We start from the raw sequence: 170,727 nt of genomic DNA, 5'->3' as shown, positions 1-170,727 counted from the left end.
AGAACAATGCATACCCACCAGGGAAAACCGGTAAGCAGCGAGTTTGAAACTGACCAAAGAGATGACATCATTGCTGACTTCATCCGAATGCCAACCCCAAAAGGAGTTGGTCTTTGATCCAAAGGAATTTCTCAAACCAACCAAAAAAGTTGGAACGAGGAATAAATTGGCATTTGACAAGTGCACGCTGTTGAGTTCTCAAGGATCGGACGCTCCTACAGTTCAGCCTCGCGGCATCACAAGTAGGGCTTGATCTCACTCCCCCTCGCTGCGCCTTGCGGCGAACCTGAGGTGGGAGTTCCCCATCATAGTCGAAGATCTTCCACCAGGGAAGTTCTTCGTCGAGATCGGGTTTCGTTCGCCGCTTGGGGAGTCAGACCTTCCGGCCTTTCGCTCTACCGCTTGGGGCGAACAAGTAATAAGTTACGTGGATCCCGGGGTTCCGGCAAATCGTGGCCGCAGCCCGGGCGTGTCGCATGCCCCGCTTCCCCGCGGCACCCCGAGAAAATGCCTGATGAAACGCCAAACCCCCGCCAGGCGGTGGCCTGGAGGGGGTTTCAGCGGGTGTAACCGCTTCCGATATGCGGTGCTTCGGTCACATCCCCAGCGCGTGCGCAGCCGACTGCGCGCGGGCGACGAGCTCGGTGCGCTGTTCGGCGACCCGCACCGGGGCGGTGCCGCCGACGCCATCACGGCTGGCGACGGATCCGGCGATCGTGAGCACCTCGCGCACGGCCGGGGTCAGCAGCGGCGACACCTCGGCGAGGAGCGCGTCGTCCGCGTCCTCGAGGCCGATGCCGCGCTGCTCGCAGGCGCGCACCAGAGACCCGGAGATCTCGTGGGCCTCGCGGAACGGCACGCGGTTCTTCACCAGCCACTCCGCGACATCGGTCGCGAGCGAGAAGCCCTGGGGAGCGAGCTCCGCCATGCGCACCGTGTCGAACCGCAGCGTCGCCACCATCCCCGTGAAGGCCGGCAGCACGACCTCGAGGGTGCGGACCGAGTCGAACACGGGCTCCTTGTCCTCCTGCAGATCGCGGTTGTACGCGAGAGGCAGGCCCTTGAGCGTCGCCATGAGTCCTGACAGGTTGCCGATGAGCCGTCCCGACTTCCCGCGCGCGAGCTCGGCGATGTCCGGGTTCTTCTTCTGCGGCATGATGCTGGATCCGGTCGAGTAGCCGTCGTCGAGGGTGACGAAGCCGAACTCCCGCGTGTTCCAGAGGATGATCTCCTCGGAGATGCGGGAGAGGTTGACGCCGATCATCGCGGTGATGAACGCGAACTCCGCGACGACGTCGCGCGAGGCGGTGCCGTCGAGCGAGTTCTCCGCAGGGCGGTCCAGACCGAGCTCGCGGGCGACGAGGGCAGGGTCCAGTCCCAGCGTGGATCCGGCCAGTGCTCCCCCGCCGTACGGCGAGACGCCGGCGCGTGCGCGCCAGTCGACGAGCCGCTCGAGATCTCGCACCAGCGGCCAGGCATGCGCCTGCAGGTGGTGCGCGAGCAGCACGGGCTGCGCGTGCTGGAGGTGCGTGCGTCCCGGCAGGATCGCACTGTCATGCGCCTGCGCCTGGGCCACGAGGGCGTCGACCAGGCCGAGCACCTCTCGGGCGATGACTCGCGCGTGGTCGATCAGGTACATGCGCACGAGCGTCGCGATCTGGTCGTTGCGGCTGCGCCCGGCGCGCAGGCGCCCGCCCAGATCCGCGCCGACCTCGGCGATGAGCGCCGCCTCGAGTGCGCCGTGCACGTCCTCATCAGCGGGCTGCGGGAGCAGCGTGCCGTCGGCGATCCTCTCCGCGAGCACATCGAGGCCCGCGTGCATCCGCACGGCCTCGTCCGCCTCCAGATAGCCCGCTGCCTCGAGCGCGGTCGCGTGCGCATGCGAGCCGGCGATGTCGTAGGGAGCGAGGATCCAGTCGAACTGCGTCGACCGGCTCAACTCGGCGAGCTCCGGGCTGGGTCCCCCGGCGAACCGACCGCCCCAGAGGGCGCCCTGATTCGTGCCGTGCGCGGCGGTCATTTCGTCTCGCTCCGCTCGCTCAGTGCATCGCTCGGCTGGTCCTGCTTGCCGATGAGCCAGACCAGCAGCGCCTTCTGGGCGTGCAGGCGATTCTCCGCCTCGTCCCAGACGACGCTCTGCGGCCCGTCGATGACCTCGGAGTCGACCTCGTAGCCGCGGTCGGCGGGCAGGCAGTGGATGAAGATCGCCTCGGGATCGGCGAGCGCCATGGTCGCGCTCGTGACCTTGTACGCGCCGAGGTCGCGAAGGCGCTGCGCCTTCTCCTCCTCCTTGCCCATCGACACCCAGGTGTCGGTGACGATCACGTCGGCACCCGTCGCGGCCTCGTCCGGGTCCGAGACCAGGGTCAGGGATCCGCCGGTCTCCGCCGCGCGGCGGTGGGCGTCGGCCACGACATCGGCACGGGGCGCGTAAGCCTCCGGAGAGGCGACGCGCACGTGCATGCCGGCGGTGACGCCCGCGAGCACGTAGGAATGCGCCATGTTGCTGCGGCCGTCGCCGAAGAACGAGAGCGTGAGGCCTGCCAGCGCGCCCTTGTGCTCACGGATCGTGAGCAGGTCGGCGAGCAGCTGGCACGGGTGGAAGTCGTCGGAGAGCGCGTTGATCACCGGAACGCGGGTGCCCGCGGCCATCTCCTCGAGACCCGCCTGCGCGTAAGTGCGCCACACGATCGCGGCGACCTGGCGCTCGAGCACCCTGGCCGTGTCGGCCGGGGTCTCCTTGCCGCCGAGCTGGCTGTTCGCCGTCGAGATGATCAGCGGGGATCCGCCGAGATCCGCGATCCCCACCGCGAACGAGACGCGGGTGCGGGTCGAGGACTTGTCGAAGATCACCGCGACGGTCTGCGGACCGGCGAGGGTCTTGTCCGCCCAGCGATCCTTCTTCAGCTCGAGCGCGAGGTCGATGATCTCGGTCTGCTCGACCGTGGTCAGGTCGTCGTCGCGCAGCAGGTGGCGGGTCATTCGTGGATCTCCGTGAGTGCGGTGGCCGCGACCTCGGCGAGGGCGGCGGTGAACRGGTCGGTGAACTCGGCGATCTCGGCGTCGCCGATCGTGAGCGCCGGGGCGATCCGCACCGAGGACGGGTTGGCGGCGTTGATGACGAGTCCGAGGCGCTGGGCCGCGGCGACGACGTCGCCGGCGACGGGGACCGCCAGTGCCACTCCGATGAGCAGACCGCGGCCGCGCACGCCGGTGACGAGCGGGGATCCGATCCCCTCGACCGCTTCGCGCAGCTGCACGCCTCGGTCCCGCGCGTTCTGCACGAGGCCGGACTGCTCGATCTCCTCGAGCACCGCGTTGCTGACGGCGGTGGCGAGGGGGTTGCCGCCGAAGGTGGAGCCGTGCGACCCGGGCTGCAGGAGCGCCGCAGCCTCGCCGAATGCGACGAGTGCGCCGATCGGGAAACCGCCGCCGATGCCCTTCGCCAGGGTGATCGCGTCGGGCACGATTCCCTCGCGCTGGAACGCGAACCAGTCACCCGTGCGGCCGGCGCCGGTCTGGATCTCGTCCACGATGAGCAGCGCACCGTGCTTCGTCGTGAGCTCGCGCGCTGCGCGGAGGTAGCCCTCCGGCAGCTCGAGCACGCCGGCCTCGCCCTGGATCGGCTCGACGAACAGCGCGGCGACGCGGTCGTCCATCGCCGCCTCGAGTGCCTCGATCGTCGCGGGGATGTGCTCGACGCCTCCCGGCAGCGGCTGGAACGGATCGCGCATCGACGCTTTCGCAGTGAGTGCGAGCGCACCGATCGTGCGTCCGTGGAAGGCGTTGTCGAGGGACAGGATCCGCGGGCGCTCGGCGCTGCCGTGCAGGCGGGCGAGCTTGAACGCGGCCTCGTTGGCCTCCGTTCCGGAGTTGCCGAAGAACACGCGACCCTCGTCCCCGGTTCCGGCGAGGCGCTTCAGCCGCGCCGCGAGCTCGAGCTRCGGGGGCGTGGCGAAGTAGTTCGACACGTGTGCGAGCGTGGCCGCCTGGCGGGACACGGCCTCGATGAAGACGGGGTGGGCGTGCCCGAGTGCGGTTACCGCGATCCCCGCGAGGAAGTCGAGGTAGCGTCGCCCCTCGCCGTCCCACAGGTGCGATCCTTCACCGCGGACGAGCAGTTCGAACCGCGGCCCCGCATTCAAGATCAGGTCGCGATCCGCGCTCTGCTGCCATGTTCCCTCGGCCGGCGACGTCATCCCGCCACCACCTCCGTTCCGATTCCCTTGCTGGTGAACAGTTCGACGAGCACCGAGTGCGGTACCCGTCCGTCGATGATGGCCGCCGCGTGCACGCCGGATTCCACGGCCTCCAGGCAGGCGGTCATCTTCGGGATCATCCCCGATTGGAGCGACGGGAGGAGCTTCTTCAGCTCTCCCGTGGTGAGGTGCGAGACCAGGGAGTCGCGGTTCGGCCAATCCGCGTACAGGCCTGCGACATCCGTGAGGATCACCAGCTTGACCGCGCCCAGCGCGGTGGCCAGAGCTGCGGCCGCCGCGTCGGCGTTCACGTTGAGCGACTGGCCCGGATGGTCCAGATCCGGCGCGATGCTGGACACCACGGGCACGCGTCCGGCGGCGAGGTGATCCAGCACCGGGGTCGGATCCACCTGCACGACGTCGCCGACGCGGCCCAGATCCACCTCTTCGCCGTCGATCATGATCCCGCGCCGACGTCCGCCGAACAGGCCGGCGTCCTCGCCGCTGAGGCCGGTGGCGATCGGGCCGTGCGAGTTGATCTTCGCGACGAGCTGGGGATTCACCTGACCGGTGAGCACCATCCGCACGACGCTGATCGCCTCGGTGTTGGTGACGCGGTACCCGCCCTTGAACTCACTGGGAATCTCCAGCCGCTGCAGCATGTCCGAGATCTGCGGCCCCCCGCCGTGCACGACGACCGGCAGCACGCCGACGTAGCGCAGGTAGGCGATGTCGTGCGCGAATGCCTCCTGCAGCTCGTCCGACACCATGGCGTTGCCGCCGTATTTCACGACGACGATCTGGTCGCGGAACTTCTTCAGCCACGGCAGGGACTCGATGAGGGTCTGTGCCTTGAGCGCTGCTTCCTCCGGCGCGGTGTGCTGAAGGTCGCTCATGAGGAGTACGCGCTGTTCTCGTGCACGTAATCGTGAGTGAGGTCATTCGTGCGGATCGTCGCCGCAGCGTCGCCGACCTTGAGATCGATCAGCACGTGCGTCGCGCGCGGCGTCAGGTCGACCTCCTCGCGCGGACGGTCGGGGCCGCCGGCGGTGCACACCCGCACGCCGTTCATCCATACGTCCACGTCGTAGGGATCGAACGCGGCCCTGGTCGTACCGATCGCGGCGAGCACCCGTCCCCAGTTCGGGTCGTTGCCGAAGATCGCCGCCTTGAAGAGGTTGTTGCGCGCGACCGACCGGCCCACCTCCACGGCGTCCCGTTCGTCCGCGGCGTTCACGACCTCGATCGAGATCGCGTGGCTGGCGCCCTCGGCGTCGTCCTGCAATTTGCGGGCCAGCTCGTCGGAGACCTCGGTCAGCGCCGCCGCGAACGCGTCGAGATCGGGGCGGATCCCGCTCGCGCCGTTGGCGAGCAGGGTCACCTGGTCGTTGGTCGACATGCACCCGTCCGAGTCGAGCCGGTCGAAGGTCGCGCCGGTCGCGCGCCGCAGCACGGCATCGGCGTCCGCCGCGTCGAGCTCGGCGTCGGTGGTGAGCACCACGAGCATCGTGGCAAGCCCGGGGGCGAGCATGCCCGCCCCCTTCGCCATGCCGCCGATGGTCCACCCGTCGCGGCTCACCGCGACGGTCTTGGCGACCGTGTCAGTGGTCATGATCGCCTCGGCCGCGGCCTCGCCGCCCTCGGCACTCAGCTGCGCGACGCCGGCCTCCACACCCGCCAGCACTCTGCCCCGGAAGACCTCGTCGCCGGTGCCGATGAGGCCGGTGGAGCAGACCACCACGTCGCCGGCGCTCACGCCGAGCAGCTCAGCGGCACGCTCCGCGGTGAGATGGCTGGTCTGGAACCCGAAGGGACCCGTGAAGCAGTTCGCTCCGCCGGAGTTCAGCACGACCGCCTCGACGACGCCGTCCTTCACCACTTCCTGCGACCAGATGATCGGGTTGGCCTTGGCGCGGTTGCTGGTGAACACCGCGACGCCGACCTTGCGCGGACCGCGGTTCACCACCAGCGCCACGTCGGGCTTTCCGGTGGACTTGAGACCCGCGGCGACGCCGGCCGCCTCGAATCCCTGGGGTGCGGTCACGCTCATGGGGCGACTCCGTTGATGGTGAGCGCCGTGGTCTCGGTGAGGCCGAGCGCGATGTTCATGGACTGGATGGCGGCGCCCGCGGTGCCCTTGACGAGATTGTCGACGGCGGTGACGACGACGACGCGGTTCGCGGCGCGGTCGATCGCGAGCCCGATGAGTGCCGTGTTGGCACCCAGCACGTCGGCGGTGCGCGGAACCGATCCCTCCGGCAGCAGTTGCACGAAGGTCTCGTCGCTGTAGGCGGCCTGCCACGCGTCGCGGATCTGCGCGTCGGTGGCGCCGGGGGCGATGGGGGCGGTCGAGGTCGCGAGGATTCCCCGTGCCATCGGCACGATGACGGGGGTGAACGAGATCCGGATCCCCTCGGGCGCAGCGCCCGACGCGGCCGCGAGCGCCTGCCGGATCTCGGGGATGTGCCGATGCGTGCCGCCGACCGCGTACGGGTTGGCGGATCCGAGGATCTCGCTGCCCAGCAGGTGCGGCTTGAGGCTCTTGCCCGCGCCCGAGGGCCCGACGGCGAGGACCGTCACGATGTCGGAGGGGTCGATCACACCCGCCGCGACGCCGGGTGCGAGGCTCAGGCTCACCGTGGATGCGTTGCAGCCGGGGGCCGCGATCCGGGTGGCGCCACGAAGGTGCTCGCGCTGCTTCCCGTCCCCGACCAGGAGCTCGGGGACGCCGTACGTCCACGGCTCGTGGAAGGCTCCGCCGTAGAAGGCGTCCCACGCGGCATGCGAGGTGAGCCGGTGGTCGGCGCCCGCATCGATCACGAGCGGGACGTCACCGAGCGCGTCGGTGTACTGCCCCGACTGGCCGTGCGGCAGCGCGAGGAACACGATGTCGTGCCCGGCGAGGATCTCGGGCGTCGTGTCCTGCAGGGTCAGGTGCGCCAGGGAGCGCAGGTGCGGCTGGTGCTCGGAGAGCGGTTGTCCGGCGTTCGAGTGCGCCGTGACGGTGCGGATCTCGACGTCGGGATGGTTCGCGAGCAGGCGAAGGATCTCGCCGCCCGCATAACCGGATGCGCCGGAGACGGCGACGGAATACGTCATGCTTTCCACCTTAACGGTCGGGCCTGCCCACGACGCCCAAGAAGACGGCGCGCGGCAGCAGTGCGATGCGGGGCCGGAGGCGGCGACGCCGACACTCCGCCGCGTCGACGCGGGAGCGCAGGGTCGCCTAGAGTCGGCGGTCGCCCGTACGGCGTCGACGCACCGCGGCAGCACCCGTCTGGGTGGTCGCGTGCGGAGCCGGAAGCATGCGGTGACGATATCGCGAGAGGGCGCTCTCGTCCAAATCGTCCTTCGTCTCGCGCAGCGGTCCCTGAGCGAGCCGAAGGCGAGACGAAGGGCGCTCAGGGACCGGCGGCGGCGAAGAAGGCGCGCTCGTGCTCGCTGGAGCGCAGGAACGCCATCCGCATCCGCTCGCGCGTGCGCTCATCCGCGGCGGCCGCATGCGCCGTGACGATCCGGATAGCCTCGTCCGTCGCTTCCGCGAAACGCGGGTCCGCGTACTCGTCCAGCCACGACGCGAACGGATGCGCCGGGTCGCCTCCCGCCTGCGCGTGCAGCCGCGTGCCGACATCGGCGTAGATCCAGAAGCACGGCAGCAGCGCGGCGATGAGCACCCGGTAGTCGCCGTCGAACGCCGCACCGCGCAGGTGGTCCAGGTAGGCGACCGTCGCGGGCGCGGGATCTGCGCGGAACGTCTCGTCGCCGACTCCCTCCGGCGACAGCATGCTCGCGTGCAGCTGCAGCTCGCCGATCACGGACTGCTCGGCGGAGTGCGCCCAGAAGGCCTGTTCGGCCGAGTCCGGTGCGATGCGCGCCGCCTCCGCGAGCGTGCGCGCATAGTCGCGCAGGTACAGGGCGTCCTGCGCGAGGTACCAGCGGAACGAGGTCTCCGGCAGGCTCCCGTCGGCGAGGCGGCGCAGGAACGGCAGGTCGTCGATCGCGCGACGGATCGGGGCGATCGAGGACCACCACTCCGCGGCGATCGCCGCGCGGCCAGGAGCGGCTTCGAGGCCTCCGCGCCGCCACAGCCCGGCGAAGTGGCTGACCGGGCCGTGACCGGATCCGACCTGAAGTCCGGCGCCGGCGGCGATCGACTCCCGCAGCCACGACCGCACCTCGGCGACCGCATCCCGCCAGTCGTGATCGGCCGCCCGGCGGGTCGCGAGCCCGGCGGACAGCGAGCAGCCGGTGCCGTGCGTGCTGGCCGTCCGGATCCTGGATCCGGGATACTCGCGCACCGGCCCGGAGGGACCGACGAGCGCATCGGGCGCCTCGTCGCCGCCGAGGTGCCCGCCTTTCACGAGCACCAGCGCACCCGTCTCGGCCGAGAGCCGTTGCGCCTGGGCGAGGGCGCCGGTCCAGCTCGTGGCCGCGGGCTCTCGCGCGAGGACGGCGAGCTCCGGCAGGTTCGGTGTGAGGAGATCGGCCAAAGGCAGCAGGGCGCGCAGCGCGTGCTCCGCCTCGGCGTCCAGCAGCCGATCGCCGCTGGTGGCGATCATGACCGGATCCAGCACGACGGTGGGCGGCCGGTGCTCCTGCAACCAGGATCCGACCTCGGCGATCACCGCGGATCCGGCGAGCATCCCGATCTTCACGGCGTCGATCCGCACGTCGTCGCTGATCGCGTCGAGCTGGGCGCGCAGGAACGCGGCGGGCGGGACGTGCACGCCTCTGACTCCGCGGGTGTTCTGTGCGGTCAGTGCGGTGATCGCGGCCATGCCGTAGCCGCCGTTCGCAGCGATGGCCTTGAGGTCGGCCTGGATTCCCGCCCCGCCGGACGGGTCGCTGCCCGCGATCGAGAGCACGCGGGGCACCCCGCCCGCGCCCCAGGCGCGCAGCAGCTTGCGTGCGGCGACGCGCGGATCCGGCGCCGCGCACAGCGCCGACACCACCGCGACCCCCGCCGCTCCCGCGGCGCGGAGCGCAGCCGCGTCGGTCCGCTCGATGCCACCGATCGCGACGCACGGCAACGGGCTCGCCGCGGCGAACGCGGCGAACCCCGCCACGCCGAGCTCCGGCGGATGGTTGCGCTTGGTCGTCGTGGGGTGGATCACGCCAACGCCCAGGTAATCGACCGTGCCCGCCGGCAGCGCCATCGCGGCTTCGAGGTGCGCCGGCTGGTTCGCCGTGAGCCCGACGATCGCGTCGGGGCCCAGCACCGAACGGGCGACGAGCGGCGACACGTCCGACTGACCGATGTGGATGCCGTCCACGCGCGCGCCTCGGCGCCGCGCCTCCACGACGGCGTCGAGACGATCGTCGACCACGAGCAGTGCCCGACCGGCGATGACCTCGGAGAGTTCGACGAGCTGCTCCACGATCGACCCGTCATCGGCGTCCTTGTCGCGCAGCTGCACGATCCGCACGCCGCCGGCCACGGCGGCGTCGACGACGGCGGGCACACCGCGTGCGCCGCTCAGCACGGGGTCCGTGACGAGGTAGAGGGCGAGGTCGTCGGCCGTGAGCCGGCGCCGGGCGCCCGCCTGCGCGGTGCGCGCGGGGCGCGGCGCGGTGGCGACGTCCGCGAGCGTCATGCCGTGGCCCCCGCGGTCTCGATCGTCACGACGTCGACCCGGGCGCGCGCCGCGAGGGACTCCGGCCGGATCGCGGCGAGGTCGTCGAGCAGGGCGACGGCGAAGGATCCGGGTCCTCCCGACCGCGCCGCAGCGTCTTCGGCGGCGAGCGTGTAGACCAGCGTGGCCGCAGCGGCGGCGACCAGAGGGCTGTCGCCCGTCCGTCGCGCGGCGCCGAGGAAGGCAGCCATCACCGCGCCGAGCGCGCAGCCGCCGCCGGTGACACGGGTGAGCAGGACGTCGCCGTTCGCGATGCGGACCTCGCGATCCGCGTCGACGAGGAGATCGACCGGGCCGGACACGGCCACCGCTCCCCCGGTGACCCTGGCCAGGTCTCGGGCCGCGTCGGCCGCGGCCTCTGTGCCGTCCAGCGCATCGACACCGCGCCCGCCCTGGCTCTGGCCGGCGAGGGCGAGGATCTCCGAGGCGTTGCCGCGGATGACCGTGGGGCGCAGGGCGAGCAGGTCCTGCGCCAGCGCCGTACGCACCGGCAGTGCGCCGACCGCGACCGGATCAAGCACCCACGGGGTGCCGGCCGTGCGCGCACCGCCGACAGCCTCGAGGCTCGCGGAGCGCTGCTCGGGCGTGGGAGTGCCGAGGTTCACCAGCAGCCCGGACGAGATCGCGGCGAACATGCCGGCCTCCCCCGTGATGTCCACCATCGCGGGCGCGGCTCCCAGCGCGAGCAGCACGTTGGCGGTGAACCCGGTGACCACCGAGTTCGTGATGCAGTGCACGAGCGGGGGCTCCGCCCGCAGCTCCGCGAGAAGGTCCGCGGCGGATTCCACCACGGATTCGGACTTTGTTTCCAGACGCGCGCTCATCGCGACATCCCTTCGCTAGTACGACCTAGATCAGGTTCGACGGGTGTGTTCTCAGCCGCGGATGCGGCACCCCGTGTCACTGCCGGTCAGTCTAGCCAGGACGGCTCGGTCCGAACCACGATGGATCCGGATCCGTTCCCGTCACGCGACGGATGCGCGACGAGAGAACGCCTGCACGATGGATCCGTGGATCCGGTCGTGCAGGCGTTCCCGTGTCGTGCGTGCGTCGCGTCTCAGTCGCGGATCTGAGCCCCGAAGCGCTCGGTCGCGACGGCGACGCCGGCGAGCTTCGCCTCGGTCGCCTCGGCGGCGGTCAGGGTGCGGTCATCGGCCCGGAAGCGCAGCGCGAAGCTCAGGCTCTTGGATCCGTCCGCCACGCCCTCGCCGCGGTAGTCGTCGACGAGGCGGACGGACTCGAGGAGCGCGCCCGCGCCCTCGGACAGGGCCGCGCTCACCTCGGCGGCGGGGATTCCCGCGTCCACCACGAGCGACACGTCCTGCGTCGCGGCCGGGTAGGTCGACAGCGATGCCGCGACCACGCGCTCCCCCGCCAGGGCCAGAACCCGGTCGAGGTCGAGCTCGAGCACCACCGCGCGCCCCGGCAGGTCGGCGTCGGCCGAGACCTGCGGGTGCAGTTCGCCGACGTAGCCGACCACGGTCGCAGAGCCTGTCGAAGCGTCGCGCACCTGCAGCACGCCGGTGCGTCCCGGGTGCAGAGCCGCGCGGCTCCCCTGCACGACGTCGATCTCGACGCCGGCCGCCTCCGCGATCACGCGCACAGCGTCGAGCGCCTCGCTGAGACCGTACTCCTCGGCCGCGCGCCCCGGCTGGCGGGGGGTGACGTGCCCGGTGAACAGGGCCGCGACGAGGCGGGCCTGCGGCGGGATCGAGGCGTCCAGGGCCGCGAGCGTGTCATCCGAGGGCTTGACGCCGAGCGGCGGCACCTCGTCGGTGCCGTAGACGACGCCCGGCTCGGGCAGGAACACGACGCCGGTCTCGAAGATCGCGAGATCCACGAGACCGCGCGCGATGTTGCGGTGCGCGATCTGCAGCAGACCGGGGAGCAGCGAACGACGCAGGAACGGCGCCTGCCCGTCGAGCGGGTTCGCCAGGCGCACGCCGGGGATGCGATCCCCCGAGGCCGAGCCGTGCAGGTCGTTCTGCTCCTCGGTGGTGAACGGGAACGCCGGGGTCTCCACGAGCCCTGCGGCGGCCAGGGCGTTCGCGACGCGACGCCGGCCCTGCTGCAGGTCGGTGAGTCCGCGGCCGGACGGCGGCGTCGGGAGCACGGACGGGATCCGGTCCAGTCCGTGAATGCGCGCGACCTCCTCGGCCAGCGACCACTTGTCGGTGAGGTCAGGGCGCCAACTCGGCGGGATGACGTTCCAGCCGGAGTCGGCCGCCGTCACCTCGGCGCCGATCGTCTCGAGGGCGCCCGTCACCTCGGCGTCGGTGTAGTCCACGCCGATGAGGCCCTGCACGAAACCGGCCGGAAGGTCGATGCCCTCGATGAAGACCTCGGCGAAGAGCGCGCCGCCCTCCTCGGTCAGCGTGCCCCCGGCGAGCGAGACCATGAGGTCGGCGACGCGGCGCGCGGCGGCGAACGGGATGAGCGGATCCACTCCGCGCTCGAAGCGCTTGGACGCCTCGCTGGGCAGCTTGTGCCGACGGGCGGAGCGCGCGATCGTGATCGGATCGAACGTCGCCGCCTCGATCAGCACGTTGCGCGTGGTCCCGCTCATCTCGGTCGTGCCGCCGCCCATGACGCCGGCGAGGCCGATCGGACCTGAGCCGTCGGTGATGAGGAGGTCCTCCGCGTGCAGGATCCGCTCCTGGCCGTCGAGGGTGACCATCCTCTCGCCCTGCACGGCGCGGCGGACCACGATGTTCCCGTCGAGCTTGTCCAGGTCGTAGCCGTGCACGGGGTTGCCGAGCTCGAGCATCACGTAGTTCGTGATGTCGATGAGCACGCCGAGGGAGCGCATGCCCGCGAGCGTGAGGCGGGCGATCATCCACGGCGGGGTGGGACGGGACGGATCCACGCCGCGCACCACGCGGGTGACGAACTCGGTCGCGCCGGCGGCGCCGCGGATGGGAGCCGCGTCCTCGACCACGGCGGTGCGACCGCTGCCGGGCTGCAGCTCGGCGAAGTCGCGGTCGGCGGGGTCGCGGAAGGCCGCTCCTGTCGCGTGCGCGTACTCGCGGGCGATGCCGCGGAGCGAGAAGGCGTAACCGCGGTCCGGCGTGACGTTCACGTCGACCGCGACGTCGTCCAGACCGAGGAGGGCGATCGCGTCGGTGCCGACGGGGGCGTCGATGCCGAGCTCGGAGAGGATCAGGATCCCGTTGTGCTCGTCGCCGAGACCCAGTTCGCGGGCCGAGGCGATCATGCCGTCGGAGACGTGTCCGTAGGTCTTGCGCGCGGCGATCGGGAAGGGGCCGGGCAGCACGGCGCCGGGCAGGGTCACGACGACCTTGTCCCCGATGGCGAAGTTGCTCGCGCCGCAGACGATGCCGCGGACACCGCCGTTGGCCTCGGAGACGTCGACCTGGCACCAGCGGATGGTCTTGCCGTTGGACTGCGGCTCCTCCTCGAAGGACAGGACCTGTCCGACCACGACGGGGCCCGAGATGTCGAAGCCGTGCAGCTCCTCCTCCTCGAAGCCCACGGAGACGAGCGCCGCGAAGACGTCGTCCGGCGTGGCCGTCTCGGCCACATCCACGTACTCACGCAGCCACGAAAGCGGGACGCGCATCACACCACCATCCCGAACTGCTCGCTGAAACGGACATCGCCCTCGGCCATGTCGCGCATGTCCTGCACGTCGCTGCGGAACATGAGCGCGCGCTCGACGCCCATGCCGAATGCGAAGCCGCTGTACACATCGGGGTCGATCCCCGCCGCGCGCAGCACGTGGGGGCTGACCATGCCGCAGCCGCCCCACTCGATCCAGCGCGCGCCGCCCTTGAAGGTCGGGTGCCACAGGTCGAGCTCGGCGGAGGGCTCCGTGAAGGGGAAGAAGTTCGTGCGGAAGCGGGTCTCCGCCTCCGGGCCGAAGAGCTGACGCGCGACGTGGTCGAGCGTGCCCTTGAGGTGCGCCATGGAGATGCCCTTGTCGACGACGAGGCCCTCGAACTGGGTGAACACCGGCAGGTGCGTGGCGTCGAACTCATCGGTGCGGTAGACCCGACCAGGGCACAGCACGTAGATCGGCACCTCGCGGTCGAGCATCGAGCGCACCTGCACCGGGCTGGTGTGCGTGCGCATCACGAGGTGCCGGGAGGGCGGGTCAACGTAGAACGTGTCCTGCTCCTGACGTGCCGGGTGGTCGACGTCGAAGTTCAGCGCGTCGAAGTTGAACCACTCATGCTCGAGCTCTGGTCCTTCGGCGATCTCCCAGCCCATGCCGACGAACACGTCGCTGATCTGCTCCTGCAGCAGGGTGAGCGGGTGCCGGGCGCCGACGCGGCTGCGCGAGGCGACCGCGGTGATGTCGACGCGCTCGGCCTCCAGCCGCGCGGCGGTCTCGGCCTCGGCCAGCTCCGCCTCCTTCGCGGCGAGCGCCTGCGTGACGCGCCCACGGCCCTGGCCGATGAGCTTGCCGAACGCGGCCTTGTGCTCGGGCGCGACCTGGCGCATGGACGCGTTGAGGATCGCAAGCGGCGACCCCTCGGCGACGTGGGCGGCGCGTGCCGCCTTCAGCTCGGCGGTGTCGGCCGCGGACCCGATCGCGGCGAGCGCGGCCTCGACGGCGGTCTCCACCGCCTCGGGCGTGATCTCGGAAGTGTTCTGTGCGTTGTCGGACACGAGAACCGAGTCTACCGGCGCGCCGGCACCGGGCCCGCTCGCCACCGGCCGCTCAGAGCGGCCCGAACATCTCGGTGCGCCCGACCGGCGTCCACGACAGTCGCTCGCGCTCCAGGGTCGCGGCGAGGCGGGGATCCTTCTGCGTCTGCCGCCGCAGGGTCGGCCTGCTGCGGCCGACGATCGTGGGCGGGACGACGAAGCCGGAGACGAGCAGGAGCACCAGCCCGAGATCGACGAGGACCATCGCGAACACGCCTCCCGACGTCACCGCGCCGATCACCAGGAACACGTTGAGCACGAACAGGATCCCTCCCGCCGCCCACAGTCCGCCCCGCAGGTCCCCCGGCCCCCGGACGGGTACCCACGCCCCGGGCCGCGGCACCCAACGTCGCACCCGGCTGAGGAACCACCCGCCGAGCGCCGCGAGCACCACGCCGACGATCATCCAGGGCACGGTCGACACTGCTCGGCCGGTGACGGCGAACAGCACCCCGGCGAACAGCACCGCCCCGAGACCCACGCTCACCAGGGCCGCCCACATCCCGGCGACACGGGCCCGCGCGTCCGCGATCTCGCGCAGCCGGGTGGAGAACTCCGGGGGGTACTGCGCCCCCAGCTCGGGATCGAGCCACTGCTCGAGCGTCCTGCTCGAGGCGGACGGGTACGCGGAGACCGGTTCGACGTGCGCCATGACAGCGAGGCTACAGGGCGGCGGAGCCGTCGTCCGGTGGGTACCGGCGCGCTCAGCCCCTCACTGAGCGCGCCGGAGTCTCAGATCTGCCCGCCGCCCGAGTCGAACCTGCCTGCGCGCCCCTGCAGGGCGATGACCTCGGTCAGAGTCGATTCGTCATCCGCTGCCGAGTTACCGGCATTGTGGTGCACCTTCGGCGAGCGCCGGGTGCGCACCTCGAGCCACTTCGCGACCCCGGAGAGGATCAGGCACATGGAGATGTAGATGACCGCGACGATCAGGCCCGCCTGCAGGAGCGGCCTGCCCGGCTGTCCGCTGAGGTACTTGGCGTAGTAGATGAGTTCGGGGTAAGTGATGATGAAGCCGAGAGCGGTGTCCTTCAAGGTGACCACGAGCTGAGACACGATGATCGGGAGCATGGCCCGCAGCGCCTGCGGCAGCAGGATGAACGCCATCACGCCGGACTTTCGGAGCCCGATCGCGTAGCCGGCCTCCTTCTGACCCTTCGGCAGGGCCTCGATGCCGGCGCGCAGAGCCTCCGCGAGCACGGAGCCGTTGTAGAGCACGAGGCCGATCACGACCGCCGCATACGGCGTCATCCGGAAGGTGCTGCCCGGGATGGAGTTGATGCCGTAGTAGAAGATCATCATCATGACCAGCACCGGCACGGCGCGGAGCAGCTCGATCACGACGGTGACGGGCACTCGCACCCAGGCGTGCTCGGAGACCCGGCCGATCGCGAGCACGAAGCCGAGGATCAGGCTGCCGACGGCCGCGGCGAGGAACGCGCTGACGGTCGCCCACAGCGCCTGAGCCATGCCCTGCCACACGAGCGAGTAGGTGAACAGGTTCCAGCGCGAGGCGTCGAACTGCCCGGTCACGGCGAAGCGGTAGACGACGAAGCCGATCACCGCGAGGACGACCAGCACGGTCGCTGCGCCGATGATGAGGTTGCGCCGGACGGCCTTGGGGCCGGGTACGTCATAGAGAACGGATGCGCCGCTCATCGGACGATCCTCCACTTCTTCTCGAAGTGCCGTTGCACGAGGCTCAGCAGGAACACCAGGACGATGAACACGACGGCGACCCAGAGCAGGATCTCCATCACGGTCCCCGGCCGGTTGTACGAGTCGGCGACCTCGGCGCGGAGCGCTGCGAGCTCGACGATCGAGAAGCCGGCGGCGACGGTGGTGTTCTTCAGCAGGGCGATGAACACGCTCATCATGGGCGGCACGACCGAGCGGAACGCCTGCGGCATGACCACCAGCGTCATGACCTGCCCGAAGGAGAGGCCGATCGCGCGGGCCGCCTCGGCCTGGCCGACCGGCACCGTGTTGATGCCTGCGCGCAGAACCTCCGCGACGTACGTCGCGGTGTAGATCCCGAGGGCCAGGATCGCCAGCCAGACGTACGGGATGTCCGGCAGATCGAGTTTCGGGTATCCGAAGACGAAGAAGAAGAAGACCAGCGTGAGCGGGGTGTTGCGGATCAGGTTCACATAGGCGGTGCCCACGCCACGGGCGATCGGCACGGGCGAGACCCGCATGGCGCCGACGATGGTGCCCAGCACGAGCGCCAGCACGCCGCCGCCGAGGAAGAGCAGGACCGTGTTCAGGGTCGCCTTGCCCCACAGGTCGAGGTTGCCCAGGAGTGCGTCCACGCGATCTCTCCTTCGAGTTCGAGGCTTCGGATGAGGGGTGACGTCACACGACGTCGGGAGGGGAAGCGGCCGACAGGATCAGTCCGGCCGGCCGCTTCGCATCACTTCTCGACAGCGGGCTGAGTGACCTTCATGCCACTCGCGCCCAGGTTCTGCTCGAAGATCGCCTTCCAGGTGTCCCCGCCATCGGTGAACATCGTGTTCACGAAGGTCTGGAACGCGGTGTCGCCCTTGGCCAGGCCCACGCCGTACTTCTCGGTCGTGAACGGCTCGCCGACGACCTTGAGCTCCTCGGGATCCTGCGCCGCGTAGCCGATCAGGATCGCCTGGTCGGTCGTGACCGCGTCGACCTGCTTGTTGATGAGCTGCTCGACACAGGCCGAGTACACGTCGAGTCCGACGGTCTTGGTGTCGGGGAAGTTCTGCTGGATGTTCTGCAGCGGCGTGGATCCGGTCGCCGAGCAGACGGTCTTGCCGGACAGGTCCTTCTCGCTCTTGATCGTGTCATCGCTCTTGCGGACCAGCAGGCCCTGCCCTGTCACGAAGTACGGGCCGGCGAAGTCGATCACGGCCTTGCGCTTGTCGGTGATCGAGTAGGTGCCGACGTAGTAGTCGACGTCTCCGTTCACGATCGCCTGCTCGCGGTTGGCCGACGGGATCGCCTTGAACTCGATCTTGTCCTCGCTGTAACCGAGTGAGGCGGCGATCCAGCGGGCGATGTCGATGTCGAATCCGGTGCGCTTGCCGGTGGTGGCGTCCTTGTAGCCGAGACCGGGCTGGTCCTCCTTGACGCCGATCGTGATCTTGCCGTTCTTGGTGATCCGGTCGAACGTGGGGCTGCCCTCGAGCTTGACGTCCTTGGCGACCTCGAACAGGGGCTTGTCGCTCGTCGGGGACTTGCCCTCCCCCGTGGCTCCGGGGCTCGTGGGGCTGCCGCTGTTGCAGCCCGTGAGGGCGATCAGGGCGACGGCCGCGATGCCGATGCCGGTGAGGATCCGTGACTTTCGCATGTGCTTCTCCTTCGGTGCAGGTGCTGTGGTGCGGGGATCAGGTCAGTGGGTGAGCAGCTTGGACAGGAAGTCCTTGGCCCGGTCGGACTGCGGGTTCGTGAAGAACTGGTCGGGCTCGGCCTCCTCGAGGATCCGACCGTCCGCCATGAAGACGACCCGGTTCGCCGCCTTGCGGGCGAAGCCCATCTCGTGGGTGACGACGATCATCGTCATCCCGCTCGCGGCCAGCTCGATCATGACGTCGAGGACCTCGGTGATCATCTCCGGGTCCAGCGCGCTCGTGGGCTCGTCGAAGAGCATGACCTTGGGGTGCATAGCGAGGGCGCGCGCGATCGCGACGCGCTGCTGCTGGCCGCCGCTGAGCTGCGCGGGAAGCTTCGAGGCCTGGGCGGCGACGCCGACGCGCTCGAGCAGCTGCATCGCCTCCTTCTCGGCGTCCGCCTTCTTGAGCCCGCGCACCTTGATCGGCCCGAGCGTGACGTTCTCCAGGATCGTCAGGTGGGCGAACAGGTTGAACGACTGGAACACCATGCCCACGTCGGCGCGCAGCTGGGCCAAGCCCTTGCCCTCTGCGGGCAGCTCCTTGCCGTCGATCGTGATCGACCCGCTGGTGATGGTCTCCAGACGGTTGATGGTGCGGCAGAGCGTGGACTTGCCGGATCCGGAGGGGCCGATGATCACGACCACCTCGCCCTTGTGCACGGTGAGGTCGATGTCGGTCAGCGCCTGGAAGTCGCCGTAGTGCTTCTGCACGTTCTGCACGACGACGAGCGGGGCAGCGGGGGTGACGTCGGTCATGGCTGACTCTCCGTTGAATCGAATGGCCGGATGGCTCGGGCTGATGCCGGAACCCCAGGGCTCCGACGTCCCGAGGCTATTGAGCGCCCGCGATCCCGTGGGGTTCCTTGAGCCTTTCTTGAGGCGGGTGCAGATACCTCGACAGGCTTCGCAGCGGTCGAGATCCGCGCGCGAGCGTCAGTCGTGGGTCTCGCGGTAGTAGCGCACGGCGCCGGTGTGCAGCGCGATCGGGTCGGTGAAGATCGCCTGCCGTCGATCGAGCAGCGCGGCCGCCGGCGCGCGCCGGGCGATCGTCACGCGTTCATCGAACAGCACCGCGGTCGCATCGTGGATGAGCCCTTCCGGCGCATCGGCGCGGGTGACCAGGTAGTTCGGCACGGTCATCGTCACCGTGGAGGCGTCGATGCCGTAGCCGCCGATCGGGAAGTCCGCCTGACGGTAGGCCCCGGCATGCGCCGCGTTGACGGCGTCGACGACCGACGGCGGGATCGGCAGCAGCCGGATCGGGGTGTCGGCGGCCAGCGTCGCGATGCCCGGCGTCGGCAGCCCGCCGACCCAGAAGAAGGCCTCGATCTCCCCCTTGCGCAGGGCCGCGATCGAGCCCTCCAGCCCGAGCGCGGGATTGCGGATCGTTGCGGCGTCGACATGGGCGGCCGCGAGCACCCGGCCCGCGACGAGCTCCACGCCCGACCCCCGCGCGCCGAGGGACACTGCGCGGCCGGCGAGGTCCTGGAGGTCGTGCACCGCGGACCCCTCCCTGACCACGATGTGCACGTACTCGTCGTACAGCCGCGCGACCGCGACGATCGGAACCGCTTCCGGGAAGGCTCCGGTGCCGGCCACCGCGTCGGCGACCGCGTCGCCCTGGGCGAATCCGAGCACCGCCCGTCCCGATCCGACCCGCTCCAGGTTGTCGACGGATCCGTTGGTCTGCTGCACAGTGAACCTGGCTCCCAGGCGCGCGGTGAGCACCTCGGCGAACTGCTGACCGTAGGCGTAGTACACGCCGGTCGCTCCCCCGCCGGCGATCGCCTGCGGCTTGTCCGCCCAGCTCCTGTCCTCTGGTGCGCACGAGACGAGCGCCGACGCGCTGAGCACGCACAGCAGCAGTGCGAGCAGCATCCGCACGATCGCGCGCGGGGATCGCGTCGTCATCGTGCCTCCGCGGCGGGGAGCATCAGGACCACGCGGAGTCCGCCGCCGTCGGCCGCCTCGACCCGCACTCCGGCGTCGACCGTCGCCAGCAGATCCGTGGCGATCGCGAGCCCCAGGCCGGTGCCGGGGATCGCGCGCGTCAAGTCGCTGCGCCAGTGCCGGTCGGTCGCGTGCGCGAGCTCGTCCTCGGGGATGCCGGGTCCGTGGTCGCGCACCGTCAGCTCGCACCCCGACTCGGCCCGCGCCGCCGTGACCTCGATCGCGGTGCCCGTGGGCGAGAACTTCACGGCGTTGTCGATCACGGCGTCCAGCGCGCTCTCCGCGATGGTCTCGTCCGTGCGCGAGCGCACAGGTCCTTCGACGTGCAGCACGAGCGCGACGCCCTTCGCGGCCGCCGCGTCCCGCCAGGCCGCCACCCGGCGCTCGGCGAGCGCTGCGAGATCGATCGGATCCCGCAGCGGGGCCGGATCCGCCCCGCGCGCGAAGGACAGCAGAGTGTCCAGGATCCTGGTCATCCGCCTGCCTTCCTCGCGGGTTGCCTCGACCTCGCCGTCCCAGCCGCGGTCGAGGCCCGTCGCAAGCGATTCCACCCGCAGCAGCAGGGCGCTGAGCGGATTGCGCAGCTCGTGCGAGGCGTTGAGCGCGAACTCCTGCTGACGTGACACGACGCGCTCGATCTCCTCCGCCATGCGGTTGAACAGCAGGATCATGCGGTGCAGCTCAGGGGGGCCCGTGTCGTCGGCGATCCGCGCCTCCATGTCGCCGCGCTCGATCGCCTCCATGGCCTCGTCCACCCGATGCACGGGCTTGAGCACCCAACGCGCAAGTCCCAGCACCACGAGAAGGCCGATCCCGATCGCGATCACGCTGACGATGCCGAGCAGGATCCACTGCCGCACGATCTCGGCCCGCGGCGCCTCCACGCTCGCCGACATGACCACGGCTCCGATCACGTCGCCCTGGTCGAAGATCGGCTCGACGAGGGACTGCTCGGCGAACTGCCACGGCAGCAGGACCGGTTCCGGCAGGTCGCTGCGCCGCCCGGAGAGGGCGAGCTGCACCTTGTTCGCGGTCGCATCGTCCAGCACGGGGGCGTCACCCTGCTGCGGTGACCACGGCCGACCCGATCGGTCCACCACGACCACGCGGGTGCCGTAGAGCTCGTGGTAGCGCCGCAGTTCGCCGTCCAGCACCTCGGCGCTTCCGGACAGCAGCGCCTGCCGCGCGCTCGTCACGAAAGTGCCGATGTCGCCGACCTGCTGCGTGTAGAAGCTCTGCTGAACGCCGCGCGACGCCGTCCAGCCGTAGGCGCCGCCGAGCAGCAGCAGCACCGCCGCGAGCGGCACCAGGAACACGATGAACAATCGCTTCCGCACGGTTCACAACCCCGTCAGCCGGTAGCCCACGCCGCGGACCGTCTCGATCAGCGCGGGCCGCCCGAGCTTGCGGCGGATCGAGGCCACGTGCACCTCGAGCGAGCGGGCGAAGCTCTGCCAGTCGGTGTTCCAGACCTCCCGGATGAGACGCTCCCGCGGCACCGGCACCCCCGGATAGCGGGCCAGCACCGCGACGATGTCGAACTCCTTGCGGGTCAGCTCCACGGGTTCGCCGTCCACGAGCACCCGGCGCGCGACCAGATCGATCCGCACGCCGTCGATGTCGATGCCCACGGGGCCCACCTCGGCGCCGATCGCGTGGCTGCGGCGGGTGACCGCCTCGATGCGGGCCAGCAGCTCCTGCACGTCGTAAGGCTTGACGAGGAAGTCGTCGGCTCCGGCCCGCAGTCCCCGGATCCGCTCGTGCACCTGACTGCGCGCCGTGGCGATGAGGATCGGGACCCCGCTGACCGCCCGGATGCGCCGGCACAGCTCGATGCCGTCGATGTCGGGGAGGCCGAGGTCGAGGATCACCGCCTCGGTGTCCGTCCCGAGCATGTCGAGCGCCCCGCGCCCGTCCCCGGCGCGCTCGACCGCATAGCCGGCGCGGCCGAGGAACCCGGCGAGGGCGTCCGCCACGCGTTCGTCGTCTTCGACGATGAGGATCTTCATACCGGGCCGTGCTCCTGCAGCCCTTAGGCCCGCTGCGCGAACGCGCTCTCGTACAGGCACACGCTCGCGGCGGTCGCGAGGTTCAGGGATTCGGCGCGGCCGAAGATCGGCAGCCGCAGCGCGCGATCGGCCAGCTCCCGCGCATGGTCCTCGAGCCCTCGCGCCTCATTGCCGAACAGCCAGGCCGTGGGCCGGGCGAGGACGCCCTCGGCCCGCGCCGCGAGCAGGTCGTCGCCCTTCACATCGGCCGCGACCACCTGCAGGCCCGCGGCGTGTGCACGTTCGACGACGTCGGAGAGCTCTCCGCCGACGGAGACCGGCAGATGGAAGAGGGATCCGGTGGTCGAGCGAACGACCTTCGGGTTGTACAGGTCGACCGTGCGGCCGGTGAGCACGACCGCGTCGGCACCGGTCGCGTCGGCGGCGCGGATGATCGTGCCGAGGTTGCCGGGATCGCGCACCTCCTCGCAGATCGCGACGAGGCGCGGCGCGGCGGCGAAGATGTCCCGCACAGAGGTGGGCGTCTGCCGGGCGACGGCCACCACCCCCTGCGGCGTGACGGTGTCGGCCATCGCCGCGAGCACGAACTCCGTCACGTACTCGAAGCGCACGTCGGCGTCGGCTGCCGCCTGGCGCAGGTCGCCGTGCTTGTCCCATGCGGTCGGCGTCGTGAAGAGCTCGACGATCGCATCAGGCCGATAGGACAGCGCCTCACGCACCGCCTGCGGTCCTTCCAGAAGGAACAGGCCGGTCTCGGTGCGGGCACTGCGCTTGGTGAGCTTGACGACGGCGCGCACGCGCGGGGATCGGGGATTCTCCAGCACCATCACAGTCTAGGGACACCGAAGGGGCGCCGTCCTCGCGGACGGCGCCCCTTCGTGATTCAGATGCTTACGCAGCCGACTTGGGCGCGTYGACGTCCGCCGGCAGAGCCTTGCGGGCCGTCTCGACCAGAGCGGCGAAGGTCGCCGGCTCGTTCACCGCGAGCTCGGCGAGCATGCGGCGGTCGACCTGGACGCCGGCGAGACCGAGGCCCTGGATGAAGCGGTTGTACGTGATGCCGTTCTGGCGGGCCGCGGCGTTGATGCGCTGGATCCACAGACGGCGGAAGTCGCCCTTGCGCTTGCGACGGTCGCGGTACGCGTAGACGAGGGAGTGGGTGACCTGCTCCTTCGCCTTGCGGTACAGGCGCGAGCGCTGGCCACGGTAACCCGAGGCGCGCTCGAGGATGACGCGGCGCTTCTTGTGAGCGTTGACGGCGCGCTTGACTCTAGCCATTTTCGTGTGTTCCTGTTCGTGAGATCGGGCGCGTCAGCGGCCGAGGAGCTTCTTGGCGACCTTGGTGTCGGCCTTCGACAGCACCTGGTCCTGGTTGAGGCGACGGGTGCGGCGGCTCGACTTGTGCTCGAGGTTGTGGCGCATCCCGGCCTGCTGCTTCTTCAGCTTGCCGCTGCCGGTGATCTTGAAGCGCTTCTTGGCACCCGAGTGGGTCTTCTGCTTCGGCATCTTCTCTTCCTTCGTATGGCGCCCGTATGGGCGACAGGGTTCTGCCCGCCGGGCGGGAGGTCTGTGTGGGGCTGTCGGATCCGGGGATCACTCAGCCGGCGCGGCCGGCGCACCGGGCGCCTTGGCATCGCGGGCGGCCTGCTTGTTGGCCGCGCGCTGTGCGTCGCGCACGGCGTTCTGCTCGGCCTTTGCCTCGGACTTGTTCTTCAGCGGGGCGACCACCATGACCATGTTGCGTCCGTCGATGGTGGGGTTGGACTCCACCGTGCCGAACTCGGCCACGTCCTCCGCGAACTTGCGGAGGAGCCGCACGCCCTGCTCGGGACGGGACTGCTCCCGGCCGCGGAACAGGATCATCGCCTTCACCTTGTCGCCCGCCTTGAGGAAGCCCTCGGCGCGCTTGAGCTTCGTCGTGTAGTCGTGCGCCTCGATCTTCAGACGGAAGCGCACCTCCTTCAGGATCGTGTTCGCCTGGTTGCGGCGAGCTTCCTTCGCCTTCTGCGCGGCCTCGTACTTGAACTTGCCGTAGTCCATGATCTTGACCACGGGAGGCTTCGAGTTCGGGGCGACCTCGACGAGATCGAGATCGGCTTCCTGCGCAAGACGCAGCGCCGCCTCGATACGGACGACGCCGATCTGCTCACCCGCGGGGCCGACGAGGCGGACCTCGGGGACGCGGATGCGCTCATTGGTGCGGGGATCGCTGATGCGGACTCCTTAGACGTTGGTTTCGGCCACCATGATCCGGAAGGATCACGGGCGAAATCAGAATCGTCCCACCCGCCGGCATTCAGACGCCGGCTGCACCCTGACCCGCTGCGCAGCCTTCGCTGCACAGCGGCTACCGATGTGAATCGGCGGAGTGCTGAACCCGGTAGCCTTGAGCGGCAAGCGCGGGTGGGAAGTGAATCCTCTTTCGTGCCGGGACGAGAAGTCCCGGAGCCCGCAAGAGTCTATCAGAAGGCAAGACCTTCGGAAAGCCGGCACATGAGCACTCCCGCGCCCGACGGCCACGAGCACGTCACCCCCCTCTCCCCCGACGCCTCAGGAGCCGCCCGCGACATCGCGGACGTCGCCGCCGTCGAGGTGATCACCACCGCCGCCGTGCACCTGCTGAGTGCGGCCGCGGTCAAGGTGGGCCTCGCCGACGACCCCGAGACGCAGAAGGACCTGGACGAGGCGCGCAAGCTCATCAACGCCCTGGCCGGCCTCATCACCGCCGCCGCCCCCGAGATCAGCGACATGCACGCGCGCTCCCTGCGCGACGGCCTGCGCTCCGTGCAGCTCGCCTTCCGCGAGGCCTCCGTCATCCCCGACCCGATCGGGCAGGGTCCCGGCGAGAAGTGGACCGGACCGGTCAACTGAGACCAGGATCGCCCCGGCGGCGCTCAGCGCCGGCGGGGCCTCAGGCGCTCGCGCGGAGGCGCACGGTGAGCGAGTCGACGAGCACCGCGATGCGGTCATCGGCGGCCCAGCGCTGCGCGAGGCGGGCGAGCACCGCGTCGAGCGTCTCCCGGTCCAGCCCCTCTACGAGCTCGAGCGTGACCACGAGCTCCGGGCCGCGCAGGCGCGCGTCCGGATCGCCGGCGGATACGGCGATGTCGATCACGGCGAGCTCGCTGCCGACGCTCTCCAGAAGGCCCGCATAGACCTCCGGCGAGAGGAAGCTCGGCTCCCAGCGATGCCCCTGCGCGATCGCCCACACCGCGGGGCGGCGCAGGACGAACTCGGTCGCGGATCCGGGATCCACGACGATCAGCTCTGCATCGCCCGACGAGGCGGACAGGGCCACGCGCGCGGCCTCGACGGGGATCGGACGCGCGATCGGATCCCAGGCGCGCATGGTGTCGACGCTCGTGAACGCCGGCTGCACGGTGCGCCCGTCGGGCGCGGCCACCGTGACGAGCGAGAGCTCCTGCGTCTTGTCCGCCGTCAGTCCGGACGGTGCAACGCCCTCGTCGCCCTTCTCCGCGACGAGCGGCACGAGCACGCGCGCCGCGCGGAACGCGTCCACGACCTCGGCCTGCGAACCGTCACCGGCGCGGAAGCGCGTCAGCGCGTCCCAGAGGGCAGGATCCGCGGATCCGTCGTCGCTCGCTCGGGTGTTCTCCTGGAAGGAGCGACCCGCCCAGGGAACCCCCGCGGAGTCGCCCGTGCTGCTCTGCGCGCCGTGGTCGTGATCGCAGGACCCGGACGAGGCGTGGTCAGGATCCGGCGACATCCAGCGCCTCGGCCAGGGTGAACGCGCCGGCGTACAGCGCCTTGCCGACGATCGCGCCCTCGACGCCGAGCGGCACGAGCTCGCGGAGCGCGGCGATGTCATCGAGGTTCGCGATGCCTCCCGACGCCACGACGGGCTTCGGGGTGCGCGCGGTGATCTCGCGGAGCAGGTCGAGGTTCGGGCCCTTGAGTGTGCCGTCCTTGGTGACGTCGGTGACGACATAGCGGCTGCAGCCGGCGTCCTCGAGGCGGTCGAGGACCGTCCAGAGGTCGCCGCCCTCCTTGGTCCAGCCACGGGCGGCGAGGGTCGTGCCGCGCACGTCCAGGCCCACCGCCACGGCGTCGCCGTAGCGGGCGATGACGTCAGCCGCCCACTCGGGGTTCTCGAGTGCCGCGGTGCCGAGGTTGATGCGGGTGGCACCGGACTCCAGCGCCGCCTCGAGGCTCGCGTCGTCGCGGATCCCTCCGGACAGCTCGACGTTGACGCTGCGGAACTGTTTGATCACACGGCGCAGGATGGCTGTGTTGCTGCCGCGGCCGAAGGCGGCGTCGAGATCGACCAGGTGGATCCACTCCGCTCCCTGATCCACCCACTCGGCGGCGGCGTCCATCGGATCGCCGTAGCTGGTCTCGCTTCCCGCCTCGCCCTGGGTCAGGCGGACGGCCTGGCCGCCGGCGACATCGACCGCCGGAAGGAGGGTCAGAGAGGGGGCCTGTGCGAACTCGTTCATGTCGTCCTTCGGGTCACGATGCACCGCGCGCTTCGGGCACGGCACGAGAGAAGAGAGTAGTCCGCGTGCGGGCGGGGCACCAATCCCCCACCGTCACACGACGGGGACGGATCAGAGGGTGGAGATCCAGTTCCGGAGGAGCTGGATGCCGGCCTCGCCGGACTTCTCCGGGTGGAACTGGGTTGCGGAGAGCGGGCCGTTCTCGACCGCGGCGAGGAAGCGCGAGCCGTGCTCGGCCCAGGTGAGGTGCGGCGCCGGGAACGGCGGCATGACTTCGAGCTCCCACGTCTGCGCGGCGAAGGAGTGCACGAAGTAGAAGCGCTCGTGCTCGATCCCCCGGAACAGCACGCTGCCAGGGTCGGGCTCCACGGTGTTCCAGCCCATGTGCGGCAGGACCGGTGCATCGAGCTCGGTGACGATGCCGGGCCACTCGCCGAGCCCGTCGACCTCGGCGCCACGCTCGACCCCGCCCGCGAACAGGACCTGCATGCCCACGCAGATGCCCAGCACGGGACGACCGCCGGCCAGGCGCCGCTCGATGATCTCATCCCCGCCATGCGCGGCCAGTGCCTCACGGACGGCCGCGAACGCGCCGACCCCTGGTACCACGAGGCCGTCGGCCTCGAGCGCGGCCACGCGATCGCCGGTGAGCTGAGCATCGGCGCCGGCGCGGATCAGCGCCTTCACCGCGGAGTGCACATTGCCGGATCCGTAGTCGAAGACCGCGACGGTCGGACGACGACCCTCCGCCCCCTCGCTCACAGCGCGCCCTTGGTGGAGGGCACGCCGACCACCAGGGGGTCCAGAGCCTTGGCCTGACGGAACGCACGCGCGAAAGCCTTGAACTCGGCCTCTGCGATGTGGTGCGGGTCGCGACCACTGATCACGCGCACGTGCACGGTCAGGGCGGCGTTGTACGCGATCGCCTCGAAGACGTGACGCACGAGGGATCCGGTGAAGTGCCCGCCGATGAGGTGGTGCTCGTAGCCGGCCGGCTCGCCCTCGTGCACGAGGTAGGGACGACCGGAGATGTCGACGACCGCCTGCACGAGCGCCTCGTCCAGCGGGACCAGCGCGTCGCCGTAGCGTGAGATTCCGCTCTTGTCGCCGAGCGCCTCGCGGATCGCCTGCCCGAGCACGATCGCCACGTCCTCCACCGTGTGGTGCGCGTCGATGTGGGTGTCGCCCGAGGCGCGCACGGTGAGGTCGGTCAGCGAGTGCTTCGCGAACGCCGTCAGCAGGTGGTCGAAGAACGGGACCGAGGTATCGATGTGGCTCTGACCCGTGCCGTCGAGGTCGAGGTCGAGCTCGATCGTCGACTCGGACGTGGAACGTGTACGGCGCGCGGTCCGGGCCGCAGCGGGGGTCTCAGCGGTCATGAGGCCGATCCTATCGAGGCGAGGGCGTCCAGGAATGAGGTGGTCTCGGCCTCGGTGCCTGCCGTGACGCGCAGGTGGTGCGGGATGCCGACATCGCGGATCAGCACCCCCTTGTCGTAGAGGGCGCGCCAGGTCGCCGCGGGATCGGCGACACCGCCGAACAGCACGAAGTTGGACCAGGACGGGTGCGGCGCGTACCCGAGAGCTTCGAGCGTGGCGGAGATCCGATCGCGCTGTGCGACGATCTCGTCGACCATCGCGAGCATGATGGGAGCATTCCGCAGTGCCGCGACCGCAGCCGCCTGGGTGAGCGCGCTCAGGTGATACGGCAGGCGCACCAGACGCAACGCATCGATGAACGCCGGGTCCGCGGCGAGATAGCCGACCCGCGCTCCGGCGAAGGCGAAGGCCTTGCTCATGGTGCGGGAGACAGCGAGCCGCGGCCGGCCTTCGAGCAGCGTCAGCGCCGTCGGCGAATCCTTCGGGGCGAACTCCTGGTACGCCTCATCGACGATCACGATGCCTCGCGCGGCCTCGTAGACCGCCTCGATCACGTCGATCGGCAGCGGGGTGCCGGTGGGGTTGTTCGGCGCGCACAGCAGGATCACGTCCGGATCGTGCTCCCGGACCTGCGCGACCGCCTCGTCGACCGTCAGCTCGTAGTCCGGGTGCCGAACGCCGGCGATCCAGGTCGCGCCCGTGCCCTGGGCGAGCAGAGGGTACATCGAATAGGTCGGCGCGAATCCGAACACGGTGCGCCCGGGACCGGCGAAGGCCTGCAGGATGTGCTGGAGCACCTCGTTGGATCCGTTGCCCGCCCAGATGTTCGCGGCCACGAGGTCGTGGCCGAGGTAGCCGGCGAACGCCTCGCGGAGCTCGGTGAACTCGCGGTCCGGGTAGCGGTTGACGTCGCGCAGCGCGACCGCGATGTCGTCGAGGATGTCGCTCGCGACCTGCTCGGGAACCGGATGCGTGTTCTCGTTCACATTCAGCGCCACGGGCAGCGGCGCCTGCGGCGCGCCGTAGGGACGCAGCCCGCGGAGGTCGTCACGAAGGGGTAAGTCGTCGAGCGAGACAGTCACCCTGCCATGCTAAGCGGCCGAGCTGTGCGGTTGACGTCGCATGACAGCAGGTTGACGTCAAAGTACGGGATCAGCGTCCGGTCGAGCCGTACTCCGCCGGGATGGCCAGGTGCTGCCCGACCTCGATCACGCCGCCGTCGACGAGGTTCAGCTGCGAGATCTTGGCGACGACGTCGCGCGGGTCGGCGTTCGGCGCGACCTCACCCGCGATCGACCACAGCGTGTCGCCGGGCTGCACGGTGACGGTCGCGAAGGTGTTGCCCGTGGTCTGCTCCCCGGAGGCGAGCGCGGATCCGCCGCTCAGCACCGCGAACGCGATCGCCGCAGCCACCGGGAGCGCGACCAGCGCGGCGAGCACGCGCCGACCGCGTGCGGTGATCCGCAGTCGCGTGGCGAGAACCGGACCGGCGAAGGTGATGCTGCTCATGGTGCTTCTCCTCAGTGTGTGTGTCGGTCCGCCTCTCCCCGGATCGGGATCCTGTGTGGAGGATCTTCGAATCCGGGCCTCTGGAGAGGCGAACCTACGTACCGAAACTACTTTCGAGTTCGAACATCTGTCAAGCGTTCTTCGAATATCGGTTCCGATGATTCACCGACACGCTCGAACAGATCTATCGATTCCGCCCCGATCTCGGATACGGTTTCGATACGAAGACCCCATCACGGACCACCGACATTCGAATCGCCGCCCGCGAATCCATGCCGATTCCCGGATCCGCGAGGGCCCGATGCACACGAAGGAGATGGCATGAGCGACGGTGCGAACCTCGGCTCCGAGGCCCCGCGGACGCGGCGCCGCAAGAGCCTCAGTGCGAAGCAGATGGCGATCCTCGAGGTCATCCAGACCTCGATCGCCCGGTACGGATACCCGCCGAGCATGCGCGAGATCGGCGACGCCGTGGGTCTCAAGTCCCTCAGCAGCGTGACGCATCAGCTCGGCCAGCTCGAGCTCAGCGGCTACCTGCGCCGCGACGCCGGCAAGACCCGCGCCATGGAGGTCCTCATCGACCTGCCCGGCCTCTCCACCGAGAACCCCGCCGACACCGGTCCCTCGGTCGGCGACGCCGCGCTCGTGCCCCTCGTGGGCCGGATCGCCGCCGGAGTGCCGATCACGGCGGAGCAGCAGGTCGAGGAGATCTTCCCCCTCCCCCGTCAGCTCGTCGGCAAGGGCGACCTGTTCATGCTGAAGGTCTCCGGCGAATCCATGATCGATGCCGCCATCTGCGACGGCGACTGGGTGGTCGTGCGCTCACAGGGCACCGCGGAGAACGGCGAGATCGTCGCCGCCATGCTCGACGGCGAAGCCACCGTCAAGACGTTCCGCCGCCGTGACGGCCACGTGTGGCTGCTCCCCCGCAACAGCGCTTTCGAGCCGATCCTGGGCGACGACGCCACGGTGCTCGGCAAGATCGTGGCGGTGCTGCGCGCGGTCTGATCCGCGCCCGCCGCACCACGCACACCACGCACCACAAACGTCGAGGCCCCCTCTGCGCACCGGGGCCCCCTCCCAGATCCGGATCTGGGAGGGGGCCTCGGTGCTGCGAGGGGGCCTCGATGAAGTACGACGCCGTGCGCGGGCCGCTCAGACGGCGACCGACACGTCCTCACGGACGCGGCGGGTGGCCTCGACGATGTTGCGCAGCGAGGCGTTGGTCTCCTCGTAGCCGCGGGTCTTCAGGCCGCAGTCCGGGTTGACCCAGAGCTGACGCGTCGGGATCTCCTCGACGGCGCGGCGCAGGAGCGCCTCGACCTCGGACGTGTCCGGCACACGCGGCGAGTGGATGTCGTACACGCCGGGGCCGATGCCGTGGTCGAAGCCGGCCGCAGCGATGTCCGTCACGACCTCCATGCGGCTGCGGGCGGCCTCGATCGAGGTGACGTCCGCATCGAGCGCCCGGATCGCGTCGATCACGACGCCGAACTCGGAGTAGCAGAGGTGCGTGTGCACCTGCGTGGCGGTCTCCGCTCCCGCGGTGGAGAGGCGGAACGACGCGACGGACCAGTCCAGGTATGCCGGCTGGTCGGCCTTCTTGAGCGGGAGCAGCTCGCGCAGCGCCGGCTCGTCGACCTGGATGACGCCGATTCCGGCGGCCTCCAGGTCTGCGATCTCGTCGCGCAGCGCGAGGGCGACCTGGTTCGCGGTCTCGGCGAGCGGCTGGTCGTCACGGACGAACGACCAGGCGAGGATCGTGACCGGGCCGGTCAGCATGCCCTTCATCGGCTTCGCGGTGAGGGACTGCGCGTACTCCGACCAGGCGACCGTGATCGGCGCCGGGCGCGACACGTCGCCCCAGAGGATCGACGGGCGCGTGGCGCGGGATCCGTAGGACTGCACCCAGCCGTTCTCGGTGACGTCGAAGCCGTCGAGGTTCTCGGCGAAGTACTGCACCATGTCGTTGCGCTCGGGCTCGCCGTGCACGAGAACGTCGAGGCCCAGCTCCTCCTGCAGCGTCACGACCCGGCCGATCTCCTCACGGAGGAAGCCGTCGTACTCGTCCGCCGTGATCTCGCCCTTGGTGAACTGCGCACGAGCGCGACGGATCTCGCCCGTCTGCGGGAAGGATCCGATCGTGGTGAGCGGCAGCGCCGGCAGGTCGAGTGCGATCGACTGCGCGGCCACGCGGGCCTCGTAGTCGCCGCGGTCGAAGTCGGCCTCGGTCAGCGCAGAGGTGCGCGCCCGGACGGCGTCCACGCGGACGCCGGGAGCGCTGAGCCTGTCCGCCAAGGAGGCGGAGGCGGCGTCGAGCTCGGCGACGATCGCGGAACGCCCCTCGGCGAGACCCTTGGCAAGGGTCGTGACCTGGGCGACCTTCTGGTCGGCGAAGGCGAGCCAGTCCAGCAGGCGGGCGTCGAGCTTCGTCTCGTCCTCGACGTCGTGCGGCAGGTGCTGCAGCGAGGTCGAGGTCGCCGCGGCAACGCCGGCGGCGCCGAGGCCGCGCAGCGCCTCGAGGGTGTCGAAGGCCGCGGAGAGGTCGCCGCGCCAGATGTTGTGACCGTCGATCACGCCGCCGACGAGCACCTTGTCGGCAAGACCCGGGACGGACGCGGGGACGGTGCCGCGCACGAGGTCGAGGCCGATCGCCTCGATCGGAGCGGCGGCGAGGACGGCGAGGTTCGCGTCGAGAGCCGCATACGGGGCCGCGACGAAGATCGCCGGGCGCTCCGCGAGACCGCCGAGGACCGCGTATGCGCGCTCCGCGGCCGCGCCGAGCGCAGCCACCGAGGCCGGCAGCGACTCGCTCACGAGCGCCGGCTCATCGAGCTGCACCCACTCGGCGCCGGCGGCCTTGAGCGCACCGAGCACCTCGGCGTAGACCGCGACGAGGTCGTCCAGCCGCGACAGCGGGTCGAAGCCCTCCGGCGCCTCGTCGGCGGCCTTGGCGAGGGCGAGGAAGGTGACGGGTCCGACGAGCACCGGGCGCGTGCGGAAGCCGGCCTCCGCCGCCTCCTGCACTTGGCGCACGACGCGGTCGCTGGACAGTGAGAACACGGTGTCCGGTCCGATCTCGGGCACGAGGTAGTGGTAGTTCGTGTCGAACCACTTCGTCATCTCGAGCGGCGCGCGCTCACCCTCGCCACGGGCGACGGTGAAGTACGCCGGAAGGCCGATCGTGCCGTCGGCGGACCGCAGGTCCTCGAAGCGCGCGGGGATCGCGCCCACGGTGACCGCGGCGTCGAGCACCTGGTCATAGAACGAGAACGACTCGGGGATCGCCGAGTCGGAGCGGCCGAGACCCTGCGCCGCGAGGCGGTCGCGCGTCGTCGCACGCAGCTCTGCTGCGGTGCGCTCGAGCTCGGCTTCGTCGATCCGTCCGCCCCAGAACGCCTCGACGGCCTTCTTGAGCTCACGGCGACGGCCGATGCGCGGGTAGCCCAGGATGGTTCCCTCGGGGAATGCGGTCATGACGGTCCTCTCTGACGGAAGGGGGAAGGAAGCGGCTTAGCGCGCGCCGCTGGTCTCTGCGAACCGGAGGGCGCCGCCCGGCGGGGAGGGCGCCGTGCCTTCGGGGATGACCCCGGCGGCGGTGAGCACGTCCAGCACGGTGCGGTGCTGGTTGAACGCGTACAGGTGGATACCGGGCGCCCCGCCCTCCACGAGCTCGCGCACCAGCTCCGCCGCATGCGCGACGCCGATCTCGGTGCGGCCCTCGACGGTCGGCTCGACCTCGAGGTCGATGGACAGCTCGGCGGGAAGCTCCTCACCGCTGAGCTCGAGCACGCGACGCAGGCGTGCGGGCGACGTGATCGGCATGATGCCGGGCAGGATCGGGATCGCCACGCCCGCGCGGCGAGCGCGCTCGACGAAGGCGAAGTAGTCGTCCGGGTGGAAGAACAGCTGCGTGATCGCGAGGGTCGCCCCTGCAGCCTGTTTGGCCAGCAGCGCGTCGATGTCCTGGTTGCGGTACGTCGAACGCGGATGCCCGTTGGGGTAGGCGGCGACGGCGATGTTCACCTTCCGGCGCGGCGTCACCTGCACGGCCCCGGGAACACCGGGGATCGGCCGCTCCTGGTAGGGCGCCCTCTCGGCCTGGGCCCGGTCGATCAGCTGGACGAGCTGCGCCGAGCTCTCCAGGTCCCCGAGGAACGGCTGGCTATCGTCGAGCGGCGGATCGCCGCGCAGGGCGAGGAAGCTGAGGATCCCGGCGTCGAGGAACTCCCGGATCAGTCGCGAGGCTCCGGCGTACGTGTTGCCGACGCAGGTGAGGTGTGCGAGCGGATCGACGGCGGTGTGCTCGCGGATGTAGCGCAGTACGTCGAGCGAACGCCCGCCGACGGATCCCCCCGCACCGTAGGTCACGGAGATGAACCGCGGTGCCGCTGACGCGAGCTGCTGGATCGTCTCGTGCAGCGCCTCGATCGGCGCCGTGGTGCGCGGCGGATACAGCTCGAAGGAGATCGGGACGCGCGGAACGACGGCCCCGGCGGGGGCGAACGGCGGCACGTCGAAGGACATCTCTCTCCTGGGTCCGGGGGCGGTCACCCCACGCTAGGCGGCGCCGCTACGCGACGCATGCTGTGTTTCGCCATGTGTCGGCTCGCGCTCTTCTAGGCTCGGGTCATGAGCTCTCCGCACGGTTCCTGGCCCTCTCCGCTGTCCGCCGCCGGTCTCGCCGTCGCCGGCACGAAGATCGACGGCGCCCGGTACGCCGCGGGCGGGATCTGGTGGAGCGAGTCGGTGCCGCAGGAGCGCGGACGGATGCGCGTGATGTGCCGGGACGCCGACGCCGTGCGCGAGGTGCTGCGCGCGCCGTGGAGCGCCCGCTCCCGCGTGCACGAGTACGGCGGCGGCGCGTGGACGGTCGCCGAAGACGGCACGCTGCTCTTCGTCGACGGCGAGGACCAGCGCGTGCACCGGCTGGATCCCGACACGGACGCACCCGTGCCGCTCACCGCGGCCGGCCCTCGGTACGGCGGGCTACGGGTGCAGCAGGGTCGCCTGTTCGCGGTGCGCGAGGATCTGCGCGTCGCACCGCACGAACGCGCGATCGTGGAGATCCCGCTGGACGGATCCGCGGCGGACGACCCCACGGCCATCACCGCGATCCTCAGCGGCGACGGCTTCTTCGCCCATCCGGCGCTCTCCCCCGACGGGACTCGGCTCGCGTTCGTGACGTGGGATGTGCGGCGGATGCCCTGGGAGGCATCCGAGGCGCTCATCGTGGATCTGGCGACGGGGGCGCGGACGATGATGCCGGGCCGCGCTGCACTGCAGCCCGAGTGGCTCTCGGCCGACGAGCTGCTTTACAGCCATGACGCGACCGGACGGTGGAACCTGTACCGTGCGGCACCCGGTGGCGTCCCGACGGCCGTGTCTCTCGCCGACGCCGACACCGGCGGCGGGCTGTGGGTGCTCGGCCAGCGCTGGTTCCGGGTGCTCGACGACGGCAGGATCCTGGCCGTCCGCACGAATGGATCCGACACCCTCGTCCTCATCGACCAGGATGGCACCGAGCGCGAGCTGGCGGTCCCGTTCGACGGCGATCTCAGCCTGGAGGACGCGCACGGATCCCGCGTGCTGATCACGGGACAGGGACGACGTGTGACGCCGGGTCTCTGGGAGCTGGACATCGACGCGGGCGTCGCGCGCGCCATCCGCGGCGGCGATCCCGTCGACCCCGCGTGGGTGCCCGGCGCGCGACCGGTGAGCTTCGACGGACCGCACGGCCCCGTGCATGCGTTCGACCACGCCCCGGCGAACCCCGATGCCGATGCGGATCCGCAGGCGCTGCCGCCCTACGTCGTGCAGGTGCACGGCGGCCCGACGGCCCATTCGTCCGGCGCGCAGGCGGGATGGATCACGTACTTCACGAGCCGCGGGATCGGCGTGCTCGAGGTGAACTAYGGCGGATCCACYGGCTACGGGCGCGCCTACCGCGAGCGGCTGGACGGCGCGTGGGGCGTCGTCGATGTGGACGACGTGCTGGCGGCGGCCCGGGGCCTCGCGGATGCCGGCCTCGCTGATCCCGCCCGCATCGCGATCCGCGGAGGATCCGCCGGAGGCTGGACCGTGCTGTCAGCGCTCGTCCGCGGCGGGATGTTCGCGGCGGGCATCGACCGGTACGGCGTCGTGGATCTGCGCCTGCTGGCGGCGGAGACGCACGACTTCGAGCGCTACTACCTCGACGGCCTCGTGGGCCCGCTGCCCGAGGCCGAGCAGACGTACATCGACCGTTCGCCGCTCACCCACGCGGACCGCATCGACGTGCCGGTGCTGATCCTGCAGGGGGCAGACGACGCGGTCGTGCCGCCTTCGCAGTCGGAGGCGATCCGCGATGCGCTCGCCGCGCGCGGGGTGCCGCACGAGTACGTCCTGTTCGAGGGCGAAGGCCATGGGTTCCGGCAGGCGGACACGATCATCGCGGCTGCCGAGGCGGAACTTCGGTTCCTCGGCGCGGCGTTCGGATTCGAGCCCGCGCCGTGACCCACGGGGGCTGAGCCCCGGGTCTTCGAGCCCTAGGGGTTACTCCCCGAGGCGGTTGCGCGAGCGCATCGCGCGCTCCGCCTCGCGGGAGTCCTGACGCTCGCGCAGGGCCTGTCGCTTGTCGTACTCGCGCTTGCCCTTCGCGAGGGCGATCTCGACCTTCGCGTGCCCGTCGGAGAAGTACAGCCGCAGCGGGATGAGCGTGTAGCCGCCCGCCGAGACCGCGTGCGAGAGCTTCGCGATCTCCTCCTTGTGCAGCAGGAGCTTGCGGATCCGCTTGGCCGAGTGGTTCGTCCAGTGCCCCTGCGAGTACTCCGGGATGTGCACGGCGTCCAGGAACGCCTCATTGCCCTTGATGAACGCGTAGCCGTCCGTCAGGTTCGCGCGCCCCTGGCGCAGCGACTTCACCTCGGTGCCGGTGAGCACGAGCCCCGCCTCGTACGACTTCTCCAGGTTGTAGTCGTGACGTGCGCGACGATTGGTCGCGATGACCTTCTCCCCGCGTTCCCTGGGCATGGTTGTCTCCTGCTGTTCGTGTGACGGATCCGGCGCGCGCCGGTCAGGCCCGAGAAGGCCAGCCCGCCAGTCTATACACGGAAGGGCGTCTGCCGCACGGGCGGCTCAGGCCCGCAGCCAGCGACGGATCGCGAAACCGGCGCTGAGCGCGGCGAGGATCACGCCGATGCCGATGAGCACCGGGACCACGAGCATCGCCTCGTTCAGCCCGACCCAGGTCGTGATGAAGGAGACCCGTTTGACGAGGTACTCCTGCACGCCGAAGTGCACGCCCAGCAGCACCGCGACGCTCGCGAGCACGGATCCGATCACGGCGGCGAAGACGCCCTCCAGCACGAACGGCGTCTGGATGAACCTGTTCGGGGCGCCGACGAGGCGCATGATCCCGATCTCCCGCCGCCGCGCGTACGCCGACAATCGGATCGTGGTCCCGATCAGCAGCACCGCGGCGATCAGCATCAGCACCGCGATCCCGATCGCGACATAGGTCGCGACGGTCAGGGCGTTGAAAAGCGGATCCAGATACTCGAGCTGATCCTTGACCTCGTCTACGCCCTTGACACCGCTGAAGGCCTCGGCGATGACGGCGGACTGGGTCTGATCCTTCAGGTTGACCTTGAAGACAGCATTGACCTGATCGGCGGTGAGCACGCCCGCGTAGTCCTTGCCGACGAGCTTCAGGGTCTCCTGATAGGCCTGGTCGGCGGTCTGGAAGCTGCTCTTGGAGATCAGCGGCTTGAGCGTGGATCCGTCGAGCTCGGCCTGCACGGCCTTGATCTGGTCTTCCGTCGCCGTGCCGCCGATGCAGCCCGGCGACGTCGAGACCGACGAGCACATGTAGATCGCGACCTGAGCGCGGTCCTGCCAATAGGCCCGCATCGTGCCGATCTGCGCCTGCATCAGGATCGCCGCGCCCACGAAGGTGAGCGAGACGAACGTGACCAGCACGACCGAGATGACCATGGAGGCGTTGCGGCGCAGGCCCGTGAGCGCCTCGCCGAGGATGAGTCCGAACCTCATGACGTCGGACCCACTTCCTCGTCGTCGCCGGTATCGAGTCCGAGCCGGTCTGCCACGCCCAACTCGGCGAGGTCGACCGCGGGGATCGTGATCGGGTGCGTCGCAGGACGCGTGTCGTCGGACGGCTTGAGCGTCGCCTGCGTGGGCGCGGCCGCCGGCATCGCGGCCGCGCGGTGCTCTTCGACCGGCGCCGGCGCAGAAGCCGGATCCGCGATCGCGGCCTCGGTCTGGCGGTGCACCTCGCGCACGGTCTGCAGCGCGGCGGTGGCCGCCGCTCCGCGGATCGCCTCCGGCTCCAGGCGCGGGACGTTGGAGGTGTCGCCGTAGCCGCCGCCGACCTCGTCGCGCACCATCTCGCCGTCGCGCAGCTCGATCACGCGGCGCTGCATCTGATCGACGAATCCGGCCTCGTGCGTGGCCATGAGCACCGTGGTGCCGCCCGCGTTGATCCGGGCGAGCAGCTGCATGATGTCGACCGAGGTGCCGGGGTCGAGGTTTCCGGTCGGCTCGTCGGCGAGCACGATCTGCGGACGGTTCACGATCGCGCGGGCGATCGCCACGCGCTGCTGCTCACCGCCGGAGAGCTCGTGCGGCAGGCGCTTCTCCTTGCCGCTCAGGCCGACGAGCGCGAGCGCCTCGGGCACCGCCTGCTGGATGAAGCCACGGGAGGCGCCGGTCACCTGCAGAGTGAAGGCGACGTTCTGGTAGACGGTCTTGGAGGGCAGGAGGCGGAAGTCCTGGAAGACGGATCCGATGCTGCGCCGGAAGTACGGGACCTTGCGGTTCGCGATGGACTTCAGGTCGCGCCCGAGCACGGCGACGCGGCCGGACGTGGGCGATTCCTCGCGGAGGATCAGCTGCAGGCAGGAGCTCTTCCCGGATCCCGACGCGCCGACGAGGAAGACGAACTCGCCTCGCTGCACCTCGAAATCGACCCCGGACAGCGCGGGACGCTTGGTGCCGCGATAGCGCTTGGTGACGTTCTCGAATCGGATCATGGCGTGACGAGCCTAAACGGGCGTCGCACGCAGCCCGCGAKCGACACCCCACATGCCGGATCGCTCCGCAGAAGATGCAGGACAACGCGGGCCTGCACTATGAATGACCTGGGAACCGTCGAACAGAGTTCGCCGAACAAGGAGGACCCATGAGCACTCCGCAGGGATGGTACGACGACGGATCAGGGCGTCAGCGCTGGTGGGACGGCGCACAGTGGACCGACCAGTTCGCCGCCGCGTCGACGCCCGACGCCACAAGCACCGTCGCCCCGGTGACGACGAAGAAGCGCGTCGGCGTCCTCGGCTGGATCGCGCTCGGCATCACGGTTGTCGGTGCGATCGTTTCCTGGATCCCCTGGATCATGGGCTTCGGCTGGATCCTGCTGTTCGTCGGCCTCGTGCTCTCGATCGTGACGCTGTTCCTGAAGGGCGCGAAGTGGCCGGGCATCGTGGGGATCGTGCTGGCCGTCGTCGCCGGCGTTGTCTCGGGCATCGTGCTGCTCACGATCTTCCTGGGCTACTCCGCCCAGCACCCGGGCGAGTTCGGCATCGGCACGAGCCCTGTTGCGACACCGGATGCCGCCTCAGAGCCGAGCACGGCTCCCTCCTCCGCCACGGAGCGCCCCTCGGCACAGGAGGTCGCCGACGGTTTCCTCGTCATCATGGACGCGGCCGGTGTGGCCGACAAATACACCCCGGAGCAGGCCCTTTGCGTGGGGCAGCACCTCGTCGACTCGGATGTCTCGACGGAATCACTGATCAATGTCGCTCATGGCAAGGACATCCAGTCAGATGCCACGGAGCGAACGCTGATCGCGCAGGTGACCGCTCAGGCGGTGTCGACCTGCCTCGCGGCGCCGTGACGAGTSCCCCTGCGCTGCGCAGCGAGGGCCTGATGAAGATCGGCAGACCAGAACTCGCCGGTCAGGAGGGCTCGTTGCCGATCACGAAGGCGAGGAACGTCACCATAGCGCCGAAGGCACGGCGCCCACCAGGAGTTCGGTCTTAGAGACGGATGAAGATCGGCGGTCCGGAGCTCGCCCAGGGGGCGTGGTGCTCGACGTAGCGACCCCAGTCCGGCGAGTCGATGATTCCGCCCGCGCCGTCCCAGATGCCGATGTGCCGGCCGGGCCACCACACCAGGTCGCCGGCGCGCGCCTCGTCGGCGGAGATCACGGTGCCCAGCGCCGCCTGGTTGTCGGCGCCGCGGGGAAGACTGATGCCGAAATGCCCGTACACGTATTGGACGAGCCCGTCGCAACCGAAGGAGTCGCTCGGGTCCGCGCCCCAGCCGTAGGGGACGACGCCCACGAACGTCTGGGCGTACGCGACGACCGCGTCGCCTGAGAACTCCTGCGCGGGAGCCGCGGGAGCCGCGGGCGTCGTGGAGCTCGCGGCGGCAGCGGGCGCCGCACTCGGCGGCTGGACGACCGGCGCCGGCGGCGTGTACAGCACGTCGAAGGAAGCGCGGGTCGTGCGGGGCTCCTGAGCGGCGGACGCGACCGTGTAGGTCTGCGGGGCCACGACGAGTGACACCGTGTGCGCCGAGGGCGTCGGCGCTCCGGGCGAGAAGGCGTACGCAGCCGTCGCAGCCACGGGGACGATCAGCGCCGCGATCGCGCAGCCTGCTGCCGTCTTCCGTGTCACAGTCATCGGGATTCTCCGTGTCACAGCCATCGGGTCACCACCCTATGACAATCACGGGCGCGGCGCCCTGGAAGATCCCTGAATCATCGACGCGGAAGGGTCAGTCGTCGGCGTCCTTGCGCTTGCGCCAGCGGATCCCTGCGGAGATGAAGCCGTCCAGGTCGCCGTCGAACACGGTCGCCGGGTTGCCGGACTCGTGTCCGGTGCGGAGATCCTTCACGAGCTGCTGGCCGTAGAGGAAGTAGGAGCGCATCTGGTCGCCCCAGCTCGCCGTGATGTTGCCGGCGAGCTCCTTCTTCTTCGCAGCCTCCTCCTCCTTCTGCAGCAGCAGCAGGCGGGTCTGCAGCACGCGCATGGCAGCGGCGCGGTTCTGGATCTGCGACTTCTCGTTCTGCATCGAGACGACGATTCCGGTCGGGAGGTGCGTGAGGCGCACGGCGGAGTCCGTCGTGTTGACCGACTGGCCGCCGGGGCCGGACGAGCGGAACACGTCGACGCGGATGTCGCCCTCGGGGATGTCGACCTCGGTCGCCTCCTCCATGAGCGGGATGACCTCGACCGCGGCGAAGGACGTCTGGCGCTTGTCGGCGGATCCGAACGGGCTGATCCGCGCGAGGCGGTGCGTGCCGGCCTCGACCGAGAGCGTGCCGAACGCGTAGGGCGCGTCGACCTCGAAGGTCGTGGACTTGATGCCCGCGCCCTCGGCATAGGACGTGTCCATCACCTTGACGGGGAACTTGTGGCGCTCGGCGTAACGCAGGTACATGCGCAGCAGCATCTCGGCGAAGTCGGTGGCGTCGTCGCCGCCCGCGCCCGAGCGGATGGTGATGATCGCGGCACGCTCGTCGTACTCGCCGTCCAGCAGCGTCTGCACTTCGAGCTGGTTCACGGTCTCGGTGAGGGAGGCGAGTTCGGCGCGCGCCTCGACGACCGAGTCCTCGTCCTCCATCTCGTTGGCGAGCTCGATGAGCACCTCGAGGTCGTCGAGACGCTGCTCCACCTCGGTGACCCGCTTGAGATCGGCCTGGCGGTGGCTGAGCGCGCTCGTCACCTTCTGCGCCTTCTCGGGGTCGTCCCAGAGGTCGGGCGCACCCGCTTCCTCGCTGAGGCGTTCGATGTCGGCGCGGAGTCCCTCGACGTCGGCAACCTCGCGGATGTCACCGAAGGTCTGACGGAGGGCCGCGATTTCGGCGGAGAGATCAAGTTCGAGCATGGCACCTCAGAGTATCGCGCGCGGCGACGCCCCGACGCACCTTCGATCTCGGACCTCCGATAAGAAGACAGAAAAGCCCCGGCGATCATCGTCTGGACCCTGGCATTGTTCGTATTTTTGTACTAGACTCAGGACATGGAGAACACTGACGATCTGGCCCCGCGGCTCGTGTCCGCGGCGGAGATCGTCGGTCATGTGCTGGGCGATCTCGCCCGCAACGACCACGAGGTGAACCGGCGGGCAGCGCTGCGCTCGGAGCGGATCCTCGAAGTGATCGAACTGGCGCGCCGGCACCCCGACCTCTACACGGCCGACGCGGATCCGGGCTTCGCCGAACGAGCGGCGGTCATGGACATGGCTCTGCGGCTTCAGCTGTCCGAAGACCACGTGCGCACCATGCAGGCGACCGCCGAATTCGCGATGACGTTGATGCCGAACGTCTGGGAACGCGCTCGTTCCGGCTTCGCCTCCCCTGCGGCGGTGCGGGACATCGTCTCCCGATCGCGGGTGCTGGAGGCATCGATCGATGCGCCGGACGACATCAGGGCGGAGGCCCATGAGGCGATCGCCGCAGTCGACGAGGCCGCCGCCGACTGGGTTCTGTCCTGTCCCCCGGCGATGCTGCGCCGCAAGGTCCGTGCGCTCGTTGACCGGTTCCTCGGTGACCGCACCGTGCGCCGTCACGCGCGGGCGATGCAGGACAGGGCGGTGACCTTCGCCGATGCCGGTGACGGCATGTCGTGGTTGAGCATCTACGGCCCCACCGCCGATCTGCATGCCGCGTATCACCGGCTCTCGGCGACCGCGAAGCACATGCAGAAGGCGGAACGGGCCGGCCGCACACGGGATCAGATCCGCACCGACCTCGCCGCGGCCTGGTTGAAGGGCGAAGGCACCGCGACGGCGGTCACGACGAAGGTCTTCGTCACGATCCCCGTGCAGCTGCTCGCCGGAGAGGTCGCCCCCGCGGAGCAGGCGGAGATCGTCGGCGTCGGCCCCATCGATCCGCTCACCGCCACACAGCTGTTCCTCGATGCCGGATCCTTCCACCGCGTCATCACGGATCCGGTGCGGGGCATCATCGTGGACATGGATCGCCGCACCTACCGCCCCACCCGGGCGCAGCGCGATTGGCTGATCCTGCAGCACGGCACCTGCTCCCGCGATGGCTGCACGCGCCTCGCCATCGATGCCGATGTCGACCACGACCTGCCCTGGGCGGAGGGCGGAACGACCGACATCCGTCAGCTCCGGCCTCTCTGCCCCCGGGATCACCGGCTGCGACATCGCACGCGAGCCCGGTATCGCACCCGCCCTGAGAACGCCACTGTTCAAGTCATCACCCCCACAGGGTTCCGCACTTCCACGCCCGCACCGTTCTGACGAGTCCGTCGCGGAACCGGCGGCGCACGGGTCTACCGTGGAGACGTGGCGGAACGAACGATCTCGGTGCTGTGGAAGTTCGGCCCGATGGTGTACCTGCCCACGCTGCTCTTCTCGCTCGGCGAGGGCGCGGTCCTGCCGCTCATCCCCGTGATCGCCGCGAACCGCGGCGCGACGCTCGCCTCCGCCGGCCTGATCGCCTCGGCCCTCGTCGTCGGCCAGCTGTGCGGCAACATCCCCGCGGGCTGGCTGGTCGCGAAAGCCGGTGAGCGGTTCACGATGGTGACCGCGGGCGCGCTCTCGCTGATCGGCGTGATCGCGGGCGCTTTGGCGCCGAGCCTCGTCGTGTTCACGATCGCGGTGTTCGTGGTCGGCATGTCGGCGGCGGCGTTCGGGCTCGCCCGGCACGCCTTCATGACCACCCGCGTGCCGCTCGAATTCCGCGCCAGGGCGCTGTCGCTGCTCGGCGGATCCTTCCGAGCCGGCATGTTCGTGGGCCCCTTCCTCGCCGCGGCCCTCCTCGCGCTGTTCCACACCGAGAACGCGACCCTCTGGTTCTTCGCGGTCCTGCTGGTCGCGCTGATTCTGCTGGTCCTGTTCGGACCGGATCCGGAGGCGCAGGCCGCAGCCGCCGAGCGCCGGCCGGACGCGGTCGAGGACACCGGCGAGGCGGTGAGCGGATCGATCCCGACGATCGAGCGCGCGGGGGTCTTCCGCACGATGTGGCGCAATCGCGGAGTGCTGGGCCGACTCGGCCTCGCCGCGGCGAGCCTGTCGGCGGTGCGATCCGCTCGCCAGGTGGTGCTGCCGCTGTGGGGCATCTCGATCGGCCTGGACGCCTCGTCGATCGCCCTCGTCGTCGGTGTCTCCGGCGCGATCGACTTCGCCTTGTTCTACGCGAGCGGCCAGGTGATGGACCGGTTCGGCCGGCTCTGGGCCGCGCTGCCCGCGATGGTGCTGATGGGCGCCGGCTTCCTGGTGCTCTCGCTCACGCACGACGGGAGCACAAACGTGCTCTGGTTCGGGATGATCGCCGCCGTGCTCGGCGTCGGCAACGGCCTCTCCAGCGGCATCCTGCTCACGCTCGGCGCCGATGTCGCCCCGCAGTCGGAGCCCGCGGCGTTCCTCGGATCCTGGCGCACGCTCACCGATGCCGGCGGTGCCATCGCTCCCCTGCTGTTCTCGGGCATCGCCGCACTCAGCTCTCTCGCGATCGGAGCTGCGGTCATCGGTGGGATCGGGGTGCTCGGCGCGGTGGGATTCCTGCGCTGGATCCCGCGGTTCGTTCCGCGGCGGCCTGCGGCCTGATCCGGGCTGGAGTCATTCGAGTGCGGTGCGGCTCGTGCCCGTGGCTTCGATCGTAAGCACCGACGGGACGAGATCGCTGAGCAGCGGAGGCGTCCACGTCGCCCGAACCGTGACGCGGGCGGACGCCCCGTCGGGACTCTCCGCGGAAACCAGCTCGGTACCGTCGTCGAGAACGGCGATCACCGCAGTCGCCTGCGCAGCGACCTCCGCATCCTCGAGTTCGGCGCGGATGGCATCGCCATCGACCTCCAGGCGGAAGCCGTCGGCTCCGGCGAGCGCAGCGGCGTCGGCGACGGAATCGAGCCGCTTCTGCGCGATGTACAGATCCGTCGCGCACACGCACACGTAGATCAGCGCGATCGCGAGCACCAGGTAGCCCAGGATGAGCGGCATCGTGCTCCCCCGGTCATCGTCGAGCAACCGCATACGCCGTTTCCCACATTCCCCACTCCACGCCCCGGGCCGCACCGCACTCATCTGTCCGTCCACGTGCGCGAGACCTTGTATGCCGAGGACGCCTGCACCCGCACGCTGCTCACGCGGTCCAGCCCGAACACAGGCGGCACGAGCGGCAACGCGACCTTCGCTGTGACGGTGACCACGACCGTCGCGCCGGCAGACGGACATCCCGTTCCCCGCGGTGCGCACTGGATGTCGACGTCGACGGCGGCCGGATCCAACCCGTACTCCTCGATCGCGGACCGCGTGGCCGCGTCCGCCCGAGCGGTGGCGTCGACGAGGCCTTTCGCCGCACTCATCGTGCGCGCCGTGTGCCGCGCCGCGGACTCGACGCCCAGCATCTGCCCCTGGATCGCGCCGAGAGCGAGCACGAGGTACACCAAAGGCACGAGCAGGATCACGCCGAGGGCGATGAACTCGAGCGCTGCGGATCCGGTCTCGTCCGGCACCCCGCGAGCGGGGACAGGGCGAACCACGAAGTCAGCCGACTTCGGTGAGCGACTCCACGGGAGCACGACCGGTCACCTCCAGCCCTGACGGCACCCCGAGCAGACCGATGAGCGGCAGGGTCGTGCGCACGGTGACCTCCATGGTCGGCATGCCCAGCGCGATCGTCTCGCGCACCGTCACGTCCTGCGCATAATCGGCTCCGACGGCCCGCCCGATGACGAGCTCGGTGCGCTGCGCGCCTTCATCGGGTCCAGTATCGGCGAGCGCCGCCACGTGGGCGCCCTCGACCGCCGCATCATGCACGACGTTGCGCACGTAGACCGCCAGAGCGAATTGCAGCACCCCAAGGGTGAGCGCGGTCAGGAGTGCGCCCACGAGCACGAACTCGACCGGACTGGATCCCCGGTCGCCGATCCCGCTGGTCGGCCACGATGCGCCCGGCATGACCGGTCAGAGCCCGCTCACGCGCGCGATCGCCTGCTCGAACAGGTTCGTGAGCGCAGGCCCGGCGACAGCCCAGATCAGCACGACGAGTCCCGCCGTCATGAGCGTGATGAGGACCCAGCCGGGCACGTCTCCCCGCTCGGGATCGTCGAGCGCATCGAATGTTGAGGGATCGGGATGGGCGACGAGTCGATCTTCGGGCATGAGGGGTCCTTTCGTGGGAGCGGATGTCGGGGGACGGTGTCAGCCGATGCCGAGCCGCAGGATGAACACACCGGGGAACACCGCGAACAGCACGCTGAGCGGGAGGATCAGGAACACCAGAGGAAGCAGCATGAGGATCTCCTTGCGCCCGGCCTGCTCGATGAGGTCTCGCTTGGTCTCCTCGCGCGCGTCCGACGCCTGCGCCTGCAGCACCCCTGCCAGCGGCGCGCCGCGTTCGAGAGCGGCGATGATCTGGTCCACCGCGCGGGTCAGCGGCGGGACCTGCAGCCGCTGTGCGCACTCGCTGAGCGCATCGGCAAGAGAGGATCCGGTGTTGACGGCGAGGATCACGCCTCGCAGCTCTCCGCTCAGCTCTCCGGATCCTGCCTGGCCTACGCGGCGGAGCGCATCCGGAAGCCCTTCCCCCGCGGACAGGCACAATGCGAGGAACTCCAGCACCGTCGGCAGCTCTTCCGTGAGACGGCGGACGCGCGCCTTCGCCCGGACGCCGAGCAACGCGTCGCAGCCGACTCCGGCGGTGACCGCGGTCACCACAGGCAGGAGCACGGCCGGCGCCGACAGCCGACCGATCAGCACGAGCACCACCGTCGCACCGGCACCCGCCCCGAGTCCGAACAGCACCCAGACCAGCTGCCGGCTGCGGAATGCGCCGGATCCGCCGGGCAACGCGGCCTGACTCATCCGCCGCGCGACGCCGGCGTCGCCCCCGCCGAACAAGCCGAACGCGCCGGTGATCCGCGCCGCCCAGGATCCCCCGGCGGGCATCCGCCACGGCAGCCGCGCGGTCGGATCCACGAGGTCGGCGACGTCGCGGACATACGGTGCGATCCGTGTGCCGAGGTTCGCCGAGCGCCAGCGAGGGAAGGCCGCCAGTGCGAGCAGCAGCCCCGTCGCCAGCAGACCGCCGAGCAGCACGGAAACCGCGGCGTCCGACACCGAACTCATCGGAACCACCGCCGCGGCTCTGGCAGGCGGCCGATGCGCAGCATGATCCGGAAGGCGACGAAGGACACCGCGGCGCCGCCGAGGATGAGCGCCACGCCTTCGGGGCTCGTGTACGCCTCTGTCCCCTCGGGGCGCAGCAGAAGCAGCACCAGAATCACCCACGGTGCGACCGCGCCGAGCACGGCCGCACCGCGGATCCAGGATTGCCGCGCCTCCACCTCGGCGCGCAGGGCCGCCTCCGCCCGCACGGAGCCGGACAGCGCGCGCAGGACCGCAGTGAGCTCGGTGCCGCCGACTTCCCGCGCCATGCGCAGCGTCTCCACGATCCGATCCCCGACGGGATCCGCGAGCACCTCCTTGAGCTGCGCCGCCGCCGCGTCGAACCTGCCCGTCGCGTGGAGGTCACGTGCGAAGGCCGCGAACGCGGGGCGCAGCGGAGCAGGAGCGGCTTCTTCCAGTGCCCCGACCGCGTCAGGCAACGGCATGCCCACCCTGATCGACGCGATCAGCAGGTCGCAGACATCGGGCCACAACCCGCGCCGCAGGCGCAGCAGCCGGTGCCGCCGAGCACGCAGGAAGACCACCGGCATCGCAGCACCCGCGAGCGCCAGTACGAGGGCGAAGGCGGGTGTCGCTGTCAGCAACCACCCCGCGGAGCCGGCCATGAGCCCGCCCGCCACGACGCTCACGGCGAGCATGCGCGCACCCGACCGGAACCCCGCTTCACGGAGCAGCCGGGTAGCGGCACCCCCGCGAGGAGCTCGAACCTCGCGTTCCCCCGCGGGCCACAGCCACGGCGACGCCGCCAGCACGACGCCCGCCGCGAGCAGCGCGCCCAGCAGCAGGGTCATGCGACGCCTCTGCGGCGGAGCATGCCGGAAGCGGCATACGGCATCGGCACCGGCGCGGGTTCCGCATGGATGACCCGGTGCGTGATGCGCCCGTCGGCGTCGACGCCGAGTGGCTCGACCACCTCGGCGACGCGCCGGGAGCCGTCGTCCTCCCGGCGACAGTGCACGACGAGGTCGACCGAGGCGGCGAGCGCCGGTGCGATGAAGGCCCGGTCGATGTTGCGCCCCGCGAGCAGTGGCAGCATCGTGAGCTTGTCGAGTGCCTCCGCAGCCGAGTTCGCGTGCACGGTCGCAGCCCCCGGGATGCCGGTGTTGAGCGCGAGCACCAGGTCGAGCGCCTCGGCATCTCGCACCTCTCCGACCACGAGCCTGTCGGGCCGCATCCGCAACGCCTCCTTCACGAGGCGGCGTAGTGTGATCTCCCCCGTGCCTTCGAGGCTCGCCTGACGTCCCTGCAGGGCCACGAGATCCGGTGCCTGCACACCCAGCTCGAACGTCTCCTCCACCGTGATCACGCGCTGCGCAGTGCACTCGGCGACGAGCGCAGCGAGGAGCGTGGTCTTGCCGGCGTGCGTAGGCCCTGAAACCACCACGCTGCGTCCGGCGCGCATCGCATCGGACAGCATCGCGCCGACCGACGCCGGAACCATTCCCTGCGATACCAGGGAGTCGAGGCTCCGGTATCGCGGCAGGAACCGCCGGATGTTGACCGCCCACGAGCCGCGGACGACATCCGCGATCGCCACGTGCAGTCGGGATCCATCCGGCAGGGATGCGTCGACGAACGGCTGCCCGATGTCCACCCGTCGCCCCGTGGAATGCAGCATGCGTTCGACGACATCGCGCAGCTGCGCCTCGGTCAGGGTGATCGGCACACGCTCGCTGCGCCCCTCCCGGGCGATGAACACGCGCGAGGGACCGTTCAGCCAGATCTCCTCGATCGTGTCGTCCTCGAGCAACGGTTGCAGCGGCCCGTAGCCCGCGACCCCGGCGAGGACGTCCCGCACGCACGCAGCCTCGTCGTCGATCGTGGCGGTGCCGCGGGCGAGCGCCTGATCGTTGTGCCGGCGCACCTCGAACTGGGCGATCCGTCGAGCTTCCTCGGGATGCGCGGAGGGATCCGTCCGCTCCGCGCGCAGCCGCGCTCGCACCTTCTCGGTGACGGCGGCGGCGGTGGTCGGACTCACCTCCGCATCGTCGCAGGATCCGCGGATCCGCCTCGGAAGTTATCCACAGGCGCCGCGACTCAGCACCGCCGATCAGCGCCGCAGACGCGCGTCAGACGTGCGTCAGCCTGCGCGGGCGACGTCGTGCAGCGCGTCCACCATAGGCAGCAGCTCGGGCTGCTCCGCGGCATCGGCGAGCACGCGCTCCAGGGTCTCGTCGTGCACGGGCCGGGCGCGCTCGTACAGCTCCTGACCGCTCGGGGTGAGTTCGGTGTAGATCCCCCGCCGGTCGTCGACGCACAGGATGCGGGTGAGCAGCCCTCGGTCCTCGAGCCGGTTCACCAGGCGGGTCGTCGCACTCGGGCTAAGCGCGGCGGCCCTGGCCAGCTGCTGCATGCGCATGTGCCAGCCATCCTGCCGGTCCAGCGCCTCCAGCACCGTGTACTCGACCACGGAGAGCCCTGCATCGGCGGAAAGCGCGCGCTCCAGCTCCGCCTCGATCATGGCGTGCAGGGCGGCCATCGTGCGCCAGCCGCGGGCACGGATCTCGACGGCGTCATCGGCGATGCCCATGGATCCTCCTCAAGTAGTTGCTTGCGCCTTCTAATTGCGTGTGCAAGTATTGTGTTCACCGGCGCGAAAACCCGCGTCTGCAACTATCTCAGAGTACCAGGAGTTCTCCCATGCCTCTCGGCCTGATCGCCCTCGCCCTCGGCGCCTTCGGAATCGGCCTCACCGAGTTCGTCATCATGGGCCTGCTGCCCGAGGTGGCCGCCGACTTCGGCGTCACCGAGGCCGCCGCCGGCTGGCTCATCTCCGGCTATGCGCTGAGCGTCGTCGTGGGCGCACTGTTCCTCACCGYCGCGACCACACGCCTCCCCCGCAAGCCCGTGCTGCTCGGCCTCATCGTCCTCTTCATCATCGGCAACGCACTCACCGCCCTCGCCCCCGGCTACGGCCTGGCGATGGTGGGCCGGATCATCGCCGCTCTCACGCACGGAGCCTTCTTCGGGATCGGATCCGTCCTCGCCGCCTCCCTCGTACCCTCCGCGAAGAAGGCCGGGGCGATCGCGATCATGTTCACCGGACTCACCGCCGCGAACGTTCTCGGCGTCCCGTTCGGAACCTTCCTCGGCCAGCAGCTCGGCTGGCGCGCCACCTTCTGGGCGATCGCGATCATCGGCGTCTTCGCCTTCGCCGGCATCGCGCTGCTCGTGCCCACGACGCACGACATCGCCCCCACTCGGCTGCGCGACGAGCTCGGCGCCTTCCGCTCCGGCCAGGTCTGGCTGTCCCTCACCGTGACGGTGCTCGCGTACGGCGGCATGTTCGGAGCGTTCACCTACATCGCGTACACGCTCACCGAGATCAGCGGCTTCGCCTCGAGCATGGTGCCATGGCTGCTCGTGCTGTTCGGCCTCGGCCTGTTCCTCGGGAACTGGGCCGGCGGCAAGGCCGCGGACCGATCCATCGACGCGACCCTCATCGTCTTCATCGCCGCCCTCGTCGTCGTGCTCGCGGGCTTCGCACTCGTGGCGTCGAACGGCGCGGCGACCATCGTCGCGCTGTTCCTCATGGGYGGCTTCGGGTTCGGCACCGTGCCGGGCCTGCAGTCCCGGATCATGGGCTACGCGACCTCGGCCCCGACACTCGCCTCCGGAGCGAACATCGGCGCGTTCAACGTCGGCAACGCCCTCGGCGCGTGGGCCGGAGGCGTCGGCATCGCCGCGGGACTCGGATACACCTCCCCCATCTGGATCGGCGCCGGCATCACCGCGCTCGCGCTCGTCGTGATGATCGCCGCCGCGATGCTCGCCCGACGCGGAACCGCGCGGCCCGCCACCGCGAGCGCGCCCACCACCACGAATCCGGTCCCCGTCGCTGCGCGATGATCCGGTCTTCCTCCTTCCCGCAAGAACACAGAAAGTCGAACGACATGACCGTTCCCACCCTCACTCTCAACAACGGCGTCGCCATGCCCCGACTCGGCTTCGGGGTGTTCCAGGTCCCCGACGACGAGACCACCGCCGCCGTCGCGACCGCCCTGCAGACGGGCTACCGCAGCATCGACACCGCGGCGATCTACGGCAACGAGCGCGGGGTGGGTCGTGCGATCGCCGAGTCGGGCATCGCCCGCGACGAGCTCTTCATCACCTCCAAGGCATGGAACGCCGCACAGGGCTACGACGCGACCCTGCGCGCCTATGACGCGAGCCTCGAGAATCTGGGCCTCGACGCCCTCGACCTCTACCTGATCCACTGGCCCGAGCTCGGCGACGGCGACTACACCGGCACCTGGYGGGGGCTCGAGGCGCTCTACGCCCAGGGCAGGGTGCGCGCGATCGGCGTCTCGAACTTCGAGCCCGTGCACCTCGCGCGGATCCTGGAGACCGGATCCATCGTCCCCGCGGTCAACCAGGTGGAACTGCATCCCGCGTTCCAGAACCGCGCCGTGATCGCCGCGGACACCGCCGCAGGCGTGGCGACGGAGGCATGGAGCCCGCTCGCCCAGGGCGCGGTGCTGCGGGATCCCGCCATCACGGCCATCGCCGCCCGGCACGACCGTACGCCGGCCCAGGTGGTGCTGCGCTGGCACCTGCAGCAGGGCCGTGTGGTGATCCCGAAGTCGGTGACTCCGAGCCGCATCGCGGAGAACTTCGACCTGTTCGGCTTCGAGCTCGATGCCATCGAGCTCGCCGCGATCGATGCGCTGGACCGCGACGTCCGAAGCGGCCCGCATCCGCACGAATTCCACGGCTGATCCACGTGCGCATCGCCGGGCGGCCACGAGGCCGCCCGGCGATGCGTCTTTCGTGCGGAAGGTGGGACTTGAACCCACACGCCCGAAGGCACAGGAACCTAAATCCTGCGTGTCTACCGATTTCACCACTCCCGCGCGGCGATCCTCAGTCTATGTCGGGCGCCACCGGCGGCATGCCCCAGGCACCCTCTCAGGCACTGCACGCGGGGCCCGCTCTAGACTTCAGGGAAGCCGAGATCTCGGCAGCCACTCCAGCGACGACTCCACGGACGGGAACCACCTGTGCACCACGCCGCCCTCATCCCCTGGCTCGACCCGAACGCCATCATCCACGGCGCCGGCCCCTGGGCACTCGCCGTGGTGCTGTTCATCATCTTCGCCGAGACGGGCCTGCTCATCGGGTTCCTGCTCCCGGGCGACACGCTGCTGATCATCTCGGGCCTCCTGACCAACACCAACCACGTGTTCGGGCTGGACATCTGGGCGGTCGGCCTACTGATCGCACTCGCGGCGTTCCTCGGCGGCGAGGTGGGCTACCTGATCGGCCACAAGGGGGGTCCGGCGGTCTTCGAGCGCAAGGAGTCCGGCCTGTTCAGCAGGAAGAACSTGGAACGCACCAACCACTTCTTCGAGCGCTTCGGCGGCCTCACGGTGATCGTGGCGCGCTTCGTCCCGGTCGTGCGCACTTTCGCGCCCGTCGCGGCGGGCGTGGGCCACATGCCGTGGCGCAAGTACAGCCTGTACAACCTCATCGGCGCGCTGATCTGGGGCTTCGGTCTCACCTACGTCGGCTTCCTGATCGCGTACATCCCCTGGGTCGCCGACCTCGTCACCAAGTACATCGACGTGATCCTGCTCGGGGTCGTCGCGCTCACGCTCGCGGTCACCGTCTGGCACTACTTCAATGAGCGCCGCAAGGCGAAGAAGGAGGCCGCTGCGGGGGTCCCGGCCGTCGAGCCGGAGATCTGAGCCGAACTCAGCCGGCGTCGCGGGCGGCTCCGTCCGCGTCGCCCTTGTCGGAGGCCGCCGCACGTGCGGCCTTCGACTTCTCGACGCTCGCCCGCAGCGCTTCCATCAGATCGATGACCTCGCCGCCCTTCTCGGCGGGCGCGAACGTCTCCTCGGTCTCGAAGGCCTCGCCCTTCTCGATCTTGGCGTCGATGAGCGTGCGCAGCTCGACCTGGTACTCGTCGACGAACGCGCTCGGATCGAAGTCCGCAGAGAACCCCTCGACGAGCGACGCCGACAGCTCCAGCTCCTTGTCGGAGATCGTGACCTCCTCCTGCAGCGCCGGGAATTCGGCCTCGCGCACCTCATCGGCCCAGAGCAGGGTCTGCAGCACGAGCACGTCGCCGCGCACACGCAGAGCCGCGAGCCGCGTCTTCTGCCGGAGCGTGAAGCGCACGATCGCCGTGCGATCCGACGCTTCGAGGGTCTTGCGGAGCAGCACGTAGGCCTTGGGCGACTTCGAATCGGGCTCCAGGTAGTAGGCCTTGTCCAGCGTCAGCAGATCCACCTGGTCCGAAGGCACGAACTCCACGACGTCGATCTCGCGGCTGCGCTCGGCGGGCAGCGACTCGAGGTCGTCCTTGGTCAGCACCACGGTCTGCGACTCGTCCTGGTACGCACGGTCGATCTCCGAGTAGGCGACCGTCTGCCCGCAGATCTCGCACACCCTCTTGTACCGGATCCGCCCTCCGTCCGCGTCGTGCACCTGGTGCAGCGCGACGTCGTGGTCCTCCGTCGCCGAGTACACCTTGACCGGCACGTTGACCAGGCCGAAGGTGAGCGAGCCCTTCCAGATCGTCCTCATGGCACCAGTACACACCACCGGCGCTCACGACGGATACCTCCTTGCGCACTACTGTGACCACATGGCAGACGGCCCGCAGTTCGTGCGCATCGGAGAGCGGCGGCTGCGCGTGACGAACCTCGACAAGGTGGTGTATCCGGAGACGGGCACCACCAAGGGAGAGGTGATCGACTACTACGCGCGGATCGCCCCCCAGCTGCTGCCCGTCCTCGCCGGACGTCCGGTCACGCGTAAGCGCTGGGTGGAGGGCGTCGGCACCGCGGCGGATCCGCAGGGATCCTTCTTCGCGAAGCAGCTCGAACCGGGTGCACCCGGTTGGATCGCCCGGCAGGAGATCCCGCACTCGGGCGGCGCGAAGGACTATCCGCTCGTCGACGAGGTCGCGACGCTCGTCTGGATGGCGCAGGTCGCCGCGATCGAACTGCACATCCCGCAGTGGCGCTTCGCCCAGGACGGCGGGCGCGGCAACCCGGATCGTCTGGTGCTCGATCTCGACCCGGGCCCGGGCGTGACGCTCGCGCAGTGCGCCGAAGTCGCGCTCCTGGCCCGCGGGATCCTCACCGGCATGGGCCTGGATCCGGTCCCCGTCACGAGCGGGAGCAAGGGGATCCACCTGTACGCGCATCTCCCTGGCGATCGGACGAGCGACGAGATCTCCGCCTTCGCGCACGCCCTCGCGCGGGCGATCGAGACGGACCGTCCTGACCTCGTGACGAGCGTCATGACGAAGACCCTGCGCGCGGGCAAGGTCTTCCTCGACTGGAGCCAGAACAACGGCAAGAAGACCACGATCGCGCCGTACTCGCTGCGCGGACGCCCGCAGCCCTGGGTCGCCGCCCCGCGCACCTGGGCGGAGCTGGAGGATCCGGATCTTCGCCAGCTGCGGTTCGACGAGGTGCTCGACCGCGCCGCGAGCGGCCTGGATCCGTTCGCGGCGATCACGACCGCCGCCGAGACGGCGCCGTCCGAGACGGCACCGGCCGATACTGCCTCGATTCGGGGCGCAGATCACCGTTTCGGGGCGCGCTCCGCCGCAGTTTCCGGGCGAGACGCGCCCCGGAACGAGACCCCCCGCCCCAAAACGACCGTGCCCGCCTACTCCCCCATGCTGGCCGAGCACGGCACCCCTGGCACGGCCCGGGGTCTCGGCTGGGCCGAGATCAAATGGGACGGGATCCGCGCGATCGGCACCTGGTCCGACGGCCGCTTCCGGCTGCACGCCCGCAGCGGCACCGACATCACCGACCGCTACCCCGAGCTCACCGCAGACGGCGCGCCGGGCTTCCCGGTCGGCGAGGCCGTCGTCGACGGGGAGATCGTGGCGCTGGACACAGCGGGTCGGCCGAGTTTCCACCGCCTGCAGGACCGGATGCATCTCTCCCGGGCACGCGAGATCGAGCGCGAGGTCATCCGCACCCCCGTGCGCTACCACCTGTTCGACCTCCTGTACCTCGAGGGGCACGACCTCACCCCGCTCCCACTGCGCGACCGCCGGGAGCTCCTGGAGCAGATCGCCTCGGATCTGCCCGCCCCGGTGCTCGTGCCGCCGGTGTTCGACGACGTCGATGCGGCCCTCGCCACGAGTGCCGCGCTCGACCTCGAGGGGGTCGTCGTGAAGGATCCCGCCTCGTCGTACGCATCGGGCGGGCGCTCCCCGCGCTGGCTGAAGATCAAGCTCACCCGGACGCAGGAGGTCGTGATCGTCGGCGTCCGGCCGGGCAAGGGCGACCGCACCGGGCGCATCGGATCGCTGCTGCTCGCGATCCCCGAGCCCGCGCTGCCGTCAGGGCTGCGCTACGTCGGCCGGGTGGGCACGGGGTTCACCGACCGGGTGCTGCAGGATCTCGGTGCGCGGCTGGAGGCACTGCGCACGCCATCGCCCTCTGTCGACGGCGTTCCGGTCGCAGACGCCTCGGACGCGCTGTGGGTGAAGCCCGAGCTCGTCGGCGAGGTCGAGTTCGCGAACTGGACCGACGACGGCGTGCTGCGGCACTCCCGCTGGCGGGGTCTGCGTCCGGACAAGCGCCCGGACGAGGTCGTCGTCGAGGAGTAGCCGGCGTCAGCCCACCGCACCCAGGGCGGCCAGCGCCGCACGGTCCGGCTCTGCCCCCGTGCGGACCGCGTCAAGAACGACCTGCGTGGCCCGTGCCGCGAGCCTCGGCCCCTCCTGCCCTCGGACCCCGGTGACGCCGGGGATCGGCGCGAGCAGGAGCCCGGAGTCCACGAGGCCCAGGTGCGCGACCCCGTCGAGCGTCACCCGCGCCGCGGTGGGCTCCTCGAGGTAAGCCGTGACGGCGTCGCGATAGCGCGGGTTGGGATCGGCGTCACCGGACACCACGAACACGGCGGGTCTGCCGAGCCCGGCGCCGGCGGGCGAGCGCGGCATCCCGTCGATGTCGACGACCCCGCGGATCCGCGGATCGAGCCTCGCCGCCTCGATGGCCGCAGCACCGCCGAGCGAGTGCCCCGCCGCGATCACGCGCCCGGGGTCCACCGCGGCGAGCGCCGGAAGCCGCTCGCCGGGACGCACGAGCTTGTCGATCACCGCGCGGATGTCGGCGGCACGCACGCCCGCCCAGCCGTCGGCGAGCGCCTGGTCGCGCGCGTCGTCCCCCGTCGTGGTCAGATCGCTGCCGACGGTGCGGCCGTCGTCGAGTTCGGCGATCGCCGAATCGTAGGGATGGTCGAGGGCGATCACGATGGCCCCACGGCTCGCCAGCTCCTCGGCCCACGAACGCATGAGCCAGCGCGAGCTCGACGTGCCAGGAGAAGCGATGACGACCGGGAAGGATCCGGGTGCCGCGGGCGCGCCCCAGGACGCGTTCCCGCGTGCATGGACGAGCCCGTCGAGCAGGAGCGACGGCATGCCGTACTGGGCGGCGAGCGCCCCGGCCAGCTGCTGGGCCTTGTCTGCATCGGGCAGATAGCCTGTCTCGGCTCCGGCCTCCGTCGCCGGGTACCAGATGGTCGCGGGATCGACCGATGCCCCGCCCCGCCCGTGCCGCCCCGTTCGTCGCGGGTCACGTCCGTCCAGATGGTCGAGCTCGCCCCGACCGCATACGGACCTCCCGGCGGCGGAACGAAAACGGGAGGAAGCGCCCACGCCGCGCCGCCGACGCCGACGCCGACCAGACCGATCGCCACGACGGCGCTGCTGGTCCGCGCCCATCCCCGCCGGCGTCCGGATCGCGCCCAGAGCACGATGCTGCCCACCAGGACCGCGGCGATCGCCATGACGAGCACCTGCCAGCGCAGGCCCTCTCTCAGGAGGGCTGCGACGAGAAGGGCAAGCGTCGCGAGTCCCACGGCGGACACGGCGATCGGCGACCGTCTCCAGGTCAGGACACCCGTGAGGAGCGACGCGAAGAGTCCTGCGACGACGAGGAGATCGAGAAAGGGCATGCGGTCTCCTTGAAGTCGGCGGCTTCACCGACGCTACGCAGACCTGCTCGGCGGGTCGTCATCCCGCAGCCGTACCCTCGTCATCCGCGGGGATGACAGACCTCAGGCGTGCACGGCCTCGCAGTCGCCGGCATTCCCCRCGCCGGTCGTGTCGGGCTCGATCTGGAACGTGGAGTGCTCCACGTCGAAATGCTCCGCGAGGCAGGTCTGCATCTGGACGAGGAGCGCCGACGCGCCCCCGTCCGCGAGTACCGCGGCCTGCACCGACACGTGCGCCGTGAACACCGGCGCGCCGCGGGTGAGCTGCCAGACGTGCACGTCGTGCACGCCGGTCACGCCCGGGTAGTCGAGCAGATGCCGACGGATCTCGCTGACCGCGGTGCCCTTCGGCGCCGACTCGGCGAGCACCGAGAACACCTCGCGCAGCAGCGCGACCGCGCGGGGGATGATCATGGCCGCGATCACCAGCGAGGCGATCGCGTCGGCGGGCATCCATCCGGTCGTGATGATGATGATGGCCGCGACGATCACCATGGCGGATCCGATGAGATCCCCCATGACCTCGAGATAGGCGCCTCGCACGTTGATGCTCTCGCGCTGCGCGGCGCTGAGCAGCCACATCGAGATCGCGTTCGTGACGAGGCCGACGGCGGCGACGATCAGCATGAGGGATCCGGCGACCTCGACCTCTCCCGGGTTCACCAGGCGCGTGATCCCCTCGAACGCCACCCAGGCGGAGAGCAGGATCAGGATGATCGCGTTGATCAGCGCCCCGAAGACCTCGGCGCGCTGATAGCCGAACGTGCGGCGGTCATCGGCCGGACGCGCCGCGACGGCGCTCGCGATGAGGGCGATGACGAGCGCGGAGGCGTCCGTGAACATGTGCGCCGCGTCCGCGAGCAGGGCGAGGGATCCGCTGAGGATCGCACCGATCACCTGCACGATCATGATCACCGAGGTGAGCGTCAGCGAGATCGCAAGCAGACGGCGGTGGCCTGCGGAACGGATCCCCGTGGCGGGTGCGTGATCGTGCATGCTTCAAGGGTAGAGCCGGGATCCCCCGGTCGGAGGCGTTTTCGCCTAGTCGGGAATGGGGATGATTCTCAGTCGCCCGAGGCCTCAGGATCCCCCGGCCGAGCCTCAGAGTTCGGCGAGCAGCGGCACCAGTGCCACGAAGGCACGGGCGCGGTGCGACTGCGACTGCTTCTCCTCGGCGGTGAACTCCCCGACCGTGCGCTCGGCGCCGCCCTGTCCCTCGGGAACGAACACGGGGTCGTAGCCGAAGCCGCCGTCGCCGACCGCGGCGTGCGCGAGGCGGCCCGGCCACTCGCCGCGGACCGTCCACTCGCGTCCGTCCGGAAGGACGAGCGCGATGACGCTGACGTAGTGCGCGGCGCGGTGCGGATCCGCGATGTCGCGCAACTGGTCAAGCAGCAGCTCCCGGTTCGCGACGTCGTCCTTCTTCTGCCCCGCCCAGTAGGCGGAGAAGACCCCGGGCGAGCCGCCCAGCACGTCCACCGCGATGCCGGAGTCGTCGGCGAGCGCCGCGAGGCCGGTGTGTGCGGCCGCGGCGCGCGCCTTGATGAGGGCGTTCTCCTCGAAGGTCACACCGTCCTCGACGGGCTCGGGCCCGTCGTAGCCGACGACTTCGAGATCGGGGCGTGTCGCCGCCACGATCTGCCCGAACTCCGCGATCTTGTGCGCATTGTGCGTCGCGAGGACGATTCTCACCCGTGTCCCACTTTCTGCTGCGTCATGTCCCGAAAAGTGCGCCTGGATACCGCCTTCCACAGCCGAAACTGGGACACGGTCTTCCGAAGCCGTGAACGCGTCAGGCCCGCTCCGCGGCGAGCGCGGCGAGCTGGCGGTCGCGCAGATCGGCGCAGCCGTTCACACCGAGCTCGAGCAGCGCGTCGAGCTCGCGCTTGTCGAAGGGCGCGCCCTCGGCCGTGCCCTGCACCTCGACGAAGAGACCTCGGCCGGTGACCACGACGTTCATGTCGGTCTCGGCGCGCACGTCCTCGACGTAGGCCAGGTCGAGCATGGGTTCGCCGTCGATGATGCCGACCGAGACCGCCGCCACGGAGTCGTGGAGCACCTGCGCCTTCTGCCCGATGAACTTCTTGCGCCGGCCCCACTCGATCGCGTCGGCCAGAGCGACGTACGCCCCGGTGATCGCCGCCGTGCGGGTGCCGCCGTCGGCCTGCAGCACGTCGCAGTCGATCACGATCGTGTTCTCGCCGAGCGCCTTGGTGTCGACGACCGCGCGAAGGGCACGGCCGATCAGGCGCGAGATCTCGTGGGTCCGTCCGCCGACGCGGCCCTTCACGCTCTCCCGGTCGTTGCGCTCGTTGGTGGCGCGCGGCAGCATCGCGTACTCGGCGGTGACCCAGCCCTTGCCCTTGCCGCTGAGCCAGCGCGGCACGCCGTTCGTGAACGACGCCGTGCACAGCACCTTGGTGTTCCCGAAGCTGATCAGGGCGGATCCCTCCGCCTGGGCGCTCCAGCCGCGTTCGATCGTGATGGGGCGGAGCTGGTCGACGGTGCGGCCGTCCTTGCGGATGGTGGACTCGGTCATGGGATCTCCTTGAGAGGGGGAAGGTCGATGATGCCGGTCTGCACGAGCCGGACGCCGCGCACCTCCTGGCCCATCAGGYGATTGGCAAGGGCGGTGAAGTCATCGGCGGACGCACCGGTCGCCTCGTACACGGAGCGGGGGCTGGCGTCGGCCGGGGCCAGGAGATCGCCGCGCACGAGCTGGCGGTAGACGTCGCCCGCGGTCTCGTCGTCGCTGGAGACGAGCGAGACGCCCTCGCCCATCACGTAGCCGATCGCGCCGCGCAGGAACGGGTAGTGCGTGCAGCCGAGCACCAGCGTGTCGACGTCTGCGTCGCGCAGCGGCGCCAGGTACTCCTCGGCGACCCGGAGCACCTCAGGGGTGTCGGTGATGCCGGCCTCCACGAACTCGACGAAGCGCGGGCACGCGGCGGTGAACACCGCGAGGTTCTCGTTCACCTCGAGCATGTCCTGATACGCGCGGGATCCGATCGTGCCGACCGTGCCGATCACGCCGATGCGGCCGTTGCGCGTGGTCGAGATCGCCCGGCGAACGGCCGGGCCGATCACCTCGACGACAGGAACGTCGTAGCGCTCGCGCGCATCGCGCAGCATCGCCGAGGACGCCGTGTTGCAGGCGATCACGAGCATCTTCACGCCCTGATCGACGAGCGTGTCGAGCACCTCGAGCGCGTAACGGCGCACGTCCGCGATGGGCTTCGGCCCGTAGGGCGAGTGCGCGGTGTCGCCGATGTAGACGAACGACTCCCGGGGCAATTGCGCCCTGATCGCCCTGGCGACGGTGAGCCCGCCGACCCCGGAGTCGAAGATCCCGATCGGCGCGTCGTTCATGATGCTCCAGCCTAGTCGGCGCACGCGTCCGCGCGCTGCGGACGGGCCGCCGCCCGTATGCTGATCGCCATGACCGCGTCCAGCGCCCTGAAGACCGATCGCTACGAGCTCACGATGCTGGAGGCCGCGCTGCGCGACGGCACCGCTGCGCGCGAAAGCGTGTTCGAGCTGTTCTCCCGGCGGTTGTCCGGAGGTCGGCGGTTCGGCGTCGTGGCCGGCACCGGGCGCCTGCTCTCACTGCTGCGCGACTTCCGCTTCGGCGAGGACGAGCTGCGCTACCTGCGCGATGCGAAGGTCGTGGATGCGGCCACGCACCGCTACCTCGAGAGCTACCGCTTCTCCGGGACGATCCGCGGCTATCGCGAGGGCGAGCTCTACTTCCCCGGGTCCCCGATCCTCACGGTCGAGGGCACGTTCGCCGACGCGGTGATCCTGGAGACCCTGGCGCTCAGTGTGCTCAACCACGACTCCGCCGTCGCGACCGCAGCCAGTCGCATGAGCATCGCCGCCGGGGAGCGCCCGCTCGCCGAGATGGGGTCCCGCCGCGCCGCGGAGGACTCCGCCGTCGCCGCCGCCCGCGCCGCGTTCATCGCCGGGTTCGGCGCCACGAGCAACCTCGAGGCGGGCCGCACCTGGGGCATCCCGACCATGGGCACCGCCGCACACTCCTGGACTCTCCTGCACGACAGCGAGGAGGACGCGTTCCGCGCCCAGATCGACGCGCTCGGCACCGGCACGACGCTGCTCGTGGACACGTACGACATCCGTCGCGGGGTCGAGACGGCGATCCGCGTCGCGGGCACGGGGCTGGGCGGCGTGCGCATCGACTCCGGAGACCTGCCGATCATGGCCGCCGAGGTGCGCGCACAGCTCGACGAACTCGGTGCGACCGACACGAAGATCACCGTGACGAGCGATCTGGACGAGTACGCGATCGCCGCCCTCGCCGCCTCCCCTGTCGACGCGTACGGCGTCGGCACCTCCGTCGTCACCGGATCCGGCTATCCGACCGCGAGCATGGTCTACAAGCTCGTGGCGCGCCAGGGATCCGACGGCGGCTGGGTCGCCGTGGCCAAGGCGTCGGCGGACAAGGCCTCGAAGGGCGGCCGCAAGGCGGCGTTCCGGATCGTCGCGGACGGCGTCGCCCTGTCCGAGCGCGTGCGCGTCGCGGACGGCTTCGAGGACCTCGGGGTCCAGGAGCACGCCGACGGGCGGGCGCTGCAGGTGACCCTCGTCGAGGGCGGCGAGATCGACACCGCGTACGAAGGACCGGCCGGAACCGTCGCCGCGCGGGAGCACCACCTCGCGGTGCGCGAGGAGCTGCCGGTGCGCGCACTCGCACTCAGCAAATCGGATCCGGCGATCCCGACCATTTTTGAAGATGTCCGTTAGGACCGACCGGTTCCTGAGCGCCCTTCGTCTCGCTGCGCTCGCTCAGGATCCGGAGCGGAGCGACGAGACGAAGGATGTCGACGTCGCCTGAGGGTCAGCCGACCATCGACTCGTAGATCTCCTTGCAGGTCGGGCAGACCGGGAACTTCTCCGGGTCCCGTCCCGGAGTCCACTTCTTGCCGCACAGCGCCCTGACGGGCTTGCCGGTCAGCGCGGACTCGAGGATCTTCTCCTTCTTCACGTAGTGGGAGAACCGCTCGTGGTCTCCCGGCTCCTGGAGCTCCTCGTTGAGGAGCTGCTCGAGTTCGCGATCGAGGGTGGCGACGCCGCCCTGGTCCGGGGCATCCAGCGGGGTACTCATGACCGCGAGTCTAATCGCGCGCAGGCGCACCGGCGCCGCGATCACGAGGATCCCTCACACCGTCTCGACGAACTCCATCAGTTGCGCGCCACGGCGCTCGAACGTGCGGCCTCCGATCTGGACGCCGAGGAACAGCACGGCGGCCCCCATCAGCAGCCCGGTCCAGAGCACGGGTGCCGTGGAGACCGTGTCATCGGACAGCGCGGGCCAGGCAAGCAGCAGCGCCGGCAGGCTCAGTACGACGGCGCCCAGGAGCGTTCCTGCCTGCCCCAGTGCCCCGCCGCGTGCGCGCTGCGGCTGCTGGAACGGGCTGTCGCCCGGACGCGAGACCGCGTAGGGCGCGACCGCGGACAGGACGCTGGAGAGCCCGAGCCCTGACAGCAACAGGCTCGCGACCACCCCGATGAACATCGGCAGCAGCGTCCAACGCCCGATCACGGCCAGCGTGACCGGGATCGCCACGGCGAGGGTCGGCACGGCGATCAGGAGCACCGGGATGAGGCGGCCGAGCCGATCAGGCACTCCCCGCACTCCGCTCGCGACGTGGATCCAGAAGGCGGTGGAGTCGTAGGCGACGTCGTTGTGCGGCAGCCAGCCGAAGAACAGCGCCATCACGGCGACCGGCAGCGCCGCCGCGATCTCGAGCGGCACTCCGGCCACGAGGAGCGGGACGATCGTGAGAACGCCCGCGATCGGGACGATCACGAAGTTCATGATGTAGCGGCGGTCGCGGAGCCAGTAGACGAGGCTTCGCGCGGCCACGGCGCCGAACGCGTTGGACGGCAGCAGGGCGAACCAGCCGAGCCCCGGCCGCTCGCGCACCGCGGTCGGCCGTTCGGTCGTGCTCAGCGCCCGGCGGGCGAGCACCAGCCAGCCGGCCGTGACGACGACCGCGGTCGCCACCGCGATGATCGCGGCGCCCCACACCCCGCCGGCGTGATCCGTCAGGGAGAGGAACGGCATCGCGGCGGACGCGCCGAGCGGCGTGAAGCCGAGCACCCCTGCGACGGTGTGCAGCACCGGCGGAACGGCGCCCGCCCAGCCCAGCGAGGCCACGAACACGCACACCGGCACGGCGATGACGATCACGGCGAGGGCGAACAGCGACGTGAGCTCCCGGGAGCGGCGTTCCGGCAGAAGCCGCGCGCTCAGAGCCATGCCGACCCTTGCGGCCAGCACGGCCGTCGCGAGGGTCAGCAGCCCGGACAGCACCGCGAGGAGCCAGGGAACCCCGAAGGAGATCGCCACGCTCACCACGGCCGCCTGCACCACGAGCAGCGCCAGGCTCGGCACGCTCACGAAGGCGGCAACGGTGAGGACGAGGGGAAGCCGGCGCTCATCGACGCCGAAGACCACGAAGCGTCGCGGATCCAGTTGATCGACGGATCCGGCCAGGATCGGTGCGACGAAGAAGCCCAGGATCACGGCCGCGCTGCCCAGCACGATGACCGTGTGGGCGGCGGCCCCGGAGGTGTGGGCCAAGCTGCGGATGGCGATGACCGCCACCGTCGTCGCCGCGGCGGTGAGCAGCAGAGCGACGACGGTGCGCGACACCCGACTGCGATCGCCGCGCAGCGCGCCGAGCGCCAGCATGAGCCTCAGTCGGAGAACGTGTGCAACCACTCGAGCCCCTCCACATCGGAGCCCGCGCCGGACAGTTCGACGAACCGCTGCTCGAGGGTCTGCCCCGCACGCACCTCGTCGACCGTGCCCTCAGCGAGGACCTCGCCGCCGACGATGATCGCAATCCGGGCGCAGACCTGCTCGACCAGATCCATGCCATGGCTGGAGAGGATGACGGTGCCGCCGTGGGCGACGTAGGCGCGCAGGATGTCCAGGATCACTCCCGAGGACACCGGATCCACCGACTCGAACGGCTCGTCCAGCACCAGCACGCGCGGCGAGTGGATCATGGCGCCGGCGAGCATGATCTTCTTGGTCATTCCGGCGGAGTAGTCCGAGACGACGCGGCTGAGAGCGCCGGTGAGATCGAACGCCCTGGCCAGGTCTGCGACGCGCTTCTCCACGACGTCCGCGGGAAGGCCACGCAACAGCCCGTAGTAATGCAGCAGCTGGCGCCCGGTGAGCCGGTCGAAGGTGCGCAGGCGATCGGGCAGCACACCGAGCGCCCGCTTCGCGGCGGCCGGATCGGCGGTCTGGTCGATCCCGCTGATCCGCACGGTGCCCTCGTCGGGACGCAGCAGACCGGCGATGATCGACAGAGTGGTGGTCTTTCCCGCGCCGTTGGGGCCGACGATCCCATAGAAGGAACCGGCGGGGACCGTCAGATCGATGTTCCCCACGGCCACGGAGTCGCCGAAGCGCTTGACGAGGCCGCGCACGACGAGCGCCTGCCCGTCGGTGCCGACCGCAGGATCCGGGACCACTGCGGCGGCCTCCTCCACGACGTCCGGCGACACCGGCGCGGCGCCGGCCTCCGGAACCTCCGGCTCGGCGGCCGCGTCCTCCGCAGGTGCGGTCTCGGCCTCCGCAGGTGCGGCCTCGGCCTGTTCGGACTCGACGACCTCCGCCGCGACGGGCTCGACCGCCGCTGCTTCGCCCGTGGCGGGTCCCGCCGCCGAATCGCTGCTCACAGGAGCATCATGCCCCGTGACGGCGGGCTGTGGCGAGGAAGAAGCACGGGAGTCCTCGGCCGGCTCGATCGCGGGTTCCGCGGCGAGGGGCGGGTTCACCACCTCCATGACGGCGGCGGCAGCCTGCGCGGCGACGGCAGCAGGTGCCGTCTGTGCTCCCCCCGCGGTCTTCGTCCGCGGAGCGCGCTTCGCCGCCGTGGTCTTCGCGGCCGTCGTCTTCGCCGCTGTCGTCTTCGCAACGGCGGTCTTCGCTGCTGTCGTCTTCGCGGCGGCGGTCTTCGCCGCCGTCGTGCGTGCGGGCGTCGTGCGCTTCGGCGTGGATCCGCTCGCCTCCTGGTCCGTGACGCCCCCCGACGTCTCGGTGCCCGTGGCTGCGGCCTCGCTCTTCACCGTCGCGGCCGTGCGCTTCGTCGTCGCAGCGGTCTTAGCCGACCGCGGTGCGCGGGCGGTGCGCGGCGCCGTGGCCTTGACCGCGGCGACCTTCGCGGCCGACTCCTTCGCATCCTCCGCGGCCGCCTCCGCCTTCGCGGCGCCGGCCTTCTCTGCGGCGGACTTCGCCGCAGCGGTACGCGCGGCACTCRTCCTGGCAGCGGTGCGCTTGGCGGCCGCGGCGCGCGCCGCCGATGCCTGGCTCTCTGCCTTCACGCGCGCCGTCTGCGCGGCCGTCGCCCGAGGGCTGGCGGACGCGGGACGACGTGCCTTTGTGGGCGGAGAGGAATCCTTGGGCGCGCGGGGGTCATTGGGTGCTCCGGTCATGCCCTTCACGGTAGCAACCGACGAGCCCTCGAACCGGGCCGACGACCCGGAATGACGGGATCCGAAGCACGGAATGTCGCCTATGACGAACCTGGGAATGAACCGAGCAGTCGATAACGGAATGGCATCGCGGTCGATCTGACCATGATCCGCTCAGGGTCGATCGATAGCATGATCTTCGGCACGAGGAAGTGTCCCATCGGTGACGTAACCGTGAACACAAGTAACAGGAGCTTTTCTGTGACTCTTCAGACCATCATTCTCGCTGCCGGGATGGGCTCGCGCCTCGGGCGCTCCCTCCCGAAGCCGCTGACCGAACTCCACGACGGGCGTTCGATCATGCGGCAGCAGCACGACAACATCCACGCCGCGTTCGGCGACGACGTGCGCATCACGACCATCGTCGGCTATCGGGCTGAGACGATCATCGAGGCCTTCCCCGATGTGAACTACGTGCACAACGAGCGCTACGACGAGACGAACACCTCGAAGAGCCTGCTGCGCGGCCTCGCCGCGACCGGGCGCAAGGGCGTGCTCTGGATGAACGGCGACGTCGTGTTCGACCCGCGCATCCTCGGCCGTGCGATCTCGCTCATCGAGCGCGACCAGTCCTTCGTCACCGTCAACACCGCCAAGGTGAGCGACGAAGAGGTCAAGTACACCGTCGACGCCGAGGGCTACATCAAGGAGCTCTCCAAGACCGTCAAGGGCGGCATCGGCGAGGCCGTCGGCATCAACTACATCTCCTCGCGCGACAAGCAGGCGTTCATGCGTCAGCTACAGCGCGTGGAGGACCAGGACTACTTCGAGCGCGGCCTCGAGCTCGCGATCGTCGAGAACGGCCTGCTGCTGGAGCCGATGGACATCTCCGACCTGTACGCGGTCGAGGTCGACTTCGCCGAGGACCTGGAGCGGGCGAATCTGTTCGTCTGACCCTCCCCTGCAACGCAGAGAGCCCGTGCCGCGCCCGTCGCGCGCACGGGCTCTCTGCGTTGCGGGCGTTCTCGCAGCGCAGCGGACATAGGCTCTGCTCCATGGGGCGAAACGAAGGCAAGGACGACAAGGCCATCCACCGGATCCACTCCCTGCCCGACGATGCGCCGTGGGCGGGCGGAGTCCCGCCGGCCGGATCCTCAGAGCACCCGATGCACATCCGCGGTCTCGATCGCGTCCTGGCCGTGCAGCGGCCGCTCGTGCTCGCGCACATCCGCAGCATCCGCCTGCGCCATCCCGATGCCACCCCGGCGCAGATCATCGCGCTGCTCGAGCGCCGCTACCTCGCCGCCGTCACGACCGGCGGTGCAGCCGTCGGAGCGACGGCCGTGATCCCGGGGATCGGCACGGGGGTGACACTCGCCCTGTCCGGCGTCGAGACCGCCGGCTTCGTCGAGACGACGGCTCTGTTCGCCCAGTCGATCGCCGAGGTCCACGGCATCACCGTGACGAACCCCGACCGGGCGCGGGCCCTCGTGATGACCCTCATGCTCGGCAAGGAGGGGGTCGACCTCATCCGCCAGCTCGCCGGCCAGGCCGGCGGCAAGGGCGCGGGCAGATCCGTCTACTGGGGCGAGCTCGTGACGAAGTCGCTGCCGCGTGCCGCTGTGGGGCCGCTCGCCGACCGGCTGAAGAGCATGCTGATCAAGCAGTTCGCCGGCGTGGGCGGCGCGTCGCTCCTGGGCAAGGCGCTGCCGTTCGGCGTCGGCGCCGTGATCGGGGGCGCGGGGAACCACGTGCTCGGCCGGCGCGTGCTGACCAGCTCGCGCCGCGCATTCGGCCTTCCTCCCCAGACGCTGCCCGCGGAACTCGAACCGGTGCCGGGTGCGCAGCGCATCGAGACCCGGATCGCGCGCGGCGCACAGCTGGCCGGATCCGCCGTGGCCGGAGCCGCCGGCAGTGCCGCGCGCGGCGTCGGCATCGTCGGCCGGAAGGCCGCCGATGTGGTGCGCCGGAAGCCCGCCCCGATCTCCGCTCCGGAAGGACCCGGCCCGGAATTGCATCCTTCGCCGCCCGGCGAGCAGCTCTGACCGATCCGCACAGTCCGCCGAACGGGGAAGCTCTGCACAGCCCTCGTCGCCGCGAGGGCTGTGTCGCCGCGATCGTCGGCGCCCGCTCCTAGCGTGGGGACATGAACCGCTCCGCAGACCCGCCCTCGGCTCGATTCCCCGAGCAGGCGTACGCGGTTCCCTGGACCGTCGACCGGCGCGACAGGACGCATCCGATGATCACCAACGGCGGCGGAGAGATCCGCTTCGTGCGCGTCTTCGCCCGGGCGTCCTCGGATCCGGGTCGCACCCAGCTCTGGGGGCACGTGCGCGGGGGCGATCAGATGGAGGTGTGCCTCTGCGACGCGGACGTCGATGACATCGTGATCACCCTCGCGTGGTTCCGCCCCGAAGACGGGCTGGAGTACGTGTGGCGGTTCGTCGTCTGAGCCCCGCGCCCCCGGTGTACTCTCGAAACCCTTCCTGGGAGATACCTGAACAGAAGGACGGGACCATGAGCTCGGCACTGACCGGCAACGGCCGCACGACCCGCCTGGCGCTCCTCGTCGGCGTCGCCGCCGCAACCGTCGGCATCATCTACGGGTATGACTCGTCGAACATCGGCGGCGCGATGCTGTACCTCGCGGAGGACTTCCGTCTCGACGCCGCCGGGCAGTCGTGGGTCACCACCACGGTCGTCGTCGGCGAGATCCTCGGCGCGCTGTTCGGCGGGGCGCTGGCGAACAGGATCGGCCGCAAGCCGACGATGGTCGCCGTCGCATCGTGCTTCGCGCTGTTCTCGCTGCTCTCCGGAGTTGCCCCCGCACTGTGGGTCCTCGTGGTCGCGCGGTTTCTGCTCGGCCTGACAATCGGCATCTCGGTGGTGGTCGTGCCGGTCTTCGTGGCGGAKTCGGCCCCCACCCGCTCCCGCGGAGCATTCCTCGTGCTGTACCAGGTCGCCACCGTCTCCGGCATCATCCTGGGCTATCTCGTGGCGATGGCGCTCGCGCCCACCGAGAGCTGGCGCTGGATGCTCGGACTCGCGGCGATCCCCGGCGTGATCATCACGCTCCTGCTGCTCCGGCTGCCCGACAYGGCGCGCTGGTACGTGATGAAGGGACGCACGGAGGAGGCACGCACGACCCTGGCCAGGATCGAGGGCCCGGAGATCGACGTCGATGCCGAGATCGAGACGATCACGGCGGGCTTCGCCTCCGCGCACACGTCGTCCTGGCGCGACCTGCTGCGCAAGCCCTTCCTCCGCGCCACGCTGTTCGTCGTGGGCCTCGGCTTCTTCGTGCAGCTCACCGGTATCAACGCGATCGTGTACTACAGCCCGCGCATCTTCGAGGCCATGGGTTTCACGGACGACATCGTCAAGCTCGGCCTCTCCGCCCTGGTGCAGGTGGCCGGCCTCGTCGCGGTGTTCATCGCGCTGCTCGTGATCGATCGGATGGGCCGCCGCCCCGTCCTGCTCATCGGCATCGGCACGATGGTGCTCGCCAACCTGCTGCTCGTGGTCGTATTCGCGATCGGCGGCGGTCACTTCGACGGTGCTCTCACGATCGCCGGATTCATCGGCCTCGTGCTGTTCACCGCCGGCTTCACGTTCGGGTTCGGATCCCTGGTCTGGGTGTACGCCGGCGAGGCGATGCCGGCGCATCTGCGCTCCCTCGGAGCGAGCGTCATGCTGACGAGCGACCTCGTCGCCAACGTCATCGTCGGCGCGTTCTTCCTCACGATGCTGAACGCCCTGGGCGGCGCCGGCACCTTCGCCGTCTTCGGCGTGATCGCGATCGCCGCGTTCTTCTTCGTGGTGTGGCTGGCGCCCGAGACCAAGGGCCGTCCGCTCGAGGACATCGGGCAGTACTGGAAGAACGGCGGACGCTGGTAATCCGGCGCGCCCGGCGCGTGCACCCTGGGGTCGTGCAGGTGCGACGTGAAAGGATCGACGGGTGAGCCATCGCGACCCGTCCACCGCCGACGCGGGCGCCCCGCTGTCCGGCGCGGGCGTGTCGTTCGTGATGCCGGTGCTCAACGAACGCGCGTACCTCGAGCACGCCGTAGCCTCGGCATTGGCGCAGGATGTGGACGGCCCGACCGAGCTCGTGCTGGCGCTGGGCCCCTCCTCCGACGGCACCACAGAGCTCGCGGAGCGCCTGGCCGCCGATGAGCCGCGACTGCGGATCGTGCGCAACCCGGCCGCGGACATCCCCGTCGGCCTGAACGCCGCGATCCGAGCCAGCAGGTACCCGACGATCATCCGCGTGGACGCGCACTCCGAGCTCTCACCGGGATACGCCGCCCGCGCACTGGCCACGCTCGAGCGCACCGGCGCGGCGAACGTCGGCGGCGTCATGCGCGCCGACGGGCGCACGCCGTTCCAGGCCGCCGTCGCCCGCGCGTACAACTCCCCCGTCGGCCTCGGCGGCGGCAGCTATCACGGTGGTACCAGGGAGGGCAGGGCGGAGTCCGCCTACCTCGGAGTCATGCGTCGCACCGTGCTCGACGAGGTCGGCCTGTTCGACGAGTCCATCCGCCGTGGCGAGGACTGGGAGCTGAACCTCCGGATCCGCCAGGCAGGGCACACCGTGTGGTTCGATCCGCAGCTCGCGGTGACCTACTGGCCCCGCGAGAGCTGGACTCGGCTCGCACGCCAGTTCCGCTCCACCGGCGCCTGGCGCGGCGAGCTGGTGCGTCGCTACGGCCGACGCAACGGCGTGCGCTTCTTCGCCCCGCCCGCACTCCTGGTGATCGTGGCGATCGCGGTCGTGGTCGGCGCCCTGCAGCTGACGGGGGTGCTCTCCGGCATCGGCTCCGCGATCGCCTCCGCCGTGTATCTGCCGCTCGTCGCCTACGCGGTCCTGGTCATCGCCATGGCTCTGGTCCCGGCTCGGCCGGCGGACCCTCCGCGCAGCCCTCGGGAGCGACTGTGGACGCTCGCCGTCCTGCCGACCATGCACCTGTCCTGGGGGCTGGGTTTCCTCATGGGGGTCCTGCGCGGCGCGCATGACACGGTCGACACCTCGCGGCTGGGCACGCGGAACACGCCCCTGCCCTGACCGGCATCGCCTGACGGGGGTCAGGCGTCCAGCCAGCCGAGGTCCAGGATCCTGTCGACCACGCGCGCCGAGGCTGAGCCGTCGTCGCGACCGTTGAACTGGGCCTGCCACGCGACGTACTTCGGCGCGTGCTCAGCCACCGCGGACACATCGGAGAGCGCCGCGACCAGCTCCTCCTGGGTGCGCAGCAGCGGACCGGGCGCGCGGGCCGAGAGATCGAAGTAGAAGCCGCGCAGCTTGCCCCGGTAGTGCTCCAGATCGGGCACGAGGAAGTACATCGGCTTGCCCGTGGCGCTGAAGTCGAACATGACCGAGGAGTAGTCGGTGACGAGTGCGTCGGCGACCAGCAGCAGCTCCGCGGTGTCGGGGTAGCCGGTCACGTCGATGACGCGGGATCCGGCCTGGTCCCGCCCTGGCCGAATCGTGCGGGAGTGCCCGCGCACGAGCACGACCGAGCCGGTGTCCGCGGCGAGCGCGTTCGGATCCACGAAGTCGACCATCTCCGATCGATCGTCGCGCCAGGTGGGCGCATACAGCAGCACCCTTTCCTCCTCGCCGATCCCGAGAGCGGTGCGGATGCGGGCGGCGTCCCCCGCCGTCAGCACGTCGTTGCGCGGATAGCCGTCGACCCAGATAGGCTTGCGCAGGAACGCGTACGCCTTGCGCAGCACGCGCTCCGCATAGGGGTTCTGGGCGAGCAGGACGTCCCAGCGGCGCGACTCGCGCACGACGGCGAGCCAGCGCCGCGGATGAAGTCCTGGGCGATGCAGCGCGAGGCGCTTGAGCGGGGTGCCGTGCCAGGTCTGCAGCACGCGCTGACCCGGCTTGCGGTCGAAGCGGCGTCGCAGCCAGTCGTTCACGATGAGCAGCCGCGCGTCGGCGCGGGCGCGCCACCATTTGGGTGATCCCTCGACCACTGCGACTGCGCCCTCCGGAACCGGGACGGACAGGTCCACGACGCTCCAGTAACGGGTCACCTGCGGGGCCCGCTGCGCGAGCTCCCGATCGATCGCGCCAGGGTTGCACCCGCTGGACTGGCCGTAGAACGACTCGAAGAACACCGCATTCTCACGCGCACCGGGCAGGGCCGCGTAGCGCCCCTCGAGCGCCAGCTTTCCCTCGGCGGTCTCGTAGGCGGGGTCGACCGGGGGCGCGATCCGCACCGTGCCGTCCGAGGCGCTGACACGGAGGCCCGGGAGCAGCATGTTCTCGATCGCGACTTCGTCGATGCGGACGCCGTCCACGGTGAGCGCATAGTCCCCGCTCGGCAGGGGCAGCTCCGCGCCGCCCCAGCGCGAGGCTCGCAGCGGCAGCACGGCGCTCCACCCCTCCGGCCCGTCCTCGGCGATGCGCGCGGCCGCCACGGCACGGCGACCGGCGAGCTCGATCTCGGCGGGGGCCGATCCCTCACCCGCGATCAGCAGCGTCTGCTGCTCCTCGTCGACGCGGACGGAGCTGACGCGGGGGGTCGTCATTCGGTTCCCTTCGGAGCGGGGGTGGAAGATTCGGGGATCGTCGCAGCGGCGCCCGCACGGGCGAGGATCGCGGCAAGCACCCGCGCGGTGTTGCGACCGTCGCGGTGCGCGTGCATGTGCGCGCTGAGATCGCGGGAGCGCCCGGCACGACGGTCGAACTCTGCGCCGTCCTCGAGCACCGCCTGCAGTTGCGCGGAGGCGGTGGTCCAGTCGGCGGCGGGATCAGGACCGGAGACCTCGGCGTAGTCACCGTAGAACCCCCGCGTGCATGCGTACTCGGCAGGGTCGGGGGCGAGGTAGATCACCGGCATCGCGAGCAGCCCGACGTCGTAGGCCATCGACGAGTAGTCGGTGACGAGCACGTCGATCGCCGGGAGCACCGGGGTGATGTCGGGCACCACGGCGGATCCGATCGCGCGCACGCGATCCGTCGGCACAGGAGGCCGGTACTCCCCCTCGCCGAGAGGATGCGAGCGCACCAGCAGCACGCTGTTGGTGCGCTCCAGCACGTCGAGGATCCGCGCCCACTCGGCCTCGTCCGGAACGGCCGGATCCGGCGCCCCGTCGCGCCAGGTGGGCGCGTACAGCACCACACGTGCGCCGTCGGGGATCGCGCCGACGGCGGCGTCGCGCCGCATGGTCGCCTGCGAGCGGCGCGAGGAGGCGTCCCCGGCCGACAGCACGTCGACGCGAGGTTCGCCGGTCACGAGGACCTGCTGCACGCCGAGCCCGAACGCCGACTCGAGGCGGCCGCGCGAGCGGTCCGAGGCGGCGGGCAGCACGCGGATGCGCCGGGTCTGCGCCCTGTAGAGCAGGCCGAGAAGCCTCTGCAGCGGGACGAACCCGGGCAGGAACGCGCTCTGCACCGTCGCCGGCGAGTCCAGGCCGATGCGCTTGAGCGGGATGCCGTGCCAGAGCTGCACGAGGTAGGCGCCGGAGGTCGCATAGCGGTTCACGTCGCCGAAGCCGTGCGTGACCACGACCACGCCGGCGCGGGCGGTGGCCCACCAACCGGCCAGGCCGTTCTTCGGGATGGCGCGGATGCCGAGGACCGAGGCGTCGCGCTGTTCGCGGACGGATCCGGTCAGCCAGAGCGGGTCCAGCCCCGCGTCGACCGCCGCCTGCCAGAGGGCGAGCGCGCCGTCGCCGACGCCCGCTCCGCAGCCGATCACCCAGCCGCGTCCGCGCGGGACGATCAGGGTCCCCAGGCGTCCCAGCAGGTACAGCGGGATCCTCAGCAGCTTGCCGGCGTTGCCCGCGCGGAAGGAGAAGGACGCCACCCCGCGAGCCTACCGGTCGACGGAGCCGGCGACGAAAGAAGGACGCCACCCCGCAACGGCGTCGCGGGGTGGCGTCCTTCTTCTGCTGCAGGGTTCAGGAGCGGCGGTTCACTGGGCGAGCGTGCCCAGGGTGACCTTGATGTCCTGCGACTTTCCGTTGCGGTTGATCGTGAGCGTCGCGGTGCTGCCGCCCGCGACCGAGCGCACCTGGGCCGTGAGGTCGCTGGCGTCGGTGATCGGGTTGCCGTTGAAGCCCGTGACCACGTCGCCGGCCTGGATGCCCGCGTTGGCCGCGGCCCCTCCGCTGGAGACGGAGGCGATCGAAGCACCCACGACCGTGGCGCCCTTCTGACCGCTCGCATCCTGCACCGTCGCACCGAGCAGACCATGCGTGGCCTTGCCGTCGGCGATGATGTCGTTCGCGATGCGCTTGGCGATGTTCGACGGGATCGCGAAGCCGACGCCGATGTTTCCGGACTGCCCCGACGAGGAGGACGAGGATCCTGCGCTCGCGATCGCGACGTTCACGCCGATGAGCTTGCCGTCGCTGTCGACGAGAGCGCCACCCGAGTTACCGGGGTTGATCGCGGCATCGGTCTGGATCACCGAGATGGAGATCGTCGCCGCCGCGCTCTGGGATCCGGAGCCGCGGCCCGGGATGTCGAACTGGAACGGCTGCTGGGAGCCGTCCTGGTTCGGGGTCTGCTGCTGGTCTCCGTTGGAGCCCTGCGACGGAGCCGCGGACGACTGGATCTGGATGCTGCGGTTGAGCGCGCTGACGATTCCGGTGGTGACCGAGTTGGCCAGGCCCAGCGGAGCCCCGACCGCGACGGTCATCGATCCGACGTTGAGCTCGGACGAGTCGGCGAACTCCATCGGGGTGAGACTCGATCCGTCCTTCACCTGGATGACGGCCATGTCGTAGGTCGCGTCGATCCCGACCACGGTGGCGTCGAGGATGCGGCCGTCCGAGGTGGTCACCTTGATGGCGGGGTTGGAGACCTCGCCGTCCAGGGTCACCACGTGCGCGTTGGTGAGGATGTGCCCCTGCTTGTCGAGCACGATGCCGGATCCGGAGCCTGCAGCGCTGGATCCGGAGACCTCGATCGTGACGACCGAGGGCACGGCCTTCGCGGCGATCGCCGTGGCCTCCGACACCGACTCCGGGTTGTTCACCGTGACGGTGCTCGGCCCCGTGCCGGACTTCGTCGAGGACGAGTTCGACGAGGTCAGCGATCCGTAGCCGACGGCTCCGCCGACGCCGGCGAGTCCGCCGACGAGGGCTGCGGCGATGATGATCGCGGCGATCTTGCCGCCGCCGACGCCGTTCTTGGTCTTGCGCTCCTCGGCGGGAGCCGCCGTCGCCGCCGCACCGAAGGCGGCACCGGTGTGCGCGCCGGGGTGACCGGGGTCGACAGGCTGGGTGGGGTGCGCTTGGCCCGGGACCGCGTAACCGCCGGTGGGCGGGATCGGAATCGTGGGGGCGGTGGCGCCGTCGGGGACGGGGGCGCCAGGGGCGCCGGGGGTGGACGAGAACGCCGGGGGCACGGAGTGTCCGGCGTCGGGGTGAGGCGTCTGCTCGTTCATGTCTGCTCCTTTGAACCTTGCTCTTACAGACTGACGGCCGTTTCTGTGTTTTTCTTATGCCGGGTGGGAGATTCCGCTATGGCGTTACTCTGGGCGGCATGGGAATCCTGCCGGGCGCCTGGCGTCGTACGGCGGCCGGTGCCGGGCTGCTCTCCGCAGCCGGAGAGGTCGCCCCTACCATCTTCGCCGAGATCTCCGCCCTCGCGGGCCGCACGGGGGCGATCAACCTCGGGCAGGGATTTCCCGACGAAGACGGCCCGGCCGAGGTTCTGGACGCCGCACGTGCCGCGATCCTCGGCGGAGCCAACCAGTACCCGCCCGGTCGCGGCGTGCCCGACCTGCTGCAGGCCGTCTCCGAGCATCAGCATCGCTTCTACGGCCTCGACGTGGATCCCGACCGCGAGATCCTCGTGACCGCGGGAGCGACCGAGGCGATCGCCGCAGCTCTGCTCGCCCTCGTGGACGGCCCGGAAGACGAGATCGTGGTGTTCGAGCCGTACTACGACTGCTATGCCGCCATCGCGGCCCTCAGCGGTGCCACGCTGCGCACGGTGCCGCTGCGCCTGCCCGACTTCCAGCCGGATCCGGAGGAGCTCGCTGCGGCGGTCACCGATCGCTGCCGGGTGATCCTCGTGAACGACCCGCACAACCCGACCGGCGCGGTGCTGAGTGAGGGGATCCGTGCGGAGATCGTGCGTCTGGCACACCGGCACGACGCGATCATCGTGACCGACGAGGTGTACGAGCACCTCTCCTTCTCGGCTCCGCACGTGCCGATCGCGACCCTTCCCGGAGCCGCAGAGCGCACCCTCACGATCTCCTCGGCGGGCAAGACCTTCTCGGTGACGGGGTGGAAGATCGGCTGGATCCACGGACCTGCGGAGCTGATCACCGCGGTGCTCAGCGTCAAGCAGTTCCTCACCTACGTCAACGGGGGCCCGTTCCAGCCCGCCGTCGCCGTCGGCCTGCGCCTACCCGACGCGTTCTTCACGGACGCGGCCGAGCGCCTGCGTGCGAAGCACGACCAGCTCGCGATCGGCCTGGATGCCGCAGGGTTCGAGGTGCACCGCCCGGACGGCGGCTACTTCACGGTCGCGGACGCCTCGCGCATCGGAGGAGAGGATGCCGACGCGTTCTGCCGCTCGCTCCCGGAGCGGATCGGCGTGGCAGCGATCCCGCTCACGGCGTTCGTGCGGCCAGAGCACCGCGACACGTACCGCGGCCTGGTGCGCTTCGCGGCGTGCAAGCGTCCCGAGGTGATCGCCGAGGCCGCCGAGCGCCTCGCCGGCCTGCGCGCAGGGGTCTGATCGCGGTCAGCGCGGCACGACGCGATAGCGGCGCAGCCGCAGCACGGGGTTGACCTCGCGCACGGAGGCGACGGCTGCGGCATCGAGCTCGGCGACCGCGATCCCCTCCCCCGTGCCCACACCGGCGATGACGACGCCCTGCGGATCGATCACCGCCGAGTGCCCCACACCGACCGGAGTCGGGTGGTCGGCCGCGACGACGTAGGCGGTGCTCTCGATCGCGCGCGCCGCTAGCAGGGTGGTCCAGTGGTGCTCCTTGAGCGGGCCGCGCACCCACTCCGCCGGCACCACGAGCGCCTCCGCCCCCGCGTCGACGAGAGTGCGGGCGACCTCCGGGAAGCGCAGGTCGTAGCAGGTCATCAGCCCGAAGGTGAGGCCGTCGACGGCGAAGGTCGCCGCGGCGCCCACCTCTCCCGCTTCGATCCAGCGGGACTCGGACTGCCCGAAGGCGTCGTACAGGTGCTGCTTGCGGTAGACGGCGAGCAGGCCCGTCCCGCCCACGGCGACGAGCGTGTTGCGGATCCGACCGGCGTCCGCGCGCTCGACCAGTCCTGCGACGATCACGATCCCGTGTCGGTCTGCGAGCTCCCGCAACCGTGCGGTGAAGGCGTCGTCCAGGTCCTCCGCGTTCGCGGCGAGGGTCTCATCCATCGGGTCGACGAAGTAGCTGGAGTACTCCGGCAGCACGACCAGCCGAGCGCCGCGTTCCGCGGCACGTGCGACCAGCTCGCCGATCCGTTCCCGGTTCGCCGCGCGGTCATCGGCGGGCGCGAACTGACACACGGCGACGGTCACGGTAGCGGTGGTCATGGCTCCATCATCCCGCACCCGGCGGCCGGGGCGATCGGCGCGCACGGATCCCCCGGAACCCGCGCTCGGTCCTGCACGCCGGAGGACAATGGAGGCACTGGCCCGCGGCACGTCACCGGAGCCGGAGGAGGCGGTTCCCATGATCCCGCTCATCACCCTCATCGTCGTGGTGCTCCTTGCGATCATCCTGTTCTTCATGTCCGCGCGGATCGTGCGGCAGTACGAGCGCGGCGTGGTGCTGCGCTTCGGCCGGCTCCACAACGTGCGGGAGCCCGGGATCCGGTTCATCTTCCCGATCGTGGACGTCCTCATCCCGGTCTCGCTGCGCATTGTGACGATGCCGATCCAGTCGCAGGGCATCATCACCAAGGACAACGTCACCGTCGGTGTCTCGGCGGTCGCGTACTTCCGGATCGTGGATCCGGTGAAGTCGGTGATCGCGATCGAGAACGTGCGGTCAGCGATCGACCAGATCGCGCAGACCACCCTGCGCCGGGTCGTCGGCCAGCATCACCTGGACGAGATCCTCTCCGACACCGCCTCGCTCAATACGAACATCCGGGAGATCCTCGACGTCACCACCGGCGACTGGGGCGTCGAGGTGACGCTGGTCGAGCTCAAGGACATCCTTCTTCCCGACACGATGAAGCGCGCGATGGCGAAGCAGGCCGAGGCAGAGCGCGAGAAGAGGGCCAAGATCATCGCCGCAGAAGGCGAGGCGCTCGCCGCCACGCAGCTGGGCGACGCCTCGGACACGATGATGGCGCACCCGCTCGCGCTCCAGCTGCGCACCCTGCAGACACTCGTGGAGATCGGCGTGGACAAGAACACGCTCGTGATCGCCCCCGCGCCGCTCGTGAACTCGATCGGCGACGTCATGAACATGATCGATCGCGAGGCCGCGGTCGCGCAGATGCGCGCGCACTGAGGGGCGCGGTCTACGCCAGCGCTGCGGACAGGGCAGCGAGCCCTGCTTCATCGAACGCGCCCTGGGGAAGGTAGACCCGGCTCGCGCCTCCCGCGCGGCGGAGAACAACGGTCTGCCCGATCACTTCGAACCGCGTATATAGCTGCAGCGAGACTTCACCCTTCGACAGCTCCGTTGACGTTGCGAGGACGCCGTCGTCCACGGCCGCCATGATCCGGCTGCCGATCGGGTACTGCGGCTTGACCGCCCGAAACGCCATCCGTCGGACCATCAGCACCCACGTCGCGTCCAAGACGATGGCCCCCGCCAGGATGATGAAGAAGGGCGCCCAGGAGACTGATGCCATCGCGACGCCGAGCCAGAGCCACAGCAGCGGCACGACGACGAGAAGCGCCATGGAGACCGGCTGCGCCAAGACATGACGCGCGATATCTCCAGCATGCGCCGTCAGCAGTGCATTATCGACGATGATCCCACCCACGGACTCGTCCCGCATCAGGCTCTCCCGACCTGTCGCTTGTTCTCGAAGTGTTTCTGCAACCGCTCCACGTCACCCTCGGTGAACGCACGCCGCGGAATGACAACGCTCACTCCAGGAGACCCTGACGTCAAGAAGACACAATGATCGCTGACGGTGATCCCGTAATAGAGTTCCAGTCTGAATTCCGATCGCCCCCAGTATCCTGAGTGCGTCAAGAACTCCGCGTCGATCCGAGCCGCAACGCGACTGCCGACCGGCATCGAATTTGCGACCATGGTACGAATACCCTGCTTGGATCGCAGGATCGAGGACACCACGCCGAGGAAGAGTATCAGAGCCGGTACGCAGAGCACTGTTCGCACGATCAGATCGAGATCCCAATCCGGCACGAACGCCAATAACACCATCGCTGTCGACAGGAGGAACACCAAGCAATAAAGCGGAATCGACTTACGACGAGACCACGCGGCGAGATCCGCGACGTAGCCCTGTTGCAATTCACCACTCATGATGACTCCCACGGGATGATCTTCCATCAACTCAGACACCTCCAGTCAATAAAGCCAGAACAGAATCAATGCCACTACGAGACGTCTCATGTCGGCTCGAGGCAGGCACACAATCTCAATTCACGAAATGCCGACGAACGTGCCCGCAACGCTGAGCGCAATAAGCGCGTGCAGATTCTTCTGCCAAAGTCTCACGGCTGAGACCAGAAGACCCGCGACCAGCGAGGCCAGGACGCCTACCAGAGCGGTGGGCGCAAACGGATCGCGATCTCCCAGCCAAAACCAGCCCCCCAGCAGCACGGCGCTCAAGAAGAGCACCGTCCTCCTGGAGAACCACTTCGAAAGGTGAAGTTGGAGCATGGCAAACAGGAACCAGCGCCAGGCCAGCGCGAGGGAAACGGCGACGACCACTCGAAGGATCTCGACGCTAGAGCCGAAGCGGATCAAATAGATCACGATCGCAACGGGCACGAGTAAGTACAACCAGACCGCACGAGAGTAGCTGAACAGCACTCGGGAGTCGTCGGGATGAGCGATCACGAGCGCAAGCATCACGCCTGCCGCGATACATCCCTGAAGCAACGCCAGATCCGGCCGCGACAGATCCAGATCATGTCCCGATATCAGGAAGGTCAGCCGCTGGATGGCGAACCATGCGATTACTAAAGTCGCAAGACGCAACCAAGGAATACTCCCTCGGACACGAACGCCCTTCTCAATCCCGCGACTCCCATCCGGAACGGTCACGACCTCACCGCGCCAGGGGCCGTGATCGCGAGATGAGGATACGGCCTCCGCGAGCCGGACACCAGCGCGGAATTGAGGTTCATGATCGAGGCTCGGGTAATCCAACTGCGCTTCCGTCGTGACGCCATCGAGTCACTCAGTTTCATGCCGCTTGTTCTCGATCGCCGCTCTGGTGCGAATTCCCTCGTCATGGTCGTGACGACAATCGGGCAACATTGCCCCCTCGCATTTCATGCACTCTCTCCGTCCTTTTCACTGTAACGCCACATCGAGTTCACCAAAGGCGCCCGCGGCCGCACGCTTGGTTGATCTTGATTTCCTCGAAACAGACCGCCCTCCCGAAGCAAGGAGTACTGCACGAGGATGCTCGTTATCCGTCTCCGCTCGCAATTGCCCTTACCCATTCACGCTTAAGTTCGCGACGCCAATGATGACACATAGAGCACCGAAGGCGAGTTGCCCGATCACGATTGTCAAGAGCATCCACATTCGTGGCATCCGGGCGCGGGACTCGTCTTTCGATAGTTCATCCTCGCGGTAGACCCGCTCAAATCTGCCACGCACGAACTTCAATACATGTGTACGGAAGATCATCGTTAGCCCACCGGTGATCAACACCACAACGCCAACCACGATGAAGACAAGGGAAGCACTCGCCGTCACGAATACCCCTCTCCGCTGAGAATATCACCAGAAATTGCGACGATTTGTATCATCGAACTATCCTCGCGAAAAGATACCAACAAGAATCCCACCGACACCAATGAACATTAATGCACCCCCCCAGAGCCCGATCCAAACCGGACTAGACCGTCTTGCCGCAGCACGACCCACGCTGCCGCCCAATGCACGGTTCGTATCGGCAATCACTCGATATATTCTCTTGCGATTGAGGATGACAATCGGTCCGCACATAAGTGCAATAGTGCCAATGATTATTGCGACATAGTTTTCAGCTGTCATTGTGATTCTCCGAGCTTATCCAAAGCGATAGTTGATCATGACGCTACAACCAGCGCCGGCGCCGCCGCTCCAACCGCCGCCTGCAAATCGTTGACCGTTAAACCCTAGCCCCGCTTCGCCGTAAACACCGATCGGCCCAAACTCCCCGGAGCATACTCCCTTGATCGCACCGCCATCTGGCGCATTGCCACCACCAATCGATATCGCCGCATCCGCCTTAGCACCTACGCCGATTCCGATCGTGAAGCCGCCACCCAGCCCAATCTCAAAACAAATGAACAAGCAACCGGAGAGTGAGATGCCGAAATGCTCCCAGACCCAGGCGATTGCGCCTCCGATTTCTTCGTACGACGGTCCCGCGTAGCGGTCGTAGATATCGTTGGAGACGCACTGCCCGTCAGTGTACTGAGTGTCCCATTTTCTCGTCCCTGGCGGGCAACCATAGTTGTCGTTGTTGCCGCGGGGGTTGGCTGCATCTGTCGCGGGCGTTGCTCCGCCCTCCCCTGCATCGGAGTAGTCGACGGGTTCGACGTGCGGTTCCGTGGCATACGGTGCGGGCGCTGTGGCGGGCGCGGTGTATTGCGGTTGGTCGTGACACCCGTTGTTGTACTCGTACGCACATGGCTTGTTGCCTAGGAAGTCAATCAGCGTGGTCGGATCATTGAGTACGTAGGCGTACTGGTTCAGCGTTCCCGGTTGCCACGGGTCCCCTACCCACGGGTCTGCCTGCGTCCAGGACGCAAGTCCGGGCTGGTAGTCGCGGGCGTGGTAGTGCTGGAGCCCCGCGACCGGGTTCGCTTGCTCCCCGGTGTACCCGATCGGAGTGCGAGTGGTCGCGACTGGCAGGTGCACCGCGGAGAGCTTGTCCTCCTGCCCGGGCGCGGCTTCGGTCCCCGCTCCGGCGTACAGGGTGCCGGCGGCGGGCTCGAGGACACCGAAGTCCGTGTACGCGGACGCGCTCGTCGTGACGCCATCCGCGCCGGCCGTCGCACGCACCGTACCCTGCCGGTCCAGATACAACCACGAGTTCGTCGTGCCCGACCCTGTGGTCGTGACCTGGTGGTCAGGTCCCTGGGGCCCGTAGACGAGGTTCGTGGAAAGGTCGCTGGTCGTCCAGGAGACGGGGGTGAGCCCGTCGTGGAACACCCGAGCGGTCTTCCCACCGAACATGGTGAGGTCGCCGACGCCGGGGCAGCCCGGAGTGGTGCCGCCGATGCCGCACCCGGTGTTGTGCGGGCCGGCACCGTTGCCATTCTTCTTGTTCTTCTTGTCGTCGGCGAGCCCCGTCGGCTGCGTCTGGGTCGCAGTCCGGCCCAGACCGTCGTACGTGTACGCCGTGTTCTGCCCGTCGTCTCGCGTCTGGGTGAGCAGTCGGCCGGTGTAGTCGAAGGTGTTCTTCGCGGTCACCGCGGCGGTMTCGGTGTGTCCGGAGTTCCCGTTCACCTGCCGTGTCGACTCGGTCTTCTGGACCGTGATGTTTCCTGCCCGGTCGAACGTGTTCTTCACGACTGTCCCTGCGGGACCATCCAACGAGAGCCCCGCAGATGGGTCCGTCTTGCGCTCCGTGAGCTGATTCGCCGGGTTGAACGTCGCGGAGAACTTCACCAGCTGTCCCGTGAGCCGGTCGGTGTCCGTCCCGCCGATCTGGTTGCCGTTCGCGTCGTACGAGTACGTCGCCTTGGCCCCATCGGTGCGCGTGGAACCGACCAGGCGTCCGAGCGGATCGTACGCATAGTCGGTGGTGAGGTTCTTCGTCGCCGATTCCTGCACCTGCTGGGTCGTGTTTCCTTCTCCGTCGTACGTGTACGCGAGGTGCAGCGGAAGGCCATCCGCCGCGGTGAGCGCGGCCACCGGGCAACCGGGTGTCACACCGCCGTTGCCGCAGCCCGGTCCGTCTGTGGCGTCGGAGGGCGTCGACGGGGTCGGGGTCGGCGTCGGGCTCGTCGATGGAGTCGGGGTGGGTGTCGGTGATGCTCCGGGGCAGCCCGGGGTGGTTCCGCCGTTGCCGCACCCGTTGCCCTTGCCGTTCCCCTTGGCGCTCGACGTGGATGTCGGCGAGGGGCTCGGCACGGGCACCGCAGCCGCCGGAGTCGACGGTGCGAGCGTCGGTGCGACCGGAGTGGATGCGACATCTGCGCCCGGGGTCACCGTGGTGTTCGGAGACGGATCTGCCGGAACCGGTGCGGTGACGGCCGCCGCCGACCTGGCATCGGGGTTGGTAGCCGTCGACCCGGTATGCAGGATGTCTGTGATGCGGCCGACCGGATCGTATCCGTAGGTGCTGACGGTGCCGTTCGAGCGGTTCGCGTCCGTCAGCAGACCCGACGCGTTGTACGCGTACGTGGTCGTTCCCGTCGCATCCGTGAGGCTGGTCACGTGTGCCGCGCCGTCCAGCGCGTAAGTGACAGTGCTGCCGTCGGGATAGGTCAGGCCCGTACGGGCACCACCGGCATCGTACGAGTAGCCCACCGACTTCGCGTCCGCGGTGCCGGCCTTGGTGGTCTCCTTCGCGGTGAGCCCGTCGGGCGTGTACTCCCACGTCGTCTTCCCTGTGGGGTCGACCATCTGGGTCAGTTGCCCGGCCTTGTCGTACGAGTACGACGCGGGATCCGCGCCCTGCGGGGCCACCTTCGTGATGCGGCCATCGGCGTCACGCGTGTACGTGGTCTTCTTGCCGTTCCCATCCGTGACAGTGCTGGTCTGGCTGACCGCGTCGTACGTGTACTTCGTGGTGTCGCCGACCTGGTTGGTGCTCTTCGTCAGCGCCCCGAGCGGGTCGTACTCGTATCCGGTCTTGCCGCCCACAGGATCCGTCACCTGGGTGAGACGGTTCGCCGGGTCGTACGCGTACGTGGTGGTGGCATTCGTGTCGACCGTCGCGTCCGCGCCTGCCTTGACGTTCTCCACGACCTGGGTCAGGTTCGCGTTCTTGTCATGCCCGTAGCCGGTGACGACACCGAGAGGGTTGGTCTCCTGCGCGAGCACTCCTGCCGCGGTGTATGTGTACTGGGTCGTGTCCCCGTTCTGGTCCGTCCGCGCCTTCACCTGGTTGGTAGGCGTGTACCCGAGGGTGATCGTCCCGCCGCGCGGGTCGGTGATGCCGGTGATGTTCCCCACCGGGTCGTACGCATAGTTGGTGACCGCGCCGTCCCCATCCGTCACCGACGTCAACTGACCTGCCGGGTCGTAGCCGAACTGCTGTGCACGACCCGCACCGTCCGTGGTCTTCGTGACCCGGCTCGCCGCGTCATACTCGTACGCGGTCACCCCTCCACCGGGGCTCGTAACCGAAACCGCGCGGTTGAGCTTGTCGTAGGCCGTGGACGTGGTCCGCCCGTTCGGGTCCGTGCTGCCGGTCGCGTTACCCGCCTTGTCATACACGTAGGTGGTCTCCGCGCCTGTGGCGTCCGTGACCTTCGTCACGCGTCCCGCCGCGTCGTACGAATACGCGGTCGCTTCGCCGTTCGCGTTCGTCACCTTCGAGACGCGGCCGGCCTTGTCGTACCCGTAGGTCGTCTTGCCGCCCTTCGCGTCCGTGACCGTGGTGGGCCGGTTCATCGCGTCATACGCATATGCCGTGACCGCACCGACCGGGTCAGTCACCTTCGTCAGGTTCTGGTTGGCGTCGTACTCCTTCGACGTGACGCCGCCGTTCGGGTCCGTGACCTTCGTCACGAGACCTTCGCCGTTGTACTCGTACCTCGTCACGCCGCCATCGGCGTTCGTGACCGAAGTGCGCCGGTACTCGCTGTCGTATCCGTACGTCGTCACGCCGCCGGCCGGATCCGTGACGGAGCTCACCTGCAGGCCATTGTTGTACGCGTAGGTCGTGACGCCTCCATTCGCGTCCGTGACGCTCTCGACCTTGTTCGTCGCGTTGTACGAATACGTCGTCGTGACGCCGTCGGCGTTCGTCCGCGAGGTGAGGTTGCCGACCGCGTCGTAGGCGAGCGCCGTGACCGCGCCGGTCGGATCGGTAGCGGAGACGAGGCGACCTGCCGCATCGTACGCGAGCACCGTCGCTCCCCCCGCAGCATCGGTGATGCCGGTCAGGTTCCCGTGCCCGTCGTACGAGTATGAGGTGACGTTGCCGTTCGGATCCGTCCGACTCGTGAGATTTCCTGCGTCGTCGAATGTCGATGCCCACACTGCGTCATCCGGCCCGGCGACTCCGGTGACGCGTCCCTTCGCGTCGACCGTGTACGTCGTCACCGCGCCATCAGCCGCGGTGGTCTTCGCCACATCACCGGTCGCCGTGTACGCGACCTTCGTGCTCGTACCGTCCGGGTTCGACACCTGCACCGGACGACCCTGCGAGTCGTAGGAATACGAGGTCGTCTTGCCGTTGCCGTCGGTCTTCGACGACGTGTCCCAGTTCGAATACCCGGTGCTGATCGTGTTGTTCAAGGGCGTGACGACCTTGGTCACGCGGCCCTGGTCATCACGGGTGAACGTGGTCTTCGCTCCGGTGGTGTCGGTGTAGACCGTGTCGTTGCCGTTGTACGCGAGCGTCGAGGTCGAGCCATCGCCGTTGACCTGCTTCACTACACGGCCGGCATCGTCATACGTGTTCGTGACGAACGTGACGCCGTCGGGGGCGGTGACGGTCTTCATCCGCTTCTTGTCGTCGTACCCATAGAGGGTGACATGGTTCAGCGGATCACTGATGCTGACAAGCTCATCACCGGAGTACGAGAACACCCACACGGCGCCGTCCGGACGGGCGACCGTCTGGATGCGTCCATCCGCGTTGGCGGAGAAACCGATGACCTGGCCGCCCGGCTCCGTCACGCTCGTGAGCGGCCCGTTGACCGTGAGCGTGACCGGCTGCACGATCGGACCACCCGAGGTTCCGTCCGGGGCGACCGGCCACTGCGTCTTCGGCACCGGCGACGTCCACGTCGACTGCGCATACGCGTACGTCCAGACATGGCCCTGCCGGTCCGTGCGCGACTGAAGGTCGCCCTTGCCGGTTACCGGGTTCACGGCGAACACCATCGTCGACGTGTCCGGCTCGGTCACCGTGATGTGCTTCGCCGTCTGACCGCTCGCGAGGGTCGTGTCGCCTGGCGCGCCGAGATCGCTCGTCAGCTTCGTGTAGACGCCGGCATAGACGGGCTTGTACGTGCCGTCTCCATTGCGGGTGAACGGAACCGTATGCCCGTCCGGATACGTCACCAGCACAGATCCATCCGAGTACGTCTGCGCCGTGCCGGTGATCTGCGATGACCAGCCCCGGCCGAACGCCCCCACCCGAGAATCCATCGAGTTGTAGGTGAGCTCCACCGGCGTCTTCGACCCGCCCGGGCCCGACACCGTGAACACATCCGCCTTCTGCAGGAAGTTGCCCGTGCCGAAGTTGACCGGGTCGGATCCGTACCGTGCCCAGTTCGCGAACCCGAGCGCGAACAGGTTGGCAAGCTCCGCTGCCGACGGCACCGTCGGGAACGCCGACTGACCTGCGCTCGCGTCACCACAGGTGATGCCCTGATCGATCAGCTGCCGGCCGATCGCCGTGACGATCGCATCGATCTCGAACCCGTACTTCGTTCCTTGATACGTGCCGTCGATGGCTGGCCAGTCGAAGTTGTGGTCCATGAAGCCGAAGAACGTCTGCGCATACGTGCCCGGCAGATTCCGGAACTCCGCGTAGGGGCGCTCCTGACCGTTCGTCGATCCGAGATTCACGCCCGCCGACGGACGTCCCGTGAACCGGGTCCATTCGTCCGAGGTCTTCTGCGCGAACGCGACGTTGTTCGAGTACATGGTGGCGTACGCCATCGCACCGCCGTCAGACGCCGTGCCCCACGGGGTGCCGGTCAGGTTGTTCAGCGAGATCGTCAGCGACACATCCGCGTCCGCCATCATCGCCGCGCGATCCGCCTCCGGCACGTTCGGTGTGGATGCGTCCCGCGTGATCAGCACGCTCGTGTCGCACAACCCCTCGAGCTGCGTCTTCACATCCTTCGCGATCTGCGACGTGATCGGCAGCTCGCTGTAGGCCACCCCGTCCCAGACGGCGTGCGAGTAGTCGTTGTCCGGGTCCAGCACCACCTTCGCCGTCGGCGTCTTCGTCGCAGCGACCGCCGGAGCCGCCGACAACGTCGACGCCGCCACCGCAGCGATCGCGACCGCCGCCAACCACCGCCGGCTCACTTCGACACCGCCCATGCCAGCACGTACCCGTTCACGTGACCGGAACTCCCCTTGGACGCCACCAGCGCGTACCCGACGTTTCGTGCCGCGTCGGAGACCAGCGGCGACTCGCCCTTCGGTGTCGCTGACAGAGCCGCCGCCGCCTGGGACAACCCCGTGCTGTCGAACCCGAGGATGTAGCCGAACTGCACCTTCCCGCCGCACTCGGTGGTGGGCACCTCGGGGCTCGCGCCCGTGCCGCCCATCTTGGCCGCGGCCGCCGCGTAGGCCTGAGCCGTCTCGTCGAGACACGTCGAACGCGTCAGCCCCTTCGCCTCGACGCTCGACCGAGCACCCGACCACACCTCCTCGACGGTGGCCGCGGGCTTCGCGTCGCCCGCGCGGACGGCATCCGCGGCAACGGCGCGCGGCGACGCTGACGGCAGCGCCTGCAACGGCTCACCTCGTCCGGTCGCCGGATGCATCGAGGTGGACAACGTCACCCCGAGCACCACCGTGGCGGCCACGACGGCCGCTCCCCCGCGCGCCAGCCAGAGCACACGGCGATTGCTGGTCTTCTTGCTGGCCGCGTCTTCGCGCACCGATCCCCCCACGAGATCCCCCAATACTCGTCGATTCCCACCGGACTCATCATCGAGACACAGCGAGAGCACAGAGACTACCTGCAGTTGGACCGTGGGCAGAAACACCGTGGAGAAGAATGCTGATATGCCGAAATGGCAGAGTCACGCAGGCTTGTCGACGAGGATCCGAAACAGATGCGCCCGTCGGAATCGGCACGGCGTGTCGAGCACAGGCGATCAACCGCAGAGAAGGTCGGACCCGGCGCGCATCTGTCTGAATCGAGACAGGAAAGCAGAAAAGGCGAAAGGCCCCTGACTTTGGATTTCTCCAGGTCAGGGGCCTTTCTCTTGTTGCGGGGACAGGATTTGAACCTGCGACCTCCGGGTTATGAGCCCGGCGAGCTACCGAACTGCTCCACCCCGCGGCACAAGAGATAGCCTAACACGGGATCTTGCAGTGCGCGAATCGAGCGCTACTTGGTGGTGCTGCTGCCGCTCCCCTCGAGCGCCAGCAACCGGTTCACGGCGTCGGTGAGCTTCTGGTCCTGTGCAGCGAACTCCGTCAGGTTCCCGGCCTTCAGTGCGGCATCGCGGGCGAGCATGGCCGCCTTCGCGTCTGCCAGAGCCGCCTGGAACGCCGCGTCGCCCGTGGGCGGCGTGGTCCCGGTCCCCGTCCCGGTACCGGGGGTCGGCGTCGGGGTGGGCGTGATGTTGTTGTCACCGCCGGTGGCGCCGGAGTCGCCGCCGAACAGCTGATCCAGCGCCTGGGTGAGCGTGTCGGCGAAGGCGATCTTGTCACCGAAGGCGACGAGGATCTTCTGCAGACGCGGCACCTGGGTGCCGCCCGACGACTGCACGAACACGGGCTGCACGTAGAGGAATCCACCGCCGACGGGCAGCGTCAGGAGGTTTCCGTGGGTCACCTTCGACTGGCCCTGCTTGAGCAGGTTGAGCTGCTGGCCGACGGTCGGATCCGAGTCGAACGAGTTCTGCACCTGGCCCGGGCCCGGCACCGTGGTGTCGGCATCGATCTCCAGCATCCGCAACTTGCCGTACGAGTCGGACTTCTTCCCCGCGGTGGAGCCGGCATCGGCGTCGACGGAGAGGTAGCCCATCAGCACGTTCCTGCTGTTCGACCCCTGCGAGGCCGGGATGAAGGTCGTGTACATGGAGAACTGGGACTGCTCCTGCCCCGGCACCTTCATGGTCAGGTAGTACGGCGGCTGCAGCTCGGGGTTGGCCGAGTCGCTCTGCGGGTCGTTCGGGGTCTCCCAGAGGTTGTCCTGCCGGGCGAACGAGGCCGCGTCGGTGACGTGGTACGTGCCGAGCATCGCGCGCTGCACCTTGAACAGGTCGGTCGGATAGCGCACGTGGCTCATGAGCTGCGCCGACATGTCGCTGATCGGCTTGAGCGTCGACGGATAGATCTTCTGCCAGGTCTTCAGCACAGGGTCGGCCGGATCCCACGCGTACAGCGTGACCTTGCCGTCGTAGGCGTCGACCGTGGCCTTGACCGAGTTGCGGATGTAGTTGATGTCATCCGTCACGAAGCCGGGCTGCGTGTTCACGGAGTCGCTGATCGCCTTGGGCAGGTTGGCCGTGGTCGAGTACGGGTAGCTCGAGCTCGTGGTGTAGCCGTCCACGATCCACACGATCCGCCCGTCCACGATGCTCGGGTACGGGTCGCTGTCCAGCGTCAGGTACGGCGCCGCCTTCTGCACGCGGGTCGCGGGATCCCGGTCGTAGAGGATCTGCGAGTCGGCGTTGACGCTGTCCGAGAACAGGATCTGCTCGGACTGGAACTTCAGCGCGTAGAGCAGCTTCGTGAAGAAGTTGCCGACGCGCGGTCCGCCGTCGCCCGTGAAGGTCGTCTTGGTCTGGTTCTCGCTCGAGTCCTGTCCGCGCGGGTAGTCGATCTCGATCGGCGAGGTGCCCTTCGGCGCGCCCACGATCGRGTACGCCGGGGAGTTCTCGCCGAAGTAGACCCTCGGCTCGAACTTCTGGCCGTCGGTCAGCGCCCCAGAGGTGGGGATGCCGCGCTCCAGGAAGACCGGCTCCCCGTCATCGGTGCGCTTGTTGCCCGCTGCGGCGACCAGGCCGTAGCCGTGCGTGTAGACCAGCGTGCTGTTGTTCCAGGTGGGGCTGGGGATCCGGCCCGTGTCGATCTCGCGCACGGCGACCACAGCATCCTGGGTTTTGCCGTCGAGCGTGTAGCGGTCGACATCGAGCTTCGGCGGGAACTTGTAGTAGCTGCGGTACTGCTCGAGCTGCTGGAACGTCGGGCCGATCACGTTCGGATCCATGATCCGGATCGACGCGGTGGTGTCGGCGTCGCTGCGCAGCTGTCCGGTCTCGGCGGTGGTCTGCGCCTTGAACGGCGTGGTCGCCACCCCGTCGATGCCGTACGCCGCCTTCGTCGCCTTGAGGTTGCGCTCGTAGTACTGCGCCTGCAGCTGGTTCTGGTTCGGCTTCACCTGGAAGGTGGTCACCGCCCACGGATAGGCGATGCCGAGCACGAGGGCCGCGACGATGAGCAGAGCCGTCGCCGCCAGCGGGAAGCGCCAGTGCCCGATCACGGCCGTGACGAAGAACAGCACCGCCACGAGCGCGGCGATGATCGCGAGGATCGACAGGCCGGGGATCACGGCATTCACGCCCGTGAAGGCCGCACCCGTGATCTTGTCCTCGGTGGTGGTGAGGGTCTTGTAGCGATCCACCCACAGGCTCACGGCCTGCGTGAGCAGGTAGACGCCTGCGATCACGGCCAGCTGCACCCGCGCCGCCTTGGAGATGCGCAGCTCGCCCTGGCCGATCCGCACCGAGCCGTACAGATAGAGCACGAGCGCCGACACGAGCAGGCACAGGATCAGCACCGCGGAGATGAAGCCGAGGAGCGCCTCGTAGAAGGGCAGGTCGAACATGTAGAAGCCGGTGTCCAGGTGGAACTGCGGGTCCGTCTGGCCTGTCGCCGTACCGTTGGCCCACTGCCATACGGTCTCCCACTGGCCCGCGGCGGTGAAGCCCGAGAACAGGCCGAAGAAGACGGGCATCCCCCACATCGCCAGGCGGCGCAGCGGCTCCACGACCTCCTGATACCTGTCCAGCTGGGAACTCAGCCGCACGTAGACGGGCCGCATCCGGTAGGCGAGCTGGATGGCGATGAACATCGGGACCGCCATGCCGAGGAAGCCGATGACGAACATCGTGGCCGTGGCGATCCAGCGGGTGGTGAGCACCTGCGCGAAGTTCAGCTGGTCGTACCAGAGGAAATCGGTGTACATCGAGGCGAACACGAAGAACGCGGCGATGAGCACGGCGAGGATCACCACCGTCGCGAGGACGATGCGTCGGGCAGTACGGGGCGCGGCCGGTGCAGGTGAGGTGGTCACCGTCCCATCCTAGGTCGGCCCCTTCGCGGGAGCCTGAGCCGCGCAGTTCCCGGCTTCGCCCGTCGCGAACGCGCTCGCTACTTCTTCACGTCCGCCGCGGTGCAGGTGGGCAGCGCCGCGACGTCTCCCCCATCGGCGATGACCTTCAGCGCGTCCAGCGACTGCTTCAGGGTGTCGGTGCGCACCACCGTGAGCCCGGACGGGACGTGCCCGTAGACCTCATCGCAGTTGGATCCGGGGGCGAGGAAGTAGTCCGCGCCCGCCGCGCGTGCGCCGTAGAGCTTCTGTCGGATGCCGCCGATCGGGCCGACCGTGCCATCGCCCGTGATGGTGCCGGTGCCGGCGACCTGCTTGCCGCCGTTGAGCGCACCGGGCGTGAGCGTGTCGATGATCCCGAGCGCGAACATCATGCCGGCGCTCGGACCCCCGACGTTGTCCAGCTGCAGCTTCACGTCGATCGGGAAGTGGTACTTCTGCTGCAGGGTGATGCCGAGCAGCCACCGGCTGGTCCCGCTCTCGGTCTGCTCCTTCGGGGTGACCGAGACCTCCTGCTGCGCGCCGTCGCGCTCGATCGTGAGCGTGACCGGCGATCCGGCCGACTGCTGGATCTCGGCCCGCATCGCGTCCGTGTCCGCCGGGTTCGTCCCGTTCACCGCGATCACGGTGTCGCCGTCCTTGAGGATCCCGTGTGCGGCGCCGTCACCGGTCACCGACGCCACCTGGATCGTGACCGGCACGTCGTGGCCGAGCTCGCGCAGCGCCGCCGCGGTGGCCTCCTGCTGCGAGTCGACCATCATCAGCTGGTTGGTCTGGTCGCGCTGCGTCGAAGTGACGCCCTGCGGGAACACCGCATCCACCGGCACGACGGCCTTGGACGGGTCGAACCACGCCAGCACGAGCTGCATCCACGACGGCGGGTTCTCCCGGTTGCCCACGACCTGCACGGTCGTGAGATCCAGCGCGCCCTTGGTCGGATGCGTCTGGGCACCGCTGACCGAGATCAGCGGAACGCCCTTCCCCTTCGCGTCCTTGACCTCGCCGAGCGTGTTGAAGACCGGGCCCGGCTGCTCGATCACGTACGGCAGCGGAAGGAAGGTCAGCACCAGCAGAGCGACGAGTGACGCGATGAACGCGATCAGCCCGATCCTGGTCCGGCGGGATGCGCGCCGCGCGGCCCTGGTCGCGACCGCATCGGGCACTTCGTGCCCGGTCTGCTCGGGACTCTGTTCTGGACCGCTCGACGCGGGACTGATCGTCACAGGGCCTCCAGGCCGGGTATCGGATGCTCGTTCGCGAGCGGCGTACAGCGGAGCGGTCCGTTCCGGGCGCATCCTGTGGTGGTGCAACTAGCGTAGTCAGCACGGGCTATACACGTGCTGAGAGGGCTTCCGATGGCTGAGAACGACCCGAACTCCGAGGACTTCATGCAGTTCCTCCGTCGCATGCTCGGCGGATCCGCGGGGGACTTCGACCTGAGTGCCCTGCAGGGCATGGAGGGCCTGAACCTCGACCCCGCGATGATGCAGCAGATGATGCAGCAGATGCAGAACGCCATGAGCGGCGACCCCTGGGAGACGACGCTCCGCCAGGCGCTGCACATCGCCAACCGGGACGGCCTGGGCATCGACACGGGCTCCCGCTCCTCGATCGCGGACGCCTTCGCGCTCGCGGATCTGTGGGTGGGCGAGGCGACGACGATCTCCGAGCTCGGCTCGGCACCGCGGGCGCTCACGCGCGGTGAGTGGGTCGAGCAGACGCTTCCGATCTGGAAGGAGATCGCCGCTCCGGTCTCCACGAGCATCGCCGACGCGCTGATGAGCGCCCTCGAGGGGCAGACCCCCGAGGACATGCAGGACATGGTACAGGGCGCGGGGCGCCTCATGCGCGGGATCGGCAGTTCGGTGTTCGCCATGCAGTTCGGGCAGGTGCTGGGCAACCTCTCGCTCGAAGTCGTCTCCGGCGGCGACGTCGGGATCCCCGTGCTCCCGGCCGGCACTGCCGCCGTCATCCCGCAGAACCTCGCCGCGTTCGGCGAAGGACTGGAGATCCCCGAGGACCAGATCGCGCTGTACCTGGCCGCCCGCGAGATCGCGTACGGGCGGTTGTACCGGCACGCGCGCTGGCTGCACCTGCACGTGATGACCCAGATCACCGAGTTCGCGAAGGGCGTGACGGTCGACGTCGACAAGCTCGAGGACGTCGCAGGCCGGCTGGATCCGTCCAACCCCGAGGAGCTCCGCGAGGCGATCGAGGGCGGCGCGCTGCTGCCCGAGCTCTCGGATGTGCAGCGCGAAGCCCTGGAGCGGCTGGAGAACCTCATTGCGACGATCGACGGATGGGTCGACGTGGTCACCACGCAGGCCACCTCACGGCTGCCGGAGAGCGTGCGGATCGCCGAGGCGGCGCGCCGCCGCCGCGCCGCGGGCGGACCGGCCGAGGACGCTCTGGGCGCCCTGGTCGGGCTGAAGATCCGTCCGCGCCGGCTGCGCGAGGCCGCCGCGATGTGGCGGGCCGTCACCGACGCGGTGGGAGTGGAAGCCCGCGATGCGCTGTGGGACTACCCGGATCTGATGCCGGACGCCTCGGACATCGACGACCCGGCCGCGCTCGTGGCGCGGCTGCAGGCGCGTGCCCGCGGCGAGCAGCCCGCGCCGGACGAGATGGACGAGGCGCTCGAGCGGCTGCTCAGCGGCGAGGACTTCGGCGGTCCGACGGACGCGGATGGCCCCGCCGAGGACGGTCCCGTCGAGGGCGGTCCCACCGGGGACGGTCCCGACGGCGCCGGCACGGGCGAGGCGGGCGGATCCGGCGACGGGTCCGGCGAGAAGCCGGTCTGACCGAGTTCTCCACCGATTCCGCATTCGGCTCCCGAGCGGAGCGCGGATCCGGTCATGATCGTGCATGCCCACGATCCGACTCGACCCCGCGCACCCCGTGCTGTGGCGCGACGCCGACACCGTGCAGCTCGGCGCCGACCCGGTCCTGACGCTGCCCATCCGGGCTCCCTGGGTCCCTCTCATGCTGCAGGAGCTCGCCCGAGGGATCCCCGCTCGCGCCTTCGAGGTCGTCGCGCACGGGATCGGCGCACCGCTGCCCGCCGCCCGGCGGCTGCGCGCTCAGCTCGCTCCCGTGCTCGTCGAGCTGGTCCCCCGGGAGACGGCCCGTCTGGTGCCGTCACCCGTCGTCGGCGCCCGCACACTGCTGCGCCTCGAGGAGGCTCTCGCCGATGCCGGCGTCGACGCGGTGGATGACGCCGACGCGGTCGCGGTGCTCGTGCGGCACGGCGCCGTTCCCGCGCGGGACGCCGCGGCGCTGCTGTCCGTGGACCGGGTGCACCTGCCCGTGGCCTTCGATGCGGGCGGATCGACGGTCGGCCCACTGGTGACGCCCGGGCGCACGCCGTGCCTGTCCTGCCGCGACTCCCACGATCGCGACCGCGATCCGGCGTGGGCAGCACTGCACGTGCAGCTGCTCGAGCGGGATCCGGGCCGCATCCCGCTCGGCGGGATCGCGGCTGCGGCGCAGGCGATCGCGGAGCTGCTCGCCGCGCGGCGCGAGGCGGTGCGGGACGGATCGGGCCGGATGATCCGGATCAGCCCTGACGGGCGGCGATCATCGCGGACGGCCGGATTTCACTCAGACTGCCTCTGCCGATCTCCGCAAGGAAGCGCGAGGGACGCCGTCCTGCGCGATGCACGTCTCTGGACCACGTCATCGTCAGCGTTGTCGCGGCCCGCGTGACGCCGACGTAGGCCAGGCGCCGCTCCTCGTCGATCTGCTCGAAGCTCGTCGCATACGAGATCGGCAACAGTCCCTCCGAGCAGCCGATGAGGTAGACGTGCGGCCATTCCAGACCCTTCGCGGCGTGCAGCGTCGACAGGGTCACGGTCCGCAGCACGGGCTCGTGCTGATCCTTGGCGCGCGCGAAGAGGTCGTCGGCGAAGGCGCGCATGGTGGTCCCGGCGGGCGCGTCCTCGGCGATACGCAGCACGGCGCGTCGGGCTTCCCAGGCGTCGCGGAGCGCGCCCCCGGCCTCCGGCGGATCGTCCGTGTAGCCGAGTCCGCGCAGCACATCGCGCACGGCGCCGAGGAAGGAGTGCTGCTGCGGGGCGACGGCGGATGCCCGCAGGGCCTGCACGGCCTGGCGCACCTCCGGGAGGTCGAAGAAGCGCTTGCCGCCCAGCACCGTGGCGGCGACCCCGGCCCCGGCGAGCGCCTGCAGCACGGCCGCCGACTGTGAATGAGCGCGGTAGAGCACCGCGATCTCCTCCGGCGGCACGCCGGCGGAGATGCGCGCGGCGATCCCCGCGGCGACGCCTCTGGCCTCCTCCGCGTCGTCGTCGAACGCCACCACGACCGCATCCGGCACGGCGGCGTCGGCGGGCGGCTCCGCGACTGCCGGAACCCCGGCGGGCACCAGCTCGAGCGCGCCGGGACGGCCCTTCATGAGCGCGTTCGCGACCCCCAGCACGCCGGCGGCCGAGCGGTAGTTGGTCTCGAGCCGTACGACGGTCGCATCCGCATGGCGGCGCTCGAAGTCGAGCAGGAAGTGCTGGTCGGCGCCGGCGAAGGAGTAGATGGTCTGCGAGGCATCGCCGACCACGCACAGGTCGCCGCGCTCGCCGAGCCACAGCTCGAGCAGGCGGTGCTGCAAGGGCGAGACGTCCTGGAACTCGTCGACGGTGAAGTGCCGGTACTGCTCGTGCACGGCGGCGGCGACCCTGGGTTCCGCCTCGAGCATCCCCGCGCATGCGAGCAGCACGTCCTCGAAGTCGAGCTGATGCCGGTCGTCCTTGAGGGTCTCGTAGGCGCCGGAGAGCTCTGCCACCTGCCCCGCGTCCAGACGCCCGATCGATCGCCCTCGCCCTGCCGCCTCCTCGATCGACATCATGGAGACCTTGCGCCACTCGATCGCCGAGGCCAGGTCTCGCAGCGTCGCCGTGTCGGGTCGCAGGCGCAGCATGTCCGCGGCCTGAGCGAGCAGCCGCACCTTGTTGTCCACGATCGCAGGGGCCGGGGACCCGGCCAGCTGCGGCCAGAAGAAGCCGAGCTGGGAGAGGGCGGCCGCGTGGAACGTGCGCGCCGCGACGCCCTGCACGCCGAGCGCGCGCAGCCGTCCGCGCAGCTCCCCCGCTGCCTTCGCGGTGAACGTCACGGCCATCACGCGCGACGGCGTATAGGCGCCGGTCTCGACGCCGTGCGCGATCCGGTGCGTGATCACTCGGGTCTTGCCGGTGCCGGCCCCGGCCAGCACCGCCACCGGTCCGCGCAGAACGGACGCGGCCTCCCGCTGGCGTTCGTCGAGGCCGTCGAGCGCGCTCACCGCCGATACCAGTCGACGATGAGGCGATGCGCGATGGACGCCTCCCCGGGGAGGCCCACGGGTCCGTTGCCGGCGAGAGCGGATCCGATCTCGGCGCGGGTGAGCCAGCGCACGTCGATGATCTCCTCGCCGTCGCCGTGCACCTCGTCCTCGTCCACAGCGGTGGCGTGGAAGCCGACCATGAGCGAGCGCGGGAACGGCCACGGTTGCGAGGAGAGGTACGCCAGGTCGCGCACGCGCACGCCGGCCTCCTCGATCAGCTCGCGGTGCACCGTGGTCTCCAGCGACTCCCCCGCCTCGACGAATCCCGCGAAGCAGGAGTAGAAGCGGCCCTTCCACTGCGCGTTCGCGCCGAGCAGCAGGCGCTCACCATCGGCGCTCTGCACGGCCACGATCACCGCGGGGTCCGTGCGCGGGAAGTGCTCGCGCCCGCACGATCCGCAATGCCGGGACCAGCCGCTCTGCCGCAGCTCGGCCGGGTTCCCGCAGGCAGGGCAGAAACCCGCGTCGCGCAGCCACCCGGCCAGGGCGATCGCGGCGACGACCAGCTCCCCATCGGACGCCTCGACCACGGGCAGCGCCTCGCGCAGGTCGCTCCAGCGCGGCGCCCAGGATCCGTCCGCATCGGTGTCGTCCTCGGGATCCTGCAGCGCGAGGAGCAGACCGGTGCCGTCGGGACGGCGTCCCAGGAGGGCCCACTCACGGGTGCGGGCGAGCACCGGGTCACCGGCGGGCAGGATGATCAGGCCGTCGCCCAGGGGCACACGGCGCTCGCGCACGACGAGCACGCCGGTGCGAGCGTCGGCACGGAGCCGGTCGATCGTCCGGGGATCGACGCGCCATTCCGCCGCCCGGTCGAGGACCGCACCCTCGGCGACCACCCCGTCGAGGACAGCGGCATCGAGGACGGTGGCATCGTGGGCGTTCGGTTCGGGGACGGTCTCCGGCACAGTCTCGACTCCCCTTCTCACAGGCGTGGCGGGCCCTGTGCGGACGAGGCTCGACCTACCCTGGTGACATGGCTCGCTCACCCTTCACTCTAGCCGCGGCGGTCACGGCGGCGGTGCCCGGAGCCGATGTCGTCGGCACCCGTGCCCTCTCGTCCGACGGCGACGGCCGTTTCGACTCCGCCGTGGCGACTCTGGCCGACGGCACGGAGGTCGCGATCCGAGCGTCGAACGACGACGAGACCGCCTCCGAACTCGCCAAGGAGAGCCTGGCCCTGCGTGCGCTCACGCCGGGCGCGCGCTCGATGCTGCGCTTCTCCGCCCCTGAGCACCTCGGCGACGGACGCGTCGGCGACACGCGAGCGCTGGTCACCACGCTCCTGCCCGGCTTCCAGATCGATGCCGCGGACGTGCCGTCCGGCCCCGGCGCCGCCGTCGCGATCGGCAAGGCGATCGCCGGCGTGCACGCGCTGCCGGTGTCCGTCGTGCGCAATGCCGGCCTCGCCGAGCGGACACCGACCGAGGCGCGCGACGACGTGCGCGTTCTCATCGATCGCGCCGCGTCCACCGGGCGTGTCTCGGCGCGTCTCACCGTCCGGTGGCGCGAGGCCGTCGATGCCGATGACCTGTGGCGCTTCGAATCCGCGGTCACCCTGGGCGGCGCGCATGCGGAGTCGTTCCTGTTCGCGGACGACGACGAGCGCGGCCCGAGGGTCACCGGCGTCGTGGGATGGCATGCCCTGTCGATCGGCGACCCCGCCATCGACCTCGCCTGGCTGACCATGGCCGCCGACGCCCGCTCCGACGTGCTGGACGCGTATGCATCGGCCACGCTGCGCGCACCCGACGCGGGTCTCTCCACGCGTGCACGCCTGCTCGCCGAGCTCGAGCTGGCGCGCTGGCTGCTGCATGGACACGACACGCACCGCGCCGACATCGTCGACGATGCCGCACAGCTGCTGGACGCCCTCGCCGACGGCATCCACGACGACCTGGCCCCGCGCGCGGGAGCGGGTGCGGGAGTGGACGAGGCGATGTCCGCCCTGGACCGTGTGCCGGCCACCGGCGCGACCGGGATCGATACCTCGATGCACACCGACACCTACGACGCGAGTGCGTTCGCCGGAATCTCCATGGACGACACCTCCGCCTTCGGGCCGCGAGGCGCCGCCCGCGCCGAGAAGGAGGCCGACGATGAGGCATCGGAGCAGGGCGATCAGGATCGTGCACCGGACGACGCCGCCCGGGCGGACCTGACGGCGACCGGCGCGATCGAGGACCTGGATCCGAACGCCACCGAGGATCTCGGGAACCTCCGCGAGTCCTTCTCCCTCACCGGCAGCGGCCCCCACGGGAGCCTCCCCGATGAGGACGACGATCGCTCGGCCCGCCCCGGCACGCTACTGCCGAGCGAGGGCGGCATCGCGGGCTCCGACTCCGATGTCGCCGAGGCTCAGCGCGCGGCGCGGGCCGCGTTCCAGCGCTGGACCAACGCCTCCTCCGAGTAGACGGTGTCACCCCGCAGCACGAGATCGTCCGCGACGTAGAACAGCGCCACGTCGATCTCGTCCAGTGGCACGCCGAACCGGCGGTGATAGGCGAGCCGGTACAGCGCGAGCTGCAGCATGCGCTCCTCGCGCTCCGCCGCCGTCGCCGGCGGCCTTCCGGTCTTCCAGTCCACGATCTCGATCCGCCCGCCCCGGTCCTCGCGCCGGTAGACGGCGTCGAGCTTGCAGATCACGATGCGCGCGGGCTCGCCCTCGCCGACGGGCAGGGCGAAGTCGATCTCGGTCTCCACGGCGATCGGCTGGAGGGGCGCCCATTCACTCCGCTCGAAGATCTCCCGCAGGCGCGCGAGATCCTCGGCATCCGCGCGGGCGATCTCGTCCCCCTCGCCGCCGACGACACGCGCGTCTCCCTCGGACGGCGCGGCGAGATCGTCGTCCAGGTCCCACAGCGCGTCGTCCAGGGAGGTGCCGACGCCGACCGATCCGGAGCGATGCTCGACCCAGGCGTGGAAGAGCGTGCCGAGCCGGGTCTGGCGGTAGGGGCGCTCCGGCATGGGCCGGGCGATGGTGCGGATCGTGCCGCCGTAGTCGGTGACGTAGTCCTTGAAGCGGGATGCGGGAACGCGCGTGGGCGCGTCGGCGATCGTGCCGCGCTGCCGTGCCGCCCGCTCGGCGAGCAGCCGTTCGAGTTCCTCGCTCGGCGCCGGCGTCTTCGGATCCGCCATCGCTCGGCGCACGTCCTCCGCCGCACCTGAGACCCGCTCCCGGCGTCCGCCGAGCGGATCCATCGGCCACACGCTCGTGCGGGCCGCGCCCTCGTAGGGGTTGTCCTCGGACTCCGGGCCGGGAAGCGGGTCGAGCCCGAGCTCCTCGATCGCCTCGAGCAGGAAGGGGCTGGGCTTGCGCATGTTCTTCTGCCCCGACCAGTGCGAGCCGGTCAGCAGCAGGTCGGTGCGCGCCCGGGTGACCGCGACGTAAGCGAGCCGACGCTCCTCGGCGCGCTGGTAGTCGCGGTAGTCGTCCTTGAACCGGCGGAGCGCGCCGCCATGAGGGTATGCCTTGGTGACGCCTGCGGCGAGCGAGTCGAGCGCCGCCTTCTCGCGCTTGCGGGGATCGTCGCCGACGGCATCCCTGGCGGATTGCGGATCCCACGCGAAGTGCGGCAGCGCATCGCTGTCGCCGCGCAATGCGAACGGCACCACGCCGAAGCCGAACCAGCCCTGCGCGTCGGAGATCCGCCCTGGCAGCTCGTCCTCGACGAGTCGCACCACGGCGACCGCGTCCCACTCGAGCCCCTTGGAGCCGTGGATGGTGAGCAGCTGCACCACGCCGGGCTCCGGCGGCTCGGTGCGGGGCATGAGTTCATCCGTCATCTCGGCCTTGYCCAGCCACGCGAGCAGGCTCGAGATCGTGCCGCGGTCGTCAGCGACGAGGAACGCGCGCACCTCGTCGCCGAAGGCGCGCAGCTGGGTCGCCGCGACCCTGGCCGGTCCTCGCGTCTCGTTCACGGCGAGCTCGATGTCCAGCCGCAGCTCCGACTCGATCGCGCGGATGAGCTCGAGGATCGGCTGACCGGCCGCCCGGCGCAGTCGCTCCAGCATCTCCCCCGCCGCCCGCAGCCTCGCGCGCCCGGTGGGGCTGATCCGTTCCAGCAGCCGGTACTCGTCGCGGGCGGAGCGCACGAAGTCGACGGCGTCGACGATCGAGACCGCCTCGTCGGCTCCGCGCGAGGAGCGCAGGCGTTGCTTGAGCTCGTCGGTCAGCGGTGCGAGCGATCCGTCCCGCACGGCGAGCTCGCGTGCCAGGTCGTAGAGCGCCGCCATGTCGGCGACGCCGATCGCGAAGCGTGGTCCGACGAGGAGCCGGATCAGTGCGGATCCGGCAGTCGGATCGTGGATCACCCGCAGTGCCGAAACCACGTCGACCACCTCGGGCGTCGCGAGCAGTCCGCCGAGGCCCAGGATCCGGTGCGGGATGCCCTGCGCGGCGAGGGCTCCCGCGAACGTCTGCATATGCCGCTTGGAGCGGAACAGGATCGCCCCGGTGTGCGGCCGCCCGGCCTCGGCCTCGTCGTGCGCGGCGCGACGCTGGGCGAACCACGTCGCGACCGCCGCGGCCTCGTCGTCCGCGGTCTCGCCGTACTGCACCTGCACGCGGCCCGCGCCGGATCCGGGCCGCGGCTCGAGAGCCGGCACGTCGAGCCCCGGGCGTTGTAGCGGGAGCAGCAGGCGGTTGGCGACGTCGAGGATCCGCTCGTCGTTGCGCCAGCTGGTCATCAGGCTGTACGTCGCCGCGGGCCGCTCCTCGGCGAAGGTGTGCCCGAACGCGTACAGATTGTCCGCGCTCGCGCCGCGCCACCCGTAGATGGACTGGTGCGGGTCCCCCACCGCCATCACGGCGCCGTCGCGGAACAGTGCAGCGAGGAACCGGGTCTGGATCACCGAGGTGTCCTGGTACTCGTCCAGAAGCACGACCCGGTGCTGCGCACGCAACTCCGCGCGGACGTCGGGCGACGCCTGCACGATGTCGAATGCGCCGCCGACCTGGTCGGCGAAGTCGAGCACGCCGCGTCGTCCCTTCTCGGCGATGTACTCGCGCACCAGATCGGCGAGGATCGGCATCGTGCGGAGGTTGTCCACGGCCTTGGCGACGTCGGCATTGCTGCGATAGGGCTCGAAGTCGGAGGCCTGCTCGACCGCGATGCGGACCATCGCATCCAGGTCGACCCGATGATCGAGCACGTCGCCCGCGAGACGCTGGACGGCATCGATTACGCCGTTCAGCGATCGGTCCACCTCGTCGAGCCCTGGAAGGTCCGCGCGCAGCACGACGGCGCGGGCGATGAGCCACGACGCCGACTGGCTGAGCATCGCCGAGTCGGGATCGCGGCCGATGTGCGCCGCGTGCTCGCGCACGATGCCGTCCGCGAACGCGTTGTACGTCGATACGCGCGGCCGGATGATGAGGTCCGAAGCGTCCCGGGGCGCCGCCGGATCCCACCCGGTGTCGAACCGCACGGCGAGATCGTCCAGCACCTCGCGCCGCACGGCCGCGCGCTGTGCAGGACCGGTCGCCGCGGCGACCCGCTCGAGCGCGCCGGTGCGGACGATCTCCGCAAGATGCGGCAGCAGGCCGCGGCGGCCGTACTCGTCGATGAGATCGAGGCGCAGCGCGATCCGCTCGGCGAGCTCGCCGGCGGCCTTGCGGGTGAAGGTGAGACCGAGGATCTCGTCGCGCTGGACGTAGCCGTTCGCGACGAGCCAGACCACGCGGCCCGACATGGTCTCGGTCTTGCCGCTGCCGGCGCCGGCGACGACGAGCGCCGGGGTGGGAGGCGCCTCGATCACGCGCTGCTGCGCCAGGGTCGGCGTGGGCAGCCCGAGGGCCGCGGAGATGTCGGTCGCGGCGATGCCGTGGCCGCCTTCCCAGGCGCCGGTCCCGCCGTCGGCGACCACGGAGGCGTCCATGATGGCCTGCTCCCCTGCGCCGTTCATGCGCTCACCGCCGGGATCGTGTGGATGCGGCACGGGCTGATCCGCACCTGGGTATCGGCGCAGTGCGCCTCGACCTGGGCCGTGAAGCTCGACGCGGCCATGCCGCGCCCGGCCTCTGCCACGCGTTCCAGGAAGGCGGCACGTGCCGCGTCGCCCAGCCGGTGCTGGTGCGCGACGCGGTAGGGGCTCTGCCCGATGGTCTGCGCGACGAGCACGAGGCGTGCTCCGGCGAGCGCGGCGGGGTCCGCGTCCTCGACCTGCCCCTGTTCGACCGCGAGCTGATACGCGGCCAACTGGGCGTGCTCGGCCACGAGCGCCTCCGTCCCCGGCTCGTACTTGCCCGTTTTCAGATCCACCACCACCACGCGCTCGCCCTCGGCGCCGTCCGCCATCGTGTTCCAGGTGCGCCCGCGGGCGGCCTCGTGCTCCCCGCCACCCGCCGGATACGCCTCCACACGGTCGATATAACCGCTCACGACCGCCTGCCGAGCGGGGTTCTCCGCATCGACGGGGTGCGCGACGGGCTCGGCGGCGAGGTCGACGGCGAACCGGAATCCGCCCTCGGAGGAGACCACCCGTCCGCCCTCGCGGCGCACCTCGACCAGATAGTCGTGCAGACGCTGCAGGTAGAGGTCGGCCCTACGGCGCTCCTTGGCATCGATCCACGGCGTCTCGAAGTCGAGCTCGCCCCAGCGCTCCTCGAGGATGCGGCGCATGGCCTCCAGGTCGCCGTCCGGCACGTGCTCCATCGCCGCGTGCACGATCGTGCCGATCCCGGCCGATGGCGGCGCGACCGTGTCGCCGCCGAGCGCGGACACGACCCAGTTCACCCCGCACTCCTCGAACGCCTCGAGCCGCGAGGGCGAGACCGGCACGGATCCGGTCTCGAGGTCGCGCAGCGGGCGCTCGTCGGACGGAGGACGCACGCCGAACCATTCGTCCGGATCCGCACCGGGGACGTCGGCCTCGGCCAGCAGACGCAGCTGTCCCGCCGCCTCCGGTCGCGCGAGCGGATCCGTCGAGGTCGTCAGCACCCTGCGGTGCTTCGCCACCAGGCCGCGCAGCGTCAGCGGATGCGCATGCCGTTCCTGCGGCGGCAGCGGATCCGGCAGGAACCCGAAGAACGCGCTCGGGCTCTGGTCGTCGTCGTCGACCGCCGTGACCAGCAGCCTGTGGCGGGCGCGGGACAGAGCCCGCACGAAGAGTCTCAGCTCGTCGTGCAGCGCGGCCCGGCGCCGGTCGAGCGTGGAGTGCTCGTGCTCGGGTTCGCCCGAGCGGGCCGCGGCGACCGCCTCGCCGAGCCGCCAGGTCTCCAGCAGTCCTCCGCGCAGCCGCACGTTCGGCCACACCCCGTCCTGCACGCCGGCGATCACGACGGCGTCGAACTCCGTGCCCAACGCGGTCGCGGGCGTCATCAGGGTGACCGTGGCCGGACGCTCCGGAGCGGACAGGGAGTCCTCCGGCACCTCACTGTCGAGGATGTCGTGGATGAACGCCTCAGGGCCCTTCTCCGGCGCGCGCTCGACCGAGCGCTTGGCCGCGTCGAACAGGGCGACCAGGGCGTCCAGAGCACGCGAGGTCTCGGCGCCGGAGGGCGAGTTCGCCGTCTCCTGCCACGAGAGCGCGAGGCGCCGCCCGTCGGCGGCGCGCGAAGAGTCCCACACCCGCCAGAGCAGCTCGTGGATCGTCTCCCCGCGCTGCCGGGCTTCGCGCACCTCATGCAGCACGGTGCCGAACCGATCCGCGATGCGCGCTTCGGCGGTGTCCAGCCGGGCGAACCTGGCGGGTTCCGCGATGCCGTCCCGCAGCAGCAGCCGTGCCGGGGTGGATCCGCCGGCCTCGAGCTCGAGGTGCCGCAGTCGCGCACGCAGCCGTCGCAGTCCGACGCCGTCCAGTCCGCCGAACGGCGTGCGCAGCGCCTCCGCGAGCAGCTGCGGATCCCGCTGGACCGGATCGGTGAGCGCCAACCGTACGATCCCGACGATGTCGCGGACGACGGTCTCACTGCCGAGCGGGCGCTGCACGCCCGCCGCGCGGGTGGGCACCTCGCGGGCGGCGAGCTCGGCCTCGAGCGCCGCGACCTGGCGGGTGTCGTGCGCGATCACCGCGATGCGCTCCCAGCCGATGCCGTGGAGCAGGTGCCACTCCCGCAGCGTGCGCGCGATGAGGTCGTGCTCCTCGTGCGGGGAGGGCGCGATGAACGCCTGCACCGCGTCCCCGGGGGCATCGGCCGCCGCGGCGCCCGGGGCACGGCGGTGCTCGATCCGTCCTGAGGCTCCGATCGTCTGCACCACGGTGCGGGTGAGCGCGGTGAGCGGCGGATCCTGCCGGTGCGCCTCGTCGAGCACGTGCACGTCGCCGAGCATGGCCACGAGACTCGCGAACAACTCGGGGCCCGCGCCACGGAACGCCCCGGAGGAGATGTCCGGATCGCCGAAGGCGAGAACGGCGATCCCGCGGGTGCGGAGGGCCGCGACGAGGGCCACCCCGCCCGCGGTCAGCTCCTGCGCGTCGTCGATGAGCACCGCACGCAGCCGGCCGAGCGGCCCCAGCTTCTCCGGTTCCGCCGTGCGCAGGATCGCTGCGGCCTCCGCGAGCAGATCCGCGGCATCCCTGTGTGCGGCACGGGCGCGGTCGAGCACGCTCCGATAGGACAGGGCGAAGGATCCGACCGCGCGCCAGGCCGGGCGCTCCGACCGCTCCAGCTCGGCAGGGGTGACGCCGAGTTCGGTGCACTCCGCGAGGAACGCGCGCAGCTCGGAACGGAACGCCCGCGACGAGCGGACCGCGGCGCCGAGGTTCTCCGGCCAGCGGCTGCGGATCCCCTCGCCCTCGTCCTCCGCCTCGCCGGCGAGCAGATCCGAGATGATGCGGTCCTGATCCGCGCCGGTCAGCAGCGCCGGCGGCTCCTGCCCGGCGTGCACCATCGTGCCGCGCACGAGCTGGAAGGCGAACGAGCCCAGCGATCGGGCGAGCGGGCCGGGCGTCGCCACGCGCACGCGCACGCCGATCCGGTCGCGCAGCGCGGTCGCGGCCTGCCGATTCGGCGTCAGCGCGAGCACCTGCTCCGGGGCGAAGCCGCCCTCGATGAGCGCGGCGACGCGTTCGACCAGCGCGTGCGTCTTGCCGGTGCCCGGCGCGCCGATCACCGTGCCGACGGCACCCGAGGGGGCGTCGATCACCGCCGCCTGCGCGGCGGTGGGGGCGGGCGGTGCGGGCATGCTCCCACGCTATCTGCCGCGACCGACATCCCCCTCCGCGCCGGGTGGTCCGCCATGCCTACCGGCGGATCCGCGTGCCGGCTCGGAGACTGGTTCTGCAGGAGAAATGCACGTCTGCAGGAGAATCGGCCCCGATCCGTCCTCAGAAGTTGCAATCGTCCTCCGGAAGTGACGGGGGTGGCAGACGCCCCGCCGCCGACGCTCCCCGCCGAACCCGGATCCGGCCCTGCAATCGCCCTGGGCGAACACCGCCGCGCACACGGTCCCGGCCTGCGGCCCCCACGATAGAGTGACGAGACCTCAACCTTTCAAGGAGCATTCCTGTGGAGATCCGCATCGGCATCATCAACACCGGCCGTGAGCTCAGCTTCGAGACCTCGGCCTCCGCCGACGAGGTGCGCGCGCAGATCGCCGGCGCCCTCGACCAGGGCGCGAGCCACGTGTCGCTGAGCGACACCAAGGGCAACTCCTACATCGTGCCGACTGCGAACCTCGGCTACGTCGAGCTCGGGACCGAGGAATCCCGCCGCGTCGGCTTCGTGGCCTGACGCGCGAGGCCGAGCCGCATGTATATCTTGCTCGCGCTGATCGCGGCCGGCGCGCTGGGCGTCGTGGTGCACTACCTGATCCCTGACCGGGATCTGCGCGGAGTGGCCCTCGTCCCGGCGGTCGCCACTGCCGTCGCCGCCGCGGCCTATGCACTCGGCCAGTGGGGCGGACTGAAGGAGTCGAGCGTGTGGCTGTGGCTGCTCGCTCTGGGCGGCGCGGTCGTGGTCTCCGCGGCCGTCGGCGTGATCCTCACCCGTGTTCGCCGCCACGGCGACGCCGTGCGCCGGGCCGAACTCGGTATCTGAGTCCGAGGGTGGCCGCCTCGACCGCCGGTGGACGCGCGCGCACGCTGCGTTGGATCCGCGTCTGTCTGGGCATCCTGATCCTCGGACTGGTCGTCAGCGGCGTCACTGCCTTCCCGCTCCGAGAGGAGCTTCATCTCGCGGCGCAGGTGCTCGCCGGCACGCCTCTGCCCTCAGTCTTTCCTGATGCGGTCGGCTGGGTGGATCGCGTGGCCGGAGCGCTCGCCGACACGGGCGCGCGGTATCCGTTCGTCGCCTACGGCACGGACTGGCTGGCGTTCGCTCACCTCGTCATCGCCGTGGTGTTCATCGGACCGCTGATCGACCCGGTGCGCAACATCTGGGTGATCCAATTCGGCGTGATCGCCTGCGCGGGGATCGTTCCGCTCGCTCTCATCGCGGGTTCGATCCGCGGGATCCCGCTCGGCTGGCAGCTCATCGACATGTCGTTCGGGATCCTCGGCGTGATCCCCGTCGCGATCGCCTGGCGATTGACCCGTCGGCTCGAGCGAATGCCTCTCGACGCCGGCTGAGCATCGCGGCGCCCGCCCCTGGGACGGCTGGATCAGGCGAGCAAGAGGAACAGCTTCTCCAGCTCCTCAGGGTTCGGCGAGCCCTCGGCGTCGGGATCCGCGAGGCACTCGCGCAGCGCCGTCGAGATCACGAGGAAGCCGGCGCGGTCAAGGGCCTTGGTGACCGCTGAGAGCTGCTGCACGACCGCGCGGCAGTATGCCCTGACCACCACGGCCGGGTGTTGCGCGCCCGTCGTCAGGAAGCGAGACCCATCGCGTCCATGCGGCGGGCGTGCGCGCCCATCAGCTCGGTGAACACCGGCTCGAGCCGGTCGTTCTCGGCGCCGGGGAGGTGCGGACGCAGCGCCGCCCTGGCGACCAGGATCGTGTCGCCGACGAGCCGGCGTCCCCACATCGACAGCAGCGAGCGCCACTGCTCGTCGCTCGCGATCGTGGCCTGCACGATCCCGATGATCTCGTGCCGGTCGTCCGCCTCGGAGAGGATCCTGGCGACCTCCGCTCCGATCTCGCCATAGCTGGATGCGAGCGCGATGTAGAAGTCGTCGAGCATGCCGGCGGTCAGGTACACCGCGAGCATGGTCTCCGCGATGCGCGGCCCGAGGGTCTTGCGGCGGAACGCGTCCAGCTGCTCCCGGAACGGCAGCATCACCTCGGTCGGCCTGTCACCGTGCGCGGCGATGATCGCCACGATCGCGTGGTGCTTGGCGAGCGCGGCACCGGCAGCACGGGAGAGGATCTCCTTCTCGCCGAGATCGTCCGTCGCACGGATGAGGCGGGTGAGCGTCTCGAAGTAGCCCAGCTGCAGATACGCGGCCTGCCCGAGGAACGTGTTCAGCTCGGGYGCCAGCTCGGCGAAGTCGACGCGGGTCGCGTCGCCCGCGTCGCCCCGGGAGCGGAGCACCAGGGTGCGTCGCGGTGCCTTGTCGCGCTGCCAGAACCACCTCACCACGCGCCCAGCCTAGTCGAGCCGCTCGCCCGCATCGGAGGCGGCGCGCACCCCGCGTGATCCGATCCCGGGGAGGACAGCCCGCTCCGGTAGGCTGGATCCCGCTCCGGCGACGGATCGGAGCCCCGCGCCTGTGCATACGGATTCGGCGTGGACCCCAACAACGAGGCGGCGCCCGCGATCGCAAGGCCCGCCGGACAGGCAATCAAAGACTGTGACTTCTTTCGCCGATCTCGGCATCGATCAGGACATCGTGGACGCCATCGCGGCCAAGGGCATCATCGACGCCTTCCCGATCCAGGAGCAGACCATCCCGCTCGGCCTCCCCGGCCAGGACATCATCGGCCAAGCCAAGACCGGCACCGGCAAGACCTTCGGCTTCGGCGTCCCTGTGGTGCAGCGCCTGGGGCTCGACCCCGAGCACGGTGTCAAGGCACTCATCGTCGTGCCCACCCGTGAGCTCGCGGTGCAGGTGTACGAGGACATGGATCTGCTGACCAGCAACCGCTCGACGAGCGTGGTCGCGATCTACGGCGGCAAGGCCTATGAGGGCCAGATCGATCAGCTCAAGGCAGGGGCGCAGATCGTCGTCGGCACCCCCGGCCGTCTCATCGACCTCGCGAACCAGCGCCTGCTCGACCTCTCGCACGCGACCGAGGTCGTGCTCGACGAGGCCGACAAGATGCTCGACCTCGGGTTCCTCGCCGACATCGAGAAGATCTTCTCCAAGGTCCCGGCGGTGCGTCACACGCAGCTCTTCTCCGCGACCATGCCCGGACCGATCGTGGCGCTGGCGCGCCGGTTCATGACGAACCCGATCCACATCCGCGCGAATGACCCCGACGAGGGGCTCACGCAGGCGAACATCAAGCACCTCGTCTACCGGGCGCACTCGCTCGACAAGGACGAGGTCATCGCCCGCATCCTCCAGGCCGAGGGGCGGGGCAAGACGGTGATCTTCACGCGCACCAAGCGCGCGGCGCAGCGGCTCGTCGACGAGCTGAGTGACCGCGGCTTCAACATCGGCGGCGTGCACGGCGACATGGGCCAGGATCAGCGCGAGCGTTCGATGGCCGCGTTCAAGGCCGGCAAGAGGGACGTGCTCGTCGCGACCGATGTCGCCGCCCGCGGCATCGACGTCGACGACGTCACCCACGTGATCAACCACACGATCCCGGACGAGGACAAGACGTACCTGCACCGCGCGGGCCGCACCGGCCGTGCGGGCAAGACCGGGATCGCGGTCACGTTCGTGGACTGGGAGGACCTGCATAAGTGGGCCCTGATCAACCGCGCGCTCGAGTTCGGACAGCCCGACCCCATCGAGACCTACTCGTCGAGCCCGCACCTCTTCGAAGACCTGAACATCCCCGCCGGCACCAAGGGCCGCCTCGTCACCGCGCCGGTGTCCGAGAAGCCTGCCCGCAAGCAGCGCGAGCCGCAGCGTGCCGCCGACGCGGCCGCCGAGGGCACGAGCGACGGCACCACGCGTCGTCGCCAGCGCCGCCGCCGTGCGGAGGACGAGGTCGGATCGACCTTCGCCGAGGGCGCGGAGGCTCCCGCCCCCAAGACCTCCGGATCCGGTGACGCCGATCGCGCCGCCGAGGGATCCGGAACCCACGACGGCCAGGGTGCGGAGCACCACGACGGCAAGCCGGCCGCGCAGCGCCGCCGCCGCCGTCGTCGTCGCCCCTCCGGCGGTGCCGCCGCCGGCAGCGCCCCGCAGCCCGGGGCCTGACCWCCCCCGCGCTCTGATCCGTTCAGAGCGGCACTTTCTGCGACGGGAGCAGAAGGTGGGGCGCGGGCGCGGGCGCCGCGCCGGCACGCCTCGACGCGTCAGTGGCGCGCGACCGGGTACACCGGGGCCGCGCCGAAACCGCTGTCGATGATGCGCTGCAGCATCGCCGGATCCGTGGTGTTCTCCCCCGGGACGTTCGGCTTGCCCGCACCGTGGTAGTCGCTGGATCCGGTCACGATGAGATCGTTCTCGGCCGCGATGCCGCGCAGCCAGGCGCGCCCTTCGGCCGTGTTCTCGCGGTGATCGATCTCGAGCCCTGCCAGGCCCGCGTCGATGAGGCGACGCAGCGTTGCATCCGTCATACGCTCGCGGCCAGCGGGGTGCGCGATCACCGGCACTCCCCCGGCCCCGACGACGAGTTCGATCGCCGTGAGCGGATCCGGCGCGTAGTGGGCCTCGTAATAGCCCTGGCGCGGGTGCAGGATCCCGTCGAACGCCTCTCCGCGGTCGCGCACGATCCCCCGCGCGACGAGCGCGTCCGCGATGTGCGGCCGACCCACGGTCGCACCGGGATCCGTCTGCTCCAGCACGTCCTCCCACCGCAGCGGATAGTCGCGCGCGATGCCGCGCACGATCCGCTCGGCCCTGCCGATGCGGTCCTCGCGGATCCGGGCGGTCTCAGCGGCGAGATCCGGATCCATCGGGTCGAACAGGTAGGCCAGGACGTGCACGCTCCGCCAGCCGTCTTTGGCGGACAGCTCCATGCCGGGGATGAACGTCATGCCGTGCGCGGTGGCAGCGGCCGCCGCATCGACCCATCCGACCGTCGTGTCGTGGTCGGTGAGCGCGATCGTGCGCAGGCCCTCCTGCGCAGCGCGCTCGACGAGGGTCGCGGGGGCCTCCGTGCCATCGGAGCGGTTCGAATGCAGATGCAGATCGATCGGCCCGTCGAAGAGGGCGGGGCGTGACGTCGGATCGGCATCGGTCATCCTCCGAGCGTAGCGATCCCGCGCGCCCGCGGGCCGTACCGTGCCGCCGCGCCCGTCCTGTGCGGATCCCGGGCTGGACACCAGAAGCCTCACAGATCCGCTCGCCTAGGCTCGGAGGCGATGTTTCGACTGATCGGGATCCTCCTCACCGTCCTCTTCGCGATCGCCACGGCGATCGTGACCTGGCCGCAGTTCTTCCACCTCGAGCAGACGTTCCCGATCACGCAGATCGTGGCTTCGCGCGCGGTGCTCGTGCTCGCGTTCGGCGCGATCCTGGTGCTGGCGCTGCTGCTCCTGATCGCCCGCCCGCTGCGCGGCTTCGCGGCGTCGATCGCGCTCGTGGCGCTGCTCGGCGGCGGCGCTTCGGCGGCCATCCTCGCGCTGCGCGGCGTCGACACCGCCGACGCGCTTCCGGAGAAGACCGCGACCAGCGTGCGCGTGCTCGCCTGGAACACGGCGGGCGAGGCGGTCTCCGCGGGTGAGATCGCGACCACGATCGTCACCCAGAAGGCCGACATCGTGGCGCTGCCGGAGACGACAGAGGCCGTGGGCGAGGAGATCGCGCTCACACTGCGCGAGGCCGGGCACCCGATGTGGGTGCATCACGTGCAGTACCGCCCCGAGGTCACCAAGGGACCGGATTCGTGGCAGACCACGGTGCTGATCTCGCCCGCCCTGGGCGACTATTCCGTCATCCCCTCCTCCGCGGACGGATCCAGCAACACGTCCTCGGTGCCGAGCGCCGTCGTGATGCCGGTCACAGGCGACGGGCCCACCGTCGTCGCGGTGCACACGGTCGCCCCGCGCCAGGAGGAGATGGCGGACTGGACGCAGGACCTGCGCTGGGTCGCCGACCAGTGCCCGGCCGGGAAGAACGTGATCCTCGCCGGCGACTTCAACGCGACCCTGGACCACATGGGCGGACTCGGCACGGATGGCGGGGATCTCGGCGCCTGCCGCGACGTGGCATCACGCTCCGGCTCCGGCGGCGTCGGCACCTGGCCGACATCGGTGCCAGTGCTCCTCGGCGCCCCCATCGACCACGTCATGGCGAGCGTGCACTGGCGGGCGACGGGATCCGCCGTCCTCCCGGCCGGGACGGGCGGCAGCGATCACCGCGCCCTGATCAGCCAGCTGGAGCCCGTGACGCCCTAGCGGAGCCTGCGTGCCGATCCGAGAAACCAGATCGAGCATGAGACCCACCTTCTGCGGGTAGGTCTCATGCTGGATCTGGTTTCTCGCAGCCGCGAAGCGTGCCGATCGACTCAGCGGCGAGCGCGCGCTCGGGCGATGAGCGCTGCGATCCCGCGCCATCCGACCAGGAACACGAGCAGGGTGATCGTGGCGACGATGATGAACGCCACCGCGGTCGTGCCGCCGGTCACGACGCGCAGGATCATCCCGAGCACGACGGTGATCACGACGAGCCCTGCGCCGGTGCGCAGCGGGGCGGCGGGCACCCGCCATGCCCGCAGGACCAGCCAGCCCGCCGCCAGGCCGACCAGGAACGGCCATGCCGTCTCCAGCACGCCCAGGGCGTCGAGCGTGTGCTCGTGGCTGGCCCGCCCGATCGCGGCGAAGACGATCACCAGCACGGCGTCGATCCCCAGCGCCCACGGCCAGGACAGAGCGGATCGGCGGACGGAGGCTGCTTCGGTCATCCCTCCACGGTAGCCCGGCGGGGCTATGCCTCCTGCGCCACACGACGTGCGCCCTGCGCCCTGCGCCACTCGCCGCTCTTACCCTGATATTCAGCTATCAGCAAGCATTGAAATGGCTGGGAGAGCCCACTAGAAACGAAGCAGGGCCATCCGCCCGCGCCGACCCCGTCGGCACCCACCCCCACGAGAGGACCCTCACTGATGAGGATGCCAACCCCCCATCGCTCGTTCCGCACCATCGCCTGCACCGTCGCGGCGCTGGGACTGGTCCTGGCGGGCTCCGTCAGCGCCACCGCGGCGATGAACGAGCCCTCGACCCCCGTCCCGATCACCCCGCCGGACGGCACCGTGATGAGCTACGTGGTCAACATCGGCCAGGCGAACCCCGGCCAGACACGCAAGGCGGAGAAGGCCGTGACCGAGGCCGGCGGCGTCGTCGTGCAGAGCTGGCCCGAGATCGGCGTCGTCATCGCGCAGTCCGACCGGGCGGCCTTCCGCGACACCGTGAAGGCCAAGGGCCGCAACGTCGTCGCGTCGGTCGGCGCGACCCGCACCGTCGAGGTCAAGGACAAGGTCACCGGCCCGCAGGCGCCGTGGGGACCCGGCGCCTCCGGCTGGAACCACGGCAAGAACAAGCCCGTCAACGGTGACGAGCCCACCGAGCCGGTGCCCGCGGCCGCTTCCGACTCGCTCGAAGCTCAGCAGTGGGACATGACGATGATCCAGGCGGATCAGGCGCACCAGGTCACCGACGGCAGCCGTAACGTGCTCGTCGGCGTGCTGGACTCCGGGATCGACCCGACGCACCCCGACCTGCAGGCCAACATCGACGTGGCGGACTCCGTCAACTGCACCACCGGCGGACGGCCCGACCAGGCCGCGGGCGGCTGGTACCCGACCACCTCCGACCACGGCACGCACGTCGCCGGCACGATCGCGGCGGCCCGCAACGATGCGGGCATCGTCGGCGTCGCCCCCAACGTGCGCCTGGCGTCGGTGAAGGTCGTCAACGACGACGGGTTCATCTACCCCGAGTACGCGGTCTGCGGCTTCATGTGGGCCGCGCAGCGCGGGATGGACGTGACCAACAACAGCTACTACATCGACCCGTTCGAGTTCTGGTGCGACGACCAGCCCGACCAGGCGGCGGTCCGCGAGGCCGTGGCCCGCGCCGTGAACTGGTCCAACTCCAAGGGCGTGGTGAGCGCTGCAGCGGCCGGCAACTCCGGTCTCGACCTGACGGTCAACACGCGCGATGAGGGCAGCCCGGACGACGCCGCGCAGCCGACCCCGCGCACGATCAACCAGGGCTGCAAGGACATCCCCGCCCAGGTCCCCGGCGTCGTGACGGTCTCCTCGCTCACGCAGACCGGTCAGCTGTCCTACTTCTCCAACCGCGGTCTCGGCGAGATCGACGTGGCGGCACCCGGATCCCGGATCCTCTCCACGATCCCCGGCGGGAAGTACGGCCTCAAGAGCGGCACCTCGATGGCGTCCCCGCACGTCGCCGGCGTGCTCGCGCTGATGAAGTCCGCACACCCCGACCTGACGCCCGCGCAGATGGTGCAGAAGCTCGAGGCCGACGCGACGCCGACCGCGTGCTCGGCTCCGCAGTACGACGAGGGCGCCGCGTGCGTGGGCACTCCCGAGCTGAACAGCTACTACGGTCACGGCATCGTGAACGCGCTCAAGGCCGTGCAGTGATCTGAACCGGATCGACAGGAGGGGCCCGGATCGCCGCTGACGGCGGTCCGGGCCCCTTCGTCGCCCGCAGCGCCTGCAGCCCGGATCCGTCTCGCGCCGGCCGGTGAGAGGATGGATCCATGACCTCCGAGCACGACACGATCGAGCAGCAGGGCGATGCCGCCACCGCGACGACCTCGACGACGACCACCAACCGCCGACAGCCCTTCCCCCAGGGCTTCCTCGACACCATCTCCGCAGGCTGGGCCGAGCGCCCCGAAGCCCTGCCGGATCCTCGCGCGCAGGCGCCGTACGCCGCGGTCCGGCGAGCGGCCGTGTCCGCGGCCTTCCCCGGCAAGCGCCTCGTGATCCCCGCCGGATCCCTCAAGCAGCGCAGCAACGACACGGACTACCCGTTCCGCGCGCACTCGGCGTTCGCGCACCTCACCGGGTGGGCCGCCGACGCGGAGCCCGACTCCCTGCTCGTCTTCGAGCCCACGGCAGACGGCCACGACGTGACGCTGTACTTCCGCGAGCGCGCGGACCGCACCACGAGCGAGTTCTACTCCGACGCCACGATCGGTGAATTCTGGATCGGGCCCCGTCCCGCACTCGCCGGCGTCGCCGCCGACCTGGGCGTGGCCACCGCGCACCTCGCGGACTTCGCGCCGGGCGATCACGACCTCGTGGTCGACGAGGACGGCGAGCTCACCCAGTTCGTCTCCGAGCTGCGCCTCGTCAAGGACGACTTCGAGGTCGCTGAGATGCGCCGCGCGGTGGAGATCACCGCGAACGGGTTCGACGACATCATCCGCGAGCTCCCGCGCGCGATCGCGCATCCCCGCGGCGAGCGCATCGTCGAGGGCGTCTTCCACCAGCGCGCCCGCAGCGACGGCAGCTGGGAGGGCTACGACACGATCGCCGCGTCCGGCCCGCACGCCTGCTACCTGCACTGGACCCGCAATGACGGCGCCGTGCTGCCGGGCGACCTGATTCTCGTCGACGCGGGGGCCGAGGCCGACAGCCTGTACACCGCCGACATCACCCGCACGCTGCCCGTGGGCGGCACGTTCAGCGACGTGCAGCGCCGGATCTACGACACCGTGGTCGAGGCCGCGGACGCCGCCTTCGCCGCCGCGAAGGTCGGCGTGCTGTTCCGCGAGGTGCACGCGGCAGCGATGGACGTGATCGCCCGCCGCACCGCCGAGTGGGGCCTGCTCCCGGTCACCGCGGAAGAGGCGCTCGACGCCGACAAGGGCGGCCAGCACCGCCGCTACATGGTGCACGGCACGAGCCACCACCTCGGCATCGACGTGCACGACTGCGCCCAGGCCCGCCGCGAGATGTACTACGACGGCCGGATCGAGCCCGGCATGGTGTTCACGATCGAGCCCGGTCTGTACTTCCAGATCGACGACCTGACCGTGCCAGAGGAGTACCGCGGCATCGGCGTGCGCATCGAGGACGACATCCTCATCACCGCCGACGGCCCCGTGAACCTCTCGGCCGCCATCCCCCGCACCTCCGCCGAGGTCGAGGCCTGGATCGCCCGCGTGCAGGGATCCGCGTCCTGACGGAGGGCATGCGCTGCGGTCCGGCGGGCGGCGGACGTCGAGACCCCCTCTGAGCGTCGAGGCCCCCTCGCAGTTGCGTAACTGCGAGGGGGCCTCGATCGTGCGAGGGGGCCTCGACGGATGAGCGGGCGGATCCGGCGTCAGCGCGCGACGCGCTCGCGGAGGGCTGCGGCCATCTGGCGCACGGCCTGCTCGATCACGGGACGGGGCGTCGCGAGGATGAAGCGCAAGTAGCCCTCCCCCGCGGCGCCGCAGGAGACTCCGTCCGTCATGGCGACGCCCGCGTGCTCGCGGAAGAACGCGGCGGGTGAGCCCTCGATGCCGAGACCGCGCGCGTCCAGCCACGCGATGTAGGTGCCCTCGGGAGCGCGGTAGCCCATGTCCGGGATGTGTTCCGCGAGGAGCTCGCCCAGGATCCGGCGGTTGCCGTCGAGGTAGTCGAGCGTCCCGTCGAGCCACTCCCGGCTGTCGTCGAAGGCCGCCGTGGTCGCGATGACGCCGAGGTTCGCCGTGCCGTGCTCGGCCCAGGCGACCTCCGGCCGCGCCCACGTCTCGGCATCCGCGTCGTTCGTGAGGATCACCTGCGCCGCCTTGAGGCCCGGCAGGTTGAACGCCTTCGAGGCGCTCGCCGCGGTGATCGTGTGTCCCGCAGCGACCGCGCTGATGCTCGCATAGGGCACGTGCCGATGCGGCGTGAAGACGAGCGGCGCGTGGATCTCGTCCGAGAACACCCGAGCGCCATGCCGTGCGACGACCTCCGCGACCGCTTCGAGCTCGGCCCGCTCGAACACGCGCCCCAGCGGGTTGTACGGGTTGCACAGGATCAGCAGTCCGCCGCCGTCCGCGAACGCGCGGTCGATACCGTCCAGGTCGTAGACGTGGCGCCCGTCCTCGAGCAGCATCGGCACCTCGATGATCTCGCGATCGTGCATCGCCGGAATCGTCAGGAACGGCATGTACGCAGGCGTGGGCAGCACGATCTTCGACCCGGGCGCGGTGAAGTAGTCGATCGTGGCGCGCAGCGCGGTCAGCACGTCCGGCACGGGGCGGATCCGCTCCGCCGGCACATCCCAGCCGTAGCGGTCTTTCTGCCATCGCGCGGTCGCCTCGGTCATGCGCGTCCGCACGGCCGCCGGCAGGTATCCGGTCAGGCCGTCGTCGATCGCCCCCTTCATGGCGGCGACGATCGCCGGGGCGGGCGGGAAGTCCATCTCGGCGACGAACGCGCCGATCGCCTCGGGGAACACCGACCACTTCAGGCTGCCGATCTCGCGCAGCCTGTCGATCCCGATCGCGTCCAGCTCCTCCGCCGTGCTCATGCGTCTCCCTCTGCGTCCTTGCCTGATGCGCCGGGCTCGGCCGCACCGATCACGAAACCCGACCGCGCGAACTCGGCGACGAGCGGTGCGAGCTCCGCCCCGATCTCGTCGGCCGGGCGCTTGCGGCCCTTCACCTCGAACGAGTGCCCGCCGCCGTCGATCCAGACGATCCGCGCGTCCTGACAGGACGCCACGGCCTCCTCGAGCTGCGACAGCGGCTGCACGAACGGGTCGTTCGTGCCCTCCACGAAGAGCTGCGGCTGCGCCACGGCCGGCAGGTGCTCGGTCCGGGGCTTCTCCGGCTTGCCGGGCTGATGCAGCGGATAGCCCAGGTAGACCAGCGCGTCCGCGTCGAGGCCGGCCTCCTCGGCGGCGGCCATCGACGCCATCCGTCCGCCATAGGACTTGCCGCACGCGACGAGGGATCCGGATACGCGCTCGCGCGCCGCCGTGATCACCGCACGCCAGGTGAGCATCGCGTGCGCGGCGGGACCCGGCATGCGTCGCCCCGCCTCGAGGTACGGGAAGGTGAACCGCAGGGTGTGCAGGCCCGCGGTCTGCAGGGCGGCGGAGAATCCGAGGAGGAACGGATGGTCCATGCCCGCCCCCGCGCCGTGGGCGATCACGACGATCGGCGCGTCGGCCCCGCCGTCGAGGTCACCGCTCGCGGGGCCGAACGCCGCCGACACCTCGACCGTTCCGGCAGGGAGCGGGACCGGGATCCGAAACCGCTCCCCGGGGAGCGCGGTCATCGCGAGGCGCCGTCGCCCACCGGGTTCTCGCCCTCGGCGGGGTTCTCGCCCTCAGCCGGATTCTCGCCCTCGACGGGGTTCTCGCCCTCAGCGAGGTTCGCGCCCTCAGCCGGGTTCTCGCCCTCGGCGGCCGGGTCTTCGACCGGCTGATCCTCGACCGGCACCGGGGCGACCGACGGGACAGGCGGGACGGGCGGCATCGGCGGGCGCTGCGGCACGATGCGCTCTCCGTAGCGCGGCGGCTCTTCGATCCGCTCGCCGTACTGGGGAGGCGCAGCCACGGTACCGGCGGCGGAACCGGCCGCGGGGCCGGCGACCGGGCCGGGCTGCGGAATGGGCGTCACGGCCCGACCGAGCAGCTGACGCGCCTTGCCGACGGAATCCGGCAGCACCGTGACTTCGTAGTGGTCTGCCTTGAGCTGCATGACGCTCGCGTAGTCGCGGCGACGGCGCACGATCGAGTACGTGATGAGGCTCAGGATCATGCCGATCGCGACACCGACGAAAAGGATCCCGACGAAGGCCTGCATCGGCACGGCGGGGTTGCCCAGCACGAAGATCGCCGAGAGGAAGAGTCCGATGAGCACGCCGTTGACCGCGCCGGAGCGGGCCGCGTTCGCATAGCCGAGGCGGCCGGTGACCCGCTCCACCGTCTGCACGCCGACGCCGACGATGGCGATCGCCCTCGCCGGGATCTCCCCCGCGATCAGCTGCGAGACGAGCTTCTGCGCGGCCTCGTACTCGGTCACAGTGGCGACCGTCTCGCCGATCTCGCCCGCGGGTCCTGACGTGTTGAGCATGCTCATCGGACCATTCTTCCATGCGGCCGCGTCATGGCTGCCGGATACCGTCACCGGCCCCGGTTCGCAGGGTTTCGGACAGTACGCTGGAACCCATGAGCACACAGCGGGTTTTCGTCGCGCGCCTGGCCGGGTGCGCTGTGTTCGACCCCGCCGGCGACCGGATCGGGAAAGTCCGGGACGTCGTCGTCGTGTACCGAAGTAGCGCGGCTCCTCGCGTGATCGGCCTGGTGTGCGAGATCCCCGGCCGCCGGCAGGTGTTCCTCTCGATCGGACGGGTCGGCTCGATCAGCACCGGACAGGTCATCACGTCCGGGTTGATGAACGTGCGCCGCTTCAAGCCGCGCAACGGCGAGGTGCGCATCATGGCAGAGCTCGTCGGCCGGCGTGTCGACTTCTCCGACGCCTCCGGCACGGCGGTGATCGAGGACGTCGCGATCGAGCCGAATCGACTCGGCGAGTGGTCCGTGAGCCAGCTTTTCCTGCGCAAGCCCAAGACCAGTGCCTCTCCGTTCGCGAAGGGACCGACCACGTTCGCCACCTGGAGCCAGGTGCACGAGCACAACCGTCCCGGTGAGGCGCAGTCGGCCGAGCAGCTCGTCGCCACCTACTCCGAGATGCACCCCGCCGACCTCGCGAACACCCTGCTCGACCTGCCCCAGCAGCGCCGTATCGAGGTCGCAGAGGAGCTTCCGGACGAGCGGCTCGCCGACGCCCTCGAGGAGATGCCTGAGGACGACCAGATGGACATCCTGGATCGCCTCGGCGACGAGCGCGCCGCGGACATCCTCGACCAGATGGAGCCGGACGACGCCGCCGACCTGCTCGCGCAGCTGCCGCAGGGCCGCCTGGAGCACCTCCTCGAGCTCATGGAGCCGGAGGAGGCGGAGGACGTGCGCATGCTGCTGCGCTACAGCCCCGACACCGCGGGCGGCCTGATGACCCCAGAGCCGATCATCCTCTCCGCCGACGCCACGGTCGCCGAGGCGCTGGCCCTGATCCGCCGGCACGAGCTGCACCCCGCGCTGGCCGCCGCCGTGTTCATCACGCTGCCGCCGTTCGAGACGCCCACGGGACGGCTGCTCGGCGTCGTGCACTTCCAGCGCATGCTGCGCTATCCCCCGCACGAACGGCTGGGCGCCATCGTCGACGACACGCTCGAACCCGTGCCCGCGACGGCGTCCGCGGCCGAGGTGGCGCGCATGCTCGCCAGCTACGACCTCGTCTCGCTCCCCGTCGTGGATCAGGCGCACCGGCTCGTCGGCGCGATCAGCGTCGACGACGTGCTCGACTACCTGCTCCCCGACGACTGGCGCTCGCACGACGCCGATGACCACAGCGGATCCGCACGGCCCGTCAAGGCGCCGGGAGCGGCGGGATGATGGCCAAGTCGGGCCGTCGCGGGCTGGACCTGCCCCGCGGCCGCTCCGGCATGCTCGGCCGCGGCTCGTCCTCGACGCCGTCGAGCGACACCTTCGGCCGCTTCTCCGAGGCGTTCGCACGGGCGATGGGAACCTCCGGCTTCCTCATCGGGATGTCGGTGTTCGTCATCGTCTGGCTGTGGTGGAACATCGCGATGCCCAAGGAGTGGCAGTTCGACCCCGCCGCGACGAACTTCACCCTGCTCACGCTCATCCTCTCGCTGCAGGCCTCGTACGCAGCTCCCCTGATCCTGCTCGCGCAGAACCGGCAGGACGACCGCGACCGCGTGCAGATCGAGCAGGATCGGCAGCGCGCCGAACGCAACCTCGCCGACACCGAGTACCTGGCCCGGGAGATCGTCGCGCTGCGGATGGCGCTCGAGGAGCGCTCGTCCCAGGGCGTCACCCGGGAAGTGCTGCGTGCAGAGCTCAGGGCGATGCTGGCCGAGCTGCGCGACGAGGATCCGGCGGAGCAGACTCCGTGACCGGCGAACTCGCCGACGCGGTCCGTCGCGCGGTCGGCGCCGTCACCGACCCCGAGCTGCGCCGTCCGCTCGCCGACCTCGACATGCTCCGCGACATCACGGTGGACGGCGCGGTCGCGCACGTCGGGATCGCGCTCACCATCGTCGGCTGCCCCGCGGCCACGCGGATCGAGTCCGACGTGCACGCGGCCGCGGCCGCCGTCCCCGGGATCGAGGCCGTCGAGGTCGCGGTGGGCGTGATGACCCCGGAGGAGCGCCGCGCGCTCACCGAGCGCCTGCGCGACGGCAGGGCTCCCCGGCAGATGCCGTTCGGCCCGGACTCGCTCACGCGCGTGATCGCCGTCACGAGCGGCAAGGGCGGGGTCGGCAAGTCCTCCCTCACCGCCAACCTCGCGGTTGCGCTGGCCGCCCGCGGTCGTCGGGTCGGCCTGATGGACGCCGACGTGCACGGCTTCTCGATCCCCGGCCTGCTCGGAATCGCCCCCGGCACGCAGCCCACCCGGATCGACGACCTCATGCTGCCCCCGGTCGCGCACGAGGTGAAGACCATCTCGATCGGGATGTTCCTGCGCGAGGGCGAATCCGTGGTCGCGTGGCGCGGGCCCATGCTGCACCGCACCGTGCAGCAGTTCCTCACCGACGTGTTCTTCGGCGACCTGGACGTGCTCCTGATCGACATGCCGCCGGGCACCGGCGACATCGCGATCACGCTCGGCCAACTCCTGCCGCACGCCGAGGTCCTCGTCGTGACCACGCCTCAGGAGGCCGCATCCGATGTGGCGATCCGGAGTGCGCTCGTGGCACGGCAGACCGGCCAGCGCGTGATCGGGGTCGTGGAGAACATGGCCGCCCTGACCCTGGCGGACGGTACCGTGCTGGATCTGTTCGGCTCCGGCGGAGGGCAGGCCGTGGCGGACGCGCTCTCGCGGGACGGGGATCCCGTCCCGCTGCTCGCGTCCGTGCCGCTGAGTCCTGCGCTGCGCACCGGCGGCGATGCCGGAATGCCGGTCGTGCTCGGGGATCCGCAGGATCCCGCGGCGCGCGCGATCCTCGCGGTCGCGGACGCGATAGATCAGGCGGGCCGCGGCCTCGCGGGGCGCCGCCTACCGGTCACACCGGGCTGAGCGGGCTCAGGTGGCTTCGCTGTCGTAGGGGGGAAGCTCCTCGGCGGAGAACACCCTCGGCCCCCTCGTCGCGGGCACGGTCTCGCCTGAGGCCGAGGCCGCGTTCATCGCGGTCGCGGTGGCCAGCAGTGCGGCGGCTGAGCCCGCGGCGGCGGGCGTCGGTGCGGCCTCGATCGCCGGAGCCGGAGCCGCAGGGGTCGGCGTGGCAGGGGTCGGCGTGGCGGGGGTGTCGTCCAGCAGCGCATCGCGGATGATGCGACGCGGGTCGTACTGCCGCGGGTCGAGCTTGCGCCAGTCGAGCTCGTCGATCTCCGGCCCGACCTCCTCGCGCATGCGATCCTTGGCGCCGCGCAGGTAATCGCCGGCCTTCTTGACCATGTGCGCGAACGACTCCGCGTACCTCGGAAGGCGCTCGGGGCCCACGAGAAGGGCAGCGATCACGCCGATCACGAGCAGCTTCTCGATGGTGATGCCGAAGAACATGTCACAAGGGTACCGCCGCGCCTCGCCCGCGCGGACACGGAGGACGCATACTCTGGGGAACATGCGGAGCACTGAGCGACCGCCAGGGAGTCGAAGTGAGCGAGCAGGACGCCAACGCACGGTACGTGCGCGAAGCCATCATCGAACCGGATGAGATCGCACGGGCGCGCGCGCACGCGGTCGAGCTCGGCGCGCAGCCCATCAGCGCCGCCGTCGGAGCCCAGATCGCCGTGCTCGCCGCGGCCACCGGTGCGCGCTCGATCGTCGAGATCGGCACGGGTGCCGGCGTCTCCGGCCTGTGGCTGCTGCGCGGAGCCCCGAAGGCCGTGCTGACCTCGATCGATAACGAGCCGGAGCATCTCGCCGCCGCCCGCAGCGCCTTCCAGGACGCGCGGATCGCGCCGACGCGCGCGCGGTTCATCGCCGGCAGGGCCGCCGACGTGCTGCCCCGCATGAACGAGGCCGCCTACGACATCGTGCTGGTCGACGCGGATCCGGAGAACGTGATCGAGTACGTCGAGCACGGCCTGCGACTCGTGCGCGCCGGAGGGACCGTCCTCGTGCCGCGCGTGCTCGCCGGCGGCAGGGTCGCGGATCCGGTGCAGCGCGACGAGGTGACGGTCGCCTACCGTTCTCTCATCCAGGAGACCCAGCAGTCCCCCGCCGTCCTCGCCGCGCTGAGCACGGTCGGAGAGGGCCTGCTGCAGCTGACCGGCATCGCGGAATGACGAAAGGCCCGCAGGAAGCGGGCCTTTCGAAGATCTGAGAAGATCTGAGAAGATCTGGATCTGTACAATCGTGCGGATCGTTCAGGCGGGTGCCACGACGCTGCTCAGCACGTCGTGAAGTTCCTTCGCCTCTGCGTCGTTGACGGAGACGACCAGGCGCCCGCCGCCTTCGAGCGGGACGCGCACGATGATCAGCCGGCCCTCCTTCACGGCCTCCATGGGTCCGTCGCCAGTCCTCGGCTTCATCGCTGCCATCGCGGTGCTCCCTTTCCTCGGTGGTCTACAACTCCCATGTTAGTGGGTGCTGGGACACCGCTTACCGCGGCACGGCCGGGACGGCTCGTGTTCTACGCGGTTCAGGGCACGCGCCAGAAGGTGTTCGCGTAGCCGTACACGTTCGCGATCCACAGCGCCTGCACGCCGATGCACGCCACCAGCACCCCGATGCGCAGCCACCAGGAGCGGCGCCACCCGACCGCGCCCCAGAGCGGCGCGAGCGGGAACATGAGCCGCAGCGTGCTGGACTGCGGGAAGAACACGGCCAGCAGGTACAGCGCGTAGCTCGCCGCGAAGAGACGGATCTCCGGACCGAGTCGCCGCACGCCGGGACCGAAGATCAGCGCCGCGGCGAACAGCAGGACGAGCAGGGCCAGGATCACGAGCCCGAGCCATCCGGGCAGACCCAGCAGCTGCGCCCAATAGGGCACCGCACTCAGCCACCCCTCGAACGGCGAGAACACGGCCTGCCCGTCTTGCGGCATCCAGAATCCGCGCCAGCTCAACTCGGTCTCGAGGTAGGCGTTCGGCACGCCCGTCACGATGCCCGCGATCACCTGCCACGCGAAGCCCACCACGACGCCGAGCGCTCCGAGAGCGAGGTAGTGCGCGATCTCACGGCCGGTGAGCGGATCCGCCCTCCGCCGCACCCAGCGCACCACGAGCATGAGGCCGAGCATGAGTGCGAACGCCAGCACGCCGGGCCGGGTGAAGCCCATCAGCACGATCAGCGGATACAGCCGCACATAGCGGCGACGGATCAGGCCGTCCAGGGCGAGCAGCAGGAACAGCATGTTCAGGACCTCGGCGTAGCCCACCTGGAAGAGGGCGCCCAGGGGGCCGGAGGCGAAGAAGACGACCGTCCACACGGCCGCCATCCGCCCGATCCGGCCGCGCATCATCCGGAACAGCACGAGGCAGCAGAGATAGCCCGCCACCAGGGAGACGAGAGCGGCGCCCACGCCCCAGCCGCCGTTGCCGAACGGGAGAGCGAAGACCTGCGAGACCCACGGATACACGGGCAGGAAGGCCCACGAGTTCTGGGTGATGTGCCCATCCGGGCCGAGAGGGAGGTCAGCCGGGTACCCGTACACGACGATGTACCAATACCACTGCGCGTCCCACCCGGTCACGAACGAGGCCATCGACGCCCCGTGCCCGAACCGCGAGCCCGGCGCGCCGGACAGCTCCGTCGCCCAGAACATCAGGCCCGTGGTGATCAGGCGGGCGCCGAGGTAGATCGCGAGTATCCCCGCCCAGGCGGGCGTGCGCGCGTAGAACCGGGCGGCCCATCGCGGCGCTGCGGCCGCATTGCGTCGGCGAGGCGCCGCCGTTGCCGCGAGCTCAGACACCGCTGAGCCAGGAACGCAGGCCCCGTTCGGTGGCCGTGATCTGCCAGAGCGGCACCCGCTCCTCGTCGTGGTGCGCGAGGTGCGGATCGCCTGGTCCGTAATTGACCGCGGGAATGCCCAACGCGGAGAACCGCGCCACGTCGGTCCACCCGTACTTCGGCTTCGGCGTCGCGCCGACGGCGGCGACGAATTCCCGTGCGATCGGGGCGTCGAGACCCGGGCGAGCGCCCTCGGCGACGTCCGTGATCTCGACCGCGAACCCGGCGAACACGTTGCGCACATGCGCCTCGGCGTCGGCCGCGGACTTGTTCGGGGCGAAGCGGTAGTTCACCTCGACCTCGCAGGCGTCGGGGATCACGTTGCCGGCGATGCCGCCGCTGATCCGCACGGCATTCAGCCCCTCGCGGTACTCCAGGCCGTCGACGGCGACCTCGCGCGGACGGTACTCGGCGAGACGCGCCAGGATCGGCGCCRCACGGTGGATCGCGTTCTCGCCGATCCAGGCGCGCGCCGAGTGCGCGCGCACGCCGGTCGTGCGCACGACCGCGCGGAGGGTGCCGTTGCAGCCGCCCTCGACCTCGCCGTTCGAGGGCTCGCCGAGGATCGCGAAGTCGGCCTCGAACAGATCCGGCCGGTGATCGGCGAGCAGCTTGAGGCCGTTTCGTGCGGCCTCGACCTCCTCGTTGTCGTACCACATCCAGGTGATGTCGACCACGGGCTCGGTGAGCTCGGCGGCCAGCTTGAGCTGCACCGCGACGCCGGCCTTCATGTCGACCGTGCCGCGCCCCCAGATCAGCGCCTCGCCGTCGATCTCCACGTCGCGCGTGGGCACGTTGTCGTTGATGGGCACCGTGTCGATGTGGCCGGCGATCGCGACCCGCTGCGCGCGGCCCAGGTTCGTCCGGGCGACGATCGTGTTGCCGTCACGGAGCACTTCGAGATGGCCGAGCGCGCGCACGGCCTCCTCGATCAGGTCGGCGAGGGGCTTCTCCTCCCCCGAGACGCTGGGGATGTCGCAGATCGCGCGGGTGATGTCCGCCGCGGAGGCGGTGAGATCGAGCGGCATGGTCCCCACCCTAGCGCCGCGTCATGAAGGGGAAGCTGGGGGCGGGGTTCGGTAGCGTGGAGGCATGACCGACGCGCGCAGGATCCACGGCTCCGGACTGACCACCATCGCCGGCGACGGCACTGTCCTGGACGCCTGGTTCGCCGAGATCGGCGCGGTCGCGCCGTCTGCGGGAGACCTCGCCGCCTCCGCCATGACCTTCGAGGCCCTCGCCGGTCCGGATGAGCGCCGCAACGTCACCGTCGAAGCGGTGCAGCTGTCGATCGACCTGGACGCCGCTCCGGCCTCCACCGCCGACGCCTACCTGCGCCTGCACGCGCTCTCACACCTCCTGGTGCGCCCCAACGAGCTGAACCTCGACGGCATCTTCGCGCACCTGCCGAACATCGCCTGGACCAGCGCCGGCCCGATGCTCCCCGCCGACGCCACGCGGCTGCGCCCGCTGCTGCAGCGCGCGGGGATCCAGATCTCCGGCGTGGACAAGTTCCCGCGGCTCACCGACTACGTGCTGCCGGAGGGGGTGCGCATCGCCGACGCCTCCCGGGTGCGCCTGGGCGCCCACCTGGCCCCTGGCACCACCGTCATGCACGAGGGCTTCGTGAACTTCAACGCGGGAACGCTCGGAGCCTCCATGGTCGAGGGCCGGATCTCGCAGGGCGTCGTCGTCGGCGATGGATCCGACATCGGCGGAGGCTCCTCGATCATGGGCACGCTCTCCGGCGGCGGCACGCATCGCGTCTCGATCGGTGCACGCACCCTGCTCGGCGCGAACGCCGGCATCGGCATCTCCCTCGGCGACGACTGCATCGTCGAGGCGGGGCTCTACGTCACGGCCGGCACCAAGATCGTGCTCGCCGACGGCGCACCGCTGGCCGACGGCGGCCGCCCCGTGGTCAAGGGCGCTGAGCTGAGCGGCGAGAACGGGATCCTGTTCCGCCGCAACTCGCTCTCCGGCGCCGTCGAGGCCGTGCGCCGCGCCGGTGTGGGCGTCACGCTCAACGAGGCGCTGCACGCCTAGGAGCGCAGCGACCCGATCGCGAGGCCGAGCACGCGGCGGCGCTGCTCCTCGTCGTCGTAGGCGACCGCGCTCACACCGGCGATGAGCTTGACGACGTCGGCGATCGCGACGTCCCCTTTGACCGCACCGTCCGCCTGCGCGCGCCGCAGCAGCGGCTCCCCCGCACCCAGCATCACGCCGCGGCATTCCGCGAACACCGACGACTCCCGATTCAGGCCGTCCAGCAGCACATGCTTGGTGCCCACGTACTCGATGAACCGGCCCAGCCAGGCCTCGAGCGCCGGCCACGGCGGCAGGTCGGCCACCTCGTCGGCGGCGTCCGCGAGCGCGGCGACCTCGCGGAGGTAGAGCGTCTCGATCAGGTCGTCCCTGGTCGGGAAGTTGCGGTACAGCGTGCCGATGCCCACACCGGCCCGGCGGGCGATGTCCTCGAGCGAGGCGCCGGACCCGTCCTCGGCGAACGCCTCGCGCCCTGCCGCGACGAGGGCGTCGAAGTTCCGCGCCGCGTCGGCGCGGCGCGGTCGCCGCTCCTCCAGCGTGGTCGTCGCCCGGTTCTGGCCGCCCATCGTGCCGTCCCTTCCAAAAAGTCTCGGAAAACCTCTTGCAAACCGGAGGGACCCTCCGGTAATCTCAATCCGGAGGCATCCTCCGTTCGGAGGTCTCCCTCCACTTTACCCCTCTTCTCCAGGCTCCGGAAGGGAACTCATGTCCCGCTCATCCACTTCGATCCTGGTCGCGATCGCCGTGGCGGTCTCCTCCATCGCACTTCTTCAGAACCTCGTCATCCCGCTCGTACCCCTGATCCAGGCAGAGTTCGGCGTTACCGCGGACGCGGCAAGCTGGACCATGACCGCGTGGCTGATCGCCGCCGCGGTCGCGACGCCCACGCTCGGACGCGTCGGCGACCTGCGTGGCCGGCGCACGACCTTCCTCATCACCCTGGGCGTCACCGCGGCCGGCGATGTGCTGGCGGCGGTCGCCCCGACACTCGAGGTGCTCATCGTCGCCCGCGTGCTGCAGGGCGTCGGCGGGGCGCTGTTCCCCCTCGCTTACGGCCTGCTGCGCGACGCCCTGCCGCGCGAGCGGGTGACCGGGGCGATCGGCGTGGTGAGCGCCGTGATCGGCATCGGCGGGGCCGCGGGCACGGTGCTCGCCGGCCCGCTGGCCGACCTCGTCGGCTGGCGCGGCACGTTCGCGGTGCCGTTCCTGGTGGCGGCGCTCGGCGCCTTCCTCACCCTCGCCACGGTCCGCGACAGCGGCGTCCGCGCACGGGGCCGGGTCAACACGCTCTCCTCCGTACTGCTCTCCGCCTGGCTCGTGGCGCTGCTCGTCCCGCTGAGCACCGCCTCACGCTGGGGCTGGACGTCACCGGCCGTGCTCGCGTTGTTCGGCCTCGCCGCTCTCGCGTTCGCCGCCTGGATCGTGTCCGAGCTCCGCGCGAAGGAGCCGCTCGTGGATCTGCGCCTGCTGGCCTCGCCCGCGATCTGGCCGGTGAACGCCGCATCGCTCCTGATCGGGGCCGGCGTCTTCGCGTTCTGGGGCTACCTGCCGCAGTTCCTGGAGCTGTCCACGTCCTCCGGCGGTGCGGGCCTCTCGGTGCGCGACGCCGGGCTGATGCTCGTCCCGATGCTCATCGGAATGAGCGGCGTCGGCTTCGCCACCGGTGCGCTGAACCGCATCCTGTCGCTGCGCACCCTGCTGGTGATCGGCTCGATGCTCATGGGCCTCTCCGGCGCATCCGCCGCTCTCGCGCACTCGGCGCCGTGGCAGCTGGCCCTGGCCGGCGCCGGCTTCGGCATCGGATGCGGACTGGCCTATGCGGCCTCCGCGGGAATCGTCGTGCAGAGCGTGCCGGCGGCGGTCACCGGCGTCGCGACCGGTGTGAACGCGAACCTCCGCACGATCGGATCCGCGATCGGCTCGGCCGCGACCGGCGCCATCGTGTTCGGCGCGGCTCCGCACGGCACCGGCTCCGGCTTCGCCACCGCCTGGGGACTCGTCGCCGTCGCCACGCTCCTCGCGGGCGCGATCGTCTGGGTGGTGCGCACCCGCCCCGCGGTCACCACCTCGGCGACCCCGCTCCCGGAGCTCGTCGACGCGTGAACCGAAGATCGGGGAATCCAGGGTAGGATGGGCGGGATGTCGGATCTTCCGGCATCTCGTCGCCATCCCGGATCCCCTGGATTCGATCCCTGGAAGCGGAGCCCTGCTCCCCCTCGCGATCCGGTTCTCGAGCGGCGACCTCTCGCGTCGAACAGACGCCCGTATGCGGCCGGACGATCCGGTCCAGGAGATATCCATGCCTACCTTCCTCGATCTCGGCGTGCCCGCCGAACTCGCCGCCGCGCTCGAAGCCGACGGCAAGACCGAAGCGTTCCCGATCCAGCAGGGCACCCTGCCCGACTCCCTCGCCGGCCGCGACCTGCTGGGCCGTGGCCGCACCGGCAGCGGCAAGACCCTCGCCTTCGCGATCCCGCTCGTGGCGCGCCTGACGGGCGCCAAGGCCCGGCCGCAGCACCCGCGCGGTCTCGTGCTGGCGCCGACCCGCGAGCTCGCCTCGCAGATCGCCGCGGTCATCGCGCCGCTCGCCAAGGCCGCGAACCTGCGCGTGACCACCGTCTTCGGCGGGGTGAGCCAGCGCCCCCAGGAGGAGGCGCTGCGCCGCGGCGTCGACATCGTGGTGGCCTGCCCCGGCCGCCTCGAAGATCTCATGAAGCAGGGTCTCGTGCGCCTCGACGAGGTGCGGGTCACCGTGCTCGACGAGGCCGACCACATGGCCGACCTCGGCTTCCTCCCCGGCGTGACCCGCATCATGAACGCGACGCCGAAGGACGGCCAGCGTCTGCTCTTCAGCGCCACCCTCGACAACGGCATCGACGTGCTCGCGCGCCGCTTCCTCCCCCGCCCCGCCAAGCACGAGGTGGACGAGTCCAGCGTGCCCGTGGGCGAGATGACCCACCGCGTGCTCGAGGTCTCCGACGCCGAGGCGAAGAAGGATCTCGTGCAGACCCTCGCGTCCGGCAGCGGACGACGCATCCTGTTCACCCGCACCAAGCACCAGGCCAAGAAGCTGGCCAAGGTGCTGACGACCGCGGGCATCCCGTCGGTCGACCTGCACGGCAACCTCTCCCAGGGGGCGCGCGAGCGCAACCTCGCCGCTTTCTCCGCCGACCCGGCGGACGGCGGAGTGCGCGTGCTCGTCGCCACCGACGTGGCCGCCCGTGGCGTGCACGTGGACGATGTCGACCTCGTCGTGCACGTGGATCCGCCCGCCGAGCACAAGGCGTACCTGCACCGCTCCGGACGCACGGCCCGTGCAGGCGCCGCCGGCACGGTCGTCACCGTCCTGACGCCCGAGCAGCGCCGCGATGTGAAGGACCTCCTGCGCAAGGCGAAGATCACCGCCGACATCGAGCAGGTCTCTGCCACCTCCCCCGCCGTCGGGGCCCTGGTCGGAGAGACCGCGGCCTACGTCAAGCCCGCCCCGGTGCAGCAGCCGCAGCGCCAGGCGCCCAAGAAGCCGGCTGCGCCGGGGCAGGCGCGTCACGGCCAGGGGCGCCAGGGCCAGGGCCGGCAGGGCCAGCAGCACCAGGGCCAGGCCCGTGCGGCGCAGCATCCGGCCACGGCCGGTGAGGCGCCCGCCCGTCGTCGCCGGCGTCGGTCGTCGCGCCCTCAGGGCACTCCGACCGGGCGCTGACGCCGCCGTACGCCCAGACACCGCACGCACAGAAGAGGGGGATCCGATCCGGATCCCCCTCTTCGCGTCTCTGCGGTGCGGCGCTCAGCCGCGACGGAACTCGCGCTCCGGAGCCCCCGTGTACAACTGCTGCGGACGGCCGATCTTGGTCTGCGGGTCGAGGTTCAGCTCGCGCCACTGCGCCAGCCAGCCCGGCAGGCGGCCGATCGCGAACAGCACCGTGAACATCCGGGTCGGGAAGCCCATGGCCTTGTAGATGACGCCGGTGTAGAAGTCGACGTTCGGGTAGAGGCGACGCTCCTGAAAGTAGTCGTCCGCGAGGGCGAGCTCCTCGAGCTCCTTCGCAAGATCGAGAAGAGGATCCGTCACGCCGAGCTCGGAGAGCACCTCGTCGGCGGCCGCCTTGACGAGCTTCGCACGCGGGTCGTAGTTCTTGTAGACGCGGTGTCCGAAGCCCATGAGCTTCACGCCGTCTTCCTTGTTCTTCACCCGCTCCACGAAGCGCTGCACGCTCTGACCCGAGTCGCGGATCTGGCCGAGCATCGTCAGCACGGCCTCGTTCGCGCCGCCGTGCAGGGGCCCGGAGAGCGCCTGGATGCCGGCGGAGATCGAGGCGAACTGGTTCGCCCCGGTGGATCCCACCAGGCGCACCGTGGAGGTGGAGGCGTTCTGCTCGTGGTCCTCGTGCAGGATCAGCAGCAGCTCGAGGGCCTTCGACATGACCGGGTTGATCTCGTAGGGCTCGCTGTGCACGCCGAAGTTGAGCTTGAGGAAGTTGTCCACGAAGCTCAGCGAGTTGTCCGGGTAGAGGAACGCCTGGCCGACGCTCTTCTTGTGCGCGTAGGCCGCGATCACGGGGAGCTTGGCGAGCATGCGCACCATGTTCAGCTCGACGTGCTCCGGGTTGTTCACATCCGTCTCGCCCTCGTAGTAGGTCGAGAGAGCCGCGACCGCGCTCGACAGCACCGACATGGGGTGCGCCGTGTGCGGCAGTGCGGAGAAGAAGTGCTTGAGATCCTCGTGCAGCAGCGTGTGCCGACGGATCTTCTCGTCGAACTCCGCCAGCTCCGCGGCGCTCGGCAGCTCACCGTAGATGAGAAGCCAGGCGACCTCGAGGTAGGAGCAGGAGTTGGCGATCTGCTCGATCGGGTAGCCGCGGTAGCGCAGGATCCCCTTGTCGCCGTCGATGAACGTGATCTCCGATTTGGTGGAGGCCGTGTTCACGAAGCCGTAGTCGAGACCGGTGTGGCCGGTCTGCCTGGTCAGGGTGGAGAAGTCGATGCTGGCGTGGCCGTCTGTGCCGTGCAGGATCGGGAACTCCGCGGTCTTGTCGCCTAATGTCAGCGTCGCCTTCGTAGGCCGCTCGCCCGCTGCGCTCACGCAGACCTCCTCATGCGTCCGTCTCGTGTGGGGGATGCGCGATCCGTGCCGGTGGGCCCGTGATCGCGTCGCTCATACAGCCTAGTCCGCGCACAGACCTACTGTGAAAACGACCAAGAGTGACGGTCGAGGCCCTGTGGAAAGCTACGAAACCATTCCGCGCAAGCGCACCGCGGCCGCTTCGATCCGCTCGAGCGGCGCCGTCAGCGAGAGGCGCACGTGCTGCGGAGAATGCTCGCCGTAGAACGGCCCCGGTCCGGCCAGGATCCCGAGGTCCGCGAGCGCACCCATGGACTCCCAGGCGTCACGGCCCTGGGTGACCCACAGGTAGAGGCCCGCTTCGGAGCCGTCGATCCGGAAGCCCGCATCGAGGAGCGCGGGCCGCAGCACGTCGCGGCGCTGCCGGTAGCGCTCCTTCTGCACCGCCACGTGCTCGTCGTCGCGCAGAGCGACGGCCATGGCGTGCTGCACGGGCGCGGGCGGCATGAGGCCGAGGTGCTTGCGGGCGGTGAGGATCTCCCCCACCACGCGGGCGCAGCCGGCGACGAACGCGGCACGGTAGCCGGCGAGGTTGGACTGCTTGCTGAGCGAGTAGACGCTCAGCAGACCCGCCCTGGTTCCTCCCGTGACGCGCGGGTCCAGCACCGAGGGCACGGGCTCGCTCGCCCACGGGCCGTCCCAGCCGAGTTCGGCGTAGCACTCGTCGCTCGCGAGGATCGCACCCAGCTCGCGCGCCCGGCTCACGGCCGCGGCGAGCTCGCCGACGCTCCAGGTGCGCCCGTCCGGGTTGCCGGGGGTATTGATCCAGATGAGCTTGGCGCCCTCGGGCCAGAGCGCGGGATCGTCCTCGCTCACGACCGTCGCGCCGACGACCTGCGCGCCGACCGCGTAGGTCGGGTAGGCGACGCGCGGCTGCACCACGATGTCGCCGGCGCCGAGTCCGAGCAGGGTCGGCAGCAGCGCCACGAGCTCCTTGGAGCCGATCGTGGGCATCACGTTGTCCACGCGCAGGTCGGGCACGCCGCGGCGCCGTGCGTACCAGTCCACGATGGCCTCGCGCACGGCAGGGGTGCCGACCGTCTGCGGGTACGAATGCGCGTCGGTCGCCTCGGTGAGGGCGTGCCGGATGATCTCGGGCGTGGGATCCACCGGGGAGCCGATCGCGAGATCGACGATGCCGTCGGGGTGCGCAGCCGCACGCTCACGGAACGGGGTGACCGCGTCCCAGGGGTAGTCGGCGAGATCGCGGACGGACATGGCGGCGGCCGCTACTCGCCCTGCGGCGGGAGCACGGCGATGACCGGGTGGTCGTGGTGGATCACGCCGACCTTCGCAGCCCCACCCGGGGACCCGATCTCGTCGAAGAACTCGACGTTCGCCTTGTAGTAGTCCGCCCACTCCTCGGGGAGGTCGTCCTCGTAGTAGATCGCCTCCACGGGGCAGACGGGCTCGCACGCGCCGCAGTCGACGCACTCGTCGGGGTGGATGTACAACGATCGCTCACCCTCGTAGATGCAGTCCACGGGGCACTCGTCGACGCAGGCACGATCCTTCACGTCGACGCAGGGAAGAGCGATCACATAGGTCACGGATCCAGTCTACGACCCGTTGGCGGACCCTTCTCCCGCCACCCGGGCCAGGGCCGCCTGCTCCTGCTGGAGACGGCGGATCCGCGAGAAGTCCGGCCAGGCGGCGACCAGGAGCACCATCACGGCGACCGTCCAGGTCCAGGTCACGCCCAGCAGATCGTTCGGGACGATGACCGAGCCGCCGGGTCCGCGACCCGAGATCACGACCATGCCCAAGAGCATTCCGAGACCCGTCGCGAGCGCACCCCAGCGGTCGTGCAGCAGCAGCCGCACGGCGAGGAGCATCCCGCCGCACGCGACCGCACCGAGCACAAGGCCCACCCAGGGCAGCCCCCAGACGGAGGTCGCGTGCGTGACCGTCGCCGCGAGACCGAACACCGCCCCCACCACGAACAGGGCCACCCATGACAGCGCTCTGCCGAGCCACGATCCACGCACGGTCCGAGCTTACGCGGCCCAGCCTAGGAGCCGCAGGAGAGCCGCGACGACCGCGGCGGCGATCACCACGACAAGGAACGACTGGCGCAGCAGCAGAAGCCCTGCCGCCACGAGCAGCGCGGGCACCCTGGCGTCCACGACGATGTGCGGGCCGGCGGCGAGCGTCTGCACCGCCACGAGGGCGGCGAGTAGAGCGACGGTCAGCAGATCGGTGATCCGCGCGGGTCGCGGCGCCTCGAGCACCGACGCCGGCACGAGATAGCCCGCACCCTTGAGGGCCAGGCAGCCGATGGCCGCCAGCAGCACGGCGTTCCACAGGGTCATCCCGCCTCCTCCCCCTGCGTCCGGGCGGCGCTCTTCGGCGCGAACCAGTTGAACCAGCCGACGACGACGGCGACGAACGCCGCGACGAGCACCGGAAGACCGGGGATCAGCACGGGCGTGAGCACCGTGGCGACGGCGGCCGCCGCGATCCCGACCGCGATCGCCTGGCGACGGCGCAGGCGCGGCCACAGCAGCGCGAGGAATGCGGCTGCGGCGGCCGCGTCCAGTCCGTAGGTCTTCGGATCCCCCAGCACGTCGCCCAGCAGCGCGCCGAGCAGCGTCGTCAGATTCCAGCCGAGATAGATCCCGACGCCCGTGATCCAGAATCCGACGCGGCGCGCCCGTGGCGAGCGCTGTGCGAGCGACACCGCGGTGGACTCGTCGATCGTGAACGGAGCGGCGAGACTGCGCCGGACGAGCCCTCGACCGATCACCGGCGACATCCGCATGCCGTAGGCGACGTTGCGCACGCCCAGCAGCAGCGCGGACGCGATCGCGGCGGGTGCGGCGGCGAGCCCGCCGGCCCCGATCACGCCCACGAACGCGAACTGCGATCCGCCGGTGAACATCACCAGACTCAGCACGCAGGTCTGCCAGACGTCGAATCCGCTGGCGACCGCGAGCGCGCCGAAGGAGATCCCATAGGCGCTCGTGGCGAGGACGACCCCGAGCGCCTCGCGACGCGCCACGCGCACCTCGGTGGCGGCGTCGTCCTCCGGGCCGCTCTCGATCGTTCGCTCCGCTGAACGCATGACGATCATTCTGAACAAGGGCAATTCGTTTGTCAAGGCGAACGATCGTTTGGAATACTGGCCGCATGGATGACCTCCGCGCGCGCATCTCCCGGTCCCTGCGTCGAGAGCGCGAGGCCGCCGGAATCTCCGTCTCCGAGCTCGCTCGTCGCGCCGGCGTGTCCAAGGCGACGGTGTCGCAGCTGGAGAGCGGATCCTCGGGCCCCAGCGTCGAGACCCTGTGGGCCATCGCCGACGCGCTGGGGCTGCCGTTCGCCGCCTTCGTCGAGGAGCGCACGAACGCCCCGACCCTGATCCGCGCGGGCGAACACGCCGGGGTGCCCTCGGCGGCAGCGCCGTATCTGGCGACGCTCATCGCGGCCTGTCCCCCCGGCGCCCGCCGCGACCTCTACATCATCCAGGCGGAGCCGGGCGAGCCGCGTCGCTCGCAACCGCACCACATGGGTACCACGGAGCACGTGGTGCTGATCAGCGGCCGCGCCCTGATCGGCCCCGCGGACGCCGCCGAGGAGCTCCAGCCCGGCGACTACCTCTCCTATCCCGGGGATGCATCGCACGTGTTCGAAGCCCTCGAACCCGGCACCTCCGCGGTGCTCATCTCCGAGCTGCGCTGACGGCCCGCACGCGAAACGGCCCGCCTACCGGAGCAGACGGGCCGTTTCGATCGGACGCGGATTACGCGTTCGCGTCCTGGCGCTTCAGGCGCGCGGTCTCACGCGCACGGGTGGTCTGATCCAGCGCCACCTTGCGGATGCGAACGACCTCGGGGGTCACTTCCACGCACTCGTCGTCACGGGCGAACTCGAGGCTCTCCTCGAGCGTCAGCAGGCGCGGGGGCGTCATCGACTCGAAGGTGTCGGAGCTCGCGGCACGCATGTTCGTGAGCTTCTTCTCCTTGGTGATGTTCACGTCCATGTCGTCGGCGCGGGAGTTCTCGCCGATCACCATGCCCTCGTAGACCTCCTGCGTCGGCTGAACGAAGAATGACATCCGCTCCTGCAGGGCGATCATCGCGAACGGCGTGACGACGCCCATGCGGTCGGCGACGATCGAGCCGTTCTGACGGGTGGTGATCTGACCGGCCCACGGCTCGTAGCCGTGCGAGATCGCGTTGGCGATACCCGTGCCGCGGGTCGTGGTGAGGAATTCGGTGCGGAAGCCGATCAGGCCGCGCGACGGGACGACGAACTCCATGCGCACCCATCCGGTGCCGTGGTTCGACATGCCCTCCATGCGGCCCTTCCTGGCCGCGAGCAGCTGGGTGATCGCTCCGAGGTACTCCTCGGGCGCGTCGATCGTGAGGTGCTCGAACGGCTCGTGGGTCTTGCCGTTCACCTGCTTCGTGACCACCTGGGGCTTGCCGACGGTGAGCTCGAAGCCCTCACGACGCATGTTCTCGACGAGGATGGCCAGCGCCAGCTCACCGCGGCCCTGCACCTCCCAGGCGTCAGGACGTCCGATGTCGACGACCTTGAGCGAGACGTTTCCGATCAGCTCGCGGTCGAGGCGATCCTTCACCATTCGCGCGGTGAGCTTGTGCCCCTTGACCTTGCCCATGAGGGGCGAGGTGTTCGTGCCGATGGTCATCGAGATGGCCGGGTCGTCCACGTGGATCTGCGGCAGCGGGCGCACGTCCTCCGGGTCGGCGATCGTCTCGCCGATCGTGATGTCCTCGAAGCCGGCGATCGCGACGATGTCGCCGGGGCCGGCGCTGTCGGCCGGGTAGCGCTCGAGCGCGCGGGTCTTCAGCAGCTCGGTGATGCGGGCGTTGCTGGTGGTGCCGTCCGCACGCACCCAGGCGACGGTCTGGCCCTTCTTCAGCGTGCCGTTGAAGACGCGCAGCAGCGCGAGGCGGCCGAGGAACGGGCTGGAGTCGAGGTTGGTGACCCAGGCCTGCAGAGGAGCCTCATCGTCATAGGACGGCGCAGGGACGTGCTCGAGGATCGCCTCGAACAGCGGCTCGAGGTCGTCGTTGTCCGGCAGGTCGCCGTTCGCCGGGCGAGTGCGCGAGGCGGCGCCGGCGCGACCGGAGGCGTACACGACCGGCACGTCGAGCAGCGCGTCCACGTCGAGATCCGGCACGTCGTCGACGAGGTCGGACGCGAGACCCAGCAGCAGGTCGTGGGCCTCCTCCTCGACCTCGGCGATGCGCGCGTCGGGGCGGTCGGTCTTGTTCACCAGCAGGATCACCGGGAGTTTGGCCTCGAGCGCCTTGCGCAGCACGAAGCGGGTCTGCGGCAGCGGGCCCTCCGACGCGTCAACGAGCAGGACCACGCCGTCGACCATGGACAGACCGCGCTCGACCTCGCCGCCGAAGTCCGCGTGGCCGGGGGTGTCGATCACGTTGATGGTGATCGGGGTGTCGGTGTGGACGCCGTTGTACGTGATCGCCGTGTTCTTGGCGAGGATCGTGATGCCCTTCTCACGCTCCAGGTCGTTGGAGTCCATCGCGCGCTCTTCGATGTGCGCGTGCTCGCCGAAGGATCCGGTCTGGCGGAGCATGGCGTCGACCAGTGTGGTCTTGCCGTGGTCGACGTGCGCGACGATGGCGACGTTGCGGAGATCGGAACGGAGGGCGTGCGCCATGAAGGGATCCTATGCAGCTGGGGTTTCGCCCGGGATTCCGGACTCTTCAGGATACATCACCGCTCCTGGACGTCCTCTGCAGGGCGACGCGTACGCTCGTCGCATGAGGATCGCCCTGCCGCTCGCCCCGCCGGATGCTCCGCCCGGGAAGCGACTCGGCGGGGAGATCGCGATCGTGCTCGCCCTCGGACTCGGCCAGTCCGCCGTCTACGCGATCGTCCAGCTCCTGGATCGTCTGTCCCGCCCGACGCCTCTCGCGGACCAGACGGCGACGCTGAACCCCTCGCAGTCCGACCGCGAGCTGTTCGACTTCCTCTATCAGGTGCTCGGGATCGGGTTCTCCGTGGTCCCGGTCCTGCTGGTCTGCTTCCTGCTCTGGCGACCGGCACCTCCGCACCTCGGCGCACTGGGCCTGAACGGCACACGCGTGGGTCGCGATGCCGGCCAGGGCGTCGGGCTCGTCCTGGCGATCGGGATCCCCGGCCTCGCGCTCTACCTCGCGGGTCGCGCGTGGGGCATGTTCGTCGCCGTCGACCCGGGCCCCCAGAGCGGCTACTGGTGGACGATCCCGGTGCTGCTGCTGTCCGCCGCGCGCGCCTCCGTTCAAGAGGAGTTCGTGGTGCTCGGCTACCTCTTCGCCCGGCTGCGCCAGCTCGGTTGGGGCCCGTGGACGATCATCCTCGCCACCTCCGTGCTGCGCGCGAGCTATCACCTGTACCAGGGGCCGGGCGCGTTCATCGGCAACCTCGGCATGGGCCTGCTGTTCGGCTTCCTGTTCCTGCGCACCGGCCGGCTGCTGCCCTTCCTCGTCGCACACTTCCTGATCGACGCCGCGGTGTTCGTCGGCTACCCCTGGGTCGCCTCGACGTGGCCGGCCCTGTTCGGACTGCCCTCGCACTGACGCGGGGCTGGCGGGTGGCCGGGTCGGGGCTGGGCGGCCGGGTCGGGTGGCCGGGTCGGGGCTGGGCGGCCGGGTCGGGTGGCCGCGAGACCGAACCTGCGTCCCGAGACCGGCGATGAGAACGTCGGTCTCGGGACGGAGGTTCGGTTTCGCGGTCAACAACGGCTCGCCCTGCACAGGCGCGGGATCCGAGACGTTGTGCACGGGCTTCGTGGAAGGCCCGCACACGGCGTGGCCGCGGGCCAGGATCGGGGCGATGACCACCATCACTTCCGCCGGATCCCTCGCACAGCACACCATCTCCCCTGCTCCCATCGAGCTGCTCAGACCGAGCGGTTCGGTGAACACGAGTCTGCTGAATCGTGCCTGGCATCGCGGCGAGGTCATCCGGATCCTGCCCGGCGTCTACGCCGATTCGCGGACCTGGCGGGAGCTGCCGCGGTGGAGCCGGTACCTCGCACAGGTGCACGCGGTAGCGGTGAAGGATCCGAGGAGCGTCTTCTGCGGAGTGTCGGCTGCCGCGCTTCACGGCGTCTATCTCGGTCGGGTCGACGAGCCGGTTCATGTGCTCGAGCCACTCGGATCCAGTCGGATCGCGGGCAGGGTCCGCGTGCACACCGGTATCCGGGAGCGCGCCGTCGTGGAGCTCGACGGCGTCCTGGTCACCGGGATCCCGGACACGATCGTGGATGTCGCCCGGTCTGTGGCACCGATCGAGGGTCTCGCGTACGCCGACGCGCTGCTGCGCCGCACACGGTCACCGAATCCGGATCAGCTGCGGGCCATCAATGAGAGCCGGGCGACCTCCCGCGGACGCAGGAACGCGCGGTGGGCCCTCGATCGCGTGTCCGGTGTGCCCGAAAGCCCGCTCGAGTCGCTGAGCCTCGGCATCATCGAGCTCGCCGGATTCGAGCTTCCCGAGCTGCAGGTCGAGTTCCGTCTGGACGGATTCGAGGACCGCGCGGACTTCTACTGGCCGAGCCGCAGACTCATCGGCGAGGCGGACGGTCAGCTCAAGTACGACGGAACCCTCGAGGATCCGACCGCCGCGATCCGGGACGAGAAGCAGCGCGAGTCCCGCCTGCGCCGCCAGTCCTCGGGCCTCATGCGCTGGGGGTGGACCGAGATCCGGGACTTCGACATCCTGGTCAGGATCCTCGCCAACGCCGGCGTTCCCCGCCCCCATCGCCGCGACGCCGCCCTGCTCGCAACTCTCCGCGATCTGGCGTGAACACCGTTCGCGAGCCCAGGCGCTCCAGGCGCGGGCTTCGCGAAGCGCGCGGGAGGCGCGAGACCGAACTTGCGTCCCGAGACCGCCGATGAGAACGTCGGTTTCGGGACGCAAGTTCGGTCTCGCGGTCTACGAATGTCCCGGTCAGCGGGTGACGGCGACGGCGACGGCGGCCCAGGCGACGATCGCGACCAGGGCGCCTATCGTGGGCCAGTCCCAGCTGCGGCGGATCGGGGCGTCGACGCCCTCCCCCACGGTTCGGGCGACCCGCTCGACCGCGGTCTCCCAGCGGGTGCGCACCTCCGTGAGGGTCTGCAGGCTCTGCGGCACCTTGAGCTCGCCGGAGCGCCGGCTCAGCCGCGGCGACTGCACCCGGCCAGGTCCTCCCCAGCACGCCAGCTTCTTGCCGTCGTCGAGGGTGAAGTCCAACTGCCAGCGCAGATCGAGCTCGGACACCCGGTGCCAGCCGAACGCAGTGCGGCGCAGGAAGTTCTGCACCGTCGCGCCCTCCTCGTCGACGCGCACCATCGAGGCCACGCTGATCACGTAGATCAGCCACAGGACGAGCAGCACCCACGGCGCGTACAGGAGCATCTGCGCCCAGCTGCCGCGCACGACCGCGTCGCCGAGCAGGAAGACGGCCAGAACCGCGCACACCACCAGAACGGCGATGCCCGTGGACGCGCGGTAAGTCCGCACGCCCACGGGCATCTGATCCATCGAACTCACGCGCCGCGACCACCCAGGGCGATCGAGACGCCGGGGATGGCCTGGAGCAGCCGCTCCGTGTACTCCTGCTGCGGGTTGGCGAAGATCTCGTCCACCGTGCCTTGCTCGACCAGCTTGCCCTTCTCCATCACGCAGACCATGTCGGCCGCGACGCGCACGACGGCGAGGTCGTGCGTGATGAACAGGTACGTGAGGTCGAGCTCGTTCTGCAGCTCCGCGAGCAGCTTCAGGATCTGGTCCTGCACCAGCACATCGAGCGCGGAGACCGCCTCGTCGAGGACGACGATGTCGGGCTTGAGCGCCAGAGCACGCGCGATCGCGACGCGCTGGCGCTGACCGCCGGACAGCTCGTTCGGGTACCGCGTGGCCAGCTCGGTCGGCAGCGAGACCTGGTCGAGCAGCTCCAGCACGCGCGCGTGCCGCGAGGCCTTGTCGCCGACGCCGTGGATGTCCAGCGGCTCCGAGATCGTGTTGCCGATGTTCCGCAGCGGATCCATGGATCCGTACGGGTCCTGGAACACGGGCTGCATGCGGCGGCGCAGCGCGAGCGTCTCCCGGCCCGACAGATCGGACACGTCCGAGCCGTCGATCAGGATCGATCCGGAGGTGGGATCCTCGAGCTTCAGGACCATCTTCGCGACGGTCGATTTGCCCGAGCCGGATTCGCCGACGAGCGCCAGCGTCTTGCCCTTCGGGATGTCGAACGACACGCTGTCGACAGCTCGGAACGGAACGCTGCGGAACTGCCCCTGACGGATCTTGTAGTCCTTGGTCAGGTCCCGCACGGAGACCGTCGGCGGGATGCCGGCGATGTCCTCGCTCGTCTCGATGCCGCGCTTCTCGGCGACGGCCTGGATGCGCTGCGACGCGATGCTCGGCGCCGCGGCCACGAGCTTCTTCGTGTACGGGTGCAGCGGGTTCTCCAGGATCTCCCGGCTCGGCCCCGCCTCGACGATCTCGCCGTTCTGCATGACGATGATCTTCTCGGCGCGCTCGGCCGCGAGTCCCAGGTCGTGCGTGATCAGCAGCACCGCGGTGCCCTTCTCCTGCGTGAGCGATGCCAGGTGATCCAGGATCACGCGCTGCACCGTCACGTCGAGCGCCGAGGTGGGCTCATCCGCGATCAGCAGCTTCGGGTCGGCCGCGAGGCCGATGCCGATCAGCGCTCGCTGGCGCATACCGCCGGAGAACTGGTGCGGATACTGGTGCAGGCGCTTGGCCGCATCAGCAAGACCGGCCTGCTGCAGCACCTCGATCGCGCGCGCTTCGATCTCCTTGCGCCCGGTGGCGAGACCGTTCGCACGGATCGCCTCCTTGACCTGGAAGCCGATCGACCACACGGGGTTGAGGTTGGACATCGGGTCCTGAGGAACGTAGCCGATCTCGCGTCCGCGGATCCTCTCCATCTGTCCTTCGGTGAGCCCGGTCAGCTCCTGACCGTCCAGCGTGATGCTGCCGGCGGTCACGTGCCCGGTGCCGGGCAGCAGGTTGACGATCGCGGATGCGGTCGTGGACTTGCCCGAACCGGACTCGCCCACGATGGCCAGCGTCTCCCCCGGGTACAGCTCGAGGTTGATCCCGTGCAGCACCTCCTTCGATCCCTTCTGGGAGTCGAAGGCGACCTTGAGGTCGCGGATCCGCAGCAGCGGAGTGTCGGTCGATGCACTCATCGGCGCGCCCTCGCTCTCGGGTCGAGGGCGTCTCGCACGAGCTCGCCCAGCATGATGAACGCGAGCACCGTGACGGTCAGCGCGATCGAAGGATAGATGAGGGCCATCGGCGCCACCCGCAGCGACTGCTGCGCCTGGCTGATGTCGTTGCCCCAGCTCATGGTGTCGCTGCCGAGTCCGACGCCGAGGAACGACAGCGTCGCCTCGGCGACGATGGCGGCGGCGAGGCTCAGCGTGGTCACGACGAGCAGCGGCGCGATCGCGTTCGGGATGACGTGCGCGATGAGTGTGCCGAACCGGGACTTGCCCAGTGCTCTGGACGCCATCACGAAGTCGGCTTGTCTCACCCGCAGCACCTCGGCGCGGACGACACGGGCTGTGGAGGCCCATGCGAACCCACCGATCGCCAACGCGAGGGTGAACACGTTGCGGAACTGCGCGAACACGCTCATCACGACGACGGCCGCGAGGATGTAGGGGATCGAGAAGAAGATGTCGCCGATGCGGGACAGCAGACCGTCCAGCCACCCGCCGTAGAAGCCGGCCAGGGCGCCCATGACGAGACCGATGACGGATCCGATGAGCGTCGCGATGATACCGACCGAGACCGAGGTCCGCGCGCCCCACACGGTCCGCGCGTAGATGTCGCAGCCCTGGAACGTGAAGCCGAGCGGATGCCCGGCGGTCGGACCCCCGTTGGAATCGGACAGCTGGCAATCGCTGTTCGGCGGGGTCTGCGTGAACAGCGTCGGCCAGACGGCCATCAGCAGGATGATGAGCACGATGACCACGGAGACCCAGAACATCGGCCGACGCCGCATGTCCGCCCAGGCATCGCGCCACAGGTTCGAGGGCTTCTCCGCGATCTTGACCACGTCGACGGCGATCGTGCCGTCCTGGATGGGAGCGACGTAATGCGTCGCGCTGGTGTCACCGGACATAGCGGATCCTCGGGTCGAGCAGGCCGTAGAGCATATCGACGACCAGGTTGACGAGCACGTAGATGATCACGAACACCGTCACGAAGGAAACGACCGTCGAGCCCTCGTGCTGTCGAATGGCTTGGAAGAGAGTGTTGCCGACGCCGGGGATGTTGAAGATGCCCTCGGTGACGGTCGCGCCCACCAGCAGCACGCCGAAGTTGGTCGCGGAGTTGGTGATGACCGGGATCAGCGAGTTGCGCAGCACGTGCACGGGAATGACGCGGCGCCGCGGCAGTCCCTTGCTGTACGCGGTGCGCACCCAGTCCTGGTTGAGCGTGTCGATGACGGAGCCGCGCATCAGGCGCATGCTCACCGCGTACAGGCTGAGACCCAGCACGATCGCCGGCAGCCACATGTCGCCCCAGTCGTTCGTCGCGCCGACCGTGGGGCTGAACCACTGCAGTTTGACGGCGAGGAAGTACTGCGCCAGGAACGCGATGACGAAGATCGGCAGCGAGATGAAGAACAGCGACAGCACCAGCATCGAGTTGTCGAAGATCTTGCCCTTGCGCAGCGCCGAGAACGTCCCGATGATGATCGCGAGCGTGAACTCGATCCCGATCGCCATGACCGCGAGACGACCCGTCACCGGCAGCGTCGCCGCGAGCACGTCGTTCACGGAGCGGCCGGAGAACGTCGTCCCCATGTCGCCGCGGAAGATGCCGGTCAGGTAGTACCAGTACTGCACGATGAACGGCTGATCGAGGTGGTACTGCGCGACGAGCGCGTCATGCAGCTGCTTGCTCGGCTGCTTGTCRCCGAAGAGCGCCGCGATGGGGTCGCCGGGCATGGCGAACACCAGAAAGTAGATGAGCAGGGTGGCCYCGATGAAGACCGGGATCACCTGCAAGAGGCGTTTGAGGATGTAACCGACCACATTCGCCCTCCCTCCAGATGAGGAGGCGTCTCGGGTACCCGCACGATCGGTGCGGGCGTGACGCCTCGTTGAGAGAATCGTGTCACGTGTTCGACGTGCACGACACTGTTTTCGACAGCGCGCGAGGCGGTGACGTGGTCGTCACCGCCTCGCGGGTGTGATCCCTGGGGCTGATCAGCCCTTGGTGATCTCGTAGTACAGCGGAACCGAGTTCCACCCGAACTGGACGTTGTTCACGCCCTTGGCGAAGCCGCCGTTCACGTTCGAGTACCAGAGCGGGATGGCCGGGAGGTCCTGGAGCAGCAGCTCCTGGGCCTGGGCGTAGTCCTTCGTGGCCTCCGACTGGTCGGTCGCCGAGGCGCCCTTCGAAACCAGCTTGTCGAACTCGGGGTTCGAGTAGTCGGTGTCGTTCGAGGACGCCTTGGTGCCGTAGATCGGCTGCAGGAAGTTGTACTGCGCCGGGTAGTCGGCCTGCCAGCCGGTGCGGAACGCGGTCTGGATGGTGCGTGCGTTCACGTCCTTGCGGAGCGCGGCGAAGTCGACGTACGGGTTGCCCGACGCGTCGATGCCGAGGTTGTTCTTCAGCTGGTTCGAGACCGCGTCGACCCAGGCCTGGTGCGAGGAGTCGGAGTTGTACGCGATCTGGAACTTGCCGGACCACGGCGAGATCTTGTCGGCCTGAGCCCACAGGTCCTTCGCCTTCTTGGCGTCGAACTTCAGCACGTCGGCGCCCTTGAGGGAGTCCGACCAGCCCGCGATGACCGGCGAGGTGAAGTCGCTGGCCGGGGTACGGGTGTTGTTGAAGATCGTCTTGGTGATGGCAGCGCGGTCGATCGCCATGGAGATCGCCTCGCGACGCAGCTTGCCCTCGTCACCGGTGAAGTGCGCGGCGTTGCCCGGGATGGAGAACGACTGGAAGATCGCGGCCGGCTGGTTGACCGCGCGGTCGCCCAGGTCGGACTCGAACGTCTGCTGCGCGGATGCCGGGATCAGGTCGATCACGTCGACCTTGTCGCTCTGCAGGTCGGCGTACGCGGCGTCGGCCGTCGCGTAGAAGATGAAGTTCACGCCGCCGTTCTTGGCCTGACGTCCACCCTTGTAGGTGTCGCTCTTCACGAGGTCGAGCTCGACCTTGTGCTGCCACGCGCCGGCCTTGGCGAACTTGTAGGGTCCGTTGCCGATCGGGTTCTCGCCGGCCGTCGCCATGTCCTTGAGGGACGCCTCAGGCAGCGGGTAATAGGCCGAGTAGCCGAGGCGCTGCGAGAAGTCCGCCGCGACGGGGTTCGCGAGCTTGATCGTGAAGGTGTAGTCGTCGACCTTCTTCAGACCGGTCAGCTCGGAGTCGGCGGAGTCGCTGAAGCCCTCGATGTCGCTGAACCAGGACTGGTTGAGCTGCTTGTTGGAGAACTTGGCGCCGTACTGCCAGGCGTTGATGAAGCTGTCGGCCGTGACCTTCTCACCGTTGGAGAACGTGTTGCCCTGCTTCACCTTGACCGTGAGGTCGGTGGCGTCGTCGACCTTGATCGAGTCGGCCATGTCGTTGACGAGCTTGCCCTTGGCGTCGTAGTACGCCAGGCCGGCGAAGAGCGAGTCGAGGATCTTTCCGCCGCCGACCTCATTGGTGTTGGTCGGGATCAGCGGGTTCTCGGGCTCGCTACCGCTGACCTTGATGACGGTCTTCGAGTTACCACCGGCCGAGGCGGTGGAGTCTCCGCCGCCGGACTTGCTGGAGCAGCCGACGAGGGCGAGTGCGCCCACGGCGAGCAGCCCGATACCCGCGAGGGCGATCTTGTTGCGCTTCACGTTGTGTCCTCCTGTGGACAGTTGACAGCAATCTGCGCACTCGTCGTCGAGTGCTCAGGGATAACTGAGCCTAACCGCCAATCCACCGATCGCACGAATGCGTACCGTTAACCGTTATTCACTGGTGACCTGAGACGACGAGGCGTCCTGGGAACGCTCCCAGGACGCCTCGTCGTCTGTCGGACCGCGCCGATGCTACAGCGCGAACGCCTCCACCGGAGGGCAGGCGCACACCAGGTTGCGATCGCCGTAGGCGTTGTCGATGCGACGCACGGGTGGCCAGTACTTACCCGCGATGAGGGCGTGCGTGGGGTAGGCCGCCTTCTCCCGCGTGTAGGCGTGGTTCCATTCGCCCATCAGCAGCGACGCCGCCGTGTGCGGTGCGTGCACGAGCGGGTTGTCGTCGGCCGGCCAGACGCCCGCGGCGACCTCGTCGGCCTCCGCCCTGATCTGGATCATGGCCTCCACGAAGCGTTCGAGCTCGCCGAGGTCCTCCGACTCCGTGGGCTCCACCATGAGCGTGCCCGCCACGGGGAACGACATGGTCGGCGCGTGGAAGCCGTAGTCGATGAGGCGCTTGGCCACGTCGTCGACCGTGATCCCGGTCGCCTCCTTGAGCGGACGCAGATCCAGGATGCACTCGTGCGCCACCCTGCCCTGCTCCCCCGAGTACAGCACGGGGTAGTGCTCTCCGAGACGTGCGGCGACGTAGTTCGCCGCGAGCACCGCGGCCGCCGTGGCGTCACGCAGCCCGTCGGCGCCCATCATCCGCACGTACGCCCACGAGATGGGCAGTACGCCGGCGGATCCGTACGGCGCCGCAGAGACCGGGCCGCCCTCGAAGACGTGGCCGCCCGCGTGCGCGGTGCGCTGCGCCTGCGGGTGACCGGGCAGGAACGGCGCGAGATGCGCCTTGGCTCCCACCGGTCCCACGCCGGGGCCGCCGCCGCCGTGCGGGATCGCGAAGGTCTTGTGCAGGTTGAGGTGCGAGACGTCGCCGCCCAGGTCGCCGAACCGCGAGTAGCCGAGCAGCGCGTTCAGGTTCGCGCCGTCGATGTACACCTGACCGCCGGCCGCGTGCACCGCCGCCGTGATGTCGAGCACGTCGTGCTCGTACACGCCGTGCGTGGACGGGTAGGTGATCATGAGCGCGGCGATCTCGTCGGCGTGCTGCGCGATCTTCGCGCGCAGGTCGTCGAGGTCGACGTTGCCCAGCTCATCGGTCGCGACGACGACCACCTTCATACCCGCGAGCACCGCGGACGCCGCGTTGGTGCCGTGCGCGGACGACGGGATCAGGCACACGGTGCGGTGATCGTCGCCGTTCGCGAGGTGGTAGCCGCGGATCGCGAGCAGGCCGGCGAGCTCGCCCTGCGATCCGGCGTTCGGCTGCAGGGAGACGGCGTCATAGCCGGTGACGTCGGCGAGCCACGCCTCGAGCTGGTCGATCAGCTCGAGCGAGCCCTGCACGTCRGCCTCAGGGGCGAACGGGTGCAGCTGCGCGAACTCGGGCCAGGTGATCGCGGCCATCTCGGTCGCGGCGTTGAGCTTCATCGTGCAGGATCCGAGCGGGATCATGCCGCGGTCGAGCGCGTAGTCGCGGTCGGCGAGGCTCTTCATGTACCGCATCATGGCGGTCTCGGACCGGTGCGCGTGGAACACCGGATGCGTGAGGTACTCGTCCTGGCGGGCGAGGGCCGCGGGCACGCTCGTGACCGGGATGTAGGCGAACGAGCCCTCCCCCGCGCCGAAGACCGTGGCCACGGCGAGGATGTCCTCGTAGGTCGTCGTCTCATCGGCGGCGATGCTCACCGTGTCCGCGTCGACGGGGTTCAGCAGGATCCCCGCCGCGTGCGCGTCCGCGACGACCGCGTCCGCCCGGCCGGGGATGCGCACCGTGATCGTGTCGAAGTAGTCCGCGTGCACGATCTCGGCACCGGCCTTCTCCAGCTGCGTGGCGAGGAAGCGGGCCTTCGACGCGACGCCGGAGGCGATCTCCTTGAGTCCCTCGGGGCCGTGGTAGACCGCGTACATCGACGCCATGACGGCCAGCAGCACCTGCGCGGTGCAGATGTTCGACGTGGCCTTCTCACGACGGATGTGCTGCTCACGGGTCTGCAGCGCGAGGCGGTAGGCGGGATGGCCGTCCGCGTCCTGCGAGACCCCGACGAGGCGGCCGGGCAGCTGACGCTCCAGCCCCGAGCGCACGGCCATGTAGCCGGCGTGCGGGCCGCCGAAGCCCATCGGCACGCCGAAGCGCTGCGTGGTGCCCACGGCGACGTCCGCGCCGAGCGAGCCCGGCGAGGCGATCAGCGTGAGCGCGAGCAGATCGGCCGCGACGACGGCGAGGCCGCCGGCGAGGTGTGCCGCGTCGATGACCGCGGAGGGGTCCCAGATCCGCCCCGAAGCGCCCGGGTACTGCACGAACACGCCGAACAGATCCTCGGGCAGGCTCTCGCCGCCCGCGAGATCGCGCTCGATGAGCTCGATCCCGAGCGCCGACGCGCGGGTGGCGAGCAGGGCCTTGGTCTGCGGCAGCGCATCGGCGTCGACCACGAACGTGTGGGACGCGGCCTTGGATCCGCGCCGCGCGAGCAGCATGCCCTCCGCGACGGCGGAGGACTCGTCCAGCATCGACGCGTTCGCGGTGTCGAGGCCGGTGAGCTCCGAGACCATGGTCTGGAAGTTGATCAGCGCCTCCAGGCGCCCCTGCGAGATCTCCGGCTGGTACGGCGTGTAGGCCGTGTACCAGGACGGGTTCTCCAGGATGTTGCGCTGGATCACGCTCGGCGTGAGGGTGCCGTAGTAGCCCAGGCCGATCATGGGGCGGTTCACCGTGTTGCGGTCGGCCAGCGAGCGCAGCTCGGCGACGGCTTCTGCCTCGCTCGCCGCGGCCGGCAGCACGCCGAAGCGATCGGCGTTCGAGCGGATCGAGGCGGGGACGGCCTCGCGCATGAGCGCGTCGACGGGACGCTCGTCGGCGCCGTAGGAGATGCCGATCGCGTCGAGCATCGTCCGCTGGGTGTCAGAGGTCGTGCCGATGTGACGGTCGAGGAACGCGGTCACTCTCAGCCCTCCGTGTGGGCGACGTAGGCGTCGCGGTCGAGGAGACCGTCGACGGCACCTGCCGCGACCGAGACCTTGACCAGCCAGCCGCCCTCGAACGGGGCGGAGTTGACGAGCGACGGGTCGTCGATGACGGCGTCGTTGATCTCGAGGACCGTGCCGTCGACCGGCGCGTAGAGCTCGGAGACCGACTTGGTCGACTCGGCCTCGCCGAAGACGTCGCCCCGGCTGAACGACGTGCCGACCGCGGGCAGCTCGACGAAGACGATGTCGCCGAGGGCGTCGGCGGCGAAGTCGGTGATGCCGATGGTCGCGGACTCGCCGTCCACGGCGACCCACTCGTGCTCTTCGCTGTAGCGCAGGGTGTTCAGATCGGTCATTTCTTCCTCCGGTAGAAAGGCAGGGCGGTGATGGACGCGGGGATCTTGGTTCCGCGGACGTCGAGGAACAGGGGGACGGAGCCGTCGGCGACCGCGGGGTCGACGAAGGCCATGGCGATGGGGTGGCCGAGCGTGGGGCTCAGGGCGCCACTGGTGATCTCGCCGACCACTGCGCCGTCCTCGGTCACGACCGCATACTCGGCGCGACCGGCACGGCGGCCCTCCGCGGCCAGCCCGACAAGCACGCGCGCACCCTCCGCAGGAGTGGTGCCCTCCTTGCCGACGAAGCTCTCCTTGTCGGAGACGACGACGCGGCCGAGCCCGGCCTGGGCCGGCTTCGTCTCGCGGTTCAGCTCGTGGCCGTAGAGCGGCATGCCGGCCTCGAGGCGCAGCGTGTCACGCGCGGCGAGGCCCGCAGGGACGAGCCCGTGCGCTGCGCCGGCGGCGACGACCGCATCCCAGAGCGCCGCGGCGTCGTCCGCCGCGACGAGCATCTCGAATCCGTCCTCGCCGGTGTAGCCCGTGCGCGCGAGCAGCAGCGGCTTGCCGTTGTAGCCGGCGGACGCCCACGCATAGTACTTCTGCTCCGCCCAGGGGATCGAGACGTCCTCGATGCCGGGGGTGCCGGCGAGGATCGCCTCGGCGTTCGGCCCCTGCACCGCGATGAGCGCGTAGTCGTCGGAGACGTCTTCTACGACGACCTCGCGGTCCGTCGTACGGGCGAGCAGCGCCTCGCGCACGGCGTCGCGGTTGCCCGCGTTGCTGATGATGAGGAAGTCGTCGTCCCCGAGCCGGTAGACGATGACGTCGTCGATGATCCCGCCGTCTTCGGCGAGCAGCAGCGAGTACTTCGCCTTGCCCACGGCGAGCGCGGAGAGCCGGCCGGCCAGCGTGTAGTCGAGGTAGTCCCCCGCGCCGGCGCCGACGATCGTGAACTCCGCCATGTGGGAGATGTCGAAGATGCCCGCGCTCTCGCGCACCGCGTGGTGTTCGGCGAGGTCGGACGTGTAGCGGACCGGCATCTGCCAGCCGCCGAAGTCGGTGAACGAGGCTCCGAGCGCCTCGTGGCGCTCCCGGAGGGGCGTGTAGCGGGGGTCTGTCATGGAGCTCTCCCGTGCGTATCGGTGAGGATCCGCGCGGCGCGCGGATCCGAGAACTCCCCCTCTGTCATGAGCCTGAGAGCTTCGCCCGCGCGCTTCGAGAGGGCGCAGAGCTTTCACCGTCGGCGGATCCCGACGGTGAAGTCGGAATCGCTTTTCAGAGCGGCCGGGTCTGCGCGGTGCGGTTACCTGAGAGATTGGCGGGGAGGCTTGCTCCTTCGGTGTCCGGCTGCGATCACCGGACTCTCCCGCGCGGACCATGCGGCCACGTGTTCAATTGTGCGCGCTCATCCTATCGCGACAGGGGCCCGTGGCGGCAGCACCGCGAAGACCCGCGTCCGCACGTCGTCATGTCATGAAGTCGCCTTCTGGTCAGAATGACTCTAAGATCGGATCCGGAGGTTAGAGTCATGATGACCAGAAGCGAGGGATCCGAAGACGGCATTCGCGTCGCCGTCTCGACGGTGATCCTCACGATGCGCCGCGACGGCCGCACCGCGCCGCGCATCGCCCTGCCTCTGGTACGCCGTACCCGCGACCCGCATGCCGGAGCCTGGGCGCTCCCCGGCGGCTGGCTGGATGAGCGCGAGGGCCTTGCGGCCGCAGCGGCGCGCACGCTCGCCGAGACCACCGGCCTCGCCCCCAGCTTCCTCGAGCAGCTGTACGCGTTCGGCGCCGTGGACCGCTCCCCCAGCCGCGTGATCTCGGTCGTGTACTGGGCCCTGCTGCGCGAGGATCTCGTGGACCAGCAGCTGGCGGCGCGGGGGTCGTCCGGCGAGGAGATCGAGAACGTCGCCTGGTTCGACGCCTCCGAGCTGCCCGCACTCGCCTTCGATCACGGGCGCATCGTCGAGTACGCGCTGTGGCGGCTGCGCAACAAGGCGGGGTACAGCCGCGTGGCGCAGGGGTTCCTCCCCCCGGAATTCACTCTGGCCGATCTGCGCGAGGCGTACGAGACCATCCTCGGACGCAAGCTGGATCCCGCGAACTTCCGTCGTCAGGTCGACGCGACGCGGACCCTGATCCCCACCAACGCGTTCCGCACGGGCAGCCATCGCCCTGCCCGGCTGTACCGCGATGCCACCGACGTCGAGCTCGCCGATCGCGGCCCGCTCGCCCCCGACGAGACGAGGACCTCATGAGCACCACCTCTCCCCTTCGACAGGCTCAGGGACCGGTACGACAGGCTCAGAGACCGGGCTCGATCGATCCGTCCGTCGACCACGCGCTGCGGCTGATCGTCGCCGGTGCATCCGCGGAGTCAACCTGCACGACGGATCTCGCCGCGGGCCCCTGGAACTTCGACGCGATCCCCGGCTACGGCCCCGGATCGTCCATGGGCGACGTCATCCCGACCGGCGCGCCCCGCCAGGGAGAGCTCCCCTCCGCGTATCGCGAGGCCGACGAGGACGAGCTGCACGAGCGGATCCGCGCGGCCAAGGCGACCCTCGGCGAGCGCGTCGTGGTGCTCGGGCACTTCTACCAGCGCGAAGAGGTCGTGCGGCACGCCGACCACGTCGGCGACTCGTTCCAGCTCGCAGGGTTCGCGAAGCAGCACCCCGATGCGGAAGCCATCGTGTTCTGCGGCGTGCACTTCATGGCCGAGACGGCCGATCTGCTCTCCGGCGAGGACCAGGCCGTGATCCTGCCGAACCTCGCTGCCGGCTGCTCGATGGCGGACATGGCCGACATCGACCAGGTCGAGGACTGCTGGGAGCAGCTGGCCGAGGTGCTGGGCCCGCTCGACGAGCTGGATGCCGAAGGGCTCGTGCCCGTGATCCCGGTCACGTACATGAACTCCTCGGCCGCCATCAAGGGCTTCGTGGGTCGGCACGGCGGCATCGTGTGCACCTCCTCGAACGCGCGGACCGTGCTGGAGTGGGCGTTCGCGCGCGGACGGCGGGTGCTGTTCTTCCCGGACCAGCACCTGGGCCGCAACACGGCGAAGGCGATGGGCGTGCCGCTGGAGCAGATGCCGATGTGGAATCCGCGCCGTCCGCTCGGCGGATCCTCTGCGGAGGGCCTGCAGGATTCCCGCGTCATCCTCTGGCACGGGTTCTGCTCCGTGCACCGTCGCTTCACCGTCGCGCAGATCGACCAGGCCCGCGCAGAGCACCCCGGCGTGCGCGTGATCGTGCACCCCGAGTGCCCGACGGAGGTCGTGGACGCCGCGGACGAGGCCGGATCCACCGACTTCATCCGCAAGGCCATCGCCGCGGCGACCGAGCCCACGACCTTCGCGGTCGGCACCGAGATCAACCTCGTCCGGCGGCTCGCGGCGGAGTATCCGCAGCACGAGATCTTCTGCCTGGATCCGGTGGTCTGCCCCTGTTCGACGATGTATCGGATCCACCCCGGCTACCTCGCCTGGGTGCTCGAGGAGCTCGTGGCAGGGCGCACCCCGAACCGGATCACGGTGCCCGCGGACGTGGCGGACCCGGCCAGGGTCGCGCTCGAGCGCATGCTGGCCGCGCGCCCTCCGGTGGCGGTGGCCTGATGCAGGCCTCCCGCGAGCGCCGCGCCGCCGAGGCGCTGCACGTGCTCGTGATCGGCGGCGGCATCGCGGGACTCACCGCGGCGCTGCATGCGCATGAGGCCGGCCACCGTGTCGAGGTCGTCGTGAAGGACGCTCTCGGCGACGGCGCGACCGCGCTCGCCCAGGGCGGCATCGCCGGGGTGTACGGCGTGGACGTCGAAGGAGTGGCGGACTCCCCCGCGGCGCACGCCGCGGACACGCTCGCCGCCGGGGCCGGGCTCTCGGATCCCGAGGTGGTCGACGTACTCGTGGCCGAGGCGCCGGCGCGGATCGCCGAGCTGGTCGCCCGAGGTGTGCCCTTCGACCGAGACCCCCAGGGGCGGCTTCTGCGCGGGCTCGAGGCCGCGCACTCCGCGGCGCGGATCGCGCACGCCGGCGGTGACGCGACGGGCGCGGCGATCTCCGCCGCCCTCGTGCGTGCCGTGCGGGATGTGGGGATCGCCGTCCGCGAGCACACGATGCTCGTGGATCTGCTCGTGGCGCGCGGGGCCGTGCACGGAGCCCGGTTGCTCGCCGGCGGACGGATCGCCGAGGTCTCGGCGGATGCGGTGATCCTCGCGACGGGCGGAGCCGGGCGGCTTTTCCGGCACACGACGGCCCCGGCGGTCTGCACGGGCGACGGCATCGCGGCCGCTCTGCGCGCGGGCGCCGCGGTCGCCGATCTGGAGTTCGTGCAGTTCCACCCCACGATCCTGGCCGCGACGGGACCCGCGTTCCTGATCTCCGAGGCGGTGCGAGGCGAAGGCGCGACCCTGATCGACGACGACGGGGTGCGCTTCGCCTTCGACGCGCACCCCGACGGCGAGCTCGCCCCGCGCGATGTCGTGACCCGGGCCGTCGTCCGCCGCGCGCGGGAACAGGGAGGCCCCGTGCGGCTCGATGCCACGGCCCTGGGCGCGGAGCGACTCGCGCAGCGCTTCCCGACGATCGACCGGGTGACCCGGGAGCGCGGCTTCGACTGGGCCCGCGAGCCCATCCCGGTCACGCCCGCCGCGCACTACCTCATGGGCGGCGTGGTCACCGATGCCGATGGCCGCAGCACACTGCCCGGCCTCTACGCGGTCGGCGAGACCGCGCGGACGGGTGTGCACGGTGCCAACCGGCTCGCCTCGAACTCGCTGCTCGAGGGAGCCGTGTTCGGCGCGCGCGCCGCGGCAGCACTCTCCTCATGGTCGTTGAGCGCGGACGTCGCAGGCTCCCCGATCCCTGAGCGAGCGCAGCGAGACGAAGGACGCTCCCCGGTTCCTGAGCGAGCGCAGCGAGACGAAGGACGCTCCCCGATCCCTGAGCGAGCGCAACGAGACGAAGGACGCTCCCCGGTTCCTGAGCGAGCGCAGCGAGACGAAGGACGCTCCCCGGTTCCTGAGCGAGCGCAGCGAGACGAAGGACGCTCCCCGGTTCCGAGGCTGGATCGGCTCGATGCCGCACCCCTCCCCGATCCGTTCTCCCGCGTCGCCCTGCAGGACCTCATGTGGGAGCTCGTCGGGCCCCTGCGCACCACCGAAGGCCTCGAGGTGGCACGGGCGACCGTCCACTCATGGCGAGAGTCGGGGGATCTGACCCGCACCGCGGTCGAGGACCGCAACCTGCTCCAAGTCGCGGAGGCCATGATCGCCGCCGCACTCGCCCGCCCGGTCTCGGTCGGCGCGCATCACATCCTCACCTCTGCACGTCCGGTTTCCGCCGAGGAATCCGCCCCCGCCCTGATCGGAGTCTGATGCTCACCCCCGCACTCCTCACCCGCGTCGTCGGCGCCGCCCTCGAAGAGGACGCCCCGTGGGGCGATCTGACGAGCACCGCGCTGCTACCCGCCGACGCGCCGGCGACCGCCGACCTCGTCGCACGCGAGCCCGGTGTGCTGGCCGGCGGCGACGTCTTCGCCGAGGCGTTCACGCTCACGGATCCGACGACCGTCGTCGACCTGCACGTCGCGGACGGTGACGCCTTCGCGGCCGGTGACGTGCTCGCGACGGTGACCGGATCCGCCCGCAGCCTGCTCACGGCCGAGCGCGTGGCGCTGAACTTCACGCAGCGTCTCAGCGGCATCGCGACGCTGACCGCCGCCTATGTCGCCGCGGTCGAGGGCGCCGGCCCCGACGGCAAACGCGTGCGTATCGCGGACACCCGCAAGACCACCCCGGGCCTGCGCGCGTTCGAGCGGCACGCCGTGCTCGCCGGCGGCGGGCGCAACCACCGGTTCTCGCTGTCCGATGCGGTGATGGCCAAGGACAACCACCTCGCGGTGCTGAGCCGCGGCGGACGCGACCTCGCCACCGCGCTGCAGGAGGCGATCGCGACGCTGCCGCACACCACGCACGTCGTGGTCGAGGTGGACCGGCTCGACCAGATCCCCGCGGTTCTGGAGGGCGGCGCGCACACCGTGCTGCTGGACAACTTCTCGCTGCAGGATCTGCGCGCCGGCGTCGCGCTGATCGACGGCCGGGCGACCGCGGAGGCCTCGGGCGGCGTGAACCTCGACACCGTGCGCGCGATCGCCGGCACCGGGGTCGACGTGATCTCGGTCGGCGCGCTCACCCACTCCGCACGGGCTCTCGATCTCGGGCTCGACGTGCGGATCGACGCCGGTCCGCGGATCGACTGAGATGGCTGGTCCGCTCTACCTCGATCACGCGGCGACCTCACCCGTCCGGCCCGAGGTGCTCGAGGCGATGGCGCCCTTCCTGACCCGGACGTTCGGAAACCCGTCCAGCCACCACACGGTGGGCGAAGCGGCGAGCGCGGCACTGGACGACGCCCGCGCCCGCGTGGCCCGCGTGCTGGGGCTGCGCGCCGGCGACGTGGTCTTCACCGCCGGGGGCACCGAGGCGAACAATCTCGCGGTCAAGGGCATCGTACTGGCCGCGCGGTTCCCGAGCGAGGAGCGCAGCGACGAGGCGAGGGGCGCCCGAGGCGGGCGGCACGTGATCACGACGCCGATCGAACACGAGTCGATCCTGGAGTCGGTCGCATACCTCGCGCGCTTCCACGACGTGACGGCGACCCTGGTGCCCGTCGACGGCCGGGGTCGAGTGGATCCGGCCGCGGTCTCCGCGGCGATCCGCGACGACACCGCGCTGATCGCGGTCGGGCATGCGAACAACGAGATCGGCACGATCCAGGACGTCGCGGGCATCGCCGCGGCCGCCGCGGCACGCCGCGTCCCGCTGCATGTGGACGCCGTGCAGTCCGCCGGCTGGCTGCCGCTGTCGGGACTCGGCGCCGACGCGATCGCGATCGCCGGCCATAAGCTGGGCGCCCCCAAGGGCATCGGCGCGCTCGCGGTGCGCGGACGCGTGCCGCTCGAGCCCCTGGTGCACGGCGGAGGTCAGGAGCGCGGACGCCGCTCCGGCACCGAGAATGTGGCGGGCGCGGTGGCTCTCGCCACGGCGCTCGAACTGGCCGAGGGCGAACGCGCAGAGGCCGCCGCTCGCGTCGGCGCGGAGTCCGCGCGGCTCATCGCGGGCATCCTCGCGGCGGTGCCCTCGGCGCGCCTGACCGGTGACCCGGAGCGGCGGCTGCCCGGCACGGCGAGCTTCACCTTCGCCGAGGTCTCTGGCGAAGCCGTGCTGCTCGAATTGGAGCGGCGGGGCGTGGTGTCGTCCAGCGGGTCGGCGTGCGCGGCCGGCAGCGACGAGCCCTCCCACGTGCTGCTGGCCTGCGGGATCGACCCCGTCGTCGCGCAGACCTCGGTGCGCTTCACGCTCGGCCACGCGGGTCTTCCCGGCGACGGACCGGAACGGCTCGTGGGCCTCGTCTCCGACGCCGTGGCCGCCGTGCGCTCCTAGACTGGCGAGGTGCCCGCTCCGCTCGTGACCGTGATCGTGCCCGGTCGCGACATCGCCGACTTCGCCCCCGCCGCCCTCGATTCGCTGCGCGCGCAGACCGAGACGTCCTGGCGTGCGATCCTCGTCGACGACGGATCCAGAGACGACACCGGCCGGATCTTCGAGGCCGCGGCGCACGTGGATCCCCGGTTCACCCTCCTGCGCCACGCCCGCTCCCGGGGCCTGGGCGCCGCCCGCAATGCGGCCCTCGACCTCGTCGACACCGAGTACCTCGGCTTCCTCGACGGCGACGACGAGCTCGCGCCGACCGCTCTCGCGCGGATGACGGGCACCCTCGCCGCGACCGGCAGCGACTTCGTGACGGGCGCCTACGTGCGCTCGCGCTGGGACGGCCGGGGCTACGAGGCGGGGCGGGTGCAGCCCTGGGTCGCGGCGGCGACGGATCCGGAGCGCCTCGGGACCACGATCTTCGCGCATCCTGCCGCGTCGGCGAACATCGTGGCGTGGTCGAAGGTCAGCCGCACCGCGTTCTGGCAAGGCCTCCGGTTCCCGGAGGGCGTCGCCTACGAGGACCAGGTCGTTGCGCAGCGGATGTACACGACCGCACGTGCCTTCGACGTCATCCCCGATGTGGTCGTGCGGTGGCGGCTGCGCGAGAACGGCACGTCGATCACGCAGGGCAAGCATCGGCTCCGCGTGCTGCACGACTACCTCGCGGCGCTGCGCGGCGGCATCGATGTGCTGCATCAGGCGGGCGCGCGCGCTGCCGTGGCCGCTAGGCTCGACCTCATCCTCGCGATGGACGTGCCGCCGCTCCAGGAGATCGCCGGCACCCACCCCGACCCCGCGTATCCCGCGGCGGTCCGAGCGTTCCTCGAAGAGCTCCAGGCACTCCCCGAGTTCGCCGACGCCCGCGTGGATCCCACCCTCGCCGCCGCGCTGCACTGGTAGCCGCGGCCACGGCCAGGACGGCCGGCGCGCCCGCGCGCATCGAGCCGCCCAGAATCAGGACCACCATGAACGACTATCTCTCCGAACTCTTCTCTCTCGATGGCCGCACCGCCGTGGTCACCGGCGGCAGCTCCGGCATCGGCCGCGGCATCGCGACCGCACTCGCCCGCGCCGGCGCCGCGACGGTGATCGTCGCCCGCGGCGCCGAGCGGATCGAGGAGACCGTGCGCGAGCTCACGGACGCGGGCTGCCGCGCCGCGGGCGTCGTCGGCGACCTCGGCACCCGTGACGGGATCCGTGCGGCCGGCGAGGCGGCCGCACTGCCGTTCGGCGAGCCCGACATCCTGGTGAACTCGGCCGGCATCAACATCCGCCCGGCCTTCGCGGAGATCACCGAGTCCGACTGGGACGCCACGATGACCGTGAACGCGCTCGCCCCGTTCCTGCTCGGACAGAGGTACGCCACGGGCATGGCGGAGCGCGGCTACGGCCGCCTCATCCACATCAGCTCGCAGCAGGCGCACCGTGCCTTCGTCGGCAGCGGGATCTACGGCGTCTCGAAGGGCGCGATCGAATCCCTGGTGCGGTCCGAGGCGGAGGCCTGGGGCGGGACCGGAGTCACCAGCAACGCCCTCGTCCCCGGTTTCGTGCTGACGCCGCTCAACGCCCGGCTGCAGGAGGATCCGCAGCAGATCGCGGCGCTCGCCGCCCGCACGATGATCGGCCGCAACGGGCTGCCCTCCGACTTCGCGGGTGCCGCGGTGTTCCTCGCCGGCGCCGGATCCGCGTACGTCACGGGGCATTCGCTGTTCGTCGACGGCGGCCTGAGCGTGCACTGAGCGCRCCCGGCTCCGGCCCTCTCAGGGCCGGAGCCGCTGGCGTCGTGCCGGGGACCGTCAGGCCGAGCGGACGTCGTCGTCGATCCGGGCTGCGGCCACCTGCTGCGCGGCGAGGTCGGCGTAGAGCCCGCCCTGCGCGAGCAGTTCGGCGTGCGTGCCCGACTCGATGATCCGCCCCTCCTGCACGACGTGGATGACGTCCGCGCCGATCACCGTCGACAGCCGGTGCGCGATGGTGAGCGTGGTGCGGCCCTTGGCCGCCTCGTCCAGCGCCTCCTGGACGACCCGCTCCGAGACGGTATCGAGCGCGGAGGTCGCCTCGTCCAACAGCAGCACGGGCGGATCCTTCAGCAGCACCCGCGCGATCGCAATGCGCTGCTTCTCGCCGCCGGAGAGCCGATAGCCGCGCTCCCCCACCACGGTGTCGTAGCCGTCCTCGAAGCCGGCGATCACGTGGTGGATGTTGGCCGCCGTGCAGGCCGCGACGAGCTCCTCGTCGGTCGCGTCCGGCTTGGAGTAGACGAGGTTCTCCCGGATCGTGGCGTGGAACAGATAGGTCTCCTGCGACACGATCCCGATCTCGTCGATGATCGATTCCTGCGTGAGGTCGCGCACGTCGGCGCCGTCGAAGAGCACCGCGCCCTCTGACGCCTCGTAGAGCCGCGGCGCGAGGTAGAGGATCGTCGTCTTGCCCGCGCCGGAGGGGCCGACGAAGGCCACGTGCTGTCCGGGCTCCGCCGTGAACGAGATCCCCTGGAGGGTGTCACGCCCGGCGGAGGACGCATCGGGGTAGCGGAACCGTACGTCGCGGAACTCGAGGCGGCCGCGCGGGCCTGGCGCGGCCGTCGCGGACTGCGCATCCGGCGCGTCCTGGATCTGGGGCACCAGATCGAGGTACTCGAAGATGCGCGCGAACAGCGCCTGCGAGGTCTGCACGTCCAGCGCGACGCGCATGAGCCCGATCAGCGGCATGAGCAGGCGCGCCTGCACGGTCGTGAACGCCACGATCGCGCCGGCGGTGATCGTTCCGGTGCCGCCCGCGACGAGGAATCCTGCGACGAGGTAGATGATCGCGGGGACGCTCGACATCAGCACCGACACCACGGCGAAGAATCCCTGGCCGCTCATCGCGGTGCGCACCTGCAGGCGGATCTGGGTGCGGTTCTGCGCCTGATAGCGCGCCGACTCGGAACGCTGCCGGTTGAACGACTTCGACAGCAGGATCCCCGACACGCTCAGGGTCTCCTGCGTGATGGACGTGAGCTCGGACAGCGACTCCTGCGTCTGCCCGGCGATCCGCGCGCGCACCTGTCCGACCCGCCGCTGCACGAGCACCAGGATCGGCATCACGCACACGGCGATGATCGTCAGCCGCCAGTCCAGCAGGATCATCGCGACGAGCGAGGCGATCACCGTGACGGTGTTGCCGAGGATGCTCGTGACCGTGCTCGTGAGCACGCCGGACACTCCGCCGACGTCGTTCTGCAGGCGGGACTGGATGACGCCGGTCTTGGTGCGCGTGAAGAAGCCCAGCTCCATCGACTGCAAGTGCTCGAACAGTCGCACGCGCAGATCTCCCGTGACGCTGTTGCCGACGGTCGAGGTGAGCCAGGTCTGCACGACGCCCAGTCCGGACGAGAGCAGGTACAGGCCGATCATCGACACGACCAGGACCACCAGCAGTTCGAGCTGGGGTCGGCCACCGCCATGCGGGAACAGCGCGTCGTCGAACACCTTCTGCACCAGGAGCGGCGGGATCACCCCGAGCGCGGCGCCGACGATGACGAGCAGGACGGTCGTGAGGATCCGCCGCCGATAGGGCCGGAACAGCCCCACCACCCGGCGTCCGAGGTCGGGGATGCGAGGTGCGTCCGCATTCTGCTTGCGCTGCGCCGCCTCGTCGACCGGGCGCCCGCCGCGCACGCCGCCCATCCTGGCCATCATGCTCATCCGCCCACACCCCTGACCGCCTCCGGCCGCCCGCGCCGTCGGCACCTGCCGTTCTCTGCTTCGGGGTAAGCGTATGTCCGGGCGCCGACGTCGCGGCGCACCCGCCGGATGCGTCCGCTCAGGGCGCAACCCGCGCGGCCGGGCGCTTCGCACAGCAGCTCAGGCATCGGGGCGCTGCTGTGAGCAGCGCGGGCGCCTGCGGATCCGATCCGGGAATGGAATGTCCGAGGCTGTGGTTACGCTGAGAGTCGCTCGCAGCTCCGCGCAGCCCATCCCCTTTTTTCGCCCCCGCAGAGCCGGAGGAAACACATGTCCGCCCTTGACACCGGATCCGTGCCGATCAGCGCCGGATCCTCCCTGATCCCCCGCCGAGACATGGCGGTCATCTGGGTGCTCCTCGCCGCCGCCTTCGTCGCGATCCTCAACGAGACGACGATGAGCATGGCGATCCCGCACCTCATCGACGATCTCAAGATCACGCCCCTCGCCGCGCAGTGGGTGACGAGCGCGTTCATGCTGACCATGGCTGTCGTGATCCCCACCACCGGATTCCTGCTGCAGCGCTTCACGACGCGGCAGATGTTCCTCGGCGCTTTGGCGCTCTTCTCCGCGGGAACGCTGATCGCCGCGCTCGCACCCGGCTTCACGGTGCTGCTCGTCGCCCGCGTCGTGCAGGCCTCCGGCACCGCGATCATGATGCCGCTGCTCATGACCACGCTGATGAATCTGGTCCCCGCGGCGAGCCGCGGCCGGATGATGGGGCGCGTCAGCATCGTCATCTCGCTCGCGCCCGCGATCGGCCCGACGCTGTCGGGCTTCCTGCTCGATCACTTCAGCTGGCGCGCGATCTTCGTGGTCGTGCTGCCGATCGCACTGGTCGCGATGCTGATCGGCTGGCGCTGGCTGACGAACGTCGGCGAGCGCACCGACGCCCCGCTCGACGTGCTCTCGATCGTGCTGAGTGCGTTCGGCTTCGGCGGACTCGTGTTCGGCCTCAGCCAGATCGGCGCCCTCGCAGGCGGCGGCGCAACAGCCGCTCCTCTGGTGATCTCGCTCGTCGTAGGCGTGGCGGGGCTCGTCGCGTTCCTCTGGCGGCAGGTGATCCTGCAGCGCAAGGATGACGCGCTGCTCGACCTGCGGGTGTTCGCCTCGCGAGACTTCACCCTCTCGATGGTGCAGATGTTCCTGCTGTCGCTCGCGTTCTTCGGGACGCTCACGGTGATACCGCTGTTCCTGCAGAAGGCGCTCGGCCTGGAGACGACGGAGGCGGGGCTCGTGCTCCTGCCCGGCGCGCTCGCGATGGGTCTGCTCGGTCCGGTCATCGGGCGGATCTACGACTCCCGCGGCACGAAGATCCTGCTGATCCCCGGCTCGATCCTCACCGCCGCATCGCTGTGGTTCTACACGACGCTCGCCACGACCACCCCGGTGTGGATCGTGCTCGTCGCGCAGACGCTGCTGTCGATCGGGCTCGCCCTGTCGTTCACGCCGCTGTTCACCGCATCGCTCGCGTCGCTGAAGCCGAAGTTCTACTCCTACGGCAGCGCGGTCATCGGCACCGTGCAGCAGGTCGCGGGTGCGGCCGGCATCGCCGTGATGATCGCCGTGTTCACGCTCATCGTGAACGCGAACGGCGGCACCGAGGCGCCCGACGCCGTCGCGGCCGGTTCGCGCAGCACGTTCGTGATCGGCGCCGTCATCGCGACCGTGACTATCCTCGGTGCTTTCATCATCCGCAAGCCCGAGGACCAGCCCGACGAGGCGGGCTCCGCCCCCGCAATGCACTGACCCTCCCGGGGCGCTCCGGGGCGTGCCGTTCCGGGGCGTTCCCCATTTAGAGTCGTCCCCGCCAGCGCACGCCAGAGGCTCCGCTGACGGGGACGACCCCGTGGTTCTGGCGCCATCTTCGGCGGGTGCAGCCTCACCTAGCGAGTCGTCCCCATGAGTGCACGCCAGGGGCTCTGCTCGCGGGGACGACCCGGTGACGTGGATCCCAACATTCCGAGTCGTCCCCGCCAGCGCACCCAATAGGCTCCGCTGACGGGGACGACTCTGTGGCTGTGGATAGTTTCCGCGCCATCTCGCTCCATGCGGCACGCTTGCGTGGCATGGGATGGCGCGAGGTCGCACACGCACAACAGGGGCTGATCACCCGGGCCCAGCTGCACGCCGTCGGGGTGACACGAGGCATGATCCGGCATCGGATCTCGACGGATCGATGGGTCGCGCGATCTTCGCTGGTCATAGGCACGACCACCGGCGACCTCACCCGAGCCCAGCTCATGCGGCTCGGTGTCCTGCACGCGGGCGGCGCCGCGCTCATCGGTGACCTCACGGCGGCGGAGCTCGGCGGACTGCGCAACTGGCATCGCGAAGAGGTCACCGTGCTGGTCCCCCAGGGCCGTGAGCTCGGACCGCCGCTGGAGAGGATCCGCTTCGTGGAGACCAGGCGCCCGCTGAAGACGATGAGACTACCTGACCTCGACCTTCCGGTCTGCAGGCTAGAACCCGCCGTGCTCCACTTCGCGGCGTATCAGCCATCGACGCGCACGGCAGAAGGCGTGCTGGCGGCGGCGGTGCAGCAAGGACTCACGACGGCCGCGCTGCTGCGCGAGTGGGTCGATCGGATGCGGCCCCTGCGCTGGGCGCCGATGTTCCGTCAGACGCTGGGCGAGATCGCAGACGGATCCCAGTCCGTTGCGGAGCTCGACGTGCTGCGGATGTGCCGCGAGTACGGCTTGTGCGCACCCCAGCGGCAGACGAAACGCCGGGATGCGCGGGGTCGGATTCGGTACACCGATTGCGAATGGCAGCTGGCCGACGGCCAAACGCTGGTGTTGGAAGTGGACGGAGCGTTCCATATGGAACTCGAGCATTGGGAGGACGACCTCGCCCGCCAGCGAGCACTCGCCGCGCACGGCCGCGTGCAGATCCGCTGCACCGCGCGGGAGCTCCGGGACACCCCGGGGACCATCGCCCACGACCTGCGTCTGCTCGGTGTCCCCCGCGCCGCCTGACCCTGTCGCTTCCGAATGCTGCAGGATGTGGCCAGCGCACGACGTCGAGTCGTCCCCACGAGCGCACGCTATAACCGCCGCTCACAGGGACGACCCCAAAAGGCGGGGCACTTCAAACCCGAGTCGTCCCCGCGAGCGCACGCCACAGGGTCCGCCGACGGGGACGAGGCGGAAGAAGGAGCACTGCAAACTCAAGGAGCCCGGGACCGAGTCGTCCCCACGAGCGCACGCCAYAACCGCCGCTGACAGCGACGACCCAAAGGGCGGGGCACCACAACCCCGAGTCGTCCCCGCGAGCGCACGCCATAGGGTCCGCTGACGGGGACGAGGCGGAAGAAGAAGCCAGCCCGGGGGGCTAGGGGAAGGGAGCCGTCAGGACTTCGCGGCGGGGAGACGGCAGACGCCGCCGATGCAGAGGCCAGCGTCGGCTGGGTCGATGCCCGGGAACAGTGCCAGGCCGCCATCGGCTGAGTCGATGCCTGGGAACGGCGCCAGGCCGGCCGAAGCGCCGCCCGGAGCAGCACCATTCGTCGGGCGCTGGGCGTCCGCGGAGGTGTGCTGCTCGGATTCGGCTGCGGTGGTCATCCCTCGATGGTACGCCCGCGCACGGCGACGGGCGCCGTTGAGGCGTTTGCCCCATGCCGCCCTCCTGCGCCGGGCGTATTCTTCGGTCGTGCGCTGGAGTTMGCCGCCCGCGAGGACGCCCCGGCGCGGACGCGAAGGAGCTTCCCATGATCATCAGCACTCCCCCGGCCGAGACCGCCGAAGGGCATGCCGCCGACATGTACGCCGAAGACATCGCGGACGCCGGTTTCGTCTTCGCCCACACCCGGGCGATGGCGGTGAACCCGGCGGCGCATGAGGCGTTCATGGCGCTCATCCGGGCGATCGTGCCCTCCATCGGCGTCCGCGTCTATGAGGCGGCGACCCTCGGCGCGGCACGCGCGATCGGATCCCCGCACTGCCTCCTCGCTCACGGACGCAAGTCGCTGCGCGCGGAAGTGCTCAGCGACGAAGGACTCGCCGCGTTCGCGCACGGCGACGACGGCGGGTTCAGTCCTGCCGAGCAGGCGGTGATCCGGTACGCCGAGGCGCTATCCACGGATCCGCGGACGATGACAGATGCCGACACGCAACAGTTGCGGGATGCCGGCTACGACGACCGTCAGATCGTGGACATCACCCTCGCCGCGGCCGCGCGAAACTACCTCAGCCGCGCGCTGCTCGCCCTTGCCGTGCCGACCGAGGAGGTGCCGGGACTGGATCCGGAGACGGCTGCGGCGCTGCGAGCCGCAGCCGGCTGAGGCCCGCCCGACCCGCCCCGCTCCCGCCGAAAGCACCGCCCGACCCCTCCCGCGCTCCCAGGTGGGAAGACCCTCCGAATCGAGCCGAATCGCCGCACAGCGGTTGAGAGCTCCGTCCCAAAGGGGAATCGTGGCCCGGACACATGCCGTGACCTCGGCATGTCCGCAACCGGAAGGAGTGCCTCGTGCTCACCTTGACCGACAACGCCACTGCGCTGGTCACCACGCTCGTCCGTCGTCGTACCGACACGGAGGGGGCGGGACTGCGCATCCATACGGCCGACACACCGGGTCAGGCGGGCGAACCCCGCCTTGCCGCCGATGTGGTCGTCTCGCCGGAGCCTGACGATCAGATCCTGGATCTGCCCGGCGCCCCGGTCTTCCTCGAAGGGGAGGCCGCCATCGTCCTGGACGACAAGGTCCTCGACGCGAACGTGAATGAGGAGGGCGCCGTGTCGTTCTCCTTGATGCCGAAGGTCGCCTGACTCTCGGCGCGAGCCGAACGGGCGCATGACCAGGACCTCGCGTCCGGTCATGCGCCCGTTCCCGTTCATGCAGAGTGCGGCATGCGGCCCCCTCTACCGTGGACGGATGCTGAAACGCCTCGCCGCCCGCGTGTTCTGGATGCTCAGCCGCTGGACGCTCGCGACCGAACCGGCACCGACACGTCCCACAGTGCTGATCGGCGCACCGCACACGTCGAACTGGGACTTCGTGCTCATGCTCGGCATCGCCTGGCGGCTCGGCATCGATGTCCACTGGCTCGGTAAGAACAGTCTGTTCCGAGGCTGGCGCGGCCCGCTCATGCGTCGCCTCGGCGGAATACCCGTGGACCGGTCGGATCCCTCCCGCGTCGTCGATGAGGTCGTCGCGCAGGTCAATGACGGCGCCGTGTTCGGGCTGGTGGTCACCCCCGACGGCACCCGTGGTGGCAACGAATACTGGAAGAGCGGCTTCTACCGCATCGCCCTGGAGACGGGCCTGCCGGTGACGCTCGGCTTCGTCGACCGCACCACCATGACGACCGGGCTCGGGCCGACGTTCGAGCTCACCGGAGATGTCGCCGCCGACATGGATCGGATCCGCGGGTTCTACGCGGACAAGGCGGGCGTGCGCCCCGAACGGCGCACCGAACCGCGCCTGCGCGAGGAGTTCCCCGCGGTCACCCCAGGCCCGTGACGAGGTTGATGATCGTGCCGAGGATCAGCGCGCCGAACACGTAGGCGATCGTGGTCTGCGCGATGACGATCCGCCGGATCGCGTTGCGCGTGACGTTGGTGTCCGCCACCTGATACGTCATCCCCAGCCCGACCGAGAAATAGATGAAGTCGGTGTACTCCGGATCCTCTTTCTGATTGAAGACGATCCCGCCGGATCCGTCGTAGTAGAGCTTCGCGTACCTCAGCATGTAGTCGGTCTGGATGAGCCCCCACGAGGCGGCCACACTGAGCACGGCACTCCCCGCCAGCGCGAACTGCGTCCACCCCGCCGCATGCCGGGCCTGGAGCACCACGACGAGGACAGCCGCGATGCTGACGAAGCTGCCCGTCAGCGCGATCACCCGGGCGGCGCCGCGTCCGGGATCCTCCTCGATCGCGTGCGCGTGCGTCTGCGCGGCATCCATTCGCCACACCACCAGCAAGATCCATACGACGCTCACGAGGGCCAGCGTGCCCCACCCGGCGAGTATGCCCGCCGCGAGACCGAGGAACGGTGTCACGACGAAGCCGACCACGATGCCGACGACGATCGCGACTGTGGCGCGCACGCGCCAACGGTGTCGCAGGGGAAGCTCGCTCACCACCGAATGCTATCCCCGGCGCCGGCTCATGCCGCGGACCGTTCGGGCTGGCAATGCGGACAGAGCTGCGCCGAGGCGCCGCCGAAGACGCGGTCGACGATCGTCGTGCCGCACACCGGACACGCCTCGCCGCCGCGCCCGTGCACGGCCATCGCGGCGATTTTCGCCTGCTTGAGCCGGCCGGGCGGCAATCCCCGCCGATCCGCGAGCGCGCCTCTCAGCACGTCGACCGTGGCGTGGAAGAGCCGCTCGCGCTCCTCACCGTCGAGCAGGGCGGCATGCACCACGGGCGAGATCTTCGCGCGGTGCAGGATCTCGTCGGAGTAGGCGTTGCCGATCCCGGCGAGCGACGTCTGCTCCTGTAGCAGCGCCTTGATCTGCTTGCGCCGGCCGCCGAGTGCACGCTCGAAGGCGTCGCGATCGAAGTCCTGGGCGAGCGGATCCGGCCCGAGCGCCGCGATGCCCGCGACGTCGGCGGGTGCGTCGACGACGTTGGCCGTCACGGCCAGGAAATCGCCCATGTCCACGAACTGCATCACTGCGCCGTCATCGAGCGTGATCCGCGCCACCTCGGGCACGGGCTCTTCACTCGGCGGGTCTTCCGGGGCATGCCAGCGGATCCAGCCGTTGCGACCGAAGCCAATCATCAGCCATCCTGCCTCGGTGTCGAAGCCGACGTGCTTCCCGAAGCGCTCCAGGTGCCGGATGTGCGCTCCGACCAGCGAGCCCGGCGGGCGATCCCGCGTCTTGATGATGCGGAACTCGCCGACATCCAGGTCGGCGATCGCGCGACCGCGGATCCGCTCGTCGAGGARCTCGACCAGCGCCTGCACCTCCGGAGACTCGGGCATGCGCCCATCCTCGCACCGGGGTCGGACATCCGCCCGATACGCCGCTCAGGCGAACGCCGCCCCCGCTCAGGCGAGCGCGACCTCGTCGTGCCGCGCGATGGCCAACTCCTGACCCGGGTAGCGGAGGCCGGCGAAGTACATGTTGGTGTGGGCGACGATCTGCTCGCCGGAGATCCGGACGCCATCCGCTGTCGCGTCTACCGTCGTGTGCGCGTCGCGCACGAGTGTCACGTCATACCCTTCCGCCGCCGCGCGCTGGGTCGTGGTGCGCACGCAGAAGTCGGACTGGGCGCCTGCGATGACCAGGCGGGTCGCGCCGTATCCGTCGAGCACCGTCCGCAGATCGGTGTCCGCGAACGCGTCGCGGTAGCTCTTGCGCACGAGTGCCTCGCCATCGATGCGGACGAGCGGTGCCGCGAGTTCCCAGTCCGGCGTGCCGACGCCGACGGGATCGTGATGCACCCAGACCACGGGGACCCCTTCGACGCGCGCCCGGCGCACGAGCGCGTCGGTCCTCGACAGCACCCCGTGCTCATCGAAGCAGCCGGGCATGACGCCCTCCTGCATGTCGATCACGAGGAGGATGGTGCGCTCCTCCGGACGCACGGCGAGGCCCGTGGGCATCAGTCCCAGGCCAGGTAGTCCTCGATGGCGAAGGCCGTGTCGACCGGGTCGCTGACGGGGAACAGATGCCCGCCGCCCTCGATCGTCACGACACTGGCGCGCTCCACCGCGGACGCACGCAGTTTCTCGCCGTTCGCCGGCGGCATGACGTCGTCCGCGGATCCCTGGATGATCAAGATCGGCACGGAGGGAGCGATCGGTACCTCGATGTCCTCGACCCCCAGCAGCAGCACGCCGAGGGCACGGTCGGTGCGCTTCGCGGAGAGCGCGCGGGCGACCGTGCCGCCCACGCCGTGACCGCCGATCCAGGTCGCGCCGATGCCTGCGTGGTCCATGACGTCGCTCGCGTCCTGCACACGGTCCTCGAGCGTCGCGTCGTCGTCCTTGCGGCTACCGATCCGCAGCACACGGATCCCTTCACCGGCGAGGATGTGTGCGACCGATCCCAGCGCTCCGCCTTCGAGACCGCGTCCCGGGATCAGCACCAGAACGGGCCCGTCGCCCTCTGACATCTCGTCGATGTAGGGGATCGCGCGGCCATCGGGTTCGAAGATGCTGTTGTTCTCGGTAGTCACCGATTCATCGTATCGAGTCTCACCATCGGCCCCGCTGTTGTCGTTGCCAACGCCCGCATGGCTGCACGGATCCCCCGCGGACCCCGCCGCAACCCATGCCTTCGGTTCCACGCACGCGCTCGTAAGCGTTCATGAGGATCTCGCAGTCGCAGCAGCACGCGCCCTTGTCGCTCAGTGTCCGCAACAGCGCGGTCGCCCGCGGCGCCCTCGTATCTCGGAAGTGGGTGGCAAAACGATGGCTGCCGTTGCATCCGTGCGCGGTCAGCTGGCGGTCCACGAAGCAGACCAAGCACTCGCCGTCGCGAGGAGCAAGGAGTTCCTCCGACAGCGTGCGCACGATCCGCTCCGCCTCAAGTTCGATCTGTTGCGCTTCCATGACGAGACCCTGGCACGAGGCGGGGACATTCCCGCCGGAGGCACCGAGGAAGCACCGCGGCGGATACCGAAACCGCCGCGGCCGCAGATCCGGGACGCCAGCCAACGTTCCGGCGTACTGTCGGCGATTGGGCCCGGCGACGTCGACTCATTCGTCGATCACATCGAGCCGGAATGTGGCGACAAGAGGAGCGACGATGACCCAATACATCATCTACTTCAACCAGCAGTGGGTGGGCGACCACAGCCCGGAATGGTTCGCCGAACGCGGACCGCTCGCCACTGCCGTGGTCTCGGATCTCAGGGAGGCGGGCGCCCTCGTCTTCGCCGGAGGCGTGCACGAGGACATGGATGCCGCCTTCACCGCCGACGCATCGAGTGGCACGCCGGTGATCACCTCTGGGCCCTTCGCGCCGGACGAGCAGTACATCGGGGGCTTCACGATCATCGACGTCGCCGATGACGACGCCGCGAAGCTCTGGGCGGGCAGGATCGCCGAGGCGTGCGGCTGGCCGCAGGAGGTCCGCCAGGTCAGCTGACCTGCCCCTCCTCGTCGGGCTCGGCGCGGAGCAGATCCGCGATCTCCTCCTCCGGACGAGGCGCGATGTTCTCGTCCTCCTCGAGTTCAGGGATCGTCGGCTCGCCCTCTGCCGGGACATGTCGGGGCGTGGGTTGCTCATCGGTATCGGACACGGCCGTGCCTCCTCTGGACGACACCGTCATCCTACGAGCGGCACGACGAAAGAGGGCGCTCAGCGCGAGACTCGGTCCACCCAGTCCTGGAGCAGCGCATGCAGCAGTTCGGGCCGCTCGTGCGGAAGAGCGTGGCCGGTGCCGTCGAGCAGTGCCGCTGTCGCGCGCGAATAGCGTTCCGCGAGATCGAGCGCGGCGGCGTATCCGACCGTCGAATCGAGCCGGCCCGCCACCACGAGAGTGGGGCCGTTGAACGGCGCTCCTTTCCCCGGCGCGAGTTCCCAGTGCTCGGCGATCCGCTCCATCGCGGCCCCGTCGGCGAGGGCCATGCCAGGGACCACGAACTGCTCATACCGTTCGAGCATCTCGGACGTCTGCACGACGAAGTATCCGCGGAACTCCTCGTCGCCAAGCTCGCCGGATCCGACGACGACGCGATGCTCCGGCACATCCCGGATGTCCGGCAGCAACGGGCAGATCAGCGCGAGACCTGCCACGCGTTCAGGCCGACGCGCTGCCATCGCCAGCGCGAAATGAGCACCCGCCGAATGCGCCACCAGCAGATAGGGCTCTCCGCCGCTCACCTGGTCCGCGAATTCGAGGAGCACGGCAAGGACGTCTTCAGCGCTGCGGATCTCCGGCGTCGCCGACGTGAGGCCCATGCCCGGAAGGTCCGGATAGATCCGCCGGATCCTCTCGGCTCCCGCGAACGCCGGTTCGAAGCAGGCCTCGGACTCGCGGTGATCGACGCCGGCTCCGTGGAGGACCAAGGCCGGCAGCCCGGCCCCATGCTCCACGTAGTGCACCGTGGTCTTGCCTGTGCGCGCATCCACAGCACCACCGTATGACGCGGAGGCCCACGGCGCATCCGCCCGTCCAGCAGACGGTGAAGCGGATCTGACCACCTGACGATGGAGGGCAACGGGCGCACCGAGCCGGGCGCAGGAAGCCGCCTGGGCCTGCTAGTACGCTGGTGAACGGCCGCGATCCGTGCGGGAGAGGACGGGCTTGCATGAACATCACCCAGCTACGGCGCTTTGTCGCCGTCGCCGAGGAGCTGCATTTCCCTCGTGCGGCGGACCACCTCGGAATCTCGCTCGCCGCACTGTACTCCTCGATCGAGAAGCTCGAGGAGGAGGTCGGGCATCCACTCGTCGTCCGTGGCGGAGACACGCGGCTGACGAAGGCCGGGATCCTCCTGCTCCCCGAGGCACGGGAGCGTGTCGCCGCAGCGCCTCCGCCAGCGCCGTCGAAGCCGATCACGCCGTCTGGCGGCAAGGCCAAGGCGTCGAAGGGCAAGGGCCGGGCTCCCGCGGTGAAAGGGCAGCCCAAGCCGTACAAGAAGCGCCAGGGCCGCTGACGCGGCGGCCGTGGATCCCAAGCCCGTAACGCGTCGGCGCCCATCTGAGCAGCCGTCGGCGGTTCGGTCAATGGGATGCCGCATGCCGGCGGTGCCCGTGAACCGGCCGCTCCATGTCGGGGGTGCCTCGTACCCTAGATGCATGGCCACCCTCGACGATCTGCGTGCCATAGCCGGGCAGCTCCCCGGCACTGAGGAGCGTGCGACGACGGGCGGTGCGGCGTGGTTCGTGCGAAGCAAGCTGTACGCGTGGGAGTGCCACCCGTGGCCGAGCATCCCTGACCAGGTTCGTGCGATCGTCGCATCGGAACTCGTGGTCGGCGTGAAGATCGCCGACGCGGACGACGCGCTCGCCCTCCGCGAGATGGAGCCCAGCGTCTTCCTTCCAGCGACGACCCGCTGGGGCGAGCCCAAGATCGCGTTCCGCATGGCGGCGGTCGACCCCTGGCATTTCGCCGAGCTCGTGACCGAGGCATGGCGGGTGCAGGCGCCAAACTATCTGCGCCGCGAGTTTGATGCATCGACGACGCGCAGAAGCAGCAGTTCTGATAGCGCATGACAGCGCTGGCGGACGAGTTCGACACACTCCCCGCCAGGGCGAGGTCCTCCACGGCTTCGCCCTCAAGATCTACCCGATCCTGACTGCCCTCGGCTTCCGGACGCGTCCGATTGAGTCCGGCCCGTCGAAGCGTCAGACGTTAAACCGGAACTCCACCACGTCGCCGTCCTGCATGACGTAGTCCTTGCCCTCTAGGCGCGCCTTGCCCTTCGAGCGGGCCTCCACGACGGATCCGGTGTCCACGAGGTCCTGGAACGAGATGACCTCGGCCTTGATGAAGCCCTTCTCGAAGTCGGTGTGGATCACGCCGGCCGCCTGAGGAGCCTTGTCGCCCTTGTGGATCGTCCAGGCGCGCGCCTCCTTCGGCCCGGCGGTGAGGTAGGTCTGCAGGCCCAGGGTGTCGAACCCGATGCGCGCGAGCTGGTCGAGGCCCGACTCGTCCTGACCGGTCGAGGCGAGGAGCTCCGCCGCGTCCTCGGGGTCCAGGTCGATGAGCTCGGACTCGATCTTCGCGTCCAGGAAGATCGCCTGCGCCGGGGCGACGAGAGCCGCGAGCTCCGCCTTGCGGTCGGCGTCCGTGAGCACGGCCTCGTCGACGTTGAAGACGAAGATGACCGGCTTCGAGGTCAGCAGGCCCAGCTCCTTGATCGGGGCGAGGTCGATCCCGCTCGTGGAGAGCAACTGGCCGCGCT

Annotated in this window: 155 protein-coding genes, 2 tRNA genes, 1 pseudogene and 3 riboswitches (1 of these 161 only partly in view); of the genes and pseudogenes, 52 read left to right on the top strand and 106 right to left on the bottom strand. The window is 70.0% G+C overall.

Features of this window, described 5'->3' with window-relative positions; all coding sequences use genetic code 11:
- Positions 1–595: 595 nt before the first annotated feature.
- The 22 genes from argH to infC form a co-directional block, all read right to left on the bottom strand.
- Positions 596–2,020, bottom strand: a complete 1,425-nt coding sequence (gene argH, locus AC1DG4_RS09725; protein ID WP_477377298.1) for an argininosuccinate lyase — start codon at positions 2,018–2,020, stop codon at positions 596–598.
- The gene (gene argF / locus AC1DG4_RS09720) at positions 2,017–2,982 is read right to left on the bottom strand and encodes an ornithine carbamoyltransferase (RefSeq protein ID WP_477377296.1); all 966 of its coding nucleotides are present in this window, start codon (positions 2,980–2,982) and stop codon (positions 2,017–2,019) included. Before argF ends, argH begins: the two co-directional genes overlap by 4 nt.
- Positions 2,979–4,199 (bottom strand): acetylornithine transaminase, encoded by a 1,221-nt coding sequence (locus tag AC1DG4_RS09715; protein ID WP_477421202.1) that lies wholly within the window; start codon positions 4,197–4,199, stop codon positions 2,979–2,981. The genes argF and AC1DG4_RS09715 overlap by 4 nt, the downstream gene beginning before the upstream one ends.
- Positions 4,196–5,095, bottom strand: coding sequence for an acetylglutamate kinase (gene argB / locus AC1DG4_RS09710; RefSeq protein WP_477377292.1), 900 nt, complete (start codon positions 5,093–5,095; stop codon positions 4,196–4,198). The genes AC1DG4_RS09715 and argB overlap by 4 nt, the downstream gene beginning before the upstream one ends.
- Positions 5,092–6,249 (bottom strand): bifunctional glutamate N-acetyltransferase/amino-acid acetyltransferase ArgJ, encoded by a 1,158-nt coding sequence (argJ, locus tag AC1DG4_RS09705; protein WP_477377290.1) that lies wholly within the window; start codon positions 6,247–6,249, stop codon positions 5,092–5,094. The genes argB and argJ overlap by 4 nt, the downstream gene beginning before the upstream one ends.
- Entirely contained in the window at positions 6,246–7,298 is a 1,053-nt protein-coding gene (gene argC / locus AC1DG4_RS09700; RefSeq protein ID WP_477377288.1) for an N-acetyl-gamma-glutamyl-phosphate reductase, read from the bottom strand. The genes argJ and argC overlap by 4 nt, the downstream gene beginning before the upstream one ends.
- Positions 7,299–7,600: 302 nt before the next feature.
- On the bottom strand, positions 7,601–9,793 hold the full coding sequence (locus tag AC1DG4_RS09695; protein WP_477377286.1) for a bifunctional hydroxymethylpyrimidine kinase/phosphomethylpyrimidine kinase: 2,193 nt from the start codon (positions 9,791–9,793) through the stop codon (positions 7,601–7,603).
- Positions 9,790–10,656: a hydroxyethylthiazole kinase gene (gene thiM, locus AC1DG4_RS09690; protein WP_477377284.1), complete on the bottom strand. Its 867-nt coding sequence runs from the start codon at positions 10,654–10,656 to the stop codon at positions 9,790–9,792. Before thiM ends, AC1DG4_RS09695 begins: the two co-directional genes overlap by 4 nt.
- Positions 10,647–10,740, bottom strand: a riboswitch (TPP riboswitch). Its footprint overlaps the gene before it by 10 nt.
- A 149-nt stretch (positions 10,741–10,889) precedes the next feature.
- Positions 10,890–13,412, bottom strand: coding sequence for a phenylalanine--tRNA ligase subunit beta (gene pheT, locus AC1DG4_RS09685; RefSeq protein ID WP_477377282.1), 2,523 nt, complete (start codon positions 13,410–13,412; stop codon positions 10,890–10,892).
- Complete coding sequence (gene pheS / locus AC1DG4_RS09680; protein WP_477377280.1) at positions 13,412–14,464, bottom strand: phenylalanine--tRNA ligase subunit alpha; 1,053 nt, start codon at positions 14,462–14,464, stop codon at positions 13,412–13,414. Before pheS ends, pheT begins: the two co-directional genes overlap by 1 nt.
- Before the next feature lie 52 nt (positions 14,465–14,516).
- Positions 14,517–15,155 (bottom strand): hypothetical protein, encoded by a 639-nt coding sequence (locus AC1DG4_RS09675; protein WP_477377278.1) that lies wholly within the window; start codon positions 15,153–15,155, stop codon positions 14,517–14,519.
- An 80-nt stretch (positions 15,156–15,235) separates the two neighbouring features.
- Positions 15,236–16,162, bottom strand: a complete 927-nt coding sequence (locus AC1DG4_RS09670; protein ID WP_477377276.1) for an amino acid ABC transporter permease — start codon at positions 16,160–16,162, stop codon at positions 15,236–15,238.
- Positions 16,159–16,815 carry an amino acid ABC transporter permease gene (locus AC1DG4_RS09665; RefSeq protein ID WP_477377274.1) on the bottom strand — a complete coding sequence of 219 codons (657 nt, stop codon included), beginning with the start codon at positions 16,813–16,815 and terminating at the stop codon, positions 16,159–16,161. The genes AC1DG4_RS09670 and AC1DG4_RS09665 overlap by 4 nt, the downstream gene beginning before the upstream one ends.
- Before the next feature lie 101 nt (positions 16,816–16,916).
- Positions 16,917–17,825 carry a glutamate ABC transporter substrate-binding protein gene (locus AC1DG4_RS09660; RefSeq protein ID WP_477377272.1) on the bottom strand — a complete coding sequence of 303 codons (909 nt, stop codon included), beginning with the start codon at positions 17,823–17,825 and terminating at the stop codon, positions 16,917–16,919.
- Between the two features lie 42 nt (positions 17,826–17,867).
- Positions 17,868–18,623: an amino acid ABC transporter ATP-binding protein gene (locus AC1DG4_RS09655; protein WP_477377271.1), complete on the bottom strand. Its 756-nt coding sequence runs from the start codon at positions 18,621–18,623 to the stop codon at positions 17,868–17,870.
- A 177-nt stretch (positions 18,624–18,800) separates the two neighbouring features.
- Positions 18,801–19,778 (bottom strand): TAXI family TRAP transporter solute-binding subunit, encoded by a 978-nt coding sequence (locus AC1DG4_RS09650; RefSeq protein ID WP_477377269.1) that lies wholly within the window; start codon positions 19,776–19,778, stop codon positions 18,801–18,803.
- Entirely contained in the window at positions 19,775–21,154 is a 1,380-nt protein-coding gene (locus AC1DG4_RS09645) for a sensor histidine kinase (RefSeq protein WP_477377267.1), read from the bottom strand. Before AC1DG4_RS09645 ends, AC1DG4_RS09650 begins: the two co-directional genes overlap by 4 nt.
- Positions 21,155–21,157: 3 nt before the next feature.
- Positions 21,158–21,826: a response regulator transcription factor gene (locus tag AC1DG4_RS09640; RefSeq protein WP_477377265.1), complete on the bottom strand. Its 669-nt coding sequence runs from the start codon at positions 21,824–21,826 to the stop codon at positions 21,158–21,160.
- A 23-nt stretch (positions 21,827–21,849) separates the two neighbouring features.
- The gene (locus AC1DG4_RS09635) at positions 21,850–22,650 is read right to left on the bottom strand and encodes a TrmH family RNA methyltransferase (protein WP_477377263.1); all 801 of its coding nucleotides are present in this window, start codon (positions 22,648–22,650) and stop codon (positions 21,850–21,852) included.
- Positions 22,651–22,717: 67 nt separating this feature from the next.
- Positions 22,718–23,104 carry a 50S ribosomal protein L20 gene (gene rplT / locus AC1DG4_RS09630; protein WP_477421201.1) on the bottom strand — a complete coding sequence of 129 codons (387 nt, stop codon included), beginning with the start codon at positions 23,102–23,104 and terminating at the stop codon, positions 22,718–22,720.
- Between the two features lie 33 nt (positions 23,105–23,137).
- A complete protein-coding gene (rpmI, locus tag AC1DG4_RS09625) occupies positions 23,138–23,332 on the bottom strand; it encodes a 50S ribosomal protein L35 (RefSeq protein ID WP_017828564.1) in 195 nt (64 codons plus the stop codon).
- A gap of 87 nt (positions 23,333–23,419) precedes the next feature.
- Positions 23,420–24,013, bottom strand: coding sequence for a translation initiation factor IF-3 (infC, locus tag AC1DG4_RS09620; RefSeq protein WP_477377370.1), 594 nt, complete (start codon positions 24,011–24,013; stop codon positions 23,420–23,422).
- 306 nt (positions 24,014–24,319) lie between these two features.
- Here infC and AC1DG4_RS09615 point away from each other — a divergent pair, with 306 nt between their 5' ends.
- Positions 24,320–24,697: a DUF1844 domain-containing protein gene (locus AC1DG4_RS09615; RefSeq protein WP_374954868.1), complete on the top strand. Its 378-nt coding sequence runs from the start codon at positions 24,320–24,322 to the stop codon at positions 24,695–24,697.
- Positions 24,698–24,737: 40 nt separating this feature from the next.
- Here AC1DG4_RS09615 and AC1DG4_RS09610 read toward each other — a convergent pair whose 3' ends face one another.
- The 6 genes from AC1DG4_RS09610 to AC1DG4_RS09585 form a co-directional block, all read right to left on the bottom strand.
- Entirely contained in the window at positions 24,738–25,553 is an 816-nt protein-coding gene (locus AC1DG4_RS09610) for an SseB family protein (RefSeq protein WP_477377259.1), read from the bottom strand.
- A complete protein-coding gene (priA, locus tag AC1DG4_RS09605; protein ID WP_477377257.1) occupies positions 25,537–26,283 on the bottom strand; it encodes a bifunctional 1-(5-phosphoribosyl)-5-((5-phosphoribosylamino)methylideneamino)imidazole-4-carboxamide isomerase/phosphoribosylanthranilate isomerase PriA in 747 nt (248 codons plus the stop codon). The genes AC1DG4_RS09610 and priA overlap by 17 nt, the downstream gene beginning before the upstream one ends.
- A 111-nt stretch (positions 26,284–26,394) precedes the next feature.
- Entirely contained in the window at positions 26,395–27,045 is a 651-nt protein-coding gene (gene hisH, locus AC1DG4_RS09600) for an imidazole glycerol phosphate synthase subunit HisH (protein WP_477377256.1), read from the bottom strand.
- Positions 27,042–27,662 (bottom strand): imidazoleglycerol-phosphate dehydratase HisB, encoded by a 621-nt coding sequence (gene hisB / locus AC1DG4_RS09595; protein ID WP_477377255.1) that lies wholly within the window; start codon positions 27,660–27,662, stop codon positions 27,042–27,044. Before hisB ends, hisH begins: the two co-directional genes overlap by 4 nt.
- On the bottom strand, positions 27,659–28,744 hold the full coding sequence (locus AC1DG4_RS09590; protein ID WP_477377253.1) for a histidinol-phosphate transaminase: 1,086 nt from the start codon (positions 28,742–28,744) through the stop codon (positions 27,659–27,661). Before AC1DG4_RS09590 ends, hisB begins: the two co-directional genes overlap by 4 nt.
- A 70-nt stretch (positions 28,745–28,814) precedes the next feature.
- Positions 28,815–29,171 carry a LysM peptidoglycan-binding domain-containing protein gene (locus AC1DG4_RS09585; RefSeq protein ID WP_477377251.1) on the bottom strand — a complete coding sequence of 119 codons (357 nt, stop codon included), beginning with the start codon at positions 29,169–29,171 and terminating at the stop codon, positions 28,815–28,817.
- 321 nt (positions 29,172–29,492) lie between these two features.
- Here AC1DG4_RS09585 and lexA point away from each other — a divergent pair, with 321 nt between their 5' ends.
- The gene (gene lexA / locus AC1DG4_RS09580) at positions 29,493–30,179 is read left to right on the top strand and encodes a transcriptional repressor LexA (RefSeq protein WP_477377249.1); all 687 of its coding nucleotides are present in this window, start codon (positions 29,493–29,495) and stop codon (positions 30,177–30,179) included.
- Between the two features lie 147 nt (positions 30,180–30,326).
- Here the strand turns inward: lexA and metE are convergent, their stop codons facing one another.
- Positions 30,327–32,648, bottom strand: a complete 2,322-nt coding sequence (metE, locus tag AC1DG4_RS09575) for a 5-methyltetrahydropteroyltriglutamate--homocysteine S-methyltransferase (protein ID WP_477377247.1) — start codon at positions 32,646–32,648, stop codon at positions 30,327–30,329.
- Between the two features lie 36 nt (positions 32,649–32,684).
- On the bottom strand, positions 32,685–33,698 hold the full coding sequence (locus AC1DG4_RS09570) for a methylenetetrahydrofolate reductase (RefSeq protein ID WP_477377245.1): 1,014 nt from the start codon (positions 33,696–33,698) through the stop codon (positions 32,685–32,687).
- 105 nt (positions 33,699–33,803) lie between these two features.
- On the opposite strand from AC1DG4_RS09570, the gene AC1DG4_RS09565 reads away from it, so the two are divergent.
- Complete coding sequence (locus tag AC1DG4_RS09565; RefSeq protein ID WP_477377243.1) at positions 33,804–35,666, top strand: S9 family peptidase; 1,863 nt, start codon at positions 33,804–33,806, stop codon at positions 35,664–35,666.
- 39 nt (positions 35,667–35,705) lie between these two features.
- Here the strand turns inward: AC1DG4_RS09565 and smpB are convergent, their stop codons facing one another.
- The 3 genes from smpB to ftsE all read right to left on the bottom strand — a co-directional run bounded on the left by smpB (position 35,706) and on the right by ftsE (position 38,200).
- Positions 35,706–36,182, bottom strand: coding sequence for an SsrA-binding protein SmpB (smpB, locus tag AC1DG4_RS09560; RefSeq protein ID WP_477377241.1), 477 nt, complete (start codon positions 36,180–36,182; stop codon positions 35,706–35,708).
- Positions 36,183–36,287: 105 nt separating this feature from the next.
- Positions 36,288–37,202 (bottom strand): permease-like cell division protein FtsX, encoded by a 915-nt coding sequence (ftsX, locus tag AC1DG4_RS09555; protein WP_477420220.1) that lies wholly within the window; start codon positions 37,200–37,202, stop codon positions 36,288–36,290.
- Positions 37,199–38,200, bottom strand: coding sequence for a cell division ATP-binding protein FtsE (ftsE, locus tag AC1DG4_RS09550; RefSeq protein ID WP_477377237.1), 1,002 nt, complete (start codon positions 38,198–38,200; stop codon positions 37,199–37,201). Before ftsE ends, ftsX begins: the two co-directional genes overlap by 4 nt.
- Positions 38,201–38,349: 149 nt before the next feature.
- On the opposite strand from ftsE, the gene AC1DG4_RS09545 reads away from it, so the two are divergent.
- Complete coding sequence (locus AC1DG4_RS09545; protein WP_477377235.1) at positions 38,350–39,063, top strand: DUF2510 domain-containing protein; 714 nt, start codon at positions 38,350–38,352, stop codon at positions 39,061–39,063.
- 142 nt (positions 39,064–39,205) lie between these two features.
- Here AC1DG4_RS09545 and AC1DG4_RS09540 read toward each other — a convergent pair whose 3' ends face one another.
- Together AC1DG4_RS09540 and prfB are read right to left on the bottom strand one after the other, a co-directional pair.
- The gene (locus tag AC1DG4_RS09540) at positions 39,206–39,853 is read right to left on the bottom strand and encodes a C40 family peptidase (RefSeq protein ID WP_477377233.1); all 648 of its coding nucleotides are present in this window, start codon (positions 39,851–39,853) and stop codon (positions 39,206–39,208) included.
- A 94-nt stretch (positions 39,854–39,947) separates the two neighbouring features.
- A complete protein-coding gene (gene prfB, locus AC1DG4_RS09535; protein ID WP_477377231.1) occupies positions 39,948–41,060 on the bottom strand; it encodes a peptide chain release factor 2 in 1,113 nt (370 codons plus the stop codon).
- A 135-nt stretch (positions 41,061–41,195) separates the two neighbouring features.
- Here prfB and AC1DG4_RS09530 point away from each other — a divergent pair, with 135 nt between their 5' ends.
- Positions 41,196–42,443 (top strand): HNH endonuclease signature motif containing protein, encoded by a 1,248-nt coding sequence (locus AC1DG4_RS09530; protein WP_477377230.1) that lies wholly within the window; start codon positions 41,196–41,198, stop codon positions 42,441–42,443.
- An 87-nt stretch (positions 42,444–42,530) separates the two neighbouring features.
- Complete coding sequence (locus tag AC1DG4_RS09525; RefSeq protein WP_477420226.1) at positions 42,531–43,751, top strand: MFS transporter; 1,221 nt, start codon at positions 42,531–42,533, stop codon at positions 43,749–43,751.
- 12 nt (positions 43,752–43,763) lie between these two features.
- On the opposite strand, the gene AC1DG4_RS09520 is transcribed toward AC1DG4_RS09525, so the two are convergent.
- The 8 genes from AC1DG4_RS09520 to AC1DG4_RS09485 form a co-directional block, all read right to left on the bottom strand.
- A complete protein-coding gene (locus AC1DG4_RS09520) occupies positions 43,764–44,177 on the bottom strand; it encodes a pilus assembly protein TadG-related protein (RefSeq protein WP_477377228.1) in 414 nt (137 codons plus the stop codon).
- 47 nt (positions 44,178–44,224) lie between these two features.
- Entirely contained in the window at positions 44,225–44,686 is a 462-nt protein-coding gene (locus AC1DG4_RS09515) for a TadE family protein (RefSeq protein WP_477377227.1), read from the bottom strand.
- A gap of 4 nt (positions 44,687–44,690) precedes the next feature.
- Entirely contained in the window at positions 44,691–45,104 is a 414-nt protein-coding gene (locus AC1DG4_RS09510; protein WP_477377225.1) for a TadE/TadG family type IV pilus assembly protein, read from the bottom strand.
- Between the two features lie 6 nt (positions 45,105–45,110).
- The gene (locus tag AC1DG4_RS09505) at positions 45,111–45,308 is read right to left on the bottom strand and encodes a hypothetical protein (RefSeq protein ID WP_477377223.1); all 198 of its coding nucleotides are present in this window, start codon (positions 45,306–45,308) and stop codon (positions 45,111–45,113) included.
- Between the two features lie 39 nt (positions 45,309–45,347).
- A complete protein-coding gene (locus AC1DG4_RS09500; protein ID WP_477377221.1) occupies positions 45,348–46,274 on the bottom strand; it encodes a type II secretion system F family protein in 927 nt (308 codons plus the stop codon).
- Entirely contained in the window at positions 46,271–47,125 is an 855-nt protein-coding gene (locus tag AC1DG4_RS09495) for a type II secretion system F family protein (RefSeq protein ID WP_477377219.1), read from the bottom strand. The genes AC1DG4_RS09500 and AC1DG4_RS09495 overlap by 4 nt, the downstream gene beginning before the upstream one ends.
- Complete coding sequence (locus AC1DG4_RS09490) at positions 47,122–48,312, bottom strand: CpaF family protein (RefSeq protein WP_477377217.1); 1,191 nt, start codon at positions 48,310–48,312, stop codon at positions 47,122–47,124. Before AC1DG4_RS09490 ends, AC1DG4_RS09495 begins: the two co-directional genes overlap by 4 nt.
- A gap of 102 nt (positions 48,313–48,414) precedes the next feature.
- Positions 48,415–48,864 carry a MarR family winged helix-turn-helix transcriptional regulator gene (locus tag AC1DG4_RS09485; RefSeq protein ID WP_477377215.1) on the bottom strand — a complete coding sequence of 150 codons (450 nt, stop codon included), beginning with the start codon at positions 48,862–48,864 and terminating at the stop codon, positions 48,415–48,417.
- Between the two features lie 110 nt (positions 48,865–48,974).
- Between AC1DG4_RS09485 and AC1DG4_RS09480 the strand changes: the two genes are divergently transcribed.
- A complete protein-coding gene (locus AC1DG4_RS09480; protein ID WP_477421200.1) occupies positions 48,975–50,183 on the top strand; it encodes an MFS transporter in 1,209 nt (402 codons plus the stop codon).
- Between the two features lie 44 nt (positions 50,184–50,227).
- Positions 50,228–51,052 (top strand): aldo/keto reductase, encoded by an 825-nt coding sequence (locus tag AC1DG4_RS09475; RefSeq protein ID WP_477421199.1) that lies wholly within the window; start codon positions 50,228–50,230, stop codon positions 51,050–51,052.
- A 53-nt stretch (positions 51,053–51,105) separates the two neighbouring features.
- Here AC1DG4_RS09475 and AC1DG4_RS09470 read toward each other — a convergent pair.
- A tRNA-Leu gene (locus tag AC1DG4_RS09470) sits at positions 51,106–51,187 on the bottom strand.
- A 147-nt stretch (positions 51,188–51,334) separates the two neighbouring features.
- Between AC1DG4_RS09470 and AC1DG4_RS09465 the strand changes: the two genes are divergently transcribed.
- Positions 51,335–52,021 carry a DedA family protein gene (locus AC1DG4_RS09465; RefSeq protein WP_477421198.1) on the top strand — a complete coding sequence of 229 codons (687 nt, stop codon included), beginning with the start codon at positions 51,335–51,337 and terminating at the stop codon, positions 52,019–52,021.
- 7 nt (positions 52,022–52,028) lie between these two features.
- Here the strand turns inward: AC1DG4_RS09465 and ku are convergent, their stop codons facing one another.
- On the bottom strand, positions 52,029–52,865 hold the full coding sequence (ku, locus tag AC1DG4_RS09460; protein WP_477377207.1) for a non-homologous end joining protein Ku: 837 nt from the start codon (positions 52,863–52,865) through the stop codon (positions 52,029–52,031).
- A 61-nt stretch (positions 52,866–52,926) separates the two neighbouring features.
- On the opposite strand from ku, the gene ligD reads away from it, so the two are divergent.
- The gene (gene ligD, locus AC1DG4_RS09455; RefSeq protein WP_477377205.1) at positions 52,927–54,918 is read left to right on the top strand and encodes a non-homologous end-joining DNA ligase; all 1,992 of its coding nucleotides are present in this window, start codon (positions 52,927–52,929) and stop codon (positions 54,916–54,918) included.
- A gap of 6 nt (positions 54,919–54,924) precedes the next feature.
- Here ligD and AC1DG4_RS09450 read toward each other — a convergent pair whose 3' ends face one another.
- The 5 genes from AC1DG4_RS09450 to murI form a co-directional block, all read right to left on the bottom strand.
- Positions 54,925–55,968: an alpha/beta hydrolase family protein gene (locus AC1DG4_RS09450; RefSeq protein ID WP_477377203.1), complete on the bottom strand. Its 1,044-nt coding sequence runs from the start codon at positions 55,966–55,968 to the stop codon at positions 54,925–54,927.
- Positions 55,969–56,369: 401 nt separating this feature from the next.
- A complete protein-coding gene (locus AC1DG4_RS09445) occupies positions 56,370–57,302 on the bottom strand; it encodes a cation diffusion facilitator family transporter (protein WP_477421197.1) in 933 nt (310 codons plus the stop codon).
- A 105-nt stretch (positions 57,303–57,407) separates the two neighbouring features.
- Positions 57,408–57,998, bottom strand: coding sequence for an RdgB/HAM1 family non-canonical purine NTP pyrophosphatase (gene rdgB / locus AC1DG4_RS09440; protein ID WP_477377199.1), 591 nt, complete (start codon positions 57,996–57,998; stop codon positions 57,408–57,410).
- A 100-nt stretch (positions 57,999–58,098) separates the two neighbouring features.
- The gene (gene rph, locus AC1DG4_RS09435; RefSeq protein ID WP_477377198.1) at positions 58,099–58,845 is read right to left on the bottom strand and encodes a ribonuclease PH; all 747 of its coding nucleotides are present in this window, start codon (positions 58,843–58,845) and stop codon (positions 58,099–58,101) included.
- Entirely contained in the window at positions 58,842–59,675 is an 834-nt protein-coding gene (murI, locus tag AC1DG4_RS09430; RefSeq protein ID WP_477421196.1) for a glutamate racemase, read from the bottom strand. The genes rph and murI overlap by 4 nt, the downstream gene beginning before the upstream one ends.
- 69 nt (positions 59,676–59,744) lie before the next feature.
- Between murI and AC1DG4_RS09425 the strand changes: the two genes are divergently transcribed.
- Positions 59,745–61,067, top strand: a complete 1,323-nt coding sequence (locus AC1DG4_RS09425) for a nicotinate phosphoribosyltransferase (protein WP_477377194.1) — start codon at positions 59,745–59,747, stop codon at positions 61,065–61,067.
- Between the two features lie 94 nt (positions 61,068–61,161).
- On the opposite strand, the gene AC1DG4_RS09420 is transcribed toward AC1DG4_RS09425, so the two are convergent.
- The 3 genes from AC1DG4_RS09420 to AC1DG4_RS09410 are packed head-to-tail and all read right to left on the bottom strand — an operon-like array spanning position 61,162 to position 64,778.
- Positions 61,162–61,428 (bottom strand): DUF3039 domain-containing protein, encoded by a 267-nt coding sequence (locus AC1DG4_RS09420; RefSeq protein ID WP_045272272.1) that lies wholly within the window; start codon positions 61,426–61,428, stop codon positions 61,162–61,164.
- 54 nt (positions 61,429–61,482) lie between these two features.
- Complete coding sequence (locus AC1DG4_RS09415) at positions 61,483–63,051, bottom strand: hypothetical protein (protein WP_477377193.1); 1,569 nt, start codon at positions 63,049–63,051, stop codon at positions 61,483–61,485.
- Positions 63,027–64,778, bottom strand: a complete 1,752-nt coding sequence (locus tag AC1DG4_RS09410; protein WP_477421195.1) for an ABC transporter ATP-binding protein — start codon at positions 64,776–64,778, stop codon at positions 63,027–63,029. Before AC1DG4_RS09410 ends, AC1DG4_RS09415 begins: the two co-directional genes overlap by 25 nt.
- 240 nt (positions 64,779–65,018) lie before the next feature.
- Between AC1DG4_RS09410 and AC1DG4_RS09405 the strand changes: the two genes are divergently transcribed.
- The 5 genes from AC1DG4_RS09405 (at position 65,019) to AC1DG4_RS09385 (ending at position 69,822) form a co-directional block, all read left to right on the top strand.
- Positions 65,019–65,711 (top strand): phosphocholine cytidylyltransferase family protein, encoded by a 693-nt coding sequence (locus tag AC1DG4_RS09405; protein WP_477377189.1) that lies wholly within the window; start codon positions 65,019–65,021, stop codon positions 65,709–65,711.
- 101 nt (positions 65,712–65,812) lie between these two features.
- Positions 65,813–66,802, top strand: coding sequence for a hypothetical protein (locus AC1DG4_RS09400; protein WP_477377187.1), 990 nt, complete (start codon positions 65,813–65,815; stop codon positions 66,800–66,802).
- Between the two features lie 101 nt (positions 66,803–66,903).
- Positions 66,904–67,209 (top strand): hypothetical protein, encoded by a 306-nt coding sequence (locus AC1DG4_RS09395; RefSeq protein ID WP_477377185.1) that lies wholly within the window; start codon positions 66,904–66,906, stop codon positions 67,207–67,209.
- 65 nt (positions 67,210–67,274) lie between these two features.
- Positions 67,275–68,654 (top strand): sugar porter family MFS transporter, encoded by a 1,380-nt coding sequence (locus AC1DG4_RS09390; RefSeq protein ID WP_477421194.1) that lies wholly within the window; start codon positions 67,275–67,277, stop codon positions 68,652–68,654.
- A gap of 61 nt (positions 68,655–68,715) precedes the next feature.
- Complete coding sequence (locus tag AC1DG4_RS09385) at positions 68,716–69,822, top strand: glycosyltransferase family 2 protein (RefSeq protein ID WP_477377181.1); 1,107 nt, start codon at positions 68,716–68,718, stop codon at positions 69,820–69,822.
- A 20-nt stretch (positions 69,823–69,842) separates the two neighbouring features.
- Here the strand turns inward: AC1DG4_RS09385 and AC1DG4_RS09380 are convergent, their stop codons facing one another.
- From AC1DG4_RS09380 to AC1DG4_RS09370, 3 genes are all read right to left on the bottom strand, one after another.
- Positions 69,843–71,297: a CDP-glycerol glycerophosphotransferase family protein gene (locus AC1DG4_RS09380; RefSeq protein WP_477420218.1), complete on the bottom strand. Its 1,455-nt coding sequence runs from the start codon at positions 71,295–71,297 to the stop codon at positions 69,843–69,845.
- Positions 71,294–72,577, bottom strand: coding sequence for a CDP-glycerol glycerophosphotransferase family protein (locus AC1DG4_RS09375; RefSeq protein ID WP_477377177.1), 1,284 nt, complete (start codon positions 72,575–72,577; stop codon positions 71,294–71,296). Before AC1DG4_RS09375 ends, AC1DG4_RS09380 begins: the two co-directional genes overlap by 4 nt.
- Positions 72,578–72,685: 108 nt before the next feature.
- The gene (locus tag AC1DG4_RS09370) at positions 72,686–74,164 is read right to left on the bottom strand and encodes a S1C family serine protease (RefSeq protein WP_477377175.1); all 1,479 of its coding nucleotides are present in this window, start codon (positions 74,162–74,164) and stop codon (positions 72,686–72,688) included.
- A 98-nt stretch (positions 74,165–74,262) separates the two neighbouring features.
- Here AC1DG4_RS09370 and AC1DG4_RS09365 point away from each other — a divergent pair, with 98 nt between their 5' ends.
- A complete protein-coding gene (locus AC1DG4_RS09365; protein ID WP_477377173.1) occupies positions 74,263–75,471 on the top strand; it encodes an aminotransferase class I/II-fold pyridoxal phosphate-dependent enzyme in 1,209 nt (402 codons plus the stop codon).
- A 6-nt stretch (positions 75,472–75,477) separates the two neighbouring features.
- Here the strand turns inward: AC1DG4_RS09365 and AC1DG4_RS09360 are convergent, their stop codons facing one another.
- Positions 75,478–76,281: a carbon-nitrogen hydrolase family protein gene (locus AC1DG4_RS09360; RefSeq protein ID WP_477377171.1), complete on the bottom strand. Its 804-nt coding sequence runs from the start codon at positions 76,279–76,281 to the stop codon at positions 75,478–75,480.
- Between the two features lie 139 nt (positions 76,282–76,420).
- Here AC1DG4_RS09360 and AC1DG4_RS09355 point away from each other — a divergent pair, with 139 nt between their 5' ends.
- On the top strand, positions 76,421–77,209 hold the full coding sequence (locus AC1DG4_RS09355) for a slipin family protein (protein WP_477377169.1): 789 nt from the start codon (positions 76,421–76,423) through the stop codon (positions 77,207–77,209).
- Between the two features lie 10 nt (positions 77,210–77,219).
- Here AC1DG4_RS09355 and AC1DG4_RS09350 read toward each other — a convergent pair whose 3' ends face one another.
- The 8 genes from AC1DG4_RS09350 to AC1DG4_RS09315 all read right to left on the bottom strand — a co-directional run bounded on the left by AC1DG4_RS09350 (position 77,220) and on the right by AC1DG4_RS09315 (position 91,216).
- On the bottom strand, positions 77,220–77,705 hold the full coding sequence (locus AC1DG4_RS09350) for a hypothetical protein (RefSeq protein WP_477377168.1): 486 nt from the start codon (positions 77,703–77,705) through the stop codon (positions 77,220–77,222).
- Complete coding sequence (locus AC1DG4_RS09345) at positions 77,705–78,238, bottom strand: YcxB family protein (protein WP_477377166.1); 534 nt, start codon at positions 78,236–78,238, stop codon at positions 77,705–77,707. The genes AC1DG4_RS09350 and AC1DG4_RS09345 overlap by 1 nt, the downstream gene beginning before the upstream one ends.
- An 81-nt stretch (positions 78,239–78,319) precedes the next feature.
- Positions 78,320–78,946 carry a hypothetical protein gene (locus tag AC1DG4_RS09340; protein WP_477377164.1) on the bottom strand — a complete coding sequence of 209 codons (627 nt, stop codon included), beginning with the start codon at positions 78,944–78,946 and terminating at the stop codon, positions 78,320–78,322.
- A gap of 978 nt (positions 78,947–79,924) precedes the next feature.
- Positions 79,925–86,080, bottom strand: a complete 6,156-nt coding sequence (locus tag AC1DG4_RS09335) for an RHS repeat-associated core domain-containing protein (protein WP_477421193.1) — start codon at positions 86,078–86,080, stop codon at positions 79,925–79,927.
- Complete coding sequence (locus AC1DG4_RS09330) at positions 86,062–86,646, bottom strand: hypothetical protein (protein WP_477377160.1); 585 nt, start codon at positions 86,644–86,646, stop codon at positions 86,062–86,064. The genes AC1DG4_RS09335 and AC1DG4_RS09330 overlap by 19 nt, the downstream gene beginning before the upstream one ends.
- A 333-nt stretch (positions 86,647–86,979) precedes the next feature.
- A tRNA-Met gene (locus AC1DG4_RS09325) sits at positions 86,980–87,053 on the bottom strand.
- Positions 87,054–87,101: 48 nt separating this feature from the next.
- Positions 87,102–90,017 carry a UPF0182 family membrane protein gene (locus tag AC1DG4_RS09320; RefSeq protein ID WP_477421192.1) on the bottom strand — a complete coding sequence of 972 codons (2,916 nt, stop codon included), beginning with the start codon at positions 90,015–90,017 and terminating at the stop codon, positions 87,102–87,104.
- Between the two features lie 77 nt (positions 90,018–90,094).
- Entirely contained in the window at positions 90,095–91,216 is a 1,122-nt protein-coding gene (locus tag AC1DG4_RS09315) for a YlbL family protein (RefSeq protein WP_477377366.1), read from the bottom strand.
- Positions 91,217–91,408: 192 nt separating this feature from the next.
- Between AC1DG4_RS09315 and AC1DG4_RS09310 the strand changes: the two genes are divergently transcribed.
- Positions 91,409–92,854 (top strand): zinc-dependent metalloprotease, encoded by a 1,446-nt coding sequence (locus AC1DG4_RS09310; RefSeq protein ID WP_477377156.1) that lies wholly within the window; start codon positions 91,409–91,411, stop codon positions 92,852–92,854.
- A gap of 755 nt (positions 92,855–93,609) precedes the next feature.
- On the opposite strand, the gene AC1DG4_RS09305 is transcribed toward AC1DG4_RS09310, so the two are convergent.
- Positions 93,610–95,340 carry an ATP-dependent helicase gene (locus tag AC1DG4_RS09305; protein WP_477377154.1) on the bottom strand — a complete coding sequence of 577 codons (1,731 nt, stop codon included), beginning with the start codon at positions 95,338–95,340 and terminating at the stop codon, positions 93,610–93,612.
- Complete coding sequence (gene nudC, locus AC1DG4_RS09300; protein ID WP_477377152.1) at positions 95,337–96,290, bottom strand: NAD(+) diphosphatase; 954 nt, start codon at positions 96,288–96,290, stop codon at positions 95,337–95,339. Before nudC ends, AC1DG4_RS09305 begins: the two co-directional genes overlap by 4 nt.
- A 68-nt stretch (positions 96,291–96,358) precedes the next feature.
- Between nudC and AC1DG4_RS09295 the strand changes: the two genes are divergently transcribed.
- A complete protein-coding gene (locus AC1DG4_RS09295; RefSeq protein ID WP_477377150.1) occupies positions 96,359–97,795 on the top strand; it encodes a phosphotransferase in 1,437 nt (478 codons plus the stop codon).
- Here the strand turns inward: AC1DG4_RS09295 and AC1DG4_RS09290 are convergent.
- The gene (locus AC1DG4_RS09290; protein ID WP_477421205.1) at positions 97,741–101,262 is read right to left on the bottom strand and encodes an ATP-dependent DNA helicase; all 3,522 of its coding nucleotides are present in this window, start codon (positions 101,260–101,262) and stop codon (positions 97,741–97,743) included. The two genes, AC1DG4_RS09295 and AC1DG4_RS09290, sit on opposite strands and share 55 nt — an antisense overlap.
- Positions 101,263–101,285: 23 nt before the next feature.
- Complete coding sequence (locus AC1DG4_RS09285; protein WP_477377148.1) at positions 101,286–104,510, bottom strand: PD-(D/E)XK nuclease family protein; 3,225 nt, start codon at positions 104,508–104,510, stop codon at positions 101,286–101,288.
- Between the two features lie 323 nt (positions 104,511–104,833).
- Here AC1DG4_RS09285 and AC1DG4_RS09280 point away from each other — a divergent pair, with 323 nt between their 5' ends.
- From AC1DG4_RS09280 to AC1DG4_RS09270, 3 genes are read left to right on the top strand one after another with little or no spacing between them, the layout of a single operon-like run.
- The gene (locus AC1DG4_RS09280) at positions 104,834–105,058 is read left to right on the top strand and encodes a DUF3107 domain-containing protein (protein ID WP_292723510.1); all 225 of its coding nucleotides are present in this window, start codon (positions 104,834–104,836) and stop codon (positions 105,056–105,058) included.
- A gap of 18 nt (positions 105,059–105,076) precedes the next feature.
- Complete coding sequence (locus tag AC1DG4_RS09275; protein ID WP_477377146.1) at positions 105,077–105,364, top strand: hypothetical protein; 288 nt, start codon at positions 105,077–105,079, stop codon at positions 105,362–105,364.
- An 8-nt stretch (positions 105,365–105,372) separates the two neighbouring features.
- Positions 105,373–105,894 carry a hypothetical protein gene (locus AC1DG4_RS09270; protein ID WP_477377144.1) on the top strand — a complete coding sequence of 174 codons (522 nt, stop codon included), beginning with the start codon at positions 105,373–105,375 and terminating at the stop codon, positions 105,892–105,894.
- A 32-nt stretch (positions 105,895–105,926) separates the two neighbouring features.
- On the opposite strand, the pseudogene AC1DG4_RS09265 reads toward AC1DG4_RS09270, so the two are convergent.
- Both AC1DG4_RS09265 and AC1DG4_RS09260 read right to left on the bottom strand, forming a co-directional pair.
- A pseudogene (locus tag AC1DG4_RS09265) lies at positions 105,927–106,094 on the bottom strand (metal-sensitive transcriptional regulator); the annotation flags it as partial.
- 35 nt (positions 106,095–106,129) lie between these two features.
- A complete protein-coding gene (locus AC1DG4_RS09260) occupies positions 106,130–106,843 on the bottom strand; it encodes a ferritin-like fold-containing protein (protein ID WP_477377143.1) in 714 nt (237 codons plus the stop codon).
- A gap of 211 nt (positions 106,844–107,054) precedes the next feature.
- Between AC1DG4_RS09260 and AC1DG4_RS09255 the strand changes: the two genes are divergently transcribed.
- Positions 107,055–108,578, top strand: a complete 1,524-nt coding sequence (locus tag AC1DG4_RS09255) for a DEAD/DEAH box helicase (RefSeq protein WP_477421191.1) — start codon at positions 107,055–107,057, stop codon at positions 108,576–108,578.
- 98 nt (positions 108,579–108,676) lie between these two features.
- Here the strand turns inward: AC1DG4_RS09255 and AC1DG4_RS09250 are convergent, their stop codons facing one another.
- Positions 108,677–109,567, bottom strand: coding sequence for a PHP domain-containing protein (locus AC1DG4_RS09250; protein ID WP_477377139.1), 891 nt, complete (start codon positions 109,565–109,567; stop codon positions 108,677–108,679).
- A 120-nt stretch (positions 109,568–109,687) separates the two neighbouring features.
- Here AC1DG4_RS09250 and AC1DG4_RS09245 point away from each other — a divergent pair, with 120 nt between their 5' ends.
- Positions 109,688–110,722: an endonuclease/exonuclease/phosphatase family protein gene (locus AC1DG4_RS09245; protein WP_477377137.1), complete on the top strand. Its 1,035-nt coding sequence runs from the start codon at positions 109,688–109,690 to the stop codon at positions 110,720–110,722.
- A gap of 110 nt (positions 110,723–110,832) precedes the next feature.
- On the opposite strand, the gene AC1DG4_RS09240 is transcribed toward AC1DG4_RS09245, so the two are convergent.
- Positions 110,833–111,228: a DUF3054 domain-containing protein gene (locus AC1DG4_RS09240; protein WP_477377135.1), complete on the bottom strand. Its 396-nt coding sequence runs from the start codon at positions 111,226–111,228 to the stop codon at positions 110,833–110,835.
- Between the two features lie 201 nt (positions 111,229–111,429).
- On the opposite strand from AC1DG4_RS09240, the gene AC1DG4_RS09235 reads away from it, so the two are divergent.
- A complete protein-coding gene (locus tag AC1DG4_RS09235) occupies positions 111,430–112,932 on the top strand; it encodes a S8 family peptidase (RefSeq protein WP_477377134.1) in 1,503 nt (500 codons plus the stop codon).
- Between the two features lie 119 nt (positions 112,933–113,051).
- Positions 113,052–114,485, top strand: a complete 1,434-nt coding sequence (locus AC1DG4_RS09230) for an aminopeptidase P family protein (RefSeq protein ID WP_477377132.1) — start codon at positions 113,052–113,054, stop codon at positions 114,483–114,485.
- A gap of 140 nt (positions 114,486–114,625) precedes the next feature.
- Here AC1DG4_RS09230 and AC1DG4_RS09225 read toward each other — a convergent pair whose 3' ends face one another.
- The 3 genes from AC1DG4_RS09225 to AC1DG4_RS09215 are packed head-to-tail and all read right to left on the bottom strand — an operon-like array spanning position 114,626 to position 117,362.
- Entirely contained in the window at positions 114,626–115,804 is a 1,179-nt protein-coding gene (locus tag AC1DG4_RS09225) for a MalY/PatB family protein (RefSeq protein WP_477377130.1), read from the bottom strand.
- Positions 115,801–116,556 carry an alpha/beta hydrolase family protein gene (locus AC1DG4_RS09220; protein ID WP_477377128.1) on the bottom strand — a complete coding sequence of 252 codons (756 nt, stop codon included), beginning with the start codon at positions 116,554–116,556 and terminating at the stop codon, positions 115,801–115,803. The genes AC1DG4_RS09225 and AC1DG4_RS09220 overlap by 4 nt, the downstream gene beginning before the upstream one ends.
- Positions 116,553–117,362 carry a YflT domain-containing protein gene (locus tag AC1DG4_RS09215; RefSeq protein ID WP_477377126.1) on the bottom strand — a complete coding sequence of 270 codons (810 nt, stop codon included), beginning with the start codon at positions 117,360–117,362 and terminating at the stop codon, positions 116,553–116,555. The genes AC1DG4_RS09220 and AC1DG4_RS09215 overlap by 4 nt, the downstream gene beginning before the upstream one ends.
- A gap of 89 nt (positions 117,363–117,451) precedes the next feature.
- Between AC1DG4_RS09215 and AC1DG4_RS09210 the strand changes: the two genes are divergently transcribed.
- The 3 genes from AC1DG4_RS09210 to AC1DG4_RS09200 are packed head-to-tail and all read left to right on the top strand — an operon-like array spanning position 117,452 to position 120,386.
- On the top strand, positions 117,452–118,738 hold the full coding sequence (locus AC1DG4_RS09210; protein WP_477377125.1) for a magnesium transporter: 1,287 nt from the start codon (positions 117,452–117,454) through the stop codon (positions 118,736–118,738).
- Entirely contained in the window at positions 118,738–119,262 is a 525-nt protein-coding gene (locus AC1DG4_RS09205; protein WP_477377362.1) for a DUF1003 domain-containing protein, read from the top strand. The genes AC1DG4_RS09210 and AC1DG4_RS09205 overlap by 1 nt, the downstream gene beginning before the upstream one ends.
- Positions 119,259–120,386, top strand: coding sequence for an Mrp/NBP35 family ATP-binding protein (locus AC1DG4_RS09200; RefSeq protein ID WP_477377123.1), 1,128 nt, complete (start codon positions 119,259–119,261; stop codon positions 120,384–120,386). The genes AC1DG4_RS09205 and AC1DG4_RS09200 overlap by 4 nt, the downstream gene beginning before the upstream one ends.
- A 6-nt stretch (positions 120,387–120,392) precedes the next feature.
- On the opposite strand, the gene AC1DG4_RS09195 is transcribed toward AC1DG4_RS09200, so the two are convergent.
- A complete protein-coding gene (locus AC1DG4_RS09195) occupies positions 120,393–120,869 on the bottom strand; it encodes a twin-arginine translocase TatA/TatE family subunit (RefSeq protein WP_477377121.1) in 477 nt (158 codons plus the stop codon).
- A 95-nt stretch (positions 120,870–120,964) separates the two neighbouring features.
- On the opposite strand from AC1DG4_RS09195, the gene AC1DG4_RS09190 reads away from it, so the two are divergent.
- Positions 120,965–121,597, top strand: coding sequence for an O-methyltransferase (locus tag AC1DG4_RS09190; RefSeq protein WP_375907281.1), 633 nt, complete (start codon positions 120,965–120,967; stop codon positions 121,595–121,597).
- An 81-nt stretch (positions 121,598–121,678) separates the two neighbouring features.
- Here AC1DG4_RS09190 and AC1DG4_RS09185 read toward each other — a convergent pair whose 3' ends face one another.
- From AC1DG4_RS09185 to dapE, 3 genes are all read right to left on the bottom strand, one after another.
- Positions 121,679–121,852 carry a DUF3117 domain-containing protein gene (locus tag AC1DG4_RS09185; RefSeq protein WP_477377119.1) on the bottom strand — a complete coding sequence of 58 codons (174 nt, stop codon included), beginning with the start codon at positions 121,850–121,852 and terminating at the stop codon, positions 121,679–121,681.
- A 101-nt stretch (positions 121,853–121,953) separates the two neighbouring features.
- A complete protein-coding gene (locus AC1DG4_RS09180) occupies positions 121,954–123,225 on the bottom strand; it encodes a hypothetical protein (RefSeq protein ID WP_477377117.1) in 1,272 nt (423 codons plus the stop codon).
- Positions 123,218–124,291 (bottom strand): succinyl-diaminopimelate desuccinylase, encoded by a 1,074-nt coding sequence (gene dapE / locus AC1DG4_RS09175; protein ID WP_477421190.1) that lies wholly within the window; start codon positions 124,289–124,291, stop codon positions 123,218–123,220. The genes AC1DG4_RS09180 and dapE overlap by 8 nt, the downstream gene beginning before the upstream one ends.
- A gap of 64 nt (positions 124,292–124,355) precedes the next feature.
- On the opposite strand from dapE, the gene dapD reads away from it, so the two are divergent.
- Positions 124,356–125,309: a 2,3,4,5-tetrahydropyridine-2,6-dicarboxylate N-succinyltransferase gene (dapD, locus tag AC1DG4_RS09170; protein WP_477377113.1), complete on the top strand. Its 954-nt coding sequence runs from the start codon at positions 124,356–124,358 to the stop codon at positions 125,307–125,309.
- Here dapD and AC1DG4_RS09165 read toward each other — a convergent pair.
- Complete coding sequence (locus AC1DG4_RS09165) at positions 125,306–125,875, bottom strand: TetR/AcrR family transcriptional regulator (RefSeq protein WP_477377111.1); 570 nt, start codon at positions 125,873–125,875, stop codon at positions 125,306–125,308. The two genes, dapD and AC1DG4_RS09165, sit on opposite strands and share 4 nt — an antisense overlap.
- 139 nt (positions 125,876–126,014) lie before the next feature.
- Here AC1DG4_RS09165 and AC1DG4_RS09160 point away from each other — a divergent pair, with 139 nt between their 5' ends.
- Together AC1DG4_RS09160 and AC1DG4_RS09155 are read left to right on the top strand one after the other, a co-directional pair.
- Positions 126,015–127,412 carry an MFS transporter gene (locus AC1DG4_RS09160; protein ID WP_477377109.1) on the top strand — a complete coding sequence of 466 codons (1,398 nt, stop codon included), beginning with the start codon at positions 126,015–126,017 and terminating at the stop codon, positions 127,410–127,412.
- A 196-nt stretch (positions 127,413–127,608) separates the two neighbouring features.
- On the top strand, positions 127,609–129,006 hold the full coding sequence (locus tag AC1DG4_RS09155; protein ID WP_477377108.1) for a DEAD/DEAH box helicase: 1,398 nt from the start codon (positions 127,609–127,611) through the stop codon (positions 129,004–129,006).
- A gap of 84 nt (positions 129,007–129,090) precedes the next feature.
- On the opposite strand, the gene AC1DG4_RS09150 is transcribed toward AC1DG4_RS09155, so the two are convergent.
- The 6 genes from AC1DG4_RS09150 to AC1DG4_RS09125 form a co-directional block, all read right to left on the bottom strand.
- Positions 129,091–130,386 (bottom strand): citrate synthase, encoded by a 1,296-nt coding sequence (locus AC1DG4_RS09150; RefSeq protein WP_477377106.1) that lies wholly within the window; start codon positions 130,384–130,386, stop codon positions 129,091–129,093.
- Between the two features lie 144 nt (positions 130,387–130,530).
- Complete coding sequence (gene dapC / locus AC1DG4_RS09145; protein ID WP_477377104.1) at positions 130,531–131,643, bottom strand: succinyldiaminopimelate transaminase; 1,113 nt, start codon at positions 131,641–131,643, stop codon at positions 130,531–130,533.
- Positions 131,644–131,654: 11 nt separating this feature from the next.
- Positions 131,655–131,975: a ferredoxin gene (fdxA, locus tag AC1DG4_RS09140; RefSeq protein ID WP_045272231.1), complete on the bottom strand. Its 321-nt coding sequence runs from the start codon at positions 131,973–131,975 to the stop codon at positions 131,655–131,657.
- A 9-nt stretch (positions 131,976–131,984) separates the two neighbouring features.
- On the bottom strand, positions 131,985–132,413 hold the full coding sequence (locus tag AC1DG4_RS09135; RefSeq protein WP_477377102.1) for a histidinol dehydrogenase: 429 nt from the start codon (positions 132,411–132,413) through the stop codon (positions 131,985–131,987).
- A 9-nt stretch (positions 132,414–132,422) separates the two neighbouring features.
- Positions 132,423–132,737, bottom strand: a complete 315-nt coding sequence (locus AC1DG4_RS09130; RefSeq protein ID WP_477377100.1) for an AzlD domain-containing protein — start codon at positions 132,735–132,737, stop codon at positions 132,423–132,425.
- Entirely contained in the window at positions 132,734–133,489 is a 756-nt protein-coding gene (locus AC1DG4_RS09125; RefSeq protein ID WP_477377098.1) for an AzlC family ABC transporter permease, read from the bottom strand. Before AC1DG4_RS09125 ends, AC1DG4_RS09130 begins: the two co-directional genes overlap by 4 nt.
- Positions 133,490–133,554: 65 nt before the next feature.
- On the opposite strand from AC1DG4_RS09125, the gene AC1DG4_RS09120 reads away from it, so the two are divergent.
- The gene (locus AC1DG4_RS09120) at positions 133,555–134,103 is read left to right on the top strand and encodes a helix-turn-helix domain-containing protein (RefSeq protein ID WP_477377096.1); all 549 of its coding nucleotides are present in this window, start codon (positions 133,555–133,557) and stop codon (positions 134,101–134,103) included.
- Between the two features lie 61 nt (positions 134,104–134,164).
- Here AC1DG4_RS09120 and typA read toward each other — a convergent pair whose 3' ends face one another.
- Positions 134,165–136,075, bottom strand: coding sequence for a translational GTPase TypA (gene typA / locus AC1DG4_RS09115; protein WP_477377094.1), 1,911 nt, complete (start codon positions 136,073–136,075; stop codon positions 134,165–134,167).
- A gap of 103 nt (positions 136,076–136,178) precedes the next feature.
- Here typA and AC1DG4_RS09110 point away from each other — a divergent pair, with 103 nt between their 5' ends.
- Together AC1DG4_RS09110 and AC1DG4_RS09105 are read left to right on the top strand one after the other, a co-directional pair.
- Positions 136,179–136,976 (top strand): CPBP family intramembrane glutamic endopeptidase, encoded by a 798-nt coding sequence (locus tag AC1DG4_RS09110; protein WP_477377092.1) that lies wholly within the window; start codon positions 136,179–136,181, stop codon positions 136,974–136,976.
- Between the two features lie 256 nt (positions 136,977–137,232).
- Positions 137,233–138,207 carry a type IV toxin-antitoxin system AbiEi family antitoxin domain-containing protein gene (locus AC1DG4_RS09105; protein WP_477377090.1) on the top strand — a complete coding sequence of 325 codons (975 nt, stop codon included), beginning with the start codon at positions 137,233–137,235 and terminating at the stop codon, positions 138,205–138,207.
- A gap of 144 nt (positions 138,208–138,351) precedes the next feature.
- Here AC1DG4_RS09105 and AC1DG4_RS09100 read toward each other — a convergent pair whose 3' ends face one another.
- The 8 genes from AC1DG4_RS09100 to gcvT all read right to left on the bottom strand — a co-directional run bounded on the left by AC1DG4_RS09100 (position 138,352) and on the right by gcvT (position 148,818).
- Positions 138,352–138,927 carry a PH domain-containing protein gene (locus tag AC1DG4_RS09100; RefSeq protein WP_477420212.1) on the bottom strand — a complete coding sequence of 192 codons (576 nt, stop codon included), beginning with the start codon at positions 138,925–138,927 and terminating at the stop codon, positions 138,352–138,354.
- A 5-nt stretch (positions 138,928–138,932) separates the two neighbouring features.
- The gene (locus AC1DG4_RS09095) at positions 138,933–140,606 is read right to left on the bottom strand and encodes a dipeptide ABC transporter ATP-binding protein (protein WP_477377089.1); all 1,674 of its coding nucleotides are present in this window, start codon (positions 140,604–140,606) and stop codon (positions 138,933–138,935) included.
- Positions 140,603–141,547 (bottom strand): ABC transporter permease, encoded by a 945-nt coding sequence (locus tag AC1DG4_RS09090; protein WP_477377087.1) that lies wholly within the window; start codon positions 141,545–141,547, stop codon positions 140,603–140,605. The genes AC1DG4_RS09095 and AC1DG4_RS09090 overlap by 4 nt, the downstream gene beginning before the upstream one ends.
- Positions 141,537–142,466, bottom strand: a complete 930-nt coding sequence (locus AC1DG4_RS09085; RefSeq protein WP_477421189.1) for an ABC transporter permease — start codon at positions 142,464–142,466, stop codon at positions 141,537–141,539. Before AC1DG4_RS09085 ends, AC1DG4_RS09090 begins: the two co-directional genes overlap by 11 nt.
- A gap of 174 nt (positions 142,467–142,640) precedes the next feature.
- Positions 142,641–144,269, bottom strand: a complete 1,629-nt coding sequence (locus AC1DG4_RS09080) for a peptide ABC transporter substrate-binding protein (RefSeq protein WP_477377085.1) — start codon at positions 144,267–144,269, stop codon at positions 142,641–142,643.
- A gap of 195 nt (positions 144,270–144,464) precedes the next feature.
- On the bottom strand, positions 144,465–147,281 hold the full coding sequence (gcvP, locus tag AC1DG4_RS09075) for an aminomethyl-transferring glycine dehydrogenase (RefSeq protein ID WP_477377358.1): 2,817 nt from the start codon (positions 147,279–147,281) through the stop codon (positions 144,465–144,467).
- 56 nt (positions 147,282–147,337) lie between these two features.
- Entirely contained in the window at positions 147,338–147,715 is a 378-nt protein-coding gene (gcvH, locus tag AC1DG4_RS09070; protein WP_477377083.1) for a glycine cleavage system protein GcvH, read from the bottom strand.
- Positions 147,712–148,818 (bottom strand): glycine cleavage system aminomethyltransferase GcvT, encoded by a 1,107-nt coding sequence (gene gcvT, locus AC1DG4_RS09065; protein WP_477377081.1) that lies wholly within the window; start codon positions 148,816–148,818, stop codon positions 147,712–147,714. The genes gcvH and gcvT overlap by 4 nt, the downstream gene beginning before the upstream one ends.
- Before the next feature lie 54 nt (positions 148,819–148,872).
- A riboswitch (glycine riboswitch) is annotated at positions 148,873–148,981 on the bottom strand.
- A 1-nt stretch (position 148,982) separates the two neighbouring features.
- Positions 148,983–149,076, bottom strand: a riboswitch (glycine riboswitch).
- 152 nt (positions 149,077–149,228) lie between these two features.
- On the opposite strand from gcvT, the gene AC1DG4_RS09060 reads away from it, so the two are divergent.
- From AC1DG4_RS09060 to AC1DG4_RS09030, 7 genes are all read left to right on the top strand, one after another.
- The gene (locus AC1DG4_RS09060) at positions 149,229–149,957 is read left to right on the top strand and encodes an NUDIX hydrolase (RefSeq protein ID WP_477377356.1); all 729 of its coding nucleotides are present in this window, start codon (positions 149,229–149,231) and stop codon (positions 149,955–149,957) included.
- On the top strand, positions 149,954–151,312 hold the full coding sequence (gene nadA / locus AC1DG4_RS09055) for a quinolinate synthase NadA (RefSeq protein WP_477377079.1): 1,359 nt from the start codon (positions 149,954–149,956) through the stop codon (positions 151,310–151,312). Before AC1DG4_RS09060 ends, nadA begins: the two co-directional genes overlap by 4 nt.
- On the top strand, positions 151,312–153,069 hold the full coding sequence (locus AC1DG4_RS09050; RefSeq protein ID WP_477420210.1) for an L-aspartate oxidase: 1,758 nt from the start codon (positions 151,312–151,314) through the stop codon (positions 153,067–153,069). Before nadA ends, AC1DG4_RS09050 begins: the two co-directional genes overlap by 1 nt.
- Entirely contained in the window at positions 153,069–153,953 is an 885-nt protein-coding gene (gene nadC / locus AC1DG4_RS09045; protein ID WP_477377075.1) for a carboxylating nicotinate-nucleotide diphosphorylase, read from the top strand. The genes AC1DG4_RS09050 and nadC overlap by 1 nt, the downstream gene beginning before the upstream one ends.
- 1 nt (position 153,954) lies before the next feature.
- Positions 153,955–155,136 carry a cysteine desulfurase family protein gene (locus AC1DG4_RS09040; protein WP_477377073.1) on the top strand — a complete coding sequence of 394 codons (1,182 nt, stop codon included), beginning with the start codon at positions 153,955–153,957 and terminating at the stop codon, positions 155,134–155,136.
- A 9-nt stretch (positions 155,137–155,145) separates the two neighbouring features.
- The gene (locus AC1DG4_RS09035) at positions 155,146–156,087 is read left to right on the top strand and encodes a glycosyltransferase family 2 protein (protein ID WP_477377071.1); all 942 of its coding nucleotides are present in this window, start codon (positions 155,146–155,148) and stop codon (positions 156,085–156,087) included.
- A 65-nt stretch (positions 156,088–156,152) separates the two neighbouring features.
- Positions 156,153–156,926 (top strand): SDR family NAD(P)-dependent oxidoreductase, encoded by a 774-nt coding sequence (locus AC1DG4_RS09030; protein WP_477377069.1) that lies wholly within the window; start codon positions 156,153–156,155, stop codon positions 156,924–156,926.
- 57 nt (positions 156,927–156,983) lie between these two features.
- Here the strand turns inward: AC1DG4_RS09030 and AC1DG4_RS09025 are convergent, their stop codons facing one another.
- Positions 156,984–158,867 carry an ABC transporter ATP-binding protein gene (locus AC1DG4_RS09025; RefSeq protein ID WP_477377354.1) on the bottom strand — a complete coding sequence of 628 codons (1,884 nt, stop codon included), beginning with the start codon at positions 158,865–158,867 and terminating at the stop codon, positions 156,984–156,986.
- Positions 158,868–159,185: 318 nt separating this feature from the next.
- On the opposite strand from AC1DG4_RS09025, the gene AC1DG4_RS09020 reads away from it, so the two are divergent.
- Both AC1DG4_RS09020 and AC1DG4_RS09015 read left to right on the top strand, forming a co-directional pair.
- On the top strand, positions 159,186–160,664 hold the full coding sequence (locus AC1DG4_RS09020) for an MDR family MFS transporter (protein WP_477377067.1): 1,479 nt from the start codon (positions 159,186–159,188) through the stop codon (positions 160,662–160,664).
- 320 nt (positions 160,665–160,984) lie between these two features.
- Positions 160,985–161,893 (top strand): hypothetical protein, encoded by a 909-nt coding sequence (locus AC1DG4_RS09015; RefSeq protein WP_477377065.1) that lies wholly within the window; start codon positions 160,985–160,987, stop codon positions 161,891–161,893.
- Between the two features lie 372 nt (positions 161,894–162,265).
- On the opposite strand, the gene AC1DG4_RS09010 is transcribed toward AC1DG4_RS09015, so the two are convergent.
- On the bottom strand, positions 162,266–162,478 hold the full coding sequence (locus tag AC1DG4_RS09010) for a hypothetical protein (RefSeq protein ID WP_477377064.1): 213 nt from the start codon (positions 162,476–162,478) through the stop codon (positions 162,266–162,268).
- A 146-nt stretch (positions 162,479–162,624) separates the two neighbouring features.
- Between AC1DG4_RS09010 and AC1DG4_RS09005 the strand changes: the two genes are divergently transcribed.
- From AC1DG4_RS09005 to AC1DG4_RS08995, 3 genes are all read left to right on the top strand, one after another.
- A complete protein-coding gene (locus AC1DG4_RS09005; RefSeq protein WP_477377062.1) occupies positions 162,625–163,197 on the top strand; it encodes a carboxymuconolactone decarboxylase family protein in 573 nt (190 codons plus the stop codon).
- A 185-nt stretch (positions 163,198–163,382) separates the two neighbouring features.
- The gene (locus AC1DG4_RS09000) at positions 163,383–163,682 is read left to right on the top strand and encodes a Fe-S cluster assembly protein HesB (RefSeq protein ID WP_378807279.1); all 300 of its coding nucleotides are present in this window, start codon (positions 163,383–163,385) and stop codon (positions 163,680–163,682) included.
- A gap of 106 nt (positions 163,683–163,788) precedes the next feature.
- Positions 163,789–164,376, top strand: coding sequence for a 1-acyl-sn-glycerol-3-phosphate acyltransferase (locus AC1DG4_RS08995; RefSeq protein WP_477377060.1), 588 nt, complete (start codon positions 163,789–163,791; stop codon positions 164,374–164,376).
- Here AC1DG4_RS08995 and AC1DG4_RS08990 read toward each other — a convergent pair.
- The 5 genes from AC1DG4_RS08990 to AC1DG4_RS08970 all read right to left on the bottom strand — a co-directional run bounded on the left by AC1DG4_RS08990 (position 164,360) and on the right by AC1DG4_RS08970 (position 167,424).
- On the bottom strand, positions 164,360–164,998 hold the full coding sequence (locus AC1DG4_RS08990) for a DUF1345 domain-containing protein (protein ID WP_477377058.1): 639 nt from the start codon (positions 164,996–164,998) through the stop codon (positions 164,360–164,362). The two genes, AC1DG4_RS08995 and AC1DG4_RS08990, sit on opposite strands and share 17 nt — an antisense overlap.
- Positions 164,999–165,024: 26 nt before the next feature.
- Positions 165,025–165,849 carry an Fpg/Nei family DNA glycosylase gene (locus tag AC1DG4_RS08985; RefSeq protein ID WP_477421188.1) on the bottom strand — a complete coding sequence of 275 codons (825 nt, stop codon included), beginning with the start codon at positions 165,847–165,849 and terminating at the stop codon, positions 165,025–165,027.
- A 66-nt stretch (positions 165,850–165,915) separates the two neighbouring features.
- Complete coding sequence (locus AC1DG4_RS08980; protein ID WP_477377054.1) at positions 165,916–166,473, bottom strand: isochorismatase family protein; 558 nt, start codon at positions 166,471–166,473, stop codon at positions 165,916–165,918.
- Positions 166,473–167,048 (bottom strand): alpha/beta fold hydrolase, encoded by a 576-nt coding sequence (locus AC1DG4_RS08975; RefSeq protein WP_477377052.1) that lies wholly within the window; start codon positions 167,046–167,048, stop codon positions 166,473–166,475. The genes AC1DG4_RS08980 and AC1DG4_RS08975 overlap by 1 nt, the downstream gene beginning before the upstream one ends.
- A gap of 19 nt (positions 167,049–167,067) precedes the next feature.
- The gene (locus AC1DG4_RS08970; RefSeq protein ID WP_477377050.1) at positions 167,068–167,424 is read right to left on the bottom strand and encodes a DUF2695 domain-containing protein; all 357 of its coding nucleotides are present in this window, start codon (positions 167,422–167,424) and stop codon (positions 167,068–167,070) included.
- A gap of 196 nt (positions 167,425–167,620) precedes the next feature.
- Between AC1DG4_RS08970 and AC1DG4_RS08965 the strand changes: the two genes are divergently transcribed.
- A complete protein-coding gene (locus AC1DG4_RS08965) occupies positions 167,621–167,962 on the top strand; it encodes a YciI family protein (protein ID WP_477377048.1) in 342 nt (113 codons plus the stop codon).
- Here the strand turns inward: AC1DG4_RS08965 and AC1DG4_RS08960 are convergent.
- Together AC1DG4_RS08960 and AC1DG4_RS08955 are read right to left on the bottom strand one after the other, a co-directional pair.
- Positions 167,955–168,116, bottom strand: coding sequence for a hypothetical protein (locus tag AC1DG4_RS08960; RefSeq protein WP_477377046.1), 162 nt, complete (start codon positions 168,114–168,116; stop codon positions 167,955–167,957). The genes AC1DG4_RS08965 and AC1DG4_RS08960 overlap by 8 nt on opposite strands.
- 59 nt (positions 168,117–168,175) lie before the next feature.
- Entirely contained in the window at positions 168,176–168,949 is a 774-nt protein-coding gene (locus AC1DG4_RS08955) for an alpha/beta fold hydrolase (RefSeq protein WP_477377044.1), read from the bottom strand.
- 179 nt (positions 168,950–169,128) lie between these two features.
- Here AC1DG4_RS08955 and AC1DG4_RS08950 point away from each other — a divergent pair, with 179 nt between their 5' ends.
- Positions 169,129–169,476 (top strand): LysR family transcriptional regulator, encoded by a 348-nt coding sequence (locus tag AC1DG4_RS08950; RefSeq protein ID WP_477377042.1) that lies wholly within the window; start codon positions 169,129–169,131, stop codon positions 169,474–169,476.
- A gap of 142 nt (positions 169,477–169,618) precedes the next feature.
- Positions 169,619–170,035, top strand: coding sequence for an MmcQ/YjbR family DNA-binding protein (locus AC1DG4_RS08945; RefSeq protein ID WP_477377040.1), 417 nt, complete (start codon positions 169,619–169,621; stop codon positions 170,033–170,035).
- A gap of 132 nt (positions 170,036–170,167) precedes the next feature.
- Here the strand turns inward: AC1DG4_RS08945 and ychF are convergent, their stop codons facing one another.
- Positions 170,168–170,727, bottom strand: partial view of a redox-regulated ATPase YchF gene (ychF, locus tag AC1DG4_RS08940; RefSeq protein WP_477377038.1) — the 3' portion only. Its footprint extends 514 nt past the window's final position; 560 of the gene's 1,074 nt are visible here — the last part of the coding sequence; its start codon lies off the right edge, out of view — the gene reads right to left on this strand; the stop codon is at positions 170,168–170,170.

The organism is Microbacterium sp. 05N427 (assembly GCF_056397105.1).
This window is presented reverse-complemented; position numbering and strand designations above follow the sequence as displayed.

Coding starts and splice junctions, on each gene's coding strand:
- argH (WP_477377298.1), bottom strand. CDS start 2,020: ATGACCGCCGCGCACGGCACGAATCAGGGCGCCCTCTGGGGCGGTCGG.
- argF (WP_477377296.1), bottom strand. CDS start 2,982: ATGACCCGCCACCTGCTGCGCGACGACGACCTGACCACGGTCGAGCAG.
- argB (WP_477377292.1), bottom strand. CDS start 5,095: ATGAGCGACCTTCAGCACACCGCGCCGGAGGAAGCAGCGCTCAAGGCA.
- argJ (WP_477377290.1), bottom strand. CDS start 6,249: ATGAGCGTGACCGCACCCCAGGGATTCGAGGCGGCCGGCGTCGCCGCG.
- argC (WP_477377288.1), bottom strand. CDS start 7,298: ATGACGTATTCCGTCGCCGTCTCCGGCGCATCCGGTTATGCGGGCGGC.
- AC1DG4_RS09695 (WP_477377286.1), bottom strand. CDS start 9,793: ATGACGCTCGCGGACGTCGCCACCGCGCCGCGCCCCGCGCGCACCGCG.
- thiM (WP_477377284.1), bottom strand. CDS start 10,656: ATGAGCGCGCGTCTGGAAACAAAGTCCGAATCCGTGGTGGAATCCGCC.
- pheT (WP_477377282.1), bottom strand. CDS start 13,412: ATGCGCGTCCCGCTTTCGTGGCTGCGTGAGTACGTGGATGTGGCCGAG.
- AC1DG4_RS09675 (WP_477377278.1), bottom strand. CDS start 15,155: ATGGCGCACGTCGAACCGGTCTCCGCGTACCCGTCCGCCTCGAGCAGG.
- AC1DG4_RS09670 (WP_477377276.1), bottom strand. CDS start 16,162: ATGAGCGGCGCATCCGTTCTCTATGACGTACCCGGCCCCAAGGCCGTC.
- AC1DG4_RS09660 (WP_477377272.1), bottom strand. CDS start 17,825: ATGCGAAAGTCACGGATCCTCACCGGCATCGGCATCGCGGCCGTCGCC.
- AC1DG4_RS09655 (WP_477377271.1), bottom strand. CDS start 18,623: ATGACCGACGTCACCCCCGCTGCCCCGCTCGTCGTCGTGCAGAACGTG.
- AC1DG4_RS09650 (WP_477377269.1), bottom strand. CDS start 19,778: ATGACGACGCGATCCCCGCGCGCGATCGTGCGGATGCTGCTCGCACTG.
- AC1DG4_RS09640 (WP_477377265.1), bottom strand. CDS start 21,826: ATGAAGATCCTCATCGTCGAAGACGACGAACGCGTGGCGGACGCCCTC.
- rpmI (WP_017828564.1), bottom strand. CDS start 23,332: ATGCCGAAGCAGAAGACCCACTCGGGTGCCAAGAAGCGCTTCAAGATC.
- AC1DG4_RS09615 (WP_374954868.1), top strand. CDS start 24,320: ATGAGCACTCCCGCGCCCGACGGCCACGAGCACGTCACCCCCCTCTCC.
- AC1DG4_RS09610 (WP_477377259.1), bottom strand. CDS start 25,553: ATGTCGCCGGATCCTGACCACGCCTCGTCCGGGTCCTGCGATCACGAC.
- priA (WP_477377257.1), bottom strand. CDS start 26,283: ATGAACGAGTTCGCACAGGCCCCCTCTCTGACCCTCCTTCCGGCGGTC.
- hisB (WP_477377255.1), bottom strand. CDS start 27,662: ATGACCGCTGAGACCCCCGCTGCGGCCCGGACCGCGCGCCGTACACGT.
- AC1DG4_RS09585 (WP_477377251.1), bottom strand. CDS start 29,171: ATGAGCAGCATCACCTTCGCCGGTCCGGTTCTCGCCACGCGACTGCGG.
- lexA (WP_477377249.1), top strand. CDS start 29,493: ATGAGCGACGGTGCGAACCTCGGCTCCGAGGCCCCGCGGACGCGGCGC.
- metE (WP_477377247.1), bottom strand. CDS start 32,648: ATGACCGCATTCCCCGAGGGAACCATCCTGGGCTACCCGCGCATCGGC.
- AC1DG4_RS09570 (WP_477377245.1), bottom strand. CDS start 33,698: ATGTCCTTCGACGTGCCGCCGTTCGCCCCCGCCGGGGCCGTCGTTCCG.
- smpB (WP_477377241.1), bottom strand. CDS start 36,182: ATGCCCAGGGAACGCGGGGAGAAGGTCATCGCGACCAATCGTCGCGCA.
- ftsX (WP_477420220.1), bottom strand. CDS start 37,202: ATGAGGTTCGGACTCATCCTCGGCGAGGCGCTCACGGGCCTGCGCCGC.
- ftsE (WP_477377237.1), bottom strand. CDS start 38,200: ATGATCCGATTCGAGAACGTCACCAAGCGCTATCGCGGCACCAAGCGT.
- AC1DG4_RS09545 (WP_477377235.1), top strand. CDS start 38,350: ATGAGCACTCCGCAGGGATGGTACGACGACGGATCAGGGCGTCAGCGC.
- AC1DG4_RS09540 (WP_477377233.1), bottom strand. CDS start 39,853: ATGACTGTGACACGGAAGACGGCAGCAGGCTGCGCGATCGCGGCGCTG.
- prfB (WP_477377231.1), bottom strand. CDS start 41,060: ATGCTCGAACTTGATCTCTCCGCCGAAATCGCGGCCCTCCGTCAGACC.
- AC1DG4_RS09530 (WP_477377230.1), top strand. CDS start 41,196: ATGGAGAACACTGACGATCTGGCCCCGCGGCTCGTGTCCGCGGCGGAG.
- AC1DG4_RS09525 (WP_477420226.1), top strand. CDS start 42,531: ATGGTGTACCTGCCCACGCTGCTCTTCTCGCTCGGCGAGGGCGCGGTC.
- AC1DG4_RS09520 (WP_477377228.1), bottom strand. CDS start 44,177: ATGCGGTTGCTCGACGATGACCGGGGGAGCACGATGCCGCTCATCCTG.
- AC1DG4_RS09510 (WP_477377225.1), bottom strand. CDS start 45,104: ATGCCGGGCGCATCGTGGCCGACCAGCGGGATCGGCGACCGGGGATCC.
- AC1DG4_RS09505 (WP_477377223.1), bottom strand. CDS start 45,308: ATGCCCGAAGATCGACTCGTCGCCCATCCCGATCCCTCAACATTCGAT.
- AC1DG4_RS09500 (WP_477377221.1), bottom strand. CDS start 46,274: ATGAGTTCGGTGTCGGACGCCGCGGTTTCCGTGCTGCTCGGCGGTCTG.
- AC1DG4_RS09495 (WP_477377219.1), bottom strand. CDS start 47,125: ATGACCCTGCTGCTGGGCGCGCTGCTCGCGGCGGGCGTCGTGCTGGCG.
- AC1DG4_RS09485 (WP_477377215.1), bottom strand. CDS start 48,864: ATGGGCATCGCCGATGACGCCGTCGAGATCCGTGCCCGCGGCTGGCGC.
- ku (WP_477377207.1), bottom strand. CDS start 52,865: ATGAGGACGATCTGGAAGGGCTCGCTCACCTTCGGCCTGGTCAACGTG.
- ligD (WP_477377205.1), top strand. CDS start 52,927: ATGGCAGACGGCCCGCAGTTCGTGCGCATCGGAGAGCGGCGGCTGCGC.
- rph (WP_477377198.1), bottom strand. CDS start 58,845: ATGACCGAGTCCACCATCCGCAAGGACGGCCGCACCGTCGACCAGCTC.
- AC1DG4_RS09425 (WP_477377194.1), top strand. CDS start 59,745: ATGACCGCGTCCAGCGCCCTGAAGACCGATCGCTACGAGCTCACGATG.
- AC1DG4_RS09420 (WP_045272272.1), bottom strand. CDS start 61,428: ATGAGTACCCCGCTGGATGCCCCGGACCAGGGCGGCGTCGCCACCCTC.
- AC1DG4_RS09400 (WP_477377187.1), top strand. CDS start 65,813: ATGGGGCGAAACGAAGGCAAGGACGACAAGGCCATCCACCGGATCCAC.
- AC1DG4_RS09395 (WP_477377185.1), top strand. CDS start 66,904: ATGAACCGCTCCGCAGACCCGCCCTCGGCTCGATTCCCCGAGCAGGCG.
- AC1DG4_RS09380 (WP_477420218.1), bottom strand. CDS start 71,297: ATGACGACCCCCCGCGTCAGCTCCGTCCGCGTCGACGAGGAGCAGCAG.
- AC1DG4_RS09370 (WP_477377175.1), bottom strand. CDS start 74,164: ATGAACGAGCAGACGCCTCACCCCGACGCCGGACACTCCGTGCCCCCG.
- AC1DG4_RS09365 (WP_477377173.1), top strand. CDS start 74,263: ATGGGAATCCTGCCGGGCGCCTGGCGTCGTACGGCGGCCGGTGCCGGG.
- AC1DG4_RS09360 (WP_477377171.1), bottom strand. CDS start 76,281: ATGACCACCGCTACCGTGACCGTCGCCGTGTGTCAGTTCGCGCCCGCC.
- AC1DG4_RS09355 (WP_477377169.1), top strand. CDS start 76,421: ATGATCCCGCTCATCACCCTCATCGTCGTGGTGCTCCTTGCGATCATC.
- AC1DG4_RS09350 (WP_477377168.1), bottom strand. CDS start 77,705: ATGCGGGACGAGTCCGTGGGTGGGATCATCGTCGATAATGCACTGCTG.
- AC1DG4_RS09310 (WP_477377156.1), top strand. CDS start 91,409: ATGGCTGAGAACGACCCGAACTCCGAGGACTTCATGCAGTTCCTCCGT.
- AC1DG4_RS09295 (WP_477377150.1), top strand. CDS start 96,359: ATGGCTCGCTCACCCTTCACTCTAGCCGCGGCGGTCACGGCGGCGGTG.
- AC1DG4_RS09285 (WP_477377148.1), bottom strand. CDS start 104,510: ATGCCCGCACCGCCCGCCCCCACCGCCGCGCAGGCGGCGGTGATCGAC.
- AC1DG4_RS09275 (WP_477377146.1), top strand. CDS start 105,077: ATGTATATCTTGCTCGCGCTGATCGCGGCCGGCGCGCTGGGCGTCGTG.
- AC1DG4_RS09250 (WP_477377139.1), bottom strand. CDS start 109,567: ATGACCGATGCCGATCCGACGTCACGCCCCGCCCTCTTCGACGGGCCG.
- AC1DG4_RS09245 (WP_477377137.1), top strand. CDS start 109,688: ATGTTTCGACTGATCGGGATCCTCCTCACCGTCCTCTTCGCGATCGCC.
- AC1DG4_RS09240 (WP_477377135.1), bottom strand. CDS start 111,228: ATGACCGAAGCAGCCTCCGTCCGCCGATCCGCTCTGTCCTGGCCGTGG.
- AC1DG4_RS09235 (WP_477377134.1), top strand. CDS start 111,430: ATGAGGATGCCAACCCCCCATCGCTCGTTCCGCACCATCGCCTGCACC.
- AC1DG4_RS09230 (WP_477377132.1), top strand. CDS start 113,052: ATGACCTCCGAGCACGACACGATCGAGCAGCAGGGCGATGCCGCCACC.
- AC1DG4_RS09225 (WP_477377130.1), bottom strand. CDS start 115,804: ATGAGCACGGCGGAGGAGCTGGACGCGATCGGGATCGACAGGCTGCGC.
- AC1DG4_RS09220 (WP_477377128.1), bottom strand. CDS start 116,556: ATGACCGCGCTCCCCGGGGAGCGGTTTCGGATCCCGGTCCCGCTCCCT.
- AC1DG4_RS09215 (WP_477377126.1), bottom strand. CDS start 117,362: ATGAGCATGCTCAACACGTCAGGACCCGCGGGCGAGATCGGCGAGACG.
- AC1DG4_RS09210 (WP_477377125.1), top strand. CDS start 117,452: ATGAGCACACAGCGGGTTTTCGTCGCGCGCCTGGCCGGGTGCGCTGTG.
- AC1DG4_RS09205 (WP_477377362.1), top strand. CDS start 118,738: ATGGCCAAGTCGGGCCGTCGCGGGCTGGACCTGCCCCGCGGCCGCTCC.
- AC1DG4_RS09195 (WP_477377121.1), bottom strand. CDS start 120,869: ATGTTCTTCGGCATCACCATCGAGAAGCTGCTCGTGATCGGCGTGATC.
- AC1DG4_RS09185 (WP_477377119.1), bottom strand. CDS start 121,852: ATGGCAGCGATGAAGCCGAGGACTGGCGACGGACCCATGGAGGCCGTG.
- dapD (WP_477377113.1), top strand. CDS start 124,356: ATGACCGACGCGCGCAGGATCCACGGCTCCGGACTGACCACCATCGCC.
- AC1DG4_RS09165 (WP_477377111.1), bottom strand. CDS start 125,875: ATGGGCGGCCAGAACCGGGCGACGACCACGCTGGAGGAGCGGCGACCG.
- AC1DG4_RS09160 (WP_477377109.1), top strand. CDS start 126,015: ATGTCCCGCTCATCCACTTCGATCCTGGTCGCGATCGCCGTGGCGGTC.
- AC1DG4_RS09155 (WP_477377108.1), top strand. CDS start 127,609: ATGCCTACCTTCCTCGATCTCGGCGTGCCCGCCGAACTCGCCGCCGCG.
- dapC (WP_477377104.1), bottom strand. CDS start 131,643: ATGTCCGTCCGCGATCTCGCCGACTACCCCTGGGACGCGGTCACCCCG.
- AC1DG4_RS09130 (WP_477377100.1), bottom strand. CDS start 132,737: ATGACCCTGTGGAACGCCGTGCTGCTGGCGGCCATCGGCTGCCTGGCC.
- AC1DG4_RS09125 (WP_477377098.1), bottom strand. CDS start 133,489: ATGCGTTCAGCGGAGCGAACGATCGAGAGCGGCCCGGAGGACGACGCC.
- AC1DG4_RS09120 (WP_477377096.1), top strand. CDS start 133,555: ATGGATGACCTCCGCGCGCGCATCTCCCGGTCCCTGCGTCGAGAGCGC.
- typA (WP_477377094.1), bottom strand. CDS start 136,075: ATGGCGCACGCCCTCCGTTCCGATCTCCGCAACGTCGCCATCGTCGCG.
- AC1DG4_RS09110 (WP_477377092.1), top strand. CDS start 136,179: ATGAGGATCGCCCTGCCGCTCGCCCCGCCGGATGCTCCGCCCGGGAAG.
- AC1DG4_RS09105 (WP_477377090.1), top strand. CDS start 137,233: ATGACCACCATCACTTCCGCCGGATCCCTCGCACAGCACACCATCTCC.
- AC1DG4_RS09100 (WP_477420212.1), bottom strand. CDS start 138,927: ATGGATCAGATGCCCGTGGGCGTGCGGACTTACCGCGCGTCCACGGGC.
- AC1DG4_RS09095 (WP_477377089.1), bottom strand. CDS start 140,606: ATGAGTGCATCGACCGACACTCCGCTGCTGCGGATCCGCGACCTCAAG.
- AC1DG4_RS09090 (WP_477377087.1), bottom strand. CDS start 141,547: ATGTCCGGTGACACCAGCGCGACGCATTACGTCGCTCCCATCCAGGAC.
- gcvH (WP_477377083.1), bottom strand. CDS start 147,715: ATGACCGATCTGAACACCCTGCGCTACAGCGAAGAGCACGAGTGGGTC.
- gcvT (WP_477377081.1), bottom strand. CDS start 148,818: ATGACAGACCCCCGCTACACGCCCCTCCGGGAGCGCCACGAGGCGCTC.
- AC1DG4_RS09060 (WP_477377356.1), top strand. CDS start 149,229: ATGACCAGAAGCGAGGGATCCGAAGACGGCATTCGCGTCGCCGTCTCG.
- nadA (WP_477377079.1), top strand. CDS start 149,954: ATGAGCACCACCTCTCCCCTTCGACAGGCTCAGGGACCGGTACGACAG.
- AC1DG4_RS09050 (WP_477420210.1), top strand. CDS start 151,312: ATGCAGGCCTCCCGCGAGCGCCGCGCCGCCGAGGCGCTGCACGTGCTC.
- nadC (WP_477377075.1), top strand. CDS start 153,069: ATGCTCACCCCCGCACTCCTCACCCGCGTCGTCGGCGCCGCCCTCGAA.
- AC1DG4_RS09040 (WP_477377073.1), top strand. CDS start 153,955: ATGGCTGGTCCGCTCTACCTCGATCACGCGGCGACCTCACCCGTCCGG.
- AC1DG4_RS09030 (WP_477377069.1), top strand. CDS start 156,153: ATGAACGACTATCTCTCCGAACTCTTCTCTCTCGATGGCCGCACCGCC.
- AC1DG4_RS09025 (WP_477377354.1), bottom strand. CDS start 158,867: ATGGCCAGGATGGGCGGCGTGCGCGGCGGGCGCCCGGTCGACGAGGCG.
- AC1DG4_RS09020 (WP_477377067.1), top strand. CDS start 159,186: ATGTCCGCCCTTGACACCGGATCCGTGCCGATCAGCGCCGGATCCTCC.
- AC1DG4_RS09015 (WP_477377065.1), top strand. CDS start 160,985: ATGGGATGGCGCGAGGTCGCACACGCACAACAGGGGCTGATCACCCGG.
- AC1DG4_RS09010 (WP_477377064.1), bottom strand. CDS start 162,478: ATGACCACCGCAGCCGAATCCGAGCAGCACACCTCCGCGGACGCCCAG.
- AC1DG4_RS09005 (WP_477377062.1), top strand. CDS start 162,625: ATGATCATCAGCACTCCCCCGGCCGAGACCGCCGAAGGGCATGCCGCC.
- AC1DG4_RS08995 (WP_477377060.1), top strand. CDS start 163,789: ATGCTGAAACGCCTCGCCGCCCGCGTGTTCTGGATGCTCAGCCGCTGG.
- AC1DG4_RS08980 (WP_477377054.1), bottom strand. CDS start 166,473: ATGCCCACGGGCCTCGCCGTGCGTCCGGAGGAGCGCACCATCCTCCTC.
- AC1DG4_RS08970 (WP_477377050.1), bottom strand. CDS start 167,424: ATGGAAGCGCAACAGATCGAACTTGAGGCGGAGCGGATCGTGCGCACG.
- AC1DG4_RS08965 (WP_477377048.1), top strand. CDS start 167,621: ATGACCCAATACATCATCTACTTCAACCAGCAGTGGGTGGGCGACCAC.
- AC1DG4_RS08950 (WP_477377042.1), top strand. CDS start 169,129: ATGAACATCACCCAGCTACGGCGCTTTGTCGCCGTCGCCGAGGAGCTG.
- AC1DG4_RS08945 (WP_477377040.1), top strand. CDS start 169,619: ATGGCCACCCTCGACGATCTGCGTGCCATAGCCGGGCAGCTCCCCGGC.